At 43.3% G+C, this 228,723-nt stretch carries 257 protein-coding genes, 1 tRNA gene, 4 pseudogenes and 3 riboswitches (2 of these 265 running past the window's edge); of the genes and pseudogenes, 222 read left to right on the top strand and 40 right to left on the bottom strand.

What is annotated here, in order from left to right; all coding sequences use genetic code 11:
* The 9 genes from BTW01_RS07640 to BTW01_RS07680 all read left to right on the top strand — a co-directional run.
* Positions 1-530, top strand: partial view of a 5-formyltetrahydrofolate cyclo-ligase gene (locus BTW01_RS07640; protein WP_162102412.1) — the 3' portion only. The gene continues 34 nt to the left of window position 1, outside the view; the window shows 530 of its 564 coding nt (coding positions 35-564); the start codon falls outside the window, past its left edge; the stop codon is at positions 528-530.
* 66 nt (positions 531-596) lie between these two features.
* Positions 597-770 carry a hypothetical protein gene (locus BTW01_RS07645; RefSeq protein WP_162102413.1) on the top strand — a complete coding sequence of 58 codons (174 nt, stop codon included), beginning with the start codon at positions 597-599 and terminating at the stop codon, positions 768-770.
* An 89-nt stretch (positions 771-859) separates the two neighbouring features.
* Entirely contained in the window at positions 860-2,374 is a 1,515-nt protein-coding gene (gene yqgP / locus BTW01_RS07650) for a rhomboid protease YqgP (protein WP_162102414.1), read from the top strand.
* Between the two features lie 118 nt (positions 2,375-2,492).
* Entirely contained in the window at positions 2,493-2,693 is a 201-nt protein-coding gene (locus tag BTW01_RS07655; RefSeq protein WP_162102415.1) for a YqgQ family protein, read from the top strand.
* 28 nt (positions 2,694-2,721) lie between these two features.
* A complete protein-coding gene (gene glcK / locus BTW01_RS07660) occupies positions 2,722-3,687 on the top strand; it encodes a glucose kinase GlcK (RefSeq protein ID WP_162102416.1) in 966 nt (321 codons plus the stop codon).
* A 117-nt stretch (positions 3,688-3,804) separates the two neighbouring features.
* Positions 3,805-5,721, top strand: coding sequence for an LTA synthase family protein (locus BTW01_RS07665; protein WP_162102417.1), 1,917 nt, complete (start codon positions 3,805-3,807; stop codon positions 5,719-5,721).
* 82 nt (positions 5,722-5,803) lie between these two features.
* A complete protein-coding gene (locus tag BTW01_RS07670) occupies positions 5,804-6,934 on the top strand; it encodes a M14 family metallopeptidase (protein WP_162102808.1) in 1,131 nt (376 codons plus the stop codon).
* Positions 6,935-7,003: 69 nt separating this feature from the next.
* A complete protein-coding gene (locus BTW01_RS07675; RefSeq protein WP_162102418.1) occupies positions 7,004-8,059 on the top strand; it encodes a hypothetical protein in 1,056 nt (351 codons plus the stop codon).
* A 2-nt stretch (positions 8,060-8,061) separates the two neighbouring features.
* Entirely contained in the window at positions 8,062-8,376 is a 315-nt protein-coding gene (locus BTW01_RS07680) for an MTH1187 family thiamine-binding protein (RefSeq protein ID WP_162102419.1), read from the top strand.
* Between the two features lie 30 nt (positions 8,377-8,406).
* On the opposite strand, the gene BTW01_RS07685 is transcribed toward BTW01_RS07680, so the two are convergent.
* Positions 8,407-8,580, bottom strand: a complete 174-nt coding sequence (locus tag BTW01_RS07685; protein WP_162102420.1) for a DUF2759 domain-containing protein — start codon at positions 8,578-8,580, stop codon at positions 8,407-8,409.
* Positions 8,581-8,735: 155 nt separating this feature from the next.
* Here BTW01_RS07685 and BTW01_RS07690 point away from each other — a divergent pair, with 155 nt between their 5' ends.
* Positions 8,736-9,371, top strand: a complete 636-nt coding sequence (locus tag BTW01_RS07690; protein ID WP_162102421.1) for an MBL fold metallo-hydrolase — start codon at positions 8,736-8,738, stop codon at positions 9,369-9,371.
* 38 nt (positions 9,372-9,409) lie between these two features.
* On the opposite strand, the gene BTW01_RS07695 is transcribed toward BTW01_RS07690, so the two are convergent.
* On the bottom strand, positions 9,410-9,655 hold the full coding sequence (locus BTW01_RS07695) for a DUF2626 domain-containing protein (RefSeq protein ID WP_003226300.1): 246 nt from the start codon (positions 9,653-9,655) through the stop codon (positions 9,410-9,412).
* Positions 9,656-9,874: 219 nt separating this feature from the next.
* On the opposite strand from BTW01_RS07695, the gene mgsR reads away from it, so the two are divergent.
* Positions 9,875-10,252, top strand: coding sequence for a transcriptional regulator MgsR (gene mgsR / locus BTW01_RS07700; protein WP_162102422.1), 378 nt, complete (start codon positions 9,875-9,877; stop codon positions 10,250-10,252).
* Between the two features lie 66 nt (positions 10,253-10,318).
* On the opposite strand, the gene BTW01_RS07705 is transcribed toward mgsR, so the two are convergent.
* Positions 10,319-10,389 (bottom strand) — tRNA-Gln (locus BTW01_RS07705).
* An 86-nt stretch (positions 10,390-10,475) separates the two neighbouring features.
* Between BTW01_RS07705 and BTW01_RS07710 the strand changes: the two genes are divergently transcribed.
* Positions 10,476-11,312, top strand: a complete 837-nt coding sequence (locus BTW01_RS07710; protein ID WP_162102423.1) for an STAS domain-containing protein — start codon at positions 10,476-10,478, stop codon at positions 11,310-11,312.
* 37 nt (positions 11,313-11,349) lie between these two features.
* Here BTW01_RS07710 and BTW01_RS07715 read toward each other — a convergent pair whose 3' ends face one another.
* A complete protein-coding gene (locus tag BTW01_RS07715; RefSeq protein WP_162102809.1) occupies positions 11,350-12,678 on the bottom strand; it encodes a hemolysin family protein in 1,329 nt (442 codons plus the stop codon).
* Positions 12,679-12,830: 152 nt separating this feature from the next.
* Between BTW01_RS07715 and BTW01_RS07720 the strand changes: the two genes are divergently transcribed.
* The 9 genes from BTW01_RS07720 (at position 12,831) to BTW01_RS07760 (ending at position 18,196) form a co-directional block, all read left to right on the top strand.
* Positions 12,831-13,778: a magnesium transporter CorA family protein gene (locus BTW01_RS07720; RefSeq protein ID WP_162102424.1), complete on the top strand. Its 948-nt coding sequence runs from the start codon at positions 12,831-12,833 to the stop codon at positions 13,776-13,778.
* Positions 13,779-14,007: 229 nt separating this feature from the next.
* Positions 14,008-15,078: a competence protein ComGA gene (comGA, locus tag BTW01_RS07725; RefSeq protein ID WP_162102425.1), complete on the top strand. Its 1,071-nt coding sequence runs from the start codon at positions 14,008-14,010 to the stop codon at positions 15,076-15,078.
* A complete protein-coding gene (gene comGB, locus BTW01_RS07730) occupies positions 15,065-16,102 on the top strand; it encodes a competence type IV pilus assembly protein ComGB (protein WP_162102426.1) in 1,038 nt (345 codons plus the stop codon). The genes comGA and comGB overlap by 14 nt, the downstream gene beginning before the upstream one ends.
* Positions 16,103-16,115: 13 nt before the next feature.
* Positions 16,116-16,412, top strand: a complete 297-nt coding sequence (gene comGC / locus BTW01_RS07735; protein ID WP_014114400.1) for a comG operon protein ComGC — start codon at positions 16,116-16,118, stop codon at positions 16,410-16,412.
* Positions 16,402-16,830, top strand: a complete 429-nt coding sequence (gene comGD / locus BTW01_RS07740; RefSeq protein ID WP_162102427.1) for a competence type IV pilus minor pilin ComGD — start codon at positions 16,402-16,404, stop codon at positions 16,828-16,830. Before comGC ends, comGD begins: the two co-directional genes overlap by 11 nt.
* Complete coding sequence (comGE, locus tag BTW01_RS07745; RefSeq protein WP_162102428.1) at positions 16,814-17,161, top strand: competence type IV pilus minor pilin ComGE; 348 nt, start codon at positions 16,814-16,816, stop codon at positions 17,159-17,161. The genes comGD and comGE overlap by 17 nt, the downstream gene beginning before the upstream one ends.
* Before the next feature lie 25 nt (positions 17,162-17,186).
* Positions 17,187-17,570, top strand: coding sequence for a competence type IV pilus minor pilin ComGF (gene comGF, locus BTW01_RS07750; protein ID WP_162102429.1), 384 nt, complete (start codon positions 17,187-17,189; stop codon positions 17,568-17,570).
* Positions 17,571-17,945, top strand: a complete 375-nt coding sequence (gene comGG, locus BTW01_RS07755; RefSeq protein WP_162102430.1) for a competence type IV pilus minor pilin ComGG — start codon at positions 17,571-17,573, stop codon at positions 17,943-17,945. It abuts the gene before it with no gap.
* 71 nt (positions 17,946-18,016) lie between these two features.
* The gene (locus BTW01_RS07760; protein WP_162102431.1) at positions 18,017-18,196 is read left to right on the top strand and encodes a YqzE family protein; all 180 of its coding nucleotides are present in this window, start codon (positions 18,017-18,019) and stop codon (positions 18,194-18,196) included.
* 41 nt (positions 18,197-18,237) lie between these two features.
* Here the strand turns inward: BTW01_RS07760 and BTW01_RS07765 are convergent, their stop codons facing one another.
* Positions 18,238-18,570 carry a YqzG/YhdC family protein gene (locus BTW01_RS07765; RefSeq protein WP_162102432.1) on the bottom strand — a complete coding sequence of 111 codons (333 nt, stop codon included), beginning with the start codon at positions 18,568-18,570 and terminating at the stop codon, positions 18,238-18,240.
* A 267-nt stretch (positions 18,571-18,837) separates the two neighbouring features.
* Here BTW01_RS07765 and tapA point away from each other — a divergent pair, with 267 nt between their 5' ends.
* The 3 genes from tapA (at position 18,838) to tasA (ending at position 20,994) form a co-directional block, all read left to right on the top strand.
* On the top strand, positions 18,838-19,590 hold the full coding sequence (tapA, locus tag BTW01_RS07770) for an amyloid fiber anchoring/assembly protein TapA (protein ID WP_162102433.1): 753 nt from the start codon (positions 18,838-18,840) through the stop codon (positions 19,588-19,590).
* Positions 19,574-20,146: a signal peptidase I SipW gene (sipW, locus tag BTW01_RS07775; RefSeq protein WP_162102810.1), complete on the top strand. Its 573-nt coding sequence runs from the start codon at positions 19,574-19,576 to the stop codon at positions 20,144-20,146. Before tapA ends, sipW begins: the two co-directional genes overlap by 17 nt.
* Before the next feature lie 62 nt (positions 20,147-20,208).
* On the top strand, positions 20,209-20,994 hold the full coding sequence (gene tasA / locus BTW01_RS07780) for a biofilm matrix protein TasA (protein WP_162102434.1): 786 nt from the start codon (positions 20,209-20,211) through the stop codon (positions 20,992-20,994).
* 95 nt (positions 20,995-21,089) lie between these two features.
* On the opposite strand, the gene sinR is transcribed toward tasA, so the two are convergent.
* The 4 genes from sinR to BTW01_RS07800 form a co-directional block, all read right to left on the bottom strand.
* On the bottom strand, positions 21,090-21,425 hold the full coding sequence (sinR, locus tag BTW01_RS07785; protein WP_024715074.1) for a transcriptional regulator SinR: 336 nt from the start codon (positions 21,423-21,425) through the stop codon (positions 21,090-21,092).
* A 33-nt stretch (positions 21,426-21,458) separates the two neighbouring features.
* Positions 21,459-21,632, bottom strand: coding sequence for an anti-repressor SinI (gene sinI / locus BTW01_RS07790; RefSeq protein WP_162102435.1), 174 nt, complete (start codon positions 21,630-21,632; stop codon positions 21,459-21,461).
* A gap of 185 nt (positions 21,633-21,817) precedes the next feature.
* Positions 21,818-22,612, bottom strand: a complete 795-nt coding sequence (locus tag BTW01_RS07795) for a YqhG family protein (RefSeq protein ID WP_162102436.1) — start codon at positions 22,610-22,612, stop codon at positions 21,818-21,820.
* 19 nt (positions 22,613-22,631) lie between these two features.
* Positions 22,632-24,299: a DEAD/DEAH box helicase gene (locus BTW01_RS07800; RefSeq protein WP_162102437.1), complete on the bottom strand. Its 1,668-nt coding sequence runs from the start codon at positions 24,297-24,299 to the stop codon at positions 22,632-22,634.
* Between the two features lie 166 nt (positions 24,300-24,465).
* Positions 24,466-24,568, top strand: a riboswitch (glycine riboswitch).
* Positions 24,569-24,738: 170 nt separating this feature from the next.
* On the opposite strand from BTW01_RS07800, the gene gcvT reads away from it, so the two are divergent.
* From gcvT to gcvPB, 3 genes are read left to right on the top strand one after another with little or no spacing between them, the layout of a single operon-like run.
* Positions 24,739-25,827, top strand: a complete 1,089-nt coding sequence (gene gcvT, locus BTW01_RS07805; protein WP_162102438.1) for a glycine cleavage system aminomethyltransferase GcvT — start codon at positions 24,739-24,741, stop codon at positions 25,825-25,827.
* A 28-nt stretch (positions 25,828-25,855) separates the two neighbouring features.
* Positions 25,856-27,202 carry an aminomethyl-transferring glycine dehydrogenase subunit GcvPA gene (gene gcvPA / locus BTW01_RS07810; protein WP_162102439.1) on the top strand — a complete coding sequence of 449 codons (1,347 nt, stop codon included), beginning with the start codon at positions 25,856-25,858 and terminating at the stop codon, positions 27,200-27,202.
* Complete coding sequence (gene gcvPB, locus BTW01_RS07815) at positions 27,195-28,661, top strand: aminomethyl-transferring glycine dehydrogenase subunit GcvPB (protein ID WP_162102440.1); 1,467 nt, start codon at positions 27,195-27,197, stop codon at positions 28,659-28,661. Before gcvPA ends, gcvPB begins: the two co-directional genes overlap by 8 nt.
* A gap of 442 nt (positions 28,662-29,103) precedes the next feature.
* On the opposite strand, the gene BTW01_RS07820 is transcribed toward gcvPB, so the two are convergent.
* Entirely contained in the window at positions 29,104-30,093 is a 990-nt protein-coding gene (locus BTW01_RS07820; RefSeq protein ID WP_162102441.1) for a LacI family DNA-binding transcriptional regulator, read from the bottom strand.
* 103 nt (positions 30,094-30,196) lie between these two features.
* On the opposite strand from BTW01_RS07820, the gene BTW01_RS07825 reads away from it, so the two are divergent.
* The 4 genes from BTW01_RS07825 to BTW01_RS07840 all read left to right on the top strand — a co-directional run bounded on the left by BTW01_RS07825 (position 30,197) and on the right by BTW01_RS07840 (position 34,681).
* A complete protein-coding gene (locus BTW01_RS07825; protein ID WP_162102442.1) occupies positions 30,197-31,522 on the top strand; it encodes a DegT/DnrJ/EryC1/StrS family aminotransferase in 1,326 nt (441 codons plus the stop codon).
* Complete coding sequence (locus tag BTW01_RS07830; RefSeq protein WP_162102443.1) at positions 31,494-32,342, top strand: HAD-IIB family hydrolase; 849 nt, start codon at positions 31,494-31,496, stop codon at positions 32,340-32,342. The genes BTW01_RS07825 and BTW01_RS07830 overlap by 29 nt, the downstream gene beginning before the upstream one ends.
* A gap of 13 nt (positions 32,343-32,355) precedes the next feature.
* Positions 32,356-33,396 (top strand): Gfo/Idh/MocA family protein, encoded by a 1,041-nt coding sequence (locus BTW01_RS07835; RefSeq protein WP_162102444.1) that lies wholly within the window; start codon positions 32,356-32,358, stop codon positions 33,394-33,396.
* A gap of 79 nt (positions 33,397-33,475) precedes the next feature.
* Entirely contained in the window at positions 33,476-34,681 is a 1,206-nt protein-coding gene (locus BTW01_RS07840; protein ID WP_162102445.1) for an MFS transporter, read from the top strand.
* 114 nt (positions 34,682-34,795) lie between these two features.
* Here the strand turns inward: BTW01_RS07840 and BTW01_RS07845 are convergent, their stop codons facing one another.
* Complete coding sequence (locus BTW01_RS07845; RefSeq protein ID WP_162102446.1) at positions 34,796-35,176, bottom strand: rhodanese-like domain-containing protein; 381 nt, start codon at positions 35,174-35,176, stop codon at positions 34,796-34,798.
* 190 nt (positions 35,177-35,366) lie between these two features.
* On the opposite strand from BTW01_RS07845, the gene lipM reads away from it, so the two are divergent.
* From lipM to BTW01_RS07860, 3 genes are all read left to right on the top strand, one after another.
* Positions 35,367-36,203, top strand: coding sequence for an octanoyltransferase LipM (gene lipM / locus BTW01_RS07850; RefSeq protein ID WP_162102447.1), 837 nt, complete (start codon positions 35,367-35,369; stop codon positions 36,201-36,203).
* Positions 36,204-36,302: 99 nt separating this feature from the next.
* A complete protein-coding gene (mntR, locus tag BTW01_RS07855) occupies positions 36,303-36,731 on the top strand; it encodes a transcriptional regulator MntR (protein ID WP_162102448.1) in 429 nt (142 codons plus the stop codon).
* Positions 36,732-36,855: 124 nt separating this feature from the next.
* On the top strand, positions 36,856-37,731 hold the full coding sequence (locus BTW01_RS07860; RefSeq protein WP_162102449.1) for a patatin-like phospholipase family protein: 876 nt from the start codon (positions 36,856-36,858) through the stop codon (positions 37,729-37,731).
* Here the strand turns inward: BTW01_RS07860 and BTW01_RS07865 are convergent.
* Together BTW01_RS07865 and BTW01_RS07870 are read right to left on the bottom strand one after the other, a co-directional pair.
* Positions 37,728-38,123 carry an SA1362 family protein gene (locus tag BTW01_RS07865; RefSeq protein ID WP_162102450.1) on the bottom strand — a complete coding sequence of 132 codons (396 nt, stop codon included), beginning with the start codon at positions 38,121-38,123 and terminating at the stop codon, positions 37,728-37,730. The two genes, BTW01_RS07860 and BTW01_RS07865, sit on opposite strands and share 4 nt — an antisense overlap.
* Before the next feature lie 38 nt (positions 38,124-38,161).
* On the bottom strand, positions 38,162-39,118 hold the full coding sequence (locus BTW01_RS07870; protein ID WP_162102451.1) for a DUF1385 domain-containing protein: 957 nt from the start codon (positions 39,116-39,118) through the stop codon (positions 38,162-38,164).
* A 225-nt stretch (positions 39,119-39,343) separates the two neighbouring features.
* Between BTW01_RS07870 and BTW01_RS07875 the strand changes: the two genes are divergently transcribed.
* The 27 genes from BTW01_RS07875 to spo0A all read left to right on the top strand — a co-directional run bounded on the left by BTW01_RS07875 (position 39,344) and on the right by spo0A (position 62,133).
* Positions 39,344-39,880 (top strand): YqhR family membrane protein, encoded by a 537-nt coding sequence (locus BTW01_RS07875; protein WP_162102811.1) that lies wholly within the window; start codon positions 39,344-39,346, stop codon positions 39,878-39,880.
* An 87-nt stretch (positions 39,881-39,967) separates the two neighbouring features.
* Entirely contained in the window at positions 39,968-40,408 is a 441-nt protein-coding gene (aroQ, locus tag BTW01_RS07880) for a type II 3-dehydroquinate dehydratase (protein WP_162102452.1), read from the top strand.
* Between the two features lies 1 nt (position 40,409).
* Entirely contained in the window at positions 40,410-41,471 is a 1,062-nt protein-coding gene (gene papA / locus BTW01_RS07885; protein ID WP_162102453.1) for an aminopeptidase PapA, read from the top strand.
* Positions 41,472-41,495: 24 nt separating this feature from the next.
* Complete coding sequence (gene efp / locus BTW01_RS07890) at positions 41,496-42,053, top strand: elongation factor P (protein WP_144530375.1); 558 nt, start codon at positions 41,496-41,498, stop codon at positions 42,051-42,053.
* A gap of 143 nt (positions 42,054-42,196) precedes the next feature.
* Entirely contained in the window at positions 42,197-42,478 is a 282-nt protein-coding gene (locus BTW01_RS07895) for a YqhV family protein (protein WP_162102454.1), read from the top strand.
* A 75-nt stretch (positions 42,479-42,553) separates the two neighbouring features.
* On the top strand, positions 42,554-43,474 hold the full coding sequence (gene spoIIIAA, locus BTW01_RS07900) for a stage III sporulation protein AA (protein ID WP_162102455.1): 921 nt from the start codon (positions 42,554-42,556) through the stop codon (positions 43,472-43,474).
* Positions 43,468-43,983, top strand: coding sequence for a stage III sporulation protein SpoIIIAB (spoIIIAB, locus tag BTW01_RS07905; RefSeq protein WP_162102456.1), 516 nt, complete (start codon positions 43,468-43,470; stop codon positions 43,981-43,983). The genes spoIIIAA and spoIIIAB overlap by 7 nt, the downstream gene beginning before the upstream one ends.
* A 22-nt stretch (positions 43,984-44,005) precedes the next feature.
* Entirely contained in the window at positions 44,006-44,212 is a 207-nt protein-coding gene (gene spoIIIAC / locus BTW01_RS07910; RefSeq protein WP_003153142.1) for a stage III sporulation protein AC, read from the top strand.
* Between the two features lie 6 nt (positions 44,213-44,218).
* Positions 44,219-44,620: a stage III sporulation protein AD gene (gene spoIIIAD / locus BTW01_RS07915; protein WP_162102457.1), complete on the top strand. Its 402-nt coding sequence runs from the start codon at positions 44,219-44,221 to the stop codon at positions 44,618-44,620.
* 18 nt (positions 44,621-44,638) lie between these two features.
* Complete coding sequence (gene spoIIIAE, locus BTW01_RS07920) at positions 44,639-45,844, top strand: stage III sporulation protein AE (protein WP_162102458.1); 1,206 nt, start codon at positions 44,639-44,641, stop codon at positions 45,842-45,844.
* A 13-nt stretch (positions 45,845-45,857) separates the two neighbouring features.
* Positions 45,858-46,478: a stage III sporulation protein AF gene (gene spoIIIAF / locus BTW01_RS07925; protein ID WP_162102459.1), complete on the top strand. Its 621-nt coding sequence runs from the start codon at positions 45,858-45,860 to the stop codon at positions 46,476-46,478.
* Positions 46,471-47,154, top strand: a complete 684-nt coding sequence (spoIIIAG, locus tag BTW01_RS07930; RefSeq protein ID WP_162102460.1) for a stage III sporulation protein AG — start codon at positions 46,471-46,473, stop codon at positions 47,152-47,154. The genes spoIIIAF and spoIIIAG overlap by 8 nt, the downstream gene beginning before the upstream one ends.
* Positions 47,155-47,811, top strand: coding sequence for a stage III sporulation ratchet engulfment protein SpoIIIAH (gene spoIIIAH, locus BTW01_RS07935; protein ID WP_162102461.1), 657 nt, complete (start codon positions 47,155-47,157; stop codon positions 47,809-47,811).
* A 153-nt stretch (positions 47,812-47,964) separates the two neighbouring features.
* On the top strand, positions 47,965-48,438 hold the full coding sequence (accB, locus tag BTW01_RS07940; RefSeq protein WP_162102462.1) for an acetyl-CoA carboxylase biotin carboxyl carrier protein: 474 nt from the start codon (positions 47,965-47,967) through the stop codon (positions 48,436-48,438).
* A gap of 11 nt (positions 48,439-48,449) precedes the next feature.
* The gene (gene accC / locus BTW01_RS07945; RefSeq protein WP_162102463.1) at positions 48,450-49,802 is read left to right on the top strand and encodes an acetyl-CoA carboxylase biotin carboxylase subunit; all 1,353 of its coding nucleotides are present in this window, start codon (positions 48,450-48,452) and stop codon (positions 49,800-49,802) included.
* Positions 49,803-49,822: 20 nt separating this feature from the next.
* On the top strand, positions 49,823-50,227 hold the full coding sequence (yqhY, locus tag BTW01_RS07950; protein ID WP_162102464.1) for a fatty acid biosynthesis protein YqhY: 405 nt from the start codon (positions 49,823-49,825) through the stop codon (positions 50,225-50,227).
* Between the two features lie 262 nt (positions 50,228-50,489).
* Positions 50,490-50,879: a transcription antitermination factor NusB gene (gene nusB / locus BTW01_RS07955; protein ID WP_162102465.1), complete on the top strand. Its 390-nt coding sequence runs from the start codon at positions 50,490-50,492 to the stop codon at positions 50,877-50,879.
* Positions 50,880-50,896: 17 nt separating this feature from the next.
* Positions 50,897-51,748 carry a bifunctional methylenetetrahydrofolate dehydrogenase/methenyltetrahydrofolate cyclohydrolase FolD gene (folD, locus tag BTW01_RS07960; protein WP_162102466.1) on the top strand — a complete coding sequence of 284 codons (852 nt, stop codon included), beginning with the start codon at positions 50,897-50,899 and terminating at the stop codon, positions 51,746-51,748.
* Between the two features lie 137 nt (positions 51,749-51,885).
* On the top strand, positions 51,886-53,232 hold the full coding sequence (xseA, locus tag BTW01_RS07965; protein WP_162102467.1) for an exodeoxyribonuclease VII large subunit: 1,347 nt from the start codon (positions 51,886-51,888) through the stop codon (positions 53,230-53,232).
* The gene (locus BTW01_RS07970) at positions 53,229-53,483 is read left to right on the top strand and encodes an exodeoxyribonuclease VII small subunit (protein ID WP_103749597.1); all 255 of its coding nucleotides are present in this window, start codon (positions 53,229-53,231) and stop codon (positions 53,481-53,483) included. The genes xseA and BTW01_RS07970 overlap by 4 nt, the downstream gene beginning before the upstream one ends.
* Positions 53,473-54,363 (top strand): polyprenyl synthetase family protein, encoded by an 891-nt coding sequence (locus BTW01_RS07975; RefSeq protein WP_162102468.1) that lies wholly within the window; start codon positions 53,473-53,475, stop codon positions 54,361-54,363. Before BTW01_RS07970 ends, BTW01_RS07975 begins: the two co-directional genes overlap by 11 nt.
* Before the next feature lie 180 nt (positions 54,364-54,543).
* Entirely contained in the window at positions 54,544-56,445 is a 1,902-nt protein-coding gene (dxs, locus tag BTW01_RS07980; protein WP_162102469.1) for a 1-deoxy-D-xylulose-5-phosphate synthase, read from the top strand.
* Positions 56,442-57,287, top strand: a complete 846-nt coding sequence (locus BTW01_RS07985; protein ID WP_162102470.1) for a TlyA family RNA methyltransferase — start codon at positions 56,442-56,444, stop codon at positions 57,285-57,287. Before dxs ends, BTW01_RS07985 begins: the two co-directional genes overlap by 4 nt.
* Positions 57,288-57,383: 96 nt before the next feature.
* A complete protein-coding gene (ahrC, locus tag BTW01_RS07990) occupies positions 57,384-57,833 on the top strand; it encodes a transcriptional regulator AhrC/ArgR (protein ID WP_162102471.1) in 450 nt (149 codons plus the stop codon).
* Positions 57,834-57,869: 36 nt separating this feature from the next.
* Positions 57,870-59,600 carry a DNA repair protein RecN gene (recN, locus tag BTW01_RS07995; protein WP_162102472.1) on the top strand — a complete coding sequence of 577 codons (1,731 nt, stop codon included), beginning with the start codon at positions 57,870-57,872 and terminating at the stop codon, positions 59,598-59,600.
* 173 nt (positions 59,601-59,773) lie between these two features.
* A complete protein-coding gene (gene spoIVB, locus BTW01_RS08000) occupies positions 59,774-61,054 on the top strand; it encodes a SpoIVB peptidase (RefSeq protein ID WP_162102473.1) in 1,281 nt (426 codons plus the stop codon).
* 275 nt (positions 61,055-61,329) lie between these two features.
* Positions 61,330-62,133 carry a sporulation transcription factor Spo0A gene (gene spo0A / locus BTW01_RS08005; protein ID WP_162102474.1) on the top strand — a complete coding sequence of 268 codons (804 nt, stop codon included), beginning with the start codon at positions 61,330-61,332 and terminating at the stop codon, positions 62,131-62,133.
* 485 nt (positions 62,134-62,618) lie between these two features.
* Here spo0A and BTW01_RS08010 read toward each other — a convergent pair whose 3' ends face one another.
* Positions 62,619-63,737 (bottom strand): NADH-dependent flavin oxidoreductase, encoded by a 1,119-nt coding sequence (locus tag BTW01_RS08010; protein ID WP_162102475.1) that lies wholly within the window; start codon positions 63,735-63,737, stop codon positions 62,619-62,621.
* Positions 63,738-63,809: 72 nt separating this feature from the next.
* Entirely contained in the window at positions 63,810-63,944 is a 135-nt protein-coding gene (locus tag BTW01_RS08015) for a hypothetical protein (protein ID WP_162102476.1), read from the bottom strand.
* 329 nt (positions 63,945-64,273) lie between these two features.
* On the opposite strand from BTW01_RS08015, the gene BTW01_RS08020 reads away from it, so the two are divergent.
* The 9 genes from BTW01_RS08020 to prpB all read left to right on the top strand — a co-directional run bounded on the left by BTW01_RS08020 (position 64,274) and on the right by prpB (position 72,890).
* On the top strand, positions 64,274-64,570 hold the full coding sequence (locus BTW01_RS08020) for a lipoprotein (protein ID WP_162102812.1): 297 nt from the start codon (positions 64,274-64,276) through the stop codon (positions 64,568-64,570).
* A gap of 18 nt (positions 64,571-64,588) precedes the next feature.
* A complete protein-coding gene (locus BTW01_RS08025; protein ID WP_162102477.1) occupies positions 64,589-65,209 on the top strand; it encodes an N-acetylmuramoyl-L-alanine amidase family protein in 621 nt (206 codons plus the stop codon).
* A gap of 78 nt (positions 65,210-65,287) precedes the next feature.
* Positions 65,288-66,019, top strand: a complete 732-nt coding sequence (locus tag BTW01_RS08030; protein WP_162102478.1) for a glycerophosphodiester phosphodiesterase — start codon at positions 65,288-65,290, stop codon at positions 66,017-66,019.
* A 128-nt stretch (positions 66,020-66,147) separates the two neighbouring features.
* Entirely contained in the window at positions 66,148-67,329 is a 1,182-nt protein-coding gene (locus tag BTW01_RS08035) for an acetyl-CoA C-acetyltransferase (protein WP_162102479.1), read from the top strand.
* Positions 67,330-67,353: 24 nt separating this feature from the next.
* Positions 67,354-68,217, top strand: a complete 864-nt coding sequence (locus tag BTW01_RS08040; protein ID WP_162102480.1) for a 3-hydroxybutyryl-CoA dehydrogenase — start codon at positions 67,354-67,356, stop codon at positions 68,215-68,217.
* Positions 68,218-68,244: 27 nt separating this feature from the next.
* On the top strand, positions 68,245-69,384 hold the full coding sequence (locus BTW01_RS08045) for an acyl-CoA dehydrogenase (protein WP_162102481.1): 1,140 nt from the start codon (positions 68,245-68,247) through the stop codon (positions 69,382-69,384).
* Between the two features lie 31 nt (positions 69,385-69,415).
* Positions 69,416-70,528, top strand: a complete 1,113-nt coding sequence (gene mmgD, locus BTW01_RS08050; protein WP_162102482.1) for a citrate synthase — start codon at positions 69,416-69,418, stop codon at positions 70,526-70,528.
* A gap of 21 nt (positions 70,529-70,549) precedes the next feature.
* Positions 70,550-71,968: a bifunctional 2-methylcitrate dehydratase/aconitate hydratase gene (locus BTW01_RS08055; RefSeq protein ID WP_162102483.1), complete on the top strand. Its 1,419-nt coding sequence runs from the start codon at positions 70,550-70,552 to the stop codon at positions 71,966-71,968.
* 16 nt (positions 71,969-71,984) lie between these two features.
* Positions 71,985-72,890 carry a methylisocitrate lyase gene (gene prpB / locus BTW01_RS08060; RefSeq protein ID WP_162102484.1) on the top strand — a complete coding sequence of 302 codons (906 nt, stop codon included), beginning with the start codon at positions 71,985-71,987 and terminating at the stop codon, positions 72,888-72,890.
* A 36-nt stretch (positions 72,891-72,926) separates the two neighbouring features.
* Here the strand turns inward: prpB and BTW01_RS08065 are convergent, their stop codons facing one another.
* The gene (locus tag BTW01_RS08065; RefSeq protein ID WP_162102485.1) at positions 72,927-73,163 is read right to left on the bottom strand and encodes a DUF2627 domain-containing protein; all 237 of its coding nucleotides are present in this window, start codon (positions 73,161-73,163) and stop codon (positions 72,927-72,929) included.
* 152 nt (positions 73,164-73,315) lie between these two features.
* Between BTW01_RS08065 and BTW01_RS08070 the strand changes: the two genes are divergently transcribed.
* The 8 genes from BTW01_RS08070 to BTW01_RS08105 all read left to right on the top strand — a co-directional run bounded on the left by BTW01_RS08070 (position 73,316) and on the right by BTW01_RS08105 (position 83,384).
* The gene (locus BTW01_RS08070; protein ID WP_162102486.1) at positions 73,316-75,391 is read left to right on the top strand and encodes a sigma-54 interaction domain-containing protein; all 2,076 of its coding nucleotides are present in this window, start codon (positions 73,316-73,318) and stop codon (positions 75,389-75,391) included.
* Positions 75,392-75,515: 124 nt separating this feature from the next.
* Entirely contained in the window at positions 75,516-76,415 is a 900-nt protein-coding gene (yqiS, locus tag BTW01_RS08075; protein WP_162102487.1) for a phosphate butyryltransferase, read from the top strand.
* A gap of 11 nt (positions 76,416-76,426) precedes the next feature.
* Positions 76,427-77,521, top strand: coding sequence for a branched-chain amino acid dehydrogenase (gene bcd, locus BTW01_RS08080; protein ID WP_162102488.1), 1,095 nt, complete (start codon positions 76,427-76,429; stop codon positions 77,519-77,521).
* 18 nt (positions 77,522-77,539) lie between these two features.
* On the top strand, positions 77,540-78,631 hold the full coding sequence (gene buk, locus BTW01_RS08085) for a butyrate kinase (protein WP_162102489.1): 1,092 nt from the start codon (positions 77,540-77,542) through the stop codon (positions 78,629-78,631).
* Between the two features lie 21 nt (positions 78,632-78,652).
* Positions 78,653-80,077, top strand: a complete 1,425-nt coding sequence (lpdA, locus tag BTW01_RS08090; protein WP_162102490.1) for a dihydrolipoyl dehydrogenase — start codon at positions 78,653-78,655, stop codon at positions 80,075-80,077.
* A 21-nt stretch (positions 80,078-80,098) separates the two neighbouring features.
* A complete protein-coding gene (bfmBAA, locus tag BTW01_RS08095; RefSeq protein ID WP_162102491.1) occupies positions 80,099-81,091 on the top strand; it encodes a 3-methyl-2-oxobutanoate dehydrogenase subunit alpha in 993 nt (330 codons plus the stop codon).
* A gap of 13 nt (positions 81,092-81,104) precedes the next feature.
* Positions 81,105-82,088 (top strand): 3-methyl-2-oxobutanoate dehydrogenase subunit beta, encoded by a 984-nt coding sequence (gene bfmBAB / locus BTW01_RS08100; protein ID WP_162102492.1) that lies wholly within the window; start codon positions 81,105-81,107, stop codon positions 82,086-82,088.
* 21 nt (positions 82,089-82,109) lie between these two features.
* Entirely contained in the window at positions 82,110-83,384 is a 1,275-nt protein-coding gene (locus tag BTW01_RS08105; protein ID WP_162102493.1) for a dihydrolipoamide acetyltransferase family protein, read from the top strand.
* A gap of 49 nt (positions 83,385-83,433) precedes the next feature.
* On the opposite strand, the gene BTW01_RS08110 is transcribed toward BTW01_RS08105, so the two are convergent.
* From BTW01_RS08110 to BTW01_RS08120, 3 genes are all read right to left on the bottom strand, one after another.
* Positions 83,434-84,279, bottom strand: a complete 846-nt coding sequence (locus tag BTW01_RS08110; RefSeq protein ID WP_162102494.1) for a MerR family transcriptional regulator — start codon at positions 84,277-84,279, stop codon at positions 83,434-83,436.
* Between the two features lie 73 nt (positions 84,280-84,352).
* Positions 84,353-85,522 carry a multidrug efflux MFS transporter Bmr gene (gene bmr, locus BTW01_RS08115; protein ID WP_162102495.1) on the bottom strand — a complete coding sequence of 390 codons (1,170 nt, stop codon included), beginning with the start codon at positions 85,520-85,522 and terminating at the stop codon, positions 84,353-84,355.
* A gap of 101 nt (positions 85,523-85,623) precedes the next feature.
* On the bottom strand, positions 85,624-86,517 hold the full coding sequence (locus BTW01_RS08120; RefSeq protein WP_162102496.1) for a YegS/Rv2252/BmrU family lipid kinase: 894 nt from the start codon (positions 86,515-86,517) through the stop codon (positions 85,624-85,626).
* Between the two features lie 158 nt (positions 86,518-86,675).
* Here BTW01_RS08120 and brxB point away from each other — a divergent pair, with 158 nt between their 5' ends.
* The 6 genes from brxB to BTW01_RS08150 all read left to right on the top strand — a co-directional run bounded on the left by brxB (position 86,676) and on the right by BTW01_RS08150 (position 91,222).
* Positions 86,676-87,113: a bacilliredoxin BrxB gene (gene brxB / locus BTW01_RS08125; RefSeq protein WP_162102497.1), complete on the top strand. Its 438-nt coding sequence runs from the start codon at positions 86,676-86,678 to the stop codon at positions 87,111-87,113.
* A 265-nt stretch (positions 87,114-87,378) separates the two neighbouring features.
* Positions 87,379-88,146: an arginine ABC transporter substrate-binding protein ArtP gene (gene artP, locus BTW01_RS08130; RefSeq protein ID WP_162102498.1), complete on the top strand. Its 768-nt coding sequence runs from the start codon at positions 87,379-87,381 to the stop codon at positions 88,144-88,146.
* Positions 88,147-88,225: 79 nt separating this feature from the next.
* On the top strand, positions 88,226-88,885 hold the full coding sequence (gene artQ / locus BTW01_RS08135) for an arginine ABC transporter permease ArtQ (RefSeq protein ID WP_162102499.1): 660 nt from the start codon (positions 88,226-88,228) through the stop codon (positions 88,883-88,885).
* Positions 88,878-89,600: an arginine ABC transporter ATP-binding protein ArtR gene (gene artR / locus BTW01_RS08140; protein WP_162102500.1), complete on the top strand. Its 723-nt coding sequence runs from the start codon at positions 88,878-88,880 to the stop codon at positions 89,598-89,600. The genes artQ and artR overlap by 8 nt, the downstream gene beginning before the upstream one ends.
* A gap of 72 nt (positions 89,601-89,672) precedes the next feature.
* Positions 89,673-90,641, top strand: a complete 969-nt coding sequence (locus BTW01_RS08145) for an aromatic acid exporter family protein (protein WP_162102501.1) — start codon at positions 89,673-89,675, stop codon at positions 90,639-90,641.
* 77 nt (positions 90,642-90,718) lie between these two features.
* Complete coding sequence (locus tag BTW01_RS08150) at positions 90,719-91,222, top strand: L,D-transpeptidase (protein WP_238391409.1); 504 nt, start codon at positions 90,719-90,721, stop codon at positions 91,220-91,222.
* A gap of 20 nt (positions 91,223-91,242) precedes the next feature.
* Here the strand turns inward: BTW01_RS08150 and prli42 are convergent, their stop codons facing one another.
* The gene (gene prli42, locus BTW01_RS08155; protein ID WP_162102503.1) at positions 91,243-91,335 is read right to left on the bottom strand and encodes a stressosome-associated protein Prli42; all 93 of its coding nucleotides are present in this window, start codon (positions 91,333-91,335) and stop codon (positions 91,243-91,245) included.
* 87 nt (positions 91,336-91,422) lie between these two features.
* On the opposite strand from prli42, the pseudogene mce reads away from it, so the two are divergent.
* The 3 genes and pseudogenes from mce to BTW01_RS08170 all read left to right on the top strand — a co-directional run bounded on the left by mce (position 91,423) and on the right by BTW01_RS08170 (position 94,495).
* A pseudogene (gene mce, locus BTW01_RS08160) lies at positions 91,423-91,846 on the top strand (methylmalonyl-CoA epimerase).
* The gene (locus BTW01_RS08165) at positions 91,839-93,362 is read left to right on the top strand and encodes an acyl-CoA carboxylase subunit beta (RefSeq protein ID WP_162102813.1); all 1,524 of its coding nucleotides are present in this window, start codon (positions 91,839-91,841) and stop codon (positions 93,360-93,362) included. The pseudogene mce and the gene BTW01_RS08165 overlap by 8 nt, the downstream one beginning before the upstream one ends.
* A gap of 17 nt (positions 93,363-93,379) precedes the next feature.
* Positions 93,380-94,495 carry a M20/M25/M40 family metallo-hydrolase gene (locus BTW01_RS08170; RefSeq protein ID WP_162102505.1) on the top strand — a complete coding sequence of 372 codons (1,116 nt, stop codon included), beginning with the start codon at positions 93,380-93,382 and terminating at the stop codon, positions 94,493-94,495.
* 45 nt (positions 94,496-94,540) lie between these two features.
* On the opposite strand, the gene BTW01_RS08175 is transcribed toward BTW01_RS08170, so the two are convergent.
* The 3 genes from BTW01_RS08175 to mifM all read right to left on the bottom strand — a co-directional run bounded on the left by BTW01_RS08175 (position 94,541) and on the right by mifM (position 96,574).
* Positions 94,541-95,269, bottom strand: a complete 729-nt coding sequence (locus BTW01_RS08175) for a YqjF family protein (protein WP_162102506.1) — start codon at positions 95,267-95,269, stop codon at positions 94,541-94,543.
* A 160-nt stretch (positions 95,270-95,429) separates the two neighbouring features.
* Positions 95,430-96,257 (bottom strand): membrane protein insertase YidC, encoded by an 828-nt coding sequence (locus BTW01_RS08180; RefSeq protein ID WP_162102507.1) that lies wholly within the window; start codon positions 96,255-96,257, stop codon positions 95,430-95,432.
* A gap of 29 nt (positions 96,258-96,286) precedes the next feature.
* On the bottom strand, positions 96,287-96,574 hold the full coding sequence (mifM, locus tag BTW01_RS08185) for a membrane protein insertion/folding monitor MifM (protein ID WP_075746683.1): 288 nt from the start codon (positions 96,572-96,574) through the stop codon (positions 96,287-96,289).
* A gap of 73 nt (positions 96,575-96,647) precedes the next feature.
* Between mifM and BTW01_RS08190 the strand changes: the two genes are divergently transcribed.
* The gene (locus tag BTW01_RS08190) at positions 96,648-97,892 is read left to right on the top strand and encodes a DNA polymerase IV (RefSeq protein ID WP_162102508.1); all 1,245 of its coding nucleotides are present in this window, start codon (positions 96,648-96,650) and stop codon (positions 97,890-97,892) included.
* 109 nt (positions 97,893-98,001) lie between these two features.
* The gene (gene gndA / locus BTW01_RS08195) at positions 98,002-99,411 is read left to right on the top strand and encodes an NADP-dependent phosphogluconate dehydrogenase (protein ID WP_162102509.1); all 1,410 of its coding nucleotides are present in this window, start codon (positions 98,002-98,004) and stop codon (positions 99,409-99,411) included.
* A gap of 115 nt (positions 99,412-99,526) precedes the next feature.
* On the opposite strand, the gene zwf is transcribed toward gndA, so the two are convergent.
* Positions 99,527-100,996 (bottom strand): glucose-6-phosphate dehydrogenase, encoded by a 1,470-nt coding sequence (gene zwf, locus BTW01_RS08200; RefSeq protein WP_162102510.1) that lies wholly within the window; start codon positions 100,994-100,996, stop codon positions 99,527-99,529.
* A gap of 225 nt (positions 100,997-101,221) precedes the next feature.
* Between zwf and rnz the strand changes: the two genes are divergently transcribed.
* Both rnz and rpmG read left to right on the top strand, forming a co-directional pair.
* Positions 101,222-102,145 (top strand): ribonuclease Z, encoded by a 924-nt coding sequence (gene rnz / locus BTW01_RS08205; RefSeq protein WP_162102511.1) that lies wholly within the window; start codon positions 101,222-101,224, stop codon positions 102,143-102,145.
* 35 nt (positions 102,146-102,180) lie between these two features.
* A complete protein-coding gene (gene rpmG / locus BTW01_RS08210; protein ID WP_162102814.1) occupies positions 102,181-102,327 on the top strand; it encodes a 50S ribosomal protein L33 in 147 nt (48 codons plus the stop codon).
* Here the strand turns inward: rpmG and BTW01_RS08215 are convergent.
* Both BTW01_RS08215 and namA read right to left on the bottom strand, forming a co-directional pair.
* Positions 102,320-103,081, bottom strand: a complete 762-nt coding sequence (locus BTW01_RS08215) for an alpha/beta fold hydrolase (RefSeq protein ID WP_162102512.1) — start codon at positions 103,079-103,081, stop codon at positions 102,320-102,322. The genes rpmG and BTW01_RS08215 overlap by 8 nt on opposite strands.
* Before the next feature lie 108 nt (positions 103,082-103,189).
* Positions 103,190-104,206, bottom strand: a complete 1,017-nt coding sequence (gene namA / locus BTW01_RS08220; RefSeq protein WP_162102513.1) for an NADPH dehydrogenase NamA — start codon at positions 104,204-104,206, stop codon at positions 103,190-103,192.
* Positions 104,207-104,379: 173 nt separating this feature from the next.
* Here namA and BTW01_RS08225 point away from each other — a divergent pair, with 173 nt between their 5' ends.
* Positions 104,380-106,011, top strand: coding sequence for a M20/M25/M40 family metallo-hydrolase (locus tag BTW01_RS08225; RefSeq protein WP_162102514.1), 1,632 nt, complete (start codon positions 104,380-104,382; stop codon positions 106,009-106,011).
* 38 nt (positions 106,012-106,049) lie between these two features.
* On the opposite strand, the gene proC is transcribed toward BTW01_RS08225, so the two are convergent.
* Positions 106,050-106,886, bottom strand: coding sequence for a pyrroline-5-carboxylate reductase (gene proC / locus BTW01_RS08230; RefSeq protein WP_162102515.1), 837 nt, complete (start codon positions 106,884-106,886; stop codon positions 106,050-106,052).
* A 362-nt stretch (positions 106,887-107,248) separates the two neighbouring features.
* Between proC and BTW01_RS08235 the strand changes: the two genes are divergently transcribed.
* The 6 genes and pseudogenes from BTW01_RS08235 to BTW01_RS08260 all read left to right on the top strand — a co-directional run bounded on the left by BTW01_RS08235 (position 107,249) and on the right by BTW01_RS08260 (position 112,026).
* Complete coding sequence (locus tag BTW01_RS08235; RefSeq protein ID WP_162102516.1) at positions 107,249-108,208, top strand: MBL fold metallo-hydrolase; 960 nt, start codon at positions 107,249-107,251, stop codon at positions 108,206-108,208.
* A gap of 5 nt (positions 108,209-108,213) precedes the next feature.
* The gene (locus tag BTW01_RS08240) at positions 108,214-108,993 is read left to right on the top strand and encodes an SDR family oxidoreductase (RefSeq protein ID WP_162102517.1); all 780 of its coding nucleotides are present in this window, start codon (positions 108,214-108,216) and stop codon (positions 108,991-108,993) included.
* A gap of 76 nt (positions 108,994-109,069) precedes the next feature.
* Positions 109,070-110,416: a D-serine ammonia-lyase gene (gene dsdA, locus BTW01_RS08245; protein ID WP_162102518.1), complete on the top strand. Its 1,347-nt coding sequence runs from the start codon at positions 109,070-109,072 to the stop codon at positions 110,414-110,416.
* 71 nt (positions 110,417-110,487) lie between these two features.
* The gene (gene coaA, locus BTW01_RS08250) at positions 110,488-111,447 is read left to right on the top strand and encodes a type I pantothenate kinase (protein WP_162102519.1); all 960 of its coding nucleotides are present in this window, start codon (positions 110,488-110,490) and stop codon (positions 111,445-111,447) included.
* A 4-nt stretch (positions 111,448-111,451) separates the two neighbouring features.
* Positions 111,452-111,827: pseudogene (locus BTW01_RS08255) on the top strand (VOC family protein).
* Entirely contained in the window at positions 111,811-112,026 is a 216-nt protein-coding gene (locus BTW01_RS08260) for a hypothetical protein (RefSeq protein ID WP_162102190.1), read from the top strand. The pseudogene BTW01_RS08255 and the gene BTW01_RS08260 overlap by 17 nt, the downstream one beginning before the upstream one ends.
* On the opposite strand, the pseudogene BTW01_RS08265 reads toward BTW01_RS08260, so the two are convergent.
* Both BTW01_RS08265 and BTW01_RS08270 read right to left on the bottom strand, forming a co-directional pair.
* Positions 112,023-112,232 (bottom strand): annotated as a pseudogene (locus tag BTW01_RS08265) (MFS transporter); the annotation flags it as partial. The gene BTW01_RS08260 and the pseudogene BTW01_RS08265 overlap by 4 nt on opposite strands.
* Positions 112,233-112,298: 66 nt before the next feature.
* Complete coding sequence (locus BTW01_RS08270; protein ID WP_162102520.1) at positions 112,299-112,505, bottom strand: YqzH family protein; 207 nt, start codon at positions 112,503-112,505, stop codon at positions 112,299-112,301.
* Positions 112,506-112,672: 167 nt separating this feature from the next.
* On the opposite strand from BTW01_RS08270, the gene BTW01_RS08275 reads away from it, so the two are divergent.
* The 7 genes from BTW01_RS08275 (at position 112,673) to BTW01_RS08305 (ending at position 116,858) form a co-directional block, all read left to right on the top strand.
* Positions 112,673-113,911: a DNA polymerase IV gene (locus BTW01_RS08275; protein ID WP_162102521.1), complete on the top strand. Its 1,239-nt coding sequence runs from the start codon at positions 112,673-112,675 to the stop codon at positions 113,909-113,911.
* Positions 113,908-114,246, top strand: a complete 339-nt coding sequence (locus tag BTW01_RS08280) for a YolD-like family protein (RefSeq protein WP_162102522.1) — start codon at positions 113,908-113,910, stop codon at positions 114,244-114,246. Before BTW01_RS08275 ends, BTW01_RS08280 begins: the two co-directional genes overlap by 4 nt.
* A 190-nt stretch (positions 114,247-114,436) precedes the next feature.
* Positions 114,437-114,907: a GNAT family N-acetyltransferase gene (locus tag BTW01_RS08285; RefSeq protein ID WP_162102523.1), complete on the top strand. Its 471-nt coding sequence runs from the start codon at positions 114,437-114,439 to the stop codon at positions 114,905-114,907.
* Between the two features lie 12 nt (positions 114,908-114,919).
* A complete protein-coding gene (locus BTW01_RS08290; protein ID WP_162102524.1) occupies positions 114,920-115,261 on the top strand; it encodes an antibiotic biosynthesis monooxygenase family protein in 342 nt (113 codons plus the stop codon).
* Positions 115,254-116,285, top strand: a complete 1,032-nt coding sequence (locus tag BTW01_RS08295; protein ID WP_162102525.1) for a bifunctional GNAT family N-acetyltransferase/GrpB family protein — start codon at positions 115,254-115,256, stop codon at positions 116,283-116,285. Before BTW01_RS08290 ends, BTW01_RS08295 begins: the two co-directional genes overlap by 8 nt.
* Positions 116,282-116,605 (top strand): iron-sulfur cluster biosynthesis family protein, encoded by a 324-nt coding sequence (locus BTW01_RS08300; protein WP_162102526.1) that lies wholly within the window; start codon positions 116,282-116,284, stop codon positions 116,603-116,605. Before BTW01_RS08295 ends, BTW01_RS08300 begins: the two co-directional genes overlap by 4 nt.
* Positions 116,606-116,618: 13 nt before the next feature.
* Positions 116,619-116,858 carry a YqkC family protein gene (locus BTW01_RS08305; RefSeq protein WP_162102527.1) on the top strand — a complete coding sequence of 80 codons (240 nt, stop codon included), beginning with the start codon at positions 116,619-116,621 and terminating at the stop codon, positions 116,856-116,858.
* A gap of 38 nt (positions 116,859-116,896) precedes the next feature.
* Here the strand turns inward: BTW01_RS08305 and BTW01_RS08310 are convergent, their stop codons facing one another.
* A complete protein-coding gene (locus BTW01_RS08310) occupies positions 116,897-117,814 on the bottom strand; it encodes an alpha/beta hydrolase (RefSeq protein WP_162102528.1) in 918 nt (305 codons plus the stop codon).
* Positions 117,815-117,976: 162 nt separating this feature from the next.
* On the opposite strand from BTW01_RS08310, the gene BTW01_RS08315 reads away from it, so the two are divergent.
* Complete coding sequence (locus tag BTW01_RS08315; RefSeq protein ID WP_162102529.1) at positions 117,977-118,201, top strand: YqkE family protein; 225 nt, start codon at positions 117,977-117,979, stop codon at positions 118,199-118,201.
* Between the two features lie 31 nt (positions 118,202-118,232).
* On the opposite strand, the gene BTW01_RS08320 is transcribed toward BTW01_RS08315, so the two are convergent.
* Both BTW01_RS08320 and mciZ read right to left on the bottom strand, forming a co-directional pair.
* Complete coding sequence (locus BTW01_RS08320; RefSeq protein WP_162102530.1) at positions 118,233-119,153, bottom strand: aldo/keto reductase; 921 nt, start codon at positions 119,151-119,153, stop codon at positions 118,233-118,235.
* 62 nt (positions 119,154-119,215) lie between these two features.
* Positions 119,216-119,338, bottom strand: a complete 123-nt coding sequence (gene mciZ / locus BTW01_RS08325) for a Z-ring formation inhibitor MciZ (RefSeq protein WP_162102531.1) — start codon at positions 119,336-119,338, stop codon at positions 119,216-119,218.
* A 72-nt stretch (positions 119,339-119,410) separates the two neighbouring features.
* On the opposite strand from mciZ, the gene nudF reads away from it, so the two are divergent.
* Both nudF and BTW01_RS08335 read left to right on the top strand, forming a co-directional pair.
* A complete protein-coding gene (gene nudF / locus BTW01_RS08330; protein ID WP_162102532.1) occupies positions 119,411-119,968 on the top strand; it encodes an ADP-ribose pyrophosphatase in 558 nt (185 codons plus the stop codon).
* Positions 119,965-121,128, top strand: a complete 1,164-nt coding sequence (locus BTW01_RS08335) for a TIGR00375 family protein (RefSeq protein ID WP_162102533.1) — start codon at positions 119,965-119,967, stop codon at positions 121,126-121,128. Before nudF ends, BTW01_RS08335 begins: the two co-directional genes overlap by 4 nt.
* A 6-nt stretch (positions 121,129-121,134) precedes the next feature.
* Here BTW01_RS08335 and ansR read toward each other — a convergent pair whose 3' ends face one another.
* Positions 121,135-121,485 carry an HTH-type transcriptional regulator AnsR gene (ansR, locus tag BTW01_RS08340; protein ID WP_162102534.1) on the bottom strand — a complete coding sequence of 117 codons (351 nt, stop codon included), beginning with the start codon at positions 121,483-121,485 and terminating at the stop codon, positions 121,135-121,137.
* A 181-nt stretch (positions 121,486-121,666) separates the two neighbouring features.
* Here ansR and ansA point away from each other — a divergent pair, with 181 nt between their 5' ends.
* From ansA to lysA, 23 genes and pseudogenes are all read left to right on the top strand, one after another.
* Positions 121,667-122,656, top strand: a complete 990-nt coding sequence (gene ansA / locus BTW01_RS08345) for an asparaginase (RefSeq protein ID WP_162102535.1) — start codon at positions 121,667-121,669, stop codon at positions 122,654-122,656.
* Between the two features lie 47 nt (positions 122,657-122,703).
* The gene (gene aspA, locus BTW01_RS08350) at positions 122,704-124,131 is read left to right on the top strand and encodes an aspartate ammonia-lyase (RefSeq protein WP_162102536.1); all 1,428 of its coding nucleotides are present in this window, start codon (positions 122,704-122,706) and stop codon (positions 124,129-124,131) included.
* Positions 124,132-124,275: 144 nt separating this feature from the next.
* A complete protein-coding gene (mleN, locus tag BTW01_RS08355; protein WP_162102537.1) occupies positions 124,276-125,682 on the top strand; it encodes a malate-H+/Na+-lactate antiporter MleN in 1,407 nt (468 codons plus the stop codon).
* Between the two features lie 17 nt (positions 125,683-125,699).
* Positions 125,700-127,019, top strand: coding sequence for an NAD-dependent malic enzyme (locus BTW01_RS08360; RefSeq protein WP_162102538.1), 1,320 nt, complete (start codon positions 125,700-125,702; stop codon positions 127,017-127,019).
* Between the two features lie 98 nt (positions 127,020-127,117).
* Positions 127,118-127,334: pseudogene (locus BTW01_RS08365) on the top strand (hypothetical protein).
* Positions 127,335-127,434: 100 nt separating this feature from the next.
* Entirely contained in the window at positions 127,435-128,079 is a 645-nt protein-coding gene (gene spoIIM, locus BTW01_RS08370) for a stage II sporulation protein M (RefSeq protein ID WP_162102539.1), read from the top strand.
* A gap of 112 nt (positions 128,080-128,191) precedes the next feature.
* Positions 128,192-128,641, top strand: a complete 450-nt coding sequence (gene fur / locus BTW01_RS08375; RefSeq protein ID WP_162102540.1) for a ferric iron uptake transcriptional regulator — start codon at positions 128,192-128,194, stop codon at positions 128,639-128,641.
* A gap of 123 nt (positions 128,642-128,764) precedes the next feature.
* Positions 128,765-128,992 (top strand): YqzK family protein, encoded by a 228-nt coding sequence (locus BTW01_RS08380; protein WP_162102541.1) that lies wholly within the window; start codon positions 128,765-128,767, stop codon positions 128,990-128,992.
* Positions 128,993-128,999: 7 nt separating this feature from the next.
* On the top strand, positions 129,000-129,890 hold the full coding sequence (gene xerD, locus BTW01_RS08385; protein ID WP_162102542.1) for a site-specific tyrosine recombinase XerD: 891 nt from the start codon (positions 129,000-129,002) through the stop codon (positions 129,888-129,890).
* Between the two features lie 161 nt (positions 129,891-130,051).
* On the top strand, positions 130,052-131,236 hold the full coding sequence (gene deoB, locus BTW01_RS08390) for a phosphopentomutase (protein ID WP_162102543.1): 1,185 nt from the start codon (positions 130,052-130,054) through the stop codon (positions 131,234-131,236).
* Positions 131,237-131,248: 12 nt separating this feature from the next.
* Positions 131,249-132,064 (top strand): purine nucleoside phosphorylase I, inosine and guanosine-specific, encoded by an 816-nt coding sequence (locus tag BTW01_RS08395; protein WP_162102544.1) that lies wholly within the window; start codon positions 131,249-131,251, stop codon positions 132,062-132,064.
* 150 nt (positions 132,065-132,214) lie between these two features.
* Positions 132,215-133,384 (top strand): D-alanyl-D-alanine carboxypeptidase DacF, encoded by a 1,170-nt coding sequence (dacF, locus tag BTW01_RS08400; protein WP_162102545.1) that lies wholly within the window; start codon positions 132,215-132,217, stop codon positions 133,382-133,384.
* A 95-nt stretch (positions 133,385-133,479) separates the two neighbouring features.
* Positions 133,480-133,833: an anti-sigma F factor antagonist gene (gene spoIIAA, locus BTW01_RS08405; protein WP_162102546.1), complete on the top strand. Its 354-nt coding sequence runs from the start codon at positions 133,480-133,482 to the stop codon at positions 133,831-133,833.
* Positions 133,830-134,270, top strand: coding sequence for an anti-sigma F factor (gene spoIIAB, locus BTW01_RS08410; protein ID WP_162102547.1), 441 nt, complete (start codon positions 133,830-133,832; stop codon positions 134,268-134,270). Before spoIIAA ends, spoIIAB begins: the two co-directional genes overlap by 4 nt.
* A gap of 11 nt (positions 134,271-134,281) precedes the next feature.
* Positions 134,282-135,049, top strand: coding sequence for an RNA polymerase sporulation sigma factor SigF (gene sigF / locus BTW01_RS08415; protein ID WP_162102548.1), 768 nt, complete (start codon positions 134,282-134,284; stop codon positions 135,047-135,049).
* Between the two features lie 126 nt (positions 135,050-135,175).
* Positions 135,176-135,796 carry a stage V sporulation protein SpoVAA gene (spoVAA, locus tag BTW01_RS08420; protein WP_162102549.1) on the top strand — a complete coding sequence of 207 codons (621 nt, stop codon included), beginning with the start codon at positions 135,176-135,178 and terminating at the stop codon, positions 135,794-135,796.
* On the top strand, positions 135,786-136,211 hold the full coding sequence (gene spoVAB, locus BTW01_RS08425; RefSeq protein WP_162102550.1) for a stage V sporulation protein SpoVAB: 426 nt from the start codon (positions 135,786-135,788) through the stop codon (positions 136,209-136,211). Before spoVAA ends, spoVAB begins: the two co-directional genes overlap by 11 nt.
* A gap of 12 nt (positions 136,212-136,223) precedes the next feature.
* Positions 136,224-136,676 carry a stage V sporulation protein AC gene (gene spoVAC / locus BTW01_RS08430; RefSeq protein ID WP_162102551.1) on the top strand — a complete coding sequence of 151 codons (453 nt, stop codon included), beginning with the start codon at positions 136,224-136,226 and terminating at the stop codon, positions 136,674-136,676.
* Positions 136,677-136,688: 12 nt separating this feature from the next.
* Positions 136,689-137,705 carry a stage V sporulation protein AD gene (gene spoVAD, locus BTW01_RS08435; protein ID WP_162102552.1) on the top strand — a complete coding sequence of 339 codons (1,017 nt, stop codon included), beginning with the start codon at positions 136,689-136,691 and terminating at the stop codon, positions 137,703-137,705.
* A 1-nt stretch (position 137,706) separates the two neighbouring features.
* Complete coding sequence (spoVAE, locus tag BTW01_RS08440) at positions 137,707-138,057, top strand: stage V sporulation protein AE (protein WP_162102553.1); 351 nt, start codon at positions 137,707-137,709, stop codon at positions 138,055-138,057.
* Positions 138,058-138,064: 7 nt separating this feature from the next.
* Complete coding sequence (gene spoVAEA / locus BTW01_RS08445) at positions 138,065-138,676, top strand: stage V sporulation protein SpoVABEA (protein WP_162102554.1); 612 nt, start codon at positions 138,065-138,067, stop codon at positions 138,674-138,676.
* Positions 138,627-140,108 carry a spore germination protein SpoVAF gene (gene spoVAF, locus BTW01_RS08450; RefSeq protein ID WP_162102555.1) on the top strand — a complete coding sequence of 494 codons (1,482 nt, stop codon included), beginning with the start codon at positions 138,627-138,629 and terminating at the stop codon, positions 140,106-140,108. The genes spoVAEA and spoVAF overlap by 50 nt, the downstream gene beginning before the upstream one ends.
* A 106-nt stretch (positions 140,109-140,214) precedes the next feature.
* Positions 140,215-141,534: a diaminopimelate decarboxylase gene (lysA, locus tag BTW01_RS08455; RefSeq protein ID WP_162102815.1), complete on the top strand. Its 1,320-nt coding sequence runs from the start codon at positions 140,215-140,217 to the stop codon at positions 141,532-141,534.
* Between the two features lie 29 nt (positions 141,535-141,563).
* Here lysA and BTW01_RS08460 read toward each other — a convergent pair whose 3' ends face one another.
* On the bottom strand, positions 141,564-142,436 hold the full coding sequence (locus tag BTW01_RS08460; RefSeq protein ID WP_162102556.1) for a DUF1002 domain-containing protein: 873 nt from the start codon (positions 142,434-142,436) through the stop codon (positions 141,564-141,566).
* A 256-nt stretch (positions 142,437-142,692) separates the two neighbouring features.
* On the opposite strand from BTW01_RS08460, the gene BTW01_RS08465 reads away from it, so the two are divergent.
* Positions 142,693-143,124: a peptidylprolyl isomerase gene (locus BTW01_RS08465; protein WP_162102557.1), complete on the top strand. Its 432-nt coding sequence runs from the start codon at positions 142,693-142,695 to the stop codon at positions 143,122-143,124.
* 151 nt (positions 143,125-143,275) lie between these two features.
* Here BTW01_RS08465 and BTW01_RS08470 read toward each other — a convergent pair whose 3' ends face one another.
* A complete protein-coding gene (locus BTW01_RS08470) occupies positions 143,276-143,488 on the bottom strand; it encodes a spore germination protein (protein WP_071578073.1) in 213 nt (70 codons plus the stop codon).
* Positions 143,489-143,730: 242 nt separating this feature from the next.
* Between BTW01_RS08470 and sipS the strand changes: the two genes are divergently transcribed.
* The 7 genes from sipS to ribT all read left to right on the top strand — a co-directional run bounded on the left by sipS (position 143,731) and on the right by ribT (position 149,192).
* A complete protein-coding gene (gene sipS, locus BTW01_RS08475; protein WP_162102558.1) occupies positions 143,731-144,282 on the top strand; it encodes a signal peptidase I sipS in 552 nt (183 codons plus the stop codon).
* Between the two features lie 235 nt (positions 144,283-144,517).
* Entirely contained in the window at positions 144,518-144,862 is a 345-nt protein-coding gene (locus BTW01_RS08480; RefSeq protein WP_162102559.1) for a hypothetical protein, read from the top strand.
* A 120-nt stretch (positions 144,863-144,982) separates the two neighbouring features.
* A riboswitch (FMN riboswitch) is annotated at positions 144,983-145,127 on the top strand.
* Between the two features lie 126 nt (positions 145,128-145,253).
* Positions 145,254-146,339 (top strand): bifunctional diaminohydroxyphosphoribosylaminopyrimidine deaminase/5-amino-6-(5-phosphoribosylamino)uracil reductase RibD, encoded by a 1,086-nt coding sequence (gene ribD, locus BTW01_RS08485; protein ID WP_162102560.1) that lies wholly within the window; start codon positions 145,254-145,256, stop codon positions 146,337-146,339.
* 10 nt (positions 146,340-146,349) lie between these two features.
* Positions 146,350-146,997: a riboflavin synthase subunit alpha gene (gene ribE, locus BTW01_RS08490; protein ID WP_162102561.1), complete on the top strand. Its 648-nt coding sequence runs from the start codon at positions 146,350-146,352 to the stop codon at positions 146,995-146,997.
* Positions 146,998-147,011: 14 nt separating this feature from the next.
* Positions 147,012-148,208, top strand: a complete 1,197-nt coding sequence (locus BTW01_RS08495) for a bifunctional 3,4-dihydroxy-2-butanone-4-phosphate synthase/GTP cyclohydrolase II (RefSeq protein ID WP_162102562.1) — start codon at positions 147,012-147,014, stop codon at positions 148,206-148,208.
* A gap of 33 nt (positions 148,209-148,241) precedes the next feature.
* Positions 148,242-148,706: a 6,7-dimethyl-8-ribityllumazine synthase gene (ribH, locus tag BTW01_RS08500; protein ID WP_024121911.1), complete on the top strand. Its 465-nt coding sequence runs from the start codon at positions 148,242-148,244 to the stop codon at positions 148,704-148,706.
* A gap of 111 nt (positions 148,707-148,817) precedes the next feature.
* Entirely contained in the window at positions 148,818-149,192 is a 375-nt protein-coding gene (gene ribT / locus BTW01_RS08505; protein ID WP_024715198.1) for a GNAT family N-acetyltransferase RibT, read from the top strand.
* Between the two features lie 12 nt (positions 149,193-149,204).
* Here the strand turns inward: ribT and BTW01_RS08510 are convergent, their stop codons facing one another.
* On the bottom strand, positions 149,205-149,732 hold the full coding sequence (locus tag BTW01_RS08510; RefSeq protein ID WP_162102563.1) for a DUF309 domain-containing protein: 528 nt from the start codon (positions 149,730-149,732) through the stop codon (positions 149,205-149,207).
* Positions 149,733-150,032: 300 nt separating this feature from the next.
* Here BTW01_RS08510 and scpA point away from each other — a divergent pair, with 300 nt between their 5' ends.
* The 15 genes from scpA to aroD all read left to right on the top strand — a co-directional run bounded on the left by scpA (position 150,033) and on the right by aroD (position 164,092).
* Complete coding sequence (gene scpA, locus BTW01_RS08515; RefSeq protein WP_162102564.1) at positions 150,033-150,788, top strand: segregation/condensation protein A; 756 nt, start codon at positions 150,033-150,035, stop codon at positions 150,786-150,788.
* Positions 150,778-151,371, top strand: a complete 594-nt coding sequence (scpB, locus tag BTW01_RS08520) for an SMC-Scp complex subunit ScpB (protein ID WP_162102565.1) — start codon at positions 150,778-150,780, stop codon at positions 151,369-151,371. The genes scpA and scpB overlap by 11 nt, the downstream gene beginning before the upstream one ends.
* Before the next feature lie 54 nt (positions 151,372-151,425).
* Complete coding sequence (locus tag BTW01_RS08525; protein WP_162102566.1) at positions 151,426-151,965, top strand: YpuI family protein; 540 nt, start codon at positions 151,426-151,428, stop codon at positions 151,963-151,965.
* 112 nt (positions 151,966-152,077) lie between these two features.
* The gene (locus BTW01_RS08530; protein ID WP_162102567.1) at positions 152,078-153,223 is read left to right on the top strand and encodes a D-alanyl-D-alanine carboxypeptidase family protein; all 1,146 of its coding nucleotides are present in this window, start codon (positions 152,078-152,080) and stop codon (positions 153,221-153,223) included.
* On the top strand, positions 153,211-153,801 hold the full coding sequence (gene spmA / locus BTW01_RS08535) for a spore maturation protein SpmA (RefSeq protein WP_162102568.1): 591 nt from the start codon (positions 153,211-153,213) through the stop codon (positions 153,799-153,801). The genes BTW01_RS08530 and spmA overlap by 13 nt, the downstream gene beginning before the upstream one ends.
* 4 nt (positions 153,802-153,805) lie before the next feature.
* Complete coding sequence (gene spmB, locus BTW01_RS08540; RefSeq protein ID WP_162102569.1) at positions 153,806-154,342, top strand: spore maturation protein SpmB; 537 nt, start codon at positions 153,806-153,808, stop codon at positions 154,340-154,342.
* Between the two features lie 90 nt (positions 154,343-154,432).
* Positions 154,433-155,167, top strand: coding sequence for a 23S rRNA pseudouridine(2605) synthase RluB (rluB, locus tag BTW01_RS08545; RefSeq protein ID WP_162102570.1), 735 nt, complete (start codon positions 154,433-154,435; stop codon positions 155,165-155,167).
* A gap of 94 nt (positions 155,168-155,261) precedes the next feature.
* Positions 155,262-155,801 (top strand): thiol-disulfide oxidoreductase ResA, encoded by a 540-nt coding sequence (gene resA / locus BTW01_RS08550; protein ID WP_162102571.1) that lies wholly within the window; start codon positions 155,262-155,264, stop codon positions 155,799-155,801.
* The gene (gene resB / locus BTW01_RS08555; RefSeq protein WP_162102572.1) at positions 155,798-157,426 is read left to right on the top strand and encodes a cytochrome c biogenesis protein ResB; all 1,629 of its coding nucleotides are present in this window, start codon (positions 155,798-155,800) and stop codon (positions 157,424-157,426) included. The genes resA and resB overlap by 4 nt, the downstream gene beginning before the upstream one ends.
* 19 nt (positions 157,427-157,445) lie before the next feature.
* The gene (gene ccsB / locus BTW01_RS08560; protein ID WP_162102573.1) at positions 157,446-158,621 is read left to right on the top strand and encodes a c-type cytochrome biogenesis protein CcsB; all 1,176 of its coding nucleotides are present in this window, start codon (positions 157,446-157,448) and stop codon (positions 158,619-158,621) included.
* A gap of 80 nt (positions 158,622-158,701) precedes the next feature.
* Positions 158,702-159,424: a DNA-binding response regulator ResD gene (gene resD / locus BTW01_RS08565; RefSeq protein ID WP_162102574.1), complete on the top strand. Its 723-nt coding sequence runs from the start codon at positions 158,702-158,704 to the stop codon at positions 159,422-159,424.
* Positions 159,421-161,190, top strand: coding sequence for a sensor histidine kinase ResE (resE, locus tag BTW01_RS08570; RefSeq protein ID WP_162102575.1), 1,770 nt, complete (start codon positions 159,421-159,423; stop codon positions 161,188-161,190). Before resD ends, resE begins: the two co-directional genes overlap by 4 nt.
* 205 nt (positions 161,191-161,395) lie before the next feature.
* The gene (sigX, locus tag BTW01_RS08575) at positions 161,396-161,980 is read left to right on the top strand and encodes an RNA polymerase sigma factor SigX (protein ID WP_162102576.1); all 585 of its coding nucleotides are present in this window, start codon (positions 161,396-161,398) and stop codon (positions 161,978-161,980) included.
* Complete coding sequence (locus BTW01_RS08580) at positions 161,916-163,025, top strand: sigma-X negative effector (protein ID WP_162102577.1); 1,110 nt, start codon at positions 161,916-161,918, stop codon at positions 163,023-163,025. The genes sigX and BTW01_RS08580 overlap by 65 nt, the downstream gene beginning before the upstream one ends.
* Before the next feature lie 299 nt (positions 163,026-163,324).
* Positions 163,325-164,092, top strand: coding sequence for a type I 3-dehydroquinate dehydratase (aroD, locus tag BTW01_RS08585; protein WP_162102578.1), 768 nt, complete (start codon positions 163,325-163,327; stop codon positions 164,090-164,092).
* A 41-nt stretch (positions 164,093-164,133) separates the two neighbouring features.
* Here aroD and serA read toward each other — a convergent pair whose 3' ends face one another.
* On the bottom strand, positions 164,134-165,711 hold the full coding sequence (gene serA, locus BTW01_RS08590; RefSeq protein ID WP_162102579.1) for a phosphoglycerate dehydrogenase: 1,578 nt from the start codon (positions 165,709-165,711) through the stop codon (positions 164,134-164,136).
* Between the two features lie 196 nt (positions 165,712-165,907).
* A riboswitch (FMN riboswitch) is annotated at positions 165,908-166,042 on the top strand.
* 153 nt (positions 166,043-166,195) lie between these two features.
* On the opposite strand from serA, the gene fmnP reads away from it, so the two are divergent.
* Positions 166,196-166,768, top strand: a complete 573-nt coding sequence (gene fmnP, locus BTW01_RS08595; RefSeq protein WP_162102580.1) for a riboflavin transporter FmnP — start codon at positions 166,196-166,198, stop codon at positions 166,766-166,768.
* Positions 166,769-166,806: 38 nt separating this feature from the next.
* Here the strand turns inward: fmnP and BTW01_RS08600 are convergent, their stop codons facing one another.
* A complete protein-coding gene (locus BTW01_RS08600; RefSeq protein WP_039074341.1) occupies positions 166,807-167,055 on the bottom strand; it encodes a ferredoxin in 249 nt (82 codons plus the stop codon).
* A 264-nt stretch (positions 167,056-167,319) separates the two neighbouring features.
* On the opposite strand from BTW01_RS08600, the gene BTW01_RS08605 reads away from it, so the two are divergent.
* The 17 genes from BTW01_RS08605 to fni all read left to right on the top strand — a co-directional run bounded on the left by BTW01_RS08605 (position 167,320) and on the right by fni (position 182,972).
* Positions 167,320-168,378 carry a helix-turn-helix domain-containing protein gene (locus BTW01_RS08605; protein ID WP_162102817.1) on the top strand — a complete coding sequence of 353 codons (1,059 nt, stop codon included), beginning with the start codon at positions 167,320-167,322 and terminating at the stop codon, positions 168,376-168,378.
* On the top strand, positions 168,371-169,861 hold the full coding sequence (locus BTW01_RS08610) for a RecQ family ATP-dependent DNA helicase (protein WP_162102581.1): 1,491 nt from the start codon (positions 168,371-168,373) through the stop codon (positions 169,859-169,861). Before BTW01_RS08605 ends, BTW01_RS08610 begins: the two co-directional genes overlap by 8 nt.
* 26 nt (positions 169,862-169,887) lie before the next feature.
* Positions 169,888-170,487: a CPBP family intramembrane glutamic endopeptidase gene (locus tag BTW01_RS08615; protein WP_202923594.1), complete on the top strand. Its 600-nt coding sequence runs from the start codon at positions 169,888-169,890 to the stop codon at positions 170,485-170,487.
* Positions 170,441-171,157 (top strand): LysM peptidoglycan-binding domain-containing protein, encoded by a 717-nt coding sequence (locus tag BTW01_RS08620; RefSeq protein ID WP_162102582.1) that lies wholly within the window; start codon positions 170,441-170,443, stop codon positions 171,155-171,157. Before BTW01_RS08615 ends, BTW01_RS08620 begins: the two co-directional genes overlap by 47 nt.
* Before the next feature lie 62 nt (positions 171,158-171,219).
* A complete protein-coding gene (locus BTW01_RS08625) occupies positions 171,220-171,663 on the top strand; it encodes a YpbF family protein (RefSeq protein ID WP_162102583.1) in 444 nt (147 codons plus the stop codon).
* An 83-nt stretch (positions 171,664-171,746) separates the two neighbouring features.
* Positions 171,747-172,526 carry a metallophosphoesterase gene (locus BTW01_RS08630; RefSeq protein WP_162102584.1) on the top strand — a complete coding sequence of 260 codons (780 nt, stop codon included), beginning with the start codon at positions 171,747-171,749 and terminating at the stop codon, positions 172,524-172,526.
* Positions 172,527-172,683: 157 nt separating this feature from the next.
* Positions 172,684-173,268: a genetic competence negative regulator gene (locus BTW01_RS08635; protein ID WP_162102585.1), complete on the top strand. Its 585-nt coding sequence runs from the start codon at positions 172,684-172,686 to the stop codon at positions 173,266-173,268.
* A gap of 157 nt (positions 173,269-173,425) precedes the next feature.
* Positions 173,426-174,700: an NAD-specific glutamate dehydrogenase gene (gene gudB / locus BTW01_RS08640; protein ID WP_162102586.1), complete on the top strand. Its 1,275-nt coding sequence runs from the start codon at positions 173,426-173,428 to the stop codon at positions 174,698-174,700.
* A 110-nt stretch (positions 174,701-174,810) separates the two neighbouring features.
* Positions 174,811-175,785 (top strand): YpdA family putative bacillithiol disulfide reductase, encoded by a 975-nt coding sequence (locus BTW01_RS08645; RefSeq protein ID WP_162102587.1) that lies wholly within the window; start codon positions 174,811-174,813, stop codon positions 175,783-175,785.
* Positions 175,786-175,903: 118 nt separating this feature from the next.
* Positions 175,904-176,560 carry a glutamic-type intramembrane protease PrsW gene (gene prsW, locus BTW01_RS08650; RefSeq protein ID WP_162102588.1) on the top strand — a complete coding sequence of 219 codons (657 nt, stop codon included), beginning with the start codon at positions 175,904-175,906 and terminating at the stop codon, positions 176,558-176,560.
* A gap of 147 nt (positions 176,561-176,707) precedes the next feature.
* Positions 176,708-177,628, top strand: a complete 921-nt coding sequence (gene sleB / locus BTW01_RS08655; RefSeq protein ID WP_162102589.1) for a spore cortex-lytic enzyme — start codon at positions 176,708-176,710, stop codon at positions 177,626-177,628.
* Between the two features lie 35 nt (positions 177,629-177,663).
* Complete coding sequence (gene ypeB / locus BTW01_RS08660; RefSeq protein WP_162102590.1) at positions 177,664-179,016, top strand: germination protein YpeB; 1,353 nt, start codon at positions 177,664-177,666, stop codon at positions 179,014-179,016.
* Positions 179,017-179,274: 258 nt separating this feature from the next.
* A complete protein-coding gene (locus tag BTW01_RS08665; RefSeq protein WP_162102591.1) occupies positions 179,275-179,433 on the top strand; it encodes a hypothetical protein in 159 nt (52 codons plus the stop codon).
* 162 nt (positions 179,434-179,595) lie between these two features.
* A complete protein-coding gene (locus BTW01_RS08670; RefSeq protein ID WP_162102592.1) occupies positions 179,596-179,775 on the top strand; it encodes a YpfB family protein in 180 nt (59 codons plus the stop codon).
* Positions 179,776-179,852: 77 nt separating this feature from the next.
* On the top strand, positions 179,853-180,527 hold the full coding sequence (cmk, locus tag BTW01_RS08675; protein WP_162102593.1) for a (d)CMP kinase: 675 nt from the start codon (positions 179,853-179,855) through the stop codon (positions 180,525-180,527).
* Positions 180,528-180,761: 234 nt separating this feature from the next.
* Positions 180,762-181,910, top strand: coding sequence for a 30S ribosomal protein S1 (gene rpsA, locus BTW01_RS08680; protein WP_162102594.1), 1,149 nt, complete (start codon positions 180,762-180,764; stop codon positions 181,908-181,910).
* A gap of 12 nt (positions 181,911-181,922) precedes the next feature.
* A complete protein-coding gene (fni, locus tag BTW01_RS08685) occupies positions 181,923-182,972 on the top strand; it encodes a type 2 isopentenyl-diphosphate Delta-isomerase (protein WP_162102595.1) in 1,050 nt (349 codons plus the stop codon).
* A 42-nt stretch (positions 182,973-183,014) separates the two neighbouring features.
* Here fni and BTW01_RS08690 read toward each other — a convergent pair whose 3' ends face one another.
* Complete coding sequence (locus BTW01_RS08690; protein WP_162102596.1) at positions 183,015-183,146, bottom strand: YpzI family protein; 132 nt, start codon at positions 183,144-183,146, stop codon at positions 183,015-183,017.
* 77 nt (positions 183,147-183,223) lie between these two features.
* Between BTW01_RS08690 and BTW01_RS08695 the strand changes: the two genes are divergently transcribed.
* From BTW01_RS08695 to ypjB, 36 genes are all read left to right on the top strand, one after another.
* Positions 183,224-183,823: a hypothetical protein gene (locus tag BTW01_RS08695; RefSeq protein ID WP_162102597.1), complete on the top strand. Its 600-nt coding sequence runs from the start codon at positions 183,224-183,226 to the stop codon at positions 183,821-183,823.
* Complete coding sequence (locus tag BTW01_RS08700) at positions 183,820-184,713, top strand: YIEGIA family protein (RefSeq protein ID WP_162102598.1); 894 nt, start codon at positions 183,820-183,822, stop codon at positions 184,711-184,713. The genes BTW01_RS08695 and BTW01_RS08700 overlap by 4 nt, the downstream gene beginning before the upstream one ends.
* Positions 184,710-184,904 (top strand): capping complex subunit for YIEGIA, encoded by a 195-nt coding sequence (locus tag BTW01_RS08705; protein WP_162102599.1) that lies wholly within the window; start codon positions 184,710-184,712, stop codon positions 184,902-184,904. Before BTW01_RS08700 ends, BTW01_RS08705 begins: the two co-directional genes overlap by 4 nt.
* Before the next feature lie 153 nt (positions 184,905-185,057).
* Positions 185,058-186,368 (top strand): ribosome biogenesis GTPase Der, encoded by a 1,311-nt coding sequence (gene der / locus BTW01_RS08710; RefSeq protein ID WP_162102600.1) that lies wholly within the window; start codon positions 185,058-185,060, stop codon positions 186,366-186,368.
* A gap of 17 nt (positions 186,369-186,385) precedes the next feature.
* Positions 186,386-187,423, top strand: a complete 1,038-nt coding sequence (locus tag BTW01_RS08715) for an NAD(P)H-dependent glycerol-3-phosphate dehydrogenase (protein WP_162102601.1) — start codon at positions 186,386-186,388, stop codon at positions 187,421-187,423.
* Between the two features lie 344 nt (positions 187,424-187,767).
* Positions 187,768-187,971, top strand: coding sequence for a DUF2768 domain-containing protein (locus BTW01_RS08720; RefSeq protein WP_162102602.1), 204 nt, complete (start codon positions 187,768-187,770; stop codon positions 187,969-187,971).
* Positions 187,972-187,992: 21 nt separating this feature from the next.
* On the top strand, positions 187,993-188,721 hold the full coding sequence (locus tag BTW01_RS08725) for a hypothetical protein (protein WP_162102603.1): 729 nt from the start codon (positions 187,993-187,995) through the stop codon (positions 188,719-188,721).
* A gap of 188 nt (positions 188,722-188,909) precedes the next feature.
* On the top strand, positions 188,910-190,388 hold the full coding sequence (gene spoIVA, locus BTW01_RS08730; protein ID WP_162102604.1) for a stage IV sporulation protein A: 1,479 nt from the start codon (positions 188,910-188,912) through the stop codon (positions 190,386-190,388).
* 372 nt (positions 190,389-190,760) lie between these two features.
* The gene (hbs, locus tag BTW01_RS08735) at positions 190,761-191,039 is read left to right on the top strand and encodes a non-specific DNA-binding protein Hbs (RefSeq protein WP_003153447.1); all 279 of its coding nucleotides are present in this window, start codon (positions 190,761-190,763) and stop codon (positions 191,037-191,039) included.
* 186 nt (positions 191,040-191,225) lie between these two features.
* Positions 191,226-191,798, top strand: a complete 573-nt coding sequence (gene folE / locus BTW01_RS08740) for a GTP cyclohydrolase I FolE (protein WP_162102605.1) — start codon at positions 191,226-191,228, stop codon at positions 191,796-191,798.
* 21 nt (positions 191,799-191,819) lie between these two features.
* On the top strand, positions 191,820-192,047 hold the full coding sequence (gene mtrB / locus BTW01_RS08745) for a trp RNA-binding attenuation protein MtrB (protein ID WP_162102606.1): 228 nt from the start codon (positions 191,820-191,822) through the stop codon (positions 192,045-192,047).
* A 163-nt stretch (positions 192,048-192,210) separates the two neighbouring features.
* Positions 192,211-192,966: a heptaprenyl diphosphate synthase component 1 gene (gene hepS / locus BTW01_RS08750; RefSeq protein WP_162102607.1), complete on the top strand. Its 756-nt coding sequence runs from the start codon at positions 192,211-192,213 to the stop codon at positions 192,964-192,966.
* A gap of 5 nt (positions 192,967-192,971) precedes the next feature.
* On the top strand, positions 192,972-193,673 hold the full coding sequence (menG, locus tag BTW01_RS08755; protein ID WP_162102608.1) for a demethylmenaquinone methyltransferase: 702 nt from the start codon (positions 192,972-192,974) through the stop codon (positions 193,671-193,673).
* 25 nt (positions 193,674-193,698) lie between these two features.
* Positions 193,699-194,661 (top strand): heptaprenyl diphosphate synthase component II, encoded by a 963-nt coding sequence (gene hepT, locus BTW01_RS08760; protein ID WP_202923597.1) that lies wholly within the window; start codon positions 193,699-193,701, stop codon positions 194,659-194,661.
* A 114-nt stretch (positions 194,662-194,775) separates the two neighbouring features.
* Positions 194,776-195,225 (top strand): nucleoside-diphosphate kinase, encoded by a 450-nt coding sequence (gene ndk, locus BTW01_RS08765; protein ID WP_162102610.1) that lies wholly within the window; start codon positions 194,776-194,778, stop codon positions 195,223-195,225.
* Positions 195,226-195,463: 238 nt separating this feature from the next.
* Positions 195,464-196,234 (top strand): protein-glutamate O-methyltransferase CheR, encoded by a 771-nt coding sequence (cheR, locus tag BTW01_RS08770; protein WP_162102611.1) that lies wholly within the window; start codon positions 195,464-195,466, stop codon positions 196,232-196,234.
* 74 nt (positions 196,235-196,308) lie between these two features.
* The gene (gene aroC, locus BTW01_RS08775) at positions 196,309-197,481 is read left to right on the top strand and encodes a chorismate synthase (protein ID WP_162102612.1); all 1,173 of its coding nucleotides are present in this window, start codon (positions 196,309-196,311) and stop codon (positions 197,479-197,481) included.
* Positions 197,481-198,569, top strand: a complete 1,089-nt coding sequence (gene aroB / locus BTW01_RS08780) for a 3-dehydroquinate synthase (protein WP_162102613.1) — start codon at positions 197,481-197,483, stop codon at positions 198,567-198,569. Before aroC ends, aroB begins: the two co-directional genes overlap by 1 nt.
* Positions 198,566-198,949, top strand: a complete 384-nt coding sequence (aroH, locus tag BTW01_RS08785) for a chorismate mutase (protein ID WP_162102614.1) — start codon at positions 198,566-198,568, stop codon at positions 198,947-198,949. Before aroB ends, aroH begins: the two co-directional genes overlap by 4 nt.
* A 216-nt stretch (positions 198,950-199,165) precedes the next feature.
* Entirely contained in the window at positions 199,166-200,713 is a 1,548-nt protein-coding gene (gene trpE / locus BTW01_RS08790; RefSeq protein WP_162102615.1) for an anthranilate synthase component I, read from the top strand.
* Positions 200,685-201,701: an anthranilate phosphoribosyltransferase gene (gene trpD, locus BTW01_RS08795; protein WP_162102616.1), complete on the top strand. Its 1,017-nt coding sequence runs from the start codon at positions 200,685-200,687 to the stop codon at positions 201,699-201,701. The genes trpE and trpD overlap by 29 nt, the downstream gene beginning before the upstream one ends.
* Positions 201,694-202,446: an indole-3-glycerol phosphate synthase TrpC gene (gene trpC / locus BTW01_RS08800; protein WP_162102617.1), complete on the top strand. Its 753-nt coding sequence runs from the start codon at positions 201,694-201,696 to the stop codon at positions 202,444-202,446. Before trpD ends, trpC begins: the two co-directional genes overlap by 8 nt.
* A gap of 3 nt (positions 202,447-202,449) precedes the next feature.
* Positions 202,450-203,100 (top strand): phosphoribosylanthranilate isomerase, encoded by a 651-nt coding sequence (locus tag BTW01_RS08805; protein ID WP_162102618.1) that lies wholly within the window; start codon positions 202,450-202,452, stop codon positions 203,098-203,100.
* Positions 203,081-204,283, top strand: coding sequence for a tryptophan synthase subunit beta (gene trpB, locus BTW01_RS08810; RefSeq protein ID WP_162102619.1), 1,203 nt, complete (start codon positions 203,081-203,083; stop codon positions 204,281-204,283). Before BTW01_RS08805 ends, trpB begins: the two co-directional genes overlap by 20 nt.
* A complete protein-coding gene (trpA, locus tag BTW01_RS08815) occupies positions 204,276-205,079 on the top strand; it encodes a tryptophan synthase subunit alpha (protein WP_162102620.1) in 804 nt (267 codons plus the stop codon). Before trpB ends, trpA begins: the two co-directional genes overlap by 8 nt.
* A gap of 11 nt (positions 205,080-205,090) precedes the next feature.
* Entirely contained in the window at positions 205,091-206,173 is a 1,083-nt protein-coding gene (gene hisC / locus BTW01_RS08820) for a histidinol-phosphate transaminase (RefSeq protein WP_162102621.1), read from the top strand.
* 48 nt (positions 206,174-206,221) lie between these two features.
* Positions 206,222-207,337 carry a prephenate dehydrogenase gene (locus BTW01_RS08825; protein WP_162102622.1) on the top strand — a complete coding sequence of 372 codons (1,116 nt, stop codon included), beginning with the start codon at positions 206,222-206,224 and terminating at the stop codon, positions 207,335-207,337.
* Between the two features lie 13 nt (positions 207,338-207,350).
* Entirely contained in the window at positions 207,351-208,637 is a 1,287-nt protein-coding gene (gene aroA / locus BTW01_RS08830; RefSeq protein ID WP_162102623.1) for a 3-phosphoshikimate 1-carboxyvinyltransferase, read from the top strand.
* Between the two features lie 351 nt (positions 208,638-208,988).
* Positions 208,989-210,260 (top strand): tetratricopeptide repeat protein, encoded by a 1,272-nt coding sequence (locus BTW01_RS08835; RefSeq protein ID WP_162102624.1) that lies wholly within the window; start codon positions 208,989-208,991, stop codon positions 210,258-210,260.
* 71 nt (positions 210,261-210,331) lie between these two features.
* Positions 210,332-210,871, top strand: a complete 540-nt coding sequence (locus BTW01_RS08840) for a ReoY family proteolytic degradation factor (protein ID WP_162102625.1) — start codon at positions 210,332-210,334, stop codon at positions 210,869-210,871.
* Between the two features lie 54 nt (positions 210,872-210,925).
* The gene (locus BTW01_RS08845) at positions 210,926-211,372 is read left to right on the top strand and encodes a YpiF family protein (RefSeq protein WP_162102626.1); all 447 of its coding nucleotides are present in this window, start codon (positions 210,926-210,928) and stop codon (positions 211,370-211,372) included.
* Between the two features lie 143 nt (positions 211,373-211,515).
* Positions 211,516-212,016, top strand: coding sequence for a ubiquinol-cytochrome c reductase iron-sulfur subunit (locus BTW01_RS08850; protein ID WP_162102627.1), 501 nt, complete (start codon positions 211,516-211,518; stop codon positions 212,014-212,016).
* Between the two features lies 1 nt (position 212,017).
* On the top strand, positions 212,018-212,692 hold the full coding sequence (qcrB, locus tag BTW01_RS08855; protein ID WP_162102628.1) for a menaquinol-cytochrome c reductase cytochrome b subunit: 675 nt from the start codon (positions 212,018-212,020) through the stop codon (positions 212,690-212,692).
* Positions 212,693-212,726: 34 nt separating this feature from the next.
* Complete coding sequence (locus BTW01_RS08860) at positions 212,727-213,494, top strand: menaquinol-cytochrome c reductase cytochrome b/c subunit (protein ID WP_162102629.1); 768 nt, start codon at positions 212,727-212,729, stop codon at positions 213,492-213,494.
* Between the two features lie 110 nt (positions 213,495-213,604).
* Positions 213,605-214,198 carry a DUF1405 domain-containing protein gene (locus BTW01_RS08865; protein WP_202923595.1) on the top strand — a complete coding sequence of 198 codons (594 nt, stop codon included), beginning with the start codon at positions 213,605-213,607 and terminating at the stop codon, positions 214,196-214,198.
* Between the two features lie 68 nt (positions 214,199-214,266).
* The gene (gene ypjB / locus BTW01_RS08870; protein ID WP_162102630.1) at positions 214,267-215,061 is read left to right on the top strand and encodes a sporulation protein YpjB; all 795 of its coding nucleotides are present in this window, start codon (positions 214,267-214,269) and stop codon (positions 215,059-215,061) included.
* A 40-nt stretch (positions 215,062-215,101) separates the two neighbouring features.
* Here ypjB and BTW01_RS08875 read toward each other — a convergent pair whose 3' ends face one another.
* Positions 215,102-215,974 (bottom strand): YitT family protein, encoded by an 873-nt coding sequence (locus tag BTW01_RS08875; protein ID WP_162102631.1) that lies wholly within the window; start codon positions 215,972-215,974, stop codon positions 215,102-215,104.
* Between the two features lie 139 nt (positions 215,975-216,113).
* On the opposite strand from BTW01_RS08875, the gene BTW01_RS08880 reads away from it, so the two are divergent.
* The 14 genes from BTW01_RS08880 to aspB all read left to right on the top strand — a co-directional run.
* On the top strand, positions 216,114-216,449 hold the full coding sequence (locus tag BTW01_RS08880; protein ID WP_004398044.1) for a nucleotide pyrophosphohydrolase: 336 nt from the start codon (positions 216,114-216,116) through the stop codon (positions 216,447-216,449).
* 11 nt (positions 216,450-216,460) lie between these two features.
* Positions 216,461-217,264 (top strand): 4-hydroxy-tetrahydrodipicolinate reductase, encoded by an 804-nt coding sequence (dapB, locus tag BTW01_RS08885; RefSeq protein ID WP_162102632.1) that lies wholly within the window; start codon positions 216,461-216,463, stop codon positions 217,262-217,264.
* Between the two features lie 15 nt (positions 217,265-217,279).
* Positions 217,280-217,693, top strand: a complete 414-nt coding sequence (mgsA, locus tag BTW01_RS08890; protein WP_162102633.1) for a methylglyoxal synthase — start codon at positions 217,280-217,282, stop codon at positions 217,691-217,693.
* Positions 217,686-218,396 (top strand): bacillithiol biosynthesis deacetylase BshB1, encoded by a 711-nt coding sequence (gene bshB1, locus BTW01_RS08895; protein WP_162102634.1) that lies wholly within the window; start codon positions 217,686-217,688, stop codon positions 218,394-218,396. Before mgsA ends, bshB1 begins: the two co-directional genes overlap by 8 nt.
* Positions 218,393-219,526 (top strand): N-acetyl-alpha-D-glucosaminyl L-malate synthase BshA, encoded by a 1,134-nt coding sequence (gene bshA / locus BTW01_RS08900; RefSeq protein WP_162102635.1) that lies wholly within the window; start codon positions 218,393-218,395, stop codon positions 219,524-219,526. Before bshB1 ends, bshA begins: the two co-directional genes overlap by 4 nt.
* A 4-nt stretch (positions 219,527-219,530) precedes the next feature.
* Positions 219,531-220,724, top strand: a complete 1,194-nt coding sequence (locus BTW01_RS08905) for a CCA tRNA nucleotidyltransferase (RefSeq protein ID WP_162102636.1) — start codon at positions 219,531-219,533, stop codon at positions 220,722-220,724.
* Entirely contained in the window at positions 220,709-221,686 is a 978-nt protein-coding gene (locus BTW01_RS08910) for a biotin--[acetyl-CoA-carboxylase] ligase (RefSeq protein WP_162102637.1), read from the top strand. Before BTW01_RS08905 ends, BTW01_RS08910 begins: the two co-directional genes overlap by 16 nt.
* A 243-nt stretch (positions 221,687-221,929) precedes the next feature.
* Complete coding sequence (gene panB / locus BTW01_RS08915; RefSeq protein WP_162102638.1) at positions 221,930-222,763, top strand: 3-methyl-2-oxobutanoate hydroxymethyltransferase; 834 nt, start codon at positions 221,930-221,932, stop codon at positions 222,761-222,763.
* Position 222,764: 1 nt separating this feature from the next.
* Complete coding sequence (gene panC / locus BTW01_RS08920; protein ID WP_162102639.1) at positions 222,765-223,625, top strand: pantoate--beta-alanine ligase; 861 nt, start codon at positions 222,765-222,767, stop codon at positions 223,623-223,625.
* 1 nt (position 223,626) lies between these two features.
* On the top strand, positions 223,627-224,010 hold the full coding sequence (gene panD, locus BTW01_RS08925; protein ID WP_162102640.1) for an aspartate 1-decarboxylase: 384 nt from the start codon (positions 223,627-223,629) through the stop codon (positions 224,008-224,010).
* Between the two features lie 125 nt (positions 224,011-224,135).
* On the top strand, positions 224,136-226,931 hold the full coding sequence (gene dinG, locus BTW01_RS08930; RefSeq protein ID WP_162102641.1) for an ATP-dependent DNA helicase DinG: 2,796 nt from the start codon (positions 224,136-224,138) through the stop codon (positions 226,929-226,931).
* Between the two features lie 142 nt (positions 226,932-227,073).
* Positions 227,074-227,244 carry a YpmA family protein gene (locus tag BTW01_RS08935; RefSeq protein WP_162102642.1) on the top strand — a complete coding sequence of 57 codons (171 nt, stop codon included), beginning with the start codon at positions 227,074-227,076 and terminating at the stop codon, positions 227,242-227,244.
* An 8-nt stretch (positions 227,245-227,252) separates the two neighbouring features.
* Positions 227,253-227,738 (top strand): cell wall elongation/penicillin-binding protein regulator TseB, encoded by a 486-nt coding sequence (gene tseB, locus BTW01_RS08940; RefSeq protein ID WP_162102643.1) that lies wholly within the window; start codon positions 227,253-227,255, stop codon positions 227,736-227,738.
* 22 nt (positions 227,739-227,760) lie between these two features.
* On the top strand, positions 227,761-228,723 hold the 5' portion of the coding sequence (gene aspB, locus BTW01_RS08945; RefSeq protein ID WP_162102644.1) for an aspartate transaminase AspB. The gene runs 219 nt beyond the window's last position; 963 of the gene's 1,182 nt are visible here — the first part of the coding sequence; it begins with the start codon at positions 227,761-227,763; the stop codon falls past the right edge of the window.

Raw genomic sequence — 228,723 nt, forward strand, 5'->3', positions numbered from 1 at the left:
CTCTATCTGCTGTATCAAGTGAAGAGCTTCTTCAAAAAACCGCACGAATATACAAGGATTTGTTTTCCTTGCCTGAGTGGCAAAATGCCAGCACCATTGGAGTCACCGTTTCCAGAGGAGTAGAAATACCGACGCGTCCCATTATTGAGCAGGCTTGGAAAGAAGGGAAACAAGTTTGCATTCCTAAATGCGACCCAGGCACAAAACATATGCAATTCCGTACCTTTCAGAGCGATGATCAGCTCGAAATTGTTTACGCTGGCCTTCTTGAGCCTGTGATCGAAAAAACAAAAGAAGTGAAATCATCACAAATTGACTTGATCATCGTTCCGGGTGTTTGCTTCGATACTGACGGATTTAGGATTGGCTTTGGCGGCGGATATTATGACCGTTATTTAAGCGATTATAAAGGGGAAACAGCCTCACTGCTTTTGGAGTGTCAGCTGTTTGCCTGTGTTCCCCGTCTGCCGCATGACATCCCGGTAAATAAGCTGATAACTGAGGACCAGGTCATTTCTTGTTTTTCGTAACTTTCCTGCTTTATATTCAAGAATAAATAAGAGAGAATGACAAACCCTATTGGCAGGAGGGATGTCATGAAAAAACTAATGATTTATGCCATTTTCGCTGTTTCTGCCGTCATGTTTTATCAAAATCGTTACCGGCTTATGAATACTATACTCAGCCAGCCGGGAATCAGGCGGTCTTTTATCCATCTTTTTTTAAGAATTCCATTTATTCGTAATAAGTTTATACAGCAAGCTTTCTAAAATCCCGTGAAAAACGGGATTTTTTGCTTTCAGTAGGCGTTCAGAGCCGCCAGCTGTTATAATGAAATAAAACCATTGGAGCGGTAAACATGTATTTGCTGGACTATACATATTGGAAAATTGCGGCGCACCTAGTGAAAAGCGGGTATGGCATCATACAAGCTGGCGAATCAGGTGAAATATGGCTTGAAGCGCCTGGGAAGTCTTCTCATGATCTGATTCGTCTTTATAAGCATGACCTTGATTTCCGTCAAGAAATGGCCAGAGATATCGAAGAGCAGGCTGAGCGAGTAGAACAAGTCAGAAAGCAACTTGGCAGACGCAAGATGAAGCTGCTGAATGTATTTTTTTCAGCAGAAGCCCCTGTTGATGACTGGGAAGAGGTTGCCGAAAAGCCTTTTGAGAATGGAACCGTGGCAGTTAAACCGGCGATCGTGAGGGGAACGATGCTTTGTGATGATCTTCAAGCTATTTTCCCATCATTTCCTGCAAACGAATGCACAGAAGCCCGTAATTCGTTTGAAGACGCGCAAATGGCAAGAGATCATTTTCTTGCGCTCGTACTGAAGCAGGAAGAACAGAGAAAAAAGGAAGCAGCTGTTTTTCAAAACGGAAAACCGATCTTTACATACTTATTCATCGCGCTTCAAATTTTGATGTTTTTCGTGCTTGAACGAAACGGAGGCAGTACAAACACGGAGGTGCTTGTCGCTTTTGGCGCAAAGGAAAACAGCCTCATCGCAGCAGGAGAATGGTGGCGGCTGCTGACGCCGATTGTGCTCCACATTGGCATTGCGCATTTAGCGTTTAACACGCTGGCCTTATGGTCGGTCGGATCGGCGGTTGAGCGCATGTACGGCTCGGGCAGGTTTCTTCTGATTTATCTGTCGGCTGGCATAGCGGGTTCGATTGCAAGCTTTGTGTTCAGCCCGTATCCTTCAGCAGGCGCGTCAGGAGCCATATTCGGATGCTTAGGCGCATTGCTGTATGTCGCTTTGTCAAATCGAAAAATGTTTTTAAGAACCATTGGAACCAATATTATTGTCATTATTATTATCAACTTGGGCTTTGGTTTTGCGGTTTCGAATATTGACAATTCAGGACATATTGGCGGCTTGATTGGCGGCTTTTTCGCAGCTGCTGCGTTGGGGTTGCCCAAAGCAAGAGCCGTAAGTAAAAGAGTGTTGTCAGCCGTTTTGCTGCTAGCTTTGGCGGCCGGGTTTTTATATTACGGATTGCATTCACCTTCCCATCAGGAGTCAGCGCTGATACAGCAGGCAAACGAGCTGTATAAGGAAGGAAAGTATGAAGAAGTAACGGAATTGCTGAACGGAGAAGCGGAGCAAAAAGGTGCTTCAGTCAATCTGTTGAGAATTCTTGCTGTTTCAGATATTCAAATCGGCGAATATGACCAAGCGGTTTCTCTTTTGGAAAGAACAGTGAAAAAAGACCCGAAAGACCACGTCTCATATTATTATTTAGCCTTGCTGTATACTGAAAAAAATGAGCTTGGTCAAGCTGAAAAGGCGATCAAATTGGCTGTAAACTTAAAGCCGAAGGAGCAGCGCTACAAAAAGCTGCAGCAGCAAATTGAAAACAAATAGAGGATCATAAATCGAAATGCCCATGGGGGAGGCTGGCTTTTTGTCAGCGTATTCTTCTTGACTGGCCGCTCCTTTATGAATACGCTTATGATAGTTAATATCAAGAATGGTGAGGAAAATGAATACATTTTATGATGTGCAGCAGCTGTTAAAAACATTTGGCCACATTGTTTACTTTGGAGACAGAGAGCTTGAGATTGAGTTTATGCTAGAGGAACTAAAGGAATTATACATGAATCGCATGATTGAGAAGGAGCAGTGGGCCAAAGCGGCAGCTGTCCTTCGAAAAGAATTGGAACAAACAAAAAAAACGGAATAGATTGATGTAAAGGTTAAGGTGATAAAAAATGGACGAAGTATGGTTTGTGGGAATTGATCTGGGAGGAACGACGATTAAACTCGCTTTTATTAATCAATATGGTGAAATTCAGCATAAATGGGAAGTCCCGACTGATAAAACTGGAGAAACGATTACCGTTACGATTGCAAAAACAATCGACAGCAAGCTTGATGAGCTCCAAAAGCCGAAAAGTCTCATCAAATACATCGGAATGGGCGCACCGGGACCTGTAGATATGGCGGCCGGAATCGTTTATGAAACGGTAAATCTAGGATGGGAAAACTATGCGTTAAAAAACCATCTGGAGACAGAAACAGGCATCCCAGCTGTTATAGAAAATGACGCGAATATTGCGGCACTCGGAGAAATGTGGAAGGGAGCGGGTGACGGAGCGAAAGACGTCATACTCGTAACGCTTGGCACAGGAGTTGGCGGCGGCATCATTGTAAATGGTGAAATTGCCCACGGCATAAACGGCGCCGGCGGGGAAATCGGTCATATTTGCAGCATTCCTGAAGGCGGGGCGCCTTGCAACTGCGGCAAAACGGGCTGTATCGAAACGATTGCATCGGCAACCGGAATTGTGAGAATTGCAAAAGAGAAAATAGCAAAAGCTAAGCAGACGACATGTTTAAAAGCTACTGAACAGTTGTCATCAAGGGATGTATTTGAAGCAGCGGCTGAAAAAGACGAAATGGCCCTTGAGGTAGTTGATTATGTGGCTAAGCACCTTGGTTTGGTGCTGGGGAATTTGGCAAGCACGCTTAATCCTTCAAAAATCGTTATTGGCGGAGGCGTATCAAGAGCCGGAGAACTGCTGAGATCAAAAATCGAGAAAACATTCCGGGAATATGCGTTTCCGCGAGCAGCTGAGGCGGCTGATATTTCAATCGCATCACTTGGAAATGATGCTGGCGTTATCGGAGGCGCTTGGATCGCTAAAAACGAATGGCTGAAACACCAAAATTGTTAAAAATCTGTAAATGAAATTGATTTTTTGTTGTGCTCAGGTTAAGATTTCATTTGATGGGTAATGAAAATGTTGGAAATAGACTGATTTTTTTAAGAGCGTGCCGCATAGGAGGTTGAAATGCGAAAAACATTTTTTTCGAAGATTTCATTTATGCTGATTGCCATTTTATTGATGTGGCTGAAAACGTATGCTGTTTACAAAACCAGTTTTCACATTAAAATCGACAATCTGGCGCAGGAATTTATTTTGTTTATCAACCCACTAAGTTTTTTGCTGCTCATCTTTGGCTTCAGCTTGTTTTTAAAAGGAAAAAACAGAGATCGCTACATGATCGCGATGAGCTGTCTTGTCACGTTTGTATTATTGGCAAATATGGTATTTTACCGTTTTTACAATGATTTCTTAACGATCCCTGTCCTTTTTCAAACGAGCAATATGGGTGATCTCGGAAGCAGCATCGGAACACTTCTTGAGCCGACAGACCTCCTATTGGCTGTAGATATTGTGATTTTAATATGGCTTTACACCCGGCAAAAAACGTTTCAATCAGACATCCCTGCCACGAAAAATGAACGGGCGGCATACTTTTTGTTTGTTGCTTCTGTTTATTTCTTCAATTTAGGCCTGTCTGAAGCGGAAAGACCTCAGCTATTGACACGCTCATTTGACAGGGAAATGCTTGTTAAAAACATCAGCCTGTTTAATTTTCATATTTACGACGGCGTTCTTCAGTCAAAGCAATCCGCACAAAGGGCCTTGGCTGACAGCAACAGCCTGACGGAAATTGAAAACTATGTAACCGCTAATGCGAAAGATGGCAACAAAAGCTTGTTCGGCGCTGCAAGAGGAAGAAACGTCATTCTCGTATCTTTAGAATCGACACAAAGCTTTGTGCTCAATGAAAAGGTAAATGGAGAAGAAATCACGCCTTTTCTAAATGAGTTTATAAAAAAGAGCTACAATTTTAATAATGTTTATCATCAAACTGGCCAAGGGAAAACATCTGATTCAGAGTTTCTCGTGGACAATTCACTGTATCCGCTTGGACGAGGTGCCGTGTTTTTTACAAATGCGGGCAATCAATATATGGCAGCACCTGAGATTTTGAAGAACAGCGGTTATTATTCAGCTGTGCTTCATGCTAATAATAAAAGCTTTTGGAATCGTGACTTAATGTACGACTCGTTTGGATATGATTCGTTTATTGATATTAACTCCTATAACGTAACTGAGAAAAATTCAGTCGGCTGGGGACTGAAGGATAAAGAATTTTTTTTACAGTCTTCAGAGCTGATGAAAAATTTGCCTCACCCGTTTTACGCGAGGCTGATCACTTTAACGAACCACTTCCCGTTCGATCTTAATGAAGAAGATCAATTGATTGATCAATATGATTCAAGTAGCCAGACGCTAAACAAATATTTTCCCACTGTTCGCTATCAGGATGAGGCGCTGAAACGGTTTATCGAAAAGCTGAAAGAAGACGGGCTATACGACAACTCAGTGATCGTAATATACGGTGACCATTATGGCATATCGGAAAACCACCATGAAGCAATGGGGCAGTTCTTAGGGAAAGAGATTACACCATTTGAGAATGTACAGCTCCAAAAAGTGCCTCTTGTTATTCATATTCCCGGTATGACTGATAAAAAGCCGCAAACCATTGAAACAGTAGGCGGCCAGGTTGATATCAGGCCGACGCTGATGAACCTTTTAGGCATTGATACGAAAGATCACATTCAATTCGGAAACGACCTGCTTTCAGATGAAAAACTGGATTTTACGGTGCTAAGAGACGGAAGCTTTATTACGGATCAGGTCGTTTATACAGATGGTATTTGTTATGACAAAGAGACCGGAAAGCCGCTGAAAGAGGCAAAACAATGTGAAGCATTTGCTGATAAAGCGAAACAAGAGCTTTCACTTTCTGATGAAATTATTTATGGGGATTTACTGCGGTTTTATGATCAGAAAAGGCTGGACAATCCGTCAAAACGAAAAGAAAAACAAATGTTTGATCAGGCATCGTAATCACAATGTCTCCCGCATCAAAGTAAGCGGGAGGCTTTCTTTTTTTTAACACGCTGTCATATAGTAACAAAAAAGGGGGATGATGATGGCGTTTATCACGGTGAAACCTGAAATCAAGCACAATTTGGCCGCAGTGGCGAGAGAGCTGGAGATAGATGAGGAATTGCTTAGAAGTGCAAACCGCTCAGCGCTGAAACAACAATTATATTGTCCTGGTTATGTGGTAGAAGAACATGGTGATAGGGAGTTTCAAACGATTCAGGATATAAAGAGCTTTTTACGGCCTCGGCAGTTGGACTTATCTGATAAATGGGTAGTGGAGGAAAAATTCTATGATAGTGCAGCTGTTGAAAAGGAAATAAAGAAGATCATTGATGTGTTTCCGTTTGTCTCATGCCGGGAAATCGGTCGTTCTGTACTTGGCAGGCCCATTTGGGAGCTTAAGACTGGCATGGAACATGCGGCAAAAAAGGTTCACATGAACGCCTCCTTTCATGCGAATGAGTGGATCACAACATCTGTCCTGCTGAAATGGTTTAAGGAATACTGTATGTCATTATGCTGCAACACATCTTTTTTCGGATTTTCTCCTATGAAGCTGTTCAGCAGCACGTCCTTGTCTCTTGTTCCTCTCGTGAATCCCGATGGTGTTGATCTCGTTTTAAACGGACCAGACGGCATGGGCGTCAAGAAAGATGAGCTCGAAAGGATTAATGACCATCGCTCGGATTTTAATGAATGGAAAGCGAATATAAACGGAGTTGATTTAAATAAACAATTTCCATCACTGTGGGAGATTGAAAAATACCGCAAACCAACAATGCCCAACTATCGCGATTTTCCGGGAAACTCACCGCTTACGGAGCCGGAATCTATTGCAATGTGCCAGCTCATAACGGAGAATCCGCCAGACAGACTGCTGGCTCTCCATACGCAAGGGGAAGAAATTTATTGGGGCTATAAAGGCCTTGAGCCTGAAGAATCTGCTGCTGTCATAAAGGATTTTGAAAGGTTAAGCGGAAACATTTATAAAGGAGTAAGGGATATAGATAGCTATGCAGGGTTTCGCGATTGGTTTATTCACCATTATTTCAAAGAAGGATTTACGGTGGAACTTGGAAAAGGCCAAAATCCTTTGCCGTTTCAGCAGTTTTCACATATCTATAATGCCACAAACGGCATTTTGTGGAGGGCATTATTTTTTCATGAGTAACTGAAACTTTTCCTTTTTTCTGCCGAAGTAAATATGAGACAATAAAAATGATCGGAGGAGGGAAGGCTGATGAGATCAGTTTGTTTCATTCTGCTGTCAGCGTTGCTGTTTAGTTTGTCGGCATGCGAACCATCTCATCAGCAGCAGCAACAGGCAGCGGAGGCAAAAGATGAAGAAAAAGACATCATACCGCTTTCCGCAGAAAAAGCGGATGGAGCAGAAGGATGGCTTAATAATAGCACTATTTTATATACCGCGTCTGATCCGACAAAAACGGAGCTTTTTGCATATTGCATCTTCACTGGCAAAGCGAAAAAGCTCTATCAAACAGATGGTCAAATTGTTGATGTTCAAATCAATCCAGAAAAGCAGATGATTTTGCTGCAAATCACACACAGCCAAAAGACAGCAGTGGTTTTGCTTAATGCCGATGGAAAGATGCTCTACAAAAAAGATTACGAAACATATGAGCTGGAGGCGGCTTGGAATCAATATGACCCTTATCAAATAATGGTCACGGTGTTCTCTGAAAACTGGGATTTCCATACATATCAGGTGAATGCTAAAAAAGATGAGTCTTCCTTAAGCCCGGTACAGGTTCCATTTATTCATTGGACATCTAAAAACACATTTGATTATATAAAAGAGGGAAGAGACGACAAGTCAGGTCCTATATATGCATACGATACAGCCTCCAAAGCAGAACAGAAGCTCGAAGATGACGTGCTTTTCTTTGATTCTTTCCAGCACATGCGTTTTATTGTCAAATCGGCCGCCGGGCAAAAAGGGACATATCATTTTAAAACACCGCAAACAAAATCGCCAGTAACAGCAGAATTGCCGCTTCAAATGAAATATACAAGCTTGGCTCCGATGGAGTATGACTATGATGAAGCAAAAGGCCTGTTTTATACGTTTAAAGAAAGCGGCGATGCATATAAGCTCGCAGCTGTCGATGTGGCATCGGGAAAGACAAAAGATCTTTTCTCTCTGCCTCATATGGAGCCGCTTCAAATATCTCCGAACGGGAAATATGCGTTATACGGCTTTCATTTTGAGCGGATTATTTTATTAAAATCGCATGAAACGAAGCAACTGATTATTAATCAAAAGGAGATGGAATAACGATGGCGATCGCAGATGTAACCATTATCCCAATCGGTACGGAAACACCCAGTGTAAGTGCTTACGTTGCCGATGTGCAAAAGATTTTAGAAGGATATAAAGCTGAAGGGAAAATCAAATATCAGCTGACACCGATGAGTACACTGATCGAGGGAGAACTTAGTGACCTTTTCACCGTCATTCAGGCAATACATGAAGCACCGTTTCAAAAAGGGCTGCACAGAGTGGCGACAAACATCCGCATTGATGACAGGCGTGACAAAAAAACGACGCTAGAAAGCAAAATAGAAAGTGTCACTAAACATTTACAGCAATAAAAATAAACCTGTATCCATCGGATACAGGTTTTAATGCGCGGTTGGATATCCGCTGTTTATCACGGTCATCACGGTAAACCAGCCAAAGACAAATAAGGTGCCTCCAGCCAATAAAAATCCAAGTATATTTCTATTTTTCACAGAACGCAAGACTCCCCATAAAGCGAAAAGAGCGACAAGGCCGAAAATCACGACAAGTAACATGAAGCAGCCCCCTTTACATTGAAAAACCTGCAATTCTTTCCAGTTTCATTTTACCTGCTTTTTAAAGGTTTGTCGATAGCGTTTTCATTGAGATTGATTGAATCTTTTTTCAAAAACCTTCATAATAGGAGCATAAAAAGAAAGAGGTGATACAAGTGAAATGGAGACGAATGCCAGTAGGACCGATTCAAGCGAACGCATATTTTCTTATCAATGATGATCAATGCCTGATCTTTGATCCAGGCGGCGAAGGAAATAAAATCAATCAATACATAAAAGAAAAAGGGCTGACACCTTTAGCCATTTTGCTTACCCATGCCCATTTTGACCATATAGGAGCACTTGATGAAGTGAGGGGGAAATGGGATATCCCTGTTTATCTGCATCAAAATGAAAAGAATTGGCTTACAGATGCCTCTTTAAATGGCTCCGGTATACTTCGGGGGATAGAAGTCACAGCTAAACCTGCAGATCATCTGATTGAAGGCGACGGTGAGCTGAATATCGGGCCGTTTCATTTGGAAACATTATTTACACCGGGGCATTCGCCAGGCAGTGTTTCTTACTATGTGAAGGATGCAGACTTGGTGATCTCTGGAGATGTCTTATTTCAAGGCGGTATAGGGCGTACGGATTTAATAGGCGGCGATCAAGAGACATTGCTGAGGTCAATTCATGAAAAACTGCTTACACTGCCGGAGCACACGCTGGTGTTAAGCGGGCATGGCGCTGAAACAGACGTGCAGACCGAGCAGGATCAAAATCCATTTTTAAATGGCTTTTCACTATAAAAAAGAGACAAACCTTATCGGTTTGTCTCTTTTTGCATTTAATGGCCTCCGCCGCCGGGCACCATAATAAAAATCGAGTAATATGTAAAGCCGGCGAAGAAAATCGTTAAATAGGCGCCAAAAATATAAATATACATGCGTTCAGTTAAGTTCAAATACGATAGGAATACAAATAAAATCGTCTGTCCAAAAAATAAAAGGGAAGCATCTTTCATATCACCCAAATAAAACATGACTGCAAAAATTCCTGTCCAAAATCCTAACACCCGGAACATGCGATTCATTTTTATCCCCTCCCGAGAGTCCCTCTGATTGTTATTATAATAGATCGCATCTAAAAATGTAAACATTTTCATTACTTATATACAAATGGAATTTATATTTCTATTATATGAATGATTTTTTAAAAATAATTCAAAAAAACTTTTATAAATGGTTTAAATAAAAAATGATCCGGGTAGTTATTCTACAAAGAGATGGTTAACTGAGGAGGAAATAAACAAATGGAACAAATCATTTTTTACTCATATCCAAGCTGCACGTCATGCCGGAAAACAAAACATTGGCTTAAAGCACATCAAATTAATTTTAATGAACGGCATTTATTCAGAGAAACCCCGACAGTAGAAGAATTAAAATACATTTTATCTCTAACGACAGAAGGTATTGACGAAATCTTAGCGACAAGAAGCCAGACGTTCAAAAATTTGAACTTAAACATTGAAGAGATGACGGTAAATGAGGTGCTGGAACTTTTAGTTGAAAAGCCTAAGCTTTTGAGACGTCCGATTATTGTAGACAATAAAAAACTGGTGATTGGTTATAATCCGGGAGAACTGTTGAAACTATCAAAGAAGAAAACGGTTCATCAATCTGCATGATGAAAAACCGAAGATCCGCTGATTTATCCGAATCAGCTTATCTTCGGTTTTTCACCTGTTCAGAAACTGGGCTAGCTGGATTCGAACCAACGATCACGGAGTCAAAGTCCATTGCCTTACCGCTTGGCTATAGCCCATTGAATATAAACATAGTATGTGTAGAGGCAGAGGCGTTATACATGTGGGATATATTTTTTAAAAAAACAGGAGGTAGCTCATTAAGATGATAGCTCTTGATCAGCACGTAACAGAGCACAAAGAAGACATTTTGGAACAATGGCTGAAAACCTGCACGTCAAAAGGAAGCTGGCATTCCGTTAAAGATCAGCAAAGATTAGAACAAAAGCTAAAAGACCAGCATGAATCATTAGTGACCATCGTGGCAAAATCCCTGAGAAATGCAGAAAACGTAAAGGATGAGCTCAACCGATGGTCTCTTCAATGCGCCAGAGACCGTGCCGTTCATGAAGTTACTGTAACAGAAAGTGTCGGCCAGTTTAACGCCTTCAGGCACATCATGTTTGAATGGCTGCAGAAATTCAGCGAAGCCTCTTCTCAAGAAATCAGCATTCAGGACATGTGTGAATGGAGCAAGATTTTGAATCAAACCATTGATGAAATCATCGAAGTGTTTACAGAAGAATATCACCAAGTCACCATGATCCAATTAAACGCGCAAAAGGAAATGATTAATGAATTGAGCGCGCCTATTATGCCGATTTCTGACGGGATAGGGATTCTGCCGCTTGTCGGTGAAATTGATACGTACAGAGCAAGGACCATTTTGGAGTCTGTGCTGCACCAGTGTTCAGCGCTAAAGCTCTCATATTTATTTTTAGATATTTCGGGTGTTCCCATCGTTGATACAATGGTGGCTTATCAAATATTTAAAGTGATTGACAGCACCAGACTGCTCGGAATTGAGACGATTATTTCAGGAATCAGACCAGAAATTGCTCAAACTGTGGTGAAGCTTGGACTGGATTTTTCAAATGTGAAAACGGAGCGAAATCTTGTTAAAGCTCTGGCTAATAAAGGATTTAAGATAGAAGAGTATTGATGCTATGAAATAAAAAAGCTGAACAGCCTTCGAAGGGCTATTCAGCTTTTTTTACCTCTATAAATAAAATGTGATGGCTGTCGATGTCTTTTACCTTGAACGAGTAGCCGCCATATTCAATGACACTTTCAGGTTCCGCATCTATATTTTGTGTCAGAAACCAGCCGCCTAAAGTGTCCACTTCCTCGTCTGGTAAAGCAATTCCAAGCAGGCTGTTTACATCGCTGATTAATAACTTTGCATTTAATAAAAAGTGATCTTTTCCAAGCTCCCGGATAGGGGGTACTTCATCTGTATCAAATTCATCGCGGATTTCTCCTACAATTTCCTCGACAATATCTTCGACAGTAACCAAACCGGATGTCCCGCCATATTCATCAATGAGGATTGCCATATGAGTGCGTTCCTTTTGCATTTTCGGCAGCAATTTATAAATCGGAATTGTCTCAATCACGTGGATAACAGGCTGAATGAAAGGTTCAATTTGCTGCTTTTGAAGTGAAAAATCTTTCGACAGCATTGCAAATAATACTTCTTTCATATTGATTACGCCAATGACATTATCTTTATCCTCTCTGACAATGGGATATCGTGTGTACTTCGTTTGCTTCACTGTTTCCTGCAGACTTGAAATGGATTCTTCATCAAGTGACAAACTGACCATTTCATTTCGCGGCACCATAATTTCTTTTGCCATTCGTTTATCAAAGGTGAAGATATTATTCATGTATTTTAATTCGCTTTTTCTGATTTCACCGCTTTTATAGCTTTCAGCCAAAAGGACCCGCAGCTCTTCCTCCGTATACGCCAGCTCATGCTCTGATGCAGGTTTTAGTCCAAATGCCCCTGTAATCAACCGGGCAGAGTGGTTCAGCAGCCAAATGAATGGAAACATAATCTTGTAAAACCAAATAAGCGGTTTGGCGAGCATCAATGTAATGCTCTCTGCTTTTTGAATGGCGAAACTCTTCGGCGCCAGCTCTCCGATGACGACATTGAAATACGTCACCAATAAAAAGGCGATAACAAGTGAAAGAAGATGGGTAAGCGATTCATTTAAGCCTGCTTTATGAAAAAGCGGCCGAAGCAGAGTTTGTACAGTTGGTTCTCCAAGCCAGCCTAGGCCCAAAGCCGCAACTGTGATACCCAGCTGGCAGGCTGATAAATACTCATCAAGATGAGTGATGACATGCTTTGCCGCTTTAGCACCTTTCTTCCCTTTTGCGACAAGCTGATCAATTCTGGATCGCCGCACCTTTACGATTGAAAATTCTACGGCAACAAAAAATCCTGTTAATAAAATGAGAATAGCGACTGCTAATAAATTAATAAATTCCAAAATAACTGCCTTCTCCAAGGAAGGCATGCACCTCCCTTTTCCGATGTCTTTCTGTCTTTCTACATTCCATACCACCGGAAAATACTCGCAAAACATAAATTTGCGGCGTCTAACTGGTTTAATGAAGCTGTTCTTGGGCAATTAAAGAATAAAAGAACAAAAATGTGGAGGAGCTTAACATGAAAGTACATACGGGAAAGGATTGGTTCTGGTACCAAATGGGACCGCAGGAAAGAGATCAGGCAAGAGATCTAATCCATTTTTCTCATTGGCCTCAATGTGAAAAGTGGTTTGAAAATAATCAGCATATTAATTTTTTACGCGTAGACACGACTGAGGCAGATAATGAAGCGGTATTTGGCTCGATCGTATATGATCAGGGACTTGATCAGGAACAAGACCATACCGTTTTTCATTTTTATATCACGAGGGACTATTTTTTTACCATTAACTTTGATTTTTCAATTTTGAAAGGGATTAAGGGAAGAGAAGTCATCCAACAAATGGAAAGGACAGGCGATGCCATAGAGGGATTTTTGGTTCTTCTCGGTGAATTAATGAATGCGTACCTAATTGGTATTGATGAATTTGAGGTGAATCTGAGAAAACTCAGATGGCAAATCAAAGATGACAATAGTAAAAGTATTTTGAACCGCGTCCATCTTCTGCGTCATGATCTGATGGTTTGGAAAAAATTAATCCTAAATGTCAAGAAAATTGAAATGGCGTTGAAAGAAACCTTTTTGCCTCAAAACGAAGGGAAAGATTATCAGCGGATACATCTGAAAATTGACAGAGGGTTTACATACATCAATGAATTTGAAGGAGAGCTTAACACGCTGCTGCATTCAGAAGAAGTAATTACCTCTCACAGAGGAAATGAGATTGTAAAAGCGCTGACCATCTTCACAACGCTTTTTACACCGATGACAGCACTCGGTGCCCTCTGGGGAATGAACTTTTCAGTAATGCCTGAGCTGGATTTGAAATACGGGTATCTCTATTCTCTCATATTGATTATTATTTCTACTATTCTGATCTACCTCTATTTGAGGAAAAAGGGCTGGACAGGAGATATGCTGCAGGAGCACAAGAATAAAAACACTCGAAAAAAGTGGAAACTGTAGGGTGTTTCATTATATTGTAAGATGGAATGAAGCAGGCATGATGATCAATCATGCCTGCTTTTTTATTGAAAAAATAGCGAAATCAATAAGGTGCCTTTAGTTAAAACATTGTTTTCTGTCAGCAGAAGTTGCTTTTTGGGAATAAAATATCGCAGAAAATCACTTTTTCCCGGTTTGATTACAGGTTCGTTTTTTTCTACAATACGCATTGAAAGGAGAGGGAATCAAATTGGATTCAATAGAAAAGATCAGCAGAACCTTGATTGAAGAGGCATATGTAACAAAGGCTTCTGATATACACATTGTGCCGAGAGAGCGGGACGCCATCATTCATTTTCGGGTTGATCAAGCTTTGTTGAAAAAAAGAAATATGAAAAAAGAGGAAAGTATAAGGTTGATTTCACATTTCAAATTTCTCTCAGCGATGGATATCGGAGAAAGACGAAAACCGCAAAATGGTTCGCTTACATTAAAGTTAGAAGAGGGCAATGTTCATTTAAGAATGTCAACGCTTCCCACAATTAATGAAGAAAGCCTCGTGATCAGAGTGATGCCTCAATACAATATCCCTTCAATTGATAAACTATCATTATTTCCGAAGGCAGGTGCGACCTTACTCTCATTTTTAAAACATTCACACGGTATGCTCATTTTTACCGGTCCGACTGGTTCAGGAAAGACCACTACCCTATACTCTCTTGTTCAATATGCAAAAAAACACTTTAATCGAAATATTGTCACACTGGAGGACCCTGTTGAAACAAGGGATGAGGATGTTCTTCAGGTGCAGGTGAATGAAAAAGCCGGTGTGACATATTCCGCAGGGCTAAAGGCGATTTTGCGCCATGACCCGGATATGATTATTTTAGGTGAGATTAGAGACGCAGAAACAGCAAAAATTGCGGTGCGGGCAGCGATGACCGGTCATCTGGTACTGACAAGCCTTCATACGAGAGATGCGAAGGGGGCGATTTACAGGCTTCTTGAATTCGGCATCAACATGAATGAAATCGAACAGACTGTCATTGCCATTGCTGCTCAGCGTCTAGTTGATTTGGCTTGCCCGTTTTGTGAAGACAGATGTTCATCAGTGTATTGCCGCCAGTTACGAAAAACCAGGAGAGCGAGCGTTTATGAGCTGCTTTATGGTCAAAATCTGCAGCAATGCATGCAGGAGGCCAAAGGACATCATGCAAATTATCAATATCAAACATTGCGTCAAATTATCAGAAAAGGAATTGCGCTTGGCTACTTGACAACAAACAATTATGACCGGTGGGTTTATCATGAGACAGATTAGAAAAACCTGGCCGTTAAAGGATCAAGCCCAGTTATTAAAGCGGCTTGGGGAAATGATGGCGGGCGGTTATACGATGTTAGATGCATTACGCCTGATGAAACTCCAGCTGAATAAGAGGCAGGTTTCAGATTTGACTGACGCAATGTTACAGCTGAGGGAAGGAGCACCGTTTTATCTAGTATTAAAAAGGCTGTCATTTCATAAGGAAGCTATAGGTATTTGTTTTTTTGCTGAAACACATGGTGAATTGCCTGCTTCCATGATCCAGAGCGGCGAGCTGCTGGAACGAAAAATGACACAGGCAGACCAACTGAAAAGGGTGCTGAGATATCCGCTTTTCCTCATCTTCACAGTGGCTGCCATGTTTTATATGCTGCAGGCTGTTATCATTCCTCAGTTTTCCGGTATTTATCAATCAATGAATATGGAAACCACACGTTCGACTGACATGCTTTTTGCTTTTTTTCAACATATCGATTTTTTTCTCATTTTATTTGCTTTTTTTGCAGCGGGTGTCGGGCTTTATTATTGGTTTGTGTTTAAGAAAAAATCGCCTGCCGGGCAAATGCTTATTTGTGTGAGAATGCCTTTGATAGGAAACCTTGTCAGGCTGTTTAACAGCTACTTTATTTCTTTGCAGCTAGGCAGTCTTTTACAATCAGGTCTCTCAATTTATGACAGTCTTAACGCATTTAAACATCAAACGTTTCTCCCTTTCTACCGCTGCGAGGCTGAACAAGTAATTGAACGGCTGAAAGCTGGTGAATCAATTGAAGTCGCTATTGGCAGCAGTCCTTTTTATGAAACTGATTTTTCAAAAGTCATCTCTCACGGACAGCTGAGCGGCCGCCTTGATCGAGAGCTTTTCACATACAGCCAGTTCATATTGCAGCGTCTGGAATACAAGGTGCAAAAGTGGACTGGCATCCTTCAGCCTATGATTTATGGGTTTGTGGCAGCGATGATCTTACTTGTGTATTTATCAATGCTTTTGCCAATGTATCAGATGATGAATCAAATGTGAAAGGAAGAGGCTGATGAATGAGAAAGGATTTACACTTGTTGAAATGTTAATTGTGCTATTCATTATTTCGATCTTGCTTTTAATAACGATACCGAACGTCACGAAACATAATCAAACCATTCAAAAAAAGGGCTGTGAAGGTTTGCAAAACATGATTAAGGCACAAATGACTGCATTTGAACTTGATCATGAAGGACAGACACCGAGTCTTGCTGATTTACAATCAGAGGGATATGTGAAAAAGGATGCAGTTTGTCCAAATGGGAAGCACATTATCATTACTGGCGGAGAAGTTAAGGTTGAACATTAAATTAAATGAGGAAGGATTTACCCTTTTAGAAAATTTGCTTGTGCTGAGCCTCGCTTCTATCCTCTTGATTGCTGTATTTACTACACTTCCTCCTGTTTATGGAAACACAGCCGTCCAGCAGGTAGCATGGCAGCTGAAAAACGATATGATGCTTGCACAACAGGCTGCAATATCCAGACAACAAAGAACAAAAATTCTCTTTCAGCAAAACGAATATCAATTAGTCATAGGTGATACGGTTATTGAACGGCCGTATGCTACGGGACTTTCTATAAAACCGCAGACATTAAAAGACCATTTGGATTTTAATGAGAAAGGGCACCCAAATGCAGGCGGAAAAATACGAGTGAAAGGGAACACCGCTTATGACATAACAGTTTATTTAGGGAGCGGGAGAGTCAATGTGGAGAGAAAATAAAGGCTTTTCTACAATAGAAACAATGTCTGCATTAAGTTTGTGGCTGTTTCTGCTGCTGACAGTTGTTCCCTTGTGGAACGAGCTGATAGCTGCTGAAAATTTGGCAGAATCTCGAGAAATTGGTTACCAGATAATGAATGAAAGCATTAGCCAATATATGATGACTGGTGAAGAAACTGAGACAAAAAAGGTTTCAAAGAACAACAATAACTATACGCTAAACTGGGAGGAGGAGGGGGAGTATCAAAACGTATGCATTACGGGAGAAGCTTATAAAGAAAAAAACTTTTGCTTCAGCATTCTGCGCTCAGACTGGTTATACGCTTCTTAACGTATTATTTTCACTTTCCGTCTTTTTGCTTATATCGGGATCGTTAGCTGCCATCTTTCATATGTTTTTGTCATGGCAGCAGGCACACGACGAATTTTTACAGCAGGAATGGCTGATTTCGATGGAACAGATGATGAACGAGTGTAAGCAATCTCAAGCAGTCAAGACAGCCGGGCGTGGAAGCGTACTGATCTGCACCAATGCTTCCGGGCAAGACATCCGTTTTGAGACTTATCACTCAATGATAAGAAAAAGGGTAGATGGGAAAGGACATGTTCCCATTCTAGATCATATTACAGACATGAAAGCTGATATTAAGAAGGGTGTTGTGTTGCTGGAAATTAAGAGTAAGCAAGATAAAGTGTATCAAACTGCTTTTCCGGTTTACACAACTTTAGGAGGAGGATAAATGTACTGCTCGAAAGGGTTTATTTATCCAACTGTTCTTTTTGTTTCCGCGCTTGTACTGCTGATGGTGAATTTTACTGCTTCTCAATATGTTTCACACTGCTTGTTTGAAAAGGAGACAAAAGAGTTTTACACGGGAGAGAATTTGCTTCAAAACGGTGCTCTTCTGTCAATTCGGCATGTTATTGAGCAGAGGAAAGGCCGAAAAGGATCCCAAGAATTTCCGTATGGACAAGTTTCTTATCGTATTTACGATACATCGGCAAACGGACAAAAAGAAATCAGCTTAAGAGCAATCACACAGTCTGGGGCAGAAAGAAATGCCCGGATCGTTTTTCATCAAAAACAGAAAAAATTGCTGAGCTGGACAGAATAAAGAAGAGTAAATGGTATAAAAAAAGTCAGGTGAGCCAACACTTCATAATAATTGAATGATGAGGTGATCACATGAAATCGAATGATTATGTCAAATATATGACACAGCAATTTGTCAAATATATAGATACTCCGAGAGATGAGCGAAAAGAACGAAAAGAGGTGCGGAAAGAAACGAAAACGCCCGCTTCACAGCAGTGGTTCGGTATTTTTCCTTATGGTTTCAGAATGTGGCTGAAGCGAAAAAAATAATCACAGATATAACGAATAAGGTCCTTCAAAAATGGAGGACCTTATTGATATTCTTCTAATATGGCAATTTTATTGACCTTTTGGCTATAGGGATCGAATGAAATTGTGACAAAAATGCCGAATTCCTTTGATCCTTCCTTCAGGGTTAAATGGTATTGCTTTACTGCCTCATCTTTTCTTTTGCGATCCCATACTTTTTGTTTGAACAGTACCTGTGCGAGCGGGTATCTTTTTTTTGCTTCTTTAACTGCTAGCTCTTCCCATTTTGACATGTGACGCACGGTTACAAGCGGTGTTTCTTCTGCGTGGGTGTGAGCGGCAGTGTGGCCAAAAATGAGAAAAGAAAGGCAAATTACACATCGTTTGATCATCATGCTGTCACCCTTTCTTTTTTATGATAGCCAACTCATATTTGACTATACATTTAATTTTGCGGATAATAATTCCAAAAATTTCAAAAAGTAAAAAGATGAGCAATCCTGAGCAAGATATTGAAATATGGAGAAAAAATTCTTTTTAGAGAACAAAATGAATGATTTTGGTGGTTTTCAATCGACAAAATATTGATTATACTTTATTTATTAGTTCTTTAAAGAGAACGATTGTCATATTTGGTGACAGGGTTTTATAGGAGGTACGATATGTTTCAATTGTCTCGCATTCAGCAAAAGACGAAGACAAAACTGATAGTACGGCTTATGTTTCAGCTTTCAGTTATTGTCAGTCTGACTGCCTCGATATGTTTACAGCTTTCGGGTAATACAAGTGCTGCTTTTCATGATATTGAAACGATTGAGTTTCCGCTTCAAACGTGTACAGACTTTCAGCATACAGATAAAGACTGCGATTTTGATAAGCGCTGGGATCGCAGTGATTTGCACCTGTCTAATCAAACGGATACCAACGGCACTGTATGCTCACCAATTTCTTTGTTTGCTGAGCTCAAAAATACAGGGCAGAAACTTAGGAAATCAAAGTGGAGTTGGGAGCTTCATAAGCTGGAAAACGCCCGCAAACCATTAAAGAATGGGAACGTGATCGAAAAAGGGTACGTTTCCAAACAAACGAGCGATCTTTATAAAATTGAGACAAAGAGAAAAATGAAACCCGGCATTTATGCATTTAAAGTATATAAACCTGTTGGTTATCCGGCAAGCGGCAGTACTTTTGAGTGGTCGGAGCCTATGACGCTTGCAAAGTGCGATGAAAAAGCGACAGTTCCGAAAAAAGAACTGAAGTCTTCCGTTAAAAAGGAGAAAGATACAGCGCAAAAGGATTTACAAGAAAAGGAAGAAGAGTCAACTCATGAAACTGCAACAGAAAAAACAGAAATCCAATCAATTCAAAAGGAAGGCGGGGAAGAGGATGAAAAAAGCAATGAGGCTAATCAATAATATTCTCTATGTGGTTATCTTTACTCTCATTATTGTGTTGACACTTGTCGTGATATCAACGCGTTCATCCGGGGGGGAGCCGGCAATATTTGGATACACGCTGAAATCAGTTCTGTCAGGTTCAATGGAGCCGGAGTTCAACACGGGTTCCTTAATATTGGTCAAAGAAATTACTGATGTAAAGGAACTTCAAAAGGGTGACGTCATTACATTTATGCAGAATGCAAATACGGCGGTCACCCACAGAATTATTGATATGACAAAGCAAGGAGACCATTTGTTATTTAAAACAAAAGGAGACAATAACGCCGCAGCTGATTCAGCGCTTGTACCGGACGAAAATGTTCGCGCGCAATATACAGGCTTTCAGCTTCCTTATGCCGGTTATATGCTCTATTTCGCCAGTCAGCCGATTGGAACTGCTGTTTTACTGATTGTTCCCGGTGTGATGCTGCTGGTGTACGCATTCGTGACAATCAGCAATGCCATCAGAGAGGTTGAAAGAAAGACAAAAGCTTTGGAAACAGAGGAAAAGGACAGCACCGTGTCCACTTAACATCGTTGTAAACCTGGCAACAGGTTTCTATATTATATCATTCAATAAAAGGGGAGCTTGCCATGAATATGAAAAAGAAATTGAGTTTAGGAGTTGCTTCTGCGGCACTAGGATTGGCTTTAGTTGGAGGAGGAACTTGGGCAGCATTTAACGACATTAAATCAACGGATGCTGCTTTTGCATCAGGAAAGCTTGATTTATCTGCTAAAGAAAATTCAGCGAATGTTAACCTGTCAAATCTTAAGCCGGGAGACAAATTGACAAAGGACTTCCAATTTGAAAATAACGGCTCTCTTGCGATCAAAGAGGTGTTAATGGCACTGAATTATGGTGAATTTAAAGCAAACGGGGGCAGCAATACATCTGCAGAAGATTTTCTCAGTCAGTTTGAAGTGACCTTATTGACAGTTGGAAAAGAGGGCGGAAATGGATACCCGAAAAATATTATTTTAGATGATGCCAATCTAAAAGACTTGTATTTGATGTCCGCTAAGAATGATACAGCGGCTGTTGAAAAAATCAAAAAACAAATTGATCCTAAGTTCTTACATGCAAGCGGTAAAGTCAATGTAGCAACAATTGATGGTAAAACCGCTCCTGAATACGATGGTGTTCCAAAAACACCGACTGATTTCGATCAGGTTAAAATGGAGATCAAATTCAAAGATGACAAAACAAAAGATGAAAAAGGGCTAATGGTTCAAAATAAATACCAAGGCAACTCTATTCAGCTTCACTTCTCGTTTGAAGCGACACAATGGAATGGTTTGACAATTAAAAAGGAACATACGGATAAAGACGGTTACGTGGAGGAAAATGAAAAGGCGCACAGTGAGGATAAAAATTGAATAACAGCAATAAAAAAGAGACGGCCCGGTATACCATATACTGGGCTGTTTCTGTGTTTATTGACAAAAGAGGAGTTAGCGCCTCTGCTCAGGCACTACTCCTCTTTTTGGGACTTTTTCCACTTTTGATAATCTAAAAATTCACGAAATTGTTTTTTCGATACCCCGGATGTCATTGCATCGCGAACCAATTTCTCCCATTCACTATCTAATTGACCATCGTATTCGGTTTCATGTTTCTCATCGAGCAAAGTATGAACCGAGACGTCCAGAACAGCGGAGACTTTTTCGAGAAATTGAATGGAGGGGTTCGTTTGTAGATTTCGTTCTATTGAGCTTAAATAAGACTTCGCTACCCCAGCTTTTTCAGCTAGTTCCGATAGTGAGTAGCCTTTTTCCTTACGGTATTGTTTAATACGCTGGCCAATCAATGTCATCACCTTCCTTGTGATATTATAGCACATTCAGAAAGGATTTACGGTATGACTTCTGACTGCCGGACTAGGATGAGCAGACTTTTTGTTTAAAAGTAAATATTTTCGTATTTCTTCGGGGCTGATATTTGCTTCTTTTGCTTGCATCATTAATTCAACCCATTCTTTATCTAGTTCGAAGTACTCTTGTTTTGCATTTTTCATGCAGTTTCTCCTCCTAAAATACTTGTTTATGTATTTCAGCCAGTCCGGCCATGACTTATTGCATACCTTCATTGGTCTCTGGAAGTCATTTGCCATCTAAATTGCCAGGATTTTTTTCTGATATACCTTTATTATAATCGCATTTTTTCAAAAAAAACGAGAATGATGTCGAATGGTAAAAAAAGTTAGACTGACATATTATTTTGCAGATAAAATAATCCGCCATTTTCAATGACAACTGATATCTTTGGTTGGTACAAGGCTTTCAGCGCCTGTTTTTCTAGATGATACTCTTCTGGTTTTTTTTCTATATGCTCATAAAACTTATCAAGCAATGTCATATCATTTCTCCATCTGCTTACCGCCTGGTCTGCCCAGTCTGACGGTTCCTGCATAGCAGATTTGGCAATATAGTTTTCCATCCGCTTCAGTCCGCTTTCTGGTTTAATCATAGGCGATATGGTAAAGCAATAATCGCATATTTGAGATGTCAGCAGCAGCTGTGTCAGCTTGCTTTGAAATTTTTCAATTATGGTTCCAGAGACTAGGTGAAGACCTAGTGATAATAGCTTATCTTTTTTCATGTCGGACTGGTATGAAATCGTAACATTTATACCAAGCCAGGGCTGAAGTGGAACTTTAGCTCCGGCTGTTTCAATTTTCTCATACATTTTGGTAAATCTCCCATTTTGTTTAACAGCATTAAATATTTGAAAAAGACGCGGCGCTCCAAAATAAATAAATTCACCGTCTAGGTCTTTTGGAGCGGTTTCTTTATCTGTAATAAAAGTGATTTTCATGGGATTCGGGTCGCCGCCTGTCTTCTCGCGCCAGTGCCAGTAGAAAGGGCGATTCATGATCTGTTTATCCATTTCAACTGTAAGCTGCACTGTCATATATCCTGGACCTTGCTCGGCGATTTGGCAGCTGTTTGCCCGAAAAAAACGAAGCAGGAAATCGTGAACCTCTTGCTGTCTCACTTTAAAACCTCCTTACAGGCTAGGATCCTCTTTTTTCAGCTGGCTGCTGATTTGACAAAAATGAGGTTAAGTTGTCCATTTTTATTTTCATTTCTTCTTCTGTTGCTGAATGACACAAAATATCGTGCAGGTGCTCTTCAAAATTGTTCACTTGAATTTTTGTTAAAATATCATCAAGTTCGCCAACCACATTCTCAAACAAATGAATTTTTTCATATAGAAGCTTTAAAATATGTTCTTCCACCGTATGTTTTGTTGCCATGTTGTAAATGTGTACATCTCGTTCCTGACCAAGCCTGTGAATTCTTCCGATTCTCTGCTCAAGGCGCATCGGGTTCCATGGCAGGTCATAGTTGATCATGTGATTGCAAAATTGCAGATTGATTCCTTCACCGCCTGCTTCAGTTGCAATCAGTACTTGGACCTTTCCGCGAAAAAGATCTTTCATCCAGTCTTTTTTCCCGCGTTTAAATCCGCCTCTGAATGGCACAGAACTAATGCCATTTTGCTGAAGAAACCATTGCAGGTAAATTTGGGTGGCCCGGTATTCTGTAAATATGATGACCTTATCGTCAATCTTTTTGATCAGTTCAACCACTTGAAGTGCTTTGGAATTTTGTGTCACTTGATTGATGCGCTCTATTAAAACCGAAATGGTGTGCTCATCGATGGCTGGTGCTTGTTTTTCTTTTTGATCAAGCATTTTCTTCAGCGTCATATATACAGCCTCTCTGCTCGAACAGCATTCTCTTTGCAGGGTCATAATGGAGAACATGCTGGCCGGTTTGTTGATCCCTTCCTTCAAGCGGGAAATCTCATCGTAAAGCGCCTGCTCTGATGGAGAAAATTCAATCGGCACTGTTTCAACATGCCGCTGTTTCCAATTCAGTCCGGTGTCATGCCGCCTGTTGCGGATCATGACTTTATTTACAAGATCTTTTAAATGCTCATGTGCTTCCAAACTGGATTTTTTCTTGGCGAACTCTTCCTGAAAATGATTCTGGCTGCCTAAATGGCCAGGCTTTAACAAGGAAACCAAATTAAAAATTTCTTCGATGCGGTTTTGAATGGGCGTCGCGGTTAGAAGCAGGCAATATTTCTTGACGAGATTCCGGACAAATTCATAGTTCTTCGTTCTGCTGTTTTTTAATTTGTGCGCCTCATCAATAATGACGAGATCATATGGGATTGACAGCACAATTTCACGGTGGGGCGAGCGCTTTGCGGTGTCGATTGATGAGACGACAATATCGTATTGCTCCCACACATAGCTTTTCTTTTGTTCAACAGCCGGGATCAAAAATTTTTCCTGAAGCTCTTTGACCCATTGAGACACTAGGGAGGCAGGCACGAGGATCAATATTTTTTTGGCTAAACCGCGAATCATATATTCTTTTAAAATCAGTCCGGCTTCAACTGTTTTCCCGAGACCAACCTCATCTGCTAAAATCGCTTTCCCGTTCATTTTTTCAACTACTTTTTGTGCAACCTCAAGCTGGTGAGGGAGCGGTGTAAAGGAAGGCAAATATAAAGGGGCCCGCAAGCCTTCAAATTCAGGAACGGCTAATGTTTGTTGGATTTCTGCAGATAGCTTGTACAGTTCCCAGTTCGCCCACGGGCCGTCGTTTTTCAGCCTGTTCGCGAATTCTTCAGGCCATTTTGCATCATAGATTATGTCTGCGTCCATACTTTGAAACCGCCTTTCTTATTCTTCGATTCTTAAAATGAACATTGAAGAAAAATCTGCCCAAATTGCTGTTGCCCGGCATATCGTGATGGTGGTAGGATATGAGTATGTATTGAATGTAAGATATTGCTATAGTATGTCCATAACAGCATGAAAATATGAGCGAATGACAGCAAGGGGAGAGACCTGGCCGAAAACCTCGGGATACAGGCGCCGAAGGAGCAAACTGTGAAAGTGAATCTCTCAGGCAAAAGAACTCTTGCTCGACGCAACTCTGGAGAGTGTTTGCGGGTATGCAAGCCACCAAAGGGGACGTCTTTGTGTATGCAAAGTAAACTTTCAGGTGCCAGGACAGAGAACCTTCATTTTACATGAGGTGTTTCTCTGTCCTTTTTTGTATCTATTTTTAGCTGCGCCGTTGAAAAAGAGGAGGAATCCAATGCTGAAAAGAACGCCGTTATTTGAACTGTACAAAGAATATGGAGGGAAAACGATTGATTTTGGGGGCTGGGATCTTCCTGTTCAATTTTCTTCTATCAAAAAGGAGCACAAGGCTGTTCGTACTGCGGCCGGGCTGTTTGATGTTTCACATATGGGAGAAATCGAAGTGTCAGGAAACGACAGTCTGCCTTTTTTGCAAAAGCTGATGACCAATGATGTTTCCTTGCTGACGCCAGGCCGTGCGTTATACACGGCGATGTGTTATCCAGATGGCGGGACCGTCGATGATTTACTTGTCTATCAAAAAGGAGCAAGCCGCTATCTGCTCGTCGTTAATGCTTCTAATATAGAGAAAGACCTGAAGTGGATGGAAGAACATGCGGCAGGTGATGTGCGAATTGACAATCAGTCAGATGAAATTGCGCTCTTGGCTCTGCAAGGGCCAAAAGCAGAAGCTATTTTAAAAACGCTGACATCTGCAAATCTATCTGCATTAAAGCCGTTTGCATTTATCGATGATGCTGATATCAGCGGCTGTAAAGCGCTTATTTCGCGGACCGGTTATACGGGTGAGGATGGGTTTGAAATTTACTGCCGCGCTGATGATGCCGTTTATATTTGGAAAGAAATCATGGGTGCTGGAGAAGTGTACGAATTAATTCCATGCGGTCTCGGCGCACGTGATACGCTCCGATTTGAAGCGAAGCTCCCGCTTTACGGCCAGGAGCTGACCCGGGATATTACACCGATTGAAGCAGGTATAGGCTTTGCTGTAAAGCACAAAAAAGAGTCTGACTTTTTCGGCAAGTCGGTATTGAGTGAACAAAAAGAAAATGGAGCGAAGCGAAAGCTTGTCGGCCTCGAAATGATTGAAAAAGGAATACCGCGGCACGGCTATGAAGTGTTCCATGATGGTAATTCCGTCGGTAAGGTGACAACAGGCACACAGTCACCGACATTAGGGAAAAACGTCGGCCTTGCCCTAGTTGCTGCAAAAACGAGTGAAATCGGGACTATTGTAGAGGTGGAGATCCGCAAACAATTAGTGCAAGCAAAGGTTGTCAAAACACCATTTTATAAACGCTAATATTTTTTCTTGGGAGAGGAGTCAACACATGAAGCACCGTTATTTGCCCGCAACTGAAAAGGATAAACAGGAAATGCTTGCCGCTATCGGTGTAGGCAGCATCAATGATTTATTTGCCGATATACCGGAAAACGTCAGATATAAAAAAGAGTATCAAATGAAAAAAGCGAAATCAGAAACGGAGTTAACAAAAGAGCTGACAAAGCTGGCCTCTAAAAATCGTGATACCCTGAAGCACACGTCTTTTTTAGGAGCAGGTGTGTATGATCACTATCAGCCTGTCATTGTGGATCATGTCATTTCACGCTCTGAGTTTTATACGGCGTATACGCCTTACCAGCCGGAAATCTCCCAAGGAGAGCTTCAGGCCATTTTCGAATTCCAAACAATGATCTGTGAACTGACAGGAATGGATATCGCCAACTCCTCTATGTATGATGGAGGAACAGCCTTGGCGGAAGCGGCTATGCTTGCTTCAGGCCATACGAAAAAGAAAAAAATCGTCGTGTCAAAAACCGTGCATCCTGAATCGAGAGAAGTGCTGAAAACATACGCAAAAGGCCAGTATATTGAAGTCGTTGAAATCCCCGCTAAAGAAGGTGTTACCGATCTTGATGCTTTGCGCCAAAATGTTTGCGAGGATACCGCGGCAGTGATTGTTCAGTACCCTAATTTTTTCGGGCGGGTTGAGCCGTTAAAAGAGATTGAACCCATCGCTCACCAAGGGAAATCCATGTTTATTGTGTCAGCCAACCCGCTTTCGCTGGGCCTCCTCACGCCGCCGGGCAAGTTTCAGGCTGATATCGTCGTCGGTGATGCGCAGCCTTTCGGGATTCCTTCAGCATATGGCGGCCCGCATTGCGGTTTTTTTGCCGTCACTAAAAAATTGATGAGAAAGGTGCCTGGCCGTCTCGTCGGACAAACGGAAGACGAAAATGGAAAAAGGGGGTTTGTGCTTACCTTACAAGCCAGGGAGCAGCACATCCGCCGGGATAAAGCGACATCAAACATATGCTCCAACCAAGCTTTAAATGCGCTGGCGGCTTCAGTGGCCATGACGGCACTCGGAAAAAACGGGGTAAAAGAAATCGCCCGCCAAAATCTTCTGAAAGCCAGCTATGCCAAGCAAGAAGCAAAAAAAGCGGGTCTCACCGTTATGTTTGACGGACCGATGTTTAATGAATTTGTCATTAAACTGAATGAACCGGTAAAAGCTGTGAACCAGCGTTTGCTGGCAAAAGGCATCATCGGCGGATATGATCTTGGCCTGACGTATCCAGAGCTGGACTGTCATATGCTGATTGCTGTCACGGAGCTGAGAACAAAAGAAGAAATTGACGCACTCATTCAGGAATTGGGGGATCGCCATGAGTAACCAAGATCAGGCACTTATTTTTGAGCTTTCCAGAGAAGGCCGTATCGGCTACAGTCTGCCGGAGCTCGATGTACCGGAAATCGAATTGGAGGATCTATTGACAGACACCTATATTCGTGACGAGGATGCAGAGCTCCCGGAGGTGTCTGAGCTGGATATTATGCGCCATTATACAGCGCTGTCCAAACGTAATCACGGGGTGGATTCCGGCTTTTACCCGCTCGGTTCCTGCACCATGAAATACAATCCGAAACTAAATGAAAAAATCGCACGAATTCCCGGATTTGCGGCGATTCATCCTTTACAAGATGAGGAAACGGTGCAAGGCGCTTTAGAGCTTTTGTATGATTTAAGCAAGCACCTTGAGGAAATGACAGGCATGGATGAGGTCACGCTTCAGCCCGCTGCCGGAGCGCACGGCGAATGGACTGGACTGATGATGATCCGCGCCTATCATGAAGCGCGCGGCGATTTCAAGCGGACGAAGGTCATTGTTCCTGATTCTGCGCACGGGACGAATCCTGCTTCAGCGACAGTAGCAGGCTTTGAAACCATAATGGTGAAATCAAATGAAAATGGGCTTGTCGATCTGGAGGATTTAAAAAGAGCAGTGAATGAAGAAACTGCGGCTCTTATGCTGACGAATCCGAATACGCTCGGCTTGTTTGAGGAACAGATCACCGAGATGGCGGATATTGTTCACCAAGCGGGAGGGAAGCTGTACTATGACGGCGCGAATTTAAATGCCGTTTTAAGCAAAGCTAGACCGGGAGATATGGGTTTTGATGTAGTGCATCTTAACTTGCATAAAACATTCACTGGTCCTCATGGAGGCGGAGGTCCGGGTTCTGGCCCTGTCGGCGTCAAAAAAGACATGATTCCTTATTTGCCAAAACCAGTTTTAATCAAAAAAGAAGGGCGCTTTACATTTGATGATGACCGCCCTCATTCGATCGGCCGCGTGAAGCCATATTACGGGAACTTCGGCATCAATGTCAGAGCGTATGCATACATCCGCTCCATGGGGCCTGACGGGTTAAAGGCTGTTACTGAGAACGCAGTGTTAAATGCCAACTATATGATGAGAAAGCTTGCGCCTTATTACGATCTTCCGTATGACCGCCATTGTAAGCATGAATTTGTATTGTCAGGGAAGCGGCAGAAAAAGCTGGGAGTGCGGACGCTCGATATTGCTAAACGGCTGCTGGATTTTGGCTATCATCCGCCTACAATATATTTCCCGCTAAATGTTGAAGAATGCATCATGATTGAGCCGACTGAGACGGAATCAAAGGAAACGCTGGACGCGTTTATCGACGCTATGATTCAAATTGCAAGTGAAGCGGAGGAGACGCCGGAGCTCGTTCAGGAGGCACCGCATACAACGATAGTAAAAAGAATGGATGAGACAAAAGCAGCGAGACATCCAGTGCTCAGGTATGAGATGCAAAAAAGATAAATATACACAGCTTTCTTAATAGATGATGGGTTCAAATCATTAATATTGACTGTCAAAGTGTTTTTTATATGTCTGCGTCTGTTTTGCAGCATCATTCGTGAGCATTAAAAAATCCTTCTTTCGTTCAATGAGAACGTTTGAAGGATTTTTTGATTATGCGGCCACTCTAGCCGAAGCGAAACTGTTTAAGCAGATCCAGCTTGATGCATTTTCGTCATCTTTTAATTTGCTAAAGCAATACCTGAATTCTTAACGCATTCATAAATGGTTCCAATGCCTTTTTATATTCTAAAGTGGCCCTTAAGAAATGTGGAAAAAGAGGGATGTTATTAGATTTGAAATGATACAACCAGAAGACGAAATGAAAGACGAAGAAATCAGACCACTTATGAGAATTCCGAAATACAGCTTCCTGATTGAAAAGAGAAGTGAACATCTATAGTTAAGTTGATTCTCTGATAATAAGTTTCGTTGGCAGTTTAATAATTCTTCTGTTTAAAGCAGTGTTGTCCGAAATATTCTCGATGATTTTCAACACAGCCTGTTGACCTAATTCTATGATGGGAATATCAATCGTTGTTATAGTCGGAGTAACTGCTTGGCAAATCAGTTGGTTGTCAAAACCAATGACAGCTAAGTCTTCTGGAACACGAAAGCCATTTGTTATCGCCTGTTTAATCATCCCTGCGGCGACTTGATCATTTCCTGTAAATATGGCTGAGGGTCTGTCCTTTAAATCTTTTATCTTATTAAAAACACGAAAGCCATCCTCGATATTAAACAATTCGCCGAATATCCATTCGTTTTTATGATGTAAATTGTAATCTTGCAGCGCTTTCAAGTAACCCTCTTTCCTCTGACGTTGAGCTTCGCTATAAGGCGTATCAAAACAAAATCCAATTTTTGTATGTCCTCTTTCGATTAAATGTACAACCCCTGCGTATGCGGCTTCAAATTCATCATACCCAATGATCGTGATGTCCGCTGAGTGATGATATTCATTACATAATAGGATAGGCCCATACTTTAAGAAAGGAGCTATCTTATCCCATTCGTTTTCTAAAGTTCCAAGAATAATACCATCAACTTCCTTGTGTTTCAATAACTCTAATTGATCTAGCTCTGTCTGTCGGTCATAAAAGGTCTGAAAAACAATGACCTTGTAATTCTTAGAAAGGGCTTCATGGGAAACTCCTTTTATCAATTGAGTGAAAAATGGATGGTCGATACTTGGAACTGATAAAGCTATCGTTTGTGTCTTATTTCTCCTGAAATTCCGTGCTAAATAATTAGGAGTGTAGTCAAGTTCGTTAATCGTCTTTAAGATCATATCTCTTTTTTCTTTCGATACATAAGGATGATTATTCAATACTCTTGATACTGTTGTTTTAGACACTTTGCACAATTTTGCTATTTCATCAATTGTAGGCATATTTTCCCTTCCTTAAAAAAGTTATTGACATGTTATCGGTTTCAGAAATTAGGATAAATTTGTAACAAATTTTTTGAATCACAAATTAATGGAGGTACTGTTCATGCAAAAACAGGTTAAGGTTACAGGTAAAAGTCAAGAAAACATGTTACTGCTGAAACACTTAAAAGGTGCCGCGCAAGGAAAAGAACTTGTTATTGAAGACAGTATTGCAAACGACCGATGGAGACAAGTATTAAAAGAAAATACAGATATTGAAAAAGATCTTTTCAACTATCAAAAAAATCGTGAAATAAGTAAAGTCCCTTTTATGCCTGTAGATCGGTTAATAACCAATGATGAAGTGGATGATATCTTAAATACGTTAACTAAAGTGTTGCCGACTGGAAAATTTACGAGTGGTCCCTATTTAAATCAATTTGAAAAAACTTTATCTACATATTTACATAAAAGGTATGTAATTGCAACTAGCAGCGGAACGGATGCTATTATGATAGGATTATTAGCTTTAGGGTTAAAGCCGGGGGATGAAGTTATCATGCCGGCTAATAGCTTTTCGGCTACTGAAAATGCTGTGTTAGCTGTGGGAGGCGTCCCTGTCTATGTAGATATTAACCCGCAAACATTCTGCATCGATCCTGACAAAATTGAGGGAGCTATAACTTCTCATACAAAATTTATTCTGCCTGTACATTTATATGGAAAACATTCCGAAATGAAGCCTATTCGTCAAATAGCAAATCATTATAATTTGAAAGTCATTGATGATGCTTGCCAAGGAATTGGATTGACAGACTTAGGAAAGTATGCAGATGTAACGACATTAAGCTTTAATCCATACAAGAATTTTGGTGTATGTGGCAAAGCTGGGGCGATAGCAACTGATAATGAAGAACTCGCTAAAAAATGCATTCAATTTAGTTATCATGGTTTTGAAGTAAATGAGAAAAATAAAAAAACCATCAATTTTGGATTTAATTCAAAAATGGACAATTTACAGGCAGCAATTGGTTTAGAGAGAATGAAGTATCTTTCATTAAACAATTTCAAAAGACTCTTTTTGGCGGATAGATACATTACTCAATTAGCAGAATTACAGAATAAAGGCTTTATTGAATTGCCAGAATTAAGTGAAGATCATGTGTGGCATCTGTTTCCTATTAAGGTAAGAGCAGAAGATAGAACAGATATCATGACGAAATTAAGTGAAGATTATGGTGTTCAAACAGATATATATTACCCAATACTGTCTCATATGCAAAAAACGCCTTTAGTACAGGACAAGTATGCAAAACTCCAATTGATTCATACGGAAAAGGCTCATAGTCAGGTGCTGCATTTGCCTTTATATCCGTCATTTACGTTAGAAGAACAGGACAGAGTAATGGAGGGACTGTTTGATGTTATTAAGCAAGAAATTGGAGTATAAAACGTTACCCACGGTCGAGCATCCTAAGTATATTGTTTTTTGTGATTTTGATGAAACATATTTTCCGCATACAATCGATGAACAGAAGCAAGAAGATATATATGAACTCGAAGACTATCTAGAACAAAAAAGCAAAGACGGGGAACTGCTGATCGGATGGGTTACCGGGAGCAGTATAGAGTCTGTTCTTGACAAAATGGGACAGGGTAAATTCAGATATTTCCCCCATTTTATAGCTAGTGATCTTGGAACAGAAATTACGTACTTTTCAGAGCATAACTTCGGACAGCAGGATCATGAGTGGAACAGTCGTATAAATGAAGAGTTTAGTAAAAAAAAGATTGACATAATTGTGAAACAATTACACGAAAGTCATAACATTTCTTTGGATCCTCAAACGCAATTAGGAAAGTCACGGTATAAGCATAATTTTTATTATCAGGAACAAGATGAAATAAACGATAAGAAAAACCTGTTAGCAATTGAAAAGATCTGCGAGGAATACGGAGTTTCAGTTAATATCAATCGATGCAATCCCTTAGCTGGTGATCCAGAGGGCAGCTATGATGTGGATTTTATACCCATGGGAACAGGAAAACACGAAATTGTAAAGTTTATGTTAGAGAAACACAACCTACATGCCGAAAAAGCGATCGCATTTGGAGATAGCGGTAATGATGTTCGTATGTTACAGGCAGTAGGGAATGGATACCTTCTAAAGAATGCGACACAAGAAGCCAAAAACTTGCACCACCTTATATCTAATAGTGAGTACTCAAAAGGGATTACGAATACTTTGAAAAAATTAATTGGATCATGAGGAGGAAATAGATATGAAGAAGATTGGGATCATAGGTGCAGGCGGTATTGCCAGAGCGCATGCTACAGCTTTATCTACAATAAAAAATGCAGAGTTAGCAGGGGTGTATGACATAAGTCAACAACATGCGAAAAGCTTTGTTAAAACGTTCGGCGGGAAGGTATATGAAAGTGCAGATGAACTCATTGATGATTCAGAAGGTTTGATTGTAGCATCTCCAAACTTTTGCCATAAAGAACATGCCTTGCAAGCATTAGCAAAACACAAGCATGTGCTGTGTGAAAAGCCTATGGCGATTTCTCTTGAAGAAGCAAGCATAATGAAAGATACAGCTGAAAGGTTAGACGTAAGGGCTTGCATGGGATTTAATTATAGATATTTGCCTTACGTAAATATCTTAAAAAGCTTAATTATCAATCATGAACTAGGTAACATACTGTCCATAAAAGTACACTTTAAGAAAAATAGTGCAATTAGACGTAAGAATTTTACTTGGAGAGATGACGCTAATAGTAAGAAGACTAGCGGTTCATTGGGAGATCTCGGTATCCACCTTATCGACATGGTATGGTATTTGTTTGAGAGTGATTTTATCCCAGAATCAGTAAGGGCAAAGATGAACACAAATGTAAAAACAAAAGAGGAAAAACAGGTACTTGTAGATGACTATGCAGAAATTTATGGTCAACTGAAGAACAAGGTATTTGTAAATATTATCACATCAAAAAGTTCTGTGCCTGAAGACTGTGGTTTTAGTATCGAGGTAGTTGGACACAAAAAAGAGTTTAAATACCACACAGGTAATCCTCATGTTTACCAGCTCATAGATGGCTTAAGCGCGGTAGATTGTCCAGTACCGCAAAGCCTGTTAAACGATCCGCCAAACGAATTTTATGGGTGGGCTGATTCTTTTAGAAGTGAGTTAGTTAATTGGATTGAATCAACTCAGAAAGATTGGGTGGAGATCCCATCTTTTAACGATGGATTTAGATCTCAGGAAGTATTAGAAATGTTCTTTGAGAAAGACAGCAACCTTCAAAAAATGTCTGTTTAGCAGCCAATTCATTCGAAGAGGCAAGTTACTAAAAAAGCAGGAATTTATTTTCCTGCTTTTTCATCTAGGGGTGTATTGAATGATAAGAGGAACATATTTATTTGGCTATGCTTTCTTTTTTACAGTAGGCATTATCCATATATCAACAGGGAGTTTGACACCATTTCTATTAGAATCTTTTTATAAGACAACAGATGATATTTCAGTCATCATTTTCTTTCAGTTTACGGGATTCCTAAGCGGAGTATTAATCGCACCGTTAATGATTAAGAAATACAGTCACTTTAGGACACTTACTTTAGCTTTGACAATCATGCTCGCGGCGTTAAGCATCTTTTTTCTCACTAAGGATTGGTACTATATTGTGGTCATGGCTTTTCTCTTAGGGTATGGAGCAGGTACGTTGGAAACGACAGTTGGTTCCTTTGTGATTGCTAATTTCACAAGTAATGCAGAAAAAATGAGTAAGTTGGAGGTCCTCTTCGGAGTAGGCGCTTTATCTTTTCCATTATTCGTTAATTCCTTCATCAATATCGATAACTGGTATGTACCGTATTACTGCATATTCACCTTTTTGTTCGTCCTATTAGCAGGATGGTTCCTTTTCTTATCCAAGAATCGCAAGTACGCTAAAAATGCTAACCAGCAAGTATCATTGCCAGACACAGGGGCCTTTCAATATTTTATTGGAGACAGAAAAAAATCAAAGCAGTTAGGCTTTTTTGTGTTTTTCGCTTTCCTATATGCAGGGATAGAAACAAATTTCGCCAACTTTCTACCTTCCATCATGATCAACCAAGACAATGAACAAATTAGCCTTATAAGTGTCTCCTTCTTCTGGGTAGGGATCATCATAGGAAGAATACTGATTGGTGTAGTAAGCAGAAAGTTGGATTTTTCCAAGTACCTCCTATTTAGTTGTAGTAGTTTAATTGTTTTGTTAATCGCTTTCTCTTATTTAAGTAACCCAATCCTTCAATTGGGCGGTACATTTTTGATTGGCTTAAGCATAGCGGGCATATTTCCGATTGCTTTAACACTGGCCTCAATCATTATTCAGAAGTACGTTGACGAAGTTACAAGTTTATTTATTGCTTCGGCAAGTTTCGGGGGAGCGATCATCTCTTTCTTAATTGGATGGAGTTTAAATCAAGATACGATCTTATTAACCATGGGAATCTTTACAACGATGGCGGTCATTCTAGTAGGTATATCTGTAAAGATTAGAAGAACGAAAACAGAAAAACCTATTTCACTTGAAAGCAAAGTTTCAAAAACACAGTAAAAAACGTGTGAATGAAAGATAGACCTCTCAGGCTGTCGAGTGAAAAAAGCATGTGACAAAAAAATCCTTCAAACGTTCTCATTGAACGAAAGAAGGATTTTTTTATGTTTTGCTTTAGTTCTTTGCTTTAATTTTTCCGCCCCATTTTTTAAAGCCGCCTTTTAGGTTGTAAATCTCAGTGCAGCCGTTTTTGCGCAAGGTTTGTGCCGCGCGTCCGCTGCGGACACTGTTTTGGCAGTACAGATAGACAGGCTTGTCCGGACGGATTTCATTTTTTCTCTGTTTCAGCTGGGAAAGAGGGATGTTGCGGGCGCCTAAAATATGTCCGCCATCAAACTCATTCGGTTCACGAACGTCAATGAGCTGCGCTTTGCGGTAACCCGCGCGAAATTCTTCTTCCGTAAGTGTTTTCATAATTCGCTGCTGATAGACATATGAAGCAATCATATAAACGAGAAACGCAGCAAAAATAATCAATATGATCATATTAGACAATGTGATTCTACTCCTTTATCATATAAAATCAAAACCTTGCTCAATAAAACAAGGCTATAGAGCCGTTTTCGACAAATACTATTATAGTAAAGCAGAGCGAGATTGTCATCCATAATGGAACGAAAATATTTTTCATTTTCCCGGCAGTTTGATAAACTAAATCTATTAAAATGGTAAGGAAGGTCTCAAAATGGAAAAAGAAACTTGGCGGTTTATAGACTCAGGAAACGCAAGTCCTGCATTCAATATGGCGCTTGATGAAGCGCTTTTATATTGGCACAGTGAAAAGAAAATTCCTCCGGTTATCCGTTTTTATGGCTGGAATCCGGCGACTCTTTCTGTCGGGTATTTTCAAAATATTAAAAAGGAAATTAATTTTGAAGCAGTACATAAGTATAATCTTGGGTTCGTCAGACGGCCAACCGGCGGGAGAGGTGTGCTGCACGATCAGGAATTGACATACAGTGTGATTGTTTCGGAAGAGCATCCCGAAATGCCGGCGACTGTAACTGAGGCATACCGGGTCATTTCCGAAGGCATACTCCAAGGCTTTAGAAATCTTGGACTGGACGCTTACTTTGCCATCCCGAGAACAGAAAAAGAAAAAGAAAGCTTAAAAAATCCGCGGTCATCCGTTTGTTTCGACGCGCCTTCGTGGTATGAGCTTGTGGTCGAGGGCCGCAAGGTGGCGGGAAGCGCACAAACGAGACAAAAAGGCGTCATTCTTCAGCACGGCTCTATTTTGCTTGATCTTGATGAGGACAAGCTGTTCGATCTGTTTTTGTATCCGAGTGAAAGAGTCAGAGAACGGATGCAGCGCAATTTCAAAAACAAAGCCGTTGCCATTAATGAACTCACTGATAAGCGGGTGACGATGGATGAGGCTCGTATAGCCTTTAAAGAAGGCTTTGAAACAGGCCTTAACATTCAGTTGGAACCGTACGAACTGTCTAAAGAAGAGCTTGATTTTGTTCATCATTTGGCAGAAACAAAATACGCCTCAGACGAATGGAATTATAAGCGGTAAACAGGGCTTTTGTCCCGCGGAGCAACCTTGTTTTTTCAAGTTTATTAGTGTAAACTTGTAATGGTTTATAAAGTTAAGGTGCTTTTTGGGAGGGTTTTGATGACAACACCAAGTATGGAAGATTATATTGAACAGATTTATATGCTGATTGAAGAAAAAGGATATGCACGGGTTTCCGATATCGCGGAAGCATTAGCAGTCCACCCCTCCTCTGTAACGAAAATGGTTCAAAAACTAGATAAAGACGAATATTTAATTTATGAAAAATATCGCGGTCTCGTGTTAACGTCTAAAGGGAAAAAAATAGGCAAACGGCTAGTATACAGACATGAATTGCTTGAGCAGTTTTTAAGAATCATTGGTGTTGATGAAGAGAAAATATATAACGATGTTGAAGGAATCGAACATCATTTAAGCTGGAACAGCATTGATCGCATCGGAGATCTTGTTCAATATTTTGAAGAAGATGATGCCCGTAAAAAAGATCTGAAATTAATCCAAAAGAAATCAGAACAACATAATCAGTGAAAAGACGGCCTCCCTTGAGGCCGTCTTTTTTGATGCATTGCGTCAGGTGTCATTCGTTGGTCTATTTCCTTGCGTGTTTTCTTAAAATGATAGTAAACGATCGGATGGAGGGGGAGGGAATGAGATGTATATTGACGGTGTGTTTTCCGGCGGAGGAGTAAAAGGCATTGCACTGGCAGGCGCTTATGAAATGCTTGAGGAAAAGGGCTTCCGCTTTAAAAGAGTTGCAGGTACAAGCGCAGGCGCCATCATTGCCGCTTTCATTGCGTCAGGATACACCGGTAAGGAAATCCGCACTTTGATTGAAGAAGTGGACGGAGAGAAATTGCTGGACCAGCGATACTCATTTCTTCCCTTAAAGATGCTCCAGTGGATTTCCATCTACTGGCGTCTCGGCTTATACAAAGGCGACACAATAGAAAAGTGGATTGCTGATCTGTTAAGAGCGAAAGGCATAAGGGTTTTCGGTGATTTGCCTAAAGGGTCTCTGCGCCTTATCGCTTCTGATCTGACAAACGGCACCATGATTGTTTTGCCAGACGATTTGGGTCGTTACGGGTTAAATCCCGATATGTTTCCGGTTGCCAGAGCGGTCAGAATGAGCTGCAGCATTCCGTATTTCTTTGAACCGATAAAATTAAAAACGGAGAGTGGCGCTGCCACGGTAGTTGACGGAGGGGTGTTAAGCAATTTTCCAATCTGGCTGTTTTCTAAGGAAAGAAAACGACCTGTGATCGGTGTTACGCTCGCGCCGCGGGAAAGAGAGCGTCCGAAAAAAAACATCCGCAATGCTTTTGAACTGTTTGCAGCTCTGTTTGAAACGATGAAGGATGCACATGACGCAAGGCATATCGCGTCACGCTATGAACAAAACATCATTTTTCTGCCGGTTGATGACGTGATGGCAACCGATTTTTATGTGACAAAACAAAAAAAACTAGCCCTCATAGAGCTAGGAAAAAGACAGACTGAGCAGTTTTTGAGAAAGTGGACCTATTAAAAAAGCGCTCTGTTTTTCTTTTTATTTTTTTTTCCTTCTATAACAGTCAGCTGAGTCTGGCTTTTTTTCTTGAGAATCATCGGCTTAGGCTTGCTTGCGTTCGGAACGCTTCGCAGGTGGCTGACACGTGCCTTATGTCCGGCGCGGTGCTTTGCTTTTGATTCCTTCATCCGGCGCCGCGACTGTTTCGCCGCTTTTTTGAAGGCCGCTCCTTCACTGCCGGCATTTCGATTCATTACGTATTTTACAATAAAATAAATAATGATACCTGCCACGATGATGGTGATCGCCATTTTTGCTATTTCTCCGGGATTTGTTACCAGCATATAGAGGAAACCGAACGCTCCCAGCGCAATTAAAACAGCAATAATAGGTTGTACACGATGATTCATAACTGTCCACCTCCGAAAATAATAGCAGGGCAACGATACTAGATGACGTTGTGAGAAGGCTTCTGATCTTGTTCAGACATTTCTTCGAGTTTGAGAAGCTCGTTAAAGCTTTCGATGGCAACTTCAACCTGGTCATCCTTAGGTTCTTTTGTTGTTAACAGCTGAAGCCAGAGTCCCGGGTACCCAAGAAATTTCAGTCCGGGAATATCACGAACTTTGTTTGTCAGCTGCAGAACTTCAAAGGATATGCCGAGTACGACCGGTATCAGTGCAACACGATCTATAACACGCAGCCAAAGCGGATCTGTCGGAACAAGCAAATAGACAAACATGCCGACAATAACCGTAAATAAAATAAAGCTTGATCCGCAACGATAATGAAGCCGGGATTGGTTTTGCACATTCTCCACTGTAATTGGGAAATTCTGTTCGTAACAGTTTATGACTTTGTGTTCGGCCCCATGATATTGAAACACTCTTTTAATGAGCGGTGTCATGGATAAAAAATAAATGTAGCCAAGCAGCAGCATCAGCTTAAATAAGCTTTCAACCGCGATTTGCGCTGTGTCCGATGAAAATATCGGTCTTGTCAGTTCAGCTAAGAAAACGGGAACCAATGTAAATACGAACTTACTGAACAAAAATGATAAGACGCCGATTACCGCGAGGCTGAGATACATGGACAGCCCTGAGGATTTTTTTTCTGCCTGGTCAAGTGTCTCGTCTTCAGCGGGATCGAGCCCGTAACGTTCACTTGAAAAATTCAAATGCTTTGTCCCGTTTGCGCTTGCTTCAATAATGGCCGCGATCCCCCGTAAAAACGGTATCTTTTTTACGATGTTCAGTTTCGGATTGTGTTTGCGGGGAAGCTTAAAAAAGTCAATGCTTTTATCTGTTCTTCTGATGGCTGTAACGTAATGATGCTTTCCGCCAAACATAACGCCTTCCACAACTGCCTGCCCGCCGTATGCGGGCGGAGTTTTATGTTTTGACATATTATCAACCTGCCTATTTCTTTAGGATTGCTAACCATTTCCTTTTACTCTATTGTACAGGAAACAGCGCTAAACCTCTAGATTGACAGACTGAAAAATTGCCATAGCCTTGCTTTTTCTACATGCAGTATACCCTCTATTTTCAAATTTTACTCGCTCTTGTCAAAAAATGTGAGCTTTTTTATTGACATTTCATTTTTTGGGCACACTTTTACTGGAGGTGCCATAATGACAAGCGAAAAAGATACAGAACAAAATGAAGAAGTGAATGAGAGGCAAGGGCCGCCTGTTCCGATGGCCGGAAGGGTAGCTGCAACAGGCTTTTGCGGTGGTGTATTATGGAGTTTCGTTGCTTATATCGCATATTTATTTCATTTTTCGGAAATCAGTCCGAATATGATTTTGCAGCCGTTTGTGCTCGGAGAGTGGAAAAAACAAGGGCTAGGAACCGTGATCAGCATCATTTTAATCGGACTTCTTTCAGTTGGCGCAGCGTTTATTTATTTTCTTCTCATGAAACGTTTAAAAACAATGTGGGCAGGTATTTTATACGGTTTGCTGCTTTGGCTGCTCGTGTTTTTTGTTTTTAACCCGATTTTTCCTGATGTGCGCGCGGTGACAGAACTGAAAGCAGACACAGTGATTACGACCATTTGTATCTATTTGCTTTACGGGCTGTTTGTCGGTTATTCTATTTCGTTTGAATACAATATGCTGAATTCAGAAAAGCTGGCACGTGCGCTGGGAACGCATAGAGAATAGTGTATTATCCTTTTCCAGTATGATAAAATGTTCACGAGAAGTGAACATTTTTTACATGAGAAACCCTCGCGAAAAGGAGAGATTCCTGTGCCTCATTTTTTAATGTTGAACGGACCGAATGTCAATCAGCTCGGGAAGCGTGAGCAAGAGGTATTCGGCCGCCGGACACTGACTGATATTGAAACAGATCTTTTTCAATTTGCAGAAGCCTTACAAATCCAGCTCACTTTCTTCCAGTCTAATCACGAAGGTGATTTGATAGATGCGATACATGAGGCTGAGGAGCAATACGACGGGATTGTTCTGAATCCTGGCGCTCTGAGTCATTACAGCTATGCGATCAGGGATGCCGTTTCAAGCATCAGTCTTCCTGTAGTTGAGGTGCATTTATCAAACTTATACGCCAGAGAGGAATTCAGACATCAATCGGTTATTGCTCCAGTTGCGAAAGGGCAGATTGTCGGTCTTGGAGCTGAAGGCTATAAGCTTGCTGTGCGTTACTTAATAAGCCTGCAAGGGGGAGAATAAGATGAAGCTAGAGAAATTAAGAAACCTGTTTGGGCAGCTGGGGATTGACGGAATGCTGATCACAAGCAGCACAAACGTACGTTATATGACAGGGTTTACAGGTTCAGCAGGACTTGCTGTTATATCAGGTGACAGGGCAGCGTTTATTACGGATTTTCGTTATACAGAGCAGGCGAAGGTTCAGGTGAAGGGTTTTGAGATCATTGAACATGGAGGCAGCTTGATTCAGACCACTGCCGACACAATTGACGCGTTCGGCATCAAGCGGCTCGGCTTTGAGCAGAACAGCATGACATACGGCACATACGCCTCATACAGCGCGGTTATTGGCGAGGCTGAATTAGTGCCTGTAGCTGAATCTGTAGAAAAGTTGCGCTTGATTAAGTCTAGTGAAGAGATTAAGATATTAGAGGAAGCTGCGAAGATTGCAGATGATGCCTTCAAACATATCTTGACGTTTATGAAACCCGGCATTTCTGAAATTGCTGTTGCCAATGAGCTGGAGTTTTATATGAGAAGCCAGGGAGCAGACAGCTCTTCTTTTGATATGATTGTCGCCTCGGGCCTTAGGTCAAGCCTTCCGCACGGGGTGGCCAGTGACAAACTGATTGAAAGCGGAGACCTTGTTACGCTTGATTTTGGCGCTTATTATAAAGGATATTGTTCTGATATTACCCGTACGGTCGCTGTCGGTCAGCCAAGTGATCAGTTGAAGGAGATATATCAGGTCGTATTTGATGCTCAAGCGCTCGGCGTCGCACATATTAAGCCGGGGATGACCGGAAAAGAGGCTGACGCCCTTACGAGGGATCACATTGCTGCAAAAGGATACGGCGAATATTTCGGCCATTCAACCGGGCATGGTCTCGGCATGGAAGTGCATGAATCGCCGGGATTGTCCGTCAGATCTTCAGCTATCCTTGAACCGGGCATGGTGGTCACAGTGGAGCCTGGCATTTACATACCAGAAGTAGGCGGTGTCCGCATAGAAGATGACATCGTGATAACAGAAAATGGCAACCGGACAATCACCCATTCCCCAAAAGAACTTATTATTTTGTGATTGGAATATAGGAGGACATTAAAGATGATTTCAGTTAACGATTTCCGTACAGGATTAACAATCGAAGTGGACGGCGGCATTTGGCGCGTTGTTGACTTCCAGCACGTAAAACCTGGAAAAGGTGCGGCATTTGTCCGCTCTAAACTCCGCAACCTTCGCACAGGCGCGATTCAGGAAAAAACATTCCGCGCTGGTGAAAAAGTTGCGAAAGCGCAAATCGAAACAAAAACAATGCAATACCTATATGCAAACGGAGATCAGCACGTATTTATGGATACTTCTTCTTATGAGCAGCTTGAATTGAACGCGACTCAAATCGAAGAGGAATTAAAATACCTGCTTGAAAACATGTCTGTGCATATCATGATGTATCAAGATGAAACGCTCGGTATCGAACTTCCAAACACAGTTGAGCTGAAAGTGGTTGAAACTGAACCTGGCATTAAAGGTGATACAGCATCAGGCGGGACAAAACCTGCGAAAACTGAAACAGGCCTTGTGGTAAACGTGCCGTTCTTTGTGAATGAAGGCGACACACTTGTCGTCAATACATCGGATGGTTCGTACGTTTCAAGAGCATAGATAGAAAAAAAGAAGTCTGTTCCCAAATGGGAGCAGGCTTTTTTTGTGCCCAAAAACAGAATCTTTCTTTTATACGAAATGACAAGACTACTTCCACAAGCTAGAGCATATCATATAAAAAAATGGGAGGTTGGGAGAATGCTATGAAATTTTTATTTGGAAATGTCAATTCTACTGTTTTAACAATGGCTGGGTTGCGTGTTTTATCCTCTATGATTGAGCTGACGGCAGCGATTGTCATGCTTGTGACAAATGACGTCCGGAAGGCGGTTGTCGTTAACAGCATTCTCGCTATTGTCGGTCCGCTGATTTTTATCATCACCATGACTGTTGGAATCTATCAAATTGCCGGACAGCTGTCGTATGCAAAATTGATTCTGATTTTTACGGGTGTTGTTTTGATTTTGGCGGGTGTTCATAAATAAAGCAAGGCTTGTCATAAAGTCTGCCTCACATCATACATTTTAAAGAAGCCAATCGGTAGAAAGGAGGAGGCTCTGTTGAATGAAATCGCTGAGGTTCTCCCTGAATCCATGAAAAACGCCCTTTCTGAAATACCGGAACATCAATGGCTGGAAATCGAAGAAGTCAGAATTCGGGTTAACCGCCCTGTTGAATTGATTCGAAAAGGACAACCTGTTTTTTTGTCCTATGCCGGCACTGCCGAGGATGCCCATCTGATTCTCAGCCGGCTCAGCAACTATAGTATGTATACACTCGAAGAAGAGCTGAAGAAAGGGTATGTCACGATCAGAGGCGGCCACAGAGTCGGACTGGCAGGCAGAGTCATCACAGAAAACGGGGGTGTGAAAGGGCTCCGTGACATCACATCTTTTAATATACGAATCGCCAGGCAAAAGCTTGGGATTGCGGAGCCGCTGCTTCCATTTTTATATCAAGACAGCTGGCTGAATACGCTGATTATCGGTCCGCCGCAAACCGGTAAAACAACACTTCTTCGTGATCTTGCGCGACTCTCGAGCACAGGGAAAAACCGTATGTTGCCCGTAAAGACGGGAATCGTCGACGAACGCTCAGAAATTGCCGGATGTCTGCGCGGTATTCCTCAGCATCAATTTGGACAGAGGATCGACGTTTTAGACGCCTGTCCCAAAGCTGAAGGGCTGATGATGATGATTCGCTCCATGAGCCCTGAGGTGATCATTGTCGATGAAATCGGACGTATGGAAGATACTGATGCACTGCTTGAAGCGCTGCATGCAGGTGTATCGGTCATTGTATCGGCGCATGGCTGGAGCATATCTGACTTGATGAAGCGGCCTTCATTGAAGCGTTTATGGGAAGAAAGAGCCTTTGACCGCTATTTGGAATTATCGCGAGCGGATGGACCGGGTACAATAAGCCGCATTTATGATAAAGGCGGAAATGTGCTGTCTAAGACGAGCGTGAAGACATGCTGAAGCTGCTGGGCGCTGTATTCATTGTGGCAGCGACAACGTGGACAGGTTTTGAGATGGCGAAAGTGTATACAGAACGGCCGCGGCAAATCCGCCAGCTGCGTGCGGCGCTCCAATCTCTTGAGGCTGAAATCATGTACGGCCATACACCGCTTCATACCGCTTCGCAGCAGATTGCTAAGCAGCTGGCACAGCCTGTTTCCGCTCTTTTTATCACGTTTAGTGACCAGCTGGACAAGGGAAGTGATTCCGCGAAAATGGCGTGGGAGCAAAGCTTAAAGAAGGTGTGGGGAACGATGTCTTTGAAAAAAAGTGAATATGAAGTGCTCAAGCAATTTGGCGAGACGCTCGGGATACATGATCGCATCTCCCAGCAAAAGCACATCAAGCTGGCGCTGACACATCTGGAAGCCTCTGAAGCGGATGCGGATCAAGCACAAGCGAAAAATGAAAAGATGATTAAAAGTTTGGGCTTTTTAGCGGGCTTGTTACTCATTCTTCTATTGATGTAAACGTGAGGGGAGTAAAAATATCATGGGAGTAGACGTGAATGTCATATTTCAAATCGCCGGAGTCGGAATCGTGGTCGCGTTTTTACACACGATTTTGGACCAGATGGGCAAAAAAGAATATGCCCAGTGGGTGACGCTGTTAGGTTTTATCTATATTTTATTTATGGTTGCTACGATTGTAGATGACCTTTTTAAAAAGATAAAAGCTGTGTTTTTATTCCAAGGATAGGGGGGCTTGCAGATTGACATTGTTCAAATTGTAGGTTTAGGGCTGATCGCCACCTTCCTTTCTTTAATTGTCAAAGAACAAAAGCCGACCTTTGCGTTTTTAATCGTTGTGTTTGCCGGCTGCGCTATTTTTCTTTATTTGGTAGACCAAATCTACGACATTATTAGAATGATAGAAAAAATCGCGGTAAATGCAAACATCAATATGGTTTATGTTGAAACCATTTTAAAAATTATCGGAATCGCCTATATTGCTGAATTCGGGGCTCAGCTCACCAAGGATGCCGGTCAAGGGGCCATCGCCTCGAAAATAGAATTGGCAGGGAAAATTTTAATTCTCGTTATGGCTGTGCCGATTTTAACCGTCATTATTGAAACGATTCTCGGACTTATACCTTCCATGTCATAGCTGAAAGGAGGCGGTAGATTGAAGCGTATTCAATGGGTTTTGTTTTTGGCCGTTCTGCTCATAGCAGGCGCAGGGGGTGCAGACATTGTACAGGCAGCCGGCGGGTCCGAACAAACGGAAGACCATGCTCAAACAGCTGAGCAATTAGCGGAAAGAACAGCAGCGTCGCTTGAGACAGATAAGATCGGTGAATTTTGGAATGACATTATGACAGAATACGGCGGACTGCTGCCAGAAAGCCAAAAAGGCAGCATAATTGAGTTTATCAATGGCGATAAATCATTTTCACCGCAAGAATGGCTGAAAGCTCTCTTTTCTTATTTGTTTCATGAAGTGCTTGCCAACGGAAAGCTGCTGGGCACATTGATTTTGCTCACAATTTTTTGCGTCATCCTGCAGCTTTTGCAAAATGCGTTTCAGCAAAGCACCGTTAGCAAGGTCGCATATTCAATTGTGTATATGGTGCTGATCATTCTTGCGTTGAATAGCTTTCATGTAGCAATCAATTATGCGACAGAAGCCATTCAGACGATGACCAGCTTTATTCTCGCGCTCATTCCGCTCCTCTTGGCGCTTTTGGCATCCTCAGGCGGAGCTGTGTCTGCAGCCTTCTTTCATCCTGTTATCCTCTTTCTGATGAACACAAGCGGTCTCTTAATCCAGAATATTGTTATGCCGCTCATTTTCTTATCGGCGATTCTGAGCATTGTCAGCACAATGACCGAACAATACAAAGTAACACAGCTGGCCAACCTGCTCAGAAATATTGCTATCGGAGCACTCGCCGTCTTTCTCACCATCTTTCTTGGCGTCATCTCTGTTCAGGGGGCTTCTGCTGCAGTGACAGACGGCATTACGCTCAGGACGGCTAAATTTATAACCGGAAACTTTATACCTGTGCTTGGCCGAATGTTTACAGACGCGACAGATACAGTAATCAGCGCTTCCTTGCTGCTGAAAAATACAGTCGGGATACTCGGTGTCGCTATTTTGATTTGTATTGCTGCTTTTCCGGCAATCAAAGTGCTGTCCCTTGCCTTTATTTATAAGCTGGCAGCCGCGATTCTTCAGCCGCTTGGAGGCGGTCCTGTCATTACCTGCCTTGATGTCATCAGCAAAAGTGTCATTTATATTTTTGCCGCGCTCGCTATTGTGTCCCTCATGTTTTTTTTAAGCCTTACTGTGATCATCACAGCCGGAAACCTCACGATGATGATGAAATAAAGGAGGCTGACGGATGAGTTTTTTAACTGAATGGCTTACCACCATCGTGTTGTTTATCCTATTTGCCATTGTGATTGATATGCTGCTGCCGAGCTCCAGCATGCAAAAATACGCCAAAATGGTAGTCAGCCTGCTTTTGATTGTCGTCATGCTCACACCGATTTTTAAGCTCTTCAATACAGACCCCGAAGTCATCTTTGAATATCTCACAAAAAACGGGCAGTCAGAGTCTGCCGGCATAAAAAATCAAATCAATTCAAAAAAAATAGAAATACAAGCTTCCCAGCGCGCATATATTTTAGAAGAAATGGCTGTCCAACTAAAAAAGAAAGCGGAGGAGAGATTCAGTCATGATGAATACAAAGTAGGCCGCATCAAACTGACGGCAGGAGAAAAGGTAGACTCAGAAGAGGATATTAAAACAATCAGCGTGTACATCACCCCGTCTTCTGAAAAAACGGTCCAAACGGTCGCGCCGGTCAATATTGATACAGATCACGCATACGTAACGAAAGAAGCAGCAGAACAAAAAGAAGCCAAACAGATACAAACGCAGCTTGCGGACATTTGGGAAATCGGAAGCGAGAAAATTACGGTTCATATGGAAGGCGGGGAGAGTGTCGGCAATGAATAGAAACGGATTATGGAATGTATTGAAAAAGCAGTTTCTTCCGGGGCGAACGAAGGACGGTGAAAAGCCGAAGCTGACCAAATATCATTACTTTCTATTCGTTTTTGTTCTCGGAGTTTCTTTTATGCTTGTCAGCCAGCTGTTTTCTTCACCTGAGAAATCAGAAAACGCCAAAATGACAACGGCAGTTTCATCACAAAAAGCCAGCAAAGAGAAAACAGCAGAAGTGTTTAAAGCCTCAAAATCTGATGAACCTAAAAACTCGATCGGTGATTATGAAAAAGAATACGAAAATCAGCTGAAAGAAATTCTTGAAACGATCATAGGTGTTGAGGATGTCTCGGTTGTCGTAAATGTTGATGCAACGTCGCTGAAAGTATACGAAAAAAACAAATCCAACAAAAATACAACCACTGAAGAAACAGACAAAGAAGGCGGAACTAGGAGCGTTACTGACCAGACATCAGAAGAAGAAATCGTCATGATCAAAAACGGCGATAAAGAAACACCCGTCGTCGTGCAAACGAAGAAGCCTGATATACGCGGTGTACTCGTTGTTGCTCAAGGAGTGGACAACGTTCAAATAAAACAAACCATTATTGAAGCGGTGACACGAGTCCTGGATGTTCCAAGCCACCGGGTGGCGGTTGCCCCTAAAAAAATAAAGGAGGATTCATAAATGCTCAAAAAACAAACCGTTTGGCTATTAACAATGCTCAGTCTTGTCGTGGTGTTAAGCGTCTACTATATCATGTCGCCGGAAAGCAAAAATGCCGTGCAAATGCAAAGTGAAAAAAGCGCGTCTGACTCAGGAGAGGTAGCAACTGAAAAAGCGCCTGTCAAGCAAGACACGAAAGAAAAGAGCGGTACAGAAACTGAAAAAGGAAAAGAGGATGGAACAAAGGGCACGAAAGATTCATCAGCAGACAAGGAAACATCAGCTGAAGCCAGTGAAAAAGGGACTGTTGTGACAGAAACAGCCGATGATGATCTGTTTACGACGTACCGTCTTGATTTAGAAGATGCCAGAAGCAAAGAAAGAGAAGAGCTGAATGCTGTTGTCTCAAGCGACGACGCAACAGCAAAGGAAAAGAGTAAAGCATATGATAAAATGACAGCTCTCAGTGAAGTAGAAGGAACAGAAAAACAGCTGGAAACGCTTATTAAAACACAAGGCTACGAAGACGCGCTCGTTAATGCTGAAGGAGATAAAATCAACATTACAGTCAAATCAGACAAACACTCTAAATCAAAGGCGACAGCGATTATCGATCTTGTGGCAAAAGAAATCAAAACAATGAAAGACGTCGCTGTCACATTTGAACCATCCAAGTGAAAATGAAAAAACACGCCCGCTTACTTAGCGGGCTTTTTGCATGACAATTATATTCGAGTTGAATTTAAAAGTCCGCTCCTGTAAGATAAACATAGTATGTACTTTTAGTAGTAACCTATAAAAAAGAAATTTGATACATAGGAGTGCGATTGAATGTTAAATATGAAAGAAATCCACGAGCTGATTAAAGCAATTGATGAGTCTACAATTGACGAATTCGTATATGAAAATGAAGGTGTATCCTTAAAATTAAAAAAACATGAAGCAGGCACTGTTCAAGTCATGCAGCAAGCGTCAGCAACATCTGTACAGGCGCCGGCAGTTCAGCCTCAAGCACAGCAAGCAGTCCCAGCACCTGCCCAAGAAGAAACTAAGCAAGATGAGAATCTGCATAAAATTACTTCACCAATGGTAGGAACGTTTTATGCATCATCATCACCGGAATCTGGCCCGTATGTATCAGCCGGCTCAAAAGTAAACGAAAACACCGTTGTCTGCATAGTAGAAGCGATGAAACTTTTCAACGAAATCGAAGCGGAAGTGAAAGGCGAAATCGTTGAAGTATTAGTAGAAAACGGCCAGCTGGTCGAATACGGACAACCTCTATTTCTTGTAAAAGCAGAGTAAGGAGACTTAACATGATTAAAAAGCTATTGATCGCCAATCGAGGAGAAATTGCTGTCAGAATCATCAGAGCCTGCAGAGAGCTCGGGATTGATACTGTCGCTGTTTATTCAGAAGCTGATAAAGATGCCCTTCATGTTCAAATGGCTGATGAAGCTTTTTGCATCGGACCGAAAGCATCAAAAGACAGCTATTTAAACGTTACGAATATTGTGAGTGTTGCAAAACTGACTGGCACGGACGCTATTCATCCGGGATATGGGTTTTTAGCTGAAAATGCTGATTTCGCTGAATTATGTGAAGAAGTTAACGTCACGTTTGTCGGCCCGAGTGCTGACGCCATTTCAAAAATGGGAACAAAAGACGTTGCGCGGGAAACGATGAAACAGGCCGGTGTGCCAATCGTGCCGGGTTCACAAGGAATTATAGAAAATGTGGAAGAAGCGGTTTCGCTTGCTGATGAAATTGGGTATCCTGTAATTATAAAAGCCACCGCAGGCGGAGGCGGAAAAGGAATCAGGGTTGCTCGCACCGAAGAGGAATTGATTAATGGCATTAAGATTACACAGCAGGAAGCCGCAACAGCATTCGGGAATCCAGGTGTATACATAGAAAAATACATAGAAGATTTTCGCCATGTTGAGATCCAAGTGCTTGCCGATAACTACGGAAATACGATTCATTTAGGAGAACGCGACTGCTCAATTCAAAGGCGTCTGCAAAAGCTTTTGGAAGAATCACCATCTCCTGCCCTTGATTCAGAAATCAGGGAGCAGATGGGAAGTGCCGCGGTAAAGGCTGCGAAAGCGGTCGGCTATACAGGCGCAGGAACAGTTGAATTTATTTATGACTACAAAGAACAGCGCTATTACTTCATGGAAATGAACACGAGAATTCAGGTAGAGCACCCAGTTACAGAAATGGTGACAGGAACTGACCTGATTAAGGAACAAATTAAAGTGGCATCAGGATTAGAACTGAGCCTCAAGCAGGAAGATGTTGAATTTGAAGGCTGGGCTATCGAATGCCGGATCAACGCGGAAAATCCAAGTAAAAATTTCATGCCGTCACCGGGTGAAATTAAAATGTACCTGCCTCCTGGCGGTCTTGGTGTCCGTATCGATTCTGCTGTGTATCCGGGCTATTCTATCCCTCCGTACTATGACAGCATGATTGCAAAAGTGATCACATACGGAAAAACGAGGGATGAAGCGATTGCCCGCATGAAGCGCGCATTGAGCGAATTCGTCATCGAAGGCATTGAGACAACAATCCCGTTCCACTTAAAACTGCTTGAACACGAAACATTTGTGGGCGGAGAGTTTAATACGAAATTTTTAGAAACATATGATGTAATGGGCTCATAATTTTAACGGAGGTGAATTGAATGAAAGACAACAGCTTGCTTAAGATGGATCAAGATACACATTTAGGTAAGGTTGAGATTGCACCGGAAGTCATTGAGGTTATTGCCGGCATAGCTGCTTCAGAAGTTGAGGGTATTGCTGAAATGCGCGGAAACTTCGCGACCGGCGTTGTCGAGCGCTTCGGTAAAGTGAATCATGGCAAAGGTGTCAAGGTTGACCTTGCGGATGACGGAATTACGATCGATGTATATTGTGTCGTCAGCTTCGGTGTTTCGATTCCGAAAGTTGCAGCATCCGTTCAGGAAAACATTCGTCAAACCTTATTAAACATGACGTCTCTTTCGATTAATGAAATCAATATTCATATCGTCGGCATTCAATTTGACACAAAAGCCCAGGAAGTCCAAATCGACGAAGAAATGTAAATGGCTTAACACAAAACCAAGGGGAGGGCGGCCCTTTGGTTTTTTTACACGTTACCCTTATTTCAAAGTATGAAGAAAGCCGGCTCAAAGCAGCCGAGTTTCTTCATGATCGTGAAATCCGAATGATCATATTACGATGCGTGAAAATATTCGGTAATAGGGTAAGAAACCTTGATTTCAATATGCGGATATGAAAAAAATATGTTATGATCTCTTTGTGGCTTAACGACAAGCGGATAAAGAGGATCAAAGGAGAAAGAAAATGAAAAGAAGAACAGCAAGAGAAAAAGCTTTGCAGGCACTATTTCAAATTGATGTCAGCGATATTGCAGTGAATGAAGCCATAGAACATGCACTGGATGAAGAAAAAACAGATCCTTTCTTTGAACAGCTTGTACACGGAGTGTTGGAACATCAAGTCCAACTGGATGAAATGATCTCCAAACACCTCGTGAATTGGAAGCTCGATCGGATTGCCAATGTTGACCGCGCGATTTTGCGTCTGGCAGCATACGAAATGGCCTATGCCGAAGACATTCCGGTGAATGTCTCCATGAATGAAGCGATTGAGCTGGCAAAACGGTTTGGTGATGACAAAGCGACAAAATTTGTAAACGGAGTTCTTTCTAACATTAAATCTGATATTGAATAATCATAGGAGGAAAGAAAATGACTGCAACAATCATCGACGGAAAAGAAACAGCTAGAGAAAAACGCGAACAATTGGCAAAAGAGGTAGAAGAGCTTAAAAAGCAAGGCGTCACTCCCGGGCTGGCGGTCATTTTGATTGGAGATGATCCTGCATCCCACTCTTACGTGCGTGGAAAGAAAAAAGCAGCTGAAACAATGGGAATGAATTTCAAGCTTGATCAATTTGACAGCAGCTTCACAGAAGCTGAACTGCTTTCCGTTATTGATCAATACAATCAAGACCCTGCGTTTCACGGCATTCTCGTTCAGCTTCCGCTCCCAGATCATATTTCTGAAAAAGCGGTAATTGAACGCATCTCTCCTGATAAAGATGTAGACGGTTTTCATCCGCTAAACGTAGGGAAAATGCTGCTTGGCGAAGATACGTTTCTTCCGTGCACACCTCACGGAATTGTTGAGCTTTTGAAGAAAACCAAGATCGACCTTTCCGGTAAAGAGGTTGTTGTAGTCGGCCGAAGCAATATTGTCGGCAAACCTGTGGGCCAGCTTTTATTAAATGAAAATGCGACAGTTACTTACTGTCATTCAAGAACAGAAAATATGACGGAACATACGAAAAAAGCGGACATCTTGGTGGTGGCAGTCGGCAGGGCTAATTTCATCAGTGCAGATCAAATCAAAGAGGGCGCTGTTGTTATTGATGTTGGCGTTAATCGTTTGGAAAGCGGAAAGCTCTGCGGAGACGTTGAATTTGAAGGGGCAAAGGAAAAAGCGTCCTTCATTACACCGGTTCCGGGCGGAGTAGGACCGATGACCATCACGATGCTTGCGCATAATACTGTTAAATCCGCGAAACGTACGTTATCATAGATAATTGGAGATATTCACAGGCGGGGCGTTTTGTCCGCAGTGAATATGAGCACGATACCCGCTTCTTGAGGCTCCTAAAGCCAGGGCGGGTTTTCTTTAGTTATGGTGCAGGAATGCTTATGAGAGGAGTTTGAGACATGGGCGAAACAGCGTATGTTACTGTCTCAGCGCTGACAAAGTATATAAAACGAAAATTCGATGTTGATCCTCACCTTGAAAATATTTGGATTAAAGGCGAATTATCGAATGTCAAAATACACACAAGAGGCCACATTTATTTCACATTGAAGGACGAAAACGCCAGAATGCAGTCGGTGATGTTCGCGAGACAGAGCGAGCGTCTGCCTTTTAAACCTGAAAACGGCATGAAGGTGCTGGTTAGAGGCGGAATTTCCGTATATGAACCGAGCGGAAACTATCAATTATATGCAAAAGAAATGCAGCCTGACGGGGTCGGAGCGCTTTATTTAGCGTACGAAGAGCTGAAAAAGAAGCTTGCCGGAGAAGGTTTATTTGATGACCGCTATAAAAAACAAATCCCCGCATTTCCAGCCACAATCGGGGTTGTGACATCTCCAACGGGTGCTGCTGTCAGAGATGTCATTACAACTCTAAAAAGAAGATATCCCCTTGTAAAAGTCATTGTTCTTCCAGCGCTCGTACAAGGTGAAAATGCGAGCAAATCTATCGTTACGCGCATTGAAGAGGCAAATAAAAAAGAGCTCTGCGACGTATTAATTGTCGGAAGAGGCGGCGGTTCGATAGAAGAACTATGGGCATTTAATGAAGAAATAGTAGCACGCGCGATCTTCGCTTCCAATATTCCGATTATATCTGCAGTCGGGCATGAAACGGACTTTACAATTAGTGATTTTGTCGCTGATATCAGAGCTGCAACACCGACAGGAGCAGCTGAGATTGCCGTGCCTCATACTACTGATTTAATTGAACGGACAAAGACGGCGGAAGTCAGAATGACACGAGCGATGCAGCAGCATCTCGGCCAGAAAAAAGAACGGGTTCAAACGCTCCAATCCTCGTATGCCTTCCGTTTTCCAAAGCGGTTGTATGCGCAAAAAGAGCAGCAGTTTGACCTGGCCTATCAGCAGTTTCAAGCACAGCTTACCGCACTTTTAGATCAAAACAGCAGACAGCTTGAGCGTGAAACATACAGATTAGAGGCGCTGCACCCTCATGAACAGCTAAAGCAAGCGAAAACACGTTACGAAGAACAAACAAATCAGCTGAGAAAAAACATGAATATCCAAATGAAGCAGCTGCACTCCCAATTTCAAACTGTTCTTGGCAAGCTGAATGCGTTAAGCCCTCTTCAAGTGATGGAAAGAGGATACAGCTTGGCTTATAAAGAAGATGAACTTATTAAAAGTGTCAGTCAGATAGAAGAGAAGGATCAGGTTGAGGTCAAATTAAAGGACGGCGTGCTGACCTGTGAAGTATTAGAAAAGAGAGGGGAAGAAAAATGACAGACGTGAAAAAAAATGAAAACATGACATTTGAAGAAGCGATGAAAGGGCTTGAGAGCATTGTATCAAAGCTTGAAGAAGGCGATGTGCCTTTAGAGCAGGCAATTAACTATTTCCAAGAAGGCATGGCTCTATCAAAAATGTGCCATGAAAAACTGCAAAAAGTCGAAAAACAAATGGACTTCATTTTAAAAGAAGACGGCGAACTGGCACCTTTCAGTGTTCAGGAGGAAGACAAAGGTGACAAATAAATTAACGAGCTTTCTGGCAGAGCGAAAAAAAACGATTGAACATCAGCTGTCTGTCTATACAGAAAAGCTTGATATGCCGGACTCATTAAAAAAGTCGATGCTGTATTCCCTTGAGGCCGGCGGAAAGCGGCTGCGGCCACTCATTGTGCTGGCTGTTTTAAACGCCTACGGGAAAAGTGAACAGGACGGCATTCCGGTCGGGTGTGCTGTTGAAATGATTCACACATATTCGTTAATTCATGATGACCTTCCATGTATGGATGATGATGATTTGCGCCGCGGGAAGCCGACAAACCACAAAGTGTTCGGTGAAGCGACAGCAGTGTTAGCGGGTGACGGGCTCTTAACAGAAAGCTTTAAGCTGATCACCTCCCATGTGTCAGATGAGGTATCAGCAGAAAAGCGCCTTCGGCTTGTGAATGAATTGATTTCAGCGGCAGGCACTGAAGGCATGGTTGGGGGACAAGTAGCTGATATGGAAGCGGAAAACCGACAAGTGACGCTTGAAGAACTCGAATCCATACACGAACGGAAAACCGCCAAGCTCCTCGGTTTTTGCGTAATCGCCGGTGCTATTTTGGCGGATGCGCCTGAGGAAGAGATCGAAACGCTGCGGACCTTCAGCAGCCACATTGGAATCGGTTTTCAAATCAGAGATGATATTTTAGATGTAGAAGGCAGTGAAGAGAAAATCGGCAAACGTGTCGGCTCGGATACAACAAACGATAAATCGACTTATCCGTCACTTCTTTCACTGGAAGGGGCCCAGCATAAATTGGATTTTCACATAAAAGAAGCAAAGCGTTTGATCGGCGGACTCTCGCTTCAAAAAGACCTCTTATATGAGCTTTGTGAATTAATTGCGGCAAGGGATCACTAAACCAATCCTAATTTGAAGCGGCTGCCCGAGATATGGTAAAATGTAAGAAGTTTATATGAAAAGTGAAAAGGAAAAGCGCGTTTGTCTTTTTTTATGTCTGAGATCTGGCCTTTGTCCAGGTTGGCATACGGAAGACTTGTATCATTGCAGAAATTCATGCTGAAAGTGAGTTGATCCGCTTTGGATCTTTTATCAATACAGGACCCGTCGTTTTTAAAAAACATGTCCATTGATGAATTAGAGAAATTAAGTGATGAAATCCGTCAATTTTTAATTACAACCTTATCCGCTTCCGGCGGCCACATCGGCCCAAACCTAGGTGTCGTAGAGCTTACTGTTGCGCTGCATAAAGAATTCAATAGCCCGAAAGACAAATTTTTGTGGGACGTGGGCCACCAATCGTATGTCCATAAGCTGCTGACAGGACGCGGAAAAGAATTTGCGACGCTTCGCCAGTACAAAGGGCTTTGCGGATTTCCAAAGCGGAGTGAAAGCGAGCATGATGTGTGGGAAACCGGGCATAGCTCAACTTCTCTGTCAGGCGCCATGGGAATGGCAGCTGCGCGTGATATTAGAGGAACGGATGAATTTATTGTTCCCATTATTGGTGATGGCGCGCTTACCGGCGGAATGGCGCTTGAAGCCTTAAACCATATTGGTGATGAGAAAAAAGACATGATTGTCATCCTAAATGATAATGAAATGAGTATCGCACCAAATGTCGGCGCCATTCATTCTATGCTCGGACGTCTGCGCACTGCCGGGAAATATCAGTGGGTCAAAGACGAGCTCGAATATTTGTTTAAAAGAATCCCGGCAGTTGGGGGCAAACTTGCAGCCACGGCTGAACGGGTCAAAGACAGCCTGAAATACATGCTTGTTTCCGGAATGTTTTTTGAGGAGCTTGGTTTTACGTATTTAGGCCCAGTGGACGGACATTCTTATCATGAGCTGATAGAGAATCTTCAATACGCCAAAAAAACGAAAGGCCCTGTTCTTCTGCATGTTATTACGAAAAAAGGGAAAGGGTACAAACCGGCTGAGACCGATACAATCGGCACATGGCATGGTACCGGGCCATATAAAATCAATACCGGTGACTTTGTAAAACCGAAAGCAGCAGCCCCTTCATGGAGCGGTCTTGTCAGCGGCACTGTACAGCAAATGGCGCGCGAGGACGGACGTATTGTAGCCATTACACCTGCTATGCCTGTGGGCTCTAAGCTTGAAGGCTTTGCAAAGGAATTCCCTGACCGCATGTTCGATGTAGGAATCGCAGAACAGCATGCCGCTACGATGGCAGCTGCTATGGCAATGCAAGGGATGAAGCCGTACCTAGCGATTTATTCAACCTTCCTGCAAAGGGCATATGACCAAGTCGTTCATGACATCTGCCGCCAAAATGCCAATGTGTTTATTGGTATTGACCGTGCAGGACTCGTAGGCGCTGATGGAGAGACACATCAAGGTGTATTTGATATTGCGTTTATGCGCCATATTCCAAACATCATTTTAATGATGCCAAAAGATGAAAATGAAGGACAGCATATGGTCCATACAGCACTCAGCTATGATGAAGGCCCGATTGCGATGCGTTTTCCGCGCGGAAACGGACTTGGCATAAAAATGGATGAACAGCTGAAAACGATTCCGATCGGTACGTGGGAGGTGCTGCGTCCGGGGAACGATGCTGTCATCTTAACGTTCGGAACAACAATCGAAATGGCGCTTGAAGCAGCTGAAGAGCTGCAAAAAGAAGGCCTTTCTGTGCGGGTTGTAAATGCGCGCTTTATTAAACCGATTGATGAAAAGATGATGAAGGATATTTTAACAGAAGGCTTGCCCATTTTAACGATTGAAGAAGCAGTCTTAGAAGGCGGTTTCGGAAGCTCGGTTTTAGAATTCGCTCATAATCAAGGTGAATATCATACACCGATCGACAGAATGGGTATCCCGGATCGGTTTATCGAGCACGGAAGCGTAACGGCGCTTCTTGAAGAGATTGGACTAACAAAACAGCAGGTGGCAAACCGCATTAGATTATTGATGCCGCCAAAGACACATAAAGGAATTGGATCATGACATCGAAGAAAGAACGATTAGATGTATTACTAGTTGAAAGAGGGCTGGCGGAAACGCGGGAAAAAGCCAAAAGAGCTGTTATGGCGGGAATCGTCTATTCAAACGAAAACCGTCTGGACAAGCCCGGGGAAAAAATTGACCGCGACCTTCCGTTAACCGTAAAAGGAAACCCGCTGAAATATGTGAGCAGAGGCGGCTTAAAACTTGAAAAAGCGCTGGAGGAGTTTCCTGTCTCTGTTAAGGATAAAATCATGATAGACATTGGCTCTTCCACCGGCGGTTTTACGGACTGTGCCCTGCAAAATGGAGCGAAACAGTCATACGCGGTGGATGTAGGCTACAATCAGCTTGCATGGAAACTCAGGCAGGATGATCGGGTCGTTGTGATGGAGCGCACGAACTTTCGGTATGCAACACCGGCAGACTTCACAAAAGGCATGCCGGAGTTTGCCACGATTGATGTGTCATTTATTTCACTGCGGCTCATTCTGCCTGTCCTCAAAACATTGCTTGTACCGGGCAGTGACTGCATGGCTCTCGTCAAGCCGCAGTTTGAAGCGGGACGGGAATCCGTCGGCAAAAAAGGGATTGTCAGAGATCCGAAAGTGCATGCTGATGTTCTCAAGCGAATGATCAAATTTTCTGCGGCTGAAGGCTATATTTGCAGAAGCCTGTCATTTTCTCCAATCACGGGAGGAGACGGAAATATTGAATTTCTCCTTCATTTGCATTGGCCGGGAGAGGGACAGGAAGGGCAGGAGCTGCCGGAAGAAGAGATCTTACGTGTTGTAGAAGAGGCACACAAGACATTAAAAGAAAAAAAAGCAGATGTACCGGAATAATAGTGCGCTATTATTCCTTTTTTCTGCATTCATGTACAATTTGCAGAGAATCATATAACATAAAAGGACAGATAAGCTGGAAATAGAGGTGCTTACATGAGCAAAGGCCAGAGGCATATTAAAATTAGAGACATCATTACGAGCAATGAAATCGAAACGCAGGATGAATTAGTCGACCTGCTGAAGCAGGATGGATACAAAGTAACACAGGCTACAGTTTCACGGGATATTAAAGAACTTCACCTAGTGAAAGTGCCTACGAATAACGGCACTTACAAATACAGTCTTCCGGCAGACCAGCGTTTCAATCCGCTTTCCAAGCTGAAGCGGTCATTAATGGACGCTTTTGTAAAGATAGACTCAGCAAGCCATATGATTGTGCTGAAAACGATGCCGGGAAATGCCCAGGCAATCGGTGCGCTGATGGATAATTTGGACTGGGATGAAATCATGGGGACCATTTGCGGAGATGACACAATTTTAATTATTTGCCGCACTCCTGAAGATACTGACAGCGTAAAAAGCAGGCTGCTTGAGCTGCTGTAACAGAAATCTAACAAAAGATAAGAGGTGTAATGCTGTTTGTTAGCTGAACTATCGATTAAGAACTTTGCCATCATTGAGGAACTGACGGTGTCTTTTGAACGCGGGCTCACTGTTTTAACAGGAGAAACCGGAGCAGGTAAATCCATCATTATTGACGCCATTTCTCTTTTAGTCGGAGGACGAGGATCATCTGAATTTGTCAGATATGGAGAGACAAAAGCCGAGCTTGAAGGGCTGTTTCTGCTAGAGGGCGACCACCCCGTTTTTGACGTGTGCACTGAGCAGGGAATCGACGTTTCCGACGACATGATTGTTATGAGAAGAGATATCAGCACGAGCGGAAAAAGCGTTTGCCGCGTGAATGGCAAGCTTGTCACGATTGCTTCACTGCGAGAGATCGGCAGGCTTTTATTAGATATTCACGGACAGCACGATAACCAGCTGTTAATGGAAGACGAAAATCATCTTCAGCTTTTGGACAAGTTTGCCGGAACCGAAGTGGAAAGCGCGCTCCAAGCGTATCAGGAAGGGTACCTGCGTTATATGAAGCTGCTCAAAAAGCTTAAACAGCTTTCAGAAAGCGAACAGGAAATGGCCCACCGTCTTGACCTCATTCAATTTCAGCTCGAAGAAATCGAATCGGCAAAGCTCGAGCTTAATGAAGATGAACATCTCCAAGAAGAGCGCCAGCAAATTTCAAACTTTGAGAAGATCTATGAATCGCTGCAAAATGCATATAATGCGCTACGCAGTGAGCAGGGCGGACTGGACTGGGTCGGAATGGCCTCGGCGCAGCTTGAAGATATATCCGATATTAACGAACCGCTGAAAAAACTGTCTGAAGGTGTGTCGAACTCCTACTATCTTTTGGAAGATGCGACATTTCAGATGAGAAATATGCTGGATGAGCTTGAATATGACCCGGAACGCCTGAACTATATTGAGACGCGTCTTAATGAAATCAAACAGCTGAAACGAAAATACGGTGCGACTGTTGAGGATATTTTGGAATATGCTTCTAAAATTGAAGAAGAGATTGACCAAATTGAAAACAGGGACAGCCATCTTCAAAGTGTGAAGAAGGAGCTTGACTCAGTCGGCAAGGATGTTGCAGTGGAAGCGGCAAATGTTTCGCGAATCAGAAAAGCATGGGCGAAAAAGCTGGCTGATGAAATTCATCGGGAACTAAAAAGCCTGTACATGGAAAAATCAACGTTTGATACAGAGTTTAAAGTCAGAGCAGCGTCACACAATGAGGAGGCGCCGGTTGTAAACGGACAGCCTGTTCAGCTGTCTGAACAAGGGATTGATTTAGTGAAATTTTTAATTTCGACCAATACAGGCGAACCATTGAAATCCCTTTCAAAAGTCGCTTCCGGCGGAGAGCTGTCCCGGGTGATGCTTGCAATAAAAAGCATTTTTTCTTCTCAGCAGGATGTGACATCAATTATTTTTGATGAGGTCGATACTGGTGTAAGCGGCAGAGTCGCACAGGCAATTGCTGAGAAAATCCATAAAGTATCAATAGGATCACAGGTGCTGTGTATTACACACTTGCCTCAGGTAGCTGCCATGGCCGATACGCATCTTTATATTGCGAAGGAGTTAAAAGACGGCAGAACAACTACACATGTTAAACCGTTGTCTAAGCAGGAAAAGGTGGTCGAAATCGGGCGCATGATTGCCGGGGTCGAAGTAACAGATTTAACGAAACGCCATGCAAAAGAACTTTTAAAACAAGCGGATCGAGTCAAATCAACTGGGTAAGCTGCGCGGAAAGCGCAGCTTTTTGTTTCACGCACATCCATTCGTTCATCAGTATATCCAATGTTTTTCTTCATATGACAGTTATAAATAAGCCGTCAGAAGGCAAAATTATATGATGTAGCAGCAAGTCATAAAGAAGGTGTGGGATAGGAGCGAGGAGAGTGAAGTAGTGAATGCCCGATAACATTAGAAAAGCAATAGGTTTAATTCTCCTTGTTTCGTTATTAAGTGTAGGTTTATGCAAACCGCTAAAAGAGTATTTACTGATTCCAGCGCAAATGAGAGTATTTGAAACCCAAACGCAAGCGATTGAAACGGGTTTAGCGGTAAACGCCCATGCACAAGAATCATCAGAAGCGTTTACAGTAAAGAAAGACCCGCATGAAATCCAGGTGACTGGCAAAAAATCAGGCGAGTCAGAGTTAGTATACGATCTTGCCGGATTTCCAATTAAAAAAACAAAAGTGCAAGTTCTTCCTGACTTAAAGGTCATACCCGGCGGACAATCAATTGGTGTAAAACTTCATTCCGTCGGTGTGCTTGTCGTCGGATTTCATCAAATCAATACAAGTGAAGGCAAAAAATCTCCGGGAGAAACGGCAGGCATTGAATCGGGCGATATTATTATTGAAATGAATGGACAGAAAATTGAAAAAATGAATGATGTAGCTCCATTTATTCAAAAAGCCGGTAAAACCGGAGAATCTTTAGATTTACTCATCAAACGCGATAAACAAAAAATTGAAACGAAGCTAATCCCTGAAAAGGATGAAGCAGAAGGTAAGTACAGAATTGGGTTATACATTAGAGATTCTGCCGCTGGCATCGGCACCATGACCTTTTATGAACCAAAAACAAAAAAATACGGAGCGCTTGGCCACGTCATTTCCGATATGGATACAAAGAAACCAATTGTAGTGGACAATGGAGAAATCGTTAAGTCCACTGTGACATCCATTGAAAAAGGAACAGGCGGAAATCCGGGAGAAAAACTGGCGCGATTTTCTTCAGAACGAAAAACGATCGGGGATATTAACAGAAACAGCCCATTTGGCATTTTTGGCACACTGCACCAGCCGATTCAAAATAACATTTCAGATCAAGCACTGCCGGTTGCGTTTTCTACTGAAGTCAAAAAAGGGCCTGCTGAAATTTTAACAGTCATTGATGATGACAAGGTGGAAAAGTTTGATATCGAAATTGTCAGCACCACGCCGCAAAAGTTCCCAGCCACAAAAGGAATGGTCTTAAAAATAACCGATCCTAGGCTGTTGAAAGAAACGGGCGGCATTGTTCAGGGGATGAGCGGAAGCCCGATCATTCAAAATGGAAAAGTGATCGGCGCTGTCACCCATGTGTTTGTAAATGATCCGACAAGCGGCTACGGCGTTCATATTGAATGGATGCTGTCAGAAGCGGGAATCGATATTTATGGAAAAGAAAAAGCAAGCTGACTGCCGGGATTTCCGGCAGTTTTTTGTTTTGATCCCTCTTCACTTCTCAGAATACATACGGTAAAATATACAAAAGAAGATTTTTCGACAAATTCACGTTTCCTTGTTTGTCAAATTTCATTTTTAGTCGAAAAACGGAGAAAAACATAGAATAATAAAGATATGCCACTAATATTGATGATTATGATTTTTTTTAGAGGGTATATAGCGGTTTTGTCGAATGTAAACATGTAGCAAGGGTGAATCCTGTTAACTACATTTGGGGAGGAAGAAACGTGGAGAAAATTAAAGTTTGTGTTGCTGATGATAATCGAGAGCTGGTAAGCCTGTTGAGTGAATATATAGAAGGACAGGAAGATATGGAAGTGATCGGTGTAGCTTATAACGGACAAGAGTGCCTGTCGTTGTTTAAAGAAAAAGATCCCGATGTGCTTGTGTTGGATATTATTATGCCGCATTTGGACGGACTTGCTGTTTTAGAGCGACTGAGGGAATCAGATCTCAAAAAGCAGCCGAATGTCATTATGCTGACAGCCTTTGGACAAGAAGATGTCACGAAAAAGGCCGTCGATTTAGGCGCGTCCTACTTCATCCTCAAACCGTTTGATATGGAAAACCTTGTCGGACATATCCGCCAGGTCAGCGGAAATGCCAGCAATGTTACGCATCGTGCGCCCTCATCGCAAAGCAGCATTATACGCAGCAGCCAGCCTGAGCCAAAGAAGAAAAATCTCGACGCGAGCATCACAAGCATTATCCATGAAATTGGCGTCCCGGCACATATTAAAGGCTATCTTTATCTGCGCGAAGCAATCTCCATGGTATACAATGACATTGAATTGCTCGGCAGCATTACAAAAGTCCTTTATCCTGACATCGCCAAAAAATTCAACACAACCGCAAGCCGTGTAGAAAGAGCGATTCGCCATGCGATTGAAGTGGCGTGGAGCAGAGGAAACATTGATTCCATTTCCTCACTGTTCGGCTATACCGTCAGTATGACAAAAGCTAAGCCGACCAACAGCGAATTCATTGCGATGGTAGCAGACAAGCTGAGATTAGAGCATAAAGCTTCTTAAACATGAACATATGAACCGATGATGAAAATCACGTCTTTTATTTATTAGTTCGCGCTAATAAGTAGGAGGCGTTTTGTTTTGAGGAGATTTGTTATCATAGATGAAGTTTCTGTTTGGATTGAACATGTATGGGTTGCTGATTGTACTATTTATTCTTGCGCTTTGTATCAATTTGAACATAGCCATCTTGAGCGACTTTATCTCATTTACAGTCGTGATTTCATGTGTTTTCACTACTTGGAGAATCAAAATCAAACATCCATAGTCAAATTGAAACCTTTTCCCTGTAAAATCGTAAGTAAGGAAGCATCATAATCGAAGGAGACGTACAAATGAAAAAGAAAAAAGCAAGAAAGCGTGTTGGGTTTCTCCTAGATTTGCTTCCAGATGCAGCTGGAGAGTTCCTTCTCTTGCTGTTTAGATGTTTACATAAACTGTTTATATAATAAAAGACTGCCGAATCTGTTTCGGCAGTCTTTTTTATATTAATCTTTATAAGGCACCCAGCCATGTGAGTTCACAATGGCTTGCCATAGAGGTTCAGGCAAGTGATATTTCTCTTTATCTGTGCCTTTAATCACTGTTTCGATTTGTTCTTCTTGGCCTTCTTTTACTTTCACAGCCCAGTCAGGGTCAACTAAAATTTCGCGTCCCATAGCGACCAATGGAATGCCGCTTTCAATGACGGCAAGCGCGTCATCTGCGGAATGAATGGAACCGACAGCGATCAGCGGCACTTTGTTTCCGACACGTTCATTCAATAAGTCCATGCGTGTGCGAGTTTGATCGGCGCCGCGGCGCGCTTTTGAGTTTACATCCATCAGCGAGATATGAAGGTAATCCAATTCTTTATCGCTCAAAGCGTCAACAAGCGTAAAGGTTTCAGTCATTGTCAATCCTGGTGTCTCAGGTTCCTCAGGAGACAGACGGTAGCCGACTAAAAACGCACCCGTCGCATGTTTTGCCGCAGCTTTTTTCACTTCATCAACAATTGCCAGTGGGAAGGCTAATCGTTTTTCAGCGCTTCCTCCCCAGCGGTCTGTACGCTGATTGGATTTCGGAGAATAAAACTGCTGAATCAAGTAGCCGTTTGCGCCGTGAATTTCGACACCGTCAAATCCGGCTTCAATGGCGCGTTTTGTCGCCTCTCCAAATGCCTTCACGATGTTTTCCGTTTCTTCTTCTGTTAAAGCGCGAGCGATTTGTTTGCCGTTATCAAATACGTCACTTGGCGCTAGAACATCTTGTTCAGGAACGAGCTCAGGCGGGCATTCAATGCCGCCGTGATGAATTTGCACAATAGCTTTAGCGCCTTGTGCCTGAATGGCTTGCGCTAATTTTTGTAAACCTGGAATGTTGGAGTCATCATGGATGGCCGGCTGCCCGGAAAAAGCCTTGCCGTCCGGTGTAACATTTGCGCAGGCTGTAATGACCATCCCCATCTCTTTAGAGCGTGGGATGATATAGTCAAGTTCTGCTTCAGAAATTGTACCGTCTTCGTTCGAAGCGTAATGAGTCATCGGTGCTACTGCGATCCGGTTGTCGATTGTAACACCGCTTTTAAACGTAAATGGTTCAAACAGCGGTTTATACTTAGGGTTCATTTGATCATCTTCTTTCGTTAGGAGTCGCACATATTCTAGCCTATATGTAAAAATTAATGCAATTGATCTGCTTTACCGGCTGAATATCTTGAGTACAGAGTGCTGTTTTCTTCGCTCTTTTTCAGGCGCTTTGTAGCCGCCGCTGATTTGGTGGCCAATGGTGCAAGTGATGACCGCTGCAGCGAGCAGCAGAACGAATTTTTTCATGGCTGTAACTTCTTTCTGTAAAGTGAATATCCTTTAAAAGGTTACGCCTGACTGATCCGCCCGTCAAACGATTTGCTTACATCGTTCCTCATATTTTTTAAAATGAATAAAAAGTTGCCTCTTTCCGTTAAATTTTTCTAATATACGCTTCGATTAGAGCCATCCTCATAGACGAATTCGCTTGTTTTCTTTCTAACAACAGGAAATGATCAGGTCGGATAGCCTGGTTGAAAAATATGGAACAAGAATGCTGACGTATGCACTGGCTTTACAAATCTGCCGTTCTGGTCAAAGATAAAAGCCAAACATCAGGAAGAAGAGGTGATCATGTGAAACAAACGATTCTATTGCTGTTAACTGTGCTTCTTCTCTCAGGGTGCAGTGCTGCAAGTGCAGATGATTCAGCCCCAAGGTTTACAGAAGAGGGGGAATATATTGGCTCGGCTGACACTCATACGATTGCGGTTTCTTTGAATGGAGAAGAGACGATGATACAGGTCCCGAAGGCTAAACGTGATGAATGTGAATCACTGCCAGATCACACAGATGTCCAGGTGAAATATATAAAAAAGAATAATGGAACATTGCAGCTGCAAGATATTCAGCTGCAGAAGAATGCGTCATAAAAGACCGGGGGGAGAAAGTTGAGAATGTTATGGAGGAGCTTAGCTCTATGCGGATTTTGTTTGATACTCGCGCCTTATGCTCAGGCAGCTGAGCGGATAGAAGGGAAAACAGTATACATTGATGCCGGACACGGAGGTGAAGATAGCGGAGCAGTTGGGAAAGGGCTCTTTGAAAAAGATATTAATGCAGCCGTTTCCGAGCATGTGACAGACAAGCTGAAAGCGGAGGGAGCCAATCCAGTTTCGTCTAGGTCTGACGATCATTTTCTGACTCTGGAGGATAGAGTGGCGAAGGCAAGGGTCAATCAGGCCGATCTTTTTGTCAGCATTCATGTCAATTCAGGAGTTGCTTCAGCGTCAGGAACAGAAACATATTTTCAGTCTGATCATGAAGGGGAAAAAAGCCGGCGCCTGGCGGCAAATATTCAGTCCCAGCTCGTTTCATCTTTAAAGACGAGAGACAGGGGCGTGAAGGAATCAAATTATTATGTCATTACATATTCGCAAATGCCGAGTGTGCTGGCGGAGCTTGGGTTTATGACTAACAGTTCTGACGCGGACAAGCTTGGAAGCCCAGAATACCAGCAAAAAGCCGCAGATGCGATTGTTACAGGCATTGATTCTTATTACAATCAGTAAGATTTTACAGCCTTAATCCTAGAGCGGAACGGCCAAACACAGTATAATGGAGACAACTTTAGGGCTTGAGGTGAAACGATGACAAAGATTTTTGCCCATCGGGGGGCATCAGGTCAATATCCCGAAAATACAATGCTTGCATTTGAAAAGGGAATTGAAGCAGGAGCGGATGGAATTGAGCTTGATGTGCAGCTGACAAAAGACGGGCGAATTGTTGTGATCCATGATGAAAAACTTGATCGGACGACAACGCTCGATGGATTTGTGAAGGATACAGTGTACGATGTGATAAAGACCGCGAGTGCGGCCGCTCGTTATGATCGGACGTACAGAGACATCAAAGTGCCGCTGCTTGAAGAAGTGCTCTCGTGGGCAGACAAAAAGGATTTTCTCATCAACATTGAATTAAAAAACAGCGTCATCCGGTATGAAGGAATGGAAGAAAAAGTACTGGAGGCAGTGAAACGGTTCAAGATAGAGGAAAGAATCATCCTCTCCACCTTTAATCATGAAAGCTTGGCCCTATGCGCCCGGCTTGCTCCTCATATCGAACGGGCGGTGCTAACGTCAGATGTGCTTTATCAGGCCGATCGGTATATGGCATCAATTCCAGCAACCGGTTACCATCCGAAGCTGAATAGCCCGGGAACAGCGGATGAGGTGCTGAAAAAAATGAAGAGCAGTTCGATCAAGGTAAGGCCGTTTACAGTTAATCTGCCAGAAGATATGAAGCGTCTCATTGAAGCGGGGGCAGACGGTATATTCACCGATTTTCCTGCAAAGGCAAAAGCATTGCTGAAAAATAACTAGTTGTTTTTTAAAGGAGGCTGTTGGTGCAGCCTTCTTTTTTTCGTTCATTCATGGACATTTCAGCGCATATATTCAAGAAGGCAACTAGAAATTGTAAGCGCTATCTATCTTCTGAATGAGGTGAAATCATGAGGAAAACAGTCATTGTAAGTGCCGCAAGAACTCCATTTGGCAAATTTGGTGGAGCATTGAAAGAGGTGAAAGCTGCTGAACTTGGGGGCATTGCGATGAAGGAGGCGTTACATCGGGCTGAAGTTTCTGGAGATGAGGTGGAAGGAATCGTCATGGGCATGGTTGTCCAAGCGGGATCAGGGCAGATACCTTCCCGGCAAGCTGCCCGTCTGGCTGGAATGCCTTGGAGCGTACCGTCAGAAACGCTGAATAAAGTCTGCGCATCCGGACTGCGCGCTGTCACCTTGTGTGATCAAATGATCCGGGCGCATGATGCGGACCTGCTTGTCGCCGGAGGAATGGAAAGCATGAGCAATATCCCGTATGCCGTGCCCGCCGGGCGCTGGGGAGCCCGGATAGGAGATGGTGAGTTTAGGGATTTAATGGTTTATGACGGATTAATGTGCGCGTTTGACGGGGTGCATATGGCTGTTCACGGAAATACAGCGGCCGAGGAATATGGGATCTCACGCAGCGAGCAGGATGAATGGGCGCTAAGGAGTCATGCGCGTGCAGCTAAGGCAGCCGATAATGGGACATTTCAGGATGAAATCATTCCCGTAAGGCGGACCGACCGAAAAGGAAAAACAAAAATTGTAGACAAAGATGAAGCGATTCGCCGTGACACAAGTCGGGATCAGCTTGCAAAGCTTTCTCCGATTTATACAAGCGCTGGTTCCGTTACAGCCGGCAACGCTCCGGGAGTCAATGACGGAGCGGGTGCGTTTGTGCTGATGTCAGAAGATAAAGCTGCTGTGCTTGGTAAACGGCCTCTGGCTGCAATTCTAGACTTTGCAACTGTAGGAATGCGAGCGCACGAGCTAGCGGCAGCACCGGGGGTTGCAATCAACAAGCTTTTAAAAAACAACGATTTAACTGTCCGAGATATTGATTTATTTGAAGTAAATGAAGCGTTCGCCTCTGTCGTGTTGACATGTGAAAAAATTGTTGGCTTTGACCTTGAAAAAGTAAATGTAAACGGCGGGGCAATTGCGCTTGGCCACCCGATCGGCGCAAGCGGTGCGAGAATTCTTATGTCACTTGTTTATGAATTAAAACGCCGGGGAGGGGGACTGGGTGTTGCCGCCATCTGTAGCGGTGCGGCTCAGGGAGATGCTGTCTTAGTGCAGGTTCACTAAAACATGATGAAAAAGGGGATTTAAATGGAAATCAAACAAATCATGGTAGCTGGTGCAGGTCAGATGGGGAGTGGGATCGCTCAAACAGCTGCCGGCGCGGGCTTTTATGTGCAGATGTATGATGTGAATCCAGAGGGTGCAGAGACAGGATTAAAGCGGCTGAAGAAACAATTAACCCGTGATGCTGAGAAAGGAAGAAAGACCGAAGCGGAAGTGGCTGGTGTGATCAGCCGCATTTCGCTCTCGCGAACGCTTGAGGAGGCAAAGTTTGCGGACATTGTGATTGAAGCTGTCTCAGAAAACATGACAGCTAAAACTGAAATATTTAAAAAAATTGACCGGATTTGCCCGCCTCATACGATGTTGGCCAGCAATACATCTTCCTTGCCTATTACAGAAATCGCTGCTGTCACAAACCGGCCTGAACGGGTCATTGGCATGCATTTTATGAACCCCGTCCCGGTGATGAAGCTGGTTGAAGTGATTCGCGGCTTGGCTACATCAGAAGAAACGGCGGCAGATGTGATGGGCTTAGCGGAAAAGATGGGAAAAACGCCAGTAGAAGTGAATGATTTTCCAGGGTTTGTTTCCAATCGTGTGCTTCTTCCGATGATTAATGAAGCCATCTATTGCGTATATGAGGGGGTGGCAAAGCCCGAGGCAATAGACGAGGTGATGAAGCTGGGTATGAATCATCCAATGGGCCCGCTCACATTAGCAGATTTTATCGGGCTGGATACGTGCCTGTCGATTATGGAAGTTCTTCATTCCGGCCTTGGCGATCCCAAATACCGCCCTTGCCCGCTGCTCCGCAAATATGTCAAAGCGGGCTGGCTTGGCAAAAAGAGCGGACGCGGTTTTTATCAATATGAGGAGGGAACTTCCTGAAGTCATTTCCATCCGGGGGTGGACGAGTTGCATGTAACCCAAGAGCAAGTCATGATGCGAAAAATGGTGCGTGATTTTGCCCGAAAAGAAATTGCTCCAGCTGCGCAAGTCATGGAGGAAACGGACGAATTCCCGTTTCAGCTGATTGAAAAAATGGGTAAACACGGCCTGCTGGGAATACCGGTCCCAGAACGATACGGCGGCGCAGGTGCGGATGTTGTTTCTTATATTTTGGCGATTCATGAGATTTCTAAAATCAGCGCGGCCGTCGGTGTGATTCTGTCCGTTCATACCTCAGTCGGCACAAACCCGATTCTGCACTTTGGCAATGAAGAACAAAAGATGAGATATATACCGAAGCTTGCTTCAGGAGACCATTTGGGGGCATTTGCCCTAACGGAGCCTCACTCAGGTTCGGATGCCGGGGGCCTTCGAACGACAGCCGTCAAAAAAAACGGCAAGTACCTGTTAAATGGGTCGAAAATATTCATTACAAACGGCGGAGCCGCAAATATCTATATAACGTTTGCTTTAACAGCTCCAGATCAAGGCAGGAACGGGATTTCGGCTTTTATCGTTGAAAAAAACACACCCGGTTTTATAGTTGGGAAAAAAGAAAAAAAGCTGGGTCTCCATGGCTCTAATACCACGGAACTGATATTTGATCATGCAGAAGTGCCTGCAGAAAATTTGCTTGGCAATGAAGGGGATGGGTTTCACATTGCCATGGCGAATTTGAATGTCGGCCGCATCGGCATTGCGGCACAGGCGCTCGGAATTGCAGATGCGGCTCTTGAGCATGCCGTAAATTACGCGAAGCAGAGAATGCAATTTGGGAGGTCTATCGCCGCCAATCAAGGCATATCGTTTAAGCTGGCTGACATGGCGACAAGAGCAGAGGCAGCAAGGCATCTTGTCTATCACGCTGCAGACCTTCATAACCGCGGGTTGGCCTGTGGAAAAGAAGCGTCTATGGCTAAGCAATTCACTTCCGATACTGCGGTAAAGGCAGCGTTAGAGGCCGTCCAGATTTACGGAGGGTATGGCTATATGAAAGATTATCCAGTCGAGCGGCTGCTTCGCGATGCAAAGGTGACGCAAATCTATGAAGGAACGAACGAGATTCAAAGACTGATTATTTCCAAACATCTGCTTAGCGGCACCTGATAGACAAAAAAGCAAAACGGAGGTTGAGGATATGAAGGAGAAACAGCATTATGCTCCTGGTTTGGACGGTGTGATTGCGGCAGAAACATGTATTTCTTATCTTGACACCCAGTCCAGCCAGATTTTAATACGAGGCCATGATTTAATAGATCTTTCTAAAACAAAAAGCTACCTCGAGCTTGTCCATTTATTGCTGGAGAGCAGGCTTCCGGAAGAAAGTGAAACGGGAACGCTAAAAATAAGCAGCACATCACAACTGCCGTCTGATATTGTACGTCTGCTTGAGCTGCTCCCTGAGCACACTCATCCAATGGATAGCCTGCGTACCGGCCTGTCAGCACTTGCAGGCTATGATCGGCAAATAGATGATCGATCTTCTTCTGCGAACAAAGAACGCGCCTATCAGCTTCTCGGGAAAATGCCTGCCCTCACTGCTGCCAGCTACAGAATCATTAATAAGAAAGAATTGATTTTTCCGCTTCACACTCTATCCTACAGCGCGAATTTTCTTTACATGATGACAGGGAAAATACCATCCTCACTGGAAGAACGGATTTTTGACCGATCACTCGTCCTGTACAGTGAGCATGAGATGCCGAATTCAACCTTTGCGGCAAGGGTCATCGCGTCTACCCATTCAGATCTATACGGCGCTTTAACAGGAGCTGTTGCTTCACTGAAAGGGGATCTTCACGGAGGAGCAAACGAAGCTGTGATGTATATGCTTTTAGAGGCGAAAACAACGTCCGATTTTGAACAGCTTTTGCAAACAAAACTGAACAGAAAAGAAAAAATTATGGGATTCGGCCACCGGGTGTATATGAAAAAAATGGACCCGAGAGCACTCATAATGAAAGAAGCGCTCAAGCAATTATGCGATAAAACGGGTGACCATCGGTTATTCAAGATGTGTGAAGCAGGCGAGCGGCTGATGGAGAAGGAAAAAGGGCTTTATCCGAATTTGGATTACTACGCTGCACCGGTGTATTGGATGCTCGGCATACCGATTCCATTGTATACGCCCGTCTTTTTCAGTGCGAGAACAGCCGGTTTATGCGCCCATGTAATCGAACAGCATGCCAATAACCGTCTTTTCCGTCCGCGTGTCAGCTATAAGGGCCCGCGCCATCCGGACGAATTCTAAATGATGAAAGGAACTGGTAGAATGCTGAAAACGGATCATGTCATAGAAGAAATCACAGACTATGTGCTTGAGAAAGAGATTACAAGTTCTGAGGCGTTTACAACAGCGGGGTATGTATTGCTGGATACGCTGGGCTGCGGAATTTTGGCGCTCCGGTATCCTGAATGCACAAAGCTGCTCGGTCCGATTGTTTCGGGAACGATTGTCCCAAATGGGAGCAAAGTGCCGGGAACGTCATATGTTCTAGATCCGATGAGGGCGGCGTTTAATATCGGCTGCATGATCCGCTGGCTCGATTACAATGATACGTGGCTGGCGGCGGAGTGGGGGCATCCGTCCGATAATCTGGGAGGGATTCTTGCCGCTGCCGACTATGTATCAAGGGTAAGACTATCTGAAGGAAAAGAGCCCTTAATAATACGTGACGTACTTGAGATGATGATCAAAGCACATGAGATTCAAGGTGTGCTGGCGTTAGAAAATAGTTTGAATGGGGTTGGCCTTGATCATGTCCTGTTTGTCAAAGTTGCGACAGCTGCTGTTGCAGCCAAGCTTTTGGGCGGCGGGAGAAAAGAAATAAAAAATGCGCTTTCGAATGCATGGATTGACAATGCTCCCCTAAGAACATACCGCCATTCACCAAATACAGGCTCGCGTAAATCATGGGCGGCAGGGGACGCAACGAGCAGAGGTGTTCATTTGGCGCTGCTGGCGTTAAAGGGGGAAATGGGTTATCCGACAGCATTGAGCGCACCGGGATGGGGGTTCCAAGACGTTTTATTCAATAAGAAAGAGATCAAGCTCGCCCGCCCGCTCGATACGTATGTTATGGAACATGTGTTATTTAAAGTGTCTTATCCTGCGGAATTTCACGCCCAGACAGCGGCGGAGTGCGCGGTCATCCTTCACCCGCAGGTAAAGAATCGGATTGATGAGATTGACCGTGTTCTTATCAGAACGCATGAATCCGCTATCCGAATCATTGATAAAAAAGGGCCGCTCCACAATCCGGCCGACCGTGATCACTGCCTCCAATACATCACAGCAATCGGTTTGATTTTTGGTGATATCACGGCGGAGCATTATGAGGCTGAAACAGCGATTGATCCAAGGATAGATAAGCTTCGGGATAAAATGGAAGTGACTGAAAATAAAACATTTACCGAGGATTACCTGAAACCCGACAAGCGTTCCATTTCAAATGCTGTTCAAGTTTATTTTAAAGACGGAACAAGCACGGAAATGGTGAAATGTGAATTTCCGCTTGGCCATCGTTTTCGAAGAGACGAGGCAGTGCCGAAATTGCTGGATAAGTTTTCTGCCAATCTCAAAACCCATTTCTCTGATAAACAGCAAAAATACATTTATGAGATTTGTACCAATGATGAGACATTGCAAACGATGCGTGTGAATGAATTTGTAGATATGTTTTGCATGTAAAAGGAGGATTGATGTCATGTCTTGGATCGTCAATAAGCAATCGTCACAAGAGGAGCTTGCCGGGTGTTTTCGCAAGCTGATGTCAGCTCCGGGCATTTTGCAAATTCCCGGGGCTCATGACGGAATGGCAGCCTTGCTCGCAAAAGAGGCTGGTTTTTCTGCTGTTTATTTGTCTGGTGCGGCATATACAGCCAGCAGAGGGCTTCCTGATTTAGGGATCATCACGTCGTCAGAGATGGCTGGCCGGGCCAAAGATCTAGTGCGTGGAGCTGACCTGCCTCTGCTTGTTGATATCGATACCGGGTTTGGCGGTGTGTTAAACGCCGCCCGAACCGCCCGTGAGATGCTGGAAGCAAGAGTGGCCGCCGTTCAAATAGAAGATCAGCAGCTTCCGAAAAAATGCGGACATTTAAATGGAAAACAACTTGTTTCGATAAAGGAAATGGCGCAAAAAATAAAAGCGATCAAACAAGCGGCACCCTCTCTTGTTGTCGTCGCCCGTACAGACGCCAGGGCACAGGAAGGGCTTAATGCCGCAATAAAACGGTCTGAGGCTTATATTGAGGCTGGAGCAGATGCGATTTTCCCCGAAGCGCTTCAGACGGAGAATGAATTCCGTCAGTTTGCTGAGCGCATCTCTGTTCCTCTCCTTGCAAATATGACCGAGTTTGGGAAAACGCCGTATTATCGTGCTGATGAATTCGAAGATATGGGATTTCACATGGTAATTTATCCTGTCACATCTCTTCGGGCGGCGGCAAAAGCTTATGAACGGATGTTTGCTTTGATAAAGGGACGCGGCTCACAAAAAGAAGGGCTGCAAGATATGCAGACACGAAAAGAACTGTACGATACAATTTCTTATCATGACTATGAAGCGTTAGATAACACGATCGCTAAGAGCGTTTTGCCAGACGAATAGGTAAAAAAGCCGGAGTATTCTCCGGCTTTTTTGCGGCTATCGTTTTCTGAATCGCTGGCTGACTTGGTTGCGTTTTCTGTCTCTGAATAAAACGAACCCGGCCAGTACATAAAGGCCGAACGTAAAAAAGATAAATCCTGACAAACCTTGGAGCCAAAGAGCTGCAAATGGCTTTATTGTATGGCCGAAAAGCGTATCTCTCATCAGCTTAATGCCTATAGCAGAAATGGCCCCGGGGATGACTAATATCAAAAGCGCAAATAGTCGGCTCATCATCAGAAAACCCCTTTATCTTTTCATTTCCTTTATTGTCCAGTGGAAAAAATATTTTGTCAAGAGAAGAAAACGTGGTAACATAGGGTTGTGCAAATTATTGCAACGGAATAATTAGGTGTGCAAATTTTTTCATAAAAAGGGGTAGCGGGATGCAAAAGGTACTGATGGTAGGTGCCGGCAAAAGGGGAACGGCGTTATTACATATTCTAATCAAAACAGCCATCATAGAGATCATTGCCATTGTTGACAAAGACCCCAAGGCGCCGGGATTAGAAGAAGCAAAACAGTATGGGATTGCCGTTTCGTCTGATTGGAAACCTTACATACAACAAAAACCGGATATCATCATCCATACGACCGGCGATCAAGCTGTGTTTGACGAACTCCTTCAAAAAAAGCATGAAGAGACTATTGTTATGCCAGGGAAAATGGCGTACATCGTTTTTCAGCTGATGGAAGAAAAGCAGCACCTGATTCAAATACTGAAAGAGCAAACATATAAACATGACCGAATTTTCAATTCTGCCCATGACGGGATGATCTTTATTGATATCAATGAAGAAATCATTCTCTTTAATTCTATGGCCGAAAAATTGGTCGGGAAAAAACGCGAGGAAGTCATCGGACGTCCGATAAAAGAAGTCATTCCGAGCACAAAGCTGCCGCGAATTTTAAAAACGAGAGAGCCTGAATACAACCAAAAGCAGCTTTTGGGCGAGAATCAAATCGTGACAACCAGACTGCCGATCATAGATGAAAGCGGCCGTTTGCTTGGTGCCCTCTGTGTATTCAAGGATATTACGGATGCCGTTGAACTGGCGGAGGAAGTGACGAATCTCAAACAGGTGCGTACAATGCTGGAGGCGATTATTCAATCCTCAGATGAGGCGATTTCTGTCGTTGATGAAAACGGCACAGGTCTCTTGATCAATAAAGCGTATACGAAAATGACAGGTCTTTCTGAAAAAGAAGTCATCGGCAAGCCCGCAAACGCTGATATAACCGAAGGTGAAAGCATGCATTTAAAGGTGCTTGAAACAAGACGCCCAGTCCGCGGTGTCAGAATGAAGGTAGGCCCGAATGAAAAAGAGGTTATCGTCAAAGTAGCGCCGGTGATCGTAGACGGGATTTTAAAAGGCAGCGTCGGTGTGATTCACGACGTGTCCGAAATTAAAATGCTGACCGTGGAGCTAAATCGCGCCAGACAAATCATTCGCACACTTGAAGCGAAATACACTTTCGATGACATTATCGGCAAAAGCGAGCAAATGCTGGTGGCGCTTGAGCAGGCAAAGCTCGGGGCGAAAACACCGGCAACGATTTTGCTGCGCGGTGAATCAGGAACAGGAAAAGAGCTGTTCGCCCATGCCATCCATAACGAAAGCGATCGGAAATACAATAAGTTTATACGCGTGAATTGTGCAGCCCTTTCTGAAAATCTGCTGGAATCGGAATTGTTCGGCTATGAGGATGGTGCGTTTTCAGGAGCGAAGCGCGGCGGTAAAAAGGGCTTGTTCGAAGAAGCCAATAACGGCAGTATTTTCTTAGATGAAATCGGAGAACTGACACACAATATGCAGGCAAAATTGCTCCGCGTTCTTCAAGAAAAGGAAATTGTCAGAGTGGGCGGTTCGAAAGCGGTCCCTGTCAATGTCAGAGTGATCGCGGCGACAAATGTAAATATCGAAAAGGCGATGGCGGATGGAACGTTCCGCGAAGACCTGTATTATCGTATCAACCGTTATCCGATCTCCATCCCGCCTTTGCGGCAGCGGCTGGAAGACATTGAAGCGCTGAGCATCAGGCTTATCCAAAAGATTAACCTGGATTACGGCAGAAACGTAAAGGGACTCTCGCCGCAAGCCTTGCGTGCCTTATCTGCTTATCATTGGCCTGGGAATGTCCGTGAGCTGGAAAATGTTCTTGGACGAGCCATGATTTTTCTGAATCCGCATACGGAATGGGTAGAAAAAGATCACCTGCCTGTATTCGAAGTTGAACAAAAAGAAACTGCCGCAGAGCAAAGGCCCGGATTTGATTTCCCGGCTATTGAAGGAGAAAAGCTGTCTGTCGCAGTAGAAAAATTCGAAGCGCATTTGATCCAGAAAACGCTCGAACAGCATCATTTTAACCGGACAAAAACGGCAAAAGCCCTGGGTGTCAGCATTCGAAACTTATATTACAAAATGGATAAATACGGCCTTGCAAATGAAGGCATGCAATAAATTGCAGAATGAGCGCATACCTCTGCACGACTTTCTCAATCAACCCGTTATAACAGCATGACGAGGAGCTGGCATGGAACTTGCATAATAAAAAGCGGAGTCGAAACAAGAAAGGTGGTAAAAGATGAAGCTGAAAAATATGATCGGTAAAGCGTCGATGTACAAAAACAAGACCATTGCGGTTGCCCATGCTGAGGATGAGGAAGTGATCCGGGCTGTAAAGCTGGCATCCGAGCACCTATCAGCCCGTTTTTTGTTAACCGGCGACAGTGAAAGGCTGAACAATCTGACATCATCTATGCAAGGGCATCAAGTAGAGATCATTCATGCTGATACACCAGAGGAATCGGCAACACTAGCGGTTCGTGCTGTACATCACAAAACAGCGGACGTTTTAATGAAAGGGAATGTGCCGACTTCTGTTTTGCTAAAAGCGGTGTTAAACAGACAAGAGGGACTTCGGTCATCCAGTATCCTTTCCCACGTGGCGGTGTTCGATATACCGGACTTTGACAGATTGATGTTTGTGACAGATTCGGCAATGAATATCGCCCCCTCGCTGGAAGAGCTTCGGCAGATTTTGCAAAATGCTGTTCATGTCGCCCATGCTGTAGGGAACAATATGCCAAAAGCAGCTGCTCTGGCAGCGATCGAAACGGTGAATCCGAAAATGGAAGCGACAGTAAATGCAGCTGCTCTTGCCCAAATGTATAAAAGAGGCCAAATCAAAGGCTGTATTGTTGATGGCCCGCTTGCTTTGGATAATGCAGTATCACAAATTGCTGCAGCCCAGAAAAAGATGTCAGGAGACGTAGCGGGCAGTGCAGATATTCTTCTCGTCCCAACAATTGAGGCTGGCAATATTTTATATAAATCACTGATTTATTTTGCGAAGGCCAGCGTGGCGGCTGTCATTACAGGAGCTAAAGCGCCGATTGCCTTAACGAGCAGAGCGGACTCCGCTGAAAATAAACTGTATTCTATTGCGCTGGCGATCTGCGCATCTGAAAAATACACATATTAGGAGGAACGAACATGGAACTTTTTAAATATATGGAGAAATACGATTACGAACAATTGGTATTCTGCCAAGATGAACAATCAGGCTTAAAAGCGATCATCGCCATTCATGATACAACGCTCGGCCCGGCGCTTGGCGGAACAAGAATGTGGACATATGAAAATGAAGAAGCGGCGATTGAAGATGCGCTCAGACTGGCTAAAGGCATGACCTATAAAAACGCGGCAGCAGGCTTAAACCTTGGCGGCGGAAAAACAGTTATTATCGGTGATCCGCGCAAAGACAAAAATGAAGAACTGTTCCGCGCGTTCGGCCGCTATATTCAAGGGCTGAACGGCAGATACATTACAGCTGAAGATGTGGGTACAACGGTTGAGGATATGGATATCATTCATGATGAAACAGACTATGTCACAGGAATTTCCCCCGCTTTCGGTTCTTCTGGAAATCCGTCCCCGGTTACAGCATACGGGGTGTACAGAGGAATGAAAGCAGCTGCAAAAGCTGCATTCGGAACCGATTCTCTTGAAGGGAAAACCATCGCTGTACAGGGTGTAGGGAACGTTGCCTATAATCTATGCCGCCATCTGCATGAAGAAGGAGCAAACTTAATCGTTACGGATATCAACAAACAATCAGTACAGCGTGCAGTTGAAGATTTTGGCGCCCGTGCGGTTGATCCGGAAGAGATCTATTCGCAAGACTGCGATATATATGCGCCATGTGCCCTTGGTGCAACAATCAACGACGACACCATAAACCAGCTGAAGGCTAAAGTCATTGCGGGTGCGGCTAATAACCAATTAAAAGAAACACGTCATGGCGATCAAATTCACGAAATGGGCATCGTTTACGCGCCGGATTATGTCATTAACGCAGGCGGCGTCATCAACGTGGCAGATGAGCTGAATGGTTATAATGCAGAACGTGCATTGAAGAAAGTCGAAGGCATTTACAGCAATATTGAGCGTGTGCTTGATATTTCTCAGCGTGACAGCATTCCGACATATTTAGCGGCTGACCGCTTGGCAGAGGAACGGATTGAACGCATGCGCCGCTCAAGAAGCCAGTTTTTGCAAAACGGCCACAGTGTATTAAGCAGACGCTAAGAAATTGAACTGGAGGTTATGGAAGTGCTATATGACGAAAAGCGCGTTCTCACAATTAATCCAGGCTCAACTTCAACGAAAATCGGTGTTTTTCATAACGAACGGAGCATTTTTGAAAAAACATTGAGACACGACATTGAAGAGCTGCAGCAATTTGACCATATTATTGATCAGTATGAATTTCGAAAATACCATATTCTCGAAACGCTTCATGAACAGGGAATCAATATCTCAAAGTTTGATGCAGTCTGTGCCAGAGGCGGCCTTATCCGGCCGATTGAAGGCGGAACTTACGAAGTGAACGATGAGATGATTGAGGACTTGAAAAGCGGCTATGCCGGCCAGCATGCTTCTAACCTCGGCGGCATTATCGCGCGGGAGATCGCTGACGGCCTGAATATCCCTTCATATATCGTCGATCCTGTCGTCGTAGATGAAATGTCAGAGCTCGCAAAAATCTCAGGTATGCCTGAGATTGAACGGAAAAGCATTTTCCATGCGTTAAACCAAAAAGCTGTCGCCCGTAAGGCGGCAGCCTCTCTCGGCAAACGATACGAGAATACGAAAATGATTGTGACCCATATGGGCGGCGGCATTACGATTGGCATCCATGACCGCGGGCGGGTGGTCGATGTGAATAACGGACTTCACGGAGAAGGGCCATTCAGTCCTGAGCGTGCAGGAACAGTGCCTGCAGGAGACCTCGTCGATTTATGTTTTTCAGGACAGTATGAAAGAGAAGAAATGGTGAAAAAATTGGTGGGCACAGGCGGGCTTTTCGGTTATCTCGGTACGAATGACGCAGAAAAAGTGGCACAAATGATTCAGGGGGGCGATGAAAAAGCCCGTTTCATATTTGATGCCATGGCATATCAAGTAGCAAAGGAAATCGGAGCAGCCAGTGCTGTTTTAAAAGGTGAAGTGGAAGCGATTGTGCTGACGGGAGGACTTGCGTATGGCAAAAGCTTTGTTTCCAATATCAGATCATACATAGATTGGATTTCAGATGTTTTCGTCTATCCGGGAGAAAATGAATTGCAGTCTCTGGCTCAAGGAGCACTCAGGGTATTGCTGGGCGAAGAGCAATCTAAACAATATCGTATTGAATAGACAGACGAGGAGTGAGTCACCATGGCAACTGAGTATGATGTAGTCATTCTGGGCGGCGGTACCGGCGGTTATGTTGCGGCCATCAGAGCCGCTCAGCTCGGCTTAAAAACAGCCGTTGTAGAAAAGGAAAATCTCGGAGGAACATGTCTGCATAAAGGCTGTATTCCGAGTAAAGCGCTGCTTAGAAGCGCAGAGGTATACCGGATAGCTCGTGAAGCCGGTCAATTCGGAGTGGAAACGGCTGGTGTATCCCTCAACTTTGAAAAAGTGCAGCAGCGTAAGCAAGCCGTTGTTGATAAGCTTGCGGCCGGTGTGAGTCATTTAATGAAAAAAGGAAAAATCGACGTGTATTCCGGCTATGGCCGTATACTCGGGCCATCTATCTTCTCTCCGCTGCCGGGGACAATTTCTGTGGAGCGGGGAAATGGCGAAGAAAATGACATGCTGATCCCGAAACAAGTCATCATTGCAACAGGGTCAAGGCCAAAAATGCTTCCGGGTCTTGAAGCGGACGGCAAACATGTATTGACTTCAGATGAGGCTCTTCAAATGGAAAAGCTGCCAAAATCGATCATCATTGTCGGCGGAGGCGTTATCGGTATCGAATGGGCGTCTATGCTTCATGATTTTGGCGTGAAGGTAACGGTTATTGAATATGCGAACCGCATCTTACCAACTGAGGATCAGGACATTTCTAAAGAAATGGAAAGTCTTCTGACGAAAAAAGGCATCCAGTTCGTTACAGGGGCAAAAGTGCTGCCTGACTCAGTCACAAAAACGTCAGAGGACATCAGCATACTAGCGGAAAAAGACGGAGAAACCATTACTTTCTCTGCTGAAAAAATGCTCGTTTCCATCGGGCGACAGGCAAATATCGAAGGAATCGGCATCGAAAACACCGATATTGTTACTGAAAACGGTGTTATTTCAGTCAATGAAAGCTGCCAAACGAAGGAATCTCATATTTATGCAATCGGAGATGTAATCGGGGGTCTTCAGTTAGCCCACGTTGCCTCACATGAAGGAATCATGGCCGTTGAGCACTTTGCAGGCCTCAATCCGCATCCTCTTGATCCAGCGCTTGTACCGAAGTGCATCTACTCAAGCCCTGAAGCTGCCAGTGTCGGCTTAACAGAAGATGAGGCAAAGGAGAAAGGCCATAATGTCAAAATCGGCAAGTTCCCGTTTATGGCCATTGGAAAAGCGCTTGTATACGGAGAAAGCGACGGGTTTGTAAAAATCGTGGCTGATCGTGATACCGATGATATCCTTGGCGTGCATATGATCGGCCCGCATGTCACCGACATGATTTCAGAAGCAGGCCTTGCCAAAGTGTTGGACGCGACACCGTGGGAGATCGGGCAAACGATTCATCCGCACCCAACGCTTTCAGAAGCGATTGGAGAAGCAGCGCTCGCCGCAGACGGCAAAGCCATTCATTTTTAAAAGCATAAAGGAGGGGCTTGAATGAGTACAAACCGACATCAAGCACTAGGGCTGACTGATCAGGAAGCCGTTGATATGTATAAAACCATGCTGTTAGCAAGAAAAATCGATGAGAGAATGTGGCTGTTAAACCGCTCAGGTAAAATCCCGTTCGTAATCTCTTGTCAAGGACAGGAAGCAGCGCAGGTAGGGGCTGCCTTTGCTCTTGACCGTGAGATGGATTATGTACTTCCGTATTACAGAGACTTAGGTGTCGTGCTGGCATTTGGCATGACAGCAAAGGATTTAATGATGTCTGGGTTTGCTAAAGCAGCAGATCCGAATTCAGGGGGCCGCCAGATGCCGGGACATTTCGGTCAAAAGGAAAACCGGATCGTGACAGGATCATCTCCGGTCACTACGCAAGTGCCGCACGCAGTCGGCATCGCGCTGGCGGGGCGTATGGAGAAGAAGGATATTGCTGCTTTTGTCACATTTGGAGAAGGGTCTTCTAACCAAGGGGATTTCCATGAAGGAGCAAACTTTGCCGCTGTCCATAAGCTGCCGGTCATTTTTATGTGTGAAAACAACAAATACGCAATTTCAGTGCCTTACGATAAGCAAGTCGCATGTGAGAACATTTCCGACCGTGCCGTAGGCTATGGAATGCCTGGCGTAACCGTAAATGGAAATGACCCGCTGGAAGTGTATCAAGCGGTCAAAGAAGCGCGTGAACGAGCGCGCAGCGGCGAAGGCCCGACATTAATTGAAACCATTTCTTACCGCCTTACACCGCATTCCAGTGATGACGATGACAGCAGCTACAGAGGCCGTGAAGAAGTAGAGGAGGCCAAAAAAAGCGATCCCCTGCTTACTTATCAAGCGTACTTAAAAGAAATAGGCCTGCTGTCTGATGAGACGGAACAAACCATGCTGGATGAAATCATGGCAATCGTAAATGAAGCGACGGATGAAGCGGAGAACGCCCCTTATGCAGCTCCTGAGTCAGCGCTTGATTATGTGTATGCGAAGTAGGGAGGAAGAAGAAATGTCAGTAATGTCATATATTGATGCAATCAATTTGGCGATGAAAGAAGAAATGGAACGTGACCCTCGCGTTTTCGTCCTTGGGGAAGATGTAGGAAGAAAAGGCGGTGTATTTAAAGCCACAGCCGGACTATACGAACAATTCGGAGAAGAGCGAGTGTTGGATACGCCGCTTGCTGAATCAGCGATCGCCGGAGTCGGTATCGGAGCTGCTATGTATGGTATGAGGCCGATTGCCGAAATGCAGTTTGCTGATTTTATTATGCCGGCGGTCAACCAGATTATTTCCGAGGCTGCTAAAATTCGCTACCGCAGCAACAATGACTGGAGCTGTCCGATTGTCGTTAGAGCGCCATATGGCGGAGGCGTACATGGAGCCCTTTATCATTCTCAGTCAGTCGAAGCGATTTTTGCTAATCAGCCCGGACTGAAAATTGTGATGCCTTCAACGCCATATGAAGCGAAAGGGCTCTTAAAGGCCGCAGTTCGTGATGAAGATCCGGTGCTGTTTTTTGAGCACAAGCGCGCGTACCGTCTGATAAAAGGAGAGGTCCCGGCTGATGATTATGTTCTGCCGATCGGCAAGGCTGATGTAAAGCGGGAAGGCGAAGATATCACAGTGATCACATACGGCTTATGTGTCCACTTCGCATTACAGGCTGCAGAGCGTCTCGAAAAAGATGGCATCTCTGTACATATAGTGGATTTAAGAACGGTTTATCCGCTCGATAAAGAAGCAATCATCGAAGCCGCGTCCAAAACCGGTAAGGTCCTTTTAGTCACAGAGGATACAAAAGAAGGAAGCATCATGAGCGAGGTAGCCGCTATTATATCCGAGCATTGTCTGTTCGATTTAGACGCGCCGATTAAACGGCTTGCAGGTCCTGATATTCCGGCTATGTCTTATGCGCCGACAATGGAAAAATACTTTATGGTCAACCCTGATAAAGTGGAAGCGGCGATGAGAGAATTAGCGGAGTTTTAAAGACGTAAGGAGGATACGATCATGCCAATAGAACAAATGACCATGCCGCAGCTTGGAGAAAGCGTGACAGAGGGGACAATTAGTAAATGGCTTGTTGCCCCCGGTGATAAAGTGAACAAATATGATCCAATCGCGGAAGTCATGACAGATAAAGTGAACGCAGAGGTACCGTCTTCTTTTACCGGAACGATAACAGAGCTTGTGGGGGAAGAAGGACAGACACTGCAAGTAGGGGAAATCATTTGCAAAATTGAAATAGAAGGCGCGAATCCGGCTGAACAAAAACAAGAGCAGCCGAGATCATCATCAGAAGCTGAGACACCTGCGGCAGAAAGCAGCGCCGAAGCTGCCAGTCAACCGAATAAAAAGCGCTACTCGCCAGCTGTACTTCGTTTGGCGGGTGAACACGATATTGATCTGGACCAAGTGACAGGAACAGGTGCCGGCGGCCGCATTACGCGAAAAGATATTCAGCGCATCATTGAAACCGGCGGCATGCAAGAGCGGCCTGAGGAGCTGAAAACAGAAGCGATTGAATCAGAGTCAGCACCAAAGCCGGAGCGGAAAGAAGAGATTTCATATCCTGCATCTGCTGCCGGAGATAAAAAAATCCCTGTTACAGCCGTAAGAAAAGCAATTGCTTCCAATATGAAACGCAGCAAAACGGAAATTCCGCATGCTTGGACGATGATGGAAGTAGACGTCACAAATATGGTGGCATACCGCAACAGCATTAAAGATTCCTTCAAGAAGACAGAAGGCTTTAATGTCACGTTTTTCGCCTTTTTCGTAAAAGCTGTCGCTCAGGCGTTAAAAGAATTTCCGCAAATGAATAGCATGTGGGCGGGCGACAACATCATTCAGAAAAAAGATATCAATCTTTCAATCGCCGTTGCGACAGAGGATTCTTTATTTGTTCCGGTGATTAAAAACGCGGATGAAAAAACAATTAAAGGCATTGCGAGAGAAATTACTGAGCTTGCCAAAAAAGCAAGAGATGGAAAACTCTCAGCAGATGACATGCAGGGAGGAACATTTACCGTCAACAATACTGGTTCGTTTGGATCTGTTCAGTCGATGGGCATCATCAATTATCCTCAGGCTGCGATTCTTCAAGTGGAATCCATTGTCAAACGCCCGGTTGTCATGGATCATGGCATGATTGCTGTCAGAGATATGGTCAATCTGTGCTTGTCCTTGGATCATCGCGTGCTTGACGGCCTTGTGTGCGGGAGATTCCTCGGTCGCGTGAAACAAATTTTAGAATCGATTGATGAGAAAACATCTGTTTACTAATAAGCAAAAGAGCATTTTTTGAAACATAATTTCAAAGAATGCTCTTTTTTTATGCGTCTGATTCAGCGATTCGGATTTTCATTTCGACTCGATATTCATCTTGTTTTTTGGGTGAGTAATGGATCGGTATAATTAATTCGTAAACATCACTGATCACAGTTAATTGGCGGTCTATAATATACTTGATAAGCTTCTGTAAGTTGAGAAAATAATGCTCTGGTGAAAAATGATACGCGATACAAACATACCTTCCTTTAGGAATCGTGGTGATTTCCATATCTGGCGTAATGGAAGAAATTTGTTTGTTTGTCAATACAGGCGTAAAGATATGACGGTATGTCATTTCATCAATGCTGGTATATGGCTGAAATGAGAAAGTAGCACCGTAGCTATTATTCGTAAATCCATCTGTTGATTCGATAAATTGTTTTAGTTTGCTGTAGGAGGCGTTGAGCACGTTTTCAGGTCCGACCCCGCCAGCCTCTGTCTGAATGATTCGGGTTTCTTCTTCATCTAAAATATACACCTCACCGTTCGCGGGGTACTCCATCTGACGTTTCATCCGCTTTTTCACCAGTGAAATGGTTTTTTTCAATGTTGATAAAAAATCTAATTTCTCCCTGATTTGCTTCTCCTGCTCTGTATAAAAAGCAAACAGTTCTTCCGTCTCTAAGTCCTGTGCCTTTTTCATCTCTTCTAAAGGTGTGCCGATATATTTTAATGATTTGATCAAATCCAGATGAATAAGCTGAGAATCTGAATAATAGCGGTAGCTGGTATCCGGGTCGACGTAGGCAGGTTTAAATAAATCAATTTTATCATAGTAGCGGAGCGCTTTAATCGACACGTTTGCCAGTTTTGAAACGTCTCCAATGGTGTAATACGATTCCTCCATGTCATCACTCCTTCTATGATCAGTATAAATAAAAAGCGCATTCTTTGCAGTATACAAAGAACACGCTTCTTATTTATGTGCTGGTTTTGAGATGTGCAGGCGCTTTCCACGCTATAGTCAGCGCAATGCCTACGGCTAAGGCAGCCGTTGCAAAGTAGAATGGGTAGTTTACATCGACATCAAACAGCATTCCGCCGATAATAGGACCGAAGACATTGCCGATACTTGTAAACATTGAATTCATTCCGCCGGCAAATCCCTGTTCATTTCCCGCCATCTTTGACAGATAAGTCGTTATCGCCGGCCGCATGAGATCAAATCCGACAAATACGGTGACTGTAACAAATAGAATCGCAATGTAAGAATGTACGATTGTCATTAAAAATACAAGACTCGTCGAGAGAATTAAGCTATACCGAATGAGATGGATTTCACCAAACCATCTTGTAAAGCGGTCGAATAAGACGACCTGCGCGATGGCGCCAACAATCGCTCCGCCTGTTACCATAATGGCAATGTCACTGGCTGTAAATCCGTATTTATGATCAACGAATAACGCAAATAACGATTCAAATGACGCTAAACCAAAAGATGAAATCAGGATAATAAGAAAGGCGATGAAATACATAGGTGCAAAAATCCGTTTAAAGCCTTTCTTTTGGCCCTGTAATTCTTGATTCTCAGGGTTTCGTTCCGGTTCGCGGAGCAAAAGCATTGATAAAATGGATGCCAGCAAGGCAAAAGCCGCCGCAAAGAAAAAAGGCAGGCGGGAATAGATCTCAGCTAAAAACCCTCCGATGCCCGGACCGATAATAAAGCCTGTTGAAATAGCGGCTGACATATAACCGAGCGCTTTCGGCCGCGTTTTAATGGTTGTGATATCCGCGATAAAAGCCGTGACCCCAGGCATAATAAAAGCAGCGCTGACTCCCCCAAGCATACGGGAAATAAATAAAACTTCAACTGTGTTCCCGATGGCGAATAAGAACTCTGAAACACTAAAGAACAACAGACCGATTACGATCATGATTTTACGTCCGAAACGGTCGACCCATCTCCCGCCTATTGGTGAAATGATGAGCTGTGTAACAGCGAAGCAGGCCACCATATAACCGACCGCGGTACCTGATAAATGCAATTCATTCATAATGGTAGGTGTGACCGGGATGACAAGTCCGATCCCCAAAAACGCAATAAATAAATTGATTAATAGTATTGTCAGGGTCATATTTTGTTTCTCCATGTGACTTCCCCTTTTTTCGAAAGTGTATCTTTTATACTGTAAAGTCTCCTCTTAGGGGAGAGTCAACGGATTTACAACATCTTTCTAACAGTATTCGATCCTTATTCGCCACGTGGGACCAGCATATCAATATGTCCCGGCAGTACTTGAATCACCGCAGGCGTTTGAGTATAGACTTCTCCATCTGTATCCACTTTTTTTACAGTGTCTGTTTCAATTTCGATACGGGAGGCCTGAATATAGGACAGCTCTCCGGTGAAGCGATCAGCTGTGTCCTGTTCCAAGCTTATGAGCTCCCGTAATGCAGAAAGGTTGGTGCTGCGGCAAATGAGGACATCGAGTAAGCCGTCTTTTATACTAGCATCCGGCAGGTGGATTCGATTCGTTCCAATGTATTGTCCATTCATGACAAGCAGCATAACAGCTTCTTCTTTTCTTTCTTCCCCATCAATTTTTAAGGTCATCGAAAACGATTCAGCAGATGAGACGGTCCGCAATGCACTTGTAAAATAACTGATTTTTCCTAATAAAGCTTTTTCCGCTTCGTTAATTTGATTCGATGTTTCTGTAATCAGGCCGATCCCCCAAAAGTTTAAAAAATAACGATCGTTCATTTGACATACATCTACACTTGTTTTTTTTCCTGATACGAGTGCTTCCGCAGCCTTTGCGAGATTTTGAGGGATGCCCAGCATTCTTGAAAAGTCATTGCATGTGCCGCCGGGCAAAATTCCGACCGCGGGTTTTCGTTCTAAAACACTGATGGCGTTTATGCATTGGTGAACTGTGCCGTCGCCGCCAAGAATAAAGACGGTATCAACAGAATCATCAATGGATTGGCAAAAATAATACGCATCATCCTTTTTCTTTGTTTGTCTAATGATGACCTCATCAAAAGATTGTGATAAAACCGGCACTACAGCACCCAGTGCCTTTTCTATATTTTTGTTTCCGGCATTTCCGTTATGGATTAATAATGTTTTCCTTTGGCTCATACAAAACGGCTCCTTTTTTTACATCTGGTTATACTATCCCCTTTTTCTGTAAGCTGTAAACGAAGGCCAAAAAAGTGTAAGGCCAAGCAATGTTATTTGCCGATCCGGACGTTTCCTTGCTATCATAAGAACAGATGATGAAAAAGGAGAGGTCTTCATTGAACATGGACTTTAATTTATTTATGAATGATATTGTCCGCCAAGCGAGACAAGAAATTGCTGCTGCCGGATATACTGAGCTGAAAACCGCTGATGAGGTAGATGCGGCACTTACGAAGAAGGGAACGACATTGGTTATGGTAAACTCTGTTTGCGGATGCGCAGGCGGAATTGCAAGACCTGCTGCATACCATTCCGTTCACTATGATAAAAGACCTGATCAGCTCGTTACTGTTTTTGCCGGACAGGATAAAGAAGCGACAGCGCGAGCGCGCGACTATTTTGAAGGATACCCGCCATCTTCTCCGTCCTTTGCGATTTTGAAAGACGGAAAAATCATGAAAATGGTGGAACGCCACGAAATTGAGGGCCATGAACCAATGGCTGTTGTGGCAAAGCTGCAAGAAGCCTTTGAAGAATATTGTGAAGAAGTATAAGACCAACACCCGGATGCCTAAACGGCTCCGGGTTTTTTGTGCATAAAATGCCAAAGAGATATGAATAAATATTAAAATATTATACATTTGGGTATACAGTGAATCTGTTTTTATCTCATCATATCAAAAAGAGATTGCTGGGAAAATAAGCTTATAAATAATTTTTAAAAATAGTATTGCATAAAAATAAGAAACTGTTTAAAATACATATTAACGAATAAATATTCAAATACACCAAAAGTAATGAATATGGGGGAAATGAATCATGAAAAAATGGCTCTTATTACTTGTAGCTGCCTGTATCACTTTAGCGTTATCCGCTTGCGGGTCAAGCAACTCCGGCTCAGCTGACGGCAAGAAAAAAATAATTATGGGCACTTCGGCGGATTACAAACCGTTTGAATATAAAGAAGGCGACAATATTGTCGGCTTTGATGTAGATTTGGCAAAAGCGCTTGCGAAGAAGGCGGGCTACGAAATTGAAGTGCAGGATATGGACTTCAACAGCTTAATCACAGCACTGAAATCAAAACAGGTGGATATCGTACTGTCAGGTATGACACCGACGCCTGAGCGTAAAAAACAAGTTGACTTTTCCGATGTGTACTACACAGCGAACCATATGATTGTCAGCAAAAAAGACAGCGGCATTACATCTCTGGAAGACCTGAAAGGAAAAACAGTCGGTGTTCAGCTTGGCTCTATTCAGGAAGAGAAGGGGAAAGAACTTTCTCCGGAATATGACTTTAAGACAGAAGACCGCAACAGAATTTCTGATTTAGTGCAGGAAATCAAATCTGACCGCTTTGACGCCGCCATTATCGAAGACATGGTAGCGGAAGGGTATTTCAAATCAAATGATGACTTGCAAGGCTTCGTGATTCCTGATGCGAAAGCGGAGGAAGCCGGTTCAGCGATTGCTTTCAGAAAGGACAGTGAACTGACAGACAAATTCAATAAAGCGCTCAAAGAAATGAAAGACAACGGAGAGCTCGAAAAATTGAAGAAAAAATGGTTCACTGGCCAGAAGTAAAAAAGCGGCTCAACTTTTTCGTTGAGCCTTTTTATTGAATAGGAAATCTTTTTTCCTGTAAGAAAAGGAGACAAAGGCTATGAATTTGGATTTTTCAGCAACAATCCCCCAAATTCCTTTTATATTAGAAGGCTTGGCTATTACGTTGAAAATTGTCATTGTATCAGCCATTATCGGACTTATACTAGGTATTGTGCTAAGTTTATTCAAGATCAGCACGTTCCGACCGCTCAGCTGGATCGCTGATTTTTATACTTCGGTGTTCCGCGGAACGCCGTTAGTGCTGCAGCTTATGATCGTGTATTTCGGACTTCCTCAGCTGATCGGATTTCAAATTGATCAGTTTTGGGCGGCGGTTGCCGCATTGTCATTGAATTCTGCCGCATATGTATCGGAAATTATCAGAGCCGGCATCAATGCCATTGATAAAGGACAAAAAGAGGCGGCTGTTGCACTCGGTGTCCCATATGGAAAAATGATGAAGGATCTGCTGCTGCCGCAGGCCTTCAAAAATATTTCACCCGCCATTATGAATGAATTAATTACACTAACAAAAGAATCGGCGATCGTCACTGTCATTGGGCTTGGTGATGTCATGAGACGCGCATATCAAGCTGGCGCCGCCACTTACAATTATCTTGAGCCGCTTATTATCGCCGGATTGATTTATTATGTGCTTGTCTTGATTTTAACGTTTATCGGCAAGGCTGTAGAAAGGAAGCTGAAATCCAATGATTAAGGTTGAAAAGCTGTCAAAATCATTTGGGAAACACGAAGTATTACAAAATATATCAACAACAATTGCTGAAGGTGAGGTTGTTGCCGTAATCGGCCCTTCTGGTTCAGGCAAATCAACATTCCTTCGCTGTTTAAACCTGTTGGAGAAGCCTAACGGCGGAACCATTACAATCAAAGACAAAGAGATTACGAAGCCGAAAACCAACACATTAAAGGTCAGGGAAAACATCGGGATGGTTTTTCAGCATTTTCACCTCTTTCCGCACAAAACCGTTCTCGAAAATATCATGTACGCGCCTGTTAATGTAAAAAAAGAATCAAAGCAGGCTGCAAAAGAAAAAGCAGAAGAGCTGCTCCGCAAAGTTGGCCTTTTTGAAAAGAAAAACGACTATCCAAACCGTTTATCAGGCGGACAAAAGCAGCGTGTGGCCATCGCCCGGGCACTTGCGATGAATCCGGAGGTTATGCTGTTTGATGAACCGACTTCTGCACTTGACCCAGAGATGGTCAAAGAAGTGCTTCAGGTAATGAAAGAGCTGGTTGAAACCGGTATGACGATGGTGATTGTCACACATGAAATGGGCTTTGCGAAAGAAGTGGCTGACCGTGTCCTGTTTATGGATCAAGGAACGATTGTCGAGGACGGCAATCCAAAAGAATTTTTTCTTTCGCCAAAATCCAAAAGAGCGCAGGACTTTTTAGAGAAAATATTATAGAATATAGAAAAAAGAAGAAGTCTGATCGCTTCTTCTTTTTTATTGAAGAAACAAATAGAAATGGAGTACGACATGTTTAAAATTGGTTACCGCACAATAAAGACCGCGCTTGGAACAGCTTTGGCTATTTATATAAGCCAGCTTTTGCATTTGCAAAACTTCGCATCAGCAGGAATTATCACCATTTTGTGCATTCAAATCACACAAAAACGGTCGCTTCAGGCGTCATGGGCCCGCTTTGCCGCATGCTGCCTGGCAATTCTTTTTTCTTATCTCTTTTTCGAGCTGATTGGCTATCATCCGTTTGTGATCGGAGCCCTTCTTTTGATATTCATTCCGATTACGGTTCTGTTAAAAATTAACGAAGGAATCGTCACTAGTTCTGTTATTATCCTTCACTTGTACATGTCCGGCGGTATTACGCTTGCTTTCATCTGGAATGAGTTTCAGTTGATTACAGTTGGCATCGGTGTCGCTCTATTGATGAACTTGTATATGCCAAGCCTTGACAGAAAGCTGATTGCCTATCGCAAAAAGGTAGAAGATAACTTTGCTGTGATTTTCGCAGAAATAGAGCGGTATTTGTTAACGAGTGAGCAAGATTGGACCGGAAAAGAAATTACCGAAACGCACCAGCTCCTCACAGAGGCAAAAAATCTGGCATACCGAGATGTGCAAAACCACATTCTGCGTTACGAAAATTCACATTATCATTATTTTAAAATGAGAGAAAAACAATTTGAAATTATTGAACGTCTTCTCCCTAAAGTAACTTCTATCTCTATTACGGTGGAGCAGGGAAAAATGATCGCTGAATTTATTCACGATTTGCGGGAAGCGATACACCCGGGAAATACGGCATACATATTTCTAAAAAGACTTGCTGATATGAGAAAAGAATTTGAGGAGATGCCGCTTCCAGAGACCAGAGAGGAATTTGAAGCAAGAGCGGCTCTCTTCCATCTGCTCGGCGAATTGGAACAATATTTAGTCATCAAAAGTTATTTTAAAGGAATAAAGGCACAAAAATCACTTGCATGATTCGCATGAGCTCTTCCTTCATTGGTCAACCTAATGAAAAAGGAGGAGCTGATGTGTTTTTTTTATGTTCGATTTTTATGAGGATATCTCCGATTTGGCCGCTTGGCGAAAACCCGCTGCCAGGCGATCCATATGTCATTGTCAACAAGAGAACAAACGAACTGGCTGTTATCCTCGACAGCAAAGTAGAGGGTGTGTACAGCGTGGCGACTGGAAAAACAGACGATCTAACGCCAGAAGGAGAGTTTTCAATAACGGTTAAAGCGGTGAATCCTTTTTACAGAAAGAAAAATATAGAAGGAGGATCTCCTGACAACCCGCTTGGGGCAAGATGGATTGGCTTTGACGCAAAAGGAACAGACGGGCGGATATACGGAATTCATGGCACAAACCGTGAAGAATCAATAGGGGAATTTGTGTCTAACGGATGTATACGTATGCATAACGATGAGGTCATTCATCTGTTTCGAACGATTCCGGTGGGCACAAAAGTGCTGATTACGGACGACAACCGCTCTTTTGAGAGAATTGCCATTGAGCATAAAGCTTTGATAAAAAAGCAGGATGTTCCCATACGATAAGGCCGCCTGCTTTTTTACCGTTAGAAAAACATCATGATTCCTGAGAGTACAGTTGAAAGAATAAAAACGCCCAAAATCACGATTAAAACGCTTTTCATTAGTTTTTGAGACATGGTTTCACTCCTTAGATCATCTGACTATATTTTAGCGCGTTTTGATTGGGCGGACAAGCGATATCTTTTTAGAAAGCAGGGATGAAAATGAACAGGCTTGACCATATCGGGATAGCCGTTTTTTCGATAGAAGAAGTAAGAAGCTTTTATGAAGATATATTGGGGCTTGTGTGTCTTCATCAAGAAACGGTAGAAGAGCAAAAGGTGAAGGTTGCATTTTTTCAGGCGGGAAATGTCAAGCTGGAGCTGATAGAGCCATTGACACCTGACAGCCCCGTCTATATATTTTTAGAGAAGAAGGGGCAGGGGCTGCATCATGTTGCGTTTTCGTGCACCGGCTTATCTGAACAGCTGCAAACATTGTCTGATCGGAAAGTTCAATTGATTGATAGGTATCCGAGACAGGGAGCAAATGGTAAAAAAATCGCCTTTCTTTCTCCGCAGGAAACAAACGGCGTGCTTGTAGAGCTTTGTGAACTGAAAGGAGACCAAAACAAATGAACATGAATGAGCATATTGATCATTTATACACGAGACGCAGGCAGGCTGAACAAGGAGGCGGGCATGAAAAGCAGACCAAACAGCGGCAAAAGGGAAAACTTACCGCTCAGGAAAGGATCAGGTTTCTTCTTGATCAGGACAGCTTTATCGAGCTTTATCCCTTCATGGAAAGCCAAGTGTTAACAAGAGAACAGCGTATTTTAGGAGATGGAGTTGTGACAGGATACGGCACAATTGACGGCCGCTCCGTATATGTATTCGCGCAAGACTTCACAGTGTTCGGCGGAGCGCTTGGCGAAACCCATGCCAAAAAAATCTGTGCACTAATGGATTTGGCGGCAAAAAATAAGGCGCCGATTATCGGGCTGAATGACTCAGGTGGTGCGAGAATTCAAGAGGGTGTGGTATCATTAGATGGATACGGTCACATATTTTACCGAAATGTCTTATACTCTGGAGTTATCCCGCAAATCTCGGTTATTTTAGGGCCGTGCGCTGGTGGTGCTGTGTATTCTCCGGCACTCACAGATTTTATTTTGATGGCTGAACAGACAGGGCGGATGTTTATTACCGGGCCGAAGGTGATTGAAAAAGTGACAGGAGAACAGGTTGATGCGGAGAGCTTAGGCGGAGCGGGAATACATAATGCCGTCAGCGGAAACGCCCACTTTTCCGGACATACGGAGAAGGAGGTTCTGACAGGAGTGAAAAAACTGCTGTCTTATTTGCCGCTGAAGAGTCAGACAACAGCACCGCTACCGGAAAAAGAAGCCTCTAAATCGTCATTAAACCATCTCGTGCCCGCTGACACAACAAAGCCGTACGATGTTCGAACGGTGATTCAGGAGCTGGCTGATCCGCAGTCTTTTTTTGAGATTCAGCCGTTTTTTGCGAAGAATATTGTGATCGGATTTGCCAGGCTGGGTGAAAAAACAGTCGGCATTATTGCAAGTCAGCCGAAGCATCTGGCAGGCAGCCTGACGATTGACGCTGCTGATAAAGCGGCAAGATTCATCCGTTTTTGCGACGCATTTGATATACCGCTGTTAACTGTCGAGGATGTCCCGGGATTTCTGCCGGGTGTTCAGCAGGAGCATAACGGAATTATCAGACACGGAGCAAAATTATTGTTTGCTTATGCAGAAGCGACCGTACCGAAAGTCACACTCATTATTAGAAAAGCGTACGGCGGCGCTTATGTCGCTATGAACAGCAAAGCAATCGGAGCAGACCTTGTGTTTGCGTGGCCGAATGCTGAAATCGCAGTGATGGGGTCAGAAGGCGCGGCATCAATTTTGTACGAAAAGGAAATAAAAGCTTCAGCAGACCCCCAAAAGACAAAACGTGAAAAAACAGCTGAATACAAAAAGCAAAACGCGGGCCCATTCAAAGCGGCGGCCTGCGGAATGGTCGATGATATCATTTTGCCGGAAGAATCAAGGAATAGACTGATGCAAGCTTTCCGCATGCTTGCACATAAGACAGAAGAGAGACCGAAAAAAAAGCACGGTAACATACCGCTTTAATATGGAGGGACTTACAAATGGTGAATGAAAAACGCCTGCTGGAAGAATTTTTAGAACTTGTCCAAATTGACTCAGAAACAAAACACGAAGCAGAAATTAACAAAGTGCTGAAACGAAAATTTTCTGATTTAGGTGTGGACGTCAAAGAAGACGATACAATGGATATCACTGGCCACGGAGCCGGTAACCTGATCTGCACATTAAAAGGAACAAAACAAACAGACACGATCTATTTTACATCTCATATGGACACAGTTGTACCTGGAAACGGCGTAAAACCGGTTGTTGAGGAAGGCTATGTCAAAACAGATGGCACGACGATTTTAGGTGCTGATGATAAAGCAGGGCTGGCTGCCATGTTTGAAGCAATTAAAGTGCTGAAAGAAAAAAACATTGAACACGGCACGATTGAATTCATCATCACAGTAGGCGAGGAATCAGGTCTGATCGGAGCGAAGGCGCTTGACCGTTCTATGATTACGGCATCCTACGGCTATGCCCTTGACTCAGACGGAAAAGTCGGAAATATCATTGTGGCAGCACCGACACAGGCAAAGGTAAGAGCATCCATTTACGGAAAAACTGCACACGCAGGGGTTGAACCTGAAAAAGGCATTTCAGCTATTACAATCGCTAGCAAAGCCATTTCAAAAATGCCATTGGGCCGCATCGATGCAGAAACAACAGCGAACATCGGCCGGTTTGAAGGCGGTACACAAACAAACATCGTGTGTGATGAAGTCCATATTCTTGCTGAAGCGCGCTCTTTAGTTCCTGAGAAAATGGAAGCACAAGTTCAAAAAATGAAAGCTGCTTTTGAAGAGGCTGCTGCCGAAATGGGCGGACGCGCAGAAGTCGAAATTGAAGTCATGTACCCGGGCTTTAAATACAAAGACGGTGACCAAGTTGTTGAAATCGCGAAAAAAGCGGCAGCTAAAATCGGCCGTCCGAGCGAGCTGCAAACAAGCGGCGGCGGAAGCGACGCGAACGTAATTGCAGGTCATGGCATCCCAACAGTTAATCTTGCTGTCGGTTATGAGCAAATTCATACGAAAAATGAAAAAATGCCGGTCGAAGAACTCGTCAAAACGGCCGAAATGGTTGTTGCCATTATTGAAGAGGCGGCAAAATAAAAAAGAAAACCCGGTGCGGGAAATTGCATTCGGGTTTTTTTGCGTTTAGTTCCATTTTCGAAGCGGCCAAAATAACACATCCTGTTTTTTAGCGTAATGAAGCAAGGGGTCTGAATCTGGCAATGTAAGATCGTGAGCATCAGCCACCGTATTGACTGAAATATCCGCCTCGGCATGTTGCAGCAGCCACGGATGATGATGAATGTCTTCGTAAAAGAGCTTGTTGCGATAAGCGGTATAGAGCCTGTATCGTTCTGTCAGCCAATAATCGAGTGAATCCTCTCCCGCTGTAAAAGGGGCTGAAACAGGCCGGTATGCGGCGCGGAATACGGCTTTCCTGCCATCTCTCCGCTTGCTGGCATAGTGAATGCCGTCTCCGTTTTTCTCAGCTTTCATATCCGCGTGAAAATATGGCAAATGAAAGAACGTGCGAGCACCCAAGACCGCCGGCCGGTGATCAGCATCTAAACTGAAAAAATAAATCCCGGGCTTGCCTTTATATGTGACATAGGTGCGGAGGTTAAGCTCGGGAAAAGCACGCGCACCGGGAATGGGAGGGAGGAAACGCGCCCTTAGATTCGTAAGCATAAAGGGGAGCATACTGACCCAAGCCTGTCCGTTATATGTATCTACTTCTAAAACTGGAGGTACCAAAGCGCGAAGGATAGAAAAATCAACAGGCCAGTGGGCAAATAAGACATCATTCCATGTTTGTCTCATGATCCACTTTCCTTCAGGCACAGATATATTTTTTTGCTGAAAGCGTTCTGTCACGTATATGCTCCTTTCAGTTAATATGAGTAAAGGTATTCCCGGTTTCTCTCTTTTTAAACGAAACATCTGTTTGTAGGGCCGCCATTTTCTCTTCAGTCCTGACAGAAAAGGATTAGGTAAAACAAAAAACAACCCCGGCTTTTCGCTCGGGGTTGTTTCGCTATTTCACCGTCTCTGTAAGAGCAGCGGCTTTTTTATTTTTATGATGCGTCAGCTGTAGGACAACATTTTGCACTGTCAAGAACAGCCCGCTTGTGAACCAGTACAGCGGAAGGGCTGCCGGTACATTAAGCGAGAAAATCGTCATCATCACAGGGAAGATGAACACCATCAATTTTGCAGACTGCTGTGCCGCAGGGTTTTGCGGGACAGCGGAATATTTCGCGCTCAGCTTTTGAGCGATATAGGCTTGGACAAAATACATAATCCCTGCACTAAGGGACATGAGAATATCAGATTGCCCTAAACTGAACCATAGAAATGAGTGTGACGCAATTTCAGGTGTTGAGCGAATCGCGTAATAAAGCCCAATCATAATCGGAGACTGAATCAGCATTGGAAGACAGCCCATCGCAAGCGGGTTAATATTGTGCTCTTGATACAGCTTCATCATTTCCATTTGCAGTTCTTTTTGCTTTTCCGGGTCCTTCGTCTTTTTTAAGTTGGCCTGAATGCTGTCAACCTGAGGTTTAATAACGGCCATCTTCTCTTGGAATATGCGCTGTTTTTTGAACTGATTGACAAACAAAGGCAGTACAACCACACGCACAATAATAGTGACGAAAATAATAGAGAGTCCGTATTCTCCGCCGAACAGTCCGGCAACACCTTTAAGCAGAGCGGAAAACGGTTCGATTAAATAGTCGTGGAAAAAACCGACGTTGCTGAGGCCTCCCACCTGATTCGTCGCCGCGAATGCAGCATTGCCAGAACATAATACGAACACAAAGATTCCTAAAGCTATCAGTTTTTGATACGTTTTTAACAATTTGTTCTCCTCCTTTTTATAAATGCGATTTATAAAAGAAGGGAACTCGCATCTTCGTCATCGTTCACAGGCGAATTCATGCGGAAGACTTTACGTATCCAAGTTGTAATGCGATGATATATAATAATAAGAAAGTCTGTTCGGTTAATTTGAAAGACTGTCTGATGTTCGTCTGTTCGTTTAGATTTCCATTGCTCGCCGGCACGGCACTCTCGTAAGAGGAATGCAATCCCGATTGCCGTCAGAGCAGGAAGAATAATTGTGAAAAAATCGACTAAGAATAAAACGTCATTTATCGATTCCACAAACATTGTAATCACATCCATTCAATACCTTCATTTTACTATATGTACAAGCCGTTGTCTAATGAACGAAAAGGGAGATTTGTTTATGCCGGGAAAGGGCCGCATTATTTATCATATTGATATGAATAGCTTCTACGCATCGGTAGAAATGGCATATGACCCGGCACTCCGAGGGAAGCCTATCGCCGTTGCCGGAAACGTAAAGGAGCGAAAGGGCATAGTGGTGACATGCAGCTATGAAGCAAGAGCGCGCGGTGTCAAAACAACGATGCCTGTTTGGGAAGCGAAGCGCAATTGTCCTGAGCTCATCGTTCTTCCGCCGAATTTTGATCGCTATAGAAGCTCTTCAAGGGCGATGTTTAACATCCTCCGTGAATATACTGATCTGGTAGAGCCTGTCTCCATCGATGAAGGGTATATGGACATGACCGATACACCCTACAGCAGCCGTGCGCTTGAAACGGCAGAAGAAATCCAAAACAGGCTGCAAAAAGAGCTACTGCTTCCATCAAGCATAGGAATCGCGCCGAATAAATTTCTCGCTAAGATGGCATCTGACATGAAAAAGCCGCTTGGCATCACGATTTTAAGAAAGAGGCAGGTCCCTGATATCCTTTGGCCGCTCCCTGTGGGAGAGATGCACGGAGTTGGCAAAAAGACAGCCGAAAAGCTGAAGGGGCTTGCCATTCATACAATTGGAGAGTTAGCTGCAGCTGATGAACACTCGCTGAAGCGCCTGCTAGGCATTAATGGGCCGCGCCTTAAACATAAAGCAAACGGCATTCACCTTGCACCGGTTGACCCGGAGCGCATTTACGAATTTAAAAGCGTCGGCAACTCATCAACACTTTCACATGATTCCAGTGATGAAGAGGAGCTGTTAGGGGTTTTCAGAAGGCTGTCCGCCTCTGTGAGTGATCGCTTACAGCGTAAAGAAGTGATGGCTTCGAAGCTTTTTATTATGATTAGATATGCAGATTGGAAAACCATTACGAGAAGCATCACGCTGAGAAACCCGATTGATCAAAAAAATGACATTATGAAAGAAGCAGAGCATCTCTTTTTTAAACACTGGAATAAAAATCCTGTCAGGCTGCTTGGCATTACCGGAACGGATTTAGTAGAAAAAGAGCAGGCCTATAAGCAGCTTGATTTGTTCAGCTTTAATGAAGATGCGAAGGACGAGCCTATTCAGCAGATGATTGAAAAGCTGAATGAGAAGTACGGCTCCAAATTGATTAAAAAAGGGGCAAGGATAAAAAAAGAGGAGAGCAAAACAAAGGGGACAAGCTTTAATAAAGATTTTTTTCAAGATGAAAAGAAAAGCTGAATCGCTTGAAAAAAAGGGTGAAAGTATGGTAATTTCTTTAATATAAATATCATTTTATTTTAATTTAAATTTTAAAATGATTAAACGTTTGCAGAAGGGACGTTAGAATATGTCAAAACAACAAATCGGCGTTATCGGTCTTGCGGTCATGGGTAAAAATCTGGCTTTAAATATCGAAAGCAGGGGATTTTCTGTTTCTGTTTACAACAGATCAAGCAGTAAAACTGAGGAGTTTTTGCAGGAGGCAACAGGCAAAAATGTTGTTGGCACATACAGTATTGAAGAGTTTGTGCAATCCTTGGAAAAACCGCGTAAAATCTTATTAATGGTTAAAGCGGGAACTGCAACAGATGCGACAATTCAATCTCTTCTTCCTCATCTAGAGAAGGATGATATTTTAATTGACGGCGGAAATACATACTATAAAGATACACAGCGCCGTAACAAAGAACTCGCTGAAAGCGGCATTCACTTTATCGGAACAGGCGTTTCCGGCGGAGAAGAAGGAGCGCTTAAAGGGCCTTCTATCATGCCTGGCGGACAAAAAGAAGCACATGAGCTTGTAAAGCCGATTCTTGAAGCGATTTCTGCAAAAGTTGACGGTGAACCTTGTACGACATATATTGGCCCCGACGGTGCAGGCCATTACGTAAAAATGGTCCACAACGGTATCGAATACGGAGATATGCAGCTGATTTCTGAATCATACTTCATTTTGAAACAAGTGCTAGGTCTTTCAGCTGACGAGCTTCATGACGTTTTTGCTGAATGGAATAAGGGTGAGCTTGACAGCTATTTGATTGAGATTACAGCTGACATCTTTACGAAAAAAGACGAAGAAACAGGCAAACCGCTTGTTGATGTGATTCTTGATAAAGCAGGCCAAAAAGGAACAGGAAAATGGACAAGCCAAAGCGCACTTGACTTAGGTGTTCCGCTTCCGATTATTACTGAATCTGTATTCGCACGCTTTATCTCAGCTATGAAGGAAGAGCGTGTGAAAGCGAGCGGCATTCTTTCAGGACCAGACGTGAAGCCTGTTACCGAAAATAAAGCAGAGCTGATTGAGGCAGTGAGAAAAGCGCTGTTCATGAGTAAAATCTGTTCTTATGCACAAGGATTTGCTCAAATGAAAGCTGCTTCTGAAGAATATAACTGGGATCTGAAATATGGCGAAATCGCTATGATCTTCCGCGGTGGCTGCATTATCCGCGCGGCGTTCCTTCAGAAGATCAAAGAAGCTTACGATCGTGAGCCTGAGCTTGCCAACCTTCTTCTTGACAGCTACTTCAAAAATATTGTGGAAAGCTACCAAGGGGCGCTTCGCCAAGTGATTTCGCTTGCTGTCGCCCAAGGTGTTCCGGTGCCATCATTCTCAAGTGCATTAGCTTATTATGACAGCTACCGTACAGCAGTATTGCCTGCAAACCTGATTCAAGCACAGCGTGACTACTTTGGCGCTCATACTTATGAGCGTACGGATAGAGAAGGCATCTTCCATACTGAATGGATGAAATAATGAACAAAAACCCCGAAGCCTTAAAGCTTCGGGGTTTTTGTTGAATGACAGGAATGCCTTATGGACAGATGAAAAAAGCCGGGTATGCTCATAAGCATTTCCGGCTTTTTTCATCTTATATATTCCACCAGTTCAAGCCGTCTTTCGCCAAAAGATCATCTGATGCTTTCGGTCCCATAGAGCCTGATTCGTAGTTTGGTGACAAGGTTTTATTTGCTGCCCATGTTTCAGAGATGGAGTCAACAAAGCTCCATGAAAGGGCAACTTCATCCCAGTGTGCAAAGTTTGTTGCATCGCCAAGAAGGCAGTCATGAATTAATTTTTCATATGCTTCAGGGGTATTCATTTCGTCATTGCAATTGCTGCAATAATCCAGCTTGATTGGCTGAGCGTGTGCTCCTCCTCCGAGCTTTTTGGCATTTAGATAAAGCGTAATGCCTTCGTCAGGCTGAATATGGATGACGAGCAAGTTCGGATTCATGTTGCTTTCATTGCCGTAATACAGATTCATCGGAATGTCCTTAAACTGAATGACAATTTTTGTAGACTTTTCTTTCAATCGTTTTCCGGTGCGGATATAGAATGGAACGCCAGCCCATCTAAAGTTATCGATCAAAAGCTTTCCTGAAACAAAGGTTTCTGTATTGGAGTCAGGAGCGACATTATCTTCATCCGTATAAGCGGGAACCGGCAGGCCGTTAATTTCCCCAGCCTGATATTGTCCGCGCACAAAATACTCATCCACTTCATCTGTTTTAACAGGACGCAGCGCTCTCAGCACTTTTACTTTTTCGCTTCTGATTTCTTCTGTATTCAATTTGATCGGCGGCTCCATAGCAAGAAGGGCAACCATCTGCATCATGTGGTTTTGCACCATGTCACGCAGAGCGCCTGATTTTTCATAATATCTTGCACGGTCTTCGACGCCAAGTGATTCACTCGATGTGATTTGAACATTTGAGATGTAGCGGTTTGTCCAAAGCGGTTCGAAAATCGCATTGGCAAATCGGATGACTTCGATGTTCTGTACCATTTGTTTGCCTAGATAGTGGTCGATTCTGTAAATTTGATCTTCCGTAAATGCTTTGCGGATTTCTGTGTTCAGTGCCTGTGCGCTTTGCAGATCATGGCCAAACGGCTTTTCAATCACAAGGCGGGACCATCCGGTTGTTGCCGTAACACCTTCTGATTTTAATGTTTTTGCAATTGTGCCGAAGAATTCAGGCGCCATTGCCAAGTAGAACATTCTATTGTTCGGAATTTGATATGTATCTTCCAGCTGGTTAAGCAATACGTTAAGTTCTTGATAAGAGCTAGGGTTTGTCACATCAAATGGGTGATAATAAAAATGAGACGTGAAATCATCTATATATTTATCAGCAGATGAGGCAATAGAAGTTTTAACCGTTTGGCGAAGGTCCTCATTAGACCAAGGTCTTCTTCCAACTCCTACAACTGCGAATTCTTCTCCGATTTGTCCGTTTTGATATAAACGGTGAATAGACGGATACAATTTTCGTTTTGCTAAATCTCCAGTTGCACCGAATATGACAATTACTGCTTTTGGTTGTTGGTTTGTTTTCACTAAAAGTACCTCACTTTATTCGAAGCTTTATTTTAGTACACCCCGTATATTTCCTTCATTTTAAATCTAAAATTCGACGAAAGCAAACATTTCAGCCCTTTTTTTGAAGAATGCCGTAAAAATGTTTCTAGAACGAAAGGATTGTTCCTTTTAAGGGCAAGATTCACATTTTGCGCATGATCCTGTATTCTTGTAGGTAACTAGTTCTAGTAGGAGGAAGGAAATGTGGAATTACTTTTTTTAGGAACAGGAGCCGGCATTCCCGCGAAGGCGAGAAACGTAACGTCGGTGGCATTGAAATTGCTTGAAGAAAGGCGTTCGGTATGGCTGTTTGACTGCGGAGAAGCTACACAGCACCAGATTTTACATACATCAATTAAACCTCGTAAAATAGAAAAAATCTTCATTACACATATGCACGGCGATCATGTATACGGACTTCCGGGGCTTCTGGGGAGCCGTTCTTTTCAAGGCGGAGAGGACGAATTGACGGTGTACGGACCTAAAGGAATCAAAGCGTTTATTGAAACAAGCCTTGCGGTCACGAAAACTCATTTGACATATCCGCTTGTGATCGAAGAAATCGAAGAAGGAATCGTGTTTGAAGATGATCAGTTTATTGTGACAGCAGTATCTGTCATTCATGGAATCGAAGCGTTCGGATACCGTGTGCAGGAAAAAGATGTGTCTGGTTCCTTAAAGGCAGATGTATTAAAGGAAATGAAGATCCCGCCAGGACCTGTATATCAAAGAATTAAAAAAGGCGAAACGGTTACGTTAGAAGATGGGCGCATCATCAATGGGAATGACTTTCTGGAGCCTCCTAAAAAGGGAAGAGCTGTTGTGTTTTCCGGAGATACGAGAGTAAGTGACAAGCTAAAAGACCTTGCAATGGACTGTGATGTGCTTGTTCATGAAGCGACTTTTTCCAAGGAAGATCGGAAGCTTGCTTATGATTATTTTCACAGTACAACAGAGCAAGCAGCCGTCACAGCAAAAGAAGTCGGAGCGAAGAAGCTCATTTTAACCCATATTAGCGCCAGATATCAGGGTGATATCTCTCTGGAACTGCAAAAAGAAGCGGCTGAGGTTTTCTCGAACAGCGTGGTGGCGTCTGATTTCTTAGAGGTAAACGTCCCGCGGAGCTGATGCGGAGAGCTCTTATTTAAGGATTTACGTTAGCCATTGAAACAGGAGATCGAAATGACATCACAACAAAAAACAAACGCACGAATCCAGACCGTTTAGAGCTGAAAAAATATTCACATCGAAACAAAATAATAGAAAAGAAGACCGGAGCATTACATATCCGGTCTTCTTTTTTTAATTGACTGCCTGATAAAGCGGAGCGGCCTGCTGGCACGCTGCGCACCATACATCATAAATAGCCAAATGAACGATGTGGGGTTCATCATGATGGATGTTGTGCGAGCTGTTTTTAGCTTGAATCCAGCCGCTTTGGTTAGATAGAGACAATATGCTGCTGTGCAGGTGCTGCCACTCCTGTTCGGCAGCGAATTTCTGGGTTCGTTCACCTGATGACAGCACAAGCAGAGGCATGTTTCCTAAATGGACTTGCCGCTGTTTGAGCTCCTGCAGACTTTTTGAATACTCCGCATGTGTGCCCTCAAGCATCATCTTTCTCTTATATGATTTGTGCATTTCTTCAGGTATAAAGGTGAAGCCTGCACAATCTCCTAAAGCAGGATCAAGAAGGACCATGCCGATAATATCACACCTGTTTTTGCAGGCCCATAGACCGGTAATGACAGCTCCGTATGAGTGTGAAACAGCCAAATAAGGTGGTTTTACATCTGCTGCCTTCAGCAAACTCTCCAATTCTTTCACCTGTTGTTCAGCTGTTCGTTTTGCGCTGCTTTGTCCGCTTTTTCCTATTCCCGCCCGATCATATGTGAAAATGCCAAATTCATCATCAATGTCCGCCATTAATGGTTTCCACGTTTCAGAAGAAGTACCGTAGCCGGCCTCAAAGACAATCGTTACACCGCCTGATCCTCTCCGGTGTTGTGTATGAAATGCACATCCGTCAATCGTATATGTCTTTTCCATCCAAGCTGTGTTCATTGGAGTCATCTCCTCTAATTGGTTCTACTAGGGAGACGGAGAACGTTAGCTGATCGTTTCTCTAAAAATAAAAAAGAGATATCCGGTTGAGGATATCTCTTTTGGACTTTACCAGCCTCTTTCGTATTGAACAGGGGCCGGAATCTCTGTATTGAGCTGTTTGGCAGCAGTTCTTGCAAAGAATGGATCCCGTAAAAGCTCTCTGCCGATAAAGATGAGATCGGCACGTTCGTTTTGCAGAATTTCTTCAGCCATTGATCCATTTGTAATCATGCCGACAGCACCAGTTGCCATGCCAGCCTGTTCACGGATTTTCTCAGCGAAGCTGACCTGATAGCCAGGGAATACGTTAATGTCTGCATGAACAAGGGCGCCTGTGCTGCAGTCGATTACATCAACACCTTGCTCCTTCATCCATTTTGCAAAACCGATGTGATCGGCGATGTCTAAGCCTTTGTCTGTATAGTCAGTAGCAGATACACGGACAAATAATGGTCCATCCCATACTTGTTTGACTTCATCGATGACCTCTCTTAAGAAACGATAGCGGTTTTCTGGTGAGCCGCCGTATTCATCTGTGCGGTGATTGGAAAGCGGAGATAAAAATTCGTGAATTAAGTATCCGTGTGCCGCATGAATTTCAATCACGTCAAAGCCGGCTTCTTTAGCGCGCACAGCCGCTTGTTTGAACTCTTGAATCGTTTCTTTTATTTTTTCTGCCGACATTTCTACAGGTGTTGCTGATTGTTCGTCAAACGCAATCGCCGATGGAGCGAAAATATCTCCTTCAAGCTCTGCTTTACGTCCGGCATGTGCAAGCTGGATACCGATTTTTGAACCTTGTTCTTTGACCTGCTCAGTCAGTTTGGAAAAGCCTTCAATATGCTCGTCACTCCAAATTCCTAAGTCTTGGTCTGTGATTCGGCCTTGAGGGTTAACCGCTGATGCCTCCACAATAATGAGCCCAACCTGGCCGATTGCACGTGATATGTAATGTGCCATGTGGAACGGTGTCAATTTTCCGTCCTTTTCATGAGAAGAATACATGCACATTGGCGACATAACAATGCGGTTTTTTAACGTCATATCTTTGATTGTAATGGGTGTAAATAATTTTCTAGCCATTTCTTTCGCCTCCCGTAAGGTTTTTAGGAATTGATTATATCAACTCATTTCTTTCCCGTCATATAAACTGCTCAAAAGATCCGATTTTGTTAAACATATCTGTATAATAGACAGGGAATTATTTTATTTTCCAGGCTGGAAGCGTTTTTATACATAGGAGGGGGCGGAAATCGATGAATTGGCAGACGAAAGATGAATTGCTGACCCTTTTAACTTCTCTTGTGCAATACGAAAGCATCACCGGTTCAAAGGGCGAGGCAGCACTTGCGGAATATCTTTATTTTATTTTGAAGGATAAGCCTTATTTTCAAAAACATTCTGATGATGTCACACTTCATCCGATGAACGATGGGAGATCCTTTCTTACAGCTTTGGTCAAAAAGAAGAATGTCAAGAAGACAGTGCTTCTGCTGAGCCATTTTGATGTCGTAGACATTGAAGATTACGGAGAATTTAAACATATGGCTTGTAAACCTGCTGAGCTTTTACGCTCTTTTCTAAAGAAAAAAGAGCTGCTTCCGGAACAGGTGAAAAGAGACGCTGAAAGCGGAGACTGGCTGTTTGGAAGAGGCACGATGGATATGAAAGCGGGGCTTGCTGTTCAGCTGTCGATGCTGGAACGGGCGATGAACAGGCAATTTGAGGGCAACGTGCTGTTAATCACGGTTCCTGATGAAGAGGTAAACTCAAGAGGTATGATTGAAGCGGTTCCTGTACTGAAGGCAATGGAGAAAACGCATGATATCACATTAACTGCTTGTTTGAATGCTGAACCGATGTTTGAAAAGTTTCCCGGCGACCAGCAGCAATATGTTTATACAGGGAGTATTGGCAAGGTGCTTGCGGGATTTTTCTGCAAGGGGATTGAGACTCATGTCGGAGAGCCATTTTCCGGCATAAACGCAAATTTAATGGTATCTGAGCTGAACCGTTTGCTCGAACTGAATGCGGATTTTTGCGAAAAGGTTGATGGCGAAGTCACTCCGCCGCCGGTAAACCTCATGCAAAAGGACTTGAAAGAAGCGTATTCAGTTCAGACACCGCATACAGCTGTCACGTTATTTAATGTGCTGTCAATGAAACGCTCAGCCAGTGAGCTGCATCAGATGCTACTTAAAACTGCAGAACAGGCGGCGGAGGAAATCATCGCGAATATTCGGAAGAAAACACAGGCTTTTCAGCAATTTGAGTCGTTTCAGCCGATGGAGCGGGCTGTCACTGTTTTGCCATTTGATGAGCTGGTCGCACGTGCGAAAAAGTGTGCTGAGGTTTCGGAAATAGAGCGGGCTATAAATTATGCCTTTGCCAACAGAGGAGATCTTGGAGACAGGGATTTTTCGACCAAAATGGTATCCGAGCTTGCCTCGCTTTGTAAGGAGGATGCGCCGCTCATTGTTCTTTTTTACAGCCCGCCGTTTTATCCGGCGGTTTCTTCAAAGGACGATCAATTGATCAGGAATACAGCTGATCAGCTTATACGTTATACCTTTGACAGATATGGCATAGTGTTACGGGAGGTTCAGTATTTCCCGGGACTTTCAGACTTAAGCTATCTGCAGCTGGAGAAGCAGGAGGTTGACGCGTACACAAGCAATATGCCGCTCTTTAATCGAGGATATTCACTGCCAAGCGGTAAAGACCAGGCTTTAGATGTCCCGGTGTTCAACGTTGGTCCGGCTGGAAAGGACCCGCACAAATGGACGGAAAGACTGTATATGCCTTATTCCTTTGAAGTGCTTCCGGACTTGCTTTCGTTCACCATCTCCTCCTTATTCAAACAAGGACAGCTGGTGCAGGAAAAATAAAAGAGAGAAGACTCGGCGGCTTCTCTCTTTTATTATATCTATGAATGCTTCCCTAAGGCAGCACCGGCAAACTGTTCTTTGATTTCAGCACTGCGTTTAGCGGTTTCCTCAATACAGTGAAGAATCGCTTCTTCAAATCGGGCGTCCTGTAAAGCGCGAAGACCTGCCTCTGTTGTGCCTCCCGGGCTCGTGATTTCCTTCCGCAGCTGTTCAGGCTGTTTGCCGCTGTGAAGAAGCATATCTGTTGCTCCGGCCATTGTCTGCAAAATGAGTGCTTTTGCTGTTTCCTTGTCCAATCCTACTTTTTGTGCCGCTTTTTCCATCGCCTCGATATACCGGTATACGTAGGCTGGACCGCTGCCGGCGATCGCCGTGACAGCGTCAAGATGGCGTTCCTCAACCAGTGTGGCATCACCGACTGTTTCTAATAGCGTTTTTGCGGCAGCCATATCGTCCTCGCTTGCTTCAGCGCTTACGGAAAAACCGGTTGCTGATTTTCCGATCGCTGCTGATGTATTAGGCATGACACGAATGACTGCGAGCTTTCTGGCAAAATAGTGCTGAATGGTGTCGATAGTAAGGCCTGCAAGCACTGAAATGACAAGCTGGTCTTTGATATACGGGCGCAGACTGCTGATGCTTTCCGCCGCGTCTTTCGGTTTAAAGGCGAGAAAAATGATATTGGTGTGAGCGAAAAACTCATTTTTATCTCTGCATGGACGCACACCGTACGTTTCTTTTAGTTCAATCAGCCGCTCGTCATTTGAGCGGTTTGTGATATAGATATATTCTGGTTTTGTGATGCCGCTATGCAAAATACCTTTAATCAGTGCTTCTGCCATAGAACCAGCGCCGACAAATCCTATCTTTTTCATTCATATCCTCCTTTTATCAGAACGACAAAAAACCTTTTCATCACATAAAGGACGAAAAGGTTCGCGGTACCACCCTCTGGGCACAGATTGTGCCCAGCTCACATCCCGTAACGCGGGAAACGTTTAGGTTTTCCTAATACCTTTCAGCCTGGGGGATCGCTCTTTTTGGCCATCGCCTTGTATATTATTCCTCGTCATAGCGTTCCAATGGTTCTCGTTTTATTTTGTTGTTCATTATGCTATGGCGGACAAGCTAATGTCAATCACTTTTTCAAAAAGGTCATTCTCATTCAGCAAATAATGACACAAGACCGAGAAAAAGCTAAAATAGGGACTAATGAATGAAGACAAGGAGAGAAAGGATGACAACTCTAGACATCATTCCAATTCGCGTTCCGACACCGTTTGCTGTAGGCGACGTTATCGTTTACCTCGTAAAAGGTGATGCGCTGACACTTATCGATGCCGGGCCAAATACAAAAAAGGCTGGCAGAGCCCTTGAGGAGCAGCTTGCCGCTATCCATGTGAAAATGTCAGATATTGAGCAGGTTGTACTGACTCACCATCATGCTGATCACGCCGGCTTGCTTGATATCTTTTCTGATGAAATCGAAGTGATTGGGCACCCGTTCAACGAACCTTATATTAGCCGAGATCAAGTTTTTATGGATTGGCAAAAACGTTTTTTTCAAAAGCTGCTGCCTGAATTAGGCGTTCCTTTTGATACAGAAAAGGCAGAAAAGCTGATTCGGTCAGCGTACGCCTTTTCCTGTACAAGATCCTTGACGAAAACAGTCAGAGAAGGGATGAGCATTGATGGACTGGAAGGCTGGTCTGTTTTGGAGATGCCTGGACATGCTGAGTCGCATATCGTCTTATTCCATGAAAAAAGCGGGAGAATGCTTGGCGGCGATCTTCTGCTGACCAACAGCTCGTCTAATCCGATTCTGGAAGCCCCGAAAGCAGGAGTCATAAGGTCAACGCCTTTAATTAATTATCAGCAGTCTTTGCGGAGGCTGTCTGAGCTTAATCCAACGATCGTGTTTCCGGGTCATGGTGACATGATTACCAGCGTACAGGCATTGATTGAGAAGCGCTTTGACAAGCGGAGGAACAGAACGGAGGAAGTGCGGCGTATGCTGGCTGAAAAGCCGATGACCGCTTTTCAGGTCTGTCAGCAGCTTTTTCCTGCTGTGTATGAAAGGGAATTATTTTTGACGATGTCAGAAACGGTTGGGCATCTTGATGTGCTGGCGGCTGAAGAATCCATCACGCCATATTGGGAAGGAAATACATCATATTTTAGAACAATGAAGAGGTGAAATGGGTGAAGGATTTAGCAGGAAAACGGATTTGGATAACAGGCGCCTCAGGGGGGCTCGGTGAAAGAATCGCATACTTATGCGCAGCTGAAGGAGCCCACGTCCTGCTGTCGGCAAGACGTGAGGACCGCTTGATAGAAATCAAAAGGAAAATAACCGGGGAATGGAGCGGACAGTGTGAGATTTTCCCTCTGGATGTCGGCCGCCTGGAGGATATCGCCCGGGTCCGCGATCAGATCGGCTTGGTGGATGTACTGATTAACAATGCGGGCTTCGGTATCTTTGAAACGGTTTTAGACTCGACATTGGAAGACATGAAAGCGATGTTTGATGTAAATGTCTTCGGCCTGATCGCCTGTACAAAAGCGGTGCTCCCGCAAATGCTTGAGCAAAAAAAGGGCCATATCATCAATATCGCCTCTCAAGCGGGGAAAATCGCAACACCGAAATCAAGTCTTTATTCTGCGACAAAACATGCTGTGCTAGGCTACTCAAACGCTTTGCGGATGGAGCTGTCGGGAACCGGCATTTATGTGACAACTGTCAATCCGGGACCGATTCAGACAGACTTTTTTTCCATTGCTGATAAAGGCGGGGACTATGTCAAAAATGTCGGGCGCTGGATGCTCGATCCTGATGATGTGGCAGCTCACATTACAGCTGCTATTTTCACGAACAAACGGGAGATCAATCTTCCGCGTTTCATGAACGCCGGCACTAAGCTGTATCAGTTGTTTCCAGCTCTCGTTGAAAAGGTAGCAGGGCGCGTGCTCATGAAAAAATAAAGAGGGAACTGTCGAAATGGCTTTTGTTGGTATGTTCATGAGGCGGTTTTTATTAGTGAAAGGGAGAGATCGTTGAATGTCAATTCATTCAGAAGTTCTTCACGTTCTGCTCAAAGATCCGTTTATTCAGAAATTGATTGATACAAAGCCTGTATTATGGGCAAATTCGGGCAAGAAAGAGGAGCTGTTATTCCATGCAGATGAGTGGGAAAGCGAGATAACGGAGGCTGAAAAAAGGCTAAGCCGATTCGCTCCTTACATTGCCGAAGTGTTTCCTGAGACGAAAGATGCCAACGGTATGATCGAGTCTCCGCTTTTTGAAATAGAGCATATGAAGAAAAAGCTGGAAGAGGCATACGAGCTGTCTTTTCCCGGAAGGTGGCTTTTAAAGTGCGACCATGAGCTGCCGATTTCAGGATCGATTAAAGCGCGGGGCGGAATTTATGAAGTATTAAAGCATGCTGAAATGCTGGCGCTTCAGGCAGGAATGCTTCATGAAACTGATGATTACCGAATCTTACAGGAAGAGCGGTTTGCCGTGTTTTTTTCCCGTTACTCGCTTGCTGTCGGTTCGACAGGAAATCTCGGATTAAGCATTGGCATCATCGGTGCCGCACTCGGATTTCGCGTGACAGTGCATATGTCCGCGGATGCTAAGCAGTGGAAAAAGGATATGCTTCGCCAAAAGGGTGTTACTGTCATGGAGTATGAATCAGATTACAGTGAAGCGGTGAAAGAAGGGAGACAGCAGGCGGAGCAAGATCCGTTCTGTTATTTCATTGATGATGAACATTCCCGCCAGCTGTTTTTAGGATATGCGGTGGCAGCCAGACGATTAAAAACACAGCTCGACTGTATGAATATACGACCGAGCCGTGAGACGCCGCTGTTTGTGTACCTGCCATGCGGTGTCGGCGGGGGGCCGGGTGGTGTGGCGTTTGGGCTGAAGCTTTTATATGGCGACCATGTTCATGTGTTTTTTGCAGAGCCGACTCATTCACCGTGTATGCTGTTAGGGCTTTATTCCGGCCTCCATGAGAAGATTTCTGTCCAGGATATCGGCTTAGATAATCGGACAGCTGCTGACGGACTGGCTGTAGGGAGGCCGTCGGGATTTGTCGGTCAGCTCATTGAACCGCTGCTGAGCGGCTGTTATACGGTAGAGGATGATACGCTTTACACGTTGCTGCATATGCTGGCTGTAACTGAAAATCAATACTTAGAGCCTTCTGCTCTTGCCGGCATGTTCGGTCCAGTTCAGCTTTTTTCGACAGAAGAAGGCAGACGCTATTGCCAGAAATATGAGATGGAGCACGCGGTACATGTTGTCTGGGGAACGGGAGGAAGTATGGTTCCGCAAGAAGAAATGGCTGCGTTTAACCAGATCGGTGCAGGTTTACTAAAAAATGAAATAAAAAAATAAGCAGACAGTGAAAGGGTTTTCCGTTACAATCTTTGTAAGGGTTTTAACCTACAGAGAGCTAGGTGTCAACAGTGAAAAATAAAGAGCTTAATTTACATACATTATATACACAGCACAATCGTGAGTCTTGGTCTGGTTTTGGCGGACATTTGTCGATTGCTGTCTCTGAAGAGGAAGCAAAAGCTGTGGAAGGGCTGAATGATTACCTTTCTGTCGAAGAAGTGGAAACGATCTATATCCCGCTTGTTCGCCTGCTTCATTTGCATGTGAAGTCTGCTGCTGAGCGCAATAAGCATGTTAATGGTTTTTTGAAGCACCCTCATTCCGCCAAAATTCCATTTATAATTGGCATCGCCGGCAGTGTGGCAGTCGGAAAAAGCACAACAGCGCGGATTTTACAGAAGCTGCTTTCGCGGTTGCCGGACCGGCCTAAAGTGAGCCTTATCACCACAGATGGTTTTCTATTTTCTACAGCCGAGCTGAAAAAGAAAAATTTGCTGTCACGAAAAGGGTTTCCTGAAAGCTATGACGTAAAGGCGCTTCTCGAATTTTTGAACGACTTAAAATCAGGAAAAGACAGCGTAAAGGCCCCGGTGTATTCCCATCTTACCTATGACCGCGAGGAAGGCATGTTTGAGGTTGTAGAACAGGCCGATATTGTGATTATTGAAGGCATTAATGTTCTTCAGTCGCCAACCTTGGAAGATGACCGGGAAAACCCGCGTATTTTTGTTTCCGATTTCTTTGATTTTTCGATTTATGTGGACGCGGAGGAAAGCCGGATTTTCACTTGGTATTTAGAGCGTTTTCGTCTGCTTCGGGAAACAGCTTTCCAAAATCCCGATTCTTATTTTCATAAATTTAAAGACTTGTCTGATCAGGAGGCTGACGAGATGGCAGCTTCGATTTGGGAGACGGTCAATCGTCCGAATTTGTATGAAAATATCCTGCCGACTAAATTCAGATCGGACCTCATTTTGCGCAAGGGAGACGGGCATAAGGTTGAACAAGTGCTGGTAAGGCGGGTGTAATGTCATGCATCATATTGAACTGTATGTCTCTGATTTGGAAGTGTCTATGCGGTTTTGGGGATGGTTTTTAAAAGATTGGCTATAAAGAGTATAAAAATAGGATTTCGGAATTAGCTGGGAAAAATCTCGTTTTTACCTTGTGATTGTGCAGGCGCAAAGAGCGATTTCTAGAGCCGAAATGCCCCAGATGCCGTGTCGGGCCGAATCATCACGCTGAATCCAAGCTTCAAGTTGACCTGATGATGGAAAAATTAACCTCAAAAGGCTATCGTGTGTTGTACTAAGACAGGTATCCTTTTGCCGGAGGGGACGGGCGTTACGCAGTATATTGTGAGGATCCGGACCAGATAAAGGTAGAGCTCGTTGTCCCAAACGATTAATCATAATCTTCGGATCGGCTGTCTCTATGCGGGTCAGCTACGCTTTTCGAATCTCCGCGTACTTGAAACTTGTCACAGCTGCAAAGATGACAGCGGCGAATACGATAAATACGAAAAGCTGAAACATTACACCGCCTATATTTATGGTCATCATCTCATTGTTGCGGGAGAGATTGGTTCTCTCCCGTTTTTTGTTTAAAGCGGCTTTTCCAGCGCGGACCGGTGTTTTGTCATTTCTCCTTTCATCTGCCGATAGGCGAACGCTAAAAATGGCAGGCCGAGCAGGGTGATTCCGCTTAGAACAGATCGGCCGGCCAGCGCCAAATCGATCTGCAAATCCATCATAGAGGATAAAAGCACTTCGTCGATTGTAAATGTAACTATAATCATTACAAGTGAGGAAACCCTCATGATAGCGGGAAATGGACAGCTTATCCTGTTGTGAGGAGGATTGTGCGGTGCAGCCTGCGTTTAAGAGAACAGCCCTTGGTTTGTGACATAGTCATAAATGATATCCTCTATATGCGCATGCAGATCCTCATCGGGTTCTTCATTCCGTCTCTCTTCTAAGGCTGATTTCAAGCTTTGTTTTTCATACGGGCTTAACGGATCTATGGCAACATTTCTGCCGTATTGACGAAGTGCCTGCCCCATCATTTTTTCGACGAATTTCTCCATTATGACGCTCCTATCTTTATGTTTCGCTTTTAGTCTACTAAATGTTTTTCTTCTCTCACACCCCTGGCTCATATTTTCTCTCAGACAAGAATCATTTACCAGTATAAATCGAACATACTTTCGCATATAATGAAATCACGAACATAAGTTCCTTGTCAGAGGTGTGTATGATGAAAGAAAAAGTGATTTTTCTCGTTGACATGCAATCGTTTTATGCATCTGTAGAGAAAGCGGAAAATCCACATTTGAAAAATAGGCCCGTCATTGTGTCAGGTGATCCTGAAAAAAGAGGCGGAGTCGTATTGGCTGCCTGCCCGCTGGCGAAACAAAAGGGTGTGGCGAATGCTTCCCGGCTGTGGGAGGCGCAGGAAAAGTGCCCTGAAGCTGTTGTGCTTCGGCCCCGTATGCAGCGGTATATTGATGTATCACTGCAAATTACGGCTATTTTAGAGGAATATACAGAGCTTGTAGAGCCGTATTCCATTGATGAACAGTTCATGGACATTACAGGCAGTCAAAAGCTGTTTGGGACGCCGGAAGAGATCGCAAACAGCATTCAGGGCAGAATTATGCGGGAGATCGGCATTTATGCGCGGGTCGGAATCGGTCCTAATAAAGCGCTGGCCAAAATTGCGTGTGACAACTTTGCCAAAAAGAATAAGAGTGGCATTTTTACCTTATCGAAAGAAAATATGAAAACTGACATGTGGCCGCTTCCGGTGGGCAGCATGTTTGGCGTCGGGAGCCGCATGAAGCATCATTTAACCCGAATGGGCATCAGCACGATCGGCGGGCTTGCGGCTTTTCCGCTCAATCTTTTAAAAAAGAAATGGGGCATTAACGGCCACGTGCTGTGGATGACGGCGAACGGGATCGACAATTCCCCTGTATCAACTTCATCTCTGGACGGGCAAAAGGCGATAGGCCACGGAATGACTCTCCCGAGAGACTACGAACAATTTGACAAAGAAATCAAGGTCGTGCTGTTGGAGTTGAGTGAAGAGGTGTGCAGGAGAAGTCGAAACGCCGGTGTCATGGGACAGACGGTGTCCGTGAGCTGCCGGGGTGCTGACTTTAATTGGCCAACAGGCTTTAACCGGCAAGTGAAGCTGGCGGAACCGACAAATTCCACCCAGGATGTATATGAGGCTGTATGCGGACTGTTTCTTAGATTTTGGGACGGGAAGCCTGTCCGCCGTCTCGGGGTCAATCTGTCACAGCTTTCATCTGATGACATATGGCAGCTCAATTTATTTCAGGATTATGCCAAAAAAATGAGCCTTGGCTATGTGGTGGACGGCATTAAAAACCGATTCGGCGACACAGCTATCATCAGAGCGGCGTCACTGACAGCGGCAGGCCAGGCATTTGAACGTGCGGCTAAAATAGGAGGGCACTATAAATGAACGACCATTTAAAGAGAGGCAATCTATTGTGGGAAGGAAGCAGAATGTTTCTGCCGGAACATAGACAAAGCCTGCTTGAGAGAAAGCGCCATAAACAGAAGCTGCAAAAGCCGATTCTCGATCCTGATAAGCTGGAGGAAATGAATCAAACGCTTTGCGCCGCGATGGAGTTTGCTCAGAATATCACTGTCAGCTGCTTTCAAGATGGTGAAATTGTCCGATGTACGGGGAAAATCTGCCGGTATGAAGAGTTTGAAAAAACAGTATGGATAAAAGGAGACGAGGACCAGCTTTATAAACTGGAACTTGAGCAAGTGTTTGATATTGTGCTGTAAAGTCTCTTCCCCTGTATTGGGGAAGAGAAATATGTGTAGAAATATAAACATTGTTCCCCCTTGGAAGTCTGCAAACGTATGATAGAGGAAAGAAGGCATTTACAATTCCAGTCAGGCAAAATATAATTTTTATATTGTGAGAGAAAAGAGCTGACATTCGTTTTGCCAGACGGAGGGAGATCAAATCGTAATGGATATTCGAACAATCACGTCTTCAGATTATGAAATGGTAACGTCTGTATTGAATGAATGGTGGGGCAGCAGGCAGATGAAAGAAAAATTGCCGAGACTATTTTTTGAGCATTTTCAGGACACAAGCTTTATTACATCTGAACATAACAGTATGACCGGATTTTTAATCGGATTTCAATCGCAATCAGACCCTGAAACGGCATACATTCATTTTTCCGGTGTGCACCCTGATTTCAGAAAAATGCAAATTGGAAAACAATTATATGATGTATTCATTGAAACCGTAAAACAAAGGGGCTGCACCCGAGTCAAATGCGTCACTTCACCGGTGAATAAAGTATCAATCGCATACCACACAAAATTGGGCTTTAATATTGAAAAGGGCACCAAAACGGTAAACGGCATCTCCGTGTTCGCAAACTATGACGGCCCGGGCCAAGACAGAGTGCTGTTTGTCAAAAACATATGAGGGGGAAATAAGATGGACTTTTTATCAAAAACACCTGAGCCTCCTTACTATGCGGTTATTTTTTCTTCTATTAAAAGTGAACATGACACAGGGTATGGAGAAACAGCAAAACGTATGGTATCGCTTGCGGCGGATCAGCCGGGATTTTTAGGCGTCGAAAGTGTTCGTGCGGCGGATGGAAGGAGCATAACGGTTTCCTATTGGGACAGTATGGACGCAATTAACAACTGGAAGCATCACACTGAACATCAAGCGGCAAAAGAAAAAGGAAAAAGCGTTTGGTACAAGTCGTATGCAGTCCGCATCGCAAAAGTCGGAAGACAGCGGCTGTTTCAGGAGAACACGAATGATTGAATTTCTCCAGCATAAGGAAGACACTGTAGCGCGTGAGATTATAGCCGTACAGATCCCCGCCTACATAAAGGAAACAGAGATTATCGGTTTTGACGGCATTCCCGCTTTACAAGAGAAGGTGAAGGATATTCAAGCATCTCATGAACGGTTTGCGGGATACCGGAAAAATGGCAAGCTGATTGGTGTCATTTCATATGAGAAAAACATGCATCATCTCACCATTTGCAGGCTTGTTGTGCACCCTGACGGTTTTAGAAAAGGAATTGGACGAGCACTTCTGCAATTTGTCATTGATCAGAACGAAGACGCTGAGAAAATCGAAGTCGTCACAGCCGAGAAAAATATCCCGGCCGTGTCACTCTACACACAGGCCGGATTTCAAAAAGCAGAAACCGTCAAAGCAGCGCAGGGTCTATTGCTGTCGGTCTTTCGTTTGTATCCGAAAAGAAAAGTTGAGGTCGTTCCCTACAACAAAAAATGGACGGAAGGTTTCGATGAAGAAAAAGAATGGTTGAAGCGGGTGTTCGGGCCGGAGATGATCGCCATTCATCATATCGGAAGCACATCGATACCGAACATGGCAGCGAAGCCGATCATTGATATGCTAATTGAAGTCAGAAGCATTGAGGCCGTGAGCCAATTTGATGAACAAATGAAGGCTATCGGCTATATATCAAAAGGTGAGAACGGCATAGCGGGCAGGCGCTATTTTCAAAAGGGCGGAAATAAACGAACCCATCACGTCCATCTGTACGAACAGGAAAACCCTGCTATTGAAAGGCATCTGTTATTCAGAGATTATCTCAGAGCTCATCCGAACATAGCGAAAGAATACGCCGTTCTCAAAAAATGGCTGGCGGCCCAGCATCCCGACAGCATCAAACAGTACATGCAAGGGAAAGATGAATGGATCAAGACTGCAGAAAAAAATGCGAAACGGTGGAAAAAAGGCAGAAACAATGCGAATGGAAGCGTTGTATGCTACAATAGCGAAAATGATGAAAACGGGGGTCTCACCTTATGAACATACATGTGACAGATGCAGCAAAACAGGCATTTGAGCAGGCGTTCGACGCCAACCCGGGGAAAAAAGCCCAGCTTCGTTACGATGCAGAAGGGTGCGGCTGCGCGGTAAGCGGTGTTCCGACAATCTGGCTGGCAGAAGAATTAACGGGACAGTGTGAGCAGCTTGAAACGAATGGCATTCCGCTTTATATCCAATCGTCGCAAAAAGTGTTTTTTGACGATCAAATGACAATCGATTACAATGAGAAAGCCAAAACGCTGGCGCTGAAAAGCCCAGCTGAAATGCTCAGCCCCAGAATGAGCATACTAGTAAAGTAGGGAGACACGAAACGTGGAACAAAAGCTGAAGTCGATGAAGAACACAGCACAGAATAAAACGTGGGTATCCTTCCTGAATCAAAACCATCCCTATACCTTACTCCACTGGTCAATTGGAGGAGCAGAATCTGTCAAGAAAGATGTTTGGCTATTGCAGGATGAAATGACATTCGAAACGCAGGAGTTTACAACGATAGAGCTTGCGATTGAATGGATCAGAGAAAATATGGATGGCATTACCGACGTTTTGTGAAATGCAGAAGCGAAAGAGCCGAAGGGCCTTTCGCTTTTTTATTCTGTTGGATCCTTTATTTTATCTAAAAACTCTTTCACCGTTTTTCGGTATGTGTCCCGGTTTTTCGTATACGACATGGCATGTTCTCCATTTTCAGCAATGTACAGCGCCTTCGGCTCAGGTTTCTTTTCATAAAGCCGCTCGGTTGAAGAAACGGGTATATAATCATCATCCTTACTGTGAATAAAGAGAATCGGTTTTTCAATTTTATCAATGACAGCAAGCGGAGATACCTCGCGTGCCCGATAGCCGCCCCTCAGCTTCAAAAAGAAGTCGGCGATGGGGAGCAGCGGCCAAGACGGAAGCTTGTATTCCACCTTCAGCCGGTAGGCAAGCTGTTCATCAAAACGTGCAAAGGGACAATCGGCAATATAAAAATCAGCGCCATCCTCACAGTGTTCACCAGCGTAAAGCAGGGCCGTGGCAGCTCCCATTGATTCGCCGTGAATTCCGATCAATCCGCGCTGGCCTGTTTTATCTTTGGCCCAGCTGACAACCTCGCTGAGATCATCCTTTTCATAAAACCCATAGCTAGTCGTCTTTCCGCCGCTTTGTCCGTGCCGGCGATGGTCATAAACAATGACATTCCAGCCGAGATCAAGAAATAAATGCATATACTTAAGAGAATTCAGCGTATTCATTGTTACCCCGTGGCAAATAATGATGGTGTTTGGTGTATCATATGGTGCGACATGCCAGCCTTTTATATCGTACCCGTAAGCAGATGGTATGACAAAAGCGGTTTTCTCCATAAGCTCAAAGGAGTCAAACACATCATGTCCATCGTCTGTCTCTCTTTTGATAATATCTTCGTCTGCCTTTTTCCTGATAAACAGAATGATATTCGAAAATACCATTCCGATTGCGATAACAGCGGTTAAGAGAGCGCCAACGGCCAAAAAGATTTTCTTCAATAGCTACATCACCTTTCAACAAATATAGGAAATTCATACAGAAATCATTATATCAAATCGTGCTGTGCTGGCCGAAAAAGTGTTTAGAAGAGAGTCTGCTTGTTCAGTCTGCTTACTCCATGATAAACTGGCTTCAAAACAAATTTACAGGGAGAGCGTAATATGCAAAAACAAAAAAACGCTGACAAACACCAGTTAAAAGATGACCTTCAATCAGATATGAAAGCGAAGCTTATGGAGATGAAGAACCAGTTGAAGGAAGATGATAAAAAGAGACAGGAAAGAGAGAAAGCAGAACAGATCAGAAAGAAAAAAGAGATCGAAAAAAACAAAAGTTTTGAAGAACTCTTTAATGAAAGTCAAATGGATTGGCAGAAATATAAATAAACCAGCACCCGTACAGGGGCTGGTTTTTCTATTATGAGCGGTGAGCCTCGTAAATGTCTTGTTTCGTATGAGATTGGAGCGCTTTGACTTCCTCAGTGCTTAAACGCCGGGCGTTTGCAGCGTGAACGTTTTCCCGTAGCTGCTCAACCTTACTGGCGCCTGTAATCACCGAGGCAACAGCCGGCTGTGCTAACAGATACTGCAGAGACTTTTCTGTCATAGAAAGATCAGGTGCGACGTTCTCTATAGCCTTGCGGGCATTTGCCAAGTCATCGAATGAATAGGACAAGTACCCGTTTTGTTTGAGACTGTCTGCCGCTTGATCAAGCGATTTTTCAGTTAAGAGCCCTTTAGCAACAGGGCCTCTGGCGACAACGCTGATATGGTGTTCCTCTAAAAGCGGAAGCCATTCCTCAGGGCGTCTGTCAAACAGGCTGAATTGCATCATAATACTGACGATGTTTGATTTTTTTACATATTCTTTTATCACATTCGGGCGGATGGAGGAAATGCCGTAGTAACGAATGACGCCTTCTTGTTTTAATTCCTCAAACGCTTCAATCGTTTCATCAATATTGTCCTCAATCGTGCCGCCGTGAAGCTGATAAAGGTCGATGTAATCTGTTTTCAGCCGTGCCAAGCTCTTTTTTACGGCTTCTTTTATGTAAGCTTTTGAAGGATCCCAATACCAGCTGTCACTGCCGTCATCCCAACGGTTTCCCGCTTTCGTTGCCAAAATAATATCCTGGCGTCTGTTTTGAATCGCATCACCGACAATTTCTTCGTTATAACCGCGGTCATACAAATCCGCTGTGTCCAAATAGTTGATGCCAAGATCGATCGCTTCATCCAGAATGGACATTGCTTTATTTTTTTCAGTTCCCAGAGACATGCAGCCAAGTCCGACTTCGCTTATCTCTAGATCAGATGTACCCAGTTTGCGCTTTCTCATGTGCACACTCCTTTTTTACGCTTTATATTGACCGTAATATAAAGGAGATAAAGTTTCAACTTTTACGGCTTGGAAACCCAATCTTTCACGTATTGGAATATGCGCCCGTACTCTTTCAGCTTCGCGCGAACCTCCCGTGCTTTTCCGACTAGGACAATACCTTTTGGCACACGTCGGACTTTCATAAGAAGCCTCCTTTTTTCTAGTATGATAAAATGTATGGGGCATCATATAGAGACAGAACGGGAGATGAAGAAGTGAAATCATTAGAAGAAAAAACAATTGCCAAAGAACAGATCTTTTCGGGTAAAGTAATTGATCTTTATGTAGAAGATGTTGAACTGCCGAACGGCAAAGAGAGTAAACGTGAAATTGTGAAACACCCTGGAGCTGTAGCTATATTAGCTGTCACAGAGGAGGGGAAAATGATCCTTGTCAAACAATTTCGTAAACCGCTTGAGCGTACGATTGTTGAAATTCCGGCTGGAAAGCTTGAAAAAGGGGAGGAGCCAGAGTATACGGCACTTCGGGAGCTTGAAGAGGAAACGGGGTATACTGCGAAAAAACTGACAAAAATCACTGCGTTTTATACATCACCCGGCTTTGCGGATGAAATTGTTCACGTGTTTCTTGCTGAAGAGCTTTCTGTACTTGCAGAAAAACGGGAGCTTGATGAGGACGAGTTTGTTGAAGTGATGGAGGTGACGCTTGAAGATGCGCTGAAGCTGGTTGAATCGCGTGAAGTTTATGATGCTAAAACAGCCTATGCGATTCAGTATCTTCAGCTGAAAGAAGCGCTCCAAGCAAAAAAATGAAAAAGATTTACGCGGATTTGCACATTCATATCGGCCGCACCTTTAAGGGAAGAGCTGTTAAAATAACAGGCGCCAAAACGCTGACGCTTGACCGAATTTTAGTTGAAGCCAGTGAACATAAAGGAATTGAGCTTCTTGGCATTATCGACTGTCATTCTCCGGAAGTCATCCTAGAGCTTGAGGAAGGCATATCATCCGGGAAATATCGCGAGCTTGATGGCGGTGGAATTCGTTACCGCAACACCACTCTTTTATTAGGAAGCGAGCTGGAGATTTATGATGAAGCCTGCAACGGGCCGATCCATGTGCTCGCTTTTATGCCGACACTTGCTGATATGAAAAACTTTTCAAACTGGCTGTCAGCGCGGCTGAAAAATATTCATTTAAGCTCACAGCGGATTTATGAAACAGGCATGAATCTGCAAAAAAAAGTGAAGGAAATGGGCGGCCTATTTATTCCCGCCCACATCTTTACACCGCATAAAAGCTTATATGGAAAAGGGGTTGCATCAAGCTTAACCGAGGTTTTTGATCCTTCTATGATAGATGCAGTGGAGCTTGGATTAAGCTGTGATACAGACATGGCTTCACACGTATCTGAATTGAATCAGTACTCTTTTTTAACAAATTCTGACGCGCATTCGTTAGGCAAAATTGGCAGAGAATATAATGAACTATATGTACAGTCAGCTGATTTTACTGAGTTTGCTTTTGCATTAAGAGGTCAGGATGAAAGGGTCATTACAGCAAATTACGGCTTGGACCCGCTATTGGGGAAATATTATCAGACGACTTGTGAAGCGTGCGGAGAATCTGCTGTAAGCCGAGAAGCGACGTGCGCGAATTGCGGAAAACGCAGATTGACCAAAGGAGTCAGCGAAAGATTGCTTGAACTGAGTGATCAGACTGAAGTTCGCGTCTCGCGTCCGCGGTATGTTCATCAGATCCCGTTGCAATTTGTTCCGGGTGTCGGTCCAAAAACTCTGGACAAACTAAAAAAAGCCTTTGGAACAGAAATGGCTGTGCTTCATGAGGCTTCGGAAGAAGATTTGGCTCGCGTGGTCCCGGCGAAAACCGCGGCACGCATTGTAAAAGCGAGATCCGGACAGCTGGAAGTGAAAGCCGGAGGAGGAGGAACCTATGGGAAAATTAAGCGGTGAGTTAGATTAACTCAGCTCCTCCTGTACTTTCCTTTTTGTTCGGATAAAGGTAATCAGCTGGATGATTTCATCTTCACTCAGCGGCTTGCCATCAACAGAAATGTGAAAATCAAGGCTGTTCCACGTGGCTAATTCAATGGTCTGGGGAGCAGTCTGCTTTTGTTTCTCACGGCCCAAAAGTTCATCACAGGTTGTGTCGAAGAGATCAGCCAGCATGGCAAGTGCTTCAAGCGAAGGACGGCGGTAGCCTGACTCGTAGCCGGCATAAGTGCTTTTGGCGATACCCAGAAGGTCGGCTGTATATTGAAGCGACCAATTTTTCTTTTTTCTCAATTCAGTTAAACGATCCAGATTCATGAACTTCCGCTCCTTTTTTACCTTGAGCTGATTATATCATATAGGCATTAGGAAGTGTACGCGAATTGAATAATAATCTCTTGCGTATTTTATTTTCCGTGTCTATAATTGCATTAAAAGTATGCGAAAAGCGAATGCCTTCTCGCAACCCATCTTTAGATACAGTGAAGAGGTGCATGGTATGAAAAAATTATTGATGTTGACAACTGGGGGAACGATTGCTTCAGTTGAAGGGGAACATGGTCTGGCCCCAGGAGTCAAGGCTGATGAATTATTAAGTTACGTATCAAAACTTGATAACGATTACACGATGGAGACTCAGTCGCTTATGAATATAGACAGCACCAATATGCAGCCTGAATACTGGGTGGAAATAGCTGAAGCCGTTAAAGAAAATTATGATGCCTATGACGGTTTTGTTATTACACATGGTACAGATACAATGGCCTATACATCTGCAGCGCTGTCATATATGCTCCAGGAAGCCGCAAAGCCGATCGTCATCACCGGCTCGCAAATCCCGATCACATTCCAAAAAACCGATGCTAAAAAAAACATTACAGATGCGATTCGCTTTGCCTGTGAAGGTGTGGGCGGCGTTTATGTTGTGTTTGACGGCAGAGTCATTCAAGGAACGCGTGCGATCAAATTAAGAACGAAAAGCTATGACGCATTTGAAAGCATCAATTATCCATATATCGCTTTTATCAATGAAGACGGGATCGAATACAACAAACAAGTAACGGAACATGGGAACGGCGCTTTCAAAGTTGATACGTCACTATGTACGGATGTATGTCTGCTGAAGCTGCATCCAGGCTTAAAGCCTGATATGTTAGATGCTTTGAAAAGCATGTACAAAGGGATTGTCATTGAGAGTTATGGCAGCGGGGGCGTGCCATTTGAAGGCAGAGATATTTTGTCAAAAGTCAATGAACTGATCGAAAGCGGCATTGTCGTCGTGATCACAACTCAATGTCTGGAAGAAGGCGAAGACATGAGCATTTACGAGGTTGGCCGCAGAGTCAACCAAGACTTAATTATCCGATCCAGAAATATGAACACAGAAGCGATCATGCCAAAATTGATGTGGGCACTCGGACAGTCTTCGGATCTTCCCGTCGTAAAGAGAATTATGGAAACGCCGATTGCTGATGACGTTGTTTTGTAAAATGTCAGAAACTATGACCAACAAAGAGAGAAAGTAGGGTAAAGATGATGTTAAACGGCCAAAAAGAATACCGCGTAGAAAAAGACTTCCTTGGAGAAAAACAAATTGAAGCGGATGTTTATTACGGAATACAGACACTTCGAGCTTCTGAAAACTTCCCGATTACGGGGTACAAGATCCATGAAGAAATGATTAATGCGCTGGCGATTGTTAAAAAAGCTGCGGCTCTTGCCAACATGGACGTGAAACGGCTGTATGAAGGAATTGGCCAAGCTATCGTACAAGCCGCTGATGAGGTTTTGGAAGGCAAATGGCATGACCAGTTTATCGTTGATCCGATTCAAGGCGGTGCCGGAACTTCTATGAATATGAATGCGAATGAGGTTATCGGAAACCGGGCGCTTGAAATCATGGGACATAAAAAGGGCGACTATATCCATTTAAGCCCAAACACACATGTGAATATGTCACAGTCGACAAACGATGTGTTCCCGACTGCGATTCATATTTCCACATTGAAGCTGTTAGAAAAACTGCTGAAAACAATGGAGGACATGCACAGTGTGTTCAAACAAAAAGCACAGGAATTTGATTCTGTGATTAAAATGGGACGGACACATCTGCAAGATGCTGTGCCGATTCGGCTTGGCCAGGAATTTGAAGCGTACAGCCGTGTTCTGGAGCGTGATATGAAACGAATCAAGCAATCCCGCCAGCATCTTTATGAAGTCAACATGGGTGCAACTGCTGTGGGTACAGGCTTGAATGCCGATCCTGAATATATCAAACAGGTTGTAAAGCACCTTGCTGGTATCAGCGGACTTCCTCTTGTCGGTGCAGACCATCTTGTTGATGCAACACAAAATACAGATGCCTATACAGAGGTGTCAGCGGCATTAAAGGTCTGCATGATGAACATGTCTAAGATTGCAAATGACCTTCGTTTGATGGCGTCAGGCCCGCGCGCAGGACTTGCGGAAATTTCATTGCCGGCACGTCAGCCGGGTTCATCCATTATGCCGGGGAAAGTCAATCCGGTTATGGCCGAGCTCATCAACCAAATCGCATTCCAGGTCATCGGAAACGACAATACGATCTGTCTGGCTTCAGAAGCCGGCCAGCTTGAATTGAATGTCATGGAGCCTGTACTTGTTTTCAATTTGCTTCAATCAATCAGCATCATGAACAATGGCTTCCGTTCGTTCACTGATTATTGCTTAAAAGGCATCGAAGCAAACGAAAAACGCTTGAAACAATACGTGGAAAAAAGTGCGGGAGTGATCACTGCGGTCAACCCGCACCTTGGGTATGAAGCGGCGGCCCGAATTGCCCGGGAAGCGATTATGACAGGCCAATCAGTCCGCGATCTATGCCTGCAACATGATGTGCTGACAGAAGAAGAATTGGATACAATTTTAAATCCATATGAGATGACAAAACCAGGTATTGCAGGAAAAGAACTATTAGAAAAATAAAATTTAAACAAAATACAGCTTATTCATCTCCATATAGCCGGATGAATAAGCTGTTTACAACATAGGGATGAGGAAGGTATAGTATACATATTGCACTTTTTATTGAAAGCGTTTTAGCTTTTTTTACATGAAGGGGGACTTCTTTTGAAGGATGTAAGACTGCCAACATTATTCGAAATTATTATTGTACTAGGATCTTTTTTAGCACTTGTCATGTCGTTTACTGTCTTTTTAGACCTGCCGATACAGCTCGCGCTTTTCATTTCCTGGTTTATTGCAATGATTCTCGGAATCAGGCTCGGTTATTCTTACAAAGATATGCAAAATGCGATTCTGCATGGCATATCAAACGGGCTTGAAGCCGTTCTGATTCTCGTTTCAGTCGGAGCGCTCATTGGAACCTGGATCGCCGGCGGCGTTGTGCCGACACTGATTTATTACGGTTTAGAATTTATTCACCCTAGTATCTTTTTACTTGCAACGTTAATCATTTGTTCAATTATGTCAGTAGCAACTGGAACGTCATGGGGAACAGTTGGGACTGCGGGCATCGCCATGATCGCAATTGGAGAAGGATTAGGGATTCCGCTTCCACTTGTAGCCGGGGCTATTCTTTCAGGCGCTTACTTCGGGGACAAGCTGTCTCCTCTGTCTGACAGTACCGTTCTTGCTTCTTCACTGTCTAAAGTAGATGTCTTAGACCACGTGAGAGCAATGCTCTTTTTATCTGTGCCAGCCTATGTGATTACAGCCATTTTATTTACTATTACCGGCTTTATGTACGGCGGAAAAAATATTGATCTGGATAAAGTTGAATTCTTGAAATCATCTTTGCAAAATACGTTTGATATTCATATTTGGATGCTTATTCCGGCTGTTGTCGTGATTGTCTTATTAATGATGAAAAAGCCGTCTATGCCGGTTATCGTGATCGGTGCTTTGCTTGGTGCAATCTGGGCTGCTGTTTTCCAAGGCATGAACATTGCGGATGCGATTGCTACAGCGTACAACGGATTTTCTATTCACACAGACGTTGAATTTTTGAACGGGCTTTTAAATCGCGGTGGAATTGTCGGAATGCTCAGTTCTCTTGTCGTGATTATTTTTGGCCTTGGTTTTGGCGGACTGCTTGAGAAACTTGGCGTGCTGAAAGTTATTGTCTCTATGTTTGAAAAGAAATTAACATCATCAGGAAATGTCACTTTATCTACGCTGATTGTTGCGTTTTTAGCGAATATCTTTGGCTGTGCGATGTATGTTTCCCTTATTTTGACGCCGAAAATCATGGAAAACAGCTATGATAAATTGAATCTCGACAGAAGGGTATTATCCCGTAACGCAGAGGTCGGGGGGACATTAACGTCAGGTATGGTCCCTTGGTCTGATAACGGTATTTACATGGCTGGTATTTTAGGTGTTTCTACCTTTGCCTATCTGCCGTTTATGTGGCTCAGCTTTGTCGCAATAGGTCTTGCTATTATCTATGGTTATACAGGGAAGTTTATCTGGTATACCAAAAACAATACAGATAAAGCCGAAAAACTAGGCTAACAGGGAGGATCCGCTGCATGATCGCGAAACACATGATTCGGACAATGATGATTGAAACGCCTTCAGTTCCCGGAAATCTTGGAAGGGTTGCTACGGCAATCGGCCTTCTGGGCGGGGATATTGGTGAAGTGGAGACAGTAAAAGTTGGACCCAATTACACCATGCGGAATATTACCGTTCAAGTGGAGAATGAAGAACAGCTCCAGGAAGTGATCGAGGCTGTCCAGGCCTTGGGAGAAGGAATCAGACTTCACACTGTATCTGATGAAGTCCTGTCCGCACATGAATGCGGAAAAATTCAAATGAAAAGCAAAATGCCGATTCGCTCACTGGCAGAGCTCGGACGTGTTTATACACCTGGTGTCGCAGAGGTGTGCAGGCTGATTGAAAAAGAGCCGGAAAAAGCGTCTATTTATACAACGATCAGCAATTCTGTCGCGATTGTAACAGATGGAACGGCAATTCTCGGTCTCGGCAATATCGGCTCCGTGGCAGGCATGCCTGTCATGGAAGGAAAGGCGGCCCTGTTTGATCAGCTGGCAGGTATTAGTGGCATTCCGATATTGCTTGATACGAGTGATTCTGAAGAAATCATTAAAACGGTAAAACATATTTCTCCGGGTTTTAGCGGCATCCTGCTTGAAGATATCGGCTCACCGCATTGCTTCGAAATCGAGGACCGACTAAAAGAGGAGCTGAATATCCCTGTTATGCACGATGATCAGCATGGTACAGCTGTTGTGACGCTGGCAGCTGCCATCTCGGCATGCAGGAGTGCAGGTGTTAATCTGAAAGAAGCAAAAGTGGGGCAAATCGGCCTGGGTGCAGCAGGCGTTGCCATCTGCCGGATGTTTATGGCCTATGGCGTGAAAGCAGTATGCGGAACGGACAAGTCAGAGACAGCCATGAACCGTCTTGAACAATACGGGGGCCAAGCGGTCGCAAGCATTGAGGAACTTATGGAAACATGTGATATTGTCATTGCGACAACGGGCGTTCCGGGATTAATTAAACCAGCATTTGTACGTACTGGCCAGGTCATTTTGGCTCTCTCAAATCCGAAGCCCGAAATTGAGCCGGATGCCGCGCTGCAGGCTGGTGCGGCTTATGCAGCGGACGGACGTTCTGTTAATAATGTACTCGGTTTTCCGGGTATTTTCAGAGGAGCGCTCAACGCAAAAAGCAAGGACATTAATCATGAGATGCTTGTCGCAGCAGCAGAAGCTATCGCAGCCTGCACAAAACAAGGCGATGTGGTCCCGCAGCCGCTAGACCCAAACGTCCATCAGGAGGTAGCAGCTGCGGTAGAACACGCAGCTCTTGCAGCAATGGAATAACTGAGGGAAAGCAGCATCTGGCATAAACAGATGCTGTTTTTTCATTGATAATGATCTCTGCTATAATGGCCGTGAAAATAAATAAAGGAGTGATCAAAATGGCGAAAAGCCGAGCGAAAAAGAAACGAGCGCATCTGCTTAGAAATGGCGGACGTGACGTCTTATTATCAAGAAACAGCAGGCCATCGTTCAGCACACATGAAAGAATGACAAAGAGCAAAAAATCGATATTGAATAAAAGGAAGCAAAAAAAACCCTTATGATCAGACCACAATTGATGATAAGGATTTTTTTATGCCCCGAAAAGCCGCCTAGCAATTCTTCTCTATTGTTTCTTTTTGAAAAAGAGCATGTTTTTCCGTTTCTTTCATACAATCTATTAAATAAATCAATAGAGCGGGCGGGAGGAAACGGTATGCGAAAAGTCTCTTATAAGGACATGTTTCTCAGACATGTCAAAGATCATCTCTCTCTTTATATATTTGTCTCAGTACTGTTTTTCATGGGTGTTATCTTTGGCGCCATCATTGTCAACAGCATGACCATCAGTCAGAAAGAAGATTTATACTACTATTTAAGCCGATTTTTCGGGCAGCTTTCGGATGGAAAACAGGCAAGTTCATCTGACATGTTTGCACAAAGTATCTTTCATAATGCTAAATATTTAGGGTTAATGTGGATATTGGGGATTTCCGTCATTGGGATGCCGATTATTTTTATCATGATCTTTTTGAAAGGCATCGTAGTCGGCTTTACTGTCGGGTTCCTTGTCAATCAGATGGGAGCCGGCGGTTTTTTCTTATCCTTTGTCTCCGTTTTGCCGCAAAATGTGCTTCTGATTCCGGCGTATCTCATGATGGGCACGTGTGCGATTGCGTTTTCTCTGAAGTTAATCAGGCAGCTGTTCGTGAAACGAAGCCTTCATGACGCGCCGATTCAATGGTTCGGTCGGTATGCCTTTGTGCTTCTGATCATTCTGTTTTTAGCATTGATCTCCTCTCTTTTTGAGGCTTATTTGTCTCCAATTTTCATGGAAAAGCTTACATCAAGATTATTTTAAAATTATTATCAAAAAAAAACCATTTTATTTATCAGTTTATAATAATTATAGTTGGAACTCTGCGCGTATTTTGTTATAATGAGTCATGGAATGCGGCGTAGGAGGGAAAGACATGGAAAACCGTATTGATCGAATTAAGAAACAGCTGCACTCATCCAGCTACAAACTTACGCCTCAGCGTGAAGCGACAGTAAGGGTGCTGCTTGAAAACGAAGAAGACCATTTAAGCGCAGAAGATGTATACCTCCTCGTAAAAGAGAAATCTCCTGAGATCGGTCTCGCAACAGTATACCGTACGCTTGAATTATTAACTGAATTAAAAGTTGTTGATAAAATTAACTTTGGAGACGGCGTTTCCCGTTACGACCTTCGGAAAGAGGGTGCAGCTCACTTTCATCACCACTTGGTGTGTATGGAGTGCGGAGCCGTTGATGAAATTGAAGAAGATTTGCTTGAAGACGTGGAAGACATCATTGAACATGATTGGAAATTTAAGATTAAAGATCATAGATTGACGTTTCATGGCATTTGCCACCGTTGTAACGGAAAAGAAGCTGAATAGATGGTGCCGAGCGCGAGCCTTTTCTCATGTGGAAAGGGTTTTTTGCTGTTTCTATGTATAAAACCCTTCTGATTTGGCATATGGTTTAAATAACTGGAACCATAGGAAAGGATCGATTAGGACATGGGAAGATTCCTAAAAACAGCTCTCGATGCATTGAAAGTTTTCATCCTGTTTACCGGTTTTACCGCTCTGTTCTATTATGCTATGATATGGGTGAATCAAGAGTATGAAAACTATCATCGGTACGATAAACCGGAAGGGTCCGCTGTAAAAGTTGTTGAAATGGATCAGGATAAAAAAGGCGGATGGTTCGACCGGTTGATCTTTTTTTACCAAAATGGGGAGTAGATCACGAGTGAAAGATCAAATAAAGGATTTCATCCACTACGTCATGGTAGAGAGAGGGCTTTCTCAAAACACGGTGGTATCCTATGAACGTGACTTGAAAAGCTATTCTATCTATTTAACAGAAACCCTTCATGTTACAGATTGGAATCACGTAACCCGCATACATATTATCCAATATTTAAAGCACTTGAAGGACTCGGGGAAATCCGGAAAGACATCGGCGCGGCACTTGGCATCCATTCGTTCTTTTCATCAATTTCTGCTCAGAGAAAGGGTGACCGACAAGGACCCTTCTGTTCATATTGAGACACAAAAAACTGAACGCGCGCTTCCGAAGGTGCTTGCGCTCAATGAGGTTGAGCGGTTATTGGACACGCCCAAGCTGACAAGCCCTTTTGGCTATCGAGATAAGGCGATGCTGGAGCTGCTTTATGCGACAGGCATACGAGTCAGTGAGATGATTGAATTGAAAACATCAGATGTCCATTTATCCATGGGTTTTGTCCGCTGTTTCGGAAAAGGAAGAAAAGAACGGATTGTGCCAATCGGTGAAACCGCTGCTTCCGCCATTGAGGAATATATGACAAAAGCCAGAGGAAAACTGTTAAAGAACAATGTGTCTGACGCTCTCTTTTTAAATCATCACGGCAAACAGATCAGCCGCCAGGGATTTTGGAAGAATTTAAAGAAAATCGCGTTGGAAGCCGGGATCAAAAAAGAATTGACACCGCATACGCTCAGGCATTCCTTTGCGACCCATCTGCTTGAGAATGGGGCTGATTTAAGAGCTGTGCAGGAAATGCTCGGTCATGCGGATATATCCACAACGCAAATTTATACGCATGTGACGAAAACAAGGCTGAAGGATGTGTACAAGCAGTTTCATCCGCGCGCCTAGCCGCAGGTGGCTGCGGCTTTTTTAGTTTAGAGCGGCAGAAAATATTGAAGTTTCTCATTATTTTCTAATGCATTGTCAACGGGAATGAAAACGATTTATACTTGAGTTGTCAGACCTCTTAGCGATACAATAGACGTATAGAAAAAAAGGAGGCTTTTAAGATGCCTGCATACAAATATAATCGTGTGTTTTTAATTGTAATGGACTCAGTGGGAATCGGTGAAGCGCCGGATGCTGCTGATTTCAATGATGAAGGCGCCAATACGCTCGGACATATCGCCGAGCATATGAATGGATTACATATGCCGAATATGGCAAAACTCGGCCTTGGTCTCATCGGAGATATCAAAGGTGTACAAAAGACAGAAAAACCGCTTGCCTATTACGGAAAAATGCAAGAAGCGTCCAATGGTAAAGATACAATGACTGGCCATTGGGAGATTATGGGCTTATATATTGACAAACCGTTTAAAGTATTTCCGGAAGGTTTTCCAGATGAACTGCTTCAAGAACTGGAAAAGAGATCCGGACGCAAAATAATTGGAAATAAGCCGGCTTCAGGCACAGCAATTTTAGACGAACTTGGCCGGGAGCATATGGAGACAGGAGCTTTAATTGTCTATACATCTGCTGACTCTGTTCTGCAAATTGCTGCTCATGAAGAGATTGTGCCGCTTGAAGAGCTGTACCGTATTTGTGAGACGGCGAGAGAGCTGACACTTGATCCGAAGTATATGGTGGGCCGCATTATTGCACGGCCGTTCGTCGGAGAGCCGGGACAATTTAAACGGACACCAAACCGTCATGACTATGCGCTTAAACCGTTTGACCGTACCGTCATGAATGAATTAAACGACAGCGGCTTAGATGTGATCTCGATCGGAAAAATTTCTGATATTTATGATGGAGAAGGCATTACTTCTTCGCGGAGAACGGTTTCCAATATGGACGGAATGGACAAGGTGATTGATACGCTGGGAGAAGACTTTACGGGCCTCAGCTTTGCGAACCTTGTTGATTTTGATGCTTTATTCGGACATCGCCGTGACCCTGAAGGATACGGACGCGCGCTTGAAGAATTTGATGCACGTCTTCCGGAAGTATTTGAGAAAATGAAAGAAGACGATCTGTTAATCATTACAGCTGATCACGGCAATGATCCGATTCATCATGGTACCGACCATACACGCGAATACGTGCCGATTCTCGCTTACAGCAAGAAACATAAGAAAGCGCAAATGCTGCCGCTTGCAGATACATTTGCCGATATTGGTGCAACGATCGCTGATAATTTCCAAACAAATCAACCGAAATACGGGAAAAGCTTTTTATCTTTATTACAATAGGGGGACTGTTTCTTGAAAGACAGAATCGAACGCGCAGCCGCTTTTATTAAGCAAAACCTGCCGGAATCTCCGAAGATCGGCCTTATTTTAGGCTCAGGTCTCGGAATTTTGGCGGATGAAATCGAACATCCAGTTAAGCTGAAATATGAAGACATACCTGAATTCCCGGTATCCACTGTTGAGGGGCATGCCGGCCAGCTTGTGCTTGGCACTCTTGAAGGAGTCTCTGTTATTGCAATGCAGGGCCGTTTTCATTTTTATGAAGGCTATTCAATGGATAAGGTCACTTTCCCTGTACGCGTCATGAAAGCGCTCGGCGTGGAAGCATTGATTGTGACAAATGCCGCTGGCGGTGTCAATACTGAATTCCGTGCGGGAGACTTAATGATCATTACCGATCATATCAACTTTATGGGAACAAATCCGTTAATCGGGCCAAATGAAGCCGATTTCGGCGCTAGATTTCCAGATATGTCTCAAGCATATGACAAAGATCTTTCCAGCCTGGCTGAAAAAGTTGCAAAAGACCTTAACATTCCGCTTCAAAAGGGTGTATATACCGCTGTGACAGGTCCTTCTTACGAAACGCCGGCAGAAGTACGTTTCTTAAGAACAATGGGCTCTGATGCAGTCGGCATGTCTACTGTGCCGGAAGTGATTGTAGCGAATCATGCGGGAATGCGAGTCCTCGGTATTTCCTGCATCTCTAACGCAGCAGCCGGAATTCTGGATCAGCCGTTAAGTCATGATGAAGTAATGGAAGTGACCGAAAAAGTAAAAGCAGGATTCTTGAAGCTTGTCAAAGCGGTCGTTGCTCAGTACGAATAAATGTTTAAGATCGAAAGACAGCTGTGTCTGATAGGACACTGCTGTCTTTTTTTATGCCTGAAAAAGATACGAAACATTTTCCATCAAAGGCGTATAAAACCAGCCGGCTTGGAAAAAATAAAAAGGATTATGAAATGGAGGGCTTTTGAGATGAAACGTCTTTTATCCACTTTGTTGATTGGTATAATGCTGCTTACATTTGCACCGTCTGCATTTGCAAAACAAGACGGAAAACGTACATCGGAGCTTGCTCATGAAGCGAAGTCTGCGGTGCTGATCGAACGTGACACGGGAAAAGTGCTTTACAACAAAAATAGTAATGAAAGACTGGCGCCTGCAAGCATGACGAAAATTATGACGATGCTTTTAATTATGAAAGCTTTAGATGAAGGCAAGATCAAAATGAGTGATAAGGTCCGTGCAAGCGAACACGCGGCTTCAATGGGCGGCTCACAGATTTTTCTGGAACCTGGTGAAGAAATGACTGTCAAAGAAATGCTGAAAGGCATCGCAATCGCATCAGGAAATGATGCTTCCGTAGCGATGGCTGAATTCATTTCCGGCTCTGAAGAAGAATTTGTGAAGAAAATGAACGAAACAGCAAAAGAGCTGGGCTTGAAAAACACATCCTTCAAAAACCCGACCGGGCTGACCGAAAAAGGACATTACAGCTCTGCTTACGACATGGCCATCATGGCTAAGGAATTATTGAAATACGAATCCATCACGAAGTTTACCGGCACGTATGAAGATTATTTGCGCGAACATACAGATAAAAAGTTTTGGCTTGTGAATACGAATCGACTGATCAAATTTTATCCTGGCGTAGACGGCGTTAAGACAGGCTATACAGGAGAGGCCAAATATTGTCTGACAGCTTCAGCGAAAAAAGGAAACATGCGGGCGATCGCGGTTGTCTTCGGGGCGAGCACCCCTAAAGAAAGAAACGCGCAAGTGACAAAGATGCTCGATTACGCATTTAACCAGTATGAAACGCATCCTTTATATAAACGAAATGAAACAGTAGCAAAAATAAAGGTCAAAAAAGGAAAACAAAAATTTCTCGAACTTACGACATCTGAGCCGATTTCAATCCTGACGAAAAAAGGCGCGGATATGAAAAATGTAAAAAAAGAAATCAAAATGAATGACAATGTAAGCGCTCCAATTCACAAAGGGCAAGAGCTTGGCACACTCATATTGAAAAAGGATGGAGACGTGCTCGCTGAAAGTCCTGTTGCTGCTAAAGAGGATATGAAGAAAGCCGGTTTCTTAACATTCTTGAAACGGACGATGGCAGACTGGACAAAATTTAAGTAATTATGCCGAATGATCACTAGTTTTGTCATGGTGAAGGAATTCATTCCTTCGAAATCGAAACACTCATTATCCGATCATATCAAGGAGGAATGAGCATGAGCCTTGGAATTGACATGTATGTCAAAGAATCTGTGCTTTGTATTCGATTAACAGGTGAACTCGATCACCATACAGCTGAAACCTTAAAGCAAAAAGTGACTCAATCATTGGAAAAGGATGATATTCGCCATATTGTGCTGAACCTGGAAGAACTTTCCTTTATGGACAGCTCAGGGCTTGGCGTTATTTTAGGAAGATACAAGCAAATTAAGCAAATTGGCGGGGAAATGGTCGTTTGCGCTATCTCGCCTGCAGTAAAACGGCTGTTTGATATGTCGGGTCTGTTTAAAATTATTCGTTTTGAACAATCCGAGCAGCAAGCGCTGCTGACGCTGGGGGTGGCCTCATGAAAAATGAAATGCATCTTGAATTTTCTGCTCTCAGCCAGAATGAATCGTTCGCCCGCGTGACAGTTGCTTCGTTTATTGCCCAGCTTGACCCGACAATGGACGAGCTAACCGAAATCAAAACAGTCGTGTCAGAGGCTGTGACAAACGCCATTATCCATGGATATGAAGAGAATTGTGACGGAAAAGTTTACATTTCAGTGACGCTGGAAGATCATATCGTATACATGACTATTCGTGATGAAGGCAGAGGGATTACAGATCTTGAAGAAGCCCGCCAGCCTTTATTTACGACAAAGCCTGAGCTCGAACGGTCTGGAATGGGCTTTACCATTATGGAAAATTTCATGGATGATGTCAGCATCGATTCTTCGCCTGAGATGGGCACAACGATTCGCTTAACAAAGCACTTATCAAAAAGCAAAGCGCTTTGTAATTAAGGAGATTTGTTATGGATGTGGAGGTTAAGAAAAACAGCAAAAACGCTCAGCTGAAGGATCATGAAGTAAAGGAATTAATCAAACAAAGCCAAAATGGCGACCAGCAGGCAAGAGACCTCCTCATAGAAAAAAACATGCGTCTTGTTTGGTCTGTCGTACAGCGGTTTTTAAACAGAGGCTACGAGCCTGATGATCTTTTCCAGATCGGCTGCATTGGGCTGTTAAAATCTGTAGACAAATTTGATTTAACCTATGATGTGCGTTTTTCAACATATGCAGTGCCGATGATTATCGGTGAAATCCAGCGTTTTATCCGTGATGATGGAACCGTAAAGGTGTCCAGGTCATTAAAAGAGCTCGGCAACAAAATCCGGCGTGCGAAGGATGAGCTTTCCAAAACACTATGTCGAGTGCCGACGGTGCAGGAGATTGCCGACTACTTAGATATAGAAGCAGAAGATGTCATACTCGCCCAAGAGGCGGTAAGGGCTCCGTCTTCGATTCACGAAACCGTTTATGAAAACGACGGAGATCCGATTACTTTGCTTGATCAAATTGCTGACAACTCAGAAGAAAAATGGTTTGACAAGATTGCGCTGAAAGAAGCAATCAGCGATTTGGAGGAAAGGGAAAAACTAATTGTTTATCTCAGATATTATAAAGACAAAACGCAGTCCGAGGTGGCTGAGCGGCTTGGGATCTCTCAAGTTCAGGTATCCAGACTCGAAAAGAAAATATTAAAACAGATCAAGGTTCAAATGGATCATACGGATAGCTAGTCTGCCATGCAGACTAGCTTTTTTGTGCGTGAAAGCGTGGTAATTTATGGTCTTTTCAAGCGGATGAATGAGAACAAAATCGAACCACATACTACATATATAACCACCGAAAGATGGTGATCAAAGATGGAACGACGTATATTTATCCGACTTCGTCACAGAGTGCTGGCCCGCCCGGGAGATATCATCACGGTGGGAGATGCCGCGCAAATTGAAGGACAGCTTCAGCTGAAAAAGAAACTATCGGCTATGCCGCTTTACCAGGTGAGCGAAAAAGATAAAAATATCGTAATTCTGGATATCATACAAGTTCTCAAAGCCATCCATTTACAAGATCCGGCTCTTGATGTTCAAACGGTAGGCGGGGCAGAAGCCATTGTTGAAGTTCAGTATCGAAAACGGCAATTATCAACAGTTCTGTTTATCGGTGTCTGGCTGCTTCTGTTTATCGGATCGTGTCTTGCCATTATGAACTTTCATGAGGATGTCAGCATGAGGGATGTCCATATCGCACTATATGAAATCATAACCGGAGAGAGAAATGACTATCCATATTTGCTTCAAATCCCATACAGCATCGGTTTGGGACTTGGGATGATTGTGTTTTTTAACCACATATTTAAAAAGCGCCTAAATGAAGAGCCTAGCCCGCTGGAGGTTGAGATGTTTAACTACCAGCTTGATCTCGACCAATATGTAGCCATGCATGAGAATCAAGAAACAATAAAGGACCTGCATGATCGTTAGTGTCTTGTTCATTATTTTTGTCGGGCTCGGCGGGGGTATCACAGTGGGGGCGGGTTTCGTTGCCTTTTTAACCGTAATGGGAATCATTCCGCGGCTGATGCAGCTCACCAAAACAATGAGATTTGTCCAAGCTTATGAAGCGGCTGTTATTTTTGGCGCTGTTTGCGGCGGATGGGAGACGCTTCATATGAACCATCTTTTTTTAACAAAATGGATTGCCGTTCCGGTCGGACTGCTGGCAGGGGTGTTTGTCGGAATGCTTGCGGCTGCCCTCACAGAGGTTTTAAATGTCCTGCCGATTTTGGCAAAACGAATCGGGCTCAGAAGTAAGATCATTATTCTGTTAATGGCCATCGTGTTTGGAAAAATTGCCGGCTCTCTATTTCTCTGGCTGTATTTTGTTGATCATTCATAAGGAGGTTTCAAGATGACAAACATAAAAGAAAACTACAAATCAAAAGTAAAAACCTATCAGCCTAAGCCGCCGTACATCTGGAACTGTGTAAAAGCCTTTCTGGTAGGCGGTCTGATCTGCGCCATCGGGCAAGGTCTGCAAAATTTTTATATTCATTTTTTTAATTTTAATGAAAAAACAGCAGGAAACCCAACGGCGGCCACACTAATATTAATTTCTGCACTGCTTACAGGGTTCGGCATCTATGACAGAATCGGACAGTTTGCAGGCGCTGGTTCAGCCGTGCCGGTCACAGGTTTTGCTAACAGTATGGCAAGTGCGGCTCTTGAATATAAAAGCGAAGGGTTAGTGCTCGGAGTAGCGACAAACATGTTTAAACTAGCGGGAAATGTTATTGTTTTCGGAGTTGTGGCTGCTTACATCGTCGGAATGATCCGGTTTGCTTTTGAGAAACTGATGTCATAGGAGGAGAAGAAAATGAAATTAACTGGAAAGCAAACCTGGGTATATGAACATCCCTTATTTGTCAACTCAGCGGGAACAGCAGTCGGACCAAAGGAAAAAGACGGACCGCTGGGCTCTTTATATGATAAAACCTATGACGAGATGCACTGCAATCAAAAAAATTGGGAAATGGCTGAACGCCAGCTGATGGAAGATGCGATTACATCAGCGCTTCAAAAAAATAATCTGACAAAAGATGATATTGATCTCTTACTGGCAGGCGACCTGCTGAATCAAAATGTGACAGCCAACTATGTGGCAAGACAATTAAAAATTCCGTTTCTTTGTATGTTTGGCGCCTGTTCAACATCAATGGAAACAGTGGCTGTCGCATCAGCCTTAGTAGACGGCGGTTTTGCCAAAAGGGCGCTCGCAGCTACCAGCAGCCATAATGCAACGGCGGAAAGACAGTTTCGCTATCCAACGGAATACGGAGGCCAAAAACCGGATACTGCCACTTCTACTGTAACCGGAAGCGGAGCGGTTGTCATCAGTCAGACACCGGGTGACATCCAAATCACAAGCGCGACTGTCGGCAAGGTTGCTGACTTAGGAATTACTGATCCGTTTGATATGGGATCAGCCATGGCCCCCGCTGCAGCTGATACGATTAAGCAGCATTTTAAAGATCTCAACCGGACAGCGGATGACTATGATCTTATCCTGACAGGTGACCTGTCAGGCGTCGGATCTCCCATCGTAAAAGACATCTTAAAGGAAGATGGCTATCCGGTCGGCACAAAGCATGATGATTGCGGGCTTCTGATTTACACTCCGGATCAGCAGGTCTTTGCCGGAGGAAGCGGCTGCGCTTGTTCGGCGGTTGTCACCTACTCTCACATTTTTAAGCAGCTGAGAGAAGGAAAATTAAACCGTGTATTTGTCGTGGCGACCGGGGCGCTGTTAAGCCCGACGATGATCCAGCAAAAAGAAACCATTCCAACCATCGCCCATGGGGTAGTATTTGAGCGTGCAGGAGGTGCATCTTAACATGGACTACTTTTTGGCTTTTGTATGCGGCGGGGCCATTTGTATTGTCGGCCAGCTGCTCTTGGATATTTTTAAATTGACGCCAGCTCATGTCATGACATCATTTGTTGTAATCGGTGCAATATTAGATGGTTTCGGCATTTACGATAAATTTATTGAATTTGCCGGAGGAGGCGCCACTGTCCCGATCGTCAGCTTCGGCCATAGTCTTCTTCACGGTGCCATGCATCAGGCGCATATACACGGATTTATCGGAATCGGCATGGGGATTTTTGAGCTGACCTCTGCGGGTATTTCCGCAGCCATTCTCTTCGCCTTTATCGTAGCAGTTATTTTCAAACCGAAAGGATAATGCCGATATGACGACAAAACGAAAGGTCATACTGGTAACAGATGGGGATGTGTACGCCGCTAAAACAATTGAATACGCCGCAAACAAAGTGGGAGGGCGCTGTATTTCCCAATCAAAAGGAAATCCTACCATCCGCAGCGGCGCAGAGCTGGTCAAGCTGATCACCTCAGCACCATATGATCCTGTATTTGTCATGTTTGATGACTCTGGACTTCAAGGAGAGGGCCCGGGAGAAACCGCTTTGACCTATGTCGCCAGCCATCCATCAATAGAAGTGCTCGGAGTGATTGCGGTTGCGTCAAAAACCCATCAGGCTGAATGGACCAGAGTTGACGTAAGTATTGACCGAAATGGAGAAGTAACAGAATATGGCGTCGATAAAGTCGGAGAACGAGAATATGATGCGCACAGAATGAGCGGAGATACAGTCTATTGCCTTGATAAACTTGATCTCCCGCTGATTGTCGGTATTGGGGATATCGGCAAAATGGGCAGAAAAGACGATATCTCAAAAGGGTCGCCAATCACCATGAAAGCGGTCGAGTTTATTTTAGAAAGGAGCAGGTATCATGCCGGACCACAAGGAAGAGAAAATTCGGGTTTATCGGAATCCAGATAAAAATGAAGCATACTTCAAAAACCGTGTGGGGATGGGGACAAGCTATGATGTAGGTGTTCGCAAGCTCACCATTTTAGATCAAGAAATACATCTTTACTATCTGAATGGATTGTGTGATACGGCCTATATCATTCATTTAATGAGAGAACTCGTTGCCATTAACAATCGGAAAGAAGATCCTGATGAGCTGGTCGATATCGTCGAAAACAGATTGCTTAACGCCCAGGTCGAAAAAGTAAAAACCTTGGATGAAACCACCGACCAAGTCCTATCAGGCCTAATCGCGGTTATTGTAGAAGACGCAGGGTTTGCATTTATAATTGATGTCAGAAGCTATCCGGGCAGAAATCCAGAAGAACCTGATACGGAAAAGGTGGTCAGGGGAGCCAGAGACGGGTTTGTTGAAAATATTGTCGTCAATACGGCTCTTCTCAGACGGCGGGTCAGAGACGAACGTCTTCGCATTAAGATGACAAAGGTCGGCGAGCGATCAAAGACGGATTTAAGCATTTGTTATATAGAAGATATTGCAGATCCGGATCTCGTTGACATCGTGGAAAAAGAAATTGCTGCTATTGATGTCGACGGGTTAACGATGGCAGATAAAACTGTTGAGGAGTTCATTGTTCATCAAAACTATAACCCTTTTCCGCTCGTGCGCTATACAGAAAGACCGGATGTGGCAGCAAATCATGTACTTGAAGGCCATGTCATTATTATGGTTGATACATCGCCGAGTGTGATCATTACTCCGACGACTTTGTTTCACCATGTCCAGCATGCTGAAGAATACAGGCAGGCGCCTTCAGTCGGCACCTTTTTAAGATGGGTAAGATTTTTCGGTATTCTTGCTTCAACTTTATTTCTCCCGATTTGGTTTCTCTTTGTTCTTCAACCTGATCTGCTTCCGGACAACATGAGATTTATCGGTTTAAATAAAGATACGCATATCCCCGTTATTCTGCAAATTTTCTTAGCTGACTTAGGGATTGAGTTTCTCAGAATGGCTGCCATTCATACACCGACCGCTTTATCGACAGCGATGGGATTAATAGCCGCTGTGCTGATCGGACAAATTGCGATTGAAGTCGGTCTGTTTTCGCCTGAAGTGATTCTGTACGTCTCACTTGCAGCGATTGGAACCTTTACGACGCCTAGTTATGAATTAAGCTTGGCAAACAAAATGAGCCGCCTTATCCTCATGATACTCGTTGCTTTATTTCATATAAAAGGGCTCGTCATCGGATTTACAGTGCTGATTATTGCCATGGCAAGCATTAAATCCCTCCAAACGCCGTACTTATGGCCGCTGATTCCATTTAACGGCAAGGCGCTGTGGCAGGTGCTGATCCGCACAGCGAAACCTGGCGCAAAAGTAAGACCCAGTATCGTTCACCCCAAAAATCGCTTAAGACAGCCTACCAATTCATAATCGCATTGAAACTGACTGAAGAGTATGATAATGTATGTCTTAATTGTGAAGGGACAGTCGATAAAACTGTCCTTTTCACCCATAAGCGGAGAAAGAGGGAATGACATTGTTCTTACATGGCACAAGCAGACAAAATCAACAAGGGCATTTAGAAATTGGAGGAGTGGACGCTCTCTATTTGGCGGAGAAGTATGGGACTCCTCTTTACGTATATGATGTGGCTTTAATACGTGAGCGTGCTAAAAGTTTTAAGAAGGCATTTATTACTGCGGGACTGAAAGCACAGGTGGCATATGCGAGCAAAGCGTTTTCCTCAGTTGCAATAATTCAGCTTGCTGAGGAAGAGGGACTATCCTTGGATGTAGTGTCAGGAGGAGAGCTTTATACAGCTGTAGCGGCAGGTTTCCCGGCAGAACGCATTCACTTTCATGGAAATAATAAGAGCAGGGAAGAATTGCGGATGGCGCTTGAACATCACATCGGCTGCATCGTGGTGGATAATTTCTGTGAAATTGCCCTTCTTGAAGACTTATGTAAAGAAACAGACTGCTCTATCAATGTTCTTCTGCGGATCACACCTGGGGTAGAAGCACATACGCATGACTATATTACAACAGGTCAAGAAGATTCAAAGTTTGGTTTCGACCTTCATAACGGACAAACTGAGCGGGCGATCGAGCAAGTATTACAATCAAAACACATTCAGCTTCTGGGTGTCCATTGCCATATTGGCTCGCAAATTTTTGATACGGCGGGTTTTGTGTTAGCGGCAGAAAAAATCTTCAAAAAACTGGATGAGTGGAGACAGTCATATTCGTTTGTATCCAAGGTGCTGAATCTTGGAGGAGGCTTCGGCATCCGCTATACGGAAGACGATGAGCCGCTTCACGCTACTGAATACGTTGAAAAAATTATCGAGGCTGTGAAAGAAAATGCCGTTCGTTACGGTTTTGACATTCCGGAAATTTGGATTGAACCGGGCCGCTCTCTCGTTGGAGACGCGGGCACAACCCTTTATACGGTTGGCTCACAAAAAGAAGTGCCGAATGTCCGTCAGTATGTGGCTGTAGACGGAGGCATGAATGATAATATTCGGCCTGCGCTTTATCAAGCGAAGTATGAAGCTGCGACCGCCAACCGTATCGGAGAAGCGCATGACAAGACGGTGTCGATTGCCGGAAAGTGCTGTGAAAGCGGCGATATGCTCATTTGGGATATTAATCTGCCGGAAGTAAAAGAAGGCGATCTTCTTGCTGTTTTTTGTACAGGCGCATACGGATACAGCATGGCCAATAATTACAACCGCATTCCAAGACCTGCCGTTGTATTTGTGGAAAACGGCGAGGATCACTTAGTTGTGAAACGAGAAACATACGAGGACATTGTGAAACTTGATCTGCCTTATAAAACGGGTGTAAAGCAATAAAGAAAGCGCCGATTTCTCGGCGCTTTTTCTTATTTGAATATAGAAACAATAGCATTCCAGATAGATACGAAGAAATCAATGACTTTCTGGATGAAGTTTTTGCCTTCATCTGATTTTATGAATTTCGTAATCTTGTCTTTCGCTTTATCAAGCTGATCACCGACCTGTCCCCAGTCGATGTTAGCGTTTTTCATCTTATTGAATAGGGAGACAAGCTGATCCTTTTGACTGTCTGTAAGTGTGACATTCAGATCAGAAGCCGCATCGTCTACTTGTTTTTCAATGTCAGCTTTATTGTCAGGCACACCGTTTTTCGCAAACTCTTCTTTGATTTTTGCAATCAGCGCAGCTGCATTTTCGTTACCGATTTTGTCTCCAAGCTCTGATGTTGTAACAAGCTCTTGGTTGGCTACTTGCTTAACATCCTCTGAGATTGCTTCATCAGAAGAAACTTCATACGCCTTAATCAATCCAGTTAAAGCGGCAGTCCCGGATACCTCAAACGGTGCAGTCACATAAACCTTCGCATCTTTTACACCTGCTGTCATCAGGGCATTTAGGTACATTTCGTCTGTAATGCCGCTGATATGATGTGTCTCAACATTCAGTCCAGAGCCCTTTTTGGCAATGGTTATTGATGAGGAAGAAATCGCTCTTGATCCGATTTGCGCGTTTGATATATATTTTCCTAAATATTCATGCTCTTCCTTATTGGTCACGGTTACCGTTGTGGCATTATCAGGGACGTTCATTTCAGCAAGCACTTTTTGTTTATCAGATGCTGACAAATCAGCGCCCAGTGTTACAATAACATCTCCAACCGCGGCATCCGCAAGGCTGACTTTCGGAACAGCCAGCAGCAAAACGGCCGCTGCTGCCATCCCAATCCATATTTTTTTCAAAGCAGTTTGACCTCCTTCAATTTCACAAGCAGCTGGATAGAGCTGCTCTGCGAGGACCTGAATCATGATAAAATTACAGTTCCGTTAGGTTAGACGGAGAGAAAGAGATTCAGGTTTCATTTTATTTTTTAGTAAAGCCGAGAGATTCGTTTTCCCCCGAAAGGTGTGGTATAATAGCCGCGACAAGGAGAGACAGGATATCATTTATCATACATAATCTCCTTTGAAAATTAAAATAAAGAAAGTAGGCATACAATTGAAAACAGGTTACTTTTTATTAGAAGACGGTAACAAAATTGAATTTGAACTTTACCCTGAAGCTGCTCCGGGCACTGTCGCAAACTTTGAAAAGCTTGCGAACGAAGGCTTTTACAACGGGCTTACATTCCACCGAGTTATTCCAGGCTTCGTCAGCCAAGGCGGCTGCCCAAACGGAACCGGCACAGGCGGTCCTGGATACACAATCAAATGTGAAACAGAAGGAAACCCACATACACATGAAGCGGGATCTCTTTCTATGGCACATGCCGGAAAAGACACAGGCGGCAGCCAATTTTTCATCGTACATGAGCCGCAGCCGCATTTGAACGGTGTTCACACTGTGTTCGGCAAAGTAACAAGCGGATTAGAATTCGCGAAAAACATGTCTAACGGCGACGTTATGAAAGAAGTTCGCGTAGAAGGCTAATCGGCAGACAGAAGGCTTCCTCATATCGGGGGAGTCTTTTTTATTGGGCAAACATATGTAATAAAAAAACCGCCTGGGTACTGATGGCGGTTGACAAACCGGACGTGTAGTTAGTGATACATCTGAAATGGTCCCGTCTGTAATGAATAGGCTAAAATGTTTTGGTCACATTCTGATCAGTAAATTGATGGTTAATCATTTTCGCCTTGCTTACAAAGTTATTTTCAAAGACAATTCCTGTGTTTAAACCTCCGGAACCAAACACTGATTTGGACAAAGTTAATGGCCTGATCATAAAAGCGCCGCCCACGTTTACTACGCCGTTCCCGGAAACGTTGTTTATATTAATAGGATAATCAATCATACTATCAAGTCTCCTTTCATAGTATTCTCCTTTTTATATGTATTAATGCTAGAGTCAATCAGCATAAACTTATTGGTAAAAACATTTATTTTTCATTTGATAGAGCGGAAAAAAGATAGTTGTAATGTGAATAGAAGAGGAAGATGAACAGATTGCAAAAATCACTTCAATGGTCCTGATGGGATTTCTTTTCGATTCGTGATAACATAAATTGAAGATCGTTGTTTATTGGAGGAAATCAGTTGAAAGCAGAAAATAATTCAAAGAAAAAAACAATAGTAGAATGGACAAAAGCAATTGTGATTGCTGGTGTTCTCGTTTTGCTCATCCGCAATTTTGTTTTTTCGCCGTATATCGTTGATGGGGAGTCCATGGAGCCTACTTTACATGACCGTGAAAGGGTCTTTGTCAATATGACTGTCAAATACATCGGCGAGTTTGATAGAGGAGACATCATCGTATTAAACGGAGATGATGTTCACTATGTCAAGCGTATTATCGGCCTGCCAGGAGATACAGTCGAGATGAAAAGCGACCAGCTTTATATCAACGGGAAAAAGGTAGCTGAGCCTTATTTGGCTGCTTACAAAAAGATAGCGAATCAGAATGGTGAACATTTGACCAATGATTTCGGCCCGGTGAAAGTGCCTGATGACAAGTATTTTGTGATGGGAGATAACCGGCAGAAATCAATGGACAGCCGAAACGGGCTTGGCCTCTTCACGAAAAAACAAATTGCGGGTACGGCAAAGTTTGTTTTCTTCCCGTTTAACGAAATGCGAAAAACAAATTAGGATTAAGCAGCTTCCTGAACAGGAGGCTGTTTTTTTATTTGTTTTTCTCGTCCATCCCCCAAAACCAGAACATAAATTCGTATTACTATAAAAAAGAAAGTTTTTCAGAATGTGAAACATATTCTCTTTTTGCATCGTTATATTAATAATTTACAAGAATTTACGGTTTTTTATTCATGAAAAAAAGGAATAACTCATATGAATGATTATATTCATATTGGCTGGAGGTTTAAAGATGAGAAGAATAAAAACCAAAATTACCATTCTGTTAGTGCTTTTGTTTTTATTAGCAGGCGGTTATATGTACATAAATGGCGTTGAACTGAAAGACGTTCCAACAGCAATTGGACAAACCTTGTCCTCAGAAGAAGAGGAATACACCATCCAAGAATATAAAGTGACGGAAATTAGCGGTTCAGAGTATCATGGAGAAGCTGAAAACGGCACGAAAATCATTTTCAACGGAAAAAAATTAAATCAGGATTTATCTGATATAAAAGAAGGCGACAAGATTAAGGCATACTTCAGCAAAGCAAAGCGGATTGATGGATTAATCAAGGTTGCCAAAGTGAATGATTAACAAAACACCGCCTTTCGGATCGAAGGGTGGTATTTTGTTTTTCTCAAATTGTAAGTTTATTTCATTGCGTACGATAAAAAGGATCGCTATAATAGCCAATAAGGACAAATGAATAAAGATTGTATCCTTCGGGGCAGGGTGGAAATCCCGACCGGCGGTAGTAAAGCGAATGTGCTTTAGAGCCCGTGACCCGTGTGCATAAGCGTGCGGTGGATTCAGTTTAAGCTGAAGCCGACAGTGAAAGTCTGGATGGGAGAAGGATGGTGATACGCTATGCAATTATGTCAAAATGCATAGTGTTATTTCCTATTGAGTAAAATACGTAAAGCCCCGGATTTTTCATATATTCGGGGCTTTTTTGACGGTAAATAAAAAGAGAGGAGGGAAACAAATGGAAGTGTATTATATGAAGCTGGCATTAGATCTTGCGAAGCGGGGCGAAGGACAGACCGAATCCAATCCGCTCGTCGGCGCTGTTGTCGTAAAGGACGGACAAATTGTCGGAATGGGCGCCCATTTAAAATATGGCGAAGCCCATGCGGAAGTTCATGCCATCCATATGGCCGGATCACATGTAAAGGGCGCGGATATATACGTTACACTCGAACCGTGCAGTCATTACGGACAAACACCGCCATGTGCAGAACTCATTATCAACTCTGGCATTAAAAGAGTATTCGTGGCGATGAGAGACCCTAACCCGCTTGTGGCTGGAAGAGGGATCAGTATGATTGAAAAAGCCGGTATCGAAGTAAAAGAAGGCATCCTGGCAGAACAGGCGGAGAAGCTGAACAAACAATTTCTGCACTTCATGAGGACAGGCCTCCCTTATGTCACACTAAAAGCTGCTGCAAGCCTTGATGGGAAAACAGCTACCAGCACGGGCGACAGCAAATGGATCACGTCAGAAACCGCCAGACAAGATGCTCAGAAATACAGGAAAAATCACCAAAGCATTTTAGTCGGAGTTGGCACGGTGAAAGCCGACGATCCAAGCTTAACCTGCAGGCTGCCGAATGTGGCAAAACAGCCGGTTCGGGTAATACTTGATACCGAACTTTCGATTCCTGAGGATGCCAAAGTGATTTGCGATCAGGCAGCGCCGACGTGGATTTTTACAACGGCACGTGCAGGAGAGGAAAAGAAAAAACGGCTTTCAGCTTTCGGAGTGAACATATTCACGCTTGAAACGGAGCGTGTCCACGTCCCCGATGTTTTGAAAATCCTTGCGGAAAAAGGCATCATGTCTGTGTATGTGGAAGGCGGATCAGCAGTTCACGGAAGCTTTATCAAAGCAGGCTGTTTTCAAGAATTGATCTTCTATTTTGCCCCTAAACTAATCGGAGGAACGCATGCTCCCAGCTTAATCTCCGGTGAAGGTATTCAATCATTAAAAGATGTCCCCTTATTGCAATTCACTGATATAACCCAAGTCGGCCGTGATCTCAAAGTGACGGCAATACCGATAAACGAATAGGATGGTGACCATGTTTACAGGAATTATAGAAGAAACAGGCACGATCGAATCCATGAAAAAAGCAGGGCAGTCAATGGCCTTAACGATTACATGCTCAAAAATTCTAGAGGATGTTCATTTGGGCGACAGCATTGCAGTGAACGGCGTTTGCTTAACTGTGACTGATTTTACAAAAAATCAATTCACAGTGGATGTGATGCCTGAAACAGTCAAAGCAACGTCCCTGAATGGTCTATCAAAAGGAAGTAAAGTAAATCTGGAAAGAGCGATGGCAGCCAACGGCCGTTTCGGAGGCCATTTCGTCTCAGGACATGTCGACGGAACTGCGGAAATTACACGAATTGAAGAGAAAAGCAATGCTGTTTACTATGATTTGAAAATGAATCCGTCTTTAACAGAAACATTGGTTTTAAAAGGATCGGTGACTGTGGACGGCGTGAGCTTAACCATTTTCGGCCTGACAGAGGATACAGTGACAATTTCTTTAATACCTCACACAATCAGCGAAACGATTTTCTCAGAAAAAACGATTGGTTCTAAAGTGAATATCGAATGCGATATGATCGGAAAATACATGTATCGATTTTTGCATAAAGCCAATGAAAATAAGAACCAACAAACCATAACAAAAGCCTTCTTAAACGAAAACGGCTTTTAGAGAGGAAGATTTGTATGTTTCATCCGATAGAAGAAGCACTAGGCGCTCTAAAAAAAGGCGAAGTCATCATCGTTGTAGATGACGAAGACAGAGAAAATGAAGGAGACTTCGTAGCTCTTGCTGAGCATTCAACACCAGAAGTCATTAATTTTATGGCGACACACGGGAGAGGGCTGATTTGCACGCCGCTCAGTGAAGAAATCGCAAACAAGCTTGATCTTCACCATATGGTTGAACATAATACAGATTCTCACCATACTGCCTTTACGGTAAGCATTGACCATCGCAAAACGAAGACGGGCATCAGTGCTCAAGAAAGATCCTTTACCGTTCAAGCATTGCTTGACAGCAAATCTGTTCCGTCTGATTTTCAGCGTCCCGGTCACATATTTCCGCTCATTGCGAAAAAAGGGGGCGTCCTAAAAAGAGCGGGTCATACAGAAGCTGCTGTTGATCTTGCTGAAGCCTGCGGATCTCAAGGAGCGGGTGTGATTTGTGAAATTATGAATGAAGACGGAACAATGGCGAGAGTGCCTGAACTCATTGAAATTGCGAAAAAACATCAATTAAAGATGATCACGATTAAAGATTTGATTCAATACCGTTACAACTTAACCTCGCTTGTCGAGCGTGAGGTTGATATTACGCTCCCCACTGATTTTGGCACATTTCAGGTTTACGGATATACAAATGAGGTTGACGGAAAAGAGCATGTCGCATTTGTGATGGGAGATGTACCGTTCGGTGAAGAGCCTGTACTGGTCCGGGTGCATTCAGAATGTCTCACAGGTGACGTGTTTGGATCTCATCGCTGTGACTGCGGCCCGCAGCTCCATGCCGCGCTGACACAAATTGCTGCAGAAGGCCGGGGAGTGCTCTTGTACTTGCGCCAAGAAGGCCGCGGCATCGGTTTAATCAATAAATTAAAAGCTTATAAGCTTCAGGAGCAAGGCTATGACACTGTAGAAGCCAACGAGGCGCTTGGGTTCTTGCCCGACCTTCGCAACTATGGAATCGGAGCGCAAATATTGCGCGATCTCGGTGTGCGGAATATGAAGCTTTTGACGAATAATCCGCGAAAAATCGCCGGGCTTGAAGGCTATGGACTCAGCATCTCAGAAAGAGTGCCGCTTCAAATGGCAGCAAAAGAGCACAACAAAAAATATTTACAAACCAAGATGAACAAGTTAGGGCATTTACTTCATTTCTAAAAAAACTAATATCACAAAAAGGATGGGAATCATATGAATATCATACAAGGAAATTTAGTCGGTACAGGTCTTAAAATCGGAATCGTCGTAGGAAGATTTAACGATTTTATTACGAGTAAGCTGCTGAGCGGTGCAGAAGATGCGCTTCTCCGACACGGCGTGGATACAAATGATATCGATGTAGCTTGGGTGCCGGGTGCATTTGAAATTCCGTTTGCTGCGAAAAAAATGGCGGAAACAAAAAAATATGACGCCGTTATCACATTAGGCACTGTTATCAGAGGTGCAACAACACACTATGATTATGTCTGCAACGAAGCTGCAAAAGGTATCGCGCAAGCGGCAAACACTACAGGCGTGCCGGTCATTTTTGGAATCGTCACAACTGAAAACATCGAACAGGCAATTGAACGAGCCGGTACAAAAGCGGGCAATAAAGGTGTAGATTGTGCTGTTTCTGCCATTGAAATGGCAAATTTAAACCGTTCATTTGAATAATTTGCTGAAAAGAGTTTAAAAATATGGCGATAATGATATAATGTGAGAATACGGATCACCTATTCGTATCCGTTAATAGCATATTGGACATTTTGATATAGAGGGGTTTTTATGTTAATTCGTTATAAAAAATCGTTTGAAAAGATTGCGATGGGGCTTCTTTCGTTCATGCCGAGTGAAAAAGACCTGAAGCAGCTTCAGCAGACAATTAAGGACTACGAAACGGATACAGACCGCCAGCTCTTTCTTTGGAAAGAGGACGAGGATATCGTCGGAGCAATCGGAGTCGAAAAAAAGGATTCTGAGGTTGAAATCCGGCATATCAGTGTGAATCCTTCTCATCGCCATCAAGGAATCGGAAAACAGATGATGGATGCTTTAAAGCATTTATTCAAAACACAGGTACTGGTTCCGAATGAATTAACGCAGAGCTTTTTCGAACGTTGTCAAGGTCAGCAGGATCAAGACATTTCATACAATAATTAAAAGCAGAGGCTGTTACCAGCCTCTGCTTTTTTTTCTACGCTCTATTTCTTTTTCACGTTCAAGGAGGACATCAGTCCGATCCCGCAAACGGTGCTTGTCGATAAGAAATGCATCGGTGAGTGTGCTGGGCTGCCCCCATGTATACTCTTTTTTCTTGCATTCGATGCGGCACGCTTCCTCCAGCTTCGCATCTTTGATCGGCAGCATAATGCTTTGATAAAAAGATCCGGCTTCGATTTGTTCGTATACCAACCGCATAAGCTCAAGCAAACGGCTATGATCAAGACCCAGGCTTTCGACCGCTTGTTTTTCAGCATGAAGAATTCGAATGCTGTTCGCCATCAGTTTTTTTGCGCCGGCTGTATTCTTCCTTCTGTGATGATACAAAGCAACCGCAAGCTGAATAAAGCCGACCCAGTATATTTTTCGTTTATCTGGCGGGTCTTCCTTCCAATATTCTTCTAGTATTTCATGGCATTCAAAATAATCCCGTGTCGCGTGAAATTCAACGAGATAATTGATATAAGCGTTCGGATACAAGGTACTTCCTCCTTTAATCTGCCCTTAGTGTAACACAGGAAGGATAAAAGGAAAAAAGAACGCTAAGCTCTGATTGCGTCATTGTTTTAGCATGGTAATGAAAGAGAAACTGCCGCTAAGACTCTCTTCTCCCATCTCCTTTGTAATCATCTGAGCGACGCCTTTTCCGTTCTGAATATTCTGCACAAATTCTTCAAAACAGGAAATGAAATAGTATTGGACGAGAGCTTTTTGGTGGCTTATACTAAAGGGTAGCCAGTTTATCCGGCAATGAGAGCGATACTTGAAAATGGTGAGATGATGGAAGAATATCAAGTGAAAATTGATACGTTTGAGGGCCCGTTGGACCTGCTGCTTCATTTAATCAATCGTCTTGAAATTGACATATATGATATACCTGTGGCGAAGATCACTGAACAATATTTATTATATGTACATACGATGCGTGTGCTTGAGCTTGATATTGCCAGCGAGTATTTAGTCATGGCTGCCACGCTGCTCAGCATTAAAAGCAAAATGCTGCTCCCGAAGCAAGAGGAGGAGCTTTTTGAAGATGAATTACTTGAAGAAGAAGATCCGCGGGAAGAACTGATTGAAAAGCTGATTGAGTATAGAAAATATAAAGATGCGGCGAAGGATTTAAAAGAACGGGAAGAAGAAAGACAAAAATCGTTCACGAAACCGCCGAGTGATTTGAGCGAATTTGCAAAAGAAGTAAAACAGTCTGAGCAAAGGCTCTCTGTCACGGTTTATGATATGATCGGGGCTTTTCAAAAAGTGTTGAAACGAAAAAAAATAACCAGACCGATGGAAACAACAATTACCAGACAGGAAATACCAATCGAAGACAGAATGAAAGAAATCGTGCACAGCCTGAAATCAAGAGGAACAAAAATCAACTTTATGGACCTGTTTCCATATGAACAAAAAGACCATTTGGTTGTGACGTTTCTTGCTGTTCTTGAGCTGATGAAAAATCAGCTGATATTCATTGAACAGGAGCACAATTTTTCAGATATTTACATTGCGGGGAGTGAATCCATTCATGGGGCTTGATATCGTGAATTGGAAAGCTATAGTGGAAGCCCTTCTTTATGCGGCAGGAGATGAAGGGCTGACAAAAAAGCAGCTGTTAACGGTGCTTGAAATCGAAGAGCCTGAACTGAATACCATCATGGCGGAAGTGGCGGACGAATACCGCGGGGAGACAAGAGGCATTGAGCTTATTGAATATGCAGATACGTACATGCTTTCCACCAAAAAAAACTTTGCGCCATACTTGAAAAAATTGATTGAAGTGCCGTCAAAGGGCCTTTCTCAAGCCTCATTAGAAGTGCTGGCTATTGTTTCATACAGACAGCCGATTACGAGAGCTGAAATTGAAGAAATCAGGGGCGTGAAATCAGAGCGGATTTTACACAGTCTTGTCGCGAAGGCGCTGTTGTGCGAAGTCGGCCGGGCTGATGGTCCGGGACGGGCTATTTTATACGGCACAACACCGACATTTCTAGAACAATTCGGTCTGAAAACACTGGACGAGCTTCCGCCGCTGCCTGAAAATGCGGAAGAAGACGTTATTCAAGAAGAAGCAGATTTATTTTTTGAAAACTTTAACCAAACCTTCGAAGATATAAAATAGAAGTTTAATGAATCGCGCTTTTTCATCATCATAAGATATAAGGAAGAAGCTATCATGAAAGAAGCATTATATGAGAGACAAAGACATGAGGGGAAGATACTGAACGAAATGGGACATTCGATTGTGCGGGCGCAGACTCAAAAAACAGGCGAATTCTTATCAATGGTTGTCAATACCATTAACGATTACCTAAATCAAACGACGCTGGAATCTTTACAGGCTGAATTGCCTGTTGAGGAAGGATACTGTTGTGATGTGCTGAGCACTCTGAGAAGAATGACAGTATTTTGTGAAGGAGGCGCAGAAGCGTGCCGCCGTCTCCTCATGCAGGAGCCTTTTTCGGACGCCAGAGCGGAAAAAACACTTTACAAAGTGTATCACCAATGTATTGAAGAGTTTTTTATGCCGAAAAAAGACACGTGGTGTGAAAATAGCCGGGCGTCTTATACGGGTGTCAGCGCAATTAAATTTTATCATGCTGTTCCTGCGTCGCTTGAGCAATTATTATTGCCGCTAAGCGCAGCATTTCTGAAGATGAGGGAAGACCTGGCTCATTATGAAGCATCCGGATCGAGCATGGCGCCAATCAGATAACCTTTACTCTCCCTTTTTCAGGGAGGGTTTTTTTGCGTGCATATAATTGTTATTCATAACTTGTGGACATGCGCATAAACTTGTACAAACCACCACAAGGACGTGAGCAAACATGCGCATTTTCAAAAAAGCAGTATTTATGGTCATGATTACATTTCTTATTGCTAATGTAAATGTAGACACAGCCCATGCTATAGATGTCAGTGCAAAAAGCGCGATCGTGATAGACGGAGCGTCAGGCAGAGTATTATTTGCAAAGGATGAGCATGAAAAAAGGCGAATTGCAAGCATCACAAAAATTATGACAGCTGTTCTTGCTATCGAATCAGGTAAAATGGATGAATCGGTGACAGTGTCAGCAAATGCTGTCAAAACAGAAGGATCTGCCATTTATTTGACAGAAGGACAAAAAGTGAAACTAAAAGATCTCGTGTATGGACTGATGCTGAGATCAGGAAACGACGCCGCTGTCGCAATTGCTGAGCATGTCGGGGGCAGTCTTGATGGATTTATTTACATGATGAATCAAAAAGCTGAGCAGCTTGGCATGAAGAACACTCGTTTTCAAAACCCGCACGGATTGGACGACCATGAAAATCATTATTCAACAGCCTATGATATGGCCATTTTAACCAAATACGCGATGAAACTGAAAAACTATCAAAAAATTTCAGGAACAAAAATATACAAAGCTGAAACAATGGAAAGCGTCTGGAAAAACAAAAATAAGCTGCTGACCATGCTTTACCCTTACAGCACAGGGGGGAAAACAGGCTATACAAAACTTGCAAAACGGACACTGGTCTCAACAGCCTCAAAGGCCGGCGTTGACTTGATTGCCGTCACCATAAATGATCCTGACGATTGGGATGATCATATGAATATGTTTAACTATGTATTTGATCATTATCAAACCTATTTAATCGCAAAAAAAGGAGACATTCCCAAGCTGAAAGGCACATTTTATGAATCAAAGGCTTTTATCAAACGTGATATCACCTATTTGCTAACCGATGAGGAAAAGGAAGACGTTAAAATTAAAACCACGCTGCTTAAGCCGAAAAAAGCATGGGAAAAAGACGCCTCGAAAATTCCTGACATCGTAGGGCACATGAAGATCATGTTCAACGACGAAATGATCGCCAAAGTGCCAATCTATTATGAAAATAAACGACATCAAAAACCGAAAAAACAATTTTTTGAAACATTTAAATCAATCTTTCTGAATGCGGCTGGCGGGACAAAATGGTCAATATAATTTGGGTCAGTTTAACTGTGATCGGACTTGTTTTTGCGATGTGCAACGGAACGCTGCAAGATGTCAATGAAGCCGTATTTAAGGGGGCAAAGGAAGCCGTTACGATTTCATTCGGACTGATGAGCGTGCTTGTTTTCTGGCTGGGTTTAATGAAAATAGCCGAGCAGTCAGGGCTTTTGGAGTTATTCAGCCGGATGTGCAGGCCTTTTATATCTAAACTGTTTCCTGATATACCGCCGGATCATCCTGCAATGGGCTACATTTTATCTAATCTCATGGCGAACTTTTTCGGCCTTGGTAATGCAGCAACTCCGCTTGGCATAAAAGCAATGGAGCAAATGAAAAAGCTGAATGGAAATCGAACGGAAGCGAGCCGGTCGATGATTACTTTTTTAGCGGTCAATACGTCATGCATCACTCTCATCCCGACAACCGTTATCGCAGTCCGAATGGCTTATTCCTCCAAAGCACCGACAGATATCGTCGGGCCGAGTATTTTAGCGACACTCATTTCCGGAATCGGCGCTATTTTTATTGATCGGTACTTTTATTACCGCCGCAAAAGGAAGGGAAGGTGAGCGGATGGAAATCATCAACTGGCTTTCTTTAGCCATGATTCCAATCATTATTGCCGGAATTCTTCTGTATGGAACAATGAAAAAGGTCCCCACATATGAATCCTTCGTCGAAGGCGGAAAAGAAGGGATAGAAATTGCCTTTTCCATTATCCCTTATTTAGTCGGAATGCTTGTCGCCATCACTGTTTTTAGGTCATCGGGTGCGCTTGATTTTATAATGGATTTTTTGAAACCGTTTTTCTCCGCTATGGGCATCCCCGCTGAGGTAGTTCCGCTTGCGTTGATTCGTCCGATCTCCGGTACGGCAGCACTTGGCATGACGACAGATTTAATAGCGGTATACGGGCCGGACTCTTTTATCGGGAGGCTTGCTTCCGTCATGCAAGGATCAACAGATACAACGCTTTACGTACTGACTGTGTATTTTGGAGCGGTGGGCATTAAAAAAATGGGGGATGCTTTAAAGGTGGGGCTCCTTGCTGATTTAATCGGCGTAGTTGCATCTATCATCATCGTTACGTTATTATTTGGGAACGCCTGAAAACGGCGTTTTTTTGGATTTGGCATAGAAATTTGAAAAAGCTTGTTTGTTAAGGTTGAAAAAAGTAAGATAATACATGAGGTGAAAGACATGGAAAGACTGCAAAAAGTAATTGCTCACGCCGGAGTTGCATCGCGCAGAAAGGCGGAGGAGCTGATTAAAGAAGGAAAAGTAAAGGTGAACGGCAAAGTAATAACAGAGCTTGGTGTTAAGGTGACCGGTTCTGATCAAATTGAGGTAAATGGGTTAAAGGTGGAACGCGAAGAGCCGGTTTACTTCCTTTTATATAAACCAAGAGGTGTCATTTCTGCAGCCCAGGATGACAAAGGCCGCAAAGTCGTAACAGACTTTTTTAAAGCAATCCCGCAGCGCATTTACCCGATTGGACGTCTGGATTATGATACGAGCGGTCTTTTGCTTTTAACCAATGACGGCGAGTTTGCCAATAAACTGATGCACCCTAAGTATGAAATAGACAAAACATATGTGGCAAAGGTGAAAGGCATCCCGCCTAAAGAAGTGCTTAGAAAACTGGAACGCGGAATCAGGCTTGAAGAAGGCAAAACGGCGCCTGCTAAAGCGAAGCTGCTGTCTTTGGATAAGAAAAAACAAACAAGCATTATACAGCTGACGATTCATGAAGGACGCAACAGACAGGTGCGCCGCATGTTCGAAGCGATTGGCCATGAGGTTATTAAGCTGAAGCGTGAAGAATACGCGTTTTTAAACTTGCGCGGCCTGCATACAGGAGATGCCCGAGAGCTTACGCCTCATGAAGTCAAAAGACTCAGAGCGCTGGCTGAGCACGGTAAAAACGCTTTCTAAATTTCACATAACCTTCAAAAAGTAAGAAATGTGAAATGATTGGGCAATGATATAATTGAATGGATATACAATTGGGGGAAGGGGGCAGCGGACAATGAAGAAAAAAAGGCGTTTATTCATTCGGACCGGCATCCTTCTCGTTTTAATCTGCGCACTTGGCTATACCATTTACAACGCAGTATTTGCCGGCAAAGAGAGTATATCTGAAGGATCCAACGCACCGAATTTTGTCCTTGAAGGTACGAATGGGAAACGTATCGAGCTCAGTGACTTAAAAGGAAAAGGTGTTTTTTTGAATTTCTGGGGCACATGGTGTGAACCATGCAAAAAAGAATTTCCTTATATGGCGAACCAATATAAGCATTTTAAAGATCAAGGTGTTGAAATTGTCGCGGTAAATGTTGGGGAGTCAAAGATAGCAGTACATAATTTTATGAAATCCTACGGAGTCAATTTCCCGGTTGTTCTGGATACAGATCGCCAAGTGCTTGATGCCTATGACGTATCTCCGCTTCCGACAACCTTTCTCATCAATCCGGAAGGAAAAGTTGTCAAGGTGGTGACCGGTCCTATGACAGAAAGTATGATACACGATTATATGAATCTGATAAAACCCGGAGAGACGTCAGGATGAAGCAAGTCAAATGCGAATGCGGACATATAAACCCGGTCGGAACCGTTCTATGTGAATCGTGCGGAAGAGCTCTTCAGGACACTCAGCCTCCGCTTGCTGATATGAGATATGACGGCAGTGCAAGACGTTCACAAACCTATAACAAGACGATTGTTGACAAAGTTTGGAATTTTTTTTCTTCGGTTAAGGTGGGAATATGGCTTATCATCATAACCCTTGCTGCATCAGCGTTCGGCACTATTTTTCCCCAGGAAGCCTATTTGCCGCCTGGTGCGCAGGCAGATACTTATTACAAAGAGCAGTACGGCACATTCGGCCAGCTTTATTACTTGCTCGGGTTTCATCACTTATATGGCTCTTGGTGGTATTTGCTGCTCATTGCTTCGATCGGCATTTCACTCGTGATTTGCAGTCTCGATCGAGTCATTCCGTTATATAGAGCATTGAAAAACCAAGGTGTCCAACGGAGTCCTGCTTTTTTAAAAAGGCAGCGCTTGTTCAGTGAAACGGATATTGTGCTGCACGGGGAAACAAAAGAAAAGATTACTGCTCTCTTAACGAAAAAGCATTATAGAATCAGAGAAAAAGAGGGCAGCATTCTTGCTGAAAAAGGGCGTTTTTCTCGCTGGGGCCCGTATGTCAACCACATTGGATTGATTATCTTTCTGATAGGTGCGATGCTGAGATTTGTGCCCGGCATGTACGTTGATGAGACGCTTTGGGTCAGAGAAGGTGAAACCGCAGCAATCCCGGGAACAGATGGAAAATATTATCTAAAAAACAATCAATTCAGTGTAGAAACCTATAGCAGCAAAACGGAAAAAAAGGTATTCGCAGATGCCATTGACAGAGTCGGGGACGGAAGAGTGGCAAAGAACTTTCAAACGGATGCCGTGCTCTACAAGAGAGAAGGAAAAATTGTTTATGGTGAGAAGCCGAAGCTGAAAAAAGTAACAGAAGAGGACATTCGTGTCAATCAGCCGCTGCGTTTTAATTCTTTTTCTGTTTACCAGGTAGATTATAAAGAGAATCAGCTTGATCAAATGGTATTCCAGCTAATAGACAAAAAAACTAAAAAATCCTTCGGGAGTTTAAAGATCAACCTTCTGGATCCAGATTCGGTTTATGATCTTGGTAACGGTTACAAGGTGGAAGTCGCCAGCTATCTGCCAGACTTCTATTTTAATCAGGACGGTGAGCCGAGCACGAAAACTAAAATCCCTAACAACCCGGCTTTTGTCTTTAATATCATCACGCCGGATAAACCGAAGGGCGAAAAAAGCTTTGTCGCCATCCAAGAAACAATTGAAGGCTCCGGAAGCAATAAATACAAGCTGAAATTTGACCATGTCGATACGAAAAACATTACCGGACTTACAGTCAGAAAGGATTTGACACTCTGGGTGCTTGCCGTCGGCGGAGCCATTTTTATGATTGGTGTTATTCAAGGCATGTATTGGCAGCACCGAAGAATCTGGCTGCACTCACAGGATGGCGCAGTCATGGTGGCTGGGCATACGAATAAAAACTGGTATGGCTTGAAAAAGGATCTAGCCTTTGTATTGGCTGATTCCGGACTGACTGAACCGGAGGACCAAAAAGAATTAACCAAAACACAGAATTAGGCGAAAAAGGAGTGATGTCATGGCAGAGCTGAGCGGAAATTTTCTTTATGCAGCCTTTCTTGTGTATTTAATCGCTGTCCCGATTTTCGGCGGGGCCATACGCGGAAATAAAGATCAAAAGAGCAAGCCAAACCGGTGGGCCAATATCGGGATCGCTCTTTCTATTGTTGGTTTTCTCTGTCATCTGGGATATTTCGCCTTAAGGTGGGCGGCAAGCGGTCATGCGCCTGTCAGCAATATGTTTGAATTCACCACCGCCTTTGGCATGATGCTCGTTTTGGCGTTTATTATTCTATATTTTATTTATAGATTGCCATCATTGGGCTTATTTACACTGTCAATCGCTTTATTGCTGATTGCTTATGCCAGTATGTTTCCGAGAGACATCTCGCCCTTAATTCCGTCGCTGCAGAGCAATTGGCTGTATATTCACGTAACAACGGCCGCACTTGGGCAAGCTATACTTGCTATCAGCTTTGTCGCAGGTGTCATCTTCCTGTTAAAGCATGTAGACCAGACAAAACCAAGCAAAAAAACGTTCTGGCTAGAAGCGATTATGTTTATTCTGGTCACAACTGTGGCCTTTATTGGGGTTACTTCAGCATTTCGTCTCGCGGGCTATGAAGCGGAGTTCAACTGGGTGGATAAAAATAACAAAAAAATCGTGATGAAGTACGAAATGCCTGCGCTTATCGGCCCGCATGAGGGAGAGCTTTTGACCGAGGGGAAAATGAAGCCGCTTGCTGAGCTTCCCGCCATTTTCTCAGGCAGAAAGGTAAATACGGTAATCTGGTCGTTTGGAGCTGGCCTTGTTTTATACGGGGCTCTTCGTCTCATCTTCAGAAAAAGAATCAGCGCTCTATTACATCCTCTAGTGAAAAACGTCAATCTTGATCTGGTGGATGAGGTTGGGTACAGGGCGGTATCAATCGGGTTTCCGATCTTTACGCTCGGCGCGCTGATCTTCGCAATGATTTGGGCTCAGCTCGCTTGGACCAGATTTTGGGGCTGGGACCCGAAGGAAGTATGGGCGCTGATTACGTTTTTATTTTATGCCGCGTATCTTCATTTAAGACTGTCAAGAGGCTGGCACGGTGAGAAGTCAGCATGGCTGGCCGTTATCGGTTTTGCTATTATCATGTTTAATTTAATATTTGTAAATCTAGTGCTTGCCGGACTTCATTCTTATGCATAGTCCTTAAAAAGAGACCAGTTCTCAAACTTTCTCATGATTTGATAAAATGAAAGTAACAGAAGGAAAGCAGGGGGAAAACGATGGACCAAATGAACGAAACCAAAATATTAATAGTTGATGACGAAGCCAGAATTCGCCGCCTTTTAAGAATGTATCTTGAACGTGAAAATTATGTCATAGACGAAGCGGAAAATGGTGATGAAGCGATTGCCAAAGGACTTGAAGCCAATTATGACTTGATTTTGCTTGATCTGATGATGCCGGGAACTGACGGAATTGAAGTGTGCCGGCAAGTACGGGAAAAAAAAGCAACGCCAATTATCATGCTGACGGCAAAAGGAGAAGAAGCAAACCGGGTTCAGGGATTTGAAGCGGGAACAGATGATTATATTGTCAAACCGTTCAGCCCGAGAGAAGTCGTGCTGCGGGTAAAAGCTCTTTTAAGAAGAGCATCCCAAACCTCTTATTTCAATGCCAATACACCGACGAAAAATGTACTTGTGTTCTCACATCTGTCTATTGACCATGACGCTCATCGCGTAACTGCAGACGGAACAGAAGTAAGCTTAACACCAAAAGAGTATGAGCTTCTATATTTCTTAGCGAAAACACCTGATAAAGTGTATGACCGGGAAAAGCTTTTGAAAGAAGTATGGCAATATGAGTTTTTTGGAGATTTGCGAACAGTAGATACTCACGTTAAACGCCTGAGAGAGAAGCTGAACAAGGTATCGCCGGAAGCTGCGAAAAAAATTGTCACTGTATGGGGTGTAGGCTATAAATTTGAGGTAGGCGCTGAATGAAATTTTGGAAAAGCGTAGTTGGCAAGCTATGGTTTACAATCCTTTCGCTCGTCTTGATCGTATTATTCATTTTAACGGTTCTTTTGCTGGAGTTTATTGAAAATTATCATGTGGAAGAAGCTGAGAATGATTTAACACAGCTTGCAAATAAAGTTGCTGTCATCATAGAAAATCACGAAGACCAGGCACTGGCAAGATCAATCACTTGGGAGCTCGCTGATAACTTAACAAGCATTGCAATCGTTCAGGATGAGAAAAAGCACTGGTATTCTCCCAATGATAAAAATCGCCTGTCGTCCATTACGGTTGAGCAAATACAACACGACAAAGACTTAAATCATGCTCTCCAAAACCATAAAAAAGTAAGTAAGCGAACAGGGCTGAGCGATACAGACACGGATAATGAACGTTTGATTGTCGGTGTCCCGTATGAAAAAGACGGAAAGAAAGGCATGGTCTTTTTATCTCAGTCTTTGCTTGCTGTTAAAGATACAACAAAACATACAACCCGTTATATTTTTCTGGCCGCGGGGATTGCGACTGTGCTGACCACGTTTTTCGCTTTCTTTTTATCAAGCAGGGTCACGTATCCGCTCCGAAAAATGAGAGAAGGCGCACAGGATTTGGCGAAAGGCAAGTTTGATACAAAAATCCCGATTCTAACCCAGGATGAAATCGGAGAACTGGCAACTGCCTTCAATCAAATGGGCCGGCAGCTTAACTTTCATATTAATGCGCTCAATCAAGAAAAAGAGCAGCTTTCTAATATTTTGAGCAGTATGGCTGACGGGGTTATTACCATCAATATTGATGGTGCAATTCTTGTGACAAATCCGCCGGCTGAACGTTTTCTCCAAGCTTGGTATTATGAGCAGAACATGAATATCAAAGAAGGTGATAACCTTCCGCCTGAAGCAAAAGAGCTGTTCCAAAACGTTGTCAGCACTGAAAAAGAACAAATGATCGAGATGACGCTGCAAGGCAGATCATGGGTGCTCTTAATGACGCCGCTTTATGCGAAATCACATGTCAGGGGAGCGGTTGCCGTGCTGCGCGACATGACGGAAGAACGCCGCTTGGATAAACTGCGGGAGGATTTTATAGCAAATGTCAGCCATGAGCTGAGAACACCGATTTCTATGCTTCAGGGATACAGTGAAGCAATTGTCGATGACATTGCAAGCTCCGAGGAAGACCGGAAAGAAATTGCCCAAATCATTTATGACGAATCACTTCGAATGGGCCGTTTGGTCAATGATTTGCTTGATTTAGCGCGAATGGAATCAGGGCATACAGGCTTGCATTATGAAAAAATTAATGTGAATGAGTTTTTAGAGAAAATCATCCGGAAGTTTTCCGGTGTTGCGAGAGAAAAAAATATTGCTTTACATCAAGACATTTCTCTCACAGAAGAAGAGTTAATGTTTGATGAGGACAAAATGGAGCAGGTCTTTACCAATTTGATAGATAACGCGCTGCGGCATACTTCATCCGGCGGCAGTGTCTCCATTACAGCCCATTCTGTGAAGGATGCATTGAAAATTGATATTAAAGACACTGGATCCGGTATACCGGAAGAAGATCTGCCGTTTATCTTTGAGCGGTTCTATAAGGCAGATAAAGCGCGGACAAGAGGCAGAGCAGGAACCGGACTTGGACTGGCTATCGTTAAAAATATTGTGGAAGCCCACAACGGGTCGATTACGGTGCACAGTCGAATGGATAAAGGTACAACATTTACATTTTATATTCCGACAAAATCATGACATCGAGTCTGAAATTGCCGAAGAATCTTGTTCCATAAGAAACACCCGCTATTAGAGCGGGTGTTTTTTTAAAAAAGACCATATTAATAAAATTTAAGGATATGTTAATATAAATTCCCTTCCAAATTCCAGTTTCTCGTAATATAGTTGTAATGTAACTTTTCAAGCTATTCATACGACAAAAAAGTGAACGGAGGGGTTTCAAATGGAAGAAACCTTTCAATTATTATATGATACATATCATCAAGATTTGTACCAATTTTTATTTTATATGGTAAAGGATAAAAGCCAGGCGGAAGATCTTCTTCAGGAGGTTTATATTCGGGTACTACATTCTTATCATACGTTTGAAGGAAGAAGCAGTGAAAAAACATGGCTTTTATCTATCGCACGTCATGTTGCGATAGACTGGTTCCGTAAACAGCAGACGATCAGACAGCGTATACTCGGCACATTTGATTGGGATACACAGGATGTCAGAGACCAGCAACTGCTTCCGGACGAACTTGCGGTTCAGCATGAAAATGTCCGTGAAATTTATGCTGCGCTTGATCAATGTACGATCGATCAAAGAGCTGTGATTATCTTACGGTTTATTCAGGGATATTCAATTCAGGAAACAGCCACTACGCTGCGCTTCTCGGAAAGCAAAGTAAAAACGACCCAACATAGAGGGCTCAAAGTACTTCGGAAACATATGGAGCTTTTGAGGGAGGAGCTAATGGATGATGAAGTCAGAATGGAACGAAGAACAGGTAAAGGAGTTGTTAAGCCAACTTCCAGCAGTTAAAGACCATCGTTCACCTCACGATATTTACAAGCGGCTGACGATGGCAAATAGCAAAAAAAAGCCCACAGTTAGGTGGATTGGCCCCGCGTGTGCTGCTGCAATTGCGATTTATATCGCCTTCATTATTACTCCTCATTTCTTTAATCAGGCACAGCCTCAACAAAAAGAAGCGTCCGAAGAGAACGCTGTAACGAAAATGGAGAAAGCAGACAGCCCGAAAGCTGCGTCGTCCCTGAAGCAGACTTCATTTGTTGTTCCTGAAAAGGAACAGAGTCATTACATTACTGTTGCGATAGCTGATGCCGAAACATCCGCAATCATACCCATCAGCATCAAAAAAACAAACGCAGACCAAACGATACAGGATATGCTGTCTAGAAGTGGTGAATTGGGTATCCTTGATCATGATGCCATTACGATTCCATCCTTCATAGATGAAGTAGAGGTCAAGGAAAAACCAAAGCAGAAAGAATTAAGTGTACGAGTCCATCAGCTCATTACGGCCTTTTCGGTAAGAGATGATACACTGTTGAAAAAATTGCTGAAAGAATCCTTAAAATGGAGTCCATACGAAAAAGTAACATTTTTATCAGATCAAAATGAGAGTGGCGTTCCTATTGGCTCATATGGCACTTTTACGGAAATTTCGATTCCTAAACAGTCAAAAAGAGCCTATTGCTTATACCAAAATAAACAAGGACAAGACTTTCTCGTTCCGTCAAAAAAAACATTTAATACTGTAAAAGAAGCAATTAAGGACATGGAATCAAGCAGCCAAGAGGATACAGAACCTCTTATTCAAACGGGTGCTGTCCAATCTGTAACGGAGAAACAGAATCACTTATATATCCGTTTCTCAAAAGACGCAGAAGTTGATGATTCGATTACCGGTATTTTAATGCTTGAAGGACTTCTTTTAACAGCGAAGGACTTCGGCTTTACAGATGTGACTTTTACGGAAACCAAAGCAAAAAAAATTGGCAAATATGACGTATCAGATCCCATTTCGGTACCAGCTGCTCCAAATCCAATTTCATTAAATTAAAAAGAATTCTTTTGAAGTGCACCCTGCATGTTCGATGTAGAGGTGCTTTTCTTTTGTCTGCATTTTTACGAAATTACACCAGTTATACGCCACATAAGCTAGGGATTACAAAATAAAAAACGTCAACTCAATATCGAATCAAAAATTATCTGTATCATGCGTCAAAAGCAGCGTAACGAATCACTTTAGGGGTTTGCTTCACTTCAGCTCTTTTCAACTTTTTATATAATAGAAATTTTCAAAAAAAACCTTGGCGTGTATAATAAAAAAAGGGTACCGATTGAAAGGATTTGAGACGAGTGAACGTGTTAACAATTAAAGGAGTTTCTATTGGTGAAGGAATGCCGAAAATCATCGTTCCGCTAATGGGCAAAACGGAAAATCAAATTTTGAATGAAGCAGAAGCTGTAAAACTGCTGAATCCGGACATTGTAGAGTGGCGAGTCGATGTATTTGAAAAAGCAAATGACAAAGCAGCCGTCACAAAGATGATTTCTAAGCTTCGGGAATCTTTAGCGGATATACTGTTTCTATTTACATTTAGAACTCATAAAGAAGGCGGGAGCATGAAAATGGATGAAAGCTCCTATATTGCTTTACTGGAAGCGGCAGTTCGAACAAAAGAAATTGACCTTATTGACATTGAATTATTTTCAGGAGATGCAAACGTGGAAGCTTTCGTATCGCTGGCAGAAGAACATCATGTTTATGTAGTGATGTCAAATCATGATTTTGAGAACACACCTGCGAAAGAGGTGATTCTGTCGAGACTTCGAAAAATGCAGGATTTAGGCGCGCATATTCCGAAAATTGCTGTCATGCCAAATGATACGGGAGATATTTTAACACTGCTTGATGCGACGTACACAATGAAAACAACATATGCAGACCGTCCAATTATTACGATGTCAATGGCAGAAACAGGGCTGATCAGCAGGCTAAGCGGGGAGGTTTTTGGATCAGCTTGCACGTTTGGGGCAGGAGAAGAAGCCTCGGCACCTGGCCAAATCCCTGTTTCTGAGCTGAGGAATTTTTTAGAGATTCTGCACAAAAATACACGAAAATAGAACAATAAAAAACTCAAGCTTCAAAAGCTTGAGTTTTTAAATTACGGAAGATCAATGAGCTTCACAGACACAATGTCAGAAACGTTTGTTAGCTCTTTCACAATTTTATCTTCCAAATGTCTGTCAAATGAAAGCATCATGATGGCTTCTCCGCCTTTTTCTTTACGGCCAACCTGCATGGTTGCAATGTTAATATCATTATCTCCGAGAATACGTCCTACTTTGCCGATGACACCTGTTGTATCTCGATGCTGAATATATACAAGGTGACCTGTCGGATAAAAATCGATATTAAATCCGTTGATCTCGACAATACGCTCTCCGAAATTAGGGATATACGTAGCTGTCACAGTAAAGGTACTGCGATCTCCTGTCACTTTTACGCTTATGCAGTTATCGTATCCAGATTCAGTAGAGGAAATCTTTTCACTGAAGCTGATGCCGCGTTCTTTTGCGACACCGCCGGCATTGACTTCGTTAACTGTTGAGTCGACGCGCTGTTTTAAAAAGCCTGACAGAAGGCTTTTTGTAATGAACGATGTTTCAAGTTTGGCAATTGTACCTTCATATTGGATGGCAACATCCTGTACAGGCTCTTTCATGCATTGGGATACGAGGCTGCCGATTTTTCCTGCGATTTGATGGTAAGGCTTAATCTTAGCAAATTCATCTTTTGTCATGGCAGGCAGGTTGATAGCTGACATTACAGGAAGGCCTTTTGCGAATTGCAAAACTTCTTCTGACACTTGAGCCGCCACATTCAGCTGAGCTTCTTTCGTCGATGCTCCCAAATGAGGAGTGGCAATCACTAATGGATGATCAACGAGTTTATTCTCAACTGGAGGTTCAACTTCAAAAACGTCCAGCGCCGCTCCGGCAACATGTCCGCTTTCCAATGCTTCGAGAAGCGCCGCTTCATCGATAATACCGCCTCGCGCACAGTTAATTAAGCGAACGCCTTTTTTCGTTTTAGCGATCGTTTCTTTATTTAATAAGCCTTTTGTTTCTTTTGTCAAAGGTGTATGAACGGTAATAATATCGGCGTTTTCAAGCACTTCTTCAAATGTACGGCTGTTTACCCCGATTTTTTTCGCTCTCTCTTCAGTTAAGAAAGGATCAAAAACGTGAACAGTCATACCAAATGCTCGCGCGCGCTGTGCAATTTCGCTTCCGATTCGGCCTAATCCGACAATTCCAAGCGTTTTTCCATAAAGCTCTGAACCGACGTAAGCTGTACGATTCCACTCTTTGGATTTCACTGAGATATTAGCCTGAGGAATGTGTCGCATTAAGGAAGAGATCATCGCAAATGTATGCTCAGCTGTCGAAATGGTGTTTCCATTTGGGGCGTTAATCACGATTACCCCATGTTTAGTCGCTTCGTCAATATCGATATTATCTACACCGACACCAGCTCTTCCGACAATTTTTAAAGAAGTCATTTTTTTGAAAAGGTCTTCTGTCACTTTTGTCGCGCTTCTCACCAAAAGAGCATCAAAAGTATGTAATTCCTCCTCTGCTTCTGTTACGTTTTTTTGAACGATTTCAATAAAATCTGAATCAATAAGTGGCTGTAAACCGTCATTGCTCATTTTGTCTGAGACCAATACTCGAAACATCGTTAGATTTCCTCCTAAATTGACAAACTAAATATCTGATAATTTAACATATTCTTAATAGAGTGTCAATGTATATTGACGCAGTAAAGGATAAAAGAAAGGCTTGAAAAAACAACATTTTTCTATTATATATAATTTGAAGCAATTCTCTATACAGCCAACCGGTTATCGTTTATAATGAAATTAAATTCATATGATCAATCTTCGGGGCAGGGTGAAATTCCCTACCGGCGGTGATGAGCCGATGGCTCTAAGCCCGCGAGCTGTTTTTACAGCAGGATTCGGTGAAATTCCGGAGCCGACAGTACAGTCTGGATGGGAGAAGGTAGAGGTTCATAAGCGTTTTGAAATTGTCATTTCAAACGTTTCTTTGACTAGCCTAATTTTCGAAACCCCGCTTTTATACATAAAGCGGTTTTTTTTATTGGCTGGAAAAGAACCTTTCCGTTTTCGAGTAAGATATGATCGAAAAGGAGAGAGTGTAATGAAAGTAAAAAAATTAGTTGTGATCAGTATGCTGAGCAGTATTGCATTTGTTCTGATGCTGTTGAATTTCCCGTTTCCGGGTCTTCCGGATTATTTAAAAATTGATTTTAGCGACGTGCCCGCTATTATTGCCATTCTGATTTACGGACCTTTGGCCGGTATTGCTGTAGAAGGAATCAAAAATGTTCTACAATATATCATTCAAGGGAGCATGGCTGGAGTTCCTGTAGGGCAAGTTGCAAACTTTATCGCAGGCACACTCTTTATATTACCGACTGCTTTCTTATTTAAAAAGCTGAACTCAACAAAGGGCTTGGCTGTCAGTCTTCTTCTGGGAACTGCAGCGATGACCATTTTGATGAGCATCTTAAATTATGTTCTGATTCTTCCGGCATACACGTGGTTTTTGCATTCACCGGTATTATCTGACAGCGCGCTGAAAACAGCGGTCGTCGCAGGTATCCTGCCGTTTAACATCATAAAAGGCATTATCATTACAATTGTATTCTCACTTATTTTCATCAAGCTTAAGCCATGGATTGAACAGCAGCGAAGCGCGCATATCCATTAATGAAAAAAGCTCCCGCAGGGGAGCTTTTTTTGTTGCTTCTATTCGAATTTAAGCGCGTCGCCTTCAAATGGCTCATCCGCCACTTTGATGGAATCAGTAGGGCATCCTTCAAATGCGTCAATCATATCTTCTTCCAGTACCTCAGGAACTTCGACAACGCCTTTGTTTTCATCTAGCGTTACGAACGCGATGCCTTCATCATCGTAATCGTAAATGTCTGGTGCAGCAGCTCCGCAAGCGCCGCATGCTATACATGTATCTTTGTCTACGATTGTGTACTTTGCCATGAATAAAACCTCCCAGATTGTTCTTGGTGGAACAAATGGATCAATCTTTATATTTAATCAATTTAACACCTATTCCCTTACTTATTGTAATGATGTTGCTGCCACATTTCAACAGAAAAATGATTGAGAATGCTTATCACATAAGGGGTCATCTACATAACATCCCCCTTAACGATGACTTTAAACGTCGATTTCTGTTAGAAATCTGTTAAAATAAAAGGAGCAAATCAACGATTTTTGTCAGGAAGAATGTGGGTGAATAGGTTGTCATTAAATTATTTCGATATTATGGTTCTCGATTGCCTTTATAAAATGAACGGAGAACGGTCGGGAAGCGCTGTTTTCCACCTATTCAAGGGCAAAAGATCGTCACAAACCATTCAAGATGCCGGCCTATTTCAGACTGCGAAATACTTTGGGATAGCGCCGCAATGTTCGAGAAGAGATATTTCAGCGTCACTTACTAAGCTTGAACAGCATTCCTACCTTGAATCATTGTTTGAAACAGATACATACAAAGCAACAGCCAGCGGAACAGCAGCTTTAAGCCGTGCTCTTACTGAGCGGCCTTGGCCGGCACACTGCCACGGCGCTTATTACCAGCAGGCAGCTAGAGTACTTTGGAAAAGACTATCTCTGCTTGTGCAGGTTTTATCCCATAAACTGCAAGGAAGCAGGCAATATATCCCTGTCACCAAGGATTACAAGACACTTCACTGGGTCAAGAGATTCCTGTTTCGGCATACGGATCATATAGAGATGGCAAACAGTCTTTTTGCCATGCTGGAAGCGCATTTGCAGAAGCTTGATGATAAGGCAGCGCAAATTTTTGTCTATTCCTTAACCTCGCACCATAGGATTGGTTATACAAGCAGGCAGCTTGCTGACGCGCTCAAAGAAGATGAATGGTATGTGTATATTATGTTTTGGGCTTCGGTACATTACTTTATTTATTCTCTGCCGGCATGTGAACATTCACTGTTAAAAGACCTTCTCTCTGATGTGCATTTAGAGAATGCCTTGACAGAGTCAACGAGGAAAACATGGCAGATGGTCAAACAAGGGATCCCGATACAGCGAATTGCTGAAATCAGAAAGCTGAAAACAGCCACGATCGAAGACCATATTGTTGAAATTTCTCTTCATGAGCCTGCGTTTGTGATTGATGACTATGTAACAGTGGAAGATCAGATCAAGATCACAGAGTTTTCCAAGCGGATGCAGACGAACAAAATCAAACAAATTCGCGACGGGCTTGAACAGCAATTTAGCTACTTTCAAATCAGACTGGCATTGACAAAGCAGGTGCAGCAATATGACTGAATTACAGAAAACGTTATATCAGTTTTTTGGTTTTACTTCCTTTAAAAAAGGGCAGGAGGACATTATTAGAAGCGTGCTTAGCGGGAAGGATACCATTGCGATGCTTCCGACCGGAGGAGGGAAATCGCTTTGCTACCAGCTTCCTGGCTATATGCTTGACGGCATGGTGTTAATTGTTTCACCGCTGCTTTCTTTAATGGAGGATCAAGTTCAGCAGCTGAAAGCGCGGGGTGAAAAGCGTGCGGCTGCTTTGAACAGTATGCTTAGCAGGCAGGAAAGACAATTGGTTTTGGAGCATATTCACCGATATAAATTTTTGTACTTGTCCCCGGAGGCTTTGCAGTCGCCATATGTGTTGGAAAAATTGAAAAGTGTCCCGATCAGCTTATTCGTTATTGATGAGGCGCATTGTATTTCTGAATGGGGGCACGACTTCAGGCCTGACTATTCAAAGCTCGGACAGCTGAGAAAAAAACTTGGGCACCCACCTGTTTTGGCATTGACAGCTACAGCGACAAAGGATACGTTGCAAGATGTCACGAACCTGCTGGAGCTGCAGCATGCTCAACGGCATCTCAACTCAGTCAATCGGCCAAATATCGCACTCCGTATTGAAAATGCGGAAAATCCTGCCGAAAAAATAGATAGGGTAATTCAGCTGGTTGAAAACCTGCAAGGGCCGGGAATTGTTTATTGCCCGACACGGAAATGGGCCGAAGAATTAGCGGGCGAAATTAAAAGCAAGACGAGCAGCAGAGCTGACTTTTACCATGGTGGTATGGAGTCTGGCGATAGGATTTTAATACAACAGCAGTTTATTCATAACCAGCTTGATGTGATATGTTGTACGAATGCGTTTGGAATGGGTGTCGATAAGCCTGATATCAGGTATGTGATTCATTTTCATCTCCCGCAGACGGCCGAAGCTTTTATGCAGGAAATCGGCAGAGCTGGACGTGATGGAAAACCAAGTGTCAGCATTTTGCTGCGGGCGCCAGGTGATTTTGAATTGCAAGAGCAGATTATCCAAATGGAGAGTGTTACAGCTGGAGAAATCGCAGAAGTCATCCGCGTGCTTGAAAAAACAGATGAGCAGGATGAGAGAAGGCTGCGCGACGTAATCATGCAATATGGTGTCGGAGAGACACAGGCCCGTATGATGATCCATCTCTTTATGCAGGGGAAAACATCAATTGAACTGATGGAGCAGGAAATTTCATCTCGTATAGAGCTGAAGAGGGAAAAAATGCACCGCGTATCTTTTCTGCTTCAGCGTGACGGTTGTGTAAGGCAATCATTGTTATCTTATTTTGATGAAGCATATGAGCTTGAAGACGAAAATTTCCCGTGCTGTTCACATTGCGGTTTTGATTTATCCTTGTATAAACAAAAAGGAGAACGGAGTAAAATGACGTCATTAGACAGCTGGAGTTCGGAATTGAACCGTATATTCAGCTTTCAGACTGTAGGTGAGCTGAACTGAAACAGCAGAAGGATTTCATTCAGCATATGTCTGATCGAGATATGCTCAAGCAGTTATATTTGACACAGCTTTTCCTTATGATTGCCGCAGTTTTAGCTGGATTATTCTTTTTCAATGACGTAAGAGACGTACTAAAACTCTGGGATATTCGCGATATGAGAATCATATGGCATGGTGTTTCTCTTTCGGTTATTGTGATTTTAGCTGATATGGCAGTGATGAAATGGTGTCCGCCTCATTTATATGATGACGGCGGAATCAATAAAAAAATATTCAGTAAGAGGTCAATCCCTCATATTATATTTTTAACGCTTCTGATTGCTTTCGCGGAAGAAATGTTATTCAGAGGAGTGCTGCAGACTCATATCGGTCTTTGGGCGGCCAGCCTTGTGTTTGCCGCTCTGCACTTTCGATATTTGTCAAAATGGCTGTTATTTATCATGGTGACAGCAATCAGCTTTTTGCTCGGTCTGATGTATAAATGGACCGGTAACTTATTTGTTCCGGTGACGGCGCACTTTATTATCGATGCCGTGTTTGCCTGTCAGATTCGTTTAGAACATGTGAGGAGGGATAAACATGACGAACATGTCGAGAGTAGAGAGAAGAAAAAAACAGAATCTTGATGAAGATCACGCGTTGGCGGACGATTATTTCGATGAGGATGAAGAAAGCCTTCCGACAAGGCAAACTGTTAAAAATCAAAGAGAACAGAAAAAAAAGCAAGGTAAAACAAAAACGCCATTATTCACTATACTCGCTGTATTATTTGTATTTGTGCCGGTTATCGTTTTAATCAGTTTATTTTATCTGAAAGACCACCCGGATGATCATGAAGATGTGTTTATCGACAGAAGCCAAAGTGAATATGAGATTGTTCCGAAACAAAAGGACAAAAAAGACACCAATGAATCCAAAGAAATGAAAGAGACCGCACTGCAGAAAGAGTCAAAAAAACAGGCTGAGGACACAAAGGCAAAAAAACCTGCGAAACCAACACCTGATAAGAAACAGTATGCTGCAGCGGAAAAAGAAGACTCAGCAAATAAAGAGGAAGCAGCAGCTGCTGCTTCCTCTTCCCAGCAAGAAGATGTGCAGCCGCCGGCAAAACAAGCTCATCCTGAGCCGAAACGAGTTGTCAAGCACACTGTGCAAAAGAAAGAAACGCTGTACCGCATTTCTATGAAGTATTATAAAAGCCGGACGGGAGAAGAAAAAATTCGCGCGTATAATCATCTGAGTGGAAATGAGGTTTACACCGGACAAGTTTTGGACATCCCTTTAATGGAGGAATAGGGCATTTTTTTTATTTTACGCTCATATATTGTAGCAATGAAAATGGACAAGGTGTGAAGCGTATGGGATCCCTATGGAATCAGATAGACCAGTTTACAGACGCGCCGACCAAACAAATGCTCCAAGCACTCGTGAAACGAAAACAAAAATTTGAAAACTATACGTCGCAATGCCGCAGATGGCGATGGGCTTCACTCATTTGCTTAGGCTTATTATGTCTTATGGTCATAATCAAAAGCCCGGCGCCTCAGCACATTCTTCAAGAAATGCTTAGCCATACCTTTTATTTGTTTTGGATGATGGCAACCGCTTTTGCATACTGCACGTCTCATTATTTTAAAAAAAAGGAAGAAAAAGCTGAGGTTGATTTTCATAAGCTGAGATGTGAAATTATTCAAAAAAGCACTGATCTTTGGCCGCAGCCGGACAAATGGCGGGCGAGAGAATCTGTTTTTCAAATGATGAAGCACAAATATGATATTAATCTATATTTTGAAAGTAAATAAAATCGGGCGTTTTCTCAAACGATAGAAACGTCTTTTTTTATTGTCCGTCTTATTGATAAGTTCTAAAAGAATGGAGCGTTTTTATGAAGCTATCAGTGAAAATTGCCGGTGTGTTAACTGCTGCAGCAGCGGCAATGACGGCAAAGATGTATTCAACAGCAAAAGGCAACCATTTGAAAACACATAAGTTTCCTTTAACAAAAATGAAGGGCAAGCCGCCCCTTATTATCTTTTTTATCTCGGACATTCACAAACGACTCATAAATCTGGACCTTTTAGAAAAAGTGCGTAGCCATGCCCCTCATCTTGTGATCATCGGCGGTGATTTAGCCGAAGGCGGGGTTTCCAGCAGAAGAATCGGGGAGAACATCAAAAGGCTCGCGGATTTAGGGATTCCCGTCGTGTTTGTATGGGGAAATAATGATTATGAAGTCAAACAGCATAAGCTGTATTCCATATTCAAAACACATGGCGTCATTGCTCTGAGGAATGAGTCAGCTCCTTTTTCTTACAATGGTCATACAGTTGCGATTGCTGGAGTTGATGATATCAGAATGGAAATGGATCATTATGAAGAAGCCATTAAAGAACTCGACAAAAGCCAGCTGAATATTTTGGTTTGCCATAACCCGGAAATTCATGAGCAAGTCAATGAAACCGACGGCATTGATGCGATATTCAGCGGGCATACCCACGGCGGTCAGATTAGGTTTTGGAAGTTCGGCCCTTATGAACTTGGAAAAACAGGTGTTGTAAAAAATGCAGCGTATCTCATCAGCAACGGATACGGGACCACAAAAGTGCCCCTCCGTTTAGGTGCTGAGCCGGAAACACATATTGTGACGATTTGTGCGCCAGAATAACGTCTCAAAAGGAAAAATCCATATGGCGATAAAACTGCATTGTGCTTGTCTTACTAGTGAACTCAGTGTAAACTGATAACAATTAAGAACCTATGACTCATCATCTCATATAATGTGTTATATGATTTGTGTGCAAGTAGAGGCAGGAGGGAACGTTATGCGGCTTGAGCGTCTGAATTATAATAAGATCAAAATCTTTTTGACCCTCGATGATTTGACAGACCGAGGATTGACAAAAGAAGACCTCTGGAAGGACTCGTTTAAAGTCCACCAGTTATTTAAAGATATGATGAATGAAGCGAATACAGAGCTCGGCTTTGAAGCGAATGGACCGATTGCAGTGGAAGTGTATTCTCTCCAAGCACAAGGGATGGTTGTGATCGTAACAAAGAATCAAGACGCTGATTCAGAAAACGATGAGTATGATGATGATTACATCGAAATGCAAGTCAAGCTTGATGAAAGTGCGGACATCATTTATCAATTCCATTCCTTTGAAGATATCATTCAGCTTTCAGAAAGCTTACAGCGAATCGGTATCACAGGGGGAAATGTCTACCACTATGACGGACAGTACTTTTTCAGCCTTGAAGACCTGGGGTCACATACGGCTGAGGGAGTTGTAGCGGTTCTCGCTGAATACGGAAATCCGACAACGTTAACGATTTATCGTTTGCACGAGTATGGTAAGCTCATTATGGACGGTAATGCCGTTGAGACAATACAGACCCATTTTTCATAAGAATATAACGGAAAACTGCTGATTTCACAGCGGTTTTTTTTCGTTGAAAAACATGGGAAAACATAACGTTTATTCTATGCATAGATGATATGAAGGTGTATACTATTCTCTGAAAGGGAGCATGTGAGAAACAGAAGATTCTAGGAGGTTAACTCAAATGGCAGCCGATCGATACACCGGTCATACAGAAGAGGACAAACTTGATGTATTAAAATCAACCCAAACCGTCATACATAAGGCTCTGGAAAAATTGGGATATCCAGAAGAAGTGTATGAATTGTTAAAGGAGCCGATGAGGTTATTAACGGTAAAAATACCCGTTCGCATGGACGACGGTTCAGTAAAGATTTTTACCGGTTATCGTGCCCAGCACAATGACTCTGTCGGTCCGACGAAAGGCGGGATACGTTTTCACCCTAACGTAACAGAAAAAGAGGTGAAGGCGCTTTCTATTTGGATGAGTTTAAAATGCGGCATAATTGATCTTCCATATGGCGGTGGTAAAGGCGGAATTGTTTGTGATCCAAGGGATATGTCGTTTAGAGAGCTGGAGCGTCTGAGCAGAGGATATGTCAGAGCGATCAGCCAAATTGTCGGCCCGACAAAAGATGTGCCGGCCCCGGATGTATTTACAAATTCACAAATCATGGCTTGGATGATGGATGAGTATTCAAGAATTGATGAATTTAATTCACCTGGCTTTATTACAGGAAAACCGCTTGTACTTGGCGGATCTCATGGAAGAGAATCTGCGACAGCAAAAGGTGTAACCATCTGTATTAAAGAAGCGGCTAAGAAAAAAGGCATCGATATTAAAGGTGCGCGTGTCGTTGTCCAAGGCTTCGGAAACGCGGGGAGCTATTTGGCGAAATTTATGCATGATGCAGGAGCGAAGGTTGTCGGCATCTCAGATGCATATGGCGGACTTTATGATCCTGATGGTCTTGATATCGATTACTTACTCGACCGCCGTGACAGTTTCGGCACCGTAACAAAGCTGTTTAACGATACCATTACAAACCAAGAGTTGCTGGAGCTGGATTGTGATATCCTCGTTCCTGCTGCGATTGAAAATCAAATTACAGAAGAAAATGCACATAACATACAGGCTAAGATTGTCGTGGAAGCGGCAAATGGGCCAACAACGCTTGAAGGGACCAAAATCCTTTCAGACCGGGACATTTTGCTTGTGCCAGACGTGCTGGCGAGCGCCGGGGGCGTAACAGTTTCTTATTTTGAATGGGTTCAGAATAATCAAGGCTTCTACTGGAGTGAAGAAGAGGTAGAAGAAAAATTGGAAAAAATGATGGTTAAATCATTTAACAATATATATGAAATGGCCAAAAACCGCAGAATTGACATGCGGCTCGCTGCTTATATGGTCGGCGTTCGCAAAATGGCCGAAGCTTCGCGTTTTAGAGGCTGGATATAAGTAGATGGTTTGCATAAAAATAAAAAATCTCCTATGATATAGTAGGAGATTTTTTTTATTCGGATATAGAAAAATATGAAGTGAAATGCCAATCGCAGGAGTTGACGGAAATGATTCAAGAAAAAGCAATAATTATAGGCGGAGGACCTTGCGGATTATCTGCTGCCATTCACCTAAAACAAATTGGCATTGATGCCCTCGTTATCGAAAAAGGAAATGTCGTTAACAGTATTTACAATTATCCGACACATCAAACCTTTTTCAGCTCAAGTGAAAAGCTTGAAATTGGGGATGTAGCGTTTATTACGGAAAACAGAAAACCTGTAAGAATTCAGGCTTTGTCGTATTACCGGGAAGTTGTCAAACGAAAAGACATCCGTGTAAATGCGTTTGAAATGGTGCGGAAAGTGACGAAAGCGGAAAACGATACATTCGTAATCGAGACGTCAAAAGAAACTTACTCGACGCCATATTGCATTATTGCCACAGGTTACTATGATCAGCCTAACTATATGAACATACCCGGTGAGGAATTGCCAAAAGTATTCCATTATTTTAAAGAAGGCCACCCATACTTTGATAAAGATGTTGTCGTCATCGGCGGGAAAAATTCAAGTGTAGACGCTGCTCTTGAACTCGTAAAATCAGGAGCGCGTGTCACTGTTTTATACAGGGGCAAGGAATATTCTCAAAGCATTAAGCCGTGGATTCTGCCTGAATTTGAATCACTCGTCAGAAACGGTACAATCCGTATGGAATTTGGAGCTTGTGTCGAAGAAATCACAGAAGATGAAGTTGTTTTCCGAACAGGTGAGAACGAAGTCACCGCCATTAAAAATGATTTTGTATTTGCTATGACGGGCTATCATCCCGACCATCAATTTCTTGCAAAAATAGGAGTTGAAATTGATCGAGAAACCGGCCGCCCGTTTTTCGATGAAGAAACGATGGAAACGAATGTTAAAGGCATTTTTATTGCCGGAGTCATTGCTGCTGGGAACGATGCGAATGAAATATTTATCGAAAACGGCAGATTTCACGGAGGACATATCGCAGCAGAAATCGCTAAAAGAGAACATCATTAAAGAAAGAGAGCATATGATGAATTCATATGTTCTTTTTGTTTTTTGGGTTCAGACAGATGTAAAATCATACATAACATGGTAGGATAGACTTAGGAATATAAAGGAAAGAGGTTGCCTGATGTTTGCAATCATCTCTGCAGGAATTGCTCCCGGCATCGCGCTGTTAAGTTATTTTTATTTAAAAGATCAGTATGATAATGAACCTGTACATATGGTGCTTCGGTCGTTTTTTCTAGGGGTTGTTCTTGTATTTCCCATAATGTTTATCCAGTATGTGCTTGAAAAAGAAAATGTGGGGAGCGGAAGCTTTTTCGTTTCTTTTTTATCTTCCGGGTTTTTGGAGGAGTCACTGAAATGGTTTATACTGATGGTCAGTGTCTACCCGCATGCCCACTTTGATGAGCATTATGACGGGATTGTGTACGGGGCGAGTGTATCGCTCGGATTTGCAACACTCGAAAATATACTTTATTTAATTGGCCACGGTGTAGAGCATGCCTTTGTGAGGGCGCTTCTGCCTGTTTCATGTCATGCTTTAATAGGTGTGATTATGGGATTTTATCTTGGGAAAGCCCGTTTTTCCGCTGATAAGGCACGAGTGAAGTGGCTGATTCTTTCTTTAGCCGTCCCATCCCTTTTACATGGATCCTATGATTTTATCCTGACAGCACTGAGCAATTGGATTTATTATATATTTCCATTTATGTTATTTTTGTGGTGGTTTGGTTTGCGAAAAGCAAAAAAAGCCCGTACCGTCAATATGATGCAAGTATAGCCGCACAGAAACTGTGCGGCTTTTTTGTTTACCATTGATGAAAGAGATTTTAAGTTCGGAGGGATAACAAGGAAAGAGTGTATAAAAATAACCTTGTGACAGAAAATACGATTACACTTAAAATTTTGCTGTAGGAGGCTTGAAAAGATGAAGTCCAAAGGATCGATTATGGCATGTCTCATTCTTTTTTCCTTTACATTAATGATGTTTATCAATACTGAGTCCGTCTCTGCCTTTTCGAATCAGGTCATTCAAAGAGGGGCAACGGGGGACGATGTGATCGAACTTCAGGCGCGTCTTCAGTATAACGGTTACTATAATGGAAAAATAGATGGGGTTTATGGATGGGGAACGTACTGGGCAGTTCGTAACTTTCAAGATCAATTCGGGTTAAAAGAGATCGACGGCCTTGTAGGAGCTAAAACAAAGCAAACCTTAACATCTACATCTAAATACTATCGTGAATATGTTACGCAGCAGCTTCAAAAAGGAAATACCTTCACGCATTACGGGAAAATTCCGCTGAAAAACCAGACGAAACCGTCAAAAACAGCAACACAAAAAGCAAGGCAGCAAGCAGAAGCGAGGCAGAAACAGCCTGCGGAAAAAATAACACAGCAGCCTAAAGCGAATCAACAGCAAAACAAGCAAAACAATACACCTGCAAAGGCAAAAAAACAGGACGCGGTCGCTGCTAACATGCCTGGCGGATTTTCCAACAATGATATTCAGCTGCTTTCCCAGACAGTCTATGGGGAAGCCCGAGGAGAACCGTATGAAGGGCAGGTTGCCATCGCAGCAGTTATTTTGAACCGTTTGAACAGTCCGCTATTTCCTAATTCAGTAGCAGGCATCATTTTCGAACCGCTCGCCTTTACAGCGGTCGCTGACGGACAAATTTATATGCAGCCGAATGAAACAGCAAAAAAAGCAGTGCTGGATGCCATTAATGGCTGGGATCCGACTGAAGAAGCGCTGTATTACTTTAACCCGGATACAGCGACCAGTGCATGGATTTGGGGGCGTCCGCAGATTAAAAGAATCGGTAAACACATTTTCTGTGAGTAACAGGACATGAGAAAGCATAAAAAGAGGTGTGATAAATGATCAGAGGAATTTTAATCGCTGTGCTCGGGATTGCAATTGTCGGTACAAGCTACTGGGGATATAAAGAACACCAGGAAAAAGACGCAGTTCTTCTTCATGCTGAAAATAACTATCAGCGGGCTTTTCATGAACTTACCTATCAGGTGGATCAGCTTCATGACAAAATCGGAACAACACTTGCTATGAACAGCAAAAAATCACTATCACCTGCATTGATAGACGTGTGGAGAATTACATCTGAAGCCCATAACAGCGTCAGTCAGCTGCCGCTTACATTAATGCCGTTTAATAAAACGGAAGAGCTGTTATCAAAGATCGGGGATTTCAGTTATAAAACATCTGTCAGAGATTTGGATCAAAAGCCGCTTGATAAAAATGAGTATACATCTCTAAATAAGCTATATCAGCAGTCCGAAGATATACAAAATGAACTTCGGCATGTCCAGCACCTTGTCATGAGCAAAAATCTTCGCTGGATGGACGTAGAGATGGCGCTGGCATCTGATAAAAAACAAAGTGATAATACGATTATCAACAGTTTTAAAGCTGTCGAAAAAAATGTGGGTGCATTCTCTACAGGAACAGATCTTGGGCCAAGCTTCACCAGCACAAAAAAAGAAGAGAAAGGCTTCGGCCATCTGAAGGGAAGACAGATTTCCGTACAGGAAGCAAAACAAATTGCTGAGCGTTTTGCACCGGATGACAATTATTCCATTAAAGTAGTCAAGAGCGGAAAAAAAACAAATCGCGACGTGTATAGCATCAGCATGAAAGATCCAGACCATAATGCGGCGATTTATATGGACATTACGAAAAAGGGCGGGCATCCAGTTTATTTGATTCAAAACAGAGAAGTGAAACAACAGAAAATCAGTTTGAATGACGGATCGAACCGTGCACTCGCCTTTTTAAAGAAAAATGGATATGAAACAGATGACTTGGAAATTGATGAAAGTGCTCAATACGATAAAGTTGGTGTCTTTTCATATGTTCCTATTGAAAATAAAGTCCGGATGTACCCAGAAGCCATTCGTATGAAAGTAGCCTTGGATGACGGCGAGGTTGTCGGATTTTCAGCAAGAGACTTCCTGACCGCCCATAGAACAAGAAATATACCTAAGCCTGCTATAACGGAAGCAGAAGCAAAATCTAAATTAAATAAAAATGTACAAGTGAGAGAAACAAGGCTCGCTTTAATTACAAATGAACTTGGCCAAGAAGTGCTATGCTATGAAATGCTTGGAACAATTGAAAATGACACATTCAGAATGTTTATAAATGCTCAAGACGGATCTGAAGAAAAGGTTGAAAAACTTAAAAATGCAGAACCTATATACAAAGACCTATAAAAAAAGGGGAAAGGACTAAATGTCTTTTCCTTTTTTCATTGCATGTTCTCATAAAAAAGAATGTATTCGATAATAGAGATTGTAGAAAATCTATTTTTAGAATACAGAAAATGAGTAAAAGTTGTTAAGGGCGAACGGTGATGTTACATAACGATATGGAAGTAACGGCAAGAAGGCTTCTTATCGTTTTGTAAGCAGCATAAAAGCTAAAGAGAAGGAAAAACTTCAAATGATTTGTCTTAAAGTGCGCCCTGTGAAATGAAACAAATCCAGCGCATGCAAAAACTGGGCGTGCAAATTCAGCCTGCAAATATAGAAGGGTTTCGCACACTCCTCTATCATGTTACTTCAAGTCTTTCTGAAGAAGAGAACATCTATCAAATAGAAACAGAAGCCGTTGTCAGTCGAATCGCTTGACGATCTGAAATCAAGGAAACGCAAAAGACAAAGGAGTCGCAGTCAGTGACACCGGTTCCCGCTCTAATATTGCGTCCTGCGCCGATTAAATAAGAGAGGAAAGGCAAGGATGGAATAAACATTTGCAGACTCTTCCATACTATATGTAATGGAGGTGCTCCGATGAAAACATTTGAACGGCTACTGATTAAATTATTGTTCATTCAGGTCATTATTTTATTTGGTGTACAGATTCTTTTTCACTATGAGCATATTGAGCCTTATGTATCAAAAGTGATTCAATATGAAGGGGTGGATAAAATGGAGGAGAACAACAATAAGATAGAAACTTTCAAACATTAATATTCATCAATTTTTCACCCTTTTTCCTAAAGTTCGTGATACAATCCATAGAGGAGAAAAGAGCAAGGAGAGGAATTATGGAAAAGAAATTATCGATTGCAATTGACGGCCCGGCAGCTGCGGGGAAAAGCACTGTTGCCAAAATTGTGGCTGAGAAAAAATCTTACATATATATTGATACAGGGGCGATGTATCGGGCGATAACGTACACAGCTTTACAGGAAAACGCTGATCTGACCAATGAAGAAAAAATAGCCGAGCTGTTAAAACAGACGGATATTGAACTGATTACAACAAAAGAGGGACAAAAAGTACTCGTTAATGGCACCGATGTAACTGAGGCGATCAGAACAGATGCAGTAAGTAATCAAGTTTCAATAGCGGCGAAGCATAGAAGCGTCAGAGAAGAAATGGTAAAGCGCCAGCAGCTGCTTGGCGAAAAAGGCGGCGTCGTCATGGATGGACGTGATATCGGGACTCATGTGCTTCCAAATGCAGAGGTGAAGATTTTTCTGCTCGCATCTGTAGAAGAGAGAGCGAAGCGCCGTTATGAAGAAAATGTGAAAAAAGGCTACAATGTTAACTATGAAACATTAATCGAGGAAATTGCAAGAAGGGACAAGCTTGATTCAGAGCGCGAAGTATCTCCGCTGCGAAAAGCAGAAGATGCTCTTGAAATTGACACGACGTCCCTTTCCATTCAAGAAGTGGCTGATAAGATCCTTGAGGCAGTAGAACAAAAGTCCCGCTGATTATGGGGAATGCAACTTTTTTTGAAATTTTTCAACGAAGAAAGAATGTTATCGCTTGACAAACCTGTCCTTTTATTAGAAGTTAATACTAATAAAACTTTTTATTGATCATTCAAAAAACTTTTTGGGTGATTCTTTAATACATATTCGGCTAAAAAGCGGACATGTTTATAGGTTCAGCTTTTAAACCGTTTTAATTAAGCTGTGTAGGTTTGGACCAAGGAGGTTATTCAAATGACAGAGGAAATGAATCAAATTGATGTTCAAGTGCCAGAGGTTGGAGATGTAGTGAAAGGGATTGTGACAAAGGTAGAGGACAAACATGTGGATGTTGAAATGATCAATGTTAAACAGTCCGGCATTATTCCAATCAGTGAATTATCAAGTCTTCATGTAGAGAAAGCATCGGATGTTGTAAAAGTAGACGACGAGCTTGACCTGAAAGTAACAAAAGTGGAAGACGATGCTTTGATTTTATCTAAACGTGCTGTTGATGCAGACCGCGCTTGGGAAGACCTTGTGAAAAAATTCGAAACAAAAGAAGTGTTTGAAGCGGAAGTGAAAGATGTCGTGAAAGGCGGTCTTGTCGTTGATATCGGTGTTCGCGGGTTTATTCCGGCATCGCTGGTTGAAGCGCATTTCGTTGAAGATTTCACTGACTATAAAGGAAAAACATTGTCTCTGCTCGTTGTAGAGCTTGACCGTGACAAAAACCGTGTGATCCTTTCACACCGTGCTGTTGTTGAAAGTGAGCAAGCAAATAAAAAGCAAGATCTTCTTCAGTCTCTTGAAGTTGGAAGTGTGCTTGATGGTAAAGTACAGCGCCTGACTGATTTTGGCGCATTTGTTGATATCGGCGGTATCGACGGACTTGTACACATCTCACAGCTTTCCCACTCCCATGTAGAGAAGCCGTCCGATGTTGTTGAAGAGGGACAAGAAGTAAAAGTGAAAGTATTATCGGTAGACCGTGATAATGAACGTATTTCTTTATCCATTAAAGATACTCTTCCGGGACCATGGAGCCAAATCGGCGAGAAAGTGAAACCTGGTGATGTGCTTGAAGGAACTGTACAGCGCCTTGTCAGCTTCGGTGCCTTTGTTGAAATCCTTCCGGGCGTTGAAGGTCTTGTTCATATTTCTCAAATTTCCAATAAACACATCGGCACACCGCATGAAGTCCTTGAAGAAGGACAGACTGTAAAAGTGAAGGTTCTTGATGTGAATGAAAATGAGGAGCGCATTTCATTAAGCATGCGTGAACTAGAAGAATCGCCTAAAGCTGATCAAGAGGATTACCGTCAATATCAAGCGAAGGAAGAAACAAGCACTGGCTTCCAGCTTGGAGATCTGATCGGAGATAAGCTGAATAAACTAAAATAATTGGTGATAAATGTGACTCGAGCAGAACGGAAAAGACAACACATCAACCATGCCCTGTCCACCGGCCAAAAGCGGGAAACAGGTCTTAATGATATTGCGTTTGTTCATGTCAGTCTGCCCGATCTTGCATTAGAACAAGTTGATATTTCCACAAAAATCGGCGAACTTTCAAGCAGTTCGCCGATTTTTATCAATGCAATGACTGGCGGCGGCGGACAACTTACATATGAAATAAATCAATCTCTTGCACGAACTGCACGTCAAACTGGAATACCGCTTGCTGTTGGATCGCAAATGTCAGCATTAAGAGATCCTTCAGAGCGTGCTTCTTATGAAATCGTTCGAAAGGAAAACCCAAACGGACTCATTTTTGCCAATTTGGGAAGTGAGGTAACAGCTGGTCAGGCGAAGGAAGCAGTTGAAATGATCGAAGCGGATGCCCTGCAGATTCACTTGAATGTCATTCAAGAAATTGTAATGCCTGAAGGAGACAGAAGCTTTAGCGGCGCTTTGGACCGAATTGAGCAAATTTGCAGTCAGGTCAGGGTGCCAGTCATCGTGAAAGAAGTCGGCTTTGGGATGAGCAAAGAATCGGCAGGAAAGCTGTATGAAGCTGGTGCTGCAGCTGTTGATATTGGCGGCTACGGAGGTACAAATTTTTCGAAAATTGAAAATCTCCGAAGACAGCGGCAAATTACTTTTTTTAATTCATGGGGCATTTCAACAGCGGCAAGTTTAGCGGAAATCCGCTCCGTTTTTCCCGAAAACACAATGATTGCCTCCGGCGGCCTTCAGGATGCGCTTGATGTGGCGAAGGCTATTGCGCTTGGAGCCTCTTGCACCGGAATGGCAGGGCACTTTTTGAAAACGCTGACTGACTGCGGTGAGGAAGGGCTGCTTGAGGAGATTCAGCTGATCCTTGAGGAATTAAAGATGATTATGACTGTACTGGGCGTCAGAACGATTGCTGATTTGCAAAAGGCGCCATTGGTAATCAAAGGTGAAACCCATCACTGGCTTACAGAGAGAGGGATCAATACATCCTGCTACAGTGTGAGATAAATGAGAAAGGCCCAAAACCTAATGAGTTTTGGGCTTTTTGTGTTATGATTTTCGCTTTTTAAATCTGCCGTTTTGCTCAAGAGCTGTGGCTCCGTCATAGTGAATGGAATGGTCGCGATCTGATTCGACTCTTCCTGAAGCTTTCAGTTTTTTCTCTTGTCTGTCTTTTCCCATGATCATACTCCTTATTCTGTGATGGATTGTTTAAAACATGCGATTTTGCTCCATACTGGGGGTATGGAGGATGCAAGATGGAACAATTTTATTACTATTGGTCAATGTGGTTTTTGTGGGTGCTGACAACCTTTATTTTTGAAAAGACGAAGAAACGGTATGCCGTCTCTGTCTTTATTTTGACTAATATGATTCTAAGCATACATGACTTTACTTTATATTTTCCCCTGAATGCTGCATATCTGATGTTTTTCGTCTGCGGATGCGTTTATGCCGGGTATTTGAGAATGTACCGTATTCGTTATCTCATGGCCTGTTTGACGCTTGTTAGTGGGTATGCGTTTGTCTATCTTTTTGCATTATATGATCCGGTTTGGTTTATCATAAAACCTGAGTGGACTGCCGTTATCTTACTTGTGCTTTTAACAGCTTCGGTTGAAAGGACTTTCGAGAAGCAGCTTGCCTTATTTGTCTTAGGAATGTGCCAAGGCGAACTTGTGTATTCATTTGTGATTCAAAAGCTGGCCGGGGTTTTGGCCGTAGGCGGCTTTCAATGGCTGAATGCTTGTTCAGCGGGCATGATATTGCTGTTTGGCATATCTAAATATGAACAGCTTGCAAGTCAGGTTGGTCAAAAAAGCAAAAGATCAAACAAAGGAGCTACCAAAATGTCATGAGTGATTACATCTATCCGATTATTGCCGGGGTCATTGCCGGAGTTGCGACAAGGCTTTATATGCTGAAAACGGATTACCGCCAGTATCCGACCTATGTCCATGGAAAAGTCATTCATATCGCATTAGGGCTGATAGCGGCTGGTTTAGGGGCCATTATTATGCCGGCGCTTTTGCAGGAGGAATTTACGGCCATTACATTTTTAACATTGGCAGCAACGCAATTTAGAGATGTCCGAAATATGGAGCGGAATACGCTGACGCAAATGGATTCGTATGAACTTGTGTCAAGGGGAAGCACATATATTGAAGGAATTGCCATTGCGTTTGAAAGCAGAAATTATATTGTGATCTTTACAGCACTTTTGACCACCTCTGCTTATTTGTTTTTGTCGATTTGGGCTGCGGTCATAACGGCTGTTGTTTGTTTTTTGCTGGCGATGAAATTTATGTCGGGCAGTGTGTTGAAGGATATTGTAGACATCAAGTACATAGAGCCTCATTTTGATGGTCCGGGCTTGTTTATTGATAATATCTACATGATGAATATCGGGCTTTCGGAGAAACAGAAGTTGATTTTAAAGAATGGCATGGGATTTATTTTAACGCCAAAAAACTTTAATTCTGCAGCGACAATTGCCAATCTGGGGCAGCGCCAGGCCATTTTATTTGATGTTTCCAATGTGCTCGGTGTTTATCGTGACTCAGGCGAGCCGTCTCTGACACCGATTGCAAAACGGGATTTAAATGATGGAAGAGTGGCGGTCTTTGTGCTGCCGCAAATTCACCATCCCGACACGGCTATTCAGATCATCAGTAATGTCCCCACCTTGGAAAACGCGATCAGAATGCCGGCGGAATTTATCAAAAATCAGGATAAGGTGATAGGATGAGTGAATCCCTCTCGAATGTCATTTTGTCTGTGATCACAACGAACCGCAATCGGGCTGCAGGAGGAGCGCCTGTCTTTTTTTGCAATGACCATAAGGAGATGGAGCTTTTCGCTAAAAATCTTGAGGCGATCCTAGATGGAATAGCGCACAGAATTGGTGATGATGTGTATTTGATCGTGAAACATTTTTAAGAATAGTTGTGATCCCAGTAAAAACTGATATAATAAATGAGTTAAGCCCTTCCTCTGAAGGGTTTCTTTTCATAAAAGTGAATGAAATGATTTTAATAACCGGTTGAAAATTTATGTAAAAATGAAAGCGGCTGGATCGAAAGGAAGGGTACTATGGGTAAACCTGTCGTAGCCATTGTCGGGAGACCAAATGTAGGAAAATCCACAATCTTTAACCGGATTGCGGGAGAAAGAATTTCAATAGTAGAAGATACCCCTGGTGTGACAAGGGATCGGATATACAGCTCGGCTGAATGGCTGAATTATGATTTTAATTTGATTGATACTGGCGGTATTGATATCGGTGATGAGCCATTCTTAGCGCAAATTCGCCAGCAGGCTGAAATCGCCATGGATGAAGCTGATGTCATTATCTTTATGGTGAACGGCCGTGAAGGTGTGACAGCTGCTGATGAAGAAGTAGCGAAAATTTTGTACCGCACGAAAAAGCCTGTTGTGTTAGCAGTTAATAAACTGGATAACACAGAAATGAGAGCGAATATTTATGATTTTTATTCGCTTGGCTTTGGCGAACCATATCCAATTTCGGGTACACACGGACTCGGATTAGGAGATTTACTTGATGCCGCTGCAGAGCATTTTAAAAACATTCCTGAAACAAAATACGATGAAGAAGTGATTCAATTTTGCCTGATCGGGCGCCCGAATGTTGGGAAATCTTCACTTGTTAATGCGATGCTTGGCGAAGAGCGTGTCATTGTGAGCAACGTGGCGGGAACAACAAGAGACGCTGTTGATACGGAATTTACGTACAATCAGCAGGAATTTGTCATTGTTGATACTGCCGGTATGCGAAAAAAAGGGAAAGTCTATGAAACGACTGAAAAGTACAGTGTGCTGCGGGCACTGAAAGCTATCGACCGCTCAGACGTTGTTGCGGTTGTGCTGGATGGCGAAGAAGGCATTATTGAACAGGACAAGCGTATCGCCGGTTATGCACACGAAGCGGGCAAGGCCGTTGTAATCGTCGTAAACAAATGGGACGCTGTTGATAAAGATGAAAGCACGATGAAAGAATTTGAAGAAAATATCCGTGACCATTTTCAGTTTCTTGATTATGCTCCCATTCTATTTATGTCAGCCTTAACAACAAAACGGATTCATACGCTGATGCCTGCGATTATCAAGGCAAGTGAAAATCATTCACTTCGAGTTCAAACAAATGTCTTAAATGATGTCATCATGGATGCTGTGGCAATGAATCCGACGCCGACTCATAATGGCTCTCGCTTGAAGATTTATTATGCAACTCAAGTTTCAGTGAAGCCGCCGAGTTTCGTTGTGTTTGTAAACGATCCGGAATTGATGCATTTTTCATACGAACGCTTTTTAGAAAATCGAATCAGAGATGCGTTTGGTTTTGAGGGGACACCAATTAAAATATTTGCAAGAGCTAGAAAATAAAAAGGTGTGAAGCAAATATGAAAAAAGTCACTATGCTCGGAGCGGGAAGCTGGGGGACAGCATTGGCTTTAGTGTTAGCTGATAATCATCACGATGTAACCATGTGGGGGCACCGTGCAGATCTAATTCATCAAATCAATGACAAGCATGAAAATAAGGATTATTTGCCGAACGTTGAGCTTCCTGAAACAATTGAGGCCACAACGGATATCGGGAAAGCTGTTTCGGACGCAGATTTCATTATCGTGGCGGTCCCGACAAAAGCAATTCGGGAAGTGCTGAGGCAGGCTGTGCCTTTTATAACGAAAAAGACAGTTTTTGTTCATGTCAGCAAGGGAATAGAGCCGGATTCGCTTTTGCGGATTTCTGAGATTATCGAAAGCGAGCTCCCGGCTGATATCAACAAAGATGTTGTTGTCCTTTCGGGACCGAGCCATGCGGAAGAAGTGGGGCTGCGGCACCCGACGACCGTTACTTCTTCTTCAAAGAGCATGCGGGCAGCGGAAGAGGTGCAGGATTTATTTATTAACCACAATTTTCGGGTGTACACAAACCCTGACATTATCGGTGTTGAAATCGGAGGGGCTTTAAAAAATATCATTGCCCTTGCCGCAGGAATCACAGACGGTTTAGGCTATGGTGACAATGCCAAAGCTGCGCTGATTACACGCGGACTTGCCGAAATTGCGCGACTCGGAACGAAAATGGGCGGAAATCCGCTGACATTTTCTGGGTTGACGGGTGTGGGCGATTTGATTGTGACGTGCACGAGTGTACATTCCAGAAACTGGCGTGCCGGCAATCTGCTCGGAAAAGGATATAAGCTTGAAGCCGTTCTGGAAGAGATGGGGATGGTGGTCGAAGGAGTCCGTACAACAAAAGCGGCTTACCAGCTTTCGAAAAAATATGATGTGAAAATGCCAATTACAGAGGCACTTCATCAAGTTCTATTTACCGGACAAAAAGTGGAAACAGCTGTTGAATCTTTAATGGCGAGAGGGAAAACTCACGAGATGGAAGATCTTGTTAACACGTTTGAAAATCAAGTGAAGTAAAAGTGTCAATCATATAAAAAACGCATATCTTAATTGAACGAAAGCCCGAAAAAAACCGAAGAACACCCAAGTCTAGGGAGCTCCTGAAACATTTTGCCGATTTAGGCAATAGAGGATGCATCTGTATGGCAAGTCGCATACTATAGCATCGAAGTCCAAGAGAGTGTTTCTTAAACGTGCAGGTGTATATAGTCAAGTTGGCTGAAGCGAAGGCCCCCCTCTTTGCTTCAGTTTTTTTGTTCTATCAAAGGATGGAAAATCTGGTTGATCTTTTCCGGCGCTGTATATTAAAATTTAAATATAACGCTTACACCAACATTATACATATCGGGGAGGCGCACTTATTGAGTCTGGCATTGATGAAAATGTGGTTTGCACTTGGGTCCATGGGTCTGATGTTTTTGGCTGTGGTTTCCATCTATTTGAGCCGATTTAAGTTTCAAAACCGTTATTTGAAGATTGCGGTTTCATCGTTCGCTTACATGTGTATGCTCATATCTGGAATCATTGTATTTGTCGTGGTATTCAGCGGTCCTGTCAATGAATAAAGCTGTAAAAGGAAGTGCTGTATGGGTAAACTGAAGTGCGCTATGATTGTTGCGGCAGTCGTGTTTTTATCAGGCTGTTTATATCCAAATGAGCGGAAAAGCAGTGTGCATGCCGTTCCTTATCAGGACCAGTTAAAGCAGGTTCAGTCTGCTGTTGATGAATTTCAAAAGGCAAATAAAGGGCTGCTTCCCATTCAAACAAAAGATATGTCAACACCGCTATATCAAAAGTATCCGATAGACTTCAACCGCTTAGCACCGAGATATATGGCCGAACCCCCGAGCACCGCATATGAAAGCGGGGGAGACTATCAATACGTGCTTGTTGACGTAGAGAACAATCCGACTGTTAAATTAATCGATCTAAAGATGGCTGAAACAATCCGTGACGTAAAGTTGCGTGTTCAAATGTATCGCCAGAAGCATCGATATCCGCCCTACAAGGATGTGTTGTCGCGTGATTTATTTACACTTGATGAAAAAAAGCTGGGAGATGGAAGCTCTCTTACAGTGGCAAGCCCAATCTCAGGAAATTCTTTGCCGCTTATGATTAGCGGAGACGGAGAAATATATGCCGATTACCGGACTGAGCTGGCTTCTTGCCTCAAAAAAAGCAAAAAAACATTTAAACCCGGGGCTGAAATCCAGGATATGATTTGGCAAGAAACACCCTTTGTCCCCGTATTTTCTGTGAAATATACGGTAAATGACAAACAGGAACCTGTTTTTTTAGAAAATGATATAAAATAGGAATGAACCTTTCTCCCGTGCATACAAATAGGGAGAAAGGTTTTTTTATACTTTAATAGATTGAGGATGGGAAATTTTCTAAAGATGTCATATTGAAATAGGACAACGTCATACACATATAGTGTCCTGTGTTTGAGTGAAAGAGCTTAATAAAATTGAGAAGGATAGGAAGTCCGGGAGGGGATCACTTGGAAAAGGTCGATATTTTCAAGGATATCGCTGAACGAACAGGAGGCGATATATACTTAGGAGTCGTAGGTGCTGTCCGTACAGGGAAATCCACGTTCATTAAAAAATTTATGGAGCTTGTGGTGCTCCCGAATATCAGTAACGAAGCAGACCGGGCCCGCGCGCAGGATGAACTGCCGCAGAGCGCGGCCGGCAAAACGATTATGACTACAGAGCCTAAATTTGTTCCGAATCAGGCGATGTCTGTTCATGTGTCAGACGGACTCGATGTCAATATAAGATTAGTAGATTGTGTAGGGTACACAGTGCCCGGCGCAAAAGGATATGAAGATGAAAACGGGCCGCGGATGATCAACACGCCTTGGTACGAAGAACCGATCCCATTTCATGAGGCTGCTGAAATCGGCACACGAAAAGTCATTCAAGAACATTCGACCATCGGAGTTGTCATTACGACTGACGGCACCATTGGAGATATTCCGAGGAGTGACTATATAGAGGCTGAAGAAAGAGTCATTGAAGAGCTGAAAGAGGTAGGCAAACCTTTTATTATGGTTATCAACTCAGTCAGGCCTTATCACCCGGAAACAGAAGCGATGCGCCAAGATTTAAGCGAAAAGTATGATATCCCGGTATTGGCAATGAGCGTGGAAAGCATGCGGGAAACAGATGTGCTGAGTGTGCTCAGAGAGGCTCTGTATGAGTTTCCAGTGCTTGAAGTGAATGTCAACCTTCCAAGCTGGGTAATGGTATTGAAAGAAAACCATTGGCTGCGTGAAAGCTATCAGGAATCCGTAAAGGAAACGGTTAAGGATATTAAGCGTCTCCGGGACGTAGACAGGGTTGTCGGCCAATTCAGCGAGTTTGAGTTTATTGAAAGTGCCGGATTAGCCGGGATTGAACTGGGCCAAGGGGTGGCTGAAATTGATTTGTACGCGCCGGATCATCTATACGATCAAATCCTAAAAGAAGTGGTGGGCGTTGAAATCAGAGGCAGAGACCATCTGCTTGAGCTTATGCAGGACTTTTCTCATGCGAAAACAGAATATGATCAAGTATCCGATGCTTTAAAAATGGTCAAACAGACGGGGTACGGCATTGCAGCGCCTGCTTTAACTGATATGAGTCTCGATGAGCCGGAAATTATACGGCAGGGTTCGCGATTCGGTGTAAGGCTGAAAGCTGTCGCTCCGTCAATCCATATGATCAAAGTCGACGTCGAAAGCGAATTCGCGCCGATCATCGGAACGGAAAAACAAAGCGAAGAGCTTGTGCGCTATTTAATGCAGGACTTTGAGGATGATCCGCTATCCATCTGGAACTCAGATATCTTTGGAAGATCACTGAGCTCAATTGTGAGAGAAGGGATCCAGGCAAAGCTGTCGTTAATGCCTGAAAACGCACGGTACAAATTAAAAGAAACATTAGAAAGAATTATAAACGAAGGATCAGGCGGATTAATCGCCATCATTCTGTAATACCGAAGGACCTCTTTATAGAATAGGAGGTCTTTTTTTCTTTGTTCTTATTAATGGAAAAGGAACAAAGAATAGGATGAAAAAAGGAAAAAAAGGAATATTTGTTCGGCAAATCACGTTAAATCCTTGACGAGCAAGGGATTGACGCTTTAAAATGCTTGATATGGCTTTTTATATGTGTTACTCTACATACAGAAATTCTTCACTTTGTTGGACAAACATTCCTCAAAGTGCAGTTTTTCTTAAAAAGCCGTTTAATTGTCTTTCTTGCCTGCTCTGATTTTTTCTGGGACAGGTTTAGAATCAGACTGAACTGTGAAGAAATGATAATAAACGAACTGACTGTATTCCTTTTGGGAGGAGGTGAAAGGCATGAACAAAACAGAACTTATCAATGCGGTTGCAGAAGCAAGCGAATTGTCTAAAAAAGACGCTACAAAAGCAGTTGACTCTGTTTTTGATACGATCTTAGATGCACTTAAAAACGGTGATAAAATTCAACTGATCGGTTTTGGTAACTTTGAGGTGCGTGAACGTTCTGCACGTAAAGGACGCAACCCTCAAACAGGTGAAGAAATCGAAATTCCAGCAAGCAAAGTACCTGCGTTCAAACCAGGTAAAGCGCTTAAAGATGCAGTTGCCGGAAAATAATTGTGAATATAGATCGTGTATGCATCTAGCTTACATACACTTTATTTCTTCACAGAAAAGCCCCTTTCTAAGGGGCTTTTCATATTTCAAGAGCATAGGAGTCCTGACAGGCATTCGCTTTGCTTTTAGCGGGGCATGTGTGCTAGAATCGAAATTAAATGTATTCATTGGTGGAGGACATAGAACATGAAAGAAGTTAATAAAGAGCAAATCGAACAAGCTGTTCGTCAAATTTTAGAAGCAATCGGGGAAGACCCGAATAGAGAAGGCCTTCTTGATACGCCGAAAAGAGTCGCAAAGATGTACGCTGAAGTATTCTCCGGCTTAAATGAAGATCCAAAAGAACATTTCCAGACTATCTTCGGTGAAAACCATGAGGAGCTTGTTCTTGTAAAAGATATCGCGTTTCATTCTATGTGTGAGCATCACCTTGTCCCCTTTTATGGAAAAGCACACGTTGCATATATACCGCGAGGCGGAAAGGTCACAGGACTCAGCAAACTGGCACGCGCTGTTGAAGCAGTTGCAAAGCGTCCGCAGCTTCAAGAGCGTATCACGTCTACAATTGCGGAAAGCATCGTAGAAACGCTTGATCCGCATGGCGTAATGGTAGTGGTTGAAGCAGAGCACATGTGCATGACAATGCGCGGTGTCAGAAAACCAGGTGCAAAAACTGTCACTTCAGCAGTAAGAGGCATTTTTAAAGATGATGCCGCTGCCCGTTCTGAAGTATTGGAACATATTAAACGCCACGACTAATAAAGATAGAGGGTGCTATAAATGAACGAAAAGCATTCAAGTGATTTTGTCGTCATTAAAGCGGTGGAGGACGGAGTGAATGTGATCGGCCTGACAAGAGGAACAGACACAAAGTTTCATCATTCCGAAAAACTCGATAAGGGAGAAGTAATCATTGCTCAGTTCACAGAGCATACTTCTGCTATTAAAATCAGAGGAGAGGCTCTCATTCAAACCGCATACGGAGAAATGAAAAGCGAAAAAAAATAAGCTGGCTGTCCCCGCTGTTAAATGCAAATGTTCGCAAACAGCGGGAGGATACAGCCAATTTCTTTTTTTTATGCTATAATGATACCTGCGTAAGTGAATGAAAAGATAATACTCATACATAGATTAAGAAATAAATGTGAATTTGGGGACAAGGGTGATATTTTTGCAAGACATCTACGGAACTTTAGCCAATCTGAACACGAAATTAAAACAAAAGCTGTCTCATCCTTATTTAGCGAAGCATATTTCTGCGCCAAAAATTGATGAGGATAAGCTTCTTCTTTTTCATGCTTTATTTGAAGAAGCTGATATAAAAAGCAACGACAGAGAAAATTATATTGTAACAGCGATGCTTGTACAAAGCGCCCTTGATACCCATGATGAAGTGACGACAGCCAGAGTCATAAAACGAGACGAAAACAAAAACCGCCAATTGACTGTTCTGGCAGGTGATTATTTCAGCGGGCTGTATTACTCTTTACTATCTGAAATGAAGGATATCTACATGATTCGGACGCTTGCTACAGCCATCAAAGAGATCAATGAACATAAGATTCGTCTGTATGACCGTTCTTTCAAGGATGAACATGATTTTTTCGAAAGTGTCGGCATCGTTGAGTCAGCATTATTCCACCGGGTATCGGATCATTTCAGCCTTCCGCGCTGGAAAAAGCTGTCGAGTGATTTTTTTGTGTTTAAACGGCTTATGAGCGGAAATGATACATTTCTGGATGTGATCGGCAGTTTTATACAGCTCGGAAAAACAAAAGAAGAGATATTAGAAGAGTGTTTTAAAAAAGCGAAAAACAGCATTGAGTCACTTTTGCCTCTGAATTCACCTATTCAGCACATTTTATTAAACCGTCTGAAGACAATCAGCCAAGATCAAACCTATCATCAGAAAGTGGAAGAAGGGTAAGCCATATGCAGGACTCAAAAGAACAGCGCGTACACGGAGTATTTGAAAAAATATATAAAAACTATGATCAAATGAACTCTGTCATCAGTTTTCAGCAGCATAAAAAATGGCGTAACAAAACGATGCGCATCATGGATGTAAAAGAAGGCGCCAAAGCACTTGATGTCTGCTGCGGAACAGCTGACTGGACGATCGCGCTTGCAGAAGCAGCGGGCAAAAGCGGCGAGATCAAAGGCTTGGATTTCAGTGAAAATATGCTGAGTGTCGGCCAGAAAAAAGTAAAAGACGGCGGATACAGCCAAATTGAACTGCTGCACGGAAATGCGATGGAGCTTCCTTTTGATGATGATACATTTGATTATGTCACGATCGGCTTCGGGCTCCGCAATGTCCCCGACTACTTGACTGTACTGAAAGAGATGAGACGTGTGGTAAAGCCGGGCGGCCTTGTGGTATGTCTGGAAACGTCCCAGCCGGAAATGTTCGGATTCAGACAGGCTTATTTTATATACTTTAAGTATATGATGCCGTTTTTCGGGAAACTGTTTGCCAAGAGCTATAAAGAATATTCCTGGCTTCAAGAATCAGCCAGAGAATTTCCTGGAATGAAGGAATTGGCAGGCCTGTTTGAAGAGGCGGGTCTGAAGAATGTCAAATATCATTCGTTTACTGGCGGAGTCGCTGCCACGCATATCGGATGGAAATGAAAACATAGATGTTTGGGTGAATGATATGAAATTTAAAATGGCCTACTCTTTTTTAAATGACGATATTGATGTGATCGAAAGAGAACTTGAACAAACCGTACGTTCCGATTACCCGCTTTTAAGCGAGGCGGGTCTTCACCTGCTGCAGGCCGGAGGGAAACGTATTCGGCCTGTTTTCGTGCTGCTTTCCGGCATGTTTGGGGATTATGATATTAATAAAATTAAATATGTCGCTGTCACGCTGGAAATGATCCACATGGCATCTTTAGTTCATGATGATGTTATTGATGATGCGGAACTTCGCAGAGGGAAACCGACAATCAAAGCAAAATGGGACAATCGCATTGCAATGTACACAGGCGATTATATGCTGGCGGGATCTCTTGAAATGATGACGAGAATTAATGAACCGAAAGCCCATAGGATTTTGTCACAAACGATTGTTGAAGTCTGTCTTGGGGAAATCGAGCAGATCAAAGACAAATACAACATGGAACAAAATCTCCGAACGTATCTTCGCCGCATCAAAAGAAAAACGGCGCTCCTGATCGCGGTCAGCTGCCAGCTCGGTGCCATTGCGTCCGGAGCCGATGAAAAGATTCATAAAGCTCTGTACTGGTTTGGGTATTACGTCGGCATGTCTTATCAAATCATTGATGATATCCTTGACTTTACTTCAACTGAAGAGGAGCTGGGCAAACCCGTTGGAGGAGATTTGCTTCAAGGGAATGTCACATTGCCAGTGCTGTATGCATTGAAAAATCCAGCACTGAAAAATCAACTTCAATTGATTAACAGTGAGACAACGCAGGAACAGCTTGAGCCGATCATTGAGGAAATCAAAAAAACGGATGCCATTAAAGCATCTATAGCAGTAAGCGAAATGTATCTGCAAAAAGCTTTCCAAAAACTAAACACGCTTCCGAGAGGGCGTGCACGTTCGTCTCTTGCAGCGATCGCAAAATATATCGGTAAAAGAAAATTTTAATTTTGTAGATATTAAGAAATTTCTCCACCCCCAATTGATTAATGATCAGAAAGATGTTACGATTTCGGTGTGCAATGTGAAAGCCTATACATACATAATGATGGGGTGGAGAATATGATGGAAAAGACTTTTATCATGGTGAAACCAGATGGTGTCCAACGTCAGCTCATTGGGGATATTTTATCCAGATTTGAACGTAAGGGCTTGCAGTTAGCTGGTGCCAAGTTAATGAGAGTATCTGAACAATTGGCTGCGAAACACTATGCCGAACATCAAGGGAAGCCTTTCTTTGGAGAACTTGTTGAGTTTATTACTTCAGGCCCTGTATTCGCAATGGTTTGGGAAGGCGAAAATGTCATTGAAGTGACGAGACAACTGATCGGAAAGACAAATCCTAAAGAAGCTTTACCTGGTACGATTCGGGGAGATTACGGCATGTTTGTCGGAAAAAACATCATCCACGGCTCTGATTCTCTCGAAAGTGCAGAACGCGAGATAAACAATTTCTTTAAGAATGAAGAATTAGTATCATATCAGCAGCTCATGGCTGGCTGGATCTATTAATCATTGTGAAAGTATGTAACAGAGCCGGTGCCATCTGATGGGCCGGTTTTTGCTTTCTTTTGTAAAGGCTTACATCAAAGGGGATAAAGGGGTTAATGGCAGCAGTGTATCAGACTCATGTCTCTCCCTACGAACTAAAATCAGCTGAAAAGCTGATTTTTTTATGGAAACCATACTATTTACTGATAAAACAAGCTATACTAGGACAAAAAGATAGCGAGATTGGGAGAGTAGAGAGATGGATACATACAGTGTATTTACAACGAAGTGGAAACAATTAACTGGAGTTGATCTGACATTATATAAAGAAGCACAAATGAAGAGAAGGCTGACGTCGCTATATGAGAAAAAGGGCTTTCAAAGCTTTAAGGACTTTGCGGCTGCATTGGAGAAGGATCAGGCTCTCTTAAATGAAACATTGGACAGAATGACGATCAATGTTTCAGAATTTTATCGTAATTATAAAAGGTGGGAAGTTCTTGAGACTGCTATTCTTCCGTTAATCAAGAACAATAAGCCTTTAAAGATATGGAGTGCCGCTTGCTCAACAGGTGAGGAGCCTTACACACTTGCCATGCTTTTAGAACAGCAAAAAGGTCTTTCTGGATTTCAGATTTTGGCGACAGACCTTGATGAAAAGGCACTGGAAAAAGCGCAAAATGGCGTTTATCAGGAACGTTCTTTACAGGAAGTGCCCTCCTCTGTGAAGGATCGCTATTTTACTCAACATGCAAATAGAAGCTATGAAGTAAAACCGGAAATTAAAAAGAATATTACATTCAAAAAACACAACCTGCTGGCAGATCGTTATGAACAAGACTTTGACTTGATCGTGTGCCGCAACGTATTGATTTATTTTACAGAGCGTGCGAAGGAAGAGCTGTATTTAAAAATGGCACATAGCTTGAAAAAGAATGGAGTGCTTTTTGTCGGCAGCACCGAGCAAATCTTCAATCCAGAGAAATTCGGTCTGGTTCCAGCTGATACATTCTTTTATCAAAAAAGATAGACTGACTTTTTGCTGAAAAATATGTTATAGTGGTTTTACTTAAAAGCGTTAATGTGATGAAGGGAGAAGAGGTTATGAGATATTTAACAGCCGGAGAATCACACGGTCCCCAACTGACAACCATTATTGAAGGTGTGCCTGCCGGGCTTTACATAACGGAGGAAGATATCAATTTTGAGCTTGCCAGACGCCAAAAAGGCTATGGCCGCGGCCGCCGAATGCAGATCGAAAAAGACCAAGCGAAAATGATGAGCGGGGTGCGCCATGCGCGTACACTTGGTTCACCAATTGCTCTCGTTGTTGAAAATAATGATTGGAAGCATTGGACAAAAATTATGGGTGCGGCTCCGATTACAGAAGATGAAGAAAAGGAAATGAAGCGCCAAATTTCCAGACCGAGACCTGGGCACGCTGATTTAAACGGTGCGATTAAATATAATCACCGTGATATGAGAAATGTGCTTGAGCGTTCTTCAGCAAGGGAAACAACTGTCAGAGTAGCGGCAGGCGCTGTCGCGAAAAAAATTCTCTCTGAGCTGGGCATTAAAGTGGCGGGCCACGTATTGCAAATTGGCGCAGTTAAAGCTGAAAAAACACAATATGCGTCAATCGAAGACCTGCAGCGTGTAACAGAGGAATCTCCGGTCAGATGCTACGATGAAGAAGCGGGCAAAAAAATGATGACTGCCATTGACGAAGCGAAGGCAAATGGAGATTCGATCGGCGGGATTGTAGAAGTCATTGTTGAAGGAATGCCAGTAGGCGTGGGCAGTTATGTTCATTATGACCGCAAGCTGGACAGCAAGCTTGCTGCAGCTGTGCTGTCAATTAACGCGTTTAAAGGCGTGGAATTCGGCATCGGATTTGAGGCGGCAGGTCGAAATGGAAGTGAAGTCCATGACGAGATCATTTGGGATGAGGAAAAGGGATATACCCGTGCGACCAACAGACTCGGAGGACTGGAAGGCGGTATGACGACAGGAATGCCAATTGTTGTCCGCGGAGTCATGAAGCCGATCCCGACTTTGTATAAACCGCTGAAAAGCGTAGATATTGAAACGAAAGAACCATTTTCCGCCAGTATCGAACGTTCAGACAGCTGTGCCGTGCCTGCTGCAAGTGTAGTAGCTGAAGCGGCTGTCGCATGGGAAATTGCGAACGCAGTTGTTGAACAATTCGGCTTAGATCAAATTGACCGCATTAAAGAAAATGTGGAGAATATGAGAAAACTGTCGAGGGAATTTTAATGAAAACACTGCATGTTCAAACCGCTTCCTCGTCGTATCCTGTTTTTATTGGGAAAGGTATCAGAAAAGAGGCTTGTGAACTATTAACCTCTTTAAACAGGCCTTTAACACGGATTATGCTTGTCACGGATGAAGAGGTGGACCGCCTGTATGGTGATGAAATGCTTCGTCTGCTGCAAGAAAAGTGGCCTGTGAAAAAAGTGACGGTGCCGAGCGGAGAGCAGGCGAAATCCATGGACATGTACACAGAACTCCAAAGTGAAGCGATTCGTTTTCATATGGATCGCTCCTCATGCATCATCGCATTTGGCGGCGGTGTTGTTGGTGATCTTGCCGGTTTTGTGGCAGCTACTTTTATGCGCGGCATTGATTTCATCCAAATGCCTACGACGCTTTTGGCGCATGACAGCGCAGTCGGAGGCAAAGTAGCCGTAAACCATCCGCTCGGAAAAAATCTAATCGGTGCGTTTTATCAGCCGAAGGCGGTACTATATGATACTGACTTCCTGCGTTCTCTGCCTGAAAAAGAGCTTCGGTCCGGAATGGCAGAAGTGATTAAACACGCTTTTATCTATGACAAAGCGTTTCTGGAAGAGCTGTTGAATATCCGCTCCTTGCACGATATCACCAGCGATCGGCTGAATGACATGATATTTAAAGGCGTCTCCATTAAAGCGTCTGTCGTGCAGGAGGATGAAAAAGAAGAGGGGATCAGAGCTTACTTAAACTTCGGACATACGCTTGGCCATGCGGTTGAGGCGGAATATGGATACGGACAAATCACTCACGGTGATGCCGTAGCCCTTGGAATGCAGTTTGCTTTATATATAAGTGAAAAGACAGCAGGCTGTGAAATGGATAGAAAACAGCTGATCAGCTGGCTGAAAAACTTGGGATATCCAACTCAAATAAAAAAAGAGACTGAAACCTCCGTTCTAGTGGACCGTATGATGAATGATAAGAAAACCCGAGACGGGAAGATTCAGTTTATCGTTCTTAACGAATTAGGGAAAGTTGCCGATCACACATTTTCCAGAAATGAACTTGAGAGCTGGCTGCATAAATGGCGATTGGAGGAGACATCATGATGATTCGCGGAATTCGCGGAGCAACAACAGTTGAACAGGATACAGAAGAAGAAGTGTTACAAAAAACAAAACAGCTGTTAGAGAAAATCATAGAAGAAAACAAAACGAAGCCGGAAGATGTTGTTCAAATTCTTCTTTCGGCGACGCCTGATTTGCACTCTGTTTTCCCGGCAAAAGCTGTCCGTGAGCTTTCTGGCTGGCAGTATGTGCCGGTAACCTGTATGCAGGAAATGGATGTAACCGGCGGTCTGAAAAAGTGTATAAGGGTTATGATGACCGTTCAGACAGACGTTCCTCAGGATCAGATCAGACATGTATATTTAGAAAAAGCCGTCGTATTAAGACCCGATTTATCATTGACAAAAAATACTGAATTGTAATACGATAGGAACAGCTTAGAAATACACAAGAGTGTGTATAAAGCGATGAAAATGAGTTGAGTTAGAGAATAGGGTAGCAGAGAATGAGTGTAGTTGAGCTGAGACATGTATGTTTATTCTACCCAAAAGAAGCCTTTCTTTTGGGTTTATTTGTTATATAATGTTTTATCCTCTCATGCCATCTTCTCATTCTCCTTGCCATAAGGAGTGAGAGTAATGAATTTCCAATCCAACATTTCTGCATTTTTACAGGACAGCTTGTCCTACCGCACGATACCGATCGTGGAGACCTTCACAGTCGATACGATGACACCCATTCAAATGATAGAGAAGCTTGATAGGGAGATTACTTATCTTCTAGAAAGCAAGGATGATACATCCAATTGGTCAAGATATTCGTTTATCGGCCTGAATCCGTTTCTCACAATTAAAGAAGAACAGAGACATTTTACAGCTGTTGATCAGGACGGCAGATCTCTATACACAGGAAACGAACTAAAAGAAGTGCTGAACTGGATGAACACCACATACAACATCAAAACGCCAGAGCTAAGTATCCCTTTTGTCGGAGGGGCTGTCGGGTACTTAAGCTATGATATGGTCCCGATGATTGAGCCTTCTGTTCCTGCCCATACAAAAGAAACAGAAATGGAAAAGTGTATGCTGTTTGTTTGCCGGACATTAATGGCGTATGATCATGAAACCAAAAACGTCCACTTTATCCAATATGCAAGGCTCAATGGACAAGAAACGGAAAACGAAAAGATTGATGTGTTTTACCAAAATCATCAGGCGCTTCAAGAGCTCATCGGAAAAATGATGGATCCAAAAAACATAAAAGAACTGTTTCTTTCGGCTGATTCATATAAGACACCCAGCTTTGAGACGTTATCCTCTAATTATGAAAAGTCAGCTTTTATGGCTGATGTAGAAAAAATAAAAGAATATATAAAAGCGGGCGATATCTTCCAGGGCGTCCTGTCACAAAAATTTGAGATTCCGATAACATCAGATGCCTTTGAGTTATATCGTGTGCTTAGGATCGTCAACCCTTCACCGTATATGTATTATATAAAGCTCCAAGACAGAGAAATAGTCGGCAGCTCGCCGGAACGGTTAATTCACGTTAAGGACGGGCACTTGGAAATCCATCCGATTGCCGGTACGAGAAAACGGGGCGCAGATCAAGCGGAAGATGAAAAACTCAAAATGGACCTGATGAAGGATGAAAAAGAAAAAGCGGAACACTACATGCTCGTTGATCTTGCCCGGAACGATATTGGCAGAGTAGCAGAGTATGGATCTGTTTCTGTGCCGGAGTTCACAAGCGTTGTTTCTTTTTCGCATGTTATGCACATTATTTCAGTGGTGACAGGCAGATTGAAAGAAGGAGTTCATCCTATTGATGCTCTAATGTCCGCATTCCCGGCGGGTACGTTAACAGGCGCTCCAAAAATCCGTGCCATGCAGCTTTTGCAAGAGCTGGAGCCCACTCCGAGAGAGACATACGGCGGCTGCATTGCCTACATTGGATTTGACGGTAATATCGATTCTTGCATTACGATTCGCACCATGAGCGTCAAGGACGGCGTCGCATCGATTCAAGCAGGTGCTGGTATTGTTGCAGATTCTGTTCCGGAAGCTGAATACGAGGAAAGCTGTAATAAAGCCGGTGCACTGATGAAAACAATTCATATTGCAGAAGACATGTTTCGTAGCAAGGAGGATAAAGGTGATGAACAAATTTCTACAATCGTGCGTTGACGGAAAAACACTTACTGCTGGTGAAGCAGAGGCACTAATGAATATGATGATGACAGCGGAGATGACGCCTTCTGAAGTGGGAGGCATATTGTCTATCCTTGCTCATCGGGGAGAGACGCCAGAAGAGCTTACAGGCTTTATGAAGGCGATGCGGGCACACGCTCTGACTGTCGATGGACTTTCTGATGTTGTCGACACATGCGGAACCGGAGGAGATGGCATTTCCACTTTTAATATCTCAACGGCATCGGCGATTGTTGCTTCAGCAGCAGGGGCGAAGGTTGCTAAACACGGCAACCGTTCTGTCTCTTCAAAAAGCGGAAGCGCTGATGTTTTAGAGGCGTTAGAGGTTCCTATTCAAACCACTCCTGAACATGTCAAAAGCAGTATTGAAACAAACAACATGGGTTTTTTGTTTGCACCGCTTTATCATTCGTCTATGAAATATGTCGCGCGGACTAGAAAAGAATTAGGCTTCAGAACGGTATTTAATCTGCTTGGACCGCTCAGCAATCCTTTGCAGACGAAGCGTCAGGTGATCGGGGTCTATTCCTCTGAAAAAGCGGGATTGATGGCAAGTGCACTGGAGACGTTTCAGCCAAAGCATGTCATGTTTGTATCAAGCCGTGATGGTTTAGATGAGCTTTCGATTACAGCACCGACCGATGTGATTGAATTAAAAGACGGAGAGCGTCGGGAATATACCGTTACACCCGAAGATTTTGGTTTCAAAAATGGGAGACTTGAAGATTTACAGGTGCAGTCGCCGAAAGAAAGCGCCTTTCTCATTCAGAATATTTTTGAAAATAAAAGCAGCAGCTCCGCTTTATCTATTACCGCTTTTAATGCAGGGGCTGCGATATATGCGGCGGGAATAGCAGCTTCGCTGAAAGAAGGAACAGAGCTGGCGTTAGAGACAATTACAAGCGGAGGTGCGGCTGTGCAGCTTGAACGACTAAAGCAGAAAGAGGAAGAGATCTATGCTTGAAAACATCATCAAACAAAAGAAAGAAGAAGTAAAAACATTGGTCCTGCCGGAAGAGCAGTGTTTCGAAAAACGTTCATTTAAAGAGGCGCTGGCAAGCCCGAATCGGTTTATCGGGCTGATTGCTGAAGTGAAGAAAGCATCACCTTCAAAAGGGCTTATTAAAGAGAATTTTGTCCCTGAACAGATTGCGAAAGACTATGAAACTGCAAAGGCCGATGCGCTTTCTGTTTTAACAGACACCCCGTTTTTTCAAGGGGAAAACAGCTATTTATCAGATGTGAAACGTGCTGTCAGGATACCTGTCCTCAGAAAAGATTTTATTATTGATTCTCTTCAAGTGGAGGAATCAAGAAGAATCGGAGCGGATGCCATCTTGTTAATCGGCGAGGTGCTTGATCCTTTACATCTTCATGAATTATATCTTGAAGCAGGTGAAAAAAAGATGGATGTCCTGGTAGAGGTTCATGATGCCTCGACACTTGAGCAAATTTTGAAAGTGTTCACGCCTGATATTCTTGGTATAAACAATCGAAATCTAAAAACATTTGAAACTTCTATAAAACAGACAGAACAAATTGCATCTCTTGCCCCGAAAAAATCACTGCTTGTCAGTGAAAGCGGAATCGGTTCTTTAAAAGATTTAACATTTGTCAAAGAACGTGGTGCACGTGCTGTGCTAATCGGTGAATCATTGATGAGACAAACATCACAGCAAAAAGCCGTCCATGCTTTGTTTGAGGAGTAAGGTATGAAGAAGCCGGTATTAAAATATTGCGGTATAAGGTCACTGCAGGATTTGCAGCTTGCAGCGGGATCGCAGGCTGATTATCTGGGCTTTATTTTTGTTGCTGAAAGCAAACGAAATGTATCTCCGTATGATGTGAAAAAATGGCTGAGTCAAGTTCGTATCGAAAAACAGGTTGCGGGTGTTTTTGTTAATGAATCGATAGAGAAGATGTCACGCATTGCTGAAGACTTGAATCTCGATGTTATTCAGCTTCACGGTGATGAAAATCCAGCGGAGGCCGGTGCGCTTCGTATGATAGCAGATTGTGAAATATGGAAGGCGCTTCATCATCATGAGAACACGCTTCACGAAATAGCCCGCTTTAAAGATGATGTGGACGGATTTGTCATTGATTCATCTGTCAAAGGGGCAAGAGGCGGCACAGGTGTTTCTTTTTCTTGGGACTGTGTGCCGGAATACCAGCAGGCGGCTACAGGCAAACGATGTTTTATTGCAGGCGGTGTGAATCCGGATACTATCACAGACCTATTGACATATAAGCCAGCAGGAATTGACCTTGCCAGCGGAATCGAAAAAAACGGGCAAAAAGATCAGAATTTAATGAGGCTTTTAGAAGAAAGGATGAATCGATATGTATCTATATCCAAATGAAATAGGAAGATACGGTGATTTTGGCGGGAAGTTTGTGCCCGAAACACTGATGCAGCCGTTAGAAGAAATTGAATCTGCATTTAAAGAAGTTAAGGATGATCCAGCTTTTCGTAAAGAATATAATCAGCTGTTACATGACTATTCCGGACGGCCGACTGCATTAACATATGCTGATCGAGTCACAGAATATTTAGGCGGGGCAAAGATCTATTTGAAACGAGAAGATTTAAACCACACAGGTTCTCATAAAATCAATAATGCCCTGGGTCAAGCGCTGCTTGCGAAAAAAATGGGCAAAACGAAAATCATTGCTGAAACCGGTGCCGGTCAGCACGGCGTCGCCGCTGCAACAGTTGCAGCCAAATTTGGCTTTTCCTGCACTGTGTTTATGGGCGAGGAGGATGTTGCCCGCCAGTCACTGAACGTTTTCCGAATGAAGCTTCTTGGGGCGGAAGTAGTGCCAGTAACAAGCGGAAACGGCACATTAAAGGATGCTACAAATGAGGCGATCCGTTACTGGGTTCAGCATTGTGAGGACCACTTTTACATGATTGGATCAGTTGTCGGCCCGCACCCTTATCCGCACGTGGTCCGTGAATTTCAAAAAATGATCGGTGAGGAAGCGAAGGATCAGCTGAAACACCTTGAAGGCTCCTTGCCTGATAAAGTAGTGGCGTGTGTAGGCGGAGGAAGCAATGCAATAGGCATGTTTCAAGCATTTTTAGATGAAGAGGTTGATCTGATCGGAGCTGAAGCAGCAGGGAAGGGGATTGATACTGCTCTTCATGCCGCTACAATTACGAAAGGAACCGTAGGCGTTATTCACGGTTCATTGACTTATCTCATTCAAGATGAGTTCGGGCAAATCATTGAGCCTTACTCCATTTCAGCAGGACTCGACTATCCAGGAATCGGTCCCGAGCACGCTCACTTGCATAAAAGCGGCCGTGTCATTTACGACAGTGTCACAGATGAAGAAGCGGTGGATGCGTTAAGGCTCTTGTCAGAAAAAGAGGGGATTTTGCCGGCAATTGAATCTGCCCATGCGTTAGCGAAAGCATTCAAACTCGCCAAAGAGATGGAGCGTGGCCAAACGATTCTCATCTGTTTATCAGGGCGGGGAGATAAGGATGTCAACACATTAATGAATGTATTGGAAGAAGAGGTGAAAACGCATGTTTAAATTAAACCTTCAAGCATCAGAGAGATTGTTTATCCCGTTTATTACGGCGGGCGATCCATCGCCCGCGGTTTCGGTTGAACTGGCGAAGTCTTTCCAAAAAGCGGGCGCTACGGCATTGGAGCTTGGTGTTGCATACTCAGATCCGCTGGCAGACGGTCCGGTAATTCAGCGGGCTTCAAAGCGGGCGCTTGATCATGGAATGAATATCGTCAAGGCAATCGAATTAGGCGGAGACATGAAAAAAAACGGAGTGAATATTCCGATTATCCTCTTTACGTATTATAATCCTGTGTTACAATTGAACAAAGAATACTTTTTCGCTTTACTGCGGGAAAATCACATTGACGGTCTGCTTGTTCCAGACTTGCCATTAGAAGAAAGCGCCAGCCTTCAAGCAGAATGCAAGAACCATGGGGTGACGTATATTTCTTTGGTTGCGCCGACAAGTGAAAGCCGTTTGAAAACCATTATTGAACAAGCCGAGGGCTTCGTCTACTGTGTATCTTCTCTAGGTGTGACTGGTATCCGCAATGAGTTCAATTCATCCGTGTACCCGTTCATCCGGACAGTGAAGGAACTGAGCACTGTTCCTGTTGCTGTAGGATTCGGTATATCAAACCGTGAACAGGTCATGAAGATGAATGAAATATGTGACGGTGTCGTCGTGGGAAGTGCGCTCGTCGGAAAAATAGAAGAATTAAAGGAGCGGCTCATCAGCGCTGAAACGAGAAACCAAGCGCTGCAGGAGTTTGAAGATTACGCGATGACGTTTGGCGGCTTGTACAGTTTAAAATGAGGTGACTGGATTTGCGAATCAAAGAACATTTAAAACAGCTGAAGCCTTATCAGCCAGGTAAGCCAATTGAAGCAGTAAAATCAGAATATGGCTTGGATAAAGTTGTGAAGCTTGCTTCAAACGAGAATCCGTATGGCTGTTCGGAAGTTGTAAAAGAGGCGCTTCATCATGAAATTCAACAGCTTGCGCTTTATCCGGACGGATATAGCGCCGCTTTACGGACAAGGCTCAGTGAGCATCTCAATGTCAGCGAAACATCACTTATTTTCGGAAATGGTTCAGATGAAATCATTCAGATCATCTGTCGGGCATTTTTACATGATAAAACCAACACGATAACTGCTGCCCCGACTTTTCCGCAATATAAACATAATGCGGTCATAGAAGGCGCTGAAGTTCGCGAAATCGCACTTCGTCCTGACGCCTCACATGATTTAGACGCCATGCTGGAAGCGATTGACGAACAGACACAAGTCGTTTGGATATGCAGCCCGAATAACCCGACTGGCACTTATACAACGGAAGGGGAATTGCTCGCATTTCTGGAACGTGTCCCTTCTCGTGTTCTCGTTGTTCTTGACGAAGCATATTATGAATATGTGACAGAAGAAGATTATCCGGAAACTGTGCCGCTATTAAACAAATACTCCAATCTGATGATTTTGCGGACATTTTCAAAAGCTTACGGCCTGGCAGCGCTTAGAGTCGGGTACGGAATTGCTGACGAGAACCTCATTCGCCAGATTGAGCCGGCGAGAGAGCCGTTTAATACAAGCCGTCTGGGCCAGACTGCGGCGATCGCAGCGCTTGATGATCAAGCATTTATTGCTGCCTGTGTCGAGCAAAATAAAGCAGGCCTTCAGCAATATTATGATTTTGCGAAGGCTCATGGTTTAAAGTGCTATCCTTCACAGACAAACTTTGTGCTGATTGATTTTAACCGTCCTTCTGATGAACTGTTTCAGGCTCTGCTGGAAAGAGGTTATATTGTCCGGTCGGGAAATGCATTAGGCTTCCCGACATCACTCCGAATTACGATTGGAACAAAAGAGCAAAACAAAGAAATTATTTCTATTTTAGATGAAATTTTATAAGAGGTGATCTCATATCACCTCTTTAGTCTATAAGCCAGGTGATGATGGATGAATCGAATGAAAGATACCATATTCCTCGCCGGCCTGGGGTTGATAGGCGGTTCGATTGCGTTAGCGATCAAAAAAAATCATCCCGGCAAACGGATCATCGGAATTGATATCTCTGAGGAACAGGCAGTAGCTGCATTAAAATTAGGTGTAATTGACGAGTGTGCGGATTCGTTTATTAGCGGTGCAAAAGAGGCAGCGACAGTAATCATTGCGACCCCTGTTGCGCAAACCCTGCTTATGCTCGATGAACTGGCTCATTCAGGGATAGAACATGAGCTTTTGATTACCGATGTCGGAAGCACAAAGCAAAAAGTGGTTCAATACGCTGATCAAGTGCTGCCTAGCCGCTATCAATTTGTCGGAGGGCACCCGATGGCAGGTTCACATAAATCAGGGGTGGCTGCTGCGAAGGAATTCCTATTTGAAAATGCATTTTATATTTTGACGCCCGGACAGAAAACGGAGAGACAAGCGGTAGAGCAATTGCAACATTTGCTGAAGGGTACAAATGCCCATTTTGTGGAAATGTCACCTGAAGAACATGATGGCGTTACGAGTGTTATTAGTCATTTTCCGCATATAGTCGCAGCAAGCCTCGTTCACCAAGCCCATCATTCTGAAGAACTTTATCCGCTTGTTAAACGTTTTGCAGCTGGCGGGTTCAGGGATATTACAAGGATTGCATCAAGCAGCCCGGCCATGTGGCGGGATATTTTATTACATAATAAAGATAAAATTTTGGATCGTTTTGATGAGTGGATTCGTGAAATGGAGAAAATCCGAGCATATGTAGAACAGAAAGATGCGGAACATCTATTTCGTTATTTCAAAACGGCTAAGGATTATCGCGACGGACTGCCGCTTCGGCAGAAAGGTGCGATACCTGCATTTTATGATTTATACGTGGATGTTCCTGATCATCCTGGTGTGATTTCTGAGATAACAGCTATCTTAGCTGCGGAGCGCATCAGTATCACGAATATCCGCATTATTGAAACACGAGAAGATATTAACGGAATTTTAAGGATCAGCTTTCAGACGGATGATGACCGGAAGCGGGCTGAACAATGCATTGAAGCCCGGGCTGAATATAAAACTTTTTATGCTGATTGAGGTGGAGATTTAAATGAAAAGAGAAAAGGTGCAGGTCTTACATGGAGAAATACACGTTCCTGGTGATAAATCCATTTCTCACCGCTCTGTCATGTTTGGTGCGCTGGCAAATGGCACAACAACTGTTAAAAACTTTTTGCCGGGAGCGGATTGTTTGAGCACAATCGATTGTTTTAGAAAAATGGGTGTGCAAATTGAGCAAAATGGCAGCGATGTCGTCATTTACGGTGAAGGAATCGAGTCTCTGAGGGAGCCAGAAAGCTTTTTAGATGTCGGGAATTCAGGTACAACAATTCGCCTGATGCTCGGTATTTTGGCGGGCCGTCCTTTTTACAGTGCAGTAGCCGGAGATGAGAGCATTGCGAAGCGCCCAATGAAGCGTGTAACAGAGCCTTTGAAAAAAATGGGTGCTAAAATCGACGGAAGAGCCGGAGGAGACTTCACCCCGCTATCTGTGAGCGGCGCTTCATTAAAAGGCATTGATTATGTATCACCTGTTGCAAGTGCACAAATTAAATCCGCTGTTTTGCTGGCCGGATTACAGGCTGAAGGGACAACAACCGTCACAGAGCCTCATAAATCCCGAGACCATACGGAGCGAATGCTTTCTGCCTTTGGCGTTAAGCTTTTTGAAGGTCAAACAAGCGTTTCTATCACCGGGGGCCAGAAAATGACAGCTGCAGATATTTTTGTTCCTGGAGACATATCTTCAGCGGCATTTTTTCTTGCTGCAGGTGCAATGGTTCCAAACAGCAGCATTGTATTGAAAAATGTAGGTTTAAATCCGACTCGGACAGGTATCATTGACGTCCTTCAAAATATGGGAGCAAAACTTGAAATCAAACCGTCTGCTGACAGCGGGGCAGAGCCATATGGAGATTTGATCATCGAAACGTCATCTTTAAAAGCTGTTGAAATCGGAGGAGACATCATTCCGCGTTTGATTGATGAAATCCCTATCATCGCACTTCTCGCAACTCAAGCGGAAGGGACCACTATTATTAAAGATGCGGCAGAGCTTAAGGTAAAAGAAACAAACCGCATTGACACCGTGGTTTCCGAACTTCGTAAGCTGGGTGCTGAGATTGAACCGACAGCAGATGGAATGAAGGTTTATGGCAAACAAACATTGAAAGGCGGCGCAACAGTGTCCAGCCACGGGGATCATCGAATCGGAATGATGCTCGGCATCGCTTCCTGTATAACGGAAGAGCCGATTGAACTCGAGCAGACAGAAGCCATTCACGTTTCTTATCCAACCTTCTTTAAGCATTTAAATAAGCTTTCTAACAAATCCTGAGGTATTTTGCTTCAGGATTTTTTGTGCGGATTGTCTGTGAAAATCATATTCTGAGGCAAAAAAACATAGCTTGTCTTATAAAGAGAAAAGAAAATTGAAAAGGGGGGATGCGCTTACTTACAAGCCGGCAGGTCAGCGAACTGCTTTACTGTACTGAGGGGCGATTCTTCCTTTTTTCATTTTCTATCACAAAAACTTTTGGTAAACTAATAACACTCAATAATTCCCTGCCGTACAGCAAGCATCTTATTTGCCGGGGGCTTTTCTCTGAATTATGATAAGGATAGCCCTAACAAATAAAGCTTTTTTGTATGGTTGATGTTGTATAGGAAAAGAAAGGACCGGTCCGATTTGAATACATTGATTCAAGAAGCCATAAAATTAGTTGAAGCAGGTGAAACAGAAAAAGGCCTCAACACTCTCTCAAAAGCTGAAAAACAGCTCCATGATGAAGACAAAGCCATTGCAGCCCAGCTTTATTACGAGTGGGGTAATGTGGAGAAAGCGATTTCGCTGATCAGTGATTTACATGATTTATATCCAAACGAGACAGAACTGACGAATTTTTATGCCGAACTTTTAATAGATATTGACGAAGAAGAAAAAGCCCTTACTGTGCTGGAAACCATTCCGGAAACAGATCCATCATATCCGGAAAGTTTGCTGCTTATGGCAGATCTTTATCAGATGCAGGGGTTATTCGAAGTCAGTGAACAAAAGCTTTTACAAGCAAAGTCCATTCTGGACAGTGAACCCATCATTGATTTTGCACTGGGGGAACTTTACTTTACGCAGGGAGCCTATGCAAAAGCGGTTCAATATTTTAAAACAACGGCTGAGGTGCAGAGTGAGATTGGGGGCGTTAATGTCCATCAGAGACTGGCCGAATCGTTAAGTGCCTCAGGTGAATTTGAGGATGCCATTCAATGGTATGAGAAAGCCGCTGATGAGAATCCTGATCCTAACACGATTTTTGGTTATGGATTTACAGCATTACAGGCAGGGCTTGTGAAAACAGCTATTAAGCAGCTGTCTGATTTAAAAGAGCTTGATCCTTCTTATTCTTCACTTTATATGCCGCTTTCGAAAAGCTATGAAGCTGAAGGAATGTATGAAGAGGCATTCAAAACGGCAAAAGAGGGTATCAATTACGATGAGTATAACAAAGAGCTTTACCTCTATGCCGCAAAAATGGCCTTGAAAATCGGGAATCCAGAAGATGGAAAAAATCTACTTCAGGAGGCGCTCGCGCTCGATCCTGGCTTCGTCGAGGCCCTTCATACACTTCTTGCTGTATATCATAAAGAAGAGGATTATGAACAAATCATTGATCTGATTCAAGAGGTTCGCGGCTATGGAGAAGAAGATCCGAAATACAATTGGTATCTGGCGAGCGCTTATACCGAATTAGAGGAATACGAAAAAGCAAAACAATCTTTTGAAACTGCCTTTCTTCATTACAGGGAGGACAGAGATTTCTTATATGAATACGCAAGCTTCCTGTTAGAAGAAGGTCTGCAAAAAGAAGCGTTGCCGCTTTTGAAAAAGGTTCTTGAAATTGACGGGGCCAATGAAGAGCTGGAAGAAACGATTTTGCGAATCGAGGATGAATTTTCTAGGTAAGCAGGAATGTTCACCATATATGTGGAACATATAAGTATATAAATTATACGAACGATAGAGGAGGGAATTACATGCAGACCCCTGTTTCTGTCAATGAGAAAAAAGATTTTATCCGTTGGTTTTTAAACCATTATCAGTTAAAGCGCCGAGAATGCGTTTGGATTTTGAACTACTTAATGAGCCATGATTCTCTCATGGAGAAGGTTCATTTTGTGGAGCAGGCCGAATTTTGCCCGAGAGGCATCATTATGTCAACACATTGTGTGGAAGAAGTTCCGTTTCGGTTCTATAAAGAGAATATCATGACAACCGACGCTGAAAAATCTTTTCATGATATTAGATTAAATAAGCAGCAGGATTTGTTTATCCAGCTTAATTTCCGTTCAGCTTACAGCTCACCTGAGTATGCGGCTGTATTGGAATCCAATCCTCATATTCCGAAGGATCTGTTTGGAAACAAAAAAGATCAGGGACTGGCTGAACAATTTTTGGAGCATGCTATTTCTACCTTCCAAAGAGAAAAATTATTAAAAGACATTGATGACGCGTTAGATCGTCATGATAAAGTTGCCTTTGAACAACTATCGCGCCAATTGAATCAGCTCACATAATATGACCAGCCTTGCAGCGTATTGCAAGGCTAGTTGTCGTAAAGGGGGAAAACAATGAGGTGGAGAATCAGCGATGCCAAGGACTATTTACAATCTAAAGATTACATTGATACCGCTATCATTCCAATAATTAACATAAAAACAGGGAGTCATTTTAAAATGGCGGCTGAGAAAGGCGAGTTCATTCAGCTTCTGGCAGAAGAACTGGAAAGGCAGTTAAAGGGACGGGTATATTTGCTGCCCCCTTATACATATGTTGATAGAAATGAAATAACTGTTCAAGGGCTCAAGAATTTGCGGGAAGAGCTGATATCAGAATTTTCTCATGTTGTACTGCTTACATCTGAAGAAAATTGGAAAAGTGAGGATGCATTAGGCAAAATCATTGTTACGCCGTCTATACCATTAGAGCATGTAAATGACTCCTTAAAAAGAAAAATATTAGATGAACGTACCGCTGAAATTTTGAACGTTTTGTTACAGTTGTGGAGCAATATATAAAAACACTTACATTTCCTTATAAACAATATTTTGGCTATATTGACCTTGCTGAGAGATTCATATATTATGAGGGTGTCTAAAGGTATTGCAATATTTTCTATTTTAGTCAGTTTACAGGGGTGTTCTAGAGGGGGGGAGAAGAGATGGGCAAACATGATATATCCAGACGTCAATTTTTGAATTATACGCTCACAGGCGTAGGGGGGTTTATGGCGGCTAGTATGCTCATGCCGATGGTTCGCTTTGCACTCGACCCGGTATTAAAATCGACAGGCAAGCAGGACATGGTTCAGGTTGTCAGCGTAGATGAACTGACAAAAGAGCCGCAGCGCTTTGATTTCAAAATTAATCAAGTCGATGCCTGGTATGAATCAGAAGAGTCAAGATCAGCCTGGGTCTTCAAAAATGGGGAAGAAATTGTAGCACTTTCGCCAATTTGCAAGCACTTAGGATGTACGGTGAACTGGAATAGTGATCCTAAAAATCCGAATAAATTCTTTTGTCCATGCCATTATGGACTCTATGAAAAGGACGGCACCAATGTCCCGGGCACACCGCCGCTTGCGCCTCTTGATCATTATGAACAAGAAGTAAAAGACGGCTTCCTGTATCTTGGAAAAGCAAAGCCTAAGGGGGAAGGGTGACATGCTGAACAAAATTTATGACTGGGTAGATGAGCGGCTTGATATTACACCGATGTGGAGGGATATTGCCGATCACGAAGTACCGGAACATGTAAATCCCGCTCACCATTTTTCGGCGTTTGTGTATTGCTTTGGAGGGCTGACGTTTTTTGTAACCGTTATCCAAGTGTTATCTGGAATGTTTTTAACGATGTATTATGTGCCTGATATCAAAAATGCCTGGGAATCGGTATATTATTTACAAAATGAAGTGGCATTCGGTCAGATTGTCAGGGGGATGCATCATTGGGGTGCGAGCCTAGTCATTGTAATGATGTTTTTACATACACTTAGGGTCTTTTTCCAAGGGGCGTATAAAAAGCCGCGCGAACTGAACTGGATTGTCGGTGTCTTGATCTTTTTTGTCATGCTCGGGCTTGGCTTTACAGGCTACTTGCTTCCTTGGGACATGAAGGCTTTGTTTGCTACAAAAGTCGGGCTGCAGATCGCTGAAGCCACGCCTTTAATCGGGACGCAAATCAAAACACTACTTGCGGGGCATCCGGATATTGTAGGCGCCCAAACGCTGACTAGGTTTTTTGCGATCCATGTATTTTTTCTTCCTGCCGCATTGTTCGGGCTCATGGCTGCACATTTTATTATGATCCGGAAGCAGGGGATTTCAGGACCGCTTTAAAATCTTGATCTGCGAATAAAAGGGAGGGGATGACATGCACCGGGGCAAAGGGATGAAATTTGTGGGCGACTCAAGGATACCGGCTGAAAAAAAGCCGAACATACCGAAGGATTATTCGGAGTATCCCGGCAAAACAGAGGCTTTCTGGCCGAATTTTTTGTTGAAGGAATGGATGGTCGGCGCTGTCTTTCTGATCGGTTTTCTTGTTTTGACGATAGTGCATCAGCCGCCTTTAGAGCGGATGGCGGACCCGACTGATACTGGTTATATTCCGCTGCCGGATTGGTATTTTCTTTTCTTATATCAGCTGTTGAAGTATGAATACGCGGCCGGAAGTTTCACAGTGGTTGGTGCCATGATTATGCCGGGGCTCGCTTTTGGTGCGCTGCTTTTGGCGCCATTCCTTGACAGAGGAACAGAAAGAAGGCCGTGGAAGCGTCCTGTTGCTGTCGGTATGATGCTTTTGGCTATTTCCGCAGCTGTATTTTTGACGTGGCAGTCAGTTGCTACTCACGACTGGGCCAAAGCAGAAGAACAGGGGAAAATCACAAAAGAAGCCGACATTGACACCAATGCGGAAGGATATAAGGTTTTTAAGGAACAGGGCTGTATTTCTTGCCATGGAGATAACCTCCAAGGGGGAGCGGCCGGACCTTCGTTGGTTGACAGCGGACTGAAGCCGGAAGAAATCGAAAAAATCGCTGTTGAAGGGAAAGGTAAAATGCCGGCAGGCGTGTTTAAGGGGAATGATGAGCAGCTCAAAGAACTTGCGAAATTCATTTCTGAAACAACCGCAAAATAACGTATTGTGAATTGTGAAATGGAAGGATATACTTTTATTATCAAAAGCTGACTCGGCGTCAGCTTTTTTATATGGAGACATTATTTTTACAGACTGAGAGTTGATTTGATGTGAAATGGTTTCAATATGTATTAGGGCAGCGGCCAATGCTTATTCTTGTCTTAATGATCAATTTTCTGGGAACAGTTTACGGATATTATTGGTACTTGCCGCAGCTGGCAGAAACACCGGCACGCTTCCTGATTTTTGTTCCGGACAGCCCGACAGCAACGTTTTTCTTTCTGTTTGTGCTGCTCGCCTTTATTATGAAACGGAATGCTTCGCTCTTTGAGGCGCTGGCGCTCGTCACCCTAGTGAAATATGGCCTGTGGGCGGCCGCTATGAATTTTCTTGTATTAGGTGTAACAGGTGACCTGCCGTGGGAGGGGTATATGCTGATTGCCTCGCATTTTGCGATGGCAGTCCAAGGCGTGTTGTACAGTCCGTATTTTCGTTTTTCTTTTTGGCATCTTGCCATTGCTGCAGTCTGGACACTGCATAACGATGTCATTGACTACTTGTTTGATATGATGCCGCAGTACTCTATGCTTTCTGATTATATGACTGAAATAGGGTACGGAACATTTTGGCTAAGCATTTTTTCAATCGCGCTTGCTTACTTCCTTGTGGTCTCGAAAAAGCAAACGAAGCTTGAGCTGATGTAAAGACAATGTTGGTCTATCCTTGTCCCTTTCTTCATATTCTGTAAGGAGAGAGAGTGGGAGGGACCTGCATGAAACGAAAGCTGACGATCTGTTTGTTGATTGCTCTTATTTTTTATAATGGAAATGCCAAGGCTGCAGAGCGGGGAAGCCTCAAAGAGCTGAACGATTTATCTGATACGATTTTTCAAATGACCCGCCAGTCAAAATATGAAGAGGCACTGCAAGTCCTTGCTTATTTTGAAAAAACATTAAAATCTGCTGAGAAAAAAAATCAAGACCTCATGTTAACTGGAGCCCAAATTCGTCAAATTACATTGGGCTATAATGATATGGTACGGAGTTTGAAACAGGCTGATACATCAGATGAGCAAAAACGGAGAGCAGCCGCGCAGTTCAGAATGCTGATGGACGCTGTTGATAATCGATCTGATCCGCTTTGGAGCTCACTTGAAAGACCGATTATGGAAGCCTTTGCTGAACTGAAGCAAGGTGTTCAAAAAAATGAAAGTACGAGCTTTCATGAAAAATGGAATGAATTTATCAGTCTATATGATTTGATTTATCCCAGTCTTACAATTGATGTATCAGAGGATCAGCTTGAAACTGTCGGAAAACATATAGACGTCATTGGGCAAGAGGAATTTCAGCAAATGACTGAGAGCACAAAGCTTGAGCGGCTTTCTCTTCTCCAGCAAGATCTGAAAAATGTATTTGACAGGGTGGAAGAGGATGATGCCGATCCGTCTTTACTCTGGGTGATCATCACCACCGGCAGTATCATCATTACAGCTCTGAGCTATGTCGGCTACAGAAAGTATAAAGCGGAGAAAAATAAGCTAAAAAAACGGGATTACCCTAAATAAGGAAAAGAGGCGGCTGCAGCCGCCTCTTTTTTATCAAATGTCAGCGCGGAAGCGGATTTTTATTTTCGTCCAGCGTGAATCCTTCTCCAAGCACATCGTGGACATCGCTGACCGCTACAAAGGCATGAGGATCAATTGTGTTAATCACACTTTTCAGCATTACCAATTCGTTTTTCGGCACGACACAATAAAGCACATCTAAATCCTCTTTTGTATAGGAACCCTGCCCTTTCAAAATGGTGACGCCCCGTTCCATTTCTTCAAGAATCTTTTTCTGGATCAGATCGTTTTTCGCAGAGATAATCGTAGCGCCTTTAGCAGCGTATCCGCCTTCTTGAATAAAATCAATTAATCTGGCAGCTACAAATACAGCCACAAGGGTATACATCGCTTCTTTGTAGGAGAGATAAGTAAGCAAAGACAAAATGATGACACAGGCATCGAAAGCAAACATCGTTCTTCCCATAGGAACCCCAAAATACTTATTGACCAAACGGGCGATGATATCAACCCCGCCTGTTGTCCCGCCGAACTTAAAAATAATGCCTAATCCGGCTCCGATAAACACGCCGGCAAATAAAGCAGCGAGCGCTAAGTCGTGCTGAAGCGGCATGTGTATTTCATATCGCTGAAAGATGCTGAGGAACAGAGACAAAGCTACTGTGCCGACAAGGGTATAAACGAACATTGTCCTGCCAAGCAAACGCCAGCCGATAAAAAAAATCGGAATGTTCAAAACCAGATTCGAGATAGAGGGGCTGATATGGAAAAGGGCATAAAGCAGAAGTGTAATACCTGTAAAACCGCCCTCAGCCAGATTGTTCTGCATATTGAAGTGAACTAAGCCAAATGAAAAAATCGCTGCTCCGATTAAAATAAAAAATATGTTTTTTAATCTAATTTCTCCCAGCATCACACAAAACCCCTTTTCCTTCCATTAGATAGCGTTTATATTATAGTGGATGAAAAAGAAAACAGCAAACGTGCTTAAACATTTGTCAAACGTATCTGAATTAGCTAACATGTAAGAGGATGATAGGAGGTTTCGTTTAGTGAGTGATAAAACAATGAAAGACATACAGGCTGAAGTAGATCGTTATATCGGCCAATTTAAAGAAGGATATTTCAGCCCGCTTGCCATGATGGCGAGGCTGACCGAAGAACTGGGCGAGCTTGCCAGAGAAGTGAATCATCGCTATGGTGAAAAACCAAAAAAAGCGACTGAAGATGATAAAAGCATGGAAGAGGAAATGGGTGATGTGCTGTTTGTATTGGTTTGTTTAGCAAACTCTCTTGATATCTCATTAGAGGAAGCCCACGACCGAGTCATGCATAAATTTAATACGAGAGATAAAGACCGCTGGACCAGAAAAGAAGAAGGAAAGTAGAGGAGATCAAGATGCCAAACGAGACAATTAAAGTAGTCATTGCAGGACCGCGTGGAAGAATGGGGCAGGAAGCTGTTAAATTGACGGAACGAACACCTCATTTTCACCTTGTCGGGGCCATCGACCACACATACGACCAGCAAAAGTTATCAGATGTGATGGCTGTAGAGTCAGATGCTCTGATTTACACTGATATCCGGGCCTGTTTTGCAGAAACACAGCCCGATGTCTTAATTGATTTAACGACGCCTGAAATCGGGAAAATACATACTAAAATCGCATTAGAGCACGGCGTTCGCCCGGTTGTCGGAACAACTGGATTTTCAGAAGCTGATCTAAAAGAGCTCATGACCTTAACAGAAGAGAAAGGCATCGGAGCCATCATCGCTCCAAACTTTGCGCTTGGTGCGGTGCTGATGATGAAATTTTCGAAAATGGCTGCCAACTACTTTGAGGATGTCGAGATTATTGAGCTTCACCATGACAAGAAGCTTGACGCTCCAAGCGGAACGGCGCTTAAAACAGCGGAAATGATTTCAGAAGTCCGTCAAGAAAAGCAGCAAGGACATCCAGATGAAAAAGAAATTCTCCCAGGAGCGAGAGGGGCGGAGCAAAACGGCATTCGCTTGCACAGTGTCCGTCTACCGGGATTGATCGCACATCAGGAAGTCATGTTTGGCATGGATGGGCAAACGCTTCAGATTCGCCACGATTCCTATAACCGTGCTTCTTTCATGTCTGGTGTTAAACTGTCAGTCGAACAAGTCATGAAGATTGATCAGCTTGTATACGGCTTAGAAAATATCATTGATTAGACAGGGGGATGAACGATGAAAATTGCTTTGATCGCGCATGATAAGAAAAAACAAGATATGGTTCAATTTACGACTGCCTATCGGGATATTTTGAGTCATCATGATCTATACGCAACCGGTACAACAGGATTGAAAATTCAAGAGGCGACAGGTCTTCAAATTGAACGTTTTCAATCCGGCCCTTTAGGGGGAGACCAGCAAATCGGCGCATTGATCGCGGCCAATGCGCTCGATCTTGTCATCTTTTTGCGCGACCCGCTGACCGCGCAGCCGCACGAACCGGATGTCTCGGCATTAATCCGGTTATGTGATGTGTATTCCATTCCGCTCGCTACAAATATGGGTACTGCGGAGATTCTTGTCCGCACACTTGATGAAGGTGTTTTTGAATTCCGAAACCTTCTTCGGGGAGAAGAACCGAATGTATAATGCTGACGTTCTTGCGTTTGGCGCCCACAGCGATGATGTCGAGATCGGAATGGGCGGCGCAATCGCGAAGTTTGTCAAACAAGGAAAAAAAGTCATGATATGCGATTTAACTGAAGCAGAACTTTCTTCAAACGGAACGGTCAGTTTACGTAAAGAAGAAGCTGCTGAAGCAGCACGTATATTAGGTGCAGATAAAAGAATTCAGCTAACGCTTCCGGATCGCGGCCTGATGATGAGTGACCAGACCATTCGAGAGATTGTCAGTGTCATCAGAACCTGTCGGCCCAAAGCGGTCTTTATGCCGTATAAAAAGGATCGCCATCCGGATCACGGCAATGCAGCTGCACTGGTGGAAGAAGCAATCTTTTCCGCAGGAATCCACAAATATAAAGACGAAAAAAGCCTTCCAGCACATAAAGTAAACAAGGTTTACTACTATATGATAAATGGTTTTCATCAGCCTGATTTTGTCATTGATATCTCAGATACGATAGAGGCCAAAAAACAAAGCCTTAACGCCTACAAAAGCCAGTTTGCACCATCAAAGGATTCAGTTTCAACACCTTTGACAAATGGCTATATTGAGATGATTGAAGCGAGAGAAAAGCTTTATGGCAAAGAAGCGGGTGTGGAGTATGCTGAAGGTTTCTTTTCCAAACGGATGCTGATGCTCAATCATGATGTGTTTGGGGGCAAACAATGAAAAAGTTGAAAATAGGGATCACATGCTATCCGAGCGTCGGAGGCTCAGGCATCATTGCGACAGAACTGGGGAAGCAGCTTGCTGAAAAGGGACATGAAATACACTTCATCACGTCAAGCATTCCGTTTAGACTGAATACATATCACCCCAATATTCATTTCCATGAAGTTGAGGTTAATCAATATGCTGTTTTTAAGTATCCTCCGTATGATTTAACATTAGCAAGCAAAATCGCTGAGGTGGCAGAACGAGAGAATTTAGACATTATTCATGCTCATTATGCTCTCCCACATGCCGTGTGCGCTTATCTTGCGAAGCAGATGCTGAAACGCCATATCGGCATTGTAACCACCTTGCACGGCACGGATATCACAGTGTTAGGCTATGACCCGTCTCTAAAAGACCTTATCCGTTTTGCCATTGAGGCATCAGACAGGGTGACTGCTGTCTCTTCAGCGCTCGCAGCTGAAACGTACGATTTAATTAAACCGGAGAAAAAAATTGAAACAATTTATAACTTTATAGACGAGCGTGTATATCTGAAGAAAAACACTGCGTCGATTAAAGAGAAACATGGGATTTTACCAGACGAAAAAGTCGTTATCCATGTGTCCAACTTCAGAAAGGTCAAACGTGTGCAGGATGTTATCCGTGTGTTCCGTAATATTGCCGGCAAAACGAAAGCGAAGCTGCTTTTAATCGGAGACGGTCCGGAGAAATCAACAGCCTGTGAGCTTGTCAGACAATATGGATTGGAAAACCAAGTATTAATGCTTGGAAATCAAGATCGTGTTGAGGAACTTTATTCCATTAGCGATCTAAAGCTGCTGCTGTCTGAAAAAGAAAGTTTCGGCCTTGTCCTGCTTGAAGCGATGGCTTGCGGGGTGCCTTGTATCGGAACAAACATTGGCGGTATCCCAGAAGTAATTAAGAACAATGAGAGCGGCTTTTTAGTGGATGTGGGAGATGTTGCAGCAGCAACAGCCTGTGCGCTGAGTATTTTAGAAGATGAACAACTAAGCAAGCGGTTTACAAAGGCGGCAATGGAAATGCTAAAAAATGAATTCTCTTCACAAAAAATTGTCAGTCAATATGAACAGATTTATGCCGATTTAGCAGAACCGGAGTGATGACATGGAACAAGTTTTTAATAAAGCACTTCCCGTACTCTACAACTTAATCGAAGCGGGCCACCAAGCTTATTTTGTCGGGGGAGCAGTTCGTGACAGCTACATGAAACGAACCATCGGAGATGTCGATATTGCAACTGATGCGGCGCCAGATCAAGTAGAAAGGCTGTTTCAGCGGACAGTTGATGTAGGCAAAGAACACGGTACAATTATTGTGCTCTGGGAAGATGAAACTTATGAAGTCACGACATTCCGGACTGAATCAGAATATGAAGATTATAGAAGACCGTCAGACGTGCAATTTATCACATCATTAGAAGAGGATTTAAAACGCAGAGATTTGACGATTAATGCGATGGCTATGACAGCGGATGGGAAGGTGCTTGATTATTTTGGCGGTAAAAAAGATATTGATCAGAAACTGATTCGAACCGTCGGAAAGCCTGAGGACAGGTTTCAAGAAGATGCGCTTCGTATGCTGAGAGCCGTACGTTTTATGAGTCAGCTTGGCTTTACGCTTTCATTAGAAACAGAAGAAGCCATTGCGAAAGAAAAATCACTGCTATCCCATGTATCAGTTGAACGAAAAACAATCGAGTTTGAAAAACTGCTGCAAGGAAGAGGCTCCGGGCAGGCGCTCCGCACACTCATTCAAACGGGGCTTTACGAAGAACTGCCTGGTTTTTATGATAAACGAGAGAACCTGCTCGCGGCGAGTGAGTTTCCGTTTTGCTGTTTAACATCCCGTGAAGAGCTTTGGGCTGCGATTTTAATTCATCTTGAAATAGATTTGAAAGACGCGCCGCTTTTCCTGAAAGCTTGGAAGCTCCCGGGAAAAGTGATGAAGGAAGCCATTCACATTGCCCATACGTTTGGACAGGCTCTGGACGCCATTTCAATGTATAAAGCTGGAGAAAAATCACTTCTTTCAGCAGTCAAAATAGCACAGCTTCGGCAAAACAAAAAACTGGATGATGAAAAACTAAAGGATATTCAAAGCGCTTATCAAAGCCTGCCGATCAAAAGCCTTAAGGATCTTGATATCACTGGCAAAGATTTGCTTGCGCTTCGCGACCGGCCTGCCGGGAAATGGGTGTCGGGAGAATTACAGCGGATCGAGCAGGCTGTTGTGACAGGAAAGCTCTCCAATCAAAAGAAACACATAGAGGAGTGGCTGAAGACATGCGGTCAACATTAAGAATAGACCTTATTGAATTATTTTCTCAGGCCGGAAGTGAGTTTATTTCCGGCCAAAAAATCAGTGACGCCCTCGGCTGTTCCCGAACTGCTGTGTGGAAGCATATTGAAGAGCTTCGTAAAGAGGGCTATGAAGTAGAAGCCGTTAGAAGAAAAGGATATCGGCTCATTAAAAAGCCAGGTAAACTCAGTGAAAGTGAGATTCGCTTCGGTTTGAAAACAGAAGTGATGGGCCAGCATCTTATTTATCAAGACATTATATCAAGCACACAAAAAACGGCGCATGAGCTTGCGAATAATAACGCACCTGAAGGCACGCTCATAGTGGCTGACAAACAAACAGCCGGCAGGGGGCGGATGTCTAGGGTATGGCACTCTCAAGAGGGGAACGGCATCTGGATGAGCCTGATTTTGCGGCCAGACATCCCGCTTCAAAAAACACCGCAGCTCACATTGCTTGCTGCAGTAGCTGTTGTGCAGGGGATAGAAGAGGCAGCAGGCATTCAAACTGATATTAAATGGCCTAACGATATTTTGATTAACGGAAAAAAAACAGTCGGCATCTTAACAGAAATGCAGGCTGAGGAAGACCGCGTACGTTCAGTTATCATCGGGATGGGCATTAACGTAAACCAGCAGCCTGATGATTTTCCAGAGGAACTGAAGGACATCGCGACAAGCCTCAGCCAAGCTGCCGGAGAAAAAATTGACCGGTCCGGTGTCATCCAGCATATTTTACTTTGCTTTGAAAAAAGGTATCGGGATTATATGACTTATGGTTTTACGCCGATTAAGCTTTTATGGGAAAGCTATGCGCTGGGAATCGGCACAAATATGAGAGCCAGAACGTTAAAAGGAACCTTTTACGGGAAGGCGCTAGGTATAGACGATGAAGGCGTGCTTCTTTTAGAAACGCAAGAAGGTATCAAAAAAATTTATTCTGCCGATATTGAACTGGGTTAATGTGTTGGTACAAGCCCGTTGATTTTGGTATACTTCCATTGGGCAGTATCGCCTGCGAACTGCACCTATTATAAAAATAGATAGACATTGCAGCAGTCTGCCTTGATCCAAAAAGGACTGGGACAGAGGGATGACACTCGCCGGACTTTAGAAAGTGAAGAATCCTTCTCGTTAAACAGAAGGTTTTTTGGCTTGTAAAAGAAAACGGCAGCTCATCTCCTCTAAACATGAGGAGGAGAAAACATGAAAACAAAACTCGATTTTCAAAAAATGAAGGAGACGGAAGAACCGATTGTCATGCTGACCGCTTACGATTATCCGGCAGCTAAGCTTGCTGAACAAGCAGGAGTTGACATGATTTTAGTCGGGGATTCACTCGGAATGGTCGTCCTTGGCCTTGATTCAACTGTCGGTGTGACAGTTGCGGACATGATTCATCATACAAAGGCTGTTAAAAGGGGCGCGCCGAACACCTTTATTGTGACAGATATGCCATTTATGTCTTATCACCTGTCTAAAGAAGATACGCTGAAAAACGCAGCGGCTATTGTTCAGGAAAGCGGTGCTGATGCACTGAAGCTTGAGGGCGGAGAAGGCGTGTTTGAATCCATTCGGGCATTAACGCTCGGAGGCATTCCAGTAGTCAGTCATTTAGGCCTGACACCTCAGTCTGTCGGTGTATTAGGCGGGTATAAAGTACAGGGCAAAGATGAACAAAGCGCCAAAAAATTAATAGAAGACAGTATAAAATGTCAAGAAGCAGGAGCGATGATGCTTGTGCTGGAATGTGTGCCAGCAGAACTCACAGCTAAAATTGCCGAAAAGCTAAGCATACCGGTTATCGGAATCGGGGCTGGTGTGAAAGCGGACGGACAAGTTCTCGTTTATCACGATTTGATTGGCCATGGTGTTGAGAGAACACCTAAATTCGTAAAACAATATACGCAAATTGATAAAACAATTGAGACAGCAATCAGCGGATATGTCCAGGATGTGAAACATCGTGCTTTTCCTGAACAAAAACATTCCTTTAAAATGAACCAGACAGTGCTGGACGGCTTGTACGGAGGAAAATAAGATGAGACAGATTACAGGTATTTCACAGCTGAAAGAAGCCATAAGACAATATCAGTCAGAGGGGAAATCAATCGGATTTGTTCCGACAATGGGATTTTTGCATGAGGGGCATCTAACCCTGGCAGACAAAGCAAGACAAGAAAATGACGCCGTTGTTATGAGTATTTTTGTCAATCCCGCGCAATTCGGTCCTAATGAAGATTTTGAAGCATATCCTCGGGATATTGAGCGGGATGCGATTCTTGCAGAAAATGCCGGAGTCGATATTCTTTTCACCCCTGATGCTCAAGAGATGTATCCCGATGAAAAAAATGTCACAATCCATGTTGAAAGACGCACAGAAGTATTGTGCGGACGCTCAAGAGCAGGGCATTTTGACGGTGTTGCAATCGTTCTGACAAAGCTGTTCAATCTTGTACAGCCGACCCGCGCTTATTTCGGTTTAAAGGATGCACAGCAGGTGGCAGTTGTTGATGGCTTAATCAGCGATTTCTTCATGGATATTGAATTGGTTGCAGTCGATACGGTCAGAGAGGAAGACGGTTTAGCGAAAAGTTCCCGCAATGTATACTTAACAGCTGAGGAAAGAAAAGAAGCGCCTAAGCTGTACCAAGCCCTTCAAACAAGTGCGGAGCTGATTAGAGCAGGTGAAAAAGATCCTCAGGCAGTGATCAACGCTGCAAAAGAAATGATTGGAACGACAAGCGGCACTATTGACTATGTGGAGCTTTATTCCTATCCAGAACTCGAGCCAGTGAACAATATTGAAGGAAAAATGATTCTGGCTGTTGCAGTTGCTTTTTCAAAAGCGCGTTTAATAGATAATATCATTATTGATATTCGAGAAATGGAGAGAATATAATATGTATCGCACGATGATGAGCGGTAAGCTTCACAGGGCAACTGTTACGGAAGCAAACCTGAATTATGTGGGAAGCATCACAATTGATGAAGATCTTATTGATGCGGTGGGAATGCTTCCTAATGAAAAGGTGCAAATTGTGAATAATAATAATGGAGCACGTTTGGAAACATATATTATTCCTGGCGAACGCGGAAGCGGCGTCATCTGTTTAAATGGTGCAGCAGCACGCTTAGTACAGGAAGGAGATAAGGTTATTATTATTTCCTACAAAATGATGTCAGATCAAGAAGCGGCAGGTCACGAGCCGAAAGTGGCTGTTCTGAATGATCAAAACAAAATTGAACAACTGCTGGGAAATGAACCGGCCCGTACAATTTTGTAGAAGAAAAGCCCCCTTTATCGGGGGTTTTCTTTTAAGATTTTGAGAGTAAAATGGTTTTGCCGCTCCATTTCCGTACAAAACGTGTTACACTTTTGTCGTATGCAAGAATTGAGGTGTCCATTTTAATGAATAAGCAACGGTTCGTTGTTATAGATGTAGAAACAACAGGGAATTCGCCGAAAAAAGGCGATAAAATTATACAAATCGCAGCGGTTGTAATTGAAAATGGACAAATTACTGAGCGGTTTTCAAAATACATTAATCCAAATAAATCCATTCCTGCTTTTATTGAGCAGCTTACTGGAATCTCTAATCAAATGGTAGAACATGAACAGCCGTTTGAGGCTGTCGCTGAAGACGTGTTCCATTTGCTTGACGGCGCTTATTTTGTCGCCCACAATATCCATTTTGACCTTGGGTTTGTCAAGTATGAGTTACATAAGGCGGGCTTTCAGCTTCCGGACTGTGAAGTGCTGGATACTGTTGAGCTCTCCCGTATTGTTTTTCCGGGATTTGAAGGGTATAAGCTGACCGAATTAAGTGAGGAACTTCAGCTGCGGCATGAACAGCCGCATCGGGCTGACAGCGACGCTGAAGTGACAGGGCTTATTTTTTTGGAAATCCTTGAAAAGCTGCGGCAGCTTCCTTATCCGACATTAAAACAGTTAAGAAGGCTTTCGCAGCATTTTATCAGTGATCTGACGCATTTGTTGGATATGTTCATTTATGAAAACAGACATACCGAAACTCCCGGTTTTGTGCGCTTTTCTTCCTTTTCTGTCAGAGAACCCGAATCAATTGATGAGCGTGTCAATGAAGACGAGAACTTCTCGTATGAGATTGAAAATTGGGAAGCGGGAAATGAAGAAGCGCTGTCAGAGTTAATGCCTGGATATGAAAAAAGAGAAGGCCAAATGATGATGATGAAAGAGGTGGCTGACGCGTTTGCCAATCGTGAGCATGCGTTGATCGAAGCTCCGCCGGGGATCGGAAAAACGATTGGCTATCTTATTCCGGCTGCGCTTTTTGCCAAGAAATCAAAAAAACCGGTCATAATCAGCACATATTCAACGCTTTTACAGCAGCAGATTTTGACAAAGGACTTGCCGATTGTCCAAGATCTGTTTCCATTCCGGGTAACAGCAGCCATTTTAAAAGGACAATCGCATTATTTATGTCTGCATAAATTCGAGCAGGTGCTTCATGAAGATGATAATAATTATGATGCGGTATTGACAAAGGCACAGCTTCTCGTTTGGCTGACAGAGACCAATACAGGAGATGTAGCCGAACTGAATTTGCCGTCGGGCGGAAAATTGCTGTGGGACAGATTGGCTTACGACGATGAATCTTATAAAAGAAGCCGCAATGAGAATGTGATCGGCTTTTATGAGCGGGCCAAACAGGTTGCCATGCGTTCCGATTTGGTGATCACCAACCATTCTCTTTTGCTGACAGATGAAGCCAGTCCGAAAAAAAGACTTCCTGAAAGCGGCACATTTATCATTGATGAAGCACATCATTTTGAACGTGCGGCAAGCGAACATTTAGGAAAAAGAGCCACCTACATAGAGTTGCATTCTAAATTGAGCAGAATCGGCACTTTGAAGGAGCAGGGACTTCTAAAAAAAATGAGGCAGTTATTCCAGCGGTACAGCCTGCCCGTTGATTCCTTTTTCGAATTGGAAGAGTGGATTCAGCACATTCAAGCAGAAAGTGATGCTTTCTTCAGCTCCGTACATTCTTTTGTCAAACGAAGAAAACCTAAAGAAGACTTAAACCGTCTAGTTTTTAAGGTGAATAAAGACAGCCAAGATAACAGCTGGCCAATTTTAAAGGATGGAGCGGAGAGGCTTTGTTCCATGCTGACACATTTGCAGCAGCTTTTTGGGACCCAGTCGGCTCTGATGGAAAAACATCTGACGAGTATGAAAAGCAAATCTGTCTTTTTAGCGGATGAATATCAACGAAGCATGAAAGGCTTGCAGCAGTACTGCCAGACACTGCAGAAGCTGTTCTTTGGGGCTGAAGACGATGAAGCGGTGTGGATTGAAATTGACGCAAAGGGAGCGAAAAATGCGGTCGCCATTTACGCCCAGCCGCTTGAACCCGGCGAACTTCTGGCAGATCAATTTTTCGCGCGTAAAAACAGTGTGGTGCTGACATCTGCAACCCTTACAGTCGAAGATTCTTTTCAATTTATGATTGAACGGCTTGGGTTAGCTGACTTTTACCCGCGGACCATGAGAATTGAATCGCCTTTTTCTTACAATGAACGCATGCAGGTCATGATTCCAAAAGAAATGAAATCAATCCAAGATACTGGGCAAGCAGAATTTATCCGGGATACTGCTCGTTATATCGAAATGATGGCAAAGGAAAAACAACCAAAAATTTTGGTGCTGTTAACGTCCCACGACATGCTGAAAAAGGTTCATCAGGAACTCAAGCACACCATGAGTGCTTCTGGCATTCAACTTTTGGCACAGGGAATTACAGGCGGAAGTCCCGGGAAACTGATGAAAACTTTTAAAACATCTAATCAGGCAATCCTGCTTGGTACAAACCACTTTTGGGAAGGTGTTGATTTTCCCGGTGATGAGCTGACAACGGTAATGATCGTGAGGCTTCCATTCCGGTCCCCTGACCATCCGCTTCATGCTGCAAAATGTGAGCTTGCCCGCAAAAAAGGGCGGAATCCGTTTCAAACAGTATCACTACCGGAAGCTGTGCTGACTTTCAGACAAGGAATCGGCCGCTTGCTGCGGACAGCCGGAGACAAAGGCACGATTGTCATATTAGACAGACGGATTAAAACGGCTGGTTATGGACGGCTGTTTCTTGATGCTTTGCCCACAACCTCTGTATCTGAAATGACTGACAGTGAGCTTGAGGCTTACGTTAAAGGGGAAAATAAATAAAAGCCGCATGAAGCGGCTTTTGCGGTGTGGGAGTAGGATGGTGTTTTATTTAAAAGCGGTTGTGCCGCTCTGTGATACTAGTATGGCGTGACTTGAAATGGAGTATGACTAACAATATTTGTTCAAACTGGAGGACGAAATGATGGAAAGCAAAATCGAAATTCTTTCAACAATTACTGTAGAGCATTCTGATGACTTGTATAAAATTGTAGACACACTGAATCGAACACTGAAAAGAGACAATTTGATGTTCGGCCTTGCGCTGGATGAAGATGACAAAAACCAAGCCGTTTTTACCATTTATCGTACGTAGGTGAGAAGATGAGAAAAAAAGCATTAATATTTACTGTCATTTTTGGTATTATTCTTTTAGCAGTACTTCTTGTCTCGGCACACATTTATAAATCAGCTATGGCACAAAAGGAAGACGGACACGAAGCGGCAGTTGCTGAAGCAAAAAAAGAAACCGATCTCTCCAACGTTGATCAAGTCGAAACATTTGTCGGAAAAGAGAAATATTATGTCGTAAAGGGAACGGACAAAAAAGGCAGCAAATTCTATGTGTGGGTTCCTGCTGACAAAAAAGCAAAAATTCTCTCAAAAGAAGCAAAAGAGGGGATCTCGGGAGACAAAGCGGCAAAAATCATACAGGACGAAGGGCTGGTTTCAAAGCAAAAAGAGGTCCATCTGGGAAGAGAAGGAAATGTTCTGCTTTGGGAAGTAACGTACTTAGACAAGGAAGCTCAATATAGTTTAAGTTATGTGGACTTTACAACTGGAAAGATTCTCAAAAATATCACGCCTTAAGACGAATTAGGGGGAATTCAAGTTGAAACTGGCAAAAAGAGTATCCGCATTAACACCATCCACCACACTGGCAATCACAGCGAAAGCGAAGGAATTGAAAGCAGCAGGCCATGATGTCATCGGCTTAGGGGCAGGCGAACCTGACTTCAATACACCGCAGCATATTATTGATGCCGCTGTACGTTCTATGAACGAAGGCCATACGAAATACACGCCTTCAGGTGGTTTGGCTGAACTGAAAAACAGCATTGCAGAGAAATTTAAACGTGACCAGAATATTGAATACAAACCGTCTCAAATCATTGTCTGCACTGGTGCTAAACATGCTCTGTACACCCTTTTCCAAGTGATTTTGGATGAAGGAGATGAAGTCATTATTCCAACACCTTATTGGGTAAGCTATCCCGAGCAAGTGAAGCTGGCTGGCGGAAAGCCTGTTTATGTAGAAGGTCTTGAGGAAAATCATTTCAAAATTTCTCCTGAACAGCTGAAACACGCGATCACGGAAAAAACAAAAGCGATCGTCATTAACTCTCCGAGCAACCCGACTGGTGTCATGTATACGGAAGAGGAGCTGACAGCGCTTGGTGAAGTATGCCTGGAACATGACATCCTAATTGTGTCTGATGAAATTTATGAAAAACTTACATATGGCGGAAAGAAACACGTTTCCATTGCGCAGCTGTCTGACAGTCTGAAAGAACAGACCATTATTATTAACGGCGTGTCAAAGTCGCACAGCATGACAGGCTGGAGAATCGGTTATGCGGCTGGGGCTGAAGACATCATTAAGGCGATGACGAACCTTGCAAGCCATAGTACATCAAACCCGACATCGATCGCACAGTATGGAGCGATTGCGGCTTATAATGGGCCTTCAGAGCCTTTGGAAGAAATGAGAGAAGCTTTTGAACATCGATTAAACACGATTTATGCACAGCTCGTAGAAATCCCTGGGTTCAGCTGTGTGAAGCCGGAAGGTGCT

The organism is Bacillus sp. SKDU12 (assembly GCF_010093085.1).
In the GTDB taxonomy this organism is placed as follows: Bacteria; Bacillota; Bacilli; order Bacillales; family Bacillaceae; genus Bacillus; species Bacillus mexicanus.

Bases quoted from the DNA above. Each gene is read 5' to 3' on its own strand.
- yqiS (WP_162102487.1), top strand. From the start codon at position 75,516: ATGAAGCTGAAAAATATGATCGGTAAAGCGTCGATGTACAAAAACAAG.
- efp (WP_144530375.1), top strand. From the start codon at position 41,496: ATGATTTCAGTTAACGATTTCCGTACAGGATTAACAATCGAAGTGGAC.
- spoVAEA (WP_162102554.1), top strand. From the start codon at position 138,065: ATGACGACAAAACGAAAGGTCATACTGGTAACAGATGGGGATGTGTAC.
- der (WP_162102600.1), top strand. From the start codon at position 185,058: ATGGGTAAACCTGTCGTAGCCATTGTCGGGAGACCAAATGTAGGAAAA.
- resE (WP_162102575.1), top strand. From the start codon at position 159,421: ATGAAATTTTGGAAAAGCGTAGTTGGCAAGCTATGGTTTACAATCCTT.
- BTW01_RS08635 (WP_162102585.1), top strand. From the start codon at position 172,684: ATGCGGCTTGAGCGTCTGAATTATAATAAGATCAAAATCTTTTTGACC.
- resD (WP_162102574.1), top strand. From the start codon at position 158,702: ATGGACCAAATGAACGAAACCAAAATATTAATAGTTGATGACGAAGCC.
- panD (WP_162102640.1), top strand. From the start codon at position 223,627: ATGTATCGCACGATGATGAGCGGTAAGCTTCACAGGGCAACTGTTACG.
- ypjB (WP_162102630.1), top strand. From the start codon at position 214,267: ATGAAACGAAAGCTGACGATCTGTTTGTTGATTGCTCTTATTTTTTAT.
- BTW01_RS08110 (WP_162102494.1), bottom strand. From the start codon at position 84,279: ATGGAGGAATCGTATTACACCATTGGAGACGTTTCAAAACTGGCAAAC.
- BTW01_RS08875 (WP_162102631.1), bottom strand. From the start codon at position 215,974: ATGCTGGGAGAAATTAGATTAAAAAACATATTTTTTATTTTAATCGGA.
- BTW01_RS07760 (WP_162102431.1), top strand. From the start codon at position 18,017: ATGAAATCGAATGATTATGTCAAATATATGACACAGCAATTTGTCAAA.
- BTW01_RS08630 (WP_162102584.1), top strand. From the start codon at position 171,747: ATGAAGCTATCAGTGAAAATTGCCGGTGTGTTAACTGCTGCAGCAGCG.
- BTW01_RS08035 (WP_162102479.1), top strand. From the start codon at position 66,148: ATGAGGAAAACAGTCATTGTAAGTGCCGCAAGAACTCCATTTGGCAAA.
- ansA (WP_162102535.1), top strand. From the start codon at position 121,667: ATGAAAAAATTATTGATGTTGACAACTGGGGGAACGATTGCTTCAGTT.
- resA (WP_162102571.1), top strand. From the start codon at position 155,262: ATGAAGAAAAAAAGGCGTTTATTCATTCGGACCGGCATCCTTCTCGTT.
- mntR (WP_162102448.1), top strand. From the start codon at position 36,303: ATGACAACACCAAGTATGGAAGATTATATTGAACAGATTTATATGCTG.
- BTW01_RS08335 (WP_162102533.1), top strand. From the start codon at position 119,965: ATGAAAAAGATTTACGCGGATTTGCACATTCATATCGGCCGCACCTTT.
- BTW01_RS07820 (WP_162102441.1), bottom strand. From the start codon at position 30,093: ATGCCTACAATTGATGAAATAGCAAAATTGTGCAAAGTGTCTAAAACA.
- xseA (WP_162102467.1), top strand. From the start codon at position 51,886: ATGGGCGAAACAGCGTATGTTACTGTCTCAGCGCTGACAAAGTATATA.
- BTW01_RS08380 (WP_162102541.1), top strand. From the start codon at position 128,765: ATGGGAAGATTCCTAAAAACAGCTCTCGATGCATTGAAAGTTTTCATC.
- ribH (WP_024121911.1), top strand. From the start codon at position 148,242: ATGAATATCATACAAGGAAATTTAGTCGGTACAGGTCTTAAAATCGGA.
- sinI (WP_162102435.1), bottom strand. From the start codon at position 21,632: ATGAAAAATGCAAAACAAGAGTACTTCGAACTAGATAAAGAATGGGTT.
- dinG (WP_162102641.1), top strand. From the start codon at position 224,136: ATGAATAAGCAACGGTTCGTTGTTATAGATGTAGAAACAACAGGGAAT.
- prsW (WP_162102588.1), top strand. From the start codon at position 175,904: ATGTTTGCAATCATCTCTGCAGGAATTGCTCCCGGCATCGCGCTGTTA.
- BTW01_RS08280 (WP_162102522.1), top strand. From the start codon at position 113,908: ATGAACGACCATTTAAAGAGAGGCAATCTATTGTGGGAAGGAAGCAGA.
- BTW01_RS07860 (WP_162102449.1), top strand. From the start codon at position 36,856: ATGTATATTGACGGTGTGTTTTCCGGCGGAGGAGTAAAAGGCATTGCA.
- BTW01_RS07680 (WP_162102419.1), top strand. From the start codon at position 8,062: ATGGCGATCGCAGATGTAACCATTATCCCAATCGGTACGGAAACACCC.
- spoIIAB (WP_162102547.1), top strand. From the start codon at position 133,830: ATGAAAAATGAAATGCATCTTGAATTTTCTGCTCTCAGCCAGAATGAA.
- comGE (WP_162102428.1), top strand. From the start codon at position 16,814: ATGTGGAGAGAAAATAAAGGCTTTTCTACAATAGAAACAATGTCTGCA.
- hbs (WP_003153447.1), top strand. From the start codon at position 190,761: ATGAACAAAACAGAACTTATCAATGCGGTTGCAGAAGCAAGCGAATTG.
- ribT (WP_024715198.1), top strand. From the start codon at position 148,818: ATGTTAATTCGTTATAAAAAATCGTTTGAAAAGATTGCGATGGGGCTT.
- BTW01_RS08105 (WP_162102493.1), top strand. From the start codon at position 82,110: ATGCCAATAGAACAAATGACCATGCCGCAGCTTGGAGAAAGCGTGACA.
- BTW01_RS08860 (WP_162102629.1), top strand. From the start codon at position 212,727: ATGCACCGGGGCAAAGGGATGAAATTTGTGGGCGACTCAAGGATACCG.
- BTW01_RS08725 (WP_162102603.1), top strand. From the start codon at position 187,993: ATGGGTAAACTGAAGTGCGCTATGATTGTTGCGGCAGTCGTGTTTTTA.
- mgsA (WP_162102633.1), top strand. From the start codon at position 217,280: ATGAAAATTGCTTTGATCGCGCATGATAAGAAAAAACAAGATATGGTT.
- BTW01_RS08910 (WP_162102637.1), top strand. From the start codon at position 220,709: ATGCGGTCAACATTAAGAATAGACCTTATTGAATTATTTTCTCAGGCC.
- BTW01_RS07800 (WP_162102437.1), bottom strand. From the start codon at position 24,299: ATGGACGCAGACATAATCTATGATGCAAAATGGCCTGAAGAATTCGCG.
- trpE (WP_162102615.1), top strand. From the start codon at position 199,166: ATGAATTTCCAATCCAACATTTCTGCATTTTTACAGGACAGCTTGTCC.
- glcK (WP_162102416.1), top strand. From the start codon at position 2,722: ATGGACGAAGTATGGTTTGTGGGAATTGATCTGGGAGGAACGACGATT.
- spoIIIAH (WP_162102461.1), top strand. From the start codon at position 47,155: ATGCTCAAAAAACAAACCGTTTGGCTATTAACAATGCTCAGTCTTGTC.
- BTW01_RS08295 (WP_162102525.1), top strand. From the start codon at position 115,254: ATGATTGAATTTCTCCAGCATAAGGAAGACACTGTAGCGCGTGAGATT.
- BTW01_RS08225 (WP_162102514.1), top strand. From the start codon at position 104,380: ATGAATTGGCAGACGAAAGATGAATTGCTGACCCTTTTAACTTCTCTT.
- buk (WP_162102489.1), top strand. From the start codon at position 77,540: ATGGAAGTGCTATATGACGAAAAGCGCGTTCTCACAATTAATCCAGGC.
- BTW01_RS08705 (WP_162102599.1), top strand. From the start codon at position 184,710: ATGAGTGAATCCCTCTCGAATGTCATTTTGTCTGTGATCACAACGAAC.
- spoIIIAG (WP_162102460.1), top strand. From the start codon at position 46,471: ATGAATAGAAACGGATTATGGAATGTATTGAAAAAGCAGTTTCTTCCG.
- bshA (WP_162102635.1), top strand. From the start codon at position 218,393: ATGAAAAAGTTGAAAATAGGGATCACATGCTATCCGAGCGTCGGAGGC.
- spmA (WP_162102568.1), top strand. From the start codon at position 153,211: ATGGTCAATATAATTTGGGTCAGTTTAACTGTGATCGGACTTGTTTTT.
- BTW01_RS07835 (WP_162102444.1), top strand. From the start codon at position 32,356: ATGAAGAAGATTGGGATCATAGGTGCAGGCGGTATTGCCAGAGCGCAT.
- spoVAE (WP_162102553.1), top strand. From the start codon at position 137,707: ATGGACTACTTTTTGGCTTTTGTATGCGGCGGGGCCATTTGTATTGTC.
- spoVAC (WP_162102551.1), top strand. From the start codon at position 136,224: ATGACAAACATAAAAGAAAACTACAAATCAAAAGTAAAAACCTATCAG.
- bshB1 (WP_162102634.1), top strand. From the start codon at position 217,686: ATGTATAATGCTGACGTTCTTGCGTTTGGCGCCCACAGCGATGATGTC.
- BTW01_RS08470 (WP_071578073.1), bottom strand. From the start codon at position 143,488: ATGATTGATTATCCTATTAATATAAACAACGTTTCCGGGAACGGCGTA.
- BTW01_RS08935 (WP_162102642.1), top strand. From the start codon at position 227,074: ATGGAAAGCAAAATCGAAATTCTTTCAACAATTACTGTAGAGCATTCT.
- comGC (WP_014114400.1), top strand. From the start codon at position 16,116: ATGAATGAGAAAGGATTTACACTTGTTGAAATGTTAATTGTGCTATTC.
- BTW01_RS07720 (WP_162102424.1), top strand. From the start codon at position 12,831: ATGAAAGTACATACGGGAAAGGATTGGTTCTGGTACCAAATGGGACCG.
- bcd (WP_162102488.1), top strand. From the start codon at position 76,427: ATGGAACTTTTTAAATATATGGAGAAATACGATTACGAACAATTGGTA.
- fur (WP_162102540.1), top strand. From the start codon at position 128,192: ATGGAAAACCGTATTGATCGAATTAAGAAACAGCTGCACTCATCCAGC.
- BTW01_RS07825 (WP_162102442.1), top strand. From the start codon at position 30,197: ATGCAAAAACAGGTTAAGGTTACAGGTAAAAGTCAAGAAAACATGTTA.
- tseB (WP_162102643.1), top strand. From the start codon at position 227,253: ATGAGAAAAAAAGCATTAATATTTACTGTCATTTTTGGTATTATTCTT.
- spoVAD (WP_162102552.1), top strand. From the start codon at position 136,689: ATGAAATTAACTGGAAAGCAAACCTGGGTATATGAACATCCCTTATTT.
- BTW01_RS08065 (WP_162102485.1), bottom strand. From the start codon at position 73,163: ATGAGCCGACTATTTGCGCTTTTGATATTAGTCATCCCCGGGGCCATT.
- mgsR (WP_162102422.1), top strand. From the start codon at position 9,875: ATGGAACAAATCATTTTTTACTCATATCCAAGCTGCACGTCATGCCGG.
- BTW01_RS08600 (WP_039074341.1), bottom strand. From the start codon at position 167,055: ATGGCAAAGTACACAATCGTAGACAAAGATACATGTATAGCATGCGGC.
- ndk (WP_162102610.1), top strand. From the start codon at position 194,776: ATGATGGAAAAGACTTTTATCATGGTGAAACCAGATGGTGTCCAACGT.
- yqhY (WP_162102464.1), top strand. From the start codon at position 49,823: ATGAAAGACAACAGCTTGCTTAAGATGGATCAAGATACACATTTAGGT.
- BTW01_RS08805 (WP_162102618.1), top strand. From the start codon at position 202,450: ATGAAGAAGCCGGTATTAAAATATTGCGGTATAAGGTCACTGCAGGAT.
- panB (WP_162102638.1), top strand. From the start codon at position 221,930: ATGAAAACAAAACTCGATTTTCAAAAAATGAAGGAGACGGAAGAACCG.
- BTW01_RS08215 (WP_162102512.1), bottom strand. From the start codon at position 103,081: ATGAACACAGCTTGGATGGAAAAGACATATACGATTGACGGATGTGCA.
- ccsB (WP_162102573.1), top strand. From the start codon at position 157,446: ATGGCAGAGCTGAGCGGAAATTTTCTTTATGCAGCCTTTCTTGTGTAT.
- spoIIIAF (WP_162102459.1), top strand. From the start codon at position 45,858: ATGAGTTTTTTAACTGAATGGCTTACCACCATCGTGTTGTTTATCCTA.
- lipM (WP_162102447.1), top strand. From the start codon at position 35,367: ATGGAAAAAGAAACTTGGCGGTTTATAGACTCAGGAAACGCAAGTCCT.
- gcvPB (WP_162102440.1), top strand. From the start codon at position 27,195: ATGAGTAACCAAGATCAGGCACTTATTTTTGAGCTTTCCAGAGAAGGC.
- spmB (WP_162102569.1), top strand. From the start codon at position 153,806: ATGGAAATCATCAACTGGCTTTCTTTAGCCATGATTCCAATCATTATT.
- BTW01_RS08715 (WP_162102601.1), top strand. From the start codon at position 186,386: ATGAAAAAAGTCACTATGCTCGGAGCGGGAAGCTGGGGGACAGCATTG.
- BTW01_RS08145 (WP_162102501.1), top strand. From the start codon at position 89,673: ATGTTTAAAATTGGTTACCGCACAATAAAGACCGCGCTTGGAACAGCT.
- BTW01_RS07895 (WP_162102454.1), top strand. From the start codon at position 42,197: ATGAAATTTTTATTTGGAAATGTCAATTCTACTGTTTTAACAATGGCT.
- BTW01_RS08235 (WP_162102516.1), top strand. From the start codon at position 107,249: ATGACAACTCTAGACATCATTCCAATTCGCGTTCCGACACCGTTTGCT.
- tapA (WP_162102433.1), top strand. From the start codon at position 18,838: ATGTTTCAATTGTCTCGCATTCAGCAAAAGACGAAGACAAAACTGATA.
- BTW01_RS08285 (WP_162102523.1), top strand. From the start codon at position 114,437: ATGGATATTCGAACAATCACGTCTTCAGATTATGAAATGGTAACGTCT.
- BTW01_RS08615 (WP_202923594.1), top strand. From the start codon at position 169,888: ATGTCTGATCGAGATATGCTCAAGCAGTTATATTTGACACAGCTTTTC.
- BTW01_RS07970 (WP_103749597.1), top strand. From the start codon at position 53,229: ATGACAGACGTGAAAAAAAATGAAAACATGACATTTGAAGAAGCGATG.
- BTW01_RS07685 (WP_162102420.1), bottom strand. From the start codon at position 8,580: ATGTTACTTGTCGTGATTTTCGGCCTTGTCGCTCTTTTCGCTTTATGG.
- BTW01_RS08030 (WP_162102478.1), top strand. From the start codon at position 65,288: ATGACAAAGATTTTTGCCCATCGGGGGGCATCAGGTCAATATCCCGAA.
- resB (WP_162102572.1), top strand. From the start codon at position 155,798: ATGAAGCAAGTCAAATGCGAATGCGGACATATAAACCCGGTCGGAACC.
- BTW01_RS08845 (WP_162102626.1), top strand. From the start codon at position 210,926: ATGAGGTGGAGAATCAGCGATGCCAAGGACTATTTACAATCTAAAGAT.
- BTW01_RS07645 (WP_162102413.1), top strand. From the start codon at position 597: ATGAAAAAACTAATGATTTATGCCATTTTCGCTGTTTCTGCCGTCATG.
- BTW01_RS08905 (WP_162102636.1), top strand. From the start codon at position 219,531: ATGGAACAAGTTTTTAATAAAGCACTTCCCGTACTCTACAACTTAATC.
- artR (WP_162102500.1), top strand. From the start codon at position 88,878: ATGATTAAGGTTGAAAAGCTGTCAAAATCATTTGGGAAACACGAAGTA.
- BTW01_RS08580 (WP_162102577.1), top strand. From the start codon at position 161,916: ATGATGAAGTCAGAATGGAACGAAGAACAGGTAAAGGAGTTGTTAAGC.
- comGB (WP_162102426.1), top strand. From the start codon at position 15,065: ATGAGACAGATTAGAAAAACCTGGCCGTTAAAGGATCAAGCCCAGTTA.
- BTW01_RS07670 (WP_162102808.1), top strand. From the start codon at position 5,804: ATGATGGCGTTTATCACGGTGAAACCTGAAATCAAGCACAATTTGGCC.
- BTW01_RS08070 (WP_162102486.1), top strand. From the start codon at position 73,316: ATGCAAAAGGTACTGATGGTAGGTGCCGGCAAAAGGGGAACGGCGTTA.
- BTW01_RS08270 (WP_162102520.1), bottom strand. From the start codon at position 112,505: ATGGAGAAATTCGTCGAAAAAATGATGGGGCAGGCACTTCGTCAATAC.
- mmgD (WP_162102482.1), top strand. From the start codon at position 69,416: ATGAAGGAGAAACAGCATTATGCTCCTGGTTTGGACGGTGTGATTGCG.
- tasA (WP_162102434.1), top strand. From the start codon at position 20,209: ATGAATATGAAAAAGAAATTGAGTTTAGGAGTTGCTTCTGCGGCACTA.
- cheR (WP_162102611.1), top strand. From the start codon at position 195,464: ATGGATACATACAGTGTATTTACAACGAAGTGGAAACAATTAACTGGA.
- gndA (WP_162102509.1), top strand. From the start codon at position 98,002: ATGTCAAAACAACAAATCGGCGTTATCGGTCTTGCGGTCATGGGTAAA.
- sigF (WP_162102548.1), top strand. From the start codon at position 134,282: ATGGATGTGGAGGTTAAGAAAAACAGCAAAAACGCTCAGCTGAAGGAT.
- prpB (WP_162102484.1), top strand. From the start codon at position 71,985: ATGTCTTGGATCGTCAATAAGCAATCGTCACAAGAGGAGCTTGCCGGG.
- accB (WP_162102462.1), top strand. From the start codon at position 47,965: ATGTTAAATATGAAAGAAATCCACGAGCTGATTAAAGCAATTGATGAG.
- BTW01_RS08015 (WP_162102476.1), bottom strand. From the start codon at position 63,944: ATGAAAAAATTCGTTCTGCTGCTCGCTGCAGCGGTCATCACTTGCACC.
- lpdA (WP_162102490.1), top strand. From the start codon at position 78,653: ATGGCAACTGAGTATGATGTAGTCATTCTGGGCGGCGGTACCGGCGGT.
- aspA (WP_162102536.1), top strand. From the start codon at position 122,704: ATGTTAAACGGCCAAAAAGAATACCGCGTAGAAAAAGACTTCCTTGGA.
- BTW01_RS07695 (WP_003226300.1), bottom strand. From the start codon at position 9,655: ATGAATCGCATGTTCCGGGTGTTAGGATTTTGGACAGGAATTTTTGCA.
- sleB (WP_162102589.1), top strand. From the start codon at position 176,708: ATGAAGTCCAAAGGATCGATTATGGCATGTCTCATTCTTTTTTCCTTT.
- scpA (WP_162102564.1), top strand. From the start codon at position 150,033: ATGGAAGAATATCAAGTGAAAATTGATACGTTTGAGGGCCCGTTGGAC.
- BTW01_RS07865 (WP_162102450.1), bottom strand. From the start codon at position 38,123: ATGAATCATCGTGTACAACCTATTATTGCTGTTTTAATTGCGCTGGGA.
- BTW01_RS08700 (WP_162102598.1), top strand. From the start codon at position 183,820: ATGAGTGATTACATCTATCCGATTATTGCCGGGGTCATTGCCGGAGTT.
- BTW01_RS08300 (WP_162102526.1), top strand. From the start codon at position 116,282: ATGAACATACATGTGACAGATGCAGCAAAACAGGCATTTGAGCAGGCG.
- BTW01_RS08620 (WP_162102582.1), top strand. From the start codon at position 170,441: ATGACGAACATGTCGAGAGTAGAGAGAAGAAAAAAACAGAATCTTGAT.
- folE (WP_162102605.1), top strand. From the start codon at position 191,226: ATGAAAGAAGTTAATAAAGAGCAAATCGAACAAGCTGTTCGTCAAATT.
- papA (WP_162102453.1), top strand. From the start codon at position 40,410: ATGAAGCTAGAGAAATTAAGAAACCTGTTTGGGCAGCTGGGGATTGAC.
- sipW (WP_162102810.1), top strand. From the start codon at position 19,574: ATGAGGCTAATCAATAATATTCTCTATGTGGTTATCTTTACTCTCATT.
- BTW01_RS07675 (WP_162102418.1), top strand. From the start codon at position 7,004: ATGAGATCAGTTTGTTTCATTCTGCTGTCAGCGTTGCTGTTTAGTTTG.
- BTW01_RS08040 (WP_162102480.1), top strand. From the start codon at position 67,354: ATGGAAATCAAACAAATCATGGTAGCTGGTGCAGGTCAGATGGGGAGT.
- BTW01_RS08665 (WP_162102591.1), top strand. From the start codon at position 179,275: ATGAAACAAATCCAGCGCATGCAAAAACTGGGCGTGCAAATTCAGCCT.
- trpD (WP_162102616.1), top strand. From the start codon at position 200,685: ATGAACAAATTTCTACAATCGTGCGTTGACGGAAAAACACTTACTGCT.
- comGG (WP_162102430.1), top strand. From the start codon at position 17,571: ATGTACTGCTCGAAAGGGTTTATTTATCCAACTGTTCTTTTTGTTTCC.
- proC (WP_162102515.1), bottom strand. From the start codon at position 106,886: ATGAAAAAGATAGGATTTGTCGGCGCTGGTTCTATGGCAGAAGCACTG.
- prli42 (WP_162102503.1), bottom strand. From the start codon at position 91,335: ATGTCTCAAAAACTAATGAAAAGCGTTTTAATCGTGATTTTGGGCGTT.
- spoIIM (WP_162102539.1), top strand. From the start codon at position 127,435: ATGCGAAAAGTCTCTTATAAGGACATGTTTCTCAGACATGTCAAAGAT.
- BTW01_RS08840 (WP_162102625.1), top strand. From the start codon at position 210,332: ATGCAGACCCCTGTTTCTGTCAATGAGAAAAAAGATTTTATCCGTTGG.
- gudB (WP_162102586.1), top strand. From the start codon at position 173,426: ATGGCAGCCGATCGATACACCGGTCATACAGAAGAGGACAAACTTGAT.
- BTW01_RS08495 (WP_162102562.1), top strand. From the start codon at position 147,012: ATGTTTCATCCGATAGAAGAAGCACTAGGCGCTCTAAAAAAAGGCGAA.
- BTW01_RS08645 (WP_162102587.1), top strand. From the start codon at position 174,811: ATGATTCAAGAAAAAGCAATAATTATAGGCGGAGGACCTTGCGGATTA.
- deoB (WP_162102543.1), top strand. From the start codon at position 130,052: ATGCCTGCATACAAATATAATCGTGTGTTTTTAATTGTAATGGACTCA.
- BTW01_RS08825 (WP_162102622.1), top strand. From the start codon at position 206,222: ATGAATCGAATGAAAGATACCATATTCCTCGCCGGCCTGGGGTTGATA.
- BTW01_RS08690 (WP_162102596.1), bottom strand. From the start codon at position 183,146: ATGGGAAAAGACAGACAAGAGAAAAAACTGAAAGCTTCAGGAAGAGTC.
- artQ (WP_162102499.1), top strand. From the start codon at position 88,226: ATGAATTTGGATTTTTCAGCAACAATCCCCCAAATTCCTTTTATATTA.
- BTW01_RS08055 (WP_162102483.1), top strand. From the start codon at position 70,550: ATGCTGAAAACGGATCATGTCATAGAAGAAATCACAGACTATGTGCTT.
- BTW01_RS08695 (WP_162102597.1), top strand. From the start codon at position 183,224: ATGGAACAATTTTATTACTATTGGTCAATGTGGTTTTTGTGGGTGCTG.
- trpC (WP_162102617.1), top strand. From the start codon at position 201,694: ATGCTTGAAAACATCATCAAACAAAAGAAAGAAGAAGTAAAAACATTG.
- BTW01_RS07870 (WP_162102451.1), bottom strand. From the start codon at position 39,118: ATGTCAAAACATAAAACTCCGCCCGCATACGGCGGGCAGGCAGTTGTG.
- BTW01_RS07840 (WP_162102445.1), top strand. From the start codon at position 33,476: ATGATAAGAGGAACATATTTATTTGGCTATGCTTTCTTTTTTACAGTA.
- spoVAB (WP_162102550.1), top strand. From the start codon at position 135,786: ATGATCGTTAGTGTCTTGTTCATTATTTTTGTCGGGCTCGGCGGGGGT.
- yqgP (WP_162102414.1), top strand. From the start codon at position 860: ATGTATTTGCTGGACTATACATATTGGAAAATTGCGGCGCACCTAGTG.
- BTW01_RS07655 (WP_162102415.1), top strand. From the start codon at position 2,493: ATGAATACATTTTATGATGTGCAGCAGCTGTTAAAAACATTTGGCCAC.
- BTW01_RS08625 (WP_162102583.1), top strand. From the start codon at position 171,220: ATGGGATCCCTATGGAATCAGATAGACCAGTTTACAGACGCGCCGACC.
- ypeB (WP_162102590.1), top strand. From the start codon at position 177,664: ATGATCAGAGGAATTTTAATCGCTGTGCTCGGGATTGCAATTGTCGGT.
- BTW01_RS08150 (WP_238391409.1), top strand. From the start codon at position 90,719: ATGAGGATATCTCCGATTTGGCCGCTTGGCGAAAACCCGCTGCCAGGC.
- hepT (WP_202923597.1), top strand. From the start codon at position 193,699: ATGAAATTTAAAATGGCCTACTCTTTTTTAAATGACGATATTGATGTG.
- BTW01_RS07765 (WP_162102432.1), bottom strand. From the start codon at position 18,570: ATGATGATCAAACGATGTGTAATTTGCCTTTCTTTTCTCATTTTTGGC.
- artP (WP_162102498.1), top strand. From the start codon at position 87,379: ATGAAAAAATGGCTCTTATTACTTGTAGCTGCCTGTATCACTTTAGCG.
- trpB (WP_162102619.1), top strand. From the start codon at position 203,081: ATGTATCTATATCCAAATGAAATAGGAAGATACGGTGATTTTGGCGGG.
- spoIIIAC (WP_003153142.1), top strand. From the start codon at position 44,006: ATGGGAGTAGACGTGAATGTCATATTTCAAATCGCCGGAGTCGGAATC.
- aroA (WP_162102623.1), top strand. From the start codon at position 207,351: ATGAAAAGAGAAAAGGTGCAGGTCTTACATGGAGAAATACACGTTCCT.
- BTW01_RS07715 (WP_162102809.1), bottom strand. From the start codon at position 12,678: ATGCCTTCCTTGGAGAAGGCAGTTATTTTGGAATTTATTAATTTATTA.
- folD (WP_162102466.1), top strand. From the start codon at position 50,897: ATGACTGCAACAATCATCGACGGAAAAGAAACAGCTAGAGAAAAACGC.
- BTW01_RS08275 (WP_162102521.1), top strand. From the start codon at position 112,673: ATGATGAAAGAAAAAGTGATTTTTCTCGTTGACATGCAATCGTTTTAT.
- bmr (WP_162102495.1), bottom strand. From the start codon at position 85,522: ATGGAGAAACAAAATATGACCCTGACAATACTATTAATCAATTTATTT.
- menG (WP_162102608.1), top strand. From the start codon at position 192,972: ATGCAGGACTCAAAAGAACAGCGCGTACACGGAGTATTTGAAAAAATA.
- ribE (WP_162102561.1), top strand. From the start codon at position 146,350: ATGTTTACAGGAATTATAGAAGAAACAGGCACGATCGAATCCATGAAA.
- BTW01_RS08525 (WP_162102566.1), top strand. From the start codon at position 151,426: ATGAAAGAAGCATTATATGAGAGACAAAGACATGAGGGGAAGATACTG.
- aroC (WP_162102612.1), top strand. From the start codon at position 196,309: ATGAGATATTTAACAGCCGGAGAATCACACGGTCCCCAACTGACAACC.
- trpA (WP_162102620.1), top strand. From the start codon at position 204,276: ATGTTTAAATTAAACCTTCAAGCATCAGAGAGATTGTTTATCCCGTTT.
- aroB (WP_162102613.1), top strand. From the start codon at position 197,481: ATGAAAACACTGCATGTTCAAACCGCTTCCTCGTCGTATCCTGTTTTT.
- fmnP (WP_162102580.1), top strand. From the start codon at position 166,196: ATGAAAGTAAAAAAATTAGTTGTGATCAGTATGCTGAGCAGTATTGCA.
- BTW01_RS08120 (WP_162102496.1), bottom strand. From the start codon at position 86,517: ATGAGCCAAAGGAAAACATTATTAATCCATAACGGAAATGCCGGAAAC.
- spoVAF (WP_162102555.1), top strand. From the start codon at position 138,627: ATGCCGGACCACAAGGAAGAGAAAATTCGGGTTTATCGGAATCCAGAT.
- ansR (WP_162102534.1), bottom strand. From the start codon at position 121,485: ATGAATCTGGATCGTTTAACTGAATTGAGAAAAAAGAAAAATTGGTCG.
- gcvPA (WP_162102439.1), top strand. From the start codon at position 25,856: ATGAAGCACCGTTATTTGCCCGCAACTGAAAAGGATAAACAGGAAATG.
- ribD (WP_162102560.1), top strand. From the start codon at position 145,254: ATGGAAGTGTATTATATGAAGCTGGCATTAGATCTTGCGAAGCGGGGC.
- BTW01_RS07985 (WP_162102470.1), top strand. From the start codon at position 56,442: ATGACATCGAAGAAAGAACGATTAGATGTATTACTAGTTGAAAGAGGG.
- scpB (WP_162102565.1), top strand. From the start codon at position 150,778: ATGGGGCTTGATATCGTGAATTGGAAAGCTATAGTGGAAGCCCTTCTT.
- qcrB (WP_162102628.1), top strand. From the start codon at position 212,018: ATGCTGAACAAAATTTATGACTGGGTAGATGAGCGGCTTGATATTACA.
- BTW01_RS08480 (WP_162102559.1), top strand. From the start codon at position 144,518: ATGAGAAGAATAAAAACCAAAATTACCATTCTGTTAGTGCTTTTGTTT.
- BTW01_RS08190 (WP_162102508.1), top strand. From the start codon at position 96,648: ATGCCGGGAAAGGGCCGCATTATTTATCATATTGATATGAATAGCTTC.
- BTW01_RS08320 (WP_162102530.1), bottom strand. From the start codon at position 119,153: ATGAGAAAGCGCAAACTGGGTACATCTGATCTAGAGATAAGCGAAGTC.
- panC (WP_162102639.1), top strand. From the start codon at position 222,765: ATGAGACAGATTACAGGTATTTCACAGCTGAAAGAAGCCATAAGACAA.
- serA (WP_162102579.1), bottom strand. From the start codon at position 165,711: ATGTTTCGAGTATTGGTCTCAGACAAAATGAGCAATGACGGTTTACAG.
- dapB (WP_162102632.1), top strand. From the start codon at position 216,461: ATGCCAAACGAGACAATTAAAGTAGTCATTGCAGGACCGCGTGGAAGA.
- nusB (WP_162102465.1), top strand. From the start codon at position 50,490: ATGAAAAGAAGAACAGCAAGAGAAAAAGCTTTGCAGGCACTATTTCAA.
- BTW01_RS08170 (WP_162102505.1), top strand. From the start codon at position 93,380: ATGGTGAATGAAAAACGCCTGCTGGAAGAATTTTTAGAACTTGTCCAA.
- spoIIIAB (WP_162102456.1), top strand. From the start codon at position 43,468: ATGCTGAAGCTGCTGGGCGCTGTATTCATTGTGGCAGCGACAACGTGG.
- accC (WP_162102463.1), top strand. From the start codon at position 48,450: ATGATTAAAAAGCTATTGATCGCCAATCGAGGAGAAATTGCTGTCAGA.
- BTW01_RS08850 (WP_162102627.1), top strand. From the start codon at position 211,516: ATGGGCAAACATGATATATCCAGACGTCAATTTTTGAATTATACGCTC.
- BTW01_RS08530 (WP_162102567.1), top strand. From the start codon at position 152,078: ATGCGCATTTTCAAAAAAGCAGTATTTATGGTCATGATTACATTTCTT.
- BTW01_RS07830 (WP_162102443.1), top strand. From the start codon at position 31,494: ATGTTATTAAGCAAGAAATTGGAGTATAAAACGTTACCCACGGTCGAG.
- mciZ (WP_162102531.1), bottom strand. From the start codon at position 119,338: ATGAAAGTCCGACGTGTGCCAAAAGGTATTGTCCTAGTCGGAAAAGCA.
- spoVAA (WP_162102549.1), top strand. From the start codon at position 135,176: ATGGAACGACGTATATTTATCCGACTTCGTCACAGAGTGCTGGCCCGC.
- BTW01_RS08010 (WP_162102475.1), bottom strand. From the start codon at position 63,737: ATGAACCCTAAGTATAAACCGCTGTTTGAACCATTTACGTTTAAAAGC.
- aroH (WP_162102614.1), top strand. From the start codon at position 198,566: ATGATGATTCGCGGAATTCGCGGAGCAACAACAGTTGAACAGGATACA.
- BTW01_RS08165 (WP_162102813.1), top strand. From the start codon at position 91,839: ATGAATGAGCATATTGATCATTTATACACGAGACGCAGGCAGGCTGAA.
- dsdA (WP_162102518.1), top strand. From the start codon at position 109,070: ATGTCAATTCATTCAGAAGTTCTTCACGTTCTGCTCAAAGATCCGTTT.
- rluB (WP_162102570.1), top strand. From the start codon at position 154,433: ATGGAAAGACTGCAAAAAGTAATTGCTCACGCCGGAGTTGCATCGCGC.
- rpsA (WP_162102594.1), top strand. From the start codon at position 180,762: ATGACAGAGGAAATGAATCAAATTGATGTTCAAGTGCCAGAGGTTGGA.
- namA (WP_162102513.1), bottom strand. From the start codon at position 104,206: ATGGCTAGAAAATTATTTACACCCATTACAATCAAAGATATGACGTTA.
- sigX (WP_162102576.1), top strand. From the start codon at position 161,396: ATGGAAGAAACCTTTCAATTATTATATGATACATATCATCAAGATTTG.
- ahrC (WP_162102471.1), top strand. From the start codon at position 57,384: ATGAGCAAAGGCCAGAGGCATATTAAAATTAGAGACATCATTACGAGC.
- BTW01_RS07710 (WP_162102423.1), top strand. From the start codon at position 10,476: ATGATAGCTCTTGATCAGCACGTAACAGAGCACAAAGAAGACATTTTG.
- BTW01_RS07665 (WP_162102417.1), top strand. From the start codon at position 3,805: ATGCGAAAAACATTTTTTTCGAAGATTTCATTTATGCTGATTGCCATT.
- BTW01_RS08360 (WP_162102538.1), top strand. From the start codon at position 125,700: ATGATCGCGAAACACATGATTCGGACAATGATGATTGAAACGCCTTCA.
- bfmBAA (WP_162102491.1), top strand. From the start codon at position 80,099: ATGAGTACAAACCGACATCAAGCACTAGGGCTGACTGATCAGGAAGCC.
- spoIVB (WP_162102473.1), top strand. From the start codon at position 59,774: ATGCCCGATAACATTAGAAAAGCAATAGGTTTAATTCTCCTTGTTTCG.
- cmk (WP_162102593.1), top strand. From the start codon at position 179,853: ATGGAAAAGAAATTATCGATTGCAATTGACGGCCCGGCAGCTGCGGGG.
- BTW01_RS08610 (WP_162102581.1), top strand. From the start codon at position 168,371: ATGACTGAATTACAGAAAACGTTATATCAGTTTTTTGGTTTTACTTCC.
- BTW01_RS08315 (WP_162102529.1), top strand. From the start codon at position 117,977: ATGCAAAAACAAAAAAACGCTGACAAACACCAGTTAAAAGATGACCTT.
- dacF (WP_162102545.1), top strand. From the start codon at position 132,215: ATGAAACGTCTTTTATCCACTTTGTTGATTGGTATAATGCTGCTTACA.
- gcvT (WP_162102438.1), top strand. From the start codon at position 24,739: ATGCTGAAAAGAACGCCGTTATTTGAACTGTACAAAGAATATGGAGGG.
- BTW01_RS08670 (WP_162102592.1), top strand. From the start codon at position 179,596: ATGAAAACATTTGAACGGCTACTGATTAAATTATTGTTCATTCAGGTC.
- spoIIAA (WP_162102546.1), top strand. From the start codon at position 133,480: ATGAGCCTTGGAATTGACATGTATGTCAAAGAATCTGTGCTTTGTATT.
- bfmBAB (WP_162102492.1), top strand. From the start codon at position 81,105: ATGTCAGTAATGTCATATATTGATGCAATCAATTTGGCGATGAAAGAA.
- BTW01_RS08290 (WP_162102524.1), top strand. From the start codon at position 114,920: ATGGACTTTTTATCAAAAACACCTGAGCCTCCTTACTATGCGGTTATT.
- mtrB (WP_162102606.1), top strand. From the start codon at position 191,820: ATGAACGAAAAGCATTCAAGTGATTTTGTCGTCATTAAAGCGGTGGAG.